The sequence below is a fragment of the Acetobacter sp. P1H12_c genome, assembly GCF_018811975.1.
In the GTDB taxonomy this organism is placed as follows: Bacteria; Pseudomonadota; Alphaproteobacteria; order Acetobacterales; family Acetobacteraceae; genus Acetobacter; species Acetobacter persici.
In genome coordinates this window covers 112601-343286 of the sequence record NZ_JACRVR010000001.1, presented here as the reverse complement: position 1 = coordinate 343286, position 230686 = coordinate 112601, and the positions used below count along the sequence as shown (strand labels likewise).

The 230686-nt window shown below is 58.2% G+C and carries 202 protein-coding genes, 4 tRNA genes, 1 other RNA gene and 1 riboswitch (2 of these 208 cut by a window edge); of the genes, 105 read left to right on the top strand and 102 right to left on the bottom strand.

Features of this window, described 5'->3' with window-relative positions; all coding sequences use genetic code 11:
• The 8 genes from KP699_RS01605 to KP699_RS01570 form a co-directional block, all read left to right on the top strand.
• Nucleotides 1-800 carry the end of a triacylglycerol lipase gene (locus KP699_RS01605; RefSeq protein WP_215761410.1) on the top strand. The gene continues 1273 nt to the left of window position 1, outside the view, so 800 of the gene's 2073 nt are visible here — the last part of the coding sequence; its start codon lies off the left edge, out of view; its stop codon occupies nucleotides 798-800.
• Entirely contained in the window at nucleotides 800-1837 is a 1038-nt protein-coding gene (locus KP699_RS01600) for a DUF4105 domain-containing protein (RefSeq protein ID WP_215761409.1), read from the top strand. Before KP699_RS01605 ends, KP699_RS01600 begins: the two co-directional genes overlap by 1 nt.
• Nucleotides 1838-2001: 164 nt before the next feature.
• Nucleotides 2002-3243: a cytochrome b N-terminal domain-containing protein gene (locus KP699_RS01595; protein WP_215761408.1), complete on the top strand. Its 1242-nt coding sequence runs from the start codon at nucleotides 2002-2004 to the stop codon at nucleotides 3241-3243.
• The gene (locus KP699_RS01590) at nucleotides 3243-4049 is read left to right on the top strand and encodes a cytochrome c1 (RefSeq protein ID WP_215761407.1); all 807 of its coding nucleotides are present in this window, start codon (nucleotides 3243-3245) and stop codon (nucleotides 4047-4049) included. Before KP699_RS01595 ends, KP699_RS01590 begins: the two co-directional genes overlap by 1 nt.
• Nucleotides 4049-4696, top strand: coding sequence for a ubiquinol-cytochrome c reductase iron-sulfur subunit (petA, locus tag KP699_RS01585; protein WP_077930596.1), 648 nt, complete (start codon nucleotides 4049-4051; stop codon nucleotides 4694-4696). Before KP699_RS01590 ends, petA begins: the two co-directional genes overlap by 1 nt.
• 24 nt (nucleotides 4697-4720) lie before the next feature.
• A complete protein-coding gene (locus KP699_RS01580; protein ID WP_077930597.1) occupies nucleotides 4721-4933 on the top strand; it encodes a heavy-metal-associated domain-containing protein in 213 nt (70 codons plus the stop codon).
• A gap of 407 nt (nucleotides 4934-5340) precedes the next feature.
• The gene (locus KP699_RS01575) at nucleotides 5341-7314 is read left to right on the top strand and encodes a TonB-dependent siderophore receptor (RefSeq protein ID WP_374196864.1); all 1974 of its coding nucleotides are present in this window, start codon (nucleotides 5341-5343) and stop codon (nucleotides 7312-7314) included.
• Entirely contained in the window at nucleotides 7232-9031 is a 1800-nt protein-coding gene (locus tag KP699_RS01570; protein ID WP_215761406.1) for an ABC transporter ATP-binding protein/permease, read from the top strand. Before KP699_RS01575 ends, KP699_RS01570 begins: the two co-directional genes overlap by 83 nt.
• Here the strand turns inward: KP699_RS01570 and KP699_RS01565 are convergent.
• The gene (locus KP699_RS01565; RefSeq protein ID WP_215761405.1) at nucleotides 9000-11372 is read right to left on the bottom strand and encodes a heavy metal translocating P-type ATPase; all 2373 of its coding nucleotides are present in this window, start codon (nucleotides 11370-11372) and stop codon (nucleotides 9000-9002) included. The genes KP699_RS01570 and KP699_RS01565 overlap by 32 nt on opposite strands.
• A 165-nt stretch (nucleotides 11373-11537) precedes the next feature.
• Here KP699_RS01565 and KP699_RS01560 point away from each other — a divergent pair, with 165 nt between their 5' ends.
• Together KP699_RS01560 and KP699_RS01555 are read left to right on the top strand one after the other, a co-directional pair.
• A complete protein-coding gene (locus tag KP699_RS01560; protein WP_215761404.1) occupies nucleotides 11538-14150 on the top strand; it encodes a hypothetical protein in 2613 nt (870 codons plus the stop codon).
• A 94-nt stretch (nucleotides 14151-14244) separates the two neighbouring features.
• Nucleotides 14245-14589 carry a metal-sensitive transcriptional regulator gene (locus KP699_RS01555; protein ID WP_215761403.1) on the top strand — a complete coding sequence of 115 codons (345 nt, stop codon included), beginning with the start codon at nucleotides 14245-14247 and terminating at the stop codon, nucleotides 14587-14589.
• Nucleotides 14590-14606: 17 nt separating this feature from the next.
• Here the strand turns inward: KP699_RS01555 and KP699_RS01550 are convergent, their stop codons facing one another.
• From KP699_RS01550 to KP699_RS01525, 6 genes are all read right to left on the bottom strand, one after another.
• Nucleotides 14607-14921 carry a hypothetical protein gene (locus tag KP699_RS01550; RefSeq protein WP_215761402.1) on the bottom strand — a complete coding sequence of 105 codons (315 nt, stop codon included), beginning with the start codon at nucleotides 14919-14921 and terminating at the stop codon, nucleotides 14607-14609.
• A 30-nt stretch (nucleotides 14922-14951) separates the two neighbouring features.
• Nucleotides 14952-15755 carry a copper resistance protein B gene (locus KP699_RS01545; protein WP_215761401.1) on the bottom strand — a complete coding sequence of 268 codons (804 nt, stop codon included), beginning with the start codon at nucleotides 15753-15755 and terminating at the stop codon, nucleotides 14952-14954.
• Entirely contained in the window at nucleotides 15752-17593 is a 1842-nt protein-coding gene (locus tag KP699_RS01540) for a copper resistance system multicopper oxidase (RefSeq protein WP_215761400.1), read from the bottom strand. The genes KP699_RS01545 and KP699_RS01540 overlap by 4 nt, the downstream gene beginning before the upstream one ends.
• Before the next feature lie 75 nt (nucleotides 17594-17668).
• Nucleotides 17669-18061 carry a hypothetical protein gene (locus tag KP699_RS01535; RefSeq protein ID WP_215761399.1) on the bottom strand — a complete coding sequence of 131 codons (393 nt, stop codon included), beginning with the start codon at nucleotides 18059-18061 and terminating at the stop codon, nucleotides 17669-17671.
• Nucleotides 18062-18169: 108 nt separating this feature from the next.
• The gene (locus KP699_RS01530; protein WP_215761398.1) at nucleotides 18170-19633 is read right to left on the bottom strand and encodes an NAD(P)-binding domain-containing protein; all 1464 of its coding nucleotides are present in this window, start codon (nucleotides 19631-19633) and stop codon (nucleotides 18170-18172) included.
• Nucleotides 19630-20637, bottom strand: coding sequence for a LysR family transcriptional regulator (locus KP699_RS01525; protein WP_086656199.1), 1008 nt, complete (start codon nucleotides 20635-20637; stop codon nucleotides 19630-19632). The genes KP699_RS01530 and KP699_RS01525 overlap by 4 nt, the downstream gene beginning before the upstream one ends.
• A 130-nt stretch (nucleotides 20638-20767) precedes the next feature.
• Here KP699_RS01525 and KP699_RS16335 point away from each other — a divergent pair, with 130 nt between their 5' ends.
• The 3 genes from KP699_RS16335 to KP699_RS01510 all read left to right on the top strand — a co-directional run bounded on the left by KP699_RS16335 (nucleotide 20768) and on the right by KP699_RS01510 (nucleotide 25852).
• The gene (locus tag KP699_RS16335; RefSeq protein ID WP_252346719.1) at nucleotides 20768-21910 is read left to right on the top strand and encodes a peroxidase-related enzyme; all 1143 of its coding nucleotides are present in this window, start codon (nucleotides 20768-20770) and stop codon (nucleotides 21908-21910) included.
• A 40-nt stretch (nucleotides 21911-21950) separates the two neighbouring features.
• Nucleotides 21951-23243 carry an MFS transporter gene (locus KP699_RS01515; RefSeq protein WP_215761397.1) on the top strand — a complete coding sequence of 431 codons (1293 nt, stop codon included), beginning with the start codon at nucleotides 21951-21953 and terminating at the stop codon, nucleotides 23241-23243.
• Between the two features lie 146 nt (nucleotides 23244-23389).
• Nucleotides 23390-25852, top strand: coding sequence for a TonB-dependent siderophore receptor (locus tag KP699_RS01510; RefSeq protein WP_215761396.1), 2463 nt, complete (start codon nucleotides 23390-23392; stop codon nucleotides 25850-25852).
• A gap of 514 nt (nucleotides 25853-26366) precedes the next feature.
• Here KP699_RS01510 and KP699_RS01505 read toward each other — a convergent pair.
• From KP699_RS01505 to KP699_RS01450, 12 genes are all read right to left on the bottom strand, one after another.
• Complete coding sequence (locus KP699_RS01505) at nucleotides 26367-27794, bottom strand: glucosyltransferase domain-containing protein (RefSeq protein ID WP_215761395.1); 1428 nt, start codon at nucleotides 27792-27794, stop codon at nucleotides 26367-26369.
• A gap of 44 nt (nucleotides 27795-27838) precedes the next feature.
• Nucleotides 27839-29518 carry a glycosyltransferase family 39 protein gene (locus KP699_RS01500; RefSeq protein WP_215761394.1) on the bottom strand — a complete coding sequence of 560 codons (1680 nt, stop codon included), beginning with the start codon at nucleotides 29516-29518 and terminating at the stop codon, nucleotides 27839-27841.
• On the bottom strand, nucleotides 29512-30267 hold the full coding sequence (locus KP699_RS01495; protein WP_212354063.1) for a glycosyltransferase: 756 nt from the start codon (nucleotides 30265-30267) through the stop codon (nucleotides 29512-29514). Before KP699_RS01495 ends, KP699_RS01500 begins: the two co-directional genes overlap by 7 nt.
• 26 nt (nucleotides 30268-30293) lie before the next feature.
• Entirely contained in the window at nucleotides 30294-30788 is a 495-nt protein-coding gene (atpF, locus tag KP699_RS01490) for a F0F1 ATP synthase subunit B (RefSeq protein ID WP_179194618.1), read from the bottom strand.
• 35 nt (nucleotides 30789-30823) lie between these two features.
• On the bottom strand, nucleotides 30824-31405 hold the full coding sequence (locus KP699_RS01485; protein ID WP_025827913.1) for an ATP synthase F0 subunit B': 582 nt from the start codon (nucleotides 31403-31405) through the stop codon (nucleotides 30824-30826).
• 47 nt (nucleotides 31406-31452) lie between these two features.
• The gene (locus KP699_RS01480; protein WP_003624142.1) at nucleotides 31453-31677 is read right to left on the bottom strand and encodes an ATP synthase subunit C family protein; all 225 of its coding nucleotides are present in this window, start codon (nucleotides 31675-31677) and stop codon (nucleotides 31453-31455) included.
• A 53-nt stretch (nucleotides 31678-31730) separates the two neighbouring features.
• Nucleotides 31731-32480, bottom strand: a complete 750-nt coding sequence (locus KP699_RS01475) for a F0F1 ATP synthase subunit A (RefSeq protein ID WP_077930613.1) — start codon at nucleotides 32478-32480, stop codon at nucleotides 31731-31733.
• Nucleotides 32481-32541: 61 nt separating this feature from the next.
• Complete coding sequence (locus KP699_RS01470) at nucleotides 32542-32841, bottom strand: AtpZ/AtpI family protein (RefSeq protein WP_025827925.1); 300 nt, start codon at nucleotides 32839-32841, stop codon at nucleotides 32542-32544.
• Between the two features lie 133 nt (nucleotides 32842-32974).
• A complete protein-coding gene (gene ftsY / locus KP699_RS01465) occupies nucleotides 32975-33919 on the bottom strand; it encodes a signal recognition particle-docking protein FtsY (protein WP_215761393.1) in 945 nt (314 codons plus the stop codon).
• Nucleotide 33920: 1 nt separating this feature from the next.
• Nucleotides 33921-35165 (bottom strand): tRNA (N(6)-L-threonylcarbamoyladenosine(37)-C(2))-methylthiotransferase MtaB, encoded by a 1245-nt coding sequence (gene mtaB, locus KP699_RS01460; RefSeq protein WP_215761392.1) that lies wholly within the window; start codon nucleotides 35163-35165, stop codon nucleotides 33921-33923.
• Nucleotides 35162-35974 (bottom strand): diaminopimelate epimerase, encoded by an 813-nt coding sequence (gene dapF, locus KP699_RS01455; RefSeq protein ID WP_215761391.1) that lies wholly within the window; start codon nucleotides 35972-35974, stop codon nucleotides 35162-35164. The genes mtaB and dapF overlap by 4 nt, the downstream gene beginning before the upstream one ends.
• Nucleotides 35975-36032: 58 nt before the next feature.
• A complete protein-coding gene (locus KP699_RS01450) occupies nucleotides 36033-36434 on the bottom strand; it encodes a VOC family protein (RefSeq protein ID WP_215761390.1) in 402 nt (133 codons plus the stop codon).
• A 162-nt stretch (nucleotides 36435-36596) separates the two neighbouring features.
• Here KP699_RS01450 and KP699_RS01445 point away from each other — a divergent pair, with 162 nt between their 5' ends.
• Both KP699_RS01445 and KP699_RS01440 read left to right on the top strand, forming a co-directional pair.
• A complete protein-coding gene (locus KP699_RS01445) occupies nucleotides 36597-38552 on the top strand; it encodes a hypothetical protein (protein ID WP_215761389.1) in 1956 nt (651 codons plus the stop codon).
• A 115-nt stretch (nucleotides 38553-38667) separates the two neighbouring features.
• The gene (locus KP699_RS01440) at nucleotides 38668-40431 is read left to right on the top strand and encodes a DEAD/DEAH box helicase (protein WP_215761388.1); all 1764 of its coding nucleotides are present in this window, start codon (nucleotides 38668-38670) and stop codon (nucleotides 40429-40431) included.
• 69 nt (nucleotides 40432-40500) lie between these two features.
• Here KP699_RS01440 and KP699_RS01435 read toward each other — a convergent pair whose 3' ends face one another.
• On the bottom strand, nucleotides 40501-41250 hold the full coding sequence (locus KP699_RS01435; RefSeq protein ID WP_252346718.1) for a hypothetical protein: 750 nt from the start codon (nucleotides 41248-41250) through the stop codon (nucleotides 40501-40503).
• 151 nt (nucleotides 41251-41401) lie between these two features.
• On the opposite strand from KP699_RS01435, the gene KP699_RS01430 reads away from it, so the two are divergent.
• Nucleotides 41402-42964 carry a S10 family peptidase gene (locus KP699_RS01430; protein WP_025827668.1) on the top strand — a complete coding sequence of 521 codons (1563 nt, stop codon included), beginning with the start codon at nucleotides 41402-41404 and terminating at the stop codon, nucleotides 42962-42964.
• A gap of 100 nt (nucleotides 42965-43064) precedes the next feature.
• On the opposite strand, the gene rpsI is transcribed toward KP699_RS01430, so the two are convergent.
• Together rpsI and rplM are read right to left on the bottom strand one after the other, a co-directional pair.
• Nucleotides 43065-43550: a 30S ribosomal protein S9 gene (rpsI, locus tag KP699_RS01425; protein ID WP_025827670.1), complete on the bottom strand. Its 486-nt coding sequence runs from the start codon at nucleotides 43548-43550 to the stop codon at nucleotides 43065-43067.
• Nucleotides 43551-43555: 5 nt separating this feature from the next.
• A complete protein-coding gene (gene rplM, locus KP699_RS01420; RefSeq protein ID WP_025827672.1) occupies nucleotides 43556-44032 on the bottom strand; it encodes a 50S ribosomal protein L13 in 477 nt (158 codons plus the stop codon).
• Nucleotides 44033-44254: 222 nt separating this feature from the next.
• On the opposite strand from rplM, the gene KP699_RS01415 reads away from it, so the two are divergent.
• A complete protein-coding gene (locus tag KP699_RS01415; RefSeq protein WP_215761387.1) occupies nucleotides 44255-45604 on the top strand; it encodes a hypothetical protein in 1350 nt (449 codons plus the stop codon).
• 88 nt (nucleotides 45605-45692) lie between these two features.
• On the opposite strand, the gene KP699_RS01410 is transcribed toward KP699_RS01415, so the two are convergent.
• The 5 genes from KP699_RS01410 to pstC are packed head-to-tail and all read right to left on the bottom strand — an operon-like array spanning nucleotide 45693 to nucleotide 50251.
• Complete coding sequence (locus KP699_RS01410) at nucleotides 45693-46790, bottom strand: retroviral-like aspartic protease family protein (protein ID WP_215761386.1); 1098 nt, start codon at nucleotides 46788-46790, stop codon at nucleotides 45693-45695.
• Between the two features lie 47 nt (nucleotides 46791-46837).
• The gene (gene phoU, locus KP699_RS01405; protein WP_077930620.1) at nucleotides 46838-47542 is read right to left on the bottom strand and encodes a phosphate signaling complex protein PhoU; all 705 of its coding nucleotides are present in this window, start codon (nucleotides 47540-47542) and stop codon (nucleotides 46838-46840) included.
• A 17-nt stretch (nucleotides 47543-47559) separates the two neighbouring features.
• Nucleotides 47560-48366 carry a phosphate ABC transporter ATP-binding protein PstB gene (gene pstB, locus KP699_RS01400; RefSeq protein ID WP_237388872.1) on the bottom strand — a complete coding sequence of 269 codons (807 nt, stop codon included), beginning with the start codon at nucleotides 48364-48366 and terminating at the stop codon, nucleotides 47560-47562.
• Nucleotides 48367-48386: 20 nt separating this feature from the next.
• Nucleotides 48387-49271, bottom strand: coding sequence for a phosphate ABC transporter permease PstA (gene pstA / locus KP699_RS01395; protein WP_077930622.1), 885 nt, complete (start codon nucleotides 49269-49271; stop codon nucleotides 48387-48389).
• Nucleotides 49268-50251 (bottom strand): phosphate ABC transporter permease subunit PstC, encoded by a 984-nt coding sequence (gene pstC / locus KP699_RS01390; protein ID WP_077930623.1) that lies wholly within the window; start codon nucleotides 50249-50251, stop codon nucleotides 49268-49270. Before pstC ends, pstA begins: the two co-directional genes overlap by 4 nt.
• 268 nt (nucleotides 50252-50519) lie before the next feature.
• Here pstC and ilvD point away from each other — a divergent pair, with 268 nt between their 5' ends.
• Complete coding sequence (ilvD, locus tag KP699_RS01385; RefSeq protein WP_215761385.1) at nucleotides 50520-52388, top strand: dihydroxy-acid dehydratase; 1869 nt, start codon at nucleotides 50520-50522, stop codon at nucleotides 52386-52388.
• Nucleotides 52389-52447: 59 nt separating this feature from the next.
• Here the strand turns inward: ilvD and KP699_RS01380 are convergent, their stop codons facing one another.
• From KP699_RS01380 to KP699_RS01345, 8 genes are all read right to left on the bottom strand, one after another.
• Nucleotides 52448-53542, bottom strand: coding sequence for a histidinol-phosphate transaminase (locus KP699_RS01380; protein ID WP_215761384.1), 1095 nt, complete (start codon nucleotides 53540-53542; stop codon nucleotides 52448-52450).
• A gap of 47 nt (nucleotides 53543-53589) precedes the next feature.
• Entirely contained in the window at nucleotides 53590-55962 is a 2373-nt protein-coding gene (locus tag KP699_RS01375; protein WP_215761383.1) for a TonB-dependent siderophore receptor, read from the bottom strand.
• Between the two features lie 235 nt (nucleotides 55963-56197).
• On the bottom strand, nucleotides 56198-57364 hold the full coding sequence (locus tag KP699_RS01370; protein ID WP_215761382.1) for an acyltransferase: 1167 nt from the start codon (nucleotides 57362-57364) through the stop codon (nucleotides 56198-56200).
• Nucleotides 57365-57495: 131 nt separating this feature from the next.
• On the bottom strand, nucleotides 57496-58263 hold the full coding sequence (locus KP699_RS01365) for a hypothetical protein (RefSeq protein WP_215761381.1): 768 nt from the start codon (nucleotides 58261-58263) through the stop codon (nucleotides 57496-57498).
• 554 nt (nucleotides 58264-58817) lie between these two features.
• Complete coding sequence (locus KP699_RS01360) at nucleotides 58818-59801, bottom strand: quinone oxidoreductase (protein ID WP_215761380.1); 984 nt, start codon at nucleotides 59799-59801, stop codon at nucleotides 58818-58820.
• Between the two features lie 57 nt (nucleotides 59802-59858).
• Nucleotides 59859-60884, bottom strand: coding sequence for an aromatic acid exporter family protein (locus KP699_RS01355; RefSeq protein ID WP_212355308.1), 1026 nt, complete (start codon nucleotides 60882-60884; stop codon nucleotides 59859-59861).
• A gap of 49 nt (nucleotides 60885-60933) precedes the next feature.
• The gene (locus tag KP699_RS01350; RefSeq protein WP_215761379.1) at nucleotides 60934-62502 is read right to left on the bottom strand and encodes a DegQ family serine endoprotease; all 1569 of its coding nucleotides are present in this window, start codon (nucleotides 62500-62502) and stop codon (nucleotides 60934-60936) included.
• A 114-nt stretch (nucleotides 62503-62616) separates the two neighbouring features.
• Entirely contained in the window at nucleotides 62617-63765 is a 1149-nt protein-coding gene (locus KP699_RS01345; RefSeq protein ID WP_374196863.1) for an OpgC family protein, read from the bottom strand.
• Nucleotides 63766-64019: 254 nt separating this feature from the next.
• On the opposite strand from KP699_RS01345, the gene KP699_RS01340 reads away from it, so the two are divergent.
• Nucleotides 64020-65171 (top strand): Mrp/NBP35 family ATP-binding protein, encoded by a 1152-nt coding sequence (locus KP699_RS01340; protein ID WP_237388862.1) that lies wholly within the window; start codon nucleotides 64020-64022, stop codon nucleotides 65169-65171.
• Nucleotides 65172-65213: 42 nt separating this feature from the next.
• Here KP699_RS01340 and KP699_RS01335 read toward each other — a convergent pair whose 3' ends face one another.
• The 3 genes from KP699_RS01335 to thyX form a co-directional block, all read right to left on the bottom strand.
• Nucleotides 65214-65501, bottom strand: coding sequence for a hypothetical protein (locus KP699_RS01335; protein WP_237388861.1), 288 nt, complete (start codon nucleotides 65499-65501; stop codon nucleotides 65214-65216).
• A 151-nt stretch (nucleotides 65502-65652) separates the two neighbouring features.
• On the bottom strand, nucleotides 65653-65931 hold the full coding sequence (locus KP699_RS01330; protein WP_215761377.1) for a hypothetical protein: 279 nt from the start codon (nucleotides 65929-65931) through the stop codon (nucleotides 65653-65655).
• 10 nt (nucleotides 65932-65941) lie between these two features.
• Entirely contained in the window at nucleotides 65942-66853 is a 912-nt protein-coding gene (thyX, locus tag KP699_RS01325) for an FAD-dependent thymidylate synthase (RefSeq protein WP_215761376.1), read from the bottom strand.
• A 244-nt stretch (nucleotides 66854-67097) separates the two neighbouring features.
• Here thyX and KP699_RS01320 point away from each other — a divergent pair, with 244 nt between their 5' ends.
• The 5 genes from KP699_RS01320 (at nucleotide 67098) to KP699_RS01300 (ending at nucleotide 71100) form a co-directional block, all read left to right on the top strand.
• Nucleotides 67098-67760 carry an HPP family protein gene (locus KP699_RS01320; protein ID WP_215761375.1) on the top strand — a complete coding sequence of 221 codons (663 nt, stop codon included), beginning with the start codon at nucleotides 67098-67100 and terminating at the stop codon, nucleotides 67758-67760.
• Between the two features lie 23 nt (nucleotides 67761-67783).
• Nucleotides 67784-68116, top strand: a transfer-messenger RNA (tmRNA) gene (ssrA, locus tag KP699_RS01315).
• Between the two features lie 285 nt (nucleotides 68117-68401).
• Nucleotides 68402-68950 carry an SspB family protein gene (locus KP699_RS01310; protein WP_215761374.1) on the top strand — a complete coding sequence of 183 codons (549 nt, stop codon included), beginning with the start codon at nucleotides 68402-68404 and terminating at the stop codon, nucleotides 68948-68950.
• 42 nt (nucleotides 68951-68992) lie between these two features.
• On the top strand, nucleotides 68993-70648 hold the full coding sequence (locus KP699_RS01305) for a fumarate hydratase (RefSeq protein ID WP_215761373.1): 1656 nt from the start codon (nucleotides 68993-68995) through the stop codon (nucleotides 70646-70648).
• Between the two features lie 59 nt (nucleotides 70649-70707).
• Complete coding sequence (locus tag KP699_RS01300) at nucleotides 70708-71100, top strand: VOC family protein (protein WP_212355291.1); 393 nt, start codon at nucleotides 70708-70710, stop codon at nucleotides 71098-71100.
• A 13-nt stretch (nucleotides 71101-71113) separates the two neighbouring features.
• Here KP699_RS01300 and KP699_RS01295 read toward each other — a convergent pair whose 3' ends face one another.
• The 3 genes from KP699_RS01295 to alr form a co-directional block, all read right to left on the bottom strand.
• Nucleotides 71114-72622 (bottom strand): glucoamylase family protein, encoded by a 1509-nt coding sequence (locus KP699_RS01295; RefSeq protein WP_252346738.1) that lies wholly within the window; start codon nucleotides 72620-72622, stop codon nucleotides 71114-71116.
• Between the two features lie 515 nt (nucleotides 72623-73137).
• Nucleotides 73138-74397 carry a D-amino acid dehydrogenase gene (locus tag KP699_RS01290; RefSeq protein ID WP_212355287.1) on the bottom strand — a complete coding sequence of 420 codons (1260 nt, stop codon included), beginning with the start codon at nucleotides 74395-74397 and terminating at the stop codon, nucleotides 73138-73140.
• 21 nt (nucleotides 74398-74418) lie between these two features.
• The gene (gene alr / locus KP699_RS01285) at nucleotides 74419-75564 is read right to left on the bottom strand and encodes an alanine racemase (protein WP_308164735.1); all 1146 of its coding nucleotides are present in this window, start codon (nucleotides 75562-75564) and stop codon (nucleotides 74419-74421) included.
• Nucleotides 75565-75700: 136 nt separating this feature from the next.
• Here alr and KP699_RS01280 point away from each other — a divergent pair, with 136 nt between their 5' ends.
• The gene (locus KP699_RS01280) at nucleotides 75701-76153 is read left to right on the top strand and encodes an Lrp/AsnC family transcriptional regulator (protein WP_035375174.1); all 453 of its coding nucleotides are present in this window, start codon (nucleotides 75701-75703) and stop codon (nucleotides 76151-76153) included.
• 22 nt (nucleotides 76154-76175) lie between these two features.
• Here KP699_RS01280 and rbfA read toward each other — a convergent pair whose 3' ends face one another.
• The 5 genes from rbfA to rimP are packed head-to-tail and all read right to left on the bottom strand — an operon-like array spanning nucleotide 76176 to nucleotide 82141.
• A complete protein-coding gene (gene rbfA / locus KP699_RS01275; RefSeq protein ID WP_025829500.1) occupies nucleotides 76176-76646 on the bottom strand; it encodes a 30S ribosome-binding factor RbfA in 471 nt (156 codons plus the stop codon).
• Entirely contained in the window at nucleotides 76643-79318 is a 2676-nt protein-coding gene (gene infB / locus KP699_RS01270) for a translation initiation factor IF-2 (RefSeq protein WP_077930638.1), read from the bottom strand. The genes rbfA and infB overlap by 4 nt, the downstream gene beginning before the upstream one ends.
• Nucleotides 79315-79968 carry an RNA-binding protein gene (locus tag KP699_RS01265; RefSeq protein WP_077930639.1) on the bottom strand — a complete coding sequence of 218 codons (654 nt, stop codon included), beginning with the start codon at nucleotides 79966-79968 and terminating at the stop codon, nucleotides 79315-79317. Before KP699_RS01265 ends, infB begins: the two co-directional genes overlap by 4 nt.
• A 25-nt stretch (nucleotides 79969-79993) precedes the next feature.
• Nucleotides 79994-81526: a transcription termination factor NusA gene (gene nusA / locus KP699_RS01260; RefSeq protein ID WP_077930640.1), complete on the bottom strand. Its 1533-nt coding sequence runs from the start codon at nucleotides 81524-81526 to the stop codon at nucleotides 79994-79996.
• A 30-nt stretch (nucleotides 81527-81556) separates the two neighbouring features.
• Nucleotides 81557-82141: a ribosome maturation factor RimP gene (gene rimP, locus KP699_RS01255; protein WP_215761372.1), complete on the bottom strand. Its 585-nt coding sequence runs from the start codon at nucleotides 82139-82141 to the stop codon at nucleotides 81557-81559.
• 212 nt (nucleotides 82142-82353) lie between these two features.
• Here rimP and KP699_RS01250 point away from each other — a divergent pair, with 212 nt between their 5' ends.
• From KP699_RS01250 to KP699_RS01240, 3 genes are all read left to right on the top strand, one after another.
• Nucleotides 82354-82962, top strand: a complete 609-nt coding sequence (locus KP699_RS01250; protein WP_244284797.1) for a hypothetical protein — start codon at nucleotides 82354-82356, stop codon at nucleotides 82960-82962.
• Entirely contained in the window at nucleotides 82959-84242 is a 1284-nt protein-coding gene (locus KP699_RS01245) for an AAA family ATPase (RefSeq protein WP_086656227.1), read from the top strand. Before KP699_RS01250 ends, KP699_RS01245 begins: the two co-directional genes overlap by 4 nt.
• 63 nt (nucleotides 84243-84305) lie before the next feature.
• Nucleotides 84306-85274 carry a hypothetical protein gene (locus tag KP699_RS01240; RefSeq protein ID WP_215761371.1) on the top strand — a complete coding sequence of 323 codons (969 nt, stop codon included), beginning with the start codon at nucleotides 84306-84308 and terminating at the stop codon, nucleotides 85272-85274.
• Between the two features lie 57 nt (nucleotides 85275-85331).
• On the opposite strand, the gene KP699_RS01235 is transcribed toward KP699_RS01240, so the two are convergent.
• The 4 genes from KP699_RS01235 to acnA form a co-directional block, all read right to left on the bottom strand.
• A complete protein-coding gene (locus KP699_RS01235) occupies nucleotides 85332-86237 on the bottom strand; it encodes a LysR family transcriptional regulator (RefSeq protein WP_077930642.1) in 906 nt (301 codons plus the stop codon).
• Nucleotides 86238-86466: 229 nt separating this feature from the next.
• Nucleotides 86467-87957, bottom strand: a complete 1491-nt coding sequence (locus tag KP699_RS01230) for an ABC transporter substrate-binding protein/permease (protein ID WP_252346736.1) — start codon at nucleotides 87955-87957, stop codon at nucleotides 86467-86469.
• A gap of 62 nt (nucleotides 87958-88019) precedes the next feature.
• Complete coding sequence (locus KP699_RS01225) at nucleotides 88020-88766, bottom strand: amino acid ABC transporter ATP-binding protein (protein ID WP_077930643.1); 747 nt, start codon at nucleotides 88764-88766, stop codon at nucleotides 88020-88022.
• Nucleotides 88767-88848: 82 nt separating this feature from the next.
• A complete protein-coding gene (gene acnA, locus KP699_RS01220; RefSeq protein WP_086655812.1) occupies nucleotides 88849-91542 on the bottom strand; it encodes an aconitate hydratase AcnA in 2694 nt (897 codons plus the stop codon).
• Between the two features lie 63 nt (nucleotides 91543-91605).
• On the opposite strand from acnA, the gene KP699_RS01215 reads away from it, so the two are divergent.
• From KP699_RS01215 to ccmB, 3 genes are read left to right on the top strand one after another with little or no spacing between them, the layout of a single operon-like run.
• Entirely contained in the window at nucleotides 91606-91755 is a 150-nt protein-coding gene (locus tag KP699_RS01215) for a hypothetical protein (RefSeq protein WP_215761370.1), read from the top strand.
• Nucleotides 91756-91772: 17 nt separating this feature from the next.
• Nucleotides 91773-92462, top strand: coding sequence for a heme ABC exporter ATP-binding protein CcmA (gene ccmA, locus KP699_RS01210; protein WP_215761509.1), 690 nt, complete (start codon nucleotides 91773-91775; stop codon nucleotides 92460-92462).
• Nucleotides 92459-93127, top strand: coding sequence for a heme exporter protein CcmB (ccmB, locus tag KP699_RS01205; RefSeq protein ID WP_215761369.1), 669 nt, complete (start codon nucleotides 92459-92461; stop codon nucleotides 93125-93127). Before ccmA ends, ccmB begins: the two co-directional genes overlap by 4 nt.
• 126 nt (nucleotides 93128-93253) lie before the next feature.
• Here ccmB and KP699_RS01200 read toward each other — a convergent pair whose 3' ends face one another.
• Nucleotides 93254-94300 (bottom strand): aldo/keto reductase, encoded by a 1047-nt coding sequence (locus tag KP699_RS01200; protein WP_215761368.1) that lies wholly within the window; start codon nucleotides 94298-94300, stop codon nucleotides 93254-93256.
• Nucleotides 94301-94577: 277 nt separating this feature from the next.
• Here KP699_RS01200 and KP699_RS01195 point away from each other — a divergent pair, with 277 nt between their 5' ends.
• Nucleotides 94578-95453, top strand: coding sequence for a sulfurtransferase (locus tag KP699_RS01195; protein WP_215761367.1), 876 nt, complete (start codon nucleotides 94578-94580; stop codon nucleotides 95451-95453).
• Between the two features lie 69 nt (nucleotides 95454-95522).
• On the opposite strand, the gene KP699_RS01190 is transcribed toward KP699_RS01195, so the two are convergent.
• Nucleotides 95523-96239 (bottom strand): YfdX family protein, encoded by a 717-nt coding sequence (locus KP699_RS01190; RefSeq protein WP_252346717.1) that lies wholly within the window; start codon nucleotides 96237-96239, stop codon nucleotides 95523-95525.
• Nucleotides 96240-96409: 170 nt separating this feature from the next.
• The gene (locus tag KP699_RS01185; protein ID WP_077931731.1) at nucleotides 96410-97540 is read right to left on the bottom strand and encodes a type III PLP-dependent enzyme; all 1131 of its coding nucleotides are present in this window, start codon (nucleotides 97538-97540) and stop codon (nucleotides 96410-96412) included.
• A gap of 394 nt (nucleotides 97541-97934) precedes the next feature.
• On the opposite strand from KP699_RS01185, the gene KP699_RS01180 reads away from it, so the two are divergent.
• Nucleotides 97935-98921 (top strand): YihY/virulence factor BrkB family protein, encoded by a 987-nt coding sequence (locus KP699_RS01180; RefSeq protein WP_086655817.1) that lies wholly within the window; start codon nucleotides 97935-97937, stop codon nucleotides 98919-98921.
• A 102-nt stretch (nucleotides 98922-99023) separates the two neighbouring features.
• Here KP699_RS01180 and KP699_RS01175 read toward each other — a convergent pair whose 3' ends face one another.
• The gene (locus KP699_RS01175) at nucleotides 99024-99644 is read right to left on the bottom strand and encodes a septal ring lytic transglycosylase RlpA family protein (RefSeq protein WP_086655839.1); all 621 of its coding nucleotides are present in this window, start codon (nucleotides 99642-99644) and stop codon (nucleotides 99024-99026) included.
• A gap of 267 nt (nucleotides 99645-99911) precedes the next feature.
• On the opposite strand from KP699_RS01175, the gene aroQ reads away from it, so the two are divergent.
• The 4 genes from aroQ (at nucleotide 99912) to KP699_RS01155 (ending at nucleotide 103121) form a co-directional block, all read left to right on the top strand.
• Nucleotides 99912-100367 carry a type II 3-dehydroquinate dehydratase gene (gene aroQ / locus KP699_RS01170; protein WP_025829366.1) on the top strand — a complete coding sequence of 152 codons (456 nt, stop codon included), beginning with the start codon at nucleotides 99912-99914 and terminating at the stop codon, nucleotides 100365-100367.
• Nucleotides 100364-100831 (top strand): acetyl-CoA carboxylase biotin carboxyl carrier protein, encoded by a 468-nt coding sequence (accB, locus tag KP699_RS01165; RefSeq protein ID WP_086655818.1) that lies wholly within the window; start codon nucleotides 100364-100366, stop codon nucleotides 100829-100831. Before aroQ ends, accB begins: the two co-directional genes overlap by 4 nt.
• Nucleotides 100831-102174 carry an acetyl-CoA carboxylase biotin carboxylase subunit gene (accC, locus tag KP699_RS01160; RefSeq protein ID WP_025825993.1) on the top strand — a complete coding sequence of 448 codons (1344 nt, stop codon included), beginning with the start codon at nucleotides 100831-100833 and terminating at the stop codon, nucleotides 102172-102174. Before accB ends, accC begins: the two co-directional genes overlap by 1 nt.
• A 155-nt stretch (nucleotides 102175-102329) precedes the next feature.
• Complete coding sequence (locus KP699_RS01155; protein WP_215761366.1) at nucleotides 102330-103121, top strand: acetoin reductase; 792 nt, start codon at nucleotides 102330-102332, stop codon at nucleotides 103119-103121.
• Nucleotides 103122-103214: 93 nt separating this feature from the next.
• Here the strand turns inward: KP699_RS01155 and KP699_RS01150 are convergent, their stop codons facing one another.
• Nucleotides 103215-104705, bottom strand: coding sequence for a sugar porter family MFS transporter (locus KP699_RS01150; protein WP_077930651.1), 1491 nt, complete (start codon nucleotides 104703-104705; stop codon nucleotides 103215-103217).
• Between the two features lie 236 nt (nucleotides 104706-104941).
• Nucleotides 104942-105092, top strand: a riboswitch (TPP riboswitch).
• Between the two features lie 81 nt (nucleotides 105093-105173).
• Here KP699_RS01150 and thiC point away from each other — a divergent pair.
• Nucleotides 105174-107045 (top strand): phosphomethylpyrimidine synthase ThiC, encoded by a 1872-nt coding sequence (gene thiC / locus KP699_RS01145; RefSeq protein WP_215761365.1) that lies wholly within the window; start codon nucleotides 105174-105176, stop codon nucleotides 107043-107045.
• 130 nt (nucleotides 107046-107175) lie between these two features.
• Entirely contained in the window at nucleotides 107176-108822 is a 1647-nt protein-coding gene (locus KP699_RS01140) for a dihydroxyacetone kinase subunit DhaK (RefSeq protein ID WP_215761364.1), read from the top strand.
• Nucleotides 108823-109021: 199 nt separating this feature from the next.
• Here the strand turns inward: KP699_RS01140 and KP699_RS01135 are convergent, their stop codons facing one another.
• Nucleotides 109022-111445, bottom strand: coding sequence for a TonB-dependent receptor (locus tag KP699_RS01135; RefSeq protein ID WP_215761507.1), 2424 nt, complete (start codon nucleotides 111443-111445; stop codon nucleotides 109022-109024).
• Nucleotides 111446-111902: 457 nt separating this feature from the next.
• Nucleotides 111903-113708 carry an ABC transporter ATP-binding protein gene (locus KP699_RS01130; RefSeq protein ID WP_077931735.1) on the bottom strand — a complete coding sequence of 602 codons (1806 nt, stop codon included), beginning with the start codon at nucleotides 113706-113708 and terminating at the stop codon, nucleotides 111903-111905.
• A 191-nt stretch (nucleotides 113709-113899) separates the two neighbouring features.
• Between KP699_RS01130 and nth the strand changes: the two genes are divergently transcribed.
• Nucleotides 113900-114703, top strand: a complete 804-nt coding sequence (gene nth, locus KP699_RS01125; protein WP_215761363.1) for an endonuclease III — start codon at nucleotides 113900-113902, stop codon at nucleotides 114701-114703.
• Nucleotides 114704-114756: 53 nt separating this feature from the next.
• Here the strand turns inward: nth and hemH are convergent, their stop codons facing one another.
• Together hemH and mutY are read right to left on the bottom strand one after the other, a co-directional pair.
• Nucleotides 114757-115794 carry a ferrochelatase gene (gene hemH, locus KP699_RS01120; RefSeq protein ID WP_215761362.1) on the bottom strand — a complete coding sequence of 346 codons (1038 nt, stop codon included), beginning with the start codon at nucleotides 115792-115794 and terminating at the stop codon, nucleotides 114757-114759.
• Nucleotides 115795-115802: 8 nt separating this feature from the next.
• On the bottom strand, nucleotides 115803-116861 hold the full coding sequence (gene mutY / locus KP699_RS01115; RefSeq protein ID WP_374196851.1) for an A/G-specific adenine glycosylase: 1059 nt from the start codon (nucleotides 116859-116861) through the stop codon (nucleotides 115803-115805).
• A 10-nt stretch (nucleotides 116862-116871) separates the two neighbouring features.
• Between mutY and KP699_RS01110 the strand changes: the two genes are divergently transcribed.
• Nucleotides 116872-117393, top strand: a complete 522-nt coding sequence (locus KP699_RS01110; RefSeq protein WP_215761360.1) for a DUF721 domain-containing protein — start codon at nucleotides 116872-116874, stop codon at nucleotides 117391-117393.
• Between the two features lie 43 nt (nucleotides 117394-117436).
• Here KP699_RS01110 and KP699_RS01105 read toward each other — a convergent pair whose 3' ends face one another.
• On the bottom strand, nucleotides 117437-118951 hold the full coding sequence (locus tag KP699_RS01105) for a carbohydrate porin (RefSeq protein ID WP_237388868.1): 1515 nt from the start codon (nucleotides 118949-118951) through the stop codon (nucleotides 117437-117439).
• A 1261-nt stretch (nucleotides 118952-120212) separates the two neighbouring features.
• On the opposite strand from KP699_RS01105, the gene KP699_RS01100 reads away from it, so the two are divergent.
• The 6 genes from KP699_RS01100 to holA all read left to right on the top strand — a co-directional run bounded on the left by KP699_RS01100 (nucleotide 120213) and on the right by holA (nucleotide 129165).
• On the top strand, nucleotides 120213-122654 hold the full coding sequence (locus tag KP699_RS01100) for a membrane-bound PQQ-dependent dehydrogenase, glucose/quinate/shikimate family (RefSeq protein WP_215761359.1): 2442 nt from the start codon (nucleotides 120213-120215) through the stop codon (nucleotides 122652-122654).
• Nucleotides 122655-122842: 188 nt separating this feature from the next.
• Complete coding sequence (locus tag KP699_RS01095; protein ID WP_252346716.1) at nucleotides 122843-123985, top strand: lytic transglycosylase domain-containing protein; 1143 nt, start codon at nucleotides 122843-122845, stop codon at nucleotides 123983-123985.
• 163 nt (nucleotides 123986-124148) lie between these two features.
• Nucleotides 124149-124688, top strand: a complete 540-nt coding sequence (locus KP699_RS01090; protein WP_025825970.1) for a DUF3576 domain-containing protein — start codon at nucleotides 124149-124151, stop codon at nucleotides 124686-124688.
• A 77-nt stretch (nucleotides 124689-124765) separates the two neighbouring features.
• The gene (leuS, locus tag KP699_RS01085; protein WP_215761358.1) at nucleotides 124766-127426 is read left to right on the top strand and encodes a leucine--tRNA ligase; all 2661 of its coding nucleotides are present in this window, start codon (nucleotides 124766-124768) and stop codon (nucleotides 127424-127426) included.
• Nucleotides 127426-128124, top strand: coding sequence for an LPS assembly lipoprotein LptE (locus KP699_RS01080; RefSeq protein ID WP_215761357.1), 699 nt, complete (start codon nucleotides 127426-127428; stop codon nucleotides 128122-128124). The genes leuS and KP699_RS01080 overlap by 1 nt, the downstream gene beginning before the upstream one ends.
• A 27-nt stretch (nucleotides 128125-128151) precedes the next feature.
• Nucleotides 128152-129165 carry a DNA polymerase III subunit delta gene (holA, locus tag KP699_RS01075; protein ID WP_215761356.1) on the top strand — a complete coding sequence of 338 codons (1014 nt, stop codon included), beginning with the start codon at nucleotides 128152-128154 and terminating at the stop codon, nucleotides 129163-129165.
• Between the two features lie 410 nt (nucleotides 129166-129575).
• Here holA and KP699_RS01070 read toward each other — a convergent pair whose 3' ends face one another.
• Together KP699_RS01070 and KP699_RS16590 are read right to left on the bottom strand one after the other, a co-directional pair.
• Nucleotides 129576-130136 carry a hypothetical protein gene (locus KP699_RS01070; RefSeq protein ID WP_215761355.1) on the bottom strand — a complete coding sequence of 187 codons (561 nt, stop codon included), beginning with the start codon at nucleotides 130134-130136 and terminating at the stop codon, nucleotides 129576-129578.
• Between the two features lie 26 nt (nucleotides 130137-130162).
• Nucleotides 130163-130288, bottom strand: a complete 126-nt coding sequence (locus KP699_RS16590) for a hypothetical protein (RefSeq protein WP_256442264.1) — start codon at nucleotides 130286-130288, stop codon at nucleotides 130163-130165.
• Nucleotides 130289-130507: 219 nt separating this feature from the next.
• Between KP699_RS16590 and KP699_RS01065 the strand changes: the two genes are divergently transcribed.
• Nucleotides 130508-131728, top strand: coding sequence for a cation:proton antiporter (locus tag KP699_RS01065; RefSeq protein WP_212374792.1), 1221 nt, complete (start codon nucleotides 130508-130510; stop codon nucleotides 131726-131728).
• A 93-nt stretch (nucleotides 131729-131821) separates the two neighbouring features.
• Here KP699_RS01065 and KP699_RS01060 read toward each other — a convergent pair whose 3' ends face one another.
• Nucleotides 131822-132223: a helix-turn-helix transcriptional regulator gene (locus KP699_RS01060; RefSeq protein ID WP_077930703.1), complete on the bottom strand. Its 402-nt coding sequence runs from the start codon at nucleotides 132221-132223 to the stop codon at nucleotides 131822-131824.
• A 17-nt stretch (nucleotides 132224-132240) separates the two neighbouring features.
• Nucleotides 132241-132900, bottom strand: a complete 660-nt coding sequence (locus KP699_RS01055; RefSeq protein WP_215761354.1) for a peroxiredoxin — start codon at nucleotides 132898-132900, stop codon at nucleotides 132241-132243.
• A 108-nt stretch (nucleotides 132901-133008) separates the two neighbouring features.
• Here KP699_RS01055 and KP699_RS01050 point away from each other — a divergent pair, with 108 nt between their 5' ends.
• The 7 genes from KP699_RS01050 (at nucleotide 133009) to KP699_RS01020 (ending at nucleotide 141434) form a co-directional block, all read left to right on the top strand.
• A complete protein-coding gene (locus KP699_RS01050; RefSeq protein ID WP_215761353.1) occupies nucleotides 133009-133935 on the top strand; it encodes an MBL fold metallo-hydrolase in 927 nt (308 codons plus the stop codon).
• A gap of 53 nt (nucleotides 133936-133988) precedes the next feature.
• Nucleotides 133989-134771, top strand: coding sequence for a sulfite exporter TauE/SafE family protein (locus tag KP699_RS01045; RefSeq protein ID WP_025825961.1), 783 nt, complete (start codon nucleotides 133989-133991; stop codon nucleotides 134769-134771).
• Nucleotides 134772-134990: 219 nt separating this feature from the next.
• Nucleotides 134991-136688: a thiol reductant ABC exporter subunit CydD gene (gene cydD, locus KP699_RS01040; protein WP_215761352.1), complete on the top strand. Its 1698-nt coding sequence runs from the start codon at nucleotides 134991-134993 to the stop codon at nucleotides 136686-136688.
• Nucleotides 136685-138376 (top strand): thiol reductant ABC exporter subunit CydC, encoded by a 1692-nt coding sequence (cydC, locus tag KP699_RS01035; protein ID WP_308164729.1) that lies wholly within the window; start codon nucleotides 136685-136687, stop codon nucleotides 138374-138376. Before cydD ends, cydC begins: the two co-directional genes overlap by 4 nt.
• Before the next feature lie 56 nt (nucleotides 138377-138432).
• Complete coding sequence (locus KP699_RS01030; protein ID WP_215761351.1) at nucleotides 138433-140049, top strand: cytochrome ubiquinol oxidase subunit I; 1617 nt, start codon at nucleotides 138433-138435, stop codon at nucleotides 140047-140049.
• A 27-nt stretch (nucleotides 140050-140076) separates the two neighbouring features.
• Nucleotides 140077-141216, top strand: a complete 1140-nt coding sequence (gene cydB, locus KP699_RS01025; RefSeq protein WP_215761350.1) for a cytochrome d ubiquinol oxidase subunit II — start codon at nucleotides 140077-140079, stop codon at nucleotides 141214-141216.
• 14 nt (nucleotides 141217-141230) lie between these two features.
• A complete protein-coding gene (locus tag KP699_RS01020) occupies nucleotides 141231-141434 on the top strand; it encodes a hypothetical protein (protein WP_025825954.1) in 204 nt (67 codons plus the stop codon).
• Between the two features lie 348 nt (nucleotides 141435-141782).
• On the opposite strand, the gene KP699_RS01015 is transcribed toward KP699_RS01020, so the two are convergent.
• Together KP699_RS01015 and KP699_RS01010 are read right to left on the bottom strand one after the other, a co-directional pair.
• On the bottom strand, nucleotides 141783-143459 hold the full coding sequence (locus KP699_RS01015; RefSeq protein ID WP_215761349.1) for a SulP family inorganic anion transporter: 1677 nt from the start codon (nucleotides 143457-143459) through the stop codon (nucleotides 141783-141785).
• A 197-nt stretch (nucleotides 143460-143656) separates the two neighbouring features.
• Entirely contained in the window at nucleotides 143657-145129 is a 1473-nt protein-coding gene (locus KP699_RS01010) for an aminotransferase class V-fold PLP-dependent enzyme (protein ID WP_215761348.1), read from the bottom strand.
• Nucleotides 145130-145244: 115 nt separating this feature from the next.
• Between KP699_RS01010 and KP699_RS01005 the strand changes: the two genes are divergently transcribed.
• Both KP699_RS01005 and arsC read left to right on the top strand, forming a co-directional pair.
• Nucleotides 145245-145706: an Lrp/AsnC family transcriptional regulator gene (locus KP699_RS01005; RefSeq protein ID WP_215761347.1), complete on the top strand. Its 462-nt coding sequence runs from the start codon at nucleotides 145245-145247 to the stop codon at nucleotides 145704-145706.
• A 61-nt stretch (nucleotides 145707-145767) separates the two neighbouring features.
• Nucleotides 145768-146118 carry an arsenate reductase (glutaredoxin) gene (gene arsC, locus KP699_RS01000; protein WP_215761346.1) on the top strand — a complete coding sequence of 117 codons (351 nt, stop codon included), beginning with the start codon at nucleotides 145768-145770 and terminating at the stop codon, nucleotides 146116-146118.
• Between the two features lie 51 nt (nucleotides 146119-146169).
• Here the strand turns inward: arsC and KP699_RS00995 are convergent, their stop codons facing one another.
• Both KP699_RS00995 and KP699_RS00990 read right to left on the bottom strand, forming a co-directional pair.
• Nucleotides 146170-147285, bottom strand: a complete 1116-nt coding sequence (locus KP699_RS00995) for an S-(hydroxymethyl)glutathione dehydrogenase/class III alcohol dehydrogenase (RefSeq protein ID WP_077930712.1) — start codon at nucleotides 147283-147285, stop codon at nucleotides 146170-146172.
• A 179-nt stretch (nucleotides 147286-147464) separates the two neighbouring features.
• The gene (locus KP699_RS00990; protein WP_215761345.1) at nucleotides 147465-148910 is read right to left on the bottom strand and encodes a PLP-dependent aminotransferase family protein; all 1446 of its coding nucleotides are present in this window, start codon (nucleotides 148908-148910) and stop codon (nucleotides 147465-147467) included.
• A gap of 78 nt (nucleotides 148911-148988) precedes the next feature.
• Here KP699_RS00990 and KP699_RS00985 point away from each other — a divergent pair, with 78 nt between their 5' ends.
• Nucleotides 148989-149636: a LysE family translocator gene (locus KP699_RS00985; RefSeq protein WP_252346715.1), complete on the top strand. Its 648-nt coding sequence runs from the start codon at nucleotides 148989-148991 to the stop codon at nucleotides 149634-149636.
• Nucleotides 149637-149791: 155 nt separating this feature from the next.
• Entirely contained in the window at nucleotides 149792-150394 is a 603-nt protein-coding gene (locus KP699_RS00980) for a GcrA family cell cycle regulator (protein ID WP_215761344.1), read from the top strand.
• A gap of 111 nt (nucleotides 150395-150505) precedes the next feature.
• On the opposite strand, the gene KP699_RS00975 is transcribed toward KP699_RS00980, so the two are convergent.
• Nucleotides 150506-151219, bottom strand: a complete 714-nt coding sequence (locus KP699_RS00975) for a polymer-forming cytoskeletal protein (protein WP_199897405.1) — start codon at nucleotides 151217-151219, stop codon at nucleotides 150506-150508.
• A gap of 194 nt (nucleotides 151220-151413) precedes the next feature.
• On the opposite strand from KP699_RS00975, the gene KP699_RS00970 reads away from it, so the two are divergent.
• Entirely contained in the window at nucleotides 151414-152412 is a 999-nt protein-coding gene (locus KP699_RS00970) for an adenosine kinase (RefSeq protein WP_077930715.1), read from the top strand.
• A gap of 66 nt (nucleotides 152413-152478) precedes the next feature.
• On the opposite strand, the gene rnd is transcribed toward KP699_RS00970, so the two are convergent.
• Nucleotides 152479-153666, bottom strand: a complete 1188-nt coding sequence (rnd, locus tag KP699_RS00965) for a ribonuclease D (protein WP_215761343.1) — start codon at nucleotides 153664-153666, stop codon at nucleotides 152479-152481.
• Nucleotides 153667-153794: 128 nt separating this feature from the next.
• Between rnd and queF the strand changes: the two genes are divergently transcribed.
• On the top strand, nucleotides 153795-154265 hold the full coding sequence (gene queF / locus KP699_RS00960) for a preQ(1) synthase (protein ID WP_025825941.1): 471 nt from the start codon (nucleotides 153795-153797) through the stop codon (nucleotides 154263-154265).
• 181 nt (nucleotides 154266-154446) lie between these two features.
• On the opposite strand, the gene atpC is transcribed toward queF, so the two are convergent.
• The 6 genes from atpC to KP699_RS00930 all read right to left on the bottom strand — a co-directional run bounded on the left by atpC (nucleotide 154447) and on the right by KP699_RS00930 (nucleotide 159993).
• A complete protein-coding gene (gene atpC, locus KP699_RS00955) occupies nucleotides 154447-154857 on the bottom strand; it encodes an ATP synthase F1 subunit epsilon (protein WP_077930717.1) in 411 nt (136 codons plus the stop codon).
• Nucleotides 154858-154885: 28 nt separating this feature from the next.
• Nucleotides 154886-156358 carry a F0F1 ATP synthase subunit beta gene (atpD, locus tag KP699_RS00950; protein WP_025825939.1) on the bottom strand — a complete coding sequence of 491 codons (1473 nt, stop codon included), beginning with the start codon at nucleotides 156356-156358 and terminating at the stop codon, nucleotides 154886-154888.
• A 31-nt stretch (nucleotides 156359-156389) separates the two neighbouring features.
• On the bottom strand, nucleotides 156390-157289 hold the full coding sequence (locus KP699_RS00945) for a F0F1 ATP synthase subunit gamma (RefSeq protein ID WP_215761342.1): 900 nt from the start codon (nucleotides 157287-157289) through the stop codon (nucleotides 156390-156392).
• A 17-nt stretch (nucleotides 157290-157306) separates the two neighbouring features.
• Entirely contained in the window at nucleotides 157307-158842 is a 1536-nt protein-coding gene (gene atpA / locus KP699_RS00940) for a F0F1 ATP synthase subunit alpha (RefSeq protein WP_077930719.1), read from the bottom strand.
• Nucleotides 158842-159426 carry an ATP synthase F1 subunit delta gene (gene atpH / locus KP699_RS00935; RefSeq protein ID WP_025825935.1) on the bottom strand — a complete coding sequence of 195 codons (585 nt, stop codon included), beginning with the start codon at nucleotides 159424-159426 and terminating at the stop codon, nucleotides 158842-158844. Before atpH ends, atpA begins: the two co-directional genes overlap by 1 nt.
• 493 nt (nucleotides 159427-159919) lie before the next feature.
• Nucleotides 159920-159993, bottom strand: a tRNA-Gly gene (locus tag KP699_RS00930).
• A gap of 225 nt (nucleotides 159994-160218) precedes the next feature.
• Between KP699_RS00930 and KP699_RS00925 the strand changes: the two genes are divergently transcribed.
• From KP699_RS00925 to KP699_RS00910, 4 genes are all read left to right on the top strand, one after another.
• Nucleotides 160219-160295, top strand: a tRNA-Trp gene (locus KP699_RS00925).
• Between the two features lie 114 nt (nucleotides 160296-160409).
• Nucleotides 160410-160604 carry a preprotein translocase subunit SecE gene (secE, locus tag KP699_RS00920; protein WP_025825930.1) on the top strand — a complete coding sequence of 65 codons (195 nt, stop codon included), beginning with the start codon at nucleotides 160410-160412 and terminating at the stop codon, nucleotides 160602-160604.
• A 9-nt stretch (nucleotides 160605-160613) separates the two neighbouring features.
• Nucleotides 160614-161144 (top strand): transcription termination/antitermination protein NusG, encoded by a 531-nt coding sequence (gene nusG / locus KP699_RS00915; protein WP_025825928.1) that lies wholly within the window; start codon nucleotides 160614-160616, stop codon nucleotides 161142-161144.
• Nucleotides 161145-161482: 338 nt separating this feature from the next.
• A complete protein-coding gene (locus tag KP699_RS00910) occupies nucleotides 161483-163117 on the top strand; it encodes an NAD-dependent malic enzyme (protein WP_212355223.1) in 1635 nt (544 codons plus the stop codon).
• A 158-nt stretch (nucleotides 163118-163275) separates the two neighbouring features.
• Here the strand turns inward: KP699_RS00910 and KP699_RS00905 are convergent, their stop codons facing one another.
• The gene (locus KP699_RS00905) at nucleotides 163276-165237 is read right to left on the bottom strand and encodes a prolyl oligopeptidase family serine peptidase (RefSeq protein WP_215761341.1); all 1962 of its coding nucleotides are present in this window, start codon (nucleotides 165235-165237) and stop codon (nucleotides 163276-163278) included.
• 344 nt (nucleotides 165238-165581) lie between these two features.
• Between KP699_RS00905 and KP699_RS00900 the strand changes: the two genes are divergently transcribed.
• Both KP699_RS00900 and KP699_RS00895 read left to right on the top strand, forming a co-directional pair.
• A complete protein-coding gene (locus KP699_RS00900; RefSeq protein ID WP_025825926.1) occupies nucleotides 165582-166184 on the top strand; it encodes a DedA family protein in 603 nt (200 codons plus the stop codon).
• A complete protein-coding gene (locus tag KP699_RS00895) occupies nucleotides 166181-167131 on the top strand; it encodes an SDR family oxidoreductase (RefSeq protein ID WP_215761340.1) in 951 nt (316 codons plus the stop codon). Before KP699_RS00900 ends, KP699_RS00895 begins: the two co-directional genes overlap by 4 nt.
• A 23-nt stretch (nucleotides 167132-167154) precedes the next feature.
• On the opposite strand, the gene KP699_RS00890 is transcribed toward KP699_RS00895, so the two are convergent.
• The gene (locus tag KP699_RS00890; protein ID WP_215761339.1) at nucleotides 167155-167712 is read right to left on the bottom strand and encodes a nucleotidyltransferase family protein; all 558 of its coding nucleotides are present in this window, start codon (nucleotides 167710-167712) and stop codon (nucleotides 167155-167157) included.
• A gap of 45 nt (nucleotides 167713-167757) precedes the next feature.
• Complete coding sequence (locus tag KP699_RS00885; RefSeq protein ID WP_215761338.1) at nucleotides 167758-170124, bottom strand: helicase-related protein; 2367 nt, start codon at nucleotides 170122-170124, stop codon at nucleotides 167758-167760.
• Nucleotides 170125-170366: 242 nt separating this feature from the next.
• On the opposite strand from KP699_RS00885, the gene KP699_RS00880 reads away from it, so the two are divergent.
• From KP699_RS00880 to KP699_RS00865, 4 genes are all read left to right on the top strand, one after another.
• Nucleotides 170367-171281, top strand: a complete 915-nt coding sequence (locus KP699_RS00880; protein WP_374196850.1) for a ferredoxin--NADP reductase — start codon at nucleotides 170367-170369, stop codon at nucleotides 171279-171281.
• Nucleotides 171282-171348: 67 nt separating this feature from the next.
• Nucleotides 171349-172746, top strand: coding sequence for a glutathione-disulfide reductase (gorA, locus tag KP699_RS00875; protein ID WP_215761337.1), 1398 nt, complete (start codon nucleotides 171349-171351; stop codon nucleotides 172744-172746).
• A 128-nt stretch (nucleotides 172747-172874) separates the two neighbouring features.
• Nucleotides 172875-174269: a dihydroorotase gene (locus tag KP699_RS00870; RefSeq protein ID WP_215761336.1), complete on the top strand. Its 1395-nt coding sequence runs from the start codon at nucleotides 172875-172877 to the stop codon at nucleotides 174267-174269.
• A 3-nt stretch (nucleotides 174270-174272) separates the two neighbouring features.
• The gene (locus KP699_RS00865) at nucleotides 174273-175559 is read left to right on the top strand and encodes an Hsp70 family protein (RefSeq protein WP_212355882.1); all 1287 of its coding nucleotides are present in this window, start codon (nucleotides 174273-174275) and stop codon (nucleotides 175557-175559) included.
• Nucleotides 175560-175642: 83 nt separating this feature from the next.
• On the opposite strand, the gene KP699_RS00860 is transcribed toward KP699_RS00865, so the two are convergent.
• From KP699_RS00860 to KP699_RS00850, 3 genes are read right to left on the bottom strand one after another with little or no spacing between them, the layout of a single operon-like run.
• Nucleotides 175643-176107 carry a hypothetical protein gene (locus tag KP699_RS00860; RefSeq protein WP_025826527.1) on the bottom strand — a complete coding sequence of 155 codons (465 nt, stop codon included), beginning with the start codon at nucleotides 176105-176107 and terminating at the stop codon, nucleotides 175643-175645.
• A 12-nt stretch (nucleotides 176108-176119) separates the two neighbouring features.
• Entirely contained in the window at nucleotides 176120-177259 is a 1140-nt protein-coding gene (locus KP699_RS00855) for a DegT/DnrJ/EryC1/StrS aminotransferase family protein (protein ID WP_215761335.1), read from the bottom strand.
• Nucleotides 177256-179307, bottom strand: coding sequence for a nucleoside-diphosphate sugar epimerase/dehydratase (locus KP699_RS00850; protein ID WP_212358905.1), 2052 nt, complete (start codon nucleotides 179305-179307; stop codon nucleotides 177256-177258). Before KP699_RS00850 ends, KP699_RS00855 begins: the two co-directional genes overlap by 4 nt.
• 59 nt (nucleotides 179308-179366) lie before the next feature.
• Here KP699_RS00850 and KP699_RS00845 point away from each other — a divergent pair, with 59 nt between their 5' ends.
• The gene (locus KP699_RS00845; protein ID WP_252346714.1) at nucleotides 179367-180410 is read left to right on the top strand and encodes a glycosyltransferase family 4 protein; all 1044 of its coding nucleotides are present in this window, start codon (nucleotides 179367-179369) and stop codon (nucleotides 180408-180410) included.
• Nucleotides 180411-180437: 27 nt separating this feature from the next.
• On the opposite strand, the gene KP699_RS00840 is transcribed toward KP699_RS00845, so the two are convergent.
• From KP699_RS00840 to KP699_RS00830, 3 genes are all read right to left on the bottom strand, one after another.
• A complete protein-coding gene (locus KP699_RS00840; RefSeq protein ID WP_025826533.1) occupies nucleotides 180438-180896 on the bottom strand; it encodes a hypothetical protein in 459 nt (152 codons plus the stop codon).
• A gap of 179 nt (nucleotides 180897-181075) precedes the next feature.
• Nucleotides 181076-181492 carry a MarR family transcriptional regulator gene (locus tag KP699_RS00835; RefSeq protein ID WP_086654554.1) on the bottom strand — a complete coding sequence of 139 codons (417 nt, stop codon included), beginning with the start codon at nucleotides 181490-181492 and terminating at the stop codon, nucleotides 181076-181078.
• A 159-nt stretch (nucleotides 181493-181651) separates the two neighbouring features.
• On the bottom strand, nucleotides 181652-183097 hold the full coding sequence (locus tag KP699_RS00830) for a M17 family metallopeptidase (protein WP_215761333.1): 1446 nt from the start codon (nucleotides 183095-183097) through the stop codon (nucleotides 181652-181654).
• A gap of 106 nt (nucleotides 183098-183203) precedes the next feature.
• Here KP699_RS00830 and KP699_RS00825 point away from each other — a divergent pair, with 106 nt between their 5' ends.
• Entirely contained in the window at nucleotides 183204-185801 is a 2598-nt protein-coding gene (locus KP699_RS00825) for a helicase-related protein (RefSeq protein ID WP_252346713.1), read from the top strand.
• Between the two features lie 167 nt (nucleotides 185802-185968).
• Nucleotides 185969-186301, top strand: a complete 333-nt coding sequence (gene fdxA, locus KP699_RS00820) for a ferredoxin FdxA (RefSeq protein WP_025826541.1) — start codon at nucleotides 185969-185971, stop codon at nucleotides 186299-186301.
• Nucleotides 186302-186369: 68 nt separating this feature from the next.
• Here the strand turns inward: fdxA and KP699_RS00815 are convergent, their stop codons facing one another.
• The 6 genes from KP699_RS00815 to KP699_RS00790 all read right to left on the bottom strand — a co-directional run bounded on the left by KP699_RS00815 (nucleotide 186370) and on the right by KP699_RS00790 (nucleotide 191959).
• A complete protein-coding gene (locus tag KP699_RS00815) occupies nucleotides 186370-186606 on the bottom strand; it encodes a hypothetical protein (protein WP_215761332.1) in 237 nt (78 codons plus the stop codon).
• A gap of 84 nt (nucleotides 186607-186690) precedes the next feature.
• Nucleotides 186691-187023, bottom strand: a complete 333-nt coding sequence (gene cyoD / locus KP699_RS00810) for a cytochrome o ubiquinol oxidase subunit IV (RefSeq protein WP_025826543.1) — start codon at nucleotides 187021-187023, stop codon at nucleotides 186691-186693.
• The gene (cyoC, locus tag KP699_RS00805) at nucleotides 187023-187628 is read right to left on the bottom strand and encodes a cytochrome o ubiquinol oxidase subunit III (protein WP_025826545.1); all 606 of its coding nucleotides are present in this window, start codon (nucleotides 187626-187628) and stop codon (nucleotides 187023-187025) included. Before cyoC ends, cyoD begins: the two co-directional genes overlap by 1 nt.
• A complete protein-coding gene (cyoB, locus tag KP699_RS00800; RefSeq protein WP_077930733.1) occupies nucleotides 187628-189619 on the bottom strand; it encodes a cytochrome o ubiquinol oxidase subunit I in 1992 nt (663 codons plus the stop codon). Before cyoB ends, cyoC begins: the two co-directional genes overlap by 1 nt.
• A gap of 5 nt (nucleotides 189620-189624) precedes the next feature.
• Nucleotides 189625-190548, bottom strand: coding sequence for a ubiquinol oxidase subunit II (gene cyoA, locus KP699_RS00795; protein WP_025826547.1), 924 nt, complete (start codon nucleotides 190546-190548; stop codon nucleotides 189625-189627).
• A 634-nt stretch (nucleotides 190549-191182) separates the two neighbouring features.
• Complete coding sequence (locus KP699_RS00790; protein ID WP_212355895.1) at nucleotides 191183-191959, bottom strand: Bax inhibitor-1/YccA family protein; 777 nt, start codon at nucleotides 191957-191959, stop codon at nucleotides 191183-191185.
• An 86-nt stretch (nucleotides 191960-192045) separates the two neighbouring features.
• Between KP699_RS00790 and KP699_RS00785 the strand changes: the two genes are divergently transcribed.
• The 4 genes from KP699_RS00785 (at nucleotide 192046) to KP699_RS00770 (ending at nucleotide 197341) form a co-directional block, all read left to right on the top strand.
• Nucleotides 192046-192621, top strand: a complete 576-nt coding sequence (locus tag KP699_RS00785) for a 2'-5' RNA ligase family protein (protein ID WP_215761331.1) — start codon at nucleotides 192046-192048, stop codon at nucleotides 192619-192621.
• Nucleotides 192622-192853: 232 nt separating this feature from the next.
• Nucleotides 192854-195082: a PQQ-dependent dehydrogenase, methanol/ethanol family gene (locus tag KP699_RS00780; protein ID WP_215761330.1), complete on the top strand. Its 2229-nt coding sequence runs from the start codon at nucleotides 192854-192856 to the stop codon at nucleotides 195080-195082.
• 56 nt (nucleotides 195083-195138) lie between these two features.
• Nucleotides 195139-196554: a cytochrome c gene (locus KP699_RS00775; RefSeq protein WP_025826551.1), complete on the top strand. Its 1416-nt coding sequence runs from the start codon at nucleotides 195139-195141 to the stop codon at nucleotides 196552-196554.
• Nucleotides 196555-196699: 145 nt separating this feature from the next.
• The gene (locus tag KP699_RS00770; protein WP_215761329.1) at nucleotides 196700-197341 is read left to right on the top strand and encodes a uracil-DNA glycosylase family protein; all 642 of its coding nucleotides are present in this window, start codon (nucleotides 196700-196702) and stop codon (nucleotides 197339-197341) included.
• An 84-nt stretch (nucleotides 197342-197425) separates the two neighbouring features.
• Here KP699_RS00770 and KP699_RS00765 read toward each other — a convergent pair whose 3' ends face one another.
• Nucleotides 197426-197704, bottom strand: a complete 279-nt coding sequence (locus tag KP699_RS00765; RefSeq protein WP_077930737.1) for a hypothetical protein — start codon at nucleotides 197702-197704, stop codon at nucleotides 197426-197428.
• Nucleotides 197705-197879: 175 nt separating this feature from the next.
• Here KP699_RS00765 and KP699_RS00760 point away from each other — a divergent pair, with 175 nt between their 5' ends.
• Nucleotides 197880-198287, top strand: a complete 408-nt coding sequence (locus KP699_RS00760) for a hypothetical protein (RefSeq protein ID WP_025826555.1) — start codon at nucleotides 197880-197882, stop codon at nucleotides 198285-198287.
• A 75-nt stretch (nucleotides 198288-198362) separates the two neighbouring features.
• Here the strand turns inward: KP699_RS00760 and KP699_RS00755 are convergent, their stop codons facing one another.
• Both KP699_RS00755 and KP699_RS00750 read right to left on the bottom strand, forming a co-directional pair.
• Nucleotides 198363-199268 carry a DnaJ C-terminal domain-containing protein gene (locus KP699_RS00755; RefSeq protein ID WP_215761328.1) on the bottom strand — a complete coding sequence of 302 codons (906 nt, stop codon included), beginning with the start codon at nucleotides 199266-199268 and terminating at the stop codon, nucleotides 198363-198365.
• On the bottom strand, nucleotides 199265-199441 hold the full coding sequence (locus KP699_RS00750) for a hypothetical protein (protein ID WP_215761327.1): 177 nt from the start codon (nucleotides 199439-199441) through the stop codon (nucleotides 199265-199267). Before KP699_RS00750 ends, KP699_RS00755 begins: the two co-directional genes overlap by 4 nt.
• Nucleotides 199442-199694: 253 nt before the next feature.
• On the opposite strand from KP699_RS00750, the gene KP699_RS00745 reads away from it, so the two are divergent.
• The 6 genes from KP699_RS00745 (at nucleotide 199695) to KP699_RS00720 (ending at nucleotide 203602) form a co-directional block, all read left to right on the top strand.
• Nucleotides 199695-199994, top strand: coding sequence for an accessory factor UbiK family protein (locus KP699_RS00745; RefSeq protein WP_086654544.1), 300 nt, complete (start codon nucleotides 199695-199697; stop codon nucleotides 199992-199994).
• Between the two features lie 96 nt (nucleotides 199995-200090).
• Nucleotides 200091-200591, top strand: coding sequence for a YbjN domain-containing protein (locus KP699_RS00740; protein WP_215761326.1), 501 nt, complete (start codon nucleotides 200091-200093; stop codon nucleotides 200589-200591).
• Entirely contained in the window at nucleotides 200591-201415 is an 825-nt protein-coding gene (gene proC / locus KP699_RS00735) for a pyrroline-5-carboxylate reductase (RefSeq protein ID WP_215761325.1), read from the top strand. The genes KP699_RS00740 and proC overlap by 1 nt, the downstream gene beginning before the upstream one ends.
• Before the next feature lie 59 nt (nucleotides 201416-201474).
• Nucleotides 201475-202110: a TetR family transcriptional regulator gene (locus KP699_RS00730; protein WP_215761324.1), complete on the top strand. Its 636-nt coding sequence runs from the start codon at nucleotides 201475-201477 to the stop codon at nucleotides 202108-202110.
• Between the two features lie 84 nt (nucleotides 202111-202194).
• Nucleotides 202195-202269, top strand: a tRNA-Gln gene (locus KP699_RS00725).
• Nucleotides 202270-202354: 85 nt separating this feature from the next.
• On the top strand, nucleotides 202355-203602 hold the full coding sequence (locus KP699_RS00720) for an MFS transporter (protein ID WP_215761323.1): 1248 nt from the start codon (nucleotides 202355-202357) through the stop codon (nucleotides 203600-203602).
• A 114-nt stretch (nucleotides 203603-203716) separates the two neighbouring features.
• Here the strand turns inward: KP699_RS00720 and KP699_RS00715 are convergent, their stop codons facing one another.
• Nucleotides 203717-203986 carry an HU family DNA-binding protein gene (locus KP699_RS00715; RefSeq protein WP_025826565.1) on the bottom strand — a complete coding sequence of 90 codons (270 nt, stop codon included), beginning with the start codon at nucleotides 203984-203986 and terminating at the stop codon, nucleotides 203717-203719.
• A gap of 114 nt (nucleotides 203987-204100) precedes the next feature.
• Between KP699_RS00715 and KP699_RS00710 the strand changes: the two genes are divergently transcribed.
• Nucleotides 204101-205060, top strand: a complete 960-nt coding sequence (locus tag KP699_RS00710) for a rhamnan synthesis F family protein (RefSeq protein WP_215761322.1) — start codon at nucleotides 204101-204103, stop codon at nucleotides 205058-205060.
• On the opposite strand, the gene KP699_RS00705 is transcribed toward KP699_RS00710, so the two are convergent.
• Both KP699_RS00705 and KP699_RS00700 read right to left on the bottom strand, forming a co-directional pair.
• Nucleotides 204999-207788 carry a glycosyltransferase gene (locus tag KP699_RS00705; protein WP_374196862.1) on the bottom strand — a complete coding sequence of 930 codons (2790 nt, stop codon included), beginning with the start codon at nucleotides 207786-207788 and terminating at the stop codon, nucleotides 204999-205001. The genes KP699_RS00710 and KP699_RS00705 overlap by 62 nt on opposite strands.
• 219 nt (nucleotides 207789-208007) lie before the next feature.
• Nucleotides 208008-209429 carry a calcium-binding protein gene (locus KP699_RS00700; RefSeq protein ID WP_077930744.1) on the bottom strand — a complete coding sequence of 474 codons (1422 nt, stop codon included), beginning with the start codon at nucleotides 209427-209429 and terminating at the stop codon, nucleotides 208008-208010.
• A 320-nt stretch (nucleotides 209430-209749) separates the two neighbouring features.
• Here KP699_RS00700 and KP699_RS00695 point away from each other — a divergent pair, with 320 nt between their 5' ends.
• Entirely contained in the window at nucleotides 209750-212911 is a 3162-nt protein-coding gene (locus KP699_RS00695; RefSeq protein WP_215761320.1) for a glycosyltransferase, read from the top strand.
• A 185-nt stretch (nucleotides 212912-213096) separates the two neighbouring features.
• Here KP699_RS00695 and KP699_RS00690 read toward each other — a convergent pair.
• Nucleotides 213097-213171: transfer RNA gene (locus tag KP699_RS00690), tRNA-Gly, on the bottom strand.
• Between the two features lie 199 nt (nucleotides 213172-213370).
• Between KP699_RS00690 and KP699_RS00685 the strand changes: the two genes are divergently transcribed.
• The 9 genes from KP699_RS00685 to ubiM all read left to right on the top strand — a co-directional run bounded on the left by KP699_RS00685 (nucleotide 213371) and on the right by ubiM (nucleotide 221667).
• The gene (locus KP699_RS00685; RefSeq protein ID WP_215761319.1) at nucleotides 213371-215422 is read left to right on the top strand and encodes an NAD(+) synthase; all 2052 of its coding nucleotides are present in this window, start codon (nucleotides 213371-213373) and stop codon (nucleotides 215420-215422) included.
• 69 nt (nucleotides 215423-215491) lie between these two features.
• Nucleotides 215492-216088 (top strand): imidazoleglycerol-phosphate dehydratase HisB, encoded by a 597-nt coding sequence (gene hisB, locus KP699_RS00680; RefSeq protein WP_025826575.1) that lies wholly within the window; start codon nucleotides 215492-215494, stop codon nucleotides 216086-216088.
• A 90-nt stretch (nucleotides 216089-216178) separates the two neighbouring features.
• Complete coding sequence (hisH, locus tag KP699_RS00675) at nucleotides 216179-216847, top strand: imidazole glycerol phosphate synthase subunit HisH (RefSeq protein ID WP_215761318.1); 669 nt, start codon at nucleotides 216179-216181, stop codon at nucleotides 216845-216847.
• Nucleotides 216840-218174, top strand: coding sequence for a 1-(5-phosphoribosyl)-5-[(5-phosphoribosylamino)methylideneamino]imidazole-4-carboxamide isomerase (gene hisA / locus KP699_RS00670; protein ID WP_215761501.1), 1335 nt, complete (start codon nucleotides 216840-216842; stop codon nucleotides 218172-218174). The genes hisH and hisA overlap by 8 nt, the downstream gene beginning before the upstream one ends.
• Nucleotides 218174-218962: an imidazole glycerol phosphate synthase subunit HisF gene (gene hisF / locus KP699_RS00665; RefSeq protein WP_212355915.1), complete on the top strand. Its 789-nt coding sequence runs from the start codon at nucleotides 218174-218176 to the stop codon at nucleotides 218960-218962. Before hisA ends, hisF begins: the two co-directional genes overlap by 1 nt.
• Nucleotides 218959-219450 (top strand): phosphoribosyl-ATP diphosphatase, encoded by a 492-nt coding sequence (locus tag KP699_RS00660; RefSeq protein ID WP_215761317.1) that lies wholly within the window; start codon nucleotides 218959-218961, stop codon nucleotides 219448-219450. The genes hisF and KP699_RS00660 overlap by 4 nt, the downstream gene beginning before the upstream one ends.
• A 3-nt stretch (nucleotides 219451-219453) precedes the next feature.
• Complete coding sequence (locus KP699_RS00655; protein WP_025826581.1) at nucleotides 219454-219828, top strand: histidine triad nucleotide-binding protein; 375 nt, start codon at nucleotides 219454-219456, stop codon at nucleotides 219826-219828.
• A 41-nt stretch (nucleotides 219829-219869) separates the two neighbouring features.
• A complete protein-coding gene (locus KP699_RS00650) occupies nucleotides 219870-220460 on the top strand; it encodes a nitroreductase (protein WP_215761316.1) in 591 nt (196 codons plus the stop codon).
• 4 nt (nucleotides 220461-220464) lie between these two features.
• On the top strand, nucleotides 220465-221667 hold the full coding sequence (ubiM, locus tag KP699_RS00645) for a 5-demethoxyubiquinol-8 5-hydroxylase UbiM (protein WP_215761315.1): 1203 nt from the start codon (nucleotides 220465-220467) through the stop codon (nucleotides 221665-221667).
• Between the two features lie 148 nt (nucleotides 221668-221815).
• On the opposite strand, the gene KP699_RS00640 is transcribed toward ubiM, so the two are convergent.
• Nucleotides 221816-222235 carry a DUF4186 domain-containing protein gene (locus KP699_RS00640; protein ID WP_374196861.1) on the bottom strand — a complete coding sequence of 140 codons (420 nt, stop codon included), beginning with the start codon at nucleotides 222233-222235 and terminating at the stop codon, nucleotides 221816-221818.
• Nucleotides 222236-222739: 504 nt separating this feature from the next.
• On the opposite strand from KP699_RS00640, the gene KP699_RS00635 reads away from it, so the two are divergent.
• Entirely contained in the window at nucleotides 222740-222931 is a 192-nt protein-coding gene (locus KP699_RS00635; protein ID WP_025828430.1) for a CsbD family protein, read from the top strand.
• Nucleotides 222932-223555: 624 nt separating this feature from the next.
• Nucleotides 223556-224887 carry a site-specific integrase gene (locus tag KP699_RS00630; RefSeq protein ID WP_215761313.1) on the top strand — a complete coding sequence of 444 codons (1332 nt, stop codon included), beginning with the start codon at nucleotides 223556-223558 and terminating at the stop codon, nucleotides 224885-224887.
• A gap of 95 nt (nucleotides 224888-224982) precedes the next feature.
• On the opposite strand, the gene rhuM is transcribed toward KP699_RS00630, so the two are convergent.
• The 3 genes from rhuM to KP699_RS00615 all read right to left on the bottom strand — a co-directional run bounded on the left by rhuM (nucleotide 224983) and on the right by KP699_RS00615 (nucleotide 226940).
• Complete coding sequence (rhuM, locus tag KP699_RS00625; protein ID WP_215761312.1) at nucleotides 224983-226023, bottom strand: RhuM family protein; 1041 nt, start codon at nucleotides 226021-226023, stop codon at nucleotides 224983-224985.
• A gap of 150 nt (nucleotides 226024-226173) precedes the next feature.
• Nucleotides 226174-226737 carry a hypothetical protein gene (locus tag KP699_RS00620; protein ID WP_215761311.1) on the bottom strand — a complete coding sequence of 188 codons (564 nt, stop codon included), beginning with the start codon at nucleotides 226735-226737 and terminating at the stop codon, nucleotides 226174-226176.
• Entirely contained in the window at nucleotides 226734-226940 is a 207-nt protein-coding gene (locus KP699_RS00615) for a helix-turn-helix domain-containing protein (protein WP_215761310.1), read from the bottom strand. The genes KP699_RS00620 and KP699_RS00615 overlap by 4 nt, the downstream gene beginning before the upstream one ends.
• A 177-nt stretch (nucleotides 226941-227117) precedes the next feature.
• Between KP699_RS00615 and KP699_RS00610 the strand changes: the two genes are divergently transcribed.
• The 7 genes from KP699_RS00610 to KP699_RS00580 form a co-directional block, all read left to right on the top strand.
• Nucleotides 227118-227363 carry a hypothetical protein gene (locus tag KP699_RS00610; protein ID WP_215761309.1) on the top strand — a complete coding sequence of 82 codons (246 nt, stop codon included), beginning with the start codon at nucleotides 227118-227120 and terminating at the stop codon, nucleotides 227361-227363.
• Nucleotides 227360-227803 carry a hypothetical protein gene (locus KP699_RS00605; RefSeq protein WP_215761308.1) on the top strand — a complete coding sequence of 148 codons (444 nt, stop codon included), beginning with the start codon at nucleotides 227360-227362 and terminating at the stop codon, nucleotides 227801-227803. Before KP699_RS00610 ends, KP699_RS00605 begins: the two co-directional genes overlap by 4 nt.
• Nucleotides 227800-228231, top strand: a complete 432-nt coding sequence (locus KP699_RS00600) for a hypothetical protein (protein WP_252346712.1) — start codon at nucleotides 227800-227802, stop codon at nucleotides 228229-228231. The genes KP699_RS00605 and KP699_RS00600 overlap by 4 nt, the downstream gene beginning before the upstream one ends.
• Nucleotides 228228-229460 (top strand): hypothetical protein, encoded by a 1233-nt coding sequence (locus KP699_RS00595; protein ID WP_179194487.1) that lies wholly within the window; start codon nucleotides 228228-228230, stop codon nucleotides 229458-229460. The genes KP699_RS00600 and KP699_RS00595 overlap by 4 nt, the downstream gene beginning before the upstream one ends.
• Before the next feature lie 136 nt (nucleotides 229461-229596).
• Nucleotides 229597-229902, top strand: coding sequence for a DNA-binding protein (locus KP699_RS00590; RefSeq protein WP_215761307.1), 306 nt, complete (start codon nucleotides 229597-229599; stop codon nucleotides 229900-229902).
• Entirely contained in the window at nucleotides 229899-230510 is a 612-nt protein-coding gene (locus tag KP699_RS00585; RefSeq protein ID WP_215761306.1) for a hypothetical protein, read from the top strand. Before KP699_RS00590 ends, KP699_RS00585 begins: the two co-directional genes overlap by 4 nt.
• Nucleotides 230497-230686: the 5' end (the start) of a toprim domain-containing protein gene (locus tag KP699_RS00580; RefSeq protein ID WP_215761305.1), read on the top strand. It continues 878 nt past the right edge of the window; the window shows 190 of its 1068 coding nt (coding positions 1-190); the start codon lies at nucleotides 230497-230499; its stop codon lies beyond the right edge, outside the window. Before KP699_RS00585 ends, KP699_RS00580 begins: the two co-directional genes overlap by 14 nt.

Genomic DNA, 230686 nt, shown 5'->3' with positions numbered 1-230686 from the left:
CAGACCCGGCTCTGAGGAACATCACGCTGATTGGCCACAGTCAGGGCGGCCTGCTGGCCAAGATGCTGGTGGTGGAGAGCGGGGATAAGCTCTGGAAGGGCATGGCCTCCCGCCCGCTGTCAGACCTGCGGCTGACTGCGGACGCCCGCACACTCTTGCAGGAGGCGCTGTTCCCCTCCCCCATGCCGGACGTGCGGGAGGTGGTGTTTATCTCCACCCCGCAGCATGGCAGTTACATGGCCAATTTCTCTCTGGCCCGCCTTGTCGGCCGGATGGTGACATTTCCGCTGACGGTCAGAGAAGTCACCAAACAGGTGCTGGCCAGTGACCCGAATGTCGCCCGCCTGAACATGAACCCCTGGCGGGTGGGCAGTGTGTACGGCATGTCTCCGCATAGTCTCTTCATCCAGTCCCTTGCGGCACTCCCCGTGGTGCCGGACGTCCGCACCCACTCCATTATTCCCGTTCTGGGCAATGGACCTTTGCAGGACGCTGATGATGGCGTTGTGAAATATGCCAGCGCGCATGTGCCGGATGTTGATTCTGAACTGGTGGTCCGCCATTCCGGCCATTCCACACAGTCCAACCCCATCACCATTGCAGAAATCCGGCGTATCCTGCGCAACCATCTGCTCCGCACACAAAACGAACCGCTGGACGGCGGGGTGATCAGCCAGAGCGATATCACAGCCATTGGCGGGCTGTTTATCCCGACACGCGGCAACGGCCCCGGCACGGCGGAAACGCCTCAGCCCCTTCTGTCTGCAAGCCCCGCCTTACCCGTCAGGACGGCCCGCTGATGACGCAGGCTCCGCGATCCTCCCGCTCCACTCGCAAGACTCCGCGCAGACGCTGGGCCTCCATATTTGCGGGCAGCGCCACGTTCCTGCTGGGCGCGTTTGGCACGCCAGCACTCTATTATTCCACGCTGGAGCCGGACGCCGTGCGGCTGGGGCTGACGGGCCTGTTTCCTGTTCTTCTGGGCACTGCATTCATCCTGCGCGCGCGCCAGAGCGCTCGGCTGGCCCTTGCGGGTGTCAGCGCGGCATTTGCCGTCTGGTACGTCACCGACCCACCGCGAAACAACCGGGACTGGGCCGGTGAATACGCCCTCCCGGCGACAGTCTCGATAGACGGGCGGATGGTGCATCTGCACCATATCCGGAATTTCCTCTATAAAACCCCGTCCGACTACACGCCGCGCTATTATGACGCGGATTACGCACTGGATGATCTCTCCTCCCTTGATCTGGTGACATCCTACTGGGCGGGGGAAAGCATTGCGCATGTGTTCCTCAGCTTTGGCTTCCGGGACGGGCGGCATGTGGCCATGTCCATTGAAACGCGCCGCCAGAAGAAATTTCCCTATTCCGCCCTTGCCGGGTTCTTCCACCATTATGAACTGTTTTACGTGGTAGCGGATGAGCGGGATCTGATTGGTGTGCGGACAGATATCCGCAAGGAGCGTGTTTATCTCTACAGTGTGCTTCTCTCCGCTCAGGCCAGAGAGCGGCTGTTCCGCAGTTATCTGGAAGAAGTCGATCACCTCTCCCACACACCGGAATGGTATAATACGCTCACCTCCAACTGCACGACGGGCATCCTTACCCGCGCGCAGGCCAGTTTCCGCTACCGGCTGGACTGGCGGGTTCTGCTCAGCGGCTATACCGCCTCCCTCGCCTACAGGCTTGGCCTGCTGGATACCCATCTGGACTTCCGCACCCTGCATGAGCACAGCCGCATCCACAGACCAGACGGTGCCACGCCCGGCCCGGACTATTCCTCAGAAATCCGGCAAACACTGCCAATGGAAACAGATCCCGCCGCCAGCAGATAAGGCTTATCGGCCTGCCTCTACAAAAACGATTCATTTACGAAACGGGAAATCTTTGAGCACCGCACCATTCGTGCCACAATAGGGTCTGCATCACAGGCAAACCGGCTTCCCACGCTCTGGCGAAACCGGACGATGAAAGGACTGTAGTAAGGTGGATGGTGTGCATGAAACAGCCTGAGTTACGGGATAAAGCCGCCACAGGCGCTGCCTCTGCGGAGCCCCCCGCAGGCTGGGTAGAGCAGCGGCTGCCGGTTGTCTCTGCATTCCGTAAGGAATATGTGGACTTCCCCATGCCCCGCAACCTGAACTGGCTGTGGAATTTTGGCGCTATTCTGGTGGTTGTGCTGCTGCTAATGCTGGCAACCGGCATTTTTCTGGCCATGAACTACACTCCCACCAGTGCAGGCGCCTTTTTTTCTGTTGAAGCCATAGACCGCCAGCTTTCCGGGGGCTGGCTGCTGCGCGGCATGCATATGACGGGGGCCAACCTGTTTCTGGCGGCCCTGTATATCCATCTGTTTCGCGGGCTTTATTACGGGTCCTACAAAGCCCCGCGTGAGCTTTTGTGGCTAAGCGGCCTTGTGCTGCTGGTTATGGTCATGGTGACGGCCTTTGCAGGTTACATCCTGCCGTGGGGCCAGATGTCCTACTGGGGGGCGGACGTTGTGACCAAAGCCGTCGGGGCCGTGCCGGTTCTTGGCGGAACGCTGGAGCATGTGCTGACCGGCAGTGACCATCTGGGCGATATCTTCCTGCACCGCTTTTTTGTGCTGCACTTCCTGATGGCGTTTCTGGTGGTGGCTGTTGTGGGGCTGCACGTGGCCTGCGTGCATGTGACAAAACCCAACAACCCGACAGGGGTTGAACCGAGAACCCCAAAGGAGACTCTCCCCTTCCACCCTTACTACACCAGCAAGGATCTTATCGGGCTGGTTGTTTTTGCGATGGTCTTCTGCGCCCTGCTGTTCTTCTGGCCCGGCCTGCTGACGGAGCCGGACAACTACGCTCCGGCTGACCCGCTGCACACCCCCGCCAATATTGAACCAGAATGGTATTTCCTGCCGTTTTACGGCCTGCTTCAGTCCGTGCCATCCAAGTTCGGCGGCCTGCTGGCCGCGGCAGGGTCACTCCTTGTGCTGTTTGCCCTGCCCTGGCTGGACCGCTCCCCCGTGCGCTCAGCCCGGTTCCGCCCCATCTGCCGCCCGGCGCTGCTGGGACTGGTGCTCTCCTTTGTGCTGCTGGCCCTCGTAGGGAAACATCACGCCACAGGGGCATGGATGCTGGTCGGGCGTCTGTCCGCCCTGTATTATTTTGGATATTTTCTGGTGATCCTGCCACTGGCCTCACGATTTGAAAAACCACGCCCTCTGCCAGCCTCCATTACTGCTGCGGGGGGAGACGCCTGATGGCCAAATTCCCTGCATCACGCGCCACGGCCCTGAGTGCGGCTCTGCTGGCCAGCCTGCCGCTTCTGGCGCAGGCCGCCCCGGCCACGCCGCCCGTGCCACCACACCAGAAATGGAGCTTTGAAGGGCCGGTAGGGCAGTTTGACCAGAAAAGCCTGCAACGCGGCTTTGTGGTCTTTCATGAAATCTGTTCATCCTGCCACGGGATGCGCAGCGTAACCTATCATGACCTGCTGGGGATCGGCCTTTCCCCAAAGGCCGTGACGGACCTTGCCCACACCAGACAGATTGCGGGACCACCGGACGCCGCAGGCCACCCGACGCTACGCCCCGGCCTGCCCGATGACCATCTGACATCCCCTTTCCCCAGTGAAGCCGCTGCCGCAGCCATGATGGGCGGCGTGGCCCCGCCAGACCAGTCCCGGCTGGCGGCCATCCAGCCGCATGGAGCAGACTGGCTCTATGCTTTTCTGACAGGCTACCGCATGCCCCCGCCCCCCGGCGCGCCGGTTGTGCCGGGCAAGTTCTATAATGACTGGGCAGACGGGCATCTGGTCGGGATGCCGCCCCCGCTTTCTGATGATGCGGTTGAATTCCCGGATGGTACCCCCGCCACCGCCGCACAGCAGGCGCGGGACGTGACAACCTTTCTGGTCTGGGCGTCTGACCCGCACCGGAATGACAGGCACCGGATTGGCCTGTATGTTTTTGCCTATCTGAGTGGCCTGCTGTTACTGGCCATTGCCTGGAAGAGAAAAATCTGGAAACGCGGCGCCACACGGAACGCACAGGATACCCACGACTGATGACACACCCAGCAGATGACACCCAACCCACCGGGCAGGAGCAGGACAACGCGGCTGGCCGTCGTGATTTTCTTGGCATGGTCACCACAGCCGGGACCGTCACCGGTCTGGCCGCCTGCGCCATTCCGTTTGTTGCCAGCCTGAAACCGCAGGACAGCGCCGCCGCCCACCTGCCGGTAGAAATTGACCTCTCCAAACTCGCCCCCGGCCAGCAGATGACCGCTGTCTGGCAGGGCAAACCGATTTTTATTCTGCGCCGCACGCCGGAAGACCTCGCAAAGCTGCAAAGCCCGCAACTGGTTGACCAGCTCAGGGATGCCGGGTCCGACGCCCTGCAACAACCAACCTATGCGCGCAACTGGCACCGTTCCCTTGTGCCGGAATATGGCGTGTATGTTGGCATCTGCACGCATCTGGGCTGTGTGCCGGCCTACACAGCCCCCGCCGCAGCACCGGACCAGACGGGCCGTTACGCCTGCCCCTGCCACGGCTCACAGTTTGATCTGGCCGGGCGGGTATTTAAAGGCGCACCGGCCCCTTATAATCTGCCCGTCCCGCCGCATGTCATGCCAACGCCGACCACCCTGCGGCTTGGAGAAAACCCTAAAGGAGAAAGCTTTGATTTCTCCACGATTGAGCAGATCTGACCCACCACCCAAGGAGCCAAGACGATGGTAAAAACAGAAACATTTGTTGTTGAAGGCATGTCCTGCACCGGCTGCTCCAGCAAGCTGAAAAAAGCTCTGGAAGCCCTGAATGGCGTTTCCGAAGCCGATGTTGTGCTGGACGGTGGCACAGTCACCATCCAGTATGATCCAGCTCTGGTCACGCCTGAAAAATTTGCGGAAACAGTTGAAGATCTGGGGTTTGATCTGGCCTCCTGAGGTCAGCCGACACCCCTGTGCCTTTTGCTTTCCTGCCGAACGGCGTCATGACGCCGTTCGGCTTCCGCGCACGTCAGCTTGCCAGCGTTTGCCACTATGCCGTTGTTTTAGGCGTGCTTTCTGCTGGCGTCTGGCGCCCTGTATCCGCACAGGCCCAAAAGTCTTCCAGTGTTCAGGTTGCCCCGCATCGGTCGGGCCGCCTGCTCTGCACGCGGTCCCTGTGCTCCCTGCGCCCATCCAGAGCGGCGGCGCAAAAAAAGACGCTCTCTGCCTCACGAAAAAACCCATTACCGGCCACCGGGCACACGGCCCTGCCTGCACCGTCTGAGGCGGGAGCGCCGGAAACAACGGAAGTCCTTGGCAGCAGCCATTCCTATACGGCCCCCACAGCAGATGTCTGGGGAAAAATGCCTGTAGCGCTCAAGGATATTCCACAGTCGATTTCTGTCCTGACACAGCAGCGCATGCAGGACTCCAATATGCTGACCATGACAGATGCCATGCGTCAGATGAACGGCATCCGCGTCCTGCCCGGTTCAACCACCAATTCCAATTTCTATTCCCGCGGCTATCAGATGACGACCTCCGTGGACAGCACCCCCGGTGCCGCCGGAACCTTGAATACAGCGAGTTTTGATCTGTCGATGTATGACCGGATTGAAGTGCTGCGCGGCTCTTCCGGTCTGCTACAGGGCGGAGGCTCACCGGGCGGCGTGGTCAATCAGGTGACGAAAAAGCCGGGGCAGGATTTTGCCGTCAACGGCGCAGCAACACTCGGCAGTTTTCAGAATTACCGTGCGGATATTGATCTTACGGCCCCGCTCAACGCCTCCAGAACCCTGCGTTTCCGCACTGCCGATCTGTTTCAGGATAATCATTACTTTTATCAATACGCCCATTCCCGCAAATGGCAGGCCTATGGCGCGCTGGAGTGGGATATTACACCCTCCACCACCGTCCTTGTCTCCCACGCAGCACAGCAGCAGGATGTGACTGCGCCGTATTACGGGTTACCCATCACCACCACCCGCACACTCTGGTACGGGAGCCGGGACGCCAACCCGTCCCAGACATGGGGATACAGCAATTACATGACCCAGCAGACCATTGCGTCCCTCACGCAGACACTGCGGGGAGACTGGAAGCTGACGGCGCGTGGCACGTTTTATGACCAGAGCTACAACACGCTCTATAATGAACCCTGGACACAGATTGATGCGCAAACAGGCACGCTCCAGTATCGGGACGCCGGTATTGTTGCCATGCGTGGCACCAGCAGCGCGCGCTCAGCCGATATTTATGCCAATGGCAGCTTTCATTTTCTTAACCGCACACACTACGCGCTGTATGGATTCAATTATAATTCCTACAATCAGGTTTCATGCTACGGAAATATACTGAGCGATGCGGTGTATAATTCCGTCAGTCTGAACAACACAAACATCGTGCCCCGCCCTCCGGCAGGCAGCATCAGCTATCAGGAAAGCCCGGATGGCTATGGCACGCGGGACAATGCAACCCAGTGGGGGTTTTACGGGCAGCTCCGGTTTGAAATTATCAAAAATCTTTCCCTCATTCTTGGCGGCCGCGTCTCGCGCTTTTCCGAGCGTATGCGCTCTATTGCCCCTGCTCCCACCAGTAGCTGGAAACCGGAAGCCTATATTCATGGGGAACTCACTCCCTATCTGGGTACGGTTTATCAGATCACGCCCAATATCTCCTGGTACGCCAGCTATTCCAGCATTTTTACGCCGTCTGTGGGTGTTCTGTCCTATCACGGCGGAGGGTTGAAGCCCCAGCGGGGTAATCAGGTGGAAACGGGGTTTAAGGCGGAATATTTTAATGGCCGCCTGAATATCTCCAGCGCGCTGTTCCGTATGGAAAATGTAAACCAGCCTGTGCAGGATCCGGAACATTCCCAGTTTTACATGACAACCGGCCCCATCCGCCGGCAGGGCTGGGAGGCACAGATTGACGGCACAATTCTGCCCAACCTCGATATTTCTATCGGTTACACCTATCTGGATACAAAAGTCTCCAACCCAAAAACATCTGATTTCGGAGGGGTGTTCTCACCCCGGCATATGTTCAAATCATGGATCCATTACACCGTCCCACGCGGGAGGTTGCGCATGCTCAGCCTTGGTGTCGGGCTGGATGCCAACAGCACTTTACGCGGCAGCTACCCCACCACGGTACAGGGCGGGTACATGACGCTGGATGGCATGATTGGCTACCGCATGACGCCTCACATAAAACTCCAGCTGAACGCCACCAATCTGACAAACCGTTTTTATTATGAACGGGCAAGCGGCGTCTGGCAGTTTAATTTTCCCGCCGCCCCGCGCAGCTTTATGGCAACCCTCCGTGCAAACTACTAAGACCCCGCCCCCTCACAGACTGTCCGACTGGAAAGTCATTCTGCCGTACTGGCGTTCTGAAGAAAAATGGCGTGCCTTTGCCATGCTGGGCGGCATTATCGGGCTGTCCTTTTTCTACGTCCGCGCTGCCGTCTGGTTTGGTAAATGGAACCAGTCTTTTTTTGACGCCATGTTTGCCTTCCGGGCACAGGACTGCCTCGCTCTCCTGCCGCCCTATCTGCTGATGTCCGCTCTTTCCACCGCCATCTATGTTGTGCAGATTTATCTGACACAGGTTTTGTCCATGCGGTGGCGGCTGTGGAACACCCGCGTCTATCTGCGCCAGTATCTGTCTCACGAGACTTATTACCGGCTGGAACGTGGTCTGGAACAGGCCGACAACCCCGACCAGCGTATTGCGGATGATCTCTCGCAAATGACAATCTGGACGCTCCGGCTGGGGCTGGACGCCATTCAGGCCATCACCACCCTGATCTCCTTCTCCATTGTTCTGTGGGATGTGGGCGGTACGCTCACCTTCACGTGGCATGGACACACGCTTCATATCCCCGGTTATCTTTTTCTCGGCACGGTGCTGGCCACCCTGCTGACATCCCTCGTGCTGGAACGCTTTGGCGGCCCGCTGGTCAACGCCAATTACCGGCAGCAGCATTATGATGCGGACCTGCGCGCGGGCCTGATGGATGTGCGCCGCAATTCTGAACAGATTGCATTCTACGGCGGGGAAGATGCGGAAAACCTGCGTTTCTCACGCTATCTGGCGCAGATTGCCAGCAACTGGCGCAGCGTTGTGGCGTACACTTGGCGCGCCAACGTCATTACCAGTTTTTTTCATCAAACTGCGTCCTGCCTGCTCTGGGTTATGCTCATCCCCAAAGTGCTAGCTCACACGCTGACCATCGGCCTGTATTCCCGCATCAACGCCGCCTTCATGCAGGCCCGCAGCGGCCTGCAATGGTTTATTGATAACTATACGGACCTCGCGACACTCCGCTCCATCCTGCAACGGCTCAGCGAGTTTGAGCGGGTTGTGGCGCATCCTTTTGAAAAATCCATTCTCCGCCAGACAAGAGCCTCACCCGATGTGCGGATTGAAAATCTTGTTCTCCGGCGGCCCGATGGCTCTGTTCTGACAACGCTGCCGGACCTGACCCTGCGCGCGGGAGAACGCTGGATGATCTGCGGTGCGTCCGGCGTAGGAAAAAGCACACTGTTACGCGCACTGGCCGGTTTATGGGGCTATGGCAGCGGCACAGTGACGTTTGACACGCAACACGCCATGTTTGTCCCGCAGCGGCCTTATGTGCCAGATGGCACGTCCCTCCGGCAGGTACTGAGCTACCCCGCCACGCCAGACCAGTATGACACTGAGGCCTACGAAGCTGTTCTGAAACAGGTTGCGCTGGCTGCCTATCTCCCGAAGCTGGAGGATGAGGCTGAATGGAGCCAGATTTTCTCACCGGGGGAAGAACAGCGGCTGGCCATTGCCCGCGTCCTGCTGGCCCGCCCGCAAATTGTGTTTCTGGATGAAGCAACGTCCGCGCTGGATGAGGCGCAGGAAACGCTGCTTTACACCCTTCTGGTCACACTCCTCCCGCACGCAACACTGGTCAGCGTGGCGCACCATGCGGCCCTGCGCCGCTTCCATCAGGCCGTTCTGACACTCACGCCGGAAGGCACCACGCTCACGCGCGGGACTGAGGCCGCCAGCGGTTGAGCAGCAGGGAATTGCTGACAACCGAGACGGAACTCATTGCCATAGCCGCCCCGGCCACAATCGGGTTCAGCAGCCCGCAGGCGGCCAGCGGCAGGCCGAGAATATTGTAGATAAACGCAAAAAACAGGTTCTGACGGATTTTGGCCAGTGTTGCGCGGGAGAGGGAAATGGCATCCAGAACGCTGGTCAGATCACTTTTCATCAGCACCACATCCGCCGTATCCAGCGCAATAGCGGCCCCCGCCCCGATGGCAAAACCAACATCCGCCGCCGCCAGTGCCGGGGCATCATTAATGCCATCCCCTACCATGCCCACCATGCTGCCTTCGGCACGGTATTTTTGCACGGCCTCGGCTTTATCACCGGGCAGGACACCCGCCATATAGGCGTCCACCCCCACCTGCGCGGCCACAACAGCGGCCGTGCGCTGGTTATCCCCCGTCAGCATGATCACTTTGATACCGGATTTTTGCAGAGATTTTACGGTCGCCACCGAATCCGGCCGCAGAGCATCAGACAATGCGAGATACCCCAGAAGCTGCGCCCCGGAAGCCACCGCGATGACGGTTTTGCCCTCGCCCTCAAGGCGCGCAATCAACACAGTCTCCAGTGTCAGCCCGGCCTCGGATAAAAAGCGGGGGGAGCCCAGACGCGCCAGCGTCTCTCCAATCTGCGCCGTTACCCCTTTCCCCGGAACAGCCTGAAATCCGCTGGCAACAAGGGGCTGGACTGCGTGCGCCTTAGCGTAGTCCGCAACCGCACGCGCCAGAGGGTGCTCTGAATCCTTTTCCAGCGCATAGGCCACCGCCAGAAGCTGCGCGGCCTCAATCTGTGGAGCGGGCAACACTTCACTAACAGTCGGCTTGCCTTGCGTCAGCGTGCCGGTTTTATCGACAATAATGGTGGTCAGCTTTTCCGCATGTTCCAGCGCATCGGCATTGCGGAACAAAATCCCGCAGCGCGCCCCAAGCCCCGTGCCGACCATAATGGCCGTAGGCGTCGCCAGCCCCAGAGAACAGGGGCAGGCAATAACCAGCACGGATACGGCAGAGACAAGGCTCCATGTGGCACTCCCCGTCACCAGCCAGCTCACCAGAAACGTCGCCAGTGCAAGGCTGATCACGACAGGCACAAAAATGTTGGACACCTTATCCGCAAGACGCTGCACACTGGCTTTGGAGCCCTGTGCCTGTTCAACCATTGTCACAATGCGGGACAGCGCTGTTTCAGCCCCCACCCCGGTCGCTTTCATGCGCAGGACACCATTGGCGTTCAGGGTGCCGCCAAAAAGCCTGGCATCGACCTGCTTGAAAACAGGCATGCTCTCGCCCGTCAACATGGCCTCGTTCACCTCAGAAGACCCCTCTACCACCACACCATCCACCGGCACACTCTCACCGGGGCGCACAACCAGCAGATCCCCCACGCGCACCTCTGCCACGGGCCGGTCCACCACAGCACCTGCGCTTTCCACATGGGCAACCTGCGGCTGGAGGCGCAGCAGGCCTTCAATCCCGGCACTGGTCTGATTTTTTGCACGGGTTTCCATCAGCTTTCCGAGGGACACCAGCGTGATGATGGAAACGCTTGCCTCAAAATAAACCGGCTGATGCAGATGGAAGAGCACCACAGCCGCACTAAAGACGTACGCAATGCTCGTGCCCAGCACCACCAGCACATCCATATTGGCAGAGCCGCCCCGCACCGCGTTCCATGCGCGCTGATACAAATGCCGGGCACAGAAAAACTGCACAGGTGTTGCCAGCAGGAGCTGCACCCATCCGGGCATCATGGCCATGCGCCCCAGAACCATGCTCGCCATCTGCACAAAAAACGGCAGAGACAGAGCAGCCGTCAGGAAAAAGCGATTCCGTTCCGTCCGCCAGAGCGCCTGACGCCCGGCATCCGGGTCTTCCAGCACGCCGTTATCCAGCCGTTTTGCGCCAAACCCGGCATTTTCAATCTGGGCGATCACCATTTCCGGTTCGACAATGCCGGGTACGTAGGTCACATGTGCCCGTTCCGTCGCAAAATTCACACTGGCCTGCGTCATGGGCAGTTTATTGAGAATTTTTTCAATCCGCGCCGCACAGGCCGCACAGCTCATACCCGTGAGAGACAGGTCCAGACTCCGCTCCTCCACGGTAAAACCGGCTTTACGGACTGCGGCGACCACCGTTTCTGGCGAGGCCTCCGGCCCGTCCATCTGCACCTGCGCGCGTTCGGACGCAAAATTGACGGTGGCCTGCACGCCCTTCTGACGGTTCAGCACTTTTTCAATCCGCGCCGCACAGGCTGCGCAGGTCATGCCACCAATGGGGAAACTGACAGTCTGTGACACCTTCAGGGCGCTCCTTCTGGGAATTTCAGTCACTTTTATACCCATACGGGGTATAAAAGAAAAAAGAAAACCTCTCATTTTCTGTCATACACTGCGCCGACCCTTCCGCAACACAGACCAGACTGCCCGCATGCAAGAGAGCCTGCCCGTCAGGAGACAAGAGTGATGCCGCGCCTGTCTTTCACCGCGTCATGCCGCATGGGCCTTATGGCCCCGGCCATTCTGGCTGGCGCGCCGCCTCCGGCGCACGCCGCAACACCCCTGCCGTCAGACGTCAGCACGGCCCAGGCTCCAACTCCGACCCTTCCGGCCAGTTCCTCCACAGAGCATATTGATGTGGTTGGCCACAAAGCACGGGGCGAGGCGCTGGGGCACCTGAAGCCGATTATGCAGATCAAAGCCGATGAAATCCGCGCTTACGGGGTCGACTCCGCCTCCGATCTGCTGGACGCCATTTCCCCCGAAACACGCTCAGGGCGTGGCACCGCCGGGAATACGCCCGTTATCCTGTTAAACGGAAAACGTGTGTCCGGCGTGCAGGAACTTCAGGATCTGCCCTTTGAAGCCATTGATCATGTGGAAATTTTTACGGAAGAAGAAGCCCTGAAATACGGCTATTCCGCCAGCCAGAGGGTCGTCAATATCATCACCGCCGAGCATTTCCGGGCGGTGCGTATGCGGCTGGCCGGCACCACCTCCACCGATGGCGGGGGAGAAAGCGGGATGCCCGCGCTCAGCTATACAAAACTGGATGGAGAACGGCGGATTAACCTCAGCGCCCGCTATTCTGACCAGACAGACCTGAAAGACAGCCAGCGTGGCGTGGCCCCCGCACGGGCCAGCGGGTTGTATGCCAATGCGGGCAATGTGACACCGGCAGGAGGCGGCAGTCTGGACCCGGCGCTGGATGCTCTGGCAGGCACGCCCGTGACCGTCGCCGGAGCGCCCTCACTGGCCAGCACACAGCAGCCGAGCCTTCAGGATTTTCTGCCTTACGCCAACCTGCCGCACAGCAATACGGATGCCTCCGCCTACACGCTCCAGCCGGCAGTGCAAAAACTGACGCTGAATGGTGTGATTGCCGGACAGATTTTCAAAACCGTGACGTCATCTCTTAACCTGACATACACCCGGCAGGACCAGCACAGTCTGCAAGGCCCGGCACGCGGCCTTCTGACACTCCCGGCCAGCAATCCGTTTTCTCCTTTTTCAGAAGAGACTTTGCTGTACAGGAATTTTACGGAGGTCTCTCCACTCCGCCAGCAAATCCACACAGAAACAGCGCATGCAGGCCTGAAGTTTGATGGAAACGCCGGGAGCTGGAAATGGAACAGCACCGGCAGTTATGATCGGTCTGAAACCTCAACCCGCAGCCAGACCGGCCTGAACCTGCAAACCGCCCAGACGGACCTGACGGACGGCAGCACAACCCTCAACCCGTTCTCCCGTTTTCCGGCTGGCCTTCTGGCGCAACGCAGCCTGAATACCGGGCATACCACCAGTCATAACGCGCTGATCAGCGGTCTGATGTCGGGCAATGTTTTCGCTCTGCCTGCAGGGGATGTCGCTACCAGTCTCTCCCTGACCGGCTCTGTCATTAACCAGAATGCGCTTTCCACCGTGACAGGCGTAAAATCGGCCAGCCATATCCAGCGGCAGGTCGGCACGTTTCAGTTCAATGCGGATATCCCGGTTGCCAATAGCGCCAGACACGTGCTGTCTTTTCTGGGCAAGCTGGACGGCAACGTGAATGCCGCCGTTAATCAGGTCTCCCGTTTTGGCACATTAGGGACCATTGGCGGCGGTGTGACCTGGGCGCCTCTTGCATGGGTGCAGTTTCCGCTCTCTGTCACCAGCAGTCAGGAAGCGCCGACCGCCTCACAGCTTGTCGCCCCCAGTATCCAGACTCCCAATGTCACCACCTATGATTATGTCACGGGCCAGTCCGTGCAGGTGACAAGCCTGTCTGGCGGGAACCCGAACCTGAAGGCCACCAGCCGGCATGAAGTCAGTCTGGGCACGTTAATCACCCTGCCATTTATTACCGGCGCGCGACTGCATGTGAACTATGTGCATGACACAACCCACAACACCATTCTCTCCCTCCCCACCGCAACCGCCGCCATCGAAAATGCGTTTCCTGACCGTTATCAGCGCAACACGGAAGGCGTTCTGGAAACGGTTGATATCCGCCCGGTCAATGCAGACGGAGAAAGCCGGAGCGAGTGGAATGCGACACTCTCTTTTTCACGCCCGTTGCAGGAAAGCGGAACAGACAAACGCGGCAAATCAAAAAAAGCGCATGGCCGGATTTATCTTGTCGCAACACAGGTCTGGCGGCTGCGGGATACCGTAACACTCCGCCCCGGCCTCCCTGCCATCAACCTGCTGCGTGGCGGCACCATCAGTGGTCTGGGTGGCCAGCCCCGGCATGAAATGGAACTTCAGGGCGGCGTGTATGATAAAGGTCTGGGCATCCGTCTGGTTGGAAAATGGCAGGCGGGAACGTCAACTGTTGCGTCCTCCGCGTCTGACAGCCTGTATTTCAGCGCGCTCGGCACGCTGGATGCAACAGTTTTTGCGGATCTGGGCGAACTGCCCCACTGGCAGGACCGAAAATGGGCGAAAAATTTTCGCCTGTTTCTGTCCGTCGATAATCTTTTTAATGAACGCATCCATGTCCATAACGGCAAAGGCAGTACACCCGCTGGCTACCAGCCCGCCTTTATGGACCCGCTGGGCCGCACCATTACGGTTTCCATCCGCAAGACCGTCTAAAACACCCGCCTTACAGAAAGCCGATATATCTGCCTGCGGATAGCAGGAGCGGCGGTGACCTGCTAAGAGGCAGCAGTCAGAGAAAGGGGACATCATGGCAACGCAACACCGGGCCACACAGCCCCAGGCAAAATGTGAGACGTGTGAAAGCGACAGCACCAGTGAAAAACGCGTGCAGCAACCACACAAAAAAGCCCTGACCAACCGCTTACGGCGGATTGAAGGGCAGATTGGCGGCGTGCTGAACATGGTGGAGCAGGACCGCTATTGCGTTGATATTCTCATGCAGATTTCCGCTATCAAATCCGCACTGGATGGCGTGGCAACGGAAATCCTCTCCACCCACGCCAATGGCTGCGTGCGCAAAGCCGTGCAGGAAGACGGCGGGGAAGAGGCGATTGAGGAACTGCTGCGCGTTGTCCGCAGAATGATCCGCTAAGCCTCCTCCCTTTCAGTTTAACGCTCCAGCGTGGCCTGCGGAGCGCCCTGAGCAGGCATATCCATGCCCGCGTTCATTTTGTCACATACGGCTTTCTGCGCCTGCTGGGTCGTAGTCAAAGCTTTGCCCTGTTTTTGCAGCGTTTCAATCTGGCTGCACACCGCCATCTGCTGTTCCATACTCATGGCCTCCATAGCCTGCTGCGCCGTCTGCCTGGGGGCAGGCTGCGTGCTCTCCTTCATGCTTTGCCCCGGTGCCATCTGCATGGGTTCGGCCTGTGCAACACCGGCCAGAAAAAAAGACGCCATACAGGCAACAACAAAAAATTTCATTGAGAGTATCCTTTTCATTTTAAGAGATTTTCAGAACCAGCTTCGAATACCGAGCGTGAAGCGCAGCGTGCCCTGATCACGCACAATCCGGCGGGCCTGCGTGAGATATCCGGAATAGGTGACGGCAACATACGGCGCGAATTTGCGCCACAGTTCGTATCGCAGGCGCAGACCGGCATCGACATCCGATAACCCTGCCCCCACCTGCCGCCCGGTATCGGACTTGGTGTAGAGATTGAATTCGGCCTGCGGCTGGAGAATGAGCCGGTTGGTCAGCAGAAAATCGTAGGAGCCTTCCAGCCGCGCGCCGAAGCGCCCGCGATCACTGACATAGGCCGTGGCCTGCACCTCAAACTCGTACAGCGCCAACCCCTGCACGCCAAACGCACCCCATGTGCGCGTCGGGCCATCATCAAGGTCTGTCCGCACGCCGCCCTGAAGATTGAAGTAGGGTGAAATCGCGCGGCTGTAGAGCAGTTCATGCTGCCCGTCATGCAGGCGGCCCCGCTCCAGCGTGCCTTCCGTTTTCAGCCAGAGCTTATTGTAGTCAGACCCGAACCACGCCTCCCCATCCCACCGGAAATCCGTGCCTCCGGGCGCATAACGCCCTTCCAGCGCATTCATGATGCCGTGAAAGTAGGTGTCCTGATCCATCACCGGATTGATATGCCCCAGATACACGACCGGCGTGGCAGAAGGCGCATCTGCCGCGTGATACCCAGAGCCGGAGGACTGCGAGGCGGATTGCGCCAGCCCACTCCCCTCCGCTTGTGCGGCTGGCACCGCCCGCACAAGCGCAAGCAGGCAGATACCTGTAAAAATAGCGCGGTTCATTCCACAATCACCGTGCGGAACATGCCTAAATCCATATGGAGCATCAGGTGGCAGTGATACGCCCACATCCCCGGCACATCCGCCGTCACCAGATAGCTCATGCGCGACCCCGGCTGAGAAATAAGCGTGTGTTTATAAGGCTGATACGCCCCCTGCCCGTTTTCCAGCTCACTCCAGAGGCCATGCAGATGGATCGGGTGTTCCATCATGGTGTCATTGATAAGCGTAAACCGGACGCGCTCTCCTTTTTTCAGCCGGATGGGTCCGGATTCTGAAAATTTCCGGCCGTTAAACCCCCAGATATACCGCTCCATATTGCCTGTCAGATGCAGGATAATTTCACGGCTCGGCGGCCGCGGGTCTGCGCCGGGGCGGGTCGCGCGGAGTTGTTTATAGGTCAGCACACGGCGGCCATTCTGCTCCAGCCCGTCACCGGGGCTGCCAAGCCGGTCAACAGGCATGACCGCTACATTCTGATTTTCCACATTGATTGGTGGAGGGCCGGGATCATCCACCTCAAGAGGCGGCATCCTGTGCTGCATGGGGGGCATGGACATGCCGTGCCCCTCCATCCCAGCCATGTTCATACCCGCCATATCCATACCCTGCATGGCGTGATCAGCCTGCCCCCCGGCGGGCGTTCCGCTGCTGCCCGGCATGGGCATGTCTTGCATGCTCTCACCCGGCTTCATGGTGCCCATTCCCATATCAACCATGGTGCGGACGGGGCGCGGGTCCATGGGCGGAACCGGCCCGGCCATGCCCGTACGCGGAGCCAGTGTGCCACGGGCAAACCCTGTCCGGTCCTCGCTCTGGGCAAAAATGGTATAGGCCCGGTCTTCCTGTGGCTGCACGATCACATCGTAGGTTTCCGCCACACCAATGCGGAATTCATCCACCGGCACGGGCTCCACATCATTCCCGTCCGCCTGCACCACCAGCATTTCCAGCCCCGGAATGCGGATATCAAAAAACGTCATGGACGACCCGTTGATAAACCGCAGGCGCACGCGCTCACCGGGGCGGAACAGCCCATTCCAGTTTCCATCCGGAGCATGGCCGTTCAGCAGATAGGTATAGATAATCCCGGTGACGTCGGAGATATCCGTCGCGGCCATCCGCATACGGGACCAGCGCAGCCGGTCCCGCAGAGCGGCACCAGCACCTCCTGCCTCCCGCGCGTCCTTCAGGAAAGACGCTGCCGTGCGCTGGCGAAAGACATAATAATCATCCTGCATTTTCAGGTTGCTGATCATGTCCATGGGGGACACGTCCGTCCATTCGGAGAGCAGGATCACATAATCCCGCTCACACACATGCGGGTCCGGGTGGAGCGGGTCAATTACCACTGCGCCGTACAGCCCCTGTGCTTCCTGCATACCGGAATGGCTGTGGTACCAGTAGGTACCGCTCTGGTGCAGCCTGAAGCGGTAGGTGAATGTCTCTCCGGGTTTGATTCCGGTAAAGCTCAGGCCCGGCACCCCATCCATATCCGATGGCAGGCGGATCCCATGCCAGTGGATGGACGTATCCTCATGCCGCAGCGTGTTGGTGACGTTCACCTCCACCATATCCCCCTGCCGCCAGCGCAGCACAGGGCCGGGCACGGTGCCCCCCACACAGGGGGCGTTCAGAGCCTTGCGGTCAATTTCAATATGGGTACGGCCTACGCTCAGATCCCAGAATGCCGAAGGCTCAGCCGGAATAAGGCCGGCTGGCACCACGGCACCCGCAGAGTGCGCAGGGCGAGGCAGCGCGGCCATCAGCCCGCCAGCCCCCATCCCCGTCACAAACCGACGACGCGTCAGGCCGCCCCGTAAACGGGACGAAGAAAACATTGGAAAAAACCCGGACAGTCACACGCAAACCCCGCTTTTCAGCAGAAAAACGGGACGAATGACGCTGCTCAGCGCCTAGCTGTTTACAAGTCTGGGGGGACGAAGGGGGGGCAACCAGTCCGCCCCGGCAAAGCCCGTCTGTGCGGACATGCTGAAAGTCTGCCCTCTGACCACTGGCCGCAGACCAAAAATCTGGGCCTCAGCCGGAACAGGCACATCCGTTGCCGCCACATGGACATGGCAACATTTGTCATCATGCGGGATGGACTGCGTTTCAGGGTGCGTCATCATGCACTGCGGGTCCATCATGTGGGCTTGTGAGCAGGGCATGGTGCTATGATGCATCATGTTATGATGCGTCTGTGCTTCTCTCTGAGCCTGTGCGGGCGCAATACCCGCCAGCAGTCCCACCTGCATCAGCAGGCAGGCCAGCAGACCAATCCATATCCGGGCCTGTGTCCTGACCATATCAGGGCTCCTGTGCTCAGACGCGAGAACGCAACCATCCTGCTCCCTCTATACCCACGGGGGGCATGAACGAAAAGTCTTTTCTCCCGCGCCCCATGCATCACGGCTTCAGAACCCGACATCCTGCCATTCATCACCAAAAAGTTCTGGTGTGTTGAACTGTTCCAGATTGCGGTAATGAATTTCCCGGTCTTCCACAAACAGACTGCTGACAATTCCTTTTGCCAGCCGGTCCGCGCCATCACTGATCGCCGGAATATCCCCGCTGACTTTCCCGTGTGACAGGGTTGCCGGAAAACAGAAGCAGTGAATTTTTTCCAGCGCCGGGCAGTCAACGCCCTCTCTGGGCTGAAACTCAAAGGCCGGTCCCAGATCCGGGGACAGTTCCAGTTCAGGGTTCAGCACGCCGGAGGGATTATCTTCTGCCGCAGGTGTGAAACGATCTTTCCAGAAGCGGATGCTGGAGGCGATGGATTTCAGCTCTGGCCGCTGCCCGATATCCACAGCAAACCCTGTCGCCGCGATCAGGAAATCGGTTTCAAACACACCACGCGGCGTTGTGACGCGCAGATGCTCTTCCTCCACGGCCACTGCCTCCACCGGACACCCCAGATGGAAAAACGCATTGGGATGTTTTGAAACACGCAGCGTGCTGGGGCGCGGCGGCGGCGTCTGTGCCGCAAGCGTGTAATCCAGAAACCGCCACTTCCAGGAATCGGGGAGCGCCTGAAACCCGTGCACAACGCCCTGACTGCCAATACCGGTAAATTTGTTAATCCGGGGAATATCCTTACGGCGGATCAGCATATCCACACGTGCAGCACCCGCCTCAAGCGCCTCTGCCGCGTTATCCATGGCAGACGCGCCGGCCCCGATTACTGTCACCCGGCGACCTTTGAGTGCGGTAAAATCAATAGCCTCCTCAGAATGGGCACGAAATGCTTCAGGCAGATTTTTGAAAATGTCCGGCATATAGCCACCACCCAGACCATCCCGGCCCGTTGCCAGCACCAGATGCCGGGCCAGAACACTTTCTTCCCGCCCCTGCTGGCGCAGAAGAAGGTCAAGCAGCCCATCATCCCGAGACCGGATATCCAGAAGCTCCGTCTCATTTTCAACCGGAATATCAAGCACCTTTCGGAACCAGCGCAGATACTCCATCCACGTCACGCGCGGAATAAAACCCAGATCTTCCCACGCATCCACGCCAAACCGGGCCTCGTACCAGGCCCGGAATGTCAGGGCTGGCAGACCAAGGCAGGGGCCCGTCAGTGTTTTGGGGGAGCGCAGGGTTTCCATGCGGGCATATGTCACCCACGGCCCTTCCTGCCCTGCCGGAGCGCGGTCATACACAACATGGTTCTGCACGCCGTAGCGGGAGAGCATGCCGGAGGCTGCCAGTCCGGCCATGCCGCCGCCAATAATCACCACATCCCGCACCGTGCGGTTCTCCACGCACTGCTCCGGTACCCAGCTCTTTGCGGGAAGTTCAAGCCAGGAGAGATCCTGCTCCAGCCGTTCTTCAAGTTTTGCAAGACCACCGGGCAATTCAGAAGGGAAAGAAAGCGTCATACCTGCCAGTCTCCGGGCAAAGGGGATAAAGAAGGGCCACCCAGACCATGCAGGGCCTCTTCCGTAATTTCAGGGCTTACACGCTCGTGCAGCACAAATTCCGGCAGTTGCGCAGCGGACGCCGTGCGCAGAGCATCAACCAGTGCGTCCAGCCCCGGCGTAAGCGGGCGGCCTGAGGCTTTTACAATGCCAAAAAAGAAGGGAATGGCTGTGTCCAGCGGCCTGACCACAGTGTCCTGCAAGAGCAGGCCACAGGCAGTGGCAGGCTCTACAATGGCAACCCCAAGCTGCGCCCGGACCATAGCCAGAGCGGTCACGCTGGTGTTGGTATCAATAAATGAGGGTGGAAACCCCCCTATTTTTGCAAAGGCTTTTTCCACACGGCTGCGCAGGCGATACGGGTTGGCAATTGTCACCAGCCTGCGGGATGCCAGATCCGCCAGCCGGACAACCGGGCTGGACACAAGCGGGTCCGCCTTATCCAGCACAGCCACGCAGCGGGACTGCCCCACCCACAGCACATCCAGCTCCGGATGGCTGACAGGAAAGCTGGCCGCCCCCAGATCCGCCGTACGTTCCATAACAGACTGCACGACCCGCTCAGCACTGACAGACTGCACATGCACGGCTTTAGGCAGCAGGGCCGGAGGGAGCTGCGCAAGCGCATACGGAATCAGGCCGGTCGCCAGAGCCGGGATGGCTGCAATTTCAAAAGAGGGTGCCTGATCCTGCGCAATTGCCGCCACGCGCTCGTTCATGCGCCGGACATTCGCCATAAGCCGCTCAGCATCCATATGGAACAGCATGCCCTGCTCCGTCGGCACAATGCGCGGGCCATTCCGATGAAACAGCGCAAAGCCGAGCGAGGCTTCCAGTTCCTGAATAAGGCGCGTCATCGCAGGCTGGGAGCGCCCCAGAAAACGGGCGGCCCCCGTCAGGCTCCCTACGGCGACCACCGCACAGAAGGCTTCAAGCTGTTTCAGGTCAGGAAGATCAGGCTTCATGAGTCGAGACTGTATGCGGGCTGCAAACCTGCATCAAGAAAGAATTTGGAAAATGGATGATAATCTTCTTGCTATGCATAAACCGGATCAATATCGTGCGGTATAGAAACGATTACGGACCCGCTTCTGCATGGACATTCTGCCCTTCCTGACGGCCCTCACGACGTCTGCCACCGGACCGCATCGCCATAATCTGGCTGAGGTAATGACGGCGCGCGCGGATATTCTGAGCATGAGCGCACAGGCGAACGCCGCCGTTGTTTCCCCGCAAAAGCCGGGGCGCCTGAGCCACAACCTGCGCACTGCCCTTGCAGCCCGCATGGCACGTCTGTCCTGCGCGCCAGCCCTTGCCGCGATTTATCTGGAGACTCTGGACAGACTGAACCCCGCGCCCTCTTTCACCGCGCTGGCCCAGAACGATGCGCTGCCGGAAGCCGACGCATTTCTGACAGCACTCGTCCGGTATGCGGATCTGGTCACTGTGCGCCCGAAAGACGCGACACAGGCGGATATTGAAGCGCTCCGGCAAGCCGGGCTTACGGATGCGGAAATTGTGCATCTGGCCGAACTGATTGCCTGCGTCAGCTATCTCTCCCGCCTGACGCTGGGCATGCAGGCCCTCACAGACGCTGAGGCGGGCACTCCGGCAGACACACAGGCACCGGCAACAGACCACCAGACTGACGCTCCCGCACAGGCACGCACAGCAGGTTTCACGGCCGAACCGCTGGAGTGGATTCCGTACCTTCAGCCCGTAAAACTGGAAGACGCGACGGAAGAACAGCGGGACGCGATGAAAATCACCCCGTCCAACACCAAAATTTCGGACTACGTGCTGACACTGGCGCATGACCCGGAAAGTCTTGCGGTACGGTCACCTCTGTTCAACGCGATCATGTATGGTCGCGATGGCCTCTCCCGCGCTGGGCGGGAAATGGGGGCGCTGGGCTGTTCTCTGATCAACCACTGTCTCTATTGCGCGTCCGTCCATGCCCGGCGCTTTATCCAGCTTACAAAGCGCCCGGAACTGGTGGAAACCCTTTTTTCAGAAGGGCCGGATGCCTGCCTGAATGATGAATACTGGCAGCCGATTTTTGATTTTTCCGTCAAACTGACCCGCGCCCCAGCCACATTCTCCAGCGCGGATGTGACGTTCCTGCGGGATCACGGCCTGTCTGATCTGGAAATTTTTGATCTGATTTGCGCGACCGGCATTTTCGGCTGGGCCAATCGCCTGATGCATACACTGGGTCACTCCGTTTCACCCCCTTAAAAATGGCCTTCGCCCCACGGCGTTTTGGAAAGACACCGACATGATGGACAGATCGCACACAGCCCGGACACGGTGGGGCGCCATTATCGGATCAATCGGCGGGAATGCGCTGGAATGGTATGATTTCACCATTTTTTCGTACATGATCCCGATTATCAGCACGCTATTTTTTCCAAAATCTGCCGGGAGTGTTTCGGCTATTCTTATGTCAACCGCCCTGTTTGGTGTCGGGTTTTTTACCCGGCCCCTGGGCGGCATCTGCCTTGGTTTATATGCTGACCGCCACAGCAGGCAGGAAGCAATGACACTTGGGATGGGGCTCATGGCAGTCGCCGTCGCACTTATTACCTGCGCCCCCACCTATGAGCAGGCCGGAGTCACCGGTGCGGTCATGATCGCCATTGCGCGGCTGTTACAGGGATTTTCCGTCGGCGGCGAATTTGCGACATCGACGACATTTCTTGTTGAAATCGCGCCTCCCGGCCGCCGGGGCTTTTTTGGCTCATGGCAGATCACCGGGCAGATTATCGCGCAGGTTCTGGGCGGCAGCGTTGGTTATCTGATGACAACATGGTGCACACCAGAGCAGGTTCATGCCTGGGCGTGGCGTCTGCCTTTTGCTTTCGGTCTTTTTATTATTCCTCTTATCCTGACAATTCGCCTTAAAATGTCTGGTGCAGCGGCAGGAAAACGGAAAACCGTCAAAAATCTGGGCATGATGCAGAGCCTTACGGCTCAGTGGCGGGAAATTCTGACCGGGATGGGTTTGGTGACAGCCAGCACCGTTTCTTTCTATATTATTTACGGATATGTCGTGACTTACGCGACAAAAATCCTGCATCTTTCCCTCACAGGATCTTACCTTGTGCAGATGTCGGCTGCGGCCTCCATGCTGCTCGTCGTCCCATTCAGCGGCTATCTCTCTGATTTCATCAATAAAAAAATCATTATTTTCGCAAGCCTTGCAACCTATCTTGTTATTTTATGGCCACTTTACGCGTGGCTTGTCGCGTCCCCCTCCATCACGCGCCTGATTATCATGCAGATCAGTCTTTCTTTTGTCAGCGGGATGTTTCTTGGCTCCTATTGCACACTGATCACGCAGATCCTCTCACCAGCTTCCCGCACCACCATGCTGGCCATTGTGAACAATATGGTTGTGCTTGTTGTTGGTGGATTCTCACAACTGATTGTCACATGGCTTATCAGCATTAGCGGAAAAGCCATGGCGCCTGCTTTATTTGTTATGAGTGGAGTCGCAATCGGCCTGATAGCAGCCACCTATCTTTTACTCAGTCCCATTTCCGAACAAACACCTGAAAAAACAACCTAGAAACCAGATTTCTCCATCAAATAAATAACTATATTTTTAGTGTTTATGTATTTTCACGAAAATTGTAGATTTTTTGTTGCTGTTTTTAAATCCTCTCATATAATTAAGTCATTATCCGATTCACCCTCTTTTTTCTGGTATAGCCCATGATAAAGAAAAATCTTGCTCTTGGTGTTCTTGCCAGTCTGGATCTGACGGGATCAGCATACGCAGCAACCACAAGCACAACCACACAGACCAAAGCCGCGGAAGCGGAATCTGTGCTGGTTTCTGGCTCTGTAACCACCGGCATTGGCGCGCTTTCCAACAATACGCGGCGGCATAGCACCACGCATGTTGAAGTTGTCAGCGCCAAAGAGCTGATGGCGACCGGCCAGACCAACGTGATTGCCGCACTGGCTCAGATGGCTCCCGCCATCAACTCCCCTCCCGCTGGCGGGATTGGGTCAAATAACGTTGCCAGACTGATGATTTTGAGAAATCTTGGTCCGGATGAAACGCTTGTTCTGGTCAACGGAAAACGGCGGCATCTGGGGGCAAACTTCAACTTCAATACCGGTCCCGCCACAGGGTCCCAGCCCACTGATATCAGCCTGATTCCCATCAGTGCGATTGACCATGTGGAAATCATCATGGACGGTGCAACAGCCCTGTACGGGCAGGAAGCCATTGGCGGCGCCGTGAATATCGTTTTGAAATCCACACCGGGCAAAGGCTCCGTCAACCTTCAGGACAGCGGCTATTATGCCGGAGATGGTGTCGGGATTGATGGTTATGGGGACTATAATTTTTCACTCGGGCACCACGGGGGCTTCCTTGACCTTGCAACCCAGATCACCCATCAGCAACCAACAAATCGTTCCGGCTTAAATACGAGTCAGAAGTATTTCAGCCTGCCCGATGGGTCTCTGGACCCACGCGAGCAAAAAATCGGGAATGATGTAAACCGTATTCAGGGTATCAGCCGGTCTCTGTCCGAGCTATTCAGCGCCAATGGCTCCCTTCCGGTTACAGACAAGATTTCTCTTTATACCACAACAACCTATAGCCATCGTGATGTGGATGCGCCGGGCTTTTTTCGCACGGCCAATAATGATGCAAACGTGCGCGCCATTTTCCCCAACGGGTTTTCTCCGCACCTCACAACGGAAGAAAACGATTTTCAGGTAAATGGTGGTATCCGCGGCCGGGATCTGTATGGCTGGAACTGGGATGCCTATGTGCTGTATGGTCGAGACCAGCTCCGCTACGGCGCGTATGACACCATCAGCCCGACCTACGGCCTGAACAGTCAGACCAAATTCTATAATGGCACCAACATTGCCTCTGATCTGACAGCAGGTTTTAAAATGTCCCGCGACATTCCCTCCACCATTCTGGCCAAACCGCTTGGCGTGGAACTGGGCGGGGAATACCGGCACGATACTTTTCAGATGACTCAGGGAGACACACAATCCTGGGGAGATGGGGGCGTTGCCATTCTGGATGGCCCGAACGCAGGGAAAGCCGCGGCACCGGGTGCGTCGGCCTATTCCGGCACACCACCATCCGCTGCGGGTAATCATTACCGTGATATTTTTGATGGCCACGTCAATCTGGACCTGTGGGCCACAAAAAAATGGGAGTGGACTCTGGGTGGGCACGCCACAAACTATTCAGACACCATAACGGCTTTTACCGGCTCCATTGGCACACGCTATAACTTCAACAAACGCTGGGCCTTACGTGCAAATATCAATACCGGCTACCGTCCGCCCACGCTGGCTGGCCTGTATTACAGCACTATTTTCTCCACCCCCGGATATCAGTCTGCCTACGCGTCCTCCGTCAGCCAGATTGCCCGCCTGCTTGGCGCAGAAGGCCGCAAAGGAGAATATTCACGCAGCTACAGCGTCGGGATTGACGCAACACCCGTTGATAATTTCCACATTACTGCCAACCTCTATCGCATTGGCATTAACGACCGACTGGAAAGCACGTCCAACTTTGGTGGCACATCCATTGAGGGTCTGCTTGAAAGTGCCGGAATCTCCGGCGTGCGATATGTGCAATATTACACCAACCCGGTAGATACCGTGACCAATGGGGGCGATGTGAATGCAACATATCTGCTTAATCTGCCACAGGGGCACAGCCTTCAGTTTGGTGTGAACGTGAATGTCGCGGATACGCAAATTTCGCGCTATCGCAAAACACCTTCTATTCTCGCGGCTTACGGGCAGGATTATTATAATAAATTCTCCCAGAATGACCTGCTGCATACCTCGCCTAAAAACCGGGAAACACTCTCTCTGGTCTGGCACAAAGGGCGCTACACGCTGACTATTCAGGAACAGCGTTATGGCAGCGTGACGTTTATTGTCAGCCCCTCCCAGCCCTCTTCCACATGGACCAAAGTGCGGCCGCAATGGAATACGGACATCAATCTTGATGTCGGCATTACAGAGCGCGCACATGTCACGGTGGGCGCAAATAACCTGTTTGATAAATACCCTACACAGGTCAGCCGCGCCGCTGCAGCGCCCACCGGCTCCTACCGTTACGCCACCTATTCTCCCTCAGGCTTTATGGGAGGCTATTATTATGTGCGTGGATCTTTTAACTTTTAAGGCATCTGAAATACTCAAAGACGTTTCTGCACAGTCCCTAAGTCCAAGGGGGCTTTGATAGACCAGTCAGGATATTCTTACATAACTTGTTTTGGCGGAGCATAATCAGTGAGCGTCATGCTTATGCTCTGCCGCGACACTATTCATAGTCTTTTGTCACATATGCTATGGTGTCGTAGGACCCTTCTTCCTACGTCACGACCGCGAAGAGACTTAAAGCGTCTCTCTTCTGCATCTGATCACTTCGGATTTCGACCATACATATTTTCTGCTTCAGGCACTCGCGTCTCACCGCGCTGCCTTCTGACAACCCGACGAGAGCGAATTCCCAAAATAAATTTTGGGAACTCGATCACAATAAGACTAAAATGGCATATGCCACTGATTACAGCTTATTGATAAATATCTCTTAAAAAAATATAGGCGTGTTTCTTTCAAAAAATCTCTTCAATTTTCGACAATCTTTTGCTTCGCTTTCAAAAGCATGATTATGAGATCGTTTACCCCTGACAAGCTATTTCATACAAACCACAACAACGTCGTTGATTTTCAGGACATCCCAACGTTCAGGCTCTCGCGGGCAGACTGAAGCAGGCATGGAAACAGACCGCAGGTCCGCACCACTTAATTTGCGCAAAAGCGGCACCGGACTCCACGCCGTTGTAAAGGCCGAAGAGGCATAGTCCATTACCGCAATCGTGTTTAACTGCGCGATATTTCTCCAGCTACTGACAACGGAGATTTTTTCACCATTATAAATACCAGCAACATTTTTAATATCGCTCAGAACAGCATTTCCAATTTCAATATCACGTTGCGTTTGCTCCCGTCTTTCCATGAACAAACCAGCCTGATTATTGACAGACAGCAACAAAAAAACTGCGCCCAGATAGAATGCAGGCTTCTGAAACTGTGCATGATAAGAAAATATTTTCTGCACTACAAAGATAAGCAGCACAGGATAAAGAAAAGAATTACATGTTAGAGACCGAGGGGATGGCCAAAAAAGATCAAACGGTAAATTAAACGGATTTTCCGCAAACACTAAGCAGGCGGCGAGACTTAAGAGAGCGAAAAAATAACAATAATTCCTTTTGGAAATCAGCATATATATTAAATACAGACTCATTACCAAAATAGATGAAAAATATAGAAATCTTTCATGCATTGGAAATATAGAAGAATATTTTCCATTGAAAAATTGATAAAATATATCCGCAAAATATGGCTTGATATTATGTATCAATGCCGAAAAATGTACTGGACGCCCCCATTCCGGCCCGATGCATTTTTTCATGACCAGAAAAATTGCGCAGGACACGACATACACAAAGACCGGACGCCATGTTAGCTCAAGAAACAAAGAGTCTTTTGGTTTAAACAGAGCTGCATATAAATAGGCGCATCCTGCAGCAAGGATAAGAAGCTGCGCCGCCACCTGATAGGACGTGAGCGTAATAACTGAAAGAATGATTGCCGCAGACAAGCCCCAAAAATTCTTGCATGTTCTTAAAAAATAAAGCGCGCCCCCCATGGCAATCCATGAAATACCATAGTTCCAGTAGGCCATTGTGAAAGACGATAAATCTGCCATGAACCCCTGAAAGGCCACAGCAATACAGAAAAACGCTATATATTTTAAGCTTATGCCGACATAACGAGAGAATTCGTAGCAGAAATAAATAAGCCCAGCAGAATATAGCAATGAATTAATAATAACATTGTCAAAATAGTTTATTTTTAACCAGCGAATAGCATAGCTCAGAGCCAGTATAAAATACCTATAATTTGTATAATTCCCTGAGATGAAGGAATTTTTTGCGTCTTCTGAGTAACGAACACCCAAATCATCCGCATTAAATATAAAAAAATTGGCAAAGCAGAGAGAGAATATTGGTAACAAAATTATAGCGTAATAGATCTTATTTTTTGAAAAAAACATTTTACTCTCTCGAAATCAATGACCTATCGGAAAAAAGAAAAACCTCACCGTGCTATCTTATACAGGCTGATAGTCAAATGATGACCATTGGAATAGTTGACACCAGTTACAGAACCATAGGTGCGTAGACGGTCACGGGCGGGGCCGAGGGTTGCCAGAAATGCCTCAGTGTTTTTGACGTCCACCAGCGCCACGGTGCAGGCTTCATTGTTTAGCATCCGGTGGGCTGCTTCTTCCGGTCCTTCCAGATGCACTTTGCCACCCATCAGGAACACGAGACTTGGCTCAGAAAATGAGACGGACGAAACCTCAGTCTGGGCACAAGGGCGATGTGCATTGACCAGTGCAGTCAGGCGCGGCGCCATCCAGATACTGTGCAGGCGCGGCACAACCACCAGAAACAGGCCCGTGTAGAGCAGCATCGCGCAGGCCGCACTTGTCAGCAACGCCTTGCGTAATTCCGAACGACAGATGAAGACGACGGACAGGCCGACCAGCGGCAGGCTGCCCCCAGCCAGAATCAGTGCTGCGGGAGAGACCACATGCTCCAGCTTCCATAACAGGATGGGGCCAGCCAGAGCCAGCGCAACGCCAGCAACCGTCCAGAGCACGCCATAAGCGCACAAAACCAGCCGCGCCCAGAGCGCACGCGGCCAGCCTGCCCACACAGGCGCCCCCTGTGCCAGCATACCCGCCGTAAGGATGGCGATTGCCGGATAAGTCGGCAGCACATAATGCGGAAGTTTGGTGGCGATCAGCTCAAACACTAGCCAGTGCGGGAGAATCCAGCACAAAAGATATTTAACAGGCAGAAGCGTCCGGTTTTTCCAGACCGCAGGCAAAGCCGCCGCTGCGAAAAATGAACCGGGCCAGAAGGCAATCAGAAAGACCAGCAGATGGTAGCCCGGCGGCAACCCATGCGCCTGCTGGCCTGATGCCACCTTGCCCAGAAAATTGGTGCCCACAGCACGGCGGAAAAACTCACCGTGACTGACAACACCAATCGCAATGCACCATGGCAGCAGAATAGCCAGAGAAATCAGCCAGCCCCACAAAGGCCGCAGCCTGCGCCACAGACTGAAATTGCGCTCCACAACGGCCAGACATAGAGGAGTTGCCAGAGACGGAATGAGAATCACCGGCCCCTTGAGCATCAGGCCACAGCCAATCGCTCCCCAATACAGAAGAGCGGTGCGCAGCGGCGTGGGACGTTCTGCCTCACGGTCACACAAGGCCCGCAACAAGCCAGCCTGCGCCAGCAGGACACTGAGCAACAAAGTTGAGTCAATCGTGCCCATCCGGTTCTCTGCCGTCACCAGTACAGAGACCATGAGCAGAAGGCCTGCGCCCAAACCAGCTGTCGAGCCGAACAGCACTGACCCCATCCATGCCGTCAGCACAACGGAGGCCGTCATAGCCAGCAGAGACGGCAGACGATACGCCCAGACCGCGCGGCTTTTCAGGGTCCCCGTCGCGGCGACGGACGCCGCTTCCAGCCAGTAAATACCGGCGGGTTGCAGATAACGCGGTTTATCCTGAAAGCGAACATCTACAAAATTACCGCTTTCAAGCATCTGGGCCGTCGCTTCCATATAGCGCGGCTCATCCCGATCAAACGGGGGCGTCGAGGCCCGTCCCGGCAGAAAGAGGAAAAACGCAAATAAACCGAGCAAAGCCAGCGCACGCCCGGACAGGCGTTGCTGGCCCCAACGTGGATTTAGCATTCGCGAACCGAGCGCGGCAGGCGGGTCCGGTTCCGCAGCCAGATAACACCCAGTAAATCACGGATCCCCACCAGCGCACGGTTAAAATTGGTATATTTTGACTGCCCATGCAGACGCGGGCGGTGCTTGACCGGATGGCACAGCAACGGCACGCCATAAGACGCAAACAGCGCAGGCAGAAAACGATGCAGGCCTTCAAACTGAGGCAGTTTTAAAAAAGCATCACGCTGGAAAAGTTTGATCGGCGCACCTGTATCCGGGCATTCATCGCGCAGCAGGCGGCGGCGCAGACCATTGGCAAAGCGGGTCGCAAAACGGCGGGACCAGCCATCTTTCCGCTTTTTACGCACGCCCACCACGAGGGGTGGCGTGCCGTTAGCAGAGCGCCCCAGACGCAGGAGGTCAATCAGTTCCCGCGGATCATCCTGACCGTCGCCATCGATAGTGGCAATCCATTCACCCCGCGCGGCGGTAATACCGGTGCGCAGGGCCGCAGACTTTCCGCAACACTGATCATGGGAGAGAACACGTAAACCGGGCAGAACCTCGGCGCGCATTTTCTGGAGGACGGCAACGGTATCATCCCGGCTGCCATCATCTACAAAAACGACTTCAGTTTTCGGCAGATGCTCAAGGGCTTCCGCCAGTTCCTGACAGACAAACGGGAGATTATCCCGTTCATCCAGAACAGCAATAACAATGCTCAGAACCGGAGTATCATCACTCCGGGAGGGAGAGACCGCGCTCAAGCCGGATCAATCAGCAAACGCGCGGTTCAGGCGGCTTGACGCGCAAGAGCGGTCGGCAGGTTGGCAATAGCCTGATCAACCAGTGCTTCTGCCTTCTGCTGGTCAAGGGACTGGCCAATGACGCTACGGGCAGCTTCCACAGCCACATCGACAGCCGCCTGACGAACTTCCTTGATGGCTGCGCGCTCTACGGCGGCAATCCGGTCACGGGCCATCTGTTCATGCCGCTGCACGGCTGCTTCAGCTTCGGCACGGGCTTTTTCAGCCAGTTCGGCCGCGTGCTTCAGGGACTGCTCGACCACGCTTTTGGCTTCAATCAGAGCCTGCTCACGCTCACGCGTGGCATCTTCCAGCATCTGCTCGGCTTCCCGGCGCAACTGGGCGGATTCGTCCAGTTCCTGACGGATGCGGGCGGCGCGGCTATCAAGAATGGTCGTGATAGGCGTCCAGACCTTACGGCCAAAAAAGACGAAGAACAGAACGAAGGAAACAGCGACCCAGAAACCTGCTTCGTGAAAAATGCCAGACATGACTTTATATTCTCCCGGAGCCGGTCTCAGATATTCTGATGCGCGATCGCGCCGTCAACCTTCTGCGCCACAAGCTGGGCGTCAGGCGTGACACCTGTCAGGCGGGAAACAAGCGCCTGTGTGGTATCAGCCGCAATTTCTTTGAGCGTACCGAAAGCCTGAGCTTTTTCGGCAGCAATCCGTTTTTCAGCGTCCGCAATTTCGGCTGAAAGACGGGCGTTGATTTCTGCCAGTTTCTGATCCGCAGCGCGCTGTTCAGCGTCCAGCGTTTTCTGCAGATTGGCCTGAGCCTCAGCCATGGCATCTTTACGTGCCTGCTGGAGTTCCGCCACGGCTTTATCCGCATCCTGTTTAGCAGAGCGCGCAACATCGAGATCACCCGAGATCCGCTTGCTCCGGTCTTCCAGAACGCGACCAACGCGGGGCAGCATAATCTGGCTCAGCACCAGATAGAAGCCCAGGAAAATCACAGCCCCCCAGATGACCTGACCGGTCACCAGAGGGTTGTGAAAATCAAGCTGAGGCATCCCTGCGGCGTGTGCACCAGGTGCAGCCATTACCAGAAGAGACACGCCGGATACCGTAGCGAGTAAACCGGCACGGACAATCTTCATCATGACACCCACAGGAAGGCCTCCCTTTTCCTACCGTTTTATCAGACGAACAGGATCAGGAACGCGATGAGAAGCGCGAACAGCGCGATAGCTTCTGTCAGCGCGAAGCCCAGCATGCCCAGACCGAACACGTGCGGACGGGAGGCCGGGTTGCGAGCAATGCTGCTCACCAGCGTTGAAAAGATGTTGCCGAGGCCGATACCAACGCCGGCGAGGGCGATTACGGCGATACCTGCACCGATTTCCCGGGCTGCAGCGATGTCCATATCAGTCACTTCCTTGTTAAAAAGTACAGTTCAAACGAAACGGGCAAAGCAGCTCAGTGAGCCACGGCCTCCCGCAGGTAGATGCACGTCAGAATGGCAAACACATAGGCCTGCAGCACACCAACAAGCAACTCGAGAGCCACCAGCGCCACGTTAATGGCAATAGGCCCTATCGCAAACACATCACCCACGACGCCAAAACCGGCGAGCATGATGACAAAGCTTGCGAAAATATCGAACATGACGTGTCCGGCGACCATGTTTGCAAACAGTCGGATGGACAGGCTCACGGGACGAGAGAGAAAGGACAGGATCTCAATCGGGATCAGCAGCGGCGCGAGGAACATGCTGGCACCCGCCGGCATGAAGTGCGCAAAGAAGCGGATACCCTGCACCTTGAGCGACACGATAACCGTCAGCAGGAACACCATGACAGCAAGGCCGAGGGTGACTGCTATGTGACTGGTAAAGGTGAAGGAGAAAGGCAGCAGGCCGATATAGTTCCCGGCCAGAATGAAGAAGAACAGCGTGAAGATGAAGGGGAAGAAGGCAGCGCCCTCCGGCCCGATAGTATCAACCGCCATGCTGTGAATGAATTCGTAGCACACCTCGGCCGCGGCCTGGAAACGACCAGGCACCACAGCAGCAGGACGCATACCGAAATACAGGAACGCAAGAACCAGGCACGCGGCCAGGATCATGTAGAGGGGTGACTGACTGAAGCGCAGCGCCTCACCAAGCCCGCCAAGAACGGGATGAAGCTCGAACTGACCAAGTACGTCGATACTGGAACCGCCCGCCAAAACCGTTCTCCTACTCCACCACTGTGTCCGGTCTATTCTGCCGGATCCTCAGCTTTCCAACTCACTGTTCCGGTGGCTTTACCAGCCGCCAGACATTCAGCACTCCTGCACTTCCGCCCAGCAGCGCGAAGATAATCAGGAAAACAGCACGGGTATGGAGCCAATGGTCCAGTCCCCAGCCCACAGCAACCCCAACCACCAGCGCGGAAATCATTTCCGTCCCGGCTCTGAGCGCCAGTGCTGGCAAGGACTGTTCATCCTTCTCAGCTTTGCTGGCTTTTTCATCTTCCTCAACCCGACCGGAGCGGCGTTCCGCCTCTTTCAGTCGCTTCGCGAAAGACTCGTCGCTGTCTTCACCCATACTTCGCACTCCAGAGGGGTGCAGGCGCTTGCTAACGGCGCTGCCATATCCTGTCAAGGAAGCATCCGTAGCACTGAGCGGAAAATCCGTCACGCATGCAAAAAAAGCGCACCGGCGGACGATTCCGCCTGCATCAGGATGCGGCTTCCGCCCCCATTTCAGGCGAGCCGACCAGCCCTTTGGCAAAGTCCTGCGCCGAGAACGGACGGAGATCTTCCACCTGTTCCCCCACACCTACAGCATGCACCGGCAAGCCAAAACTGTCGGCCAGCGCCACGACAATACCGCCACGGGCCGAACCATCCAGCTTGGTCACCACCAGACCGGTGACATTCACCAGTTCGCGGAACACGCGCACCTGCTCCATAGCGTTCTGGCCCGTGGTGGCATCCAGCACCAGCAGGACGGAATGCGGAGCGGTCTCATCAAATTTCCGCATAACCCGGATAATCTTGGCCAGTTCTTCCATCAGCGCACTTTTATTGTGCAGGCGGCCCGCCGTATCCACAAACAGCAGATCCGCACCCTGCGCCTTGGCCCGTTTCAGCCCTTCAAACGCCAGACCGGCGGCATCTGCGTTCGGTGCGCCAGCAATCACGGGGCAGCCTGTGCGCTCGCCCCACACCTGCAACTGCTCCACTGCGGCGGCACGGAACGTGTCCCCTGCCACCATCATCACCTTCTTCCCCTGATCGGTGAAAAAGCGGGCCATTTTGCCAATGGTGGTGGTTTTGCCAACACCGTTGACGCCCACCACCAGCACCACATGCGGCTTATGCGCCGGGTCGGGTTCAAACGGAATGGCCACCGGGGCGAGCACACTGGCAATTTCATCCGCCAGTGTGTTGCGGATTTCCTCGTCCGTAACTTCCGTGCCGAAGCGCGTCTTCCGGAACGATTCGATAATCCGTTCGGCAACGCTTGGGCCAAGGTCCGCGGTAATCAGCAGATCCTCCAGCTCTTCCAGCGCCTCGTCATCCAGCTTGCGCTTGGTGAAGACGGATGTCAGCCCGCCGCCCAGCTTCTGCGTTGAGCGGGACAGCCCCTGCTTGAGGCGTGAAAAGAAACCTAGCGCCATCTCAAACCCTTTCCGCCAGCAGGCCCGCGGCATCTGCCGCCACAGCCCGCAGACTGATAATCTCACCCGTTTCCGCCTCACCTTCCGCCAGACGGACCGGGGCAAACTGTTCACTATGCCCTGATGTGGGCGTTTCCATCAGCACACGCAAAGTCTGGCCGACCAGACTCTGGTAATACCGCTCGGCCGAGGCCGCCCCCACCTCCCGCAGGCGCGCAGCCCGCGCCTTGCGCTCGGGCACCGGCACAGCCCGCATCCGCGCCGCCGGCGTGCCCGGCCGCTCACTATACGGAAAGACGTGCAGATACGGCACGCCCTGCGCCTCCAGAAAAGCGCGTGTCTCTTCAAACAGCGCATCATCTTCCGTCGGGAACCCGGCAATTACGTCCGCGCCAATGCCGATATCGGGGCGCAGACTGCGCGCCCGCGTGATGACCCGTGCGGCATCTTCCGCCAGATGGCGGCGCTTCATCCGTTTGAGAATCAGGTCCGACCCGGCCTGAAGTGAGAGATGCAGATACGGCATGAAGCGCGGCTCATGCTCCAGCAGACGCCAGATATCCTCATCAATTTCCACCGGATCAACCGAGGACAGGCGCAGACGCTCAAGCTGTGGCACCAGCCCCAGCACCCGGCGGCACAACTGCCCGAGTGAGGGCGTGCCCGGCAGGTCCCCGCCCCATGAGGTCATGTCCACGCCTGTCAGCACCACCTCCCGGTAGCCCGATTCGACAAGGGCGCGCACCTGCTCCACCACCACGCCAACCGGCGCGGAGCGGGATGGCCCGCGCCCGAAGGGAATGATGCAGAACGTGCAGCGATGGTCGCACCCCTGCTGGACCTGTACAAAGGCCCGCGTCCGGCCCGCAAATTCCGTGACCAGATGGGCGGCGGTTTCTCTGGCGGCCATAATATCCGAGACGGCGAGCGGCTCGTTCATGGCAGCGGGTGCCCAGCTTTCCGCCTTCAGCTTTTCTTCATTACCCAGAACACGGGTGACGCCCGGCAGGGCAGCCCAGCGGTCCGGGTCAATCTGCGCGGCACAGCCCGTCACCACAATCCGGGCGCCCGGCTTATCACGATGCGCGCGGCGGATGGCCTGCCGGGCCTGCCGCTCGGCCTCCCCCGTCACCGCACAGGTGTTGACGATAATCACGTCCTCCAGCGCTGCGGCATGCTCACGCATGACCTCGCTTTCCCACGTGTTCAGCCGACACCCGAAGGTCAGAATTTCCGGACGGGTCATGAGGCGTAGGTGGCCAGATCCACCATCCCGTCAAATGCAACAGCCGCAGGGCCAGTCATCAGCACATGGTCATTATCCGCCCATTCAATGTGCAGAAGGCCGCCATCCAGCTCCACGGCGCAGCGGCGCTCCACCAGCCCGCGCCGCACGGCATTGACCACAGCCGCACAGGCACCGGACCCGCAGGCTTCCGTAACCCCTGCGCCGCGCTCATGCACTTTCAGGCGCATCCGGGCGGGGGTGTCTATGCGGGCGAAACCAATATTGGCACGGTCAGGGAAGAGCGGGTCATGCTCAAGCGCGCTGCCTTGGCTGAGCATCGAAAAATCTTTCACAAAAAAAGTTGCGTGCGGGTTCCCCATGGAGGCCGCTGCCGGGTCTCCGGGAAGGGGCAGATGGAGTGTGTCCATCTCGGCTGCAAGAGGCACGGCCTGCCAGTCCAGTTTTGGGGCTCCCATATCCACCGTCACCAGCCCGTCTTCTTCAATACGCGCAGGCAGGGTTCCTGCGCGTGTTTGCAGAACGGGGGTACGGTTGCCGGTCTGGCGGAACACCAGATCCGCCACACAGCGAGAGGCGTTACCACACGCCCCGGCCTCTGACCCGTCGGGGTTAAAAAAGCGCACAAACACATCCGCTCCATCCGCACAGGCCGGGCGCAGCGTCACAAGCTGGTCACAGCCAATGCCCCTCCGGCGGTCAGCAAGGGCTGCAATGCGCGCAGGGGTCAGGGACAGATGGCCGGCACGCTCGTCGAAAATGACAAAGTCATTCCCAAGCCCGTGCATCTTGAAGAAAGAGGTCTGCATACCGCGCCTTATAAGGCAGTTCAGCCCCTAATACCATTGCGGAACAACACCGCGTGGCTCAGAGGAAACGCCCCGGCGCGCCACGGCTCAGCACCTCAATTTTATAGCCATCCGGGTCGGTCAGGAAAAAGAACGTGCCGATAATGCGGGTTTCCAGTTCCAGCGTCCTGATGGGCGTCGGGGACAACCCTGCCGCGTCCAGCCGCTCATGCTCGGAGGCCAGATCCTCTACTGAAACGGCGAGATGCCCGTAGCCATCCCCCAGCACATACGGTGCGGTCCGGCCGTGATTGATGGTCAGTTCCAGCTCAAAGGTCTGCTCCTCATTCGCCAGATAGATCAGTGTGAAGCTGTCAAACACCAGCCGGTCCACCGGGCGCAGCCCGAACGCTGCCTCATAAAACGCCAGCGAGCGCTGTTCCTCCAGAACACGCAGCATGGAATGGATCATTTTTGCCACAGCATATCCTCTCTGACATTCGCTTCGTCAAAATTTACAGTGCTCATAACGTGGAAGCCGGTCTTGCTGAAATTATTTTTTAAAAAAATAGTCTTTACGCACGCCTCGGCAAAATGGTTTCAAACAATAAATGCGCCTGTTCCGGGGATAATATTTAAAGAAATGATCACCTCTTCTCTTCTGCCTGCGCCGGCATCACGCCAGATGCGGATCTGGCTGTGTGTTGGCACTATTCTGGCGACGGGGCTGTCCGGCTTGCAGTTCTCCCGTGAGGCACATGCAGCAGAAGATGAAGCAGCCTCTCTGGAGGCTCTGGAACACCAGATGGCGCAAATTCAGGAGCAGCAGAAAGCGCTCCAGAAGGCGCTTGTCGGCATGCAGAAGCAGATTGCCGCGCATCGGGCCGCGCTGGGGGGGCATGCCGGGGGGGCTGCAACCCGCTCCGCAGTGGACGGCAGCAGCCACCATACGCTGACAACCGCGCGGAATACCGTATCTGGCAGCGGCGGCACGAGCCATAAAGGCTGGTCCCCGGAAACCGGGACTGAAGAGGCTGGTCTTGAACCTGCCGAAGCCACCTCCACCGCCATGAACACGCCGCACCACATGGTGCACCATGCGACAGGACCGGACGCTCAGCCCATCTTCTCCGGGGTTGATACGCACCCGGATGTGGAAGCTGTTATTGGCCACCGCGCGGAAGACGTCATTTCCCGCATTGCGGAAAACAGTGTTGGCCCGCATGCGCGGGAAACCGCGGGCGCACAGGCCGCCGGTGCGCTGGGTGACCACGGCGTGTTCCATATGGGGCCTGTCACCCTCATTCTGGGCGGGTTTCTGGATGCCTCGGCCGTGGTTGAAAACCGCCATGTGCCGTCCGGCACGTTCAACTACTGGCAGGCCATGCCGTATCCGAACGAGTCCCGTTATCACACCAACAATTTTGAAGGCAGCGCGCGTTACAGCCGTATCTCCCTCATGGCGCGCGGCAACGTGGATAACCACTCCACCATCTCCGGCTTCTTTGAAATGGATTTCGGGGCTGGCGCCGCCACGACCGACGCTTATGAAAGCAACAGCTACGCCTTCCGCATGCGGCAGGCCTATCTGGCTTATGATAATAGTGATCTGGACTTCCATTTCCTTGCCGGGCAGGCGTGGAGCATGCTGACACCGGGCCGCATCGGCATTATCCCGCGTCAGGAAAGTCTGCCGGAAACAATCGAATCCTCCATGCTGGCAGGCCAGACATGGGCACGGCAGCTCCAGTTCCGGTTTGTGAAGGACTTCCTCCAGCATCGTCTGTGGCTGGGCCTGTCCATCGAAAACTCCGCCACGCTGTATGACACCACCGGCTTTACCAATGCGGACGGCACCGTCACGCTGCCCAACGGCAAAACCGCTACCATCAGCAGCAATGGCACAGGCCTGACCAATGATGCCCCCTTCTCCAACGAGATTGCGCCGGATGTGATCGGCAAGGTGGCGTGGGACCCGCACTGGGGCCATTACGAAGCCGTGGGAATCCTGCATTTCCCGCATGACCGCGTCGCATCCCTCGGGCAGGGCCACAACAATACCGCCATTGCTGGCGGTGGCGGGGGCTCCATGGTTTTGCCGGTTGTGCCGCATAAGGTGGAAGTGCGTCTGGCCGGGCTCGCCGGAGTTGGCATAGGCCGGTATGGCTCCGTTCTGCTGCCCGACGCCACCCTGAAAGCTGACGGGGACGTCGCTCCCATTCCTTCCGTGCAGGCAACCGGCGGCATTATTGCCCACCCCACCCCGCGCGTGGATGTGTATGGTTTCTTTGGATATCAGGAAGCCGGACGGCGCTATTCCAACTATGGCGGCGGCGCGTATGGCTACGGCAACCCGAACTATTCCAACCTTGGATGTGAGACGGAACTGTCCACTCTGGGCTGCACGGCCAACACCCGGAGCGTGATGGAAGCGACCGTCGGCGCATGGTATCGCTTCTTCAAAGGACATTACGGAACGGTGGAAGCCGGAGCCCAGCTTGCCTACTCCCGCAGGGATGCCTGGAAGGGTCAGGGCGGCGGACCGGATACCAGCATGAGTCAGATATTTCTGGACTTCCGTTACCTGCCGTTCCAGTAACACACCACGCTTGCTCAAAAGCGCTCAGGGCAAAAGTTCTCCGGCCAGGCCTCTGGCCATTTATGCGGGGAACCTTTATCCCCCCATACATCTTGTTGCCTGGACCTAAAGTAGAATGCCTTTTCAGAATGCCCCCGCCTCTCTTGCGAGCGCCCTTGCCGCTCGCGGGTACGACTCCGCAACCCCAGTTCAGGCCGCCGTTCTGGCGCCTGACGCCGAAGGTCGGGACCTTCTTGTTTCAGCCCGCACCGGCTCTGGCAAAACCGTTGCCTTTGGCCTTGCGATGGCCAACACCCTGCTGGATGACAATGGCCGCTGCCCCCCGCCGGGCGCGCCGCTGGCTCTGGTCATTGCTCCCACGCGTGAACTCGCCCTGCAGGTGCGCAATGAGCTGGAATGGCTCTATGCCTCCAGCGGTGCGCGCATTGTCTCCTGCGTTGGCGGGATGGAACCCCGTGTGGAAGCCCGTGCGCTGAACGCTGGCTGCCACATTGTTGTCGGCACGCCGGGCCGCCTGTGTGACCATCTCTCCCGCGGGCAGCTCAAACTGAGCAATCTGCGCGCCGTGGTGCTGGATGAAGCGGACGAAATGCTTGATCTGGGCTTCCGGGATGAACTGGAAACCCTGCTGAAAGCCGCCCCGCCGGAACGCCGCACCCTGCTGTTCTCCGCCACTATTGCCCGGGACATTGCCAATCTGGCCCGCCGCTACCAGACGGACGCCCTGCGTATTGATACGCAGACCGGCAGCGCCCCGCATACGGACATTACGTACCGCGCCATTCTGACGGACCAGTCCGACATGGCTGGCACCATCGTCAACGTGCTGCGCCAGATGGAGTCTCCCACCGCTATTGTGTTCTGCCACACGCGTGAAGCCGTGCGGCAGTTGCAGGGGATTCTGACGCAGCGTGGCTTCTCCTCCGTCGCCATTTCCGGTGACCTCGGGCAGAACGAACGCAGCCGCGCCATTGAAAGCCTGCGGCATGGCCAGGCCCGCGTTTGCGTGGCGACTGACGTTGCAGCCCGTGGCATTGATATCCCCGACCTCGGGCTGGTGATTCACGCCAGCCTGCCGTCCAACCCTGCAACCCTGCTGCACCGTTCTGGCCGCACCGGGCGCGCCGGGCGCAAAGGGACCTGTGTTCTGCTGGTGCCGCCCTCACGCAGAAGGCTGGCGGAACGCCTACTGGAAGGGGCCAAAGTTACGGCAGAATGGGGCGGCGCCCCGACACCGGACGATATTGCCAAAGCCGATGCGGAACGCCTGCTGTCCGCTCCGGAACTCTCCATTACCGTGCCGGAAGCCGGTGGCATGCATGAGCTGATCACCAAGCTGACAGCAGCACATTCTGCGGACCAGCTTGCTGCGGCGCTGATTGCCATGTGGCGCGCCAACCTGCCGGAACCCACCAGCGTACGCGTTATTTCTCCCGGCTCTATCAAAAAAGCGCCGCGTGAACGCACCCGCCGGGATGACGAAGAAGGTGACACCCGTGGCCCGCGTGAACCGGGCGCATGGTTCCGCCTCTCCGTTGGCCGCGAAGACCGCGCTGACCCGAAATGGCTTGTGCCGATGCTCTGCCGTCTGGGCGGTATCCGCAAGCAGGATATCGGCGCGATCCGCATCCAGCCGGACCACACACTGGTAGAAATTGCACAGGATAAAGCTGAACGCTTCCAGTCCTGTGCCGCTGGTGCTGATGCGGATGAAATTACGGTCGAGCCTTCTGCTCCGCCGCGTGGCGGTGCCAGCCGCGACAGCGGTCGTCCGCCGCGTTCTGCTGGTGGCCCCGGTGGCAGTCGTCCGCCCCGTAAGGGTGGCGGTGGCGGCTTCAGCAAAGGCGGTCCGTCCAGCCGCAAACGTAAAGGCTTCTGATCCTCTCAGACGCAAAAAAGGCCCCTCCCGAAAGGAAGGGGCCTTTTTCTTGCCTAACGACTCAGTGCCTTACAGTCTGGGCAGAGACGTTGCATCTTTCCAGTCAGACTTCAGACGATCTTTCTGGCTCTTCCAGGCATTTTTTGTATCCTGCCCGGCATTGTTCCATTTTTCCTGCGCGCTTTTGCCCGCGTTCGTCACCTTATCGCGCTGAGCTTCCCACTTCTTGCGGGTTTCCTCGTTCGCGTTGTTCCACTTATCCTTTGCGTTCTGCTCCGCGTTGGTCACCTTGTCGCGCTGGGCTTCCCACTTCTTGCGGGTTTCCTCGTTCGCGTTGTTCCACTTATCCTTTGCGTTCTGCTCCGCGTTGGTCACCTTGTCGCGCTGGGCTTCCCACTTCTTGCGGGTTTCCTCATTCGCGTTATTCCATTTATCCTTCGCGTTCTGCTCCGCGTTGGTCACCTTGTCACGCTGGGCTTCCCACTTCTTGCGGGTTTCCTCGTTCGCGTTGTTCCACTTATTCTTCGCGTTCTGCTCCACGCTGGTCACCTTGTCACGCTGGGCTTCCCACTTCTTACGGGTTGCCTCGCTGGCATTATTCCAGCGTTCTTTTGCCTGATCCTGTGCGGACTGGCCGGCGTTTTTCAGATTGGATGAAAATTGGTTAGCATCAGTCTTGACGGCATTACGCGTATTCTCCACTCCCTGCTGTGCGCAGGATGTCAGGGAGTGGCAAGGATCAGCATGGGCGGCTGTGGCTGAAACCAGAACCGTTGCAAGCGGCAACCCCAGAACGGCGATTTTCCGAATGAACTGCATAAATATTCCTTCCATATTTCCTGATAACCATCAGGAAGACGGGCGTGTTTTAGGCAGGAAATTTTGTCAAAAAATGGCCATTCCCGCCCTGACCGGACAGAATTGCCCGCACACCCTCGTATCTTTTTTTGTGTTTGGAGAATAAACCCAGATGATTAAGCCTTCTTTACTCTGCAAACACATGCGCAGACCGCACACAAAGGCCGGACTTGCTTTAGCCACTGCCCTTTGCCTGTCTGCGGCCCCAGTATACGCCGTGCCGCCCACGCCGCCAACCGCACCCCATGCTGATGCGCCCAAGGAGGCCCGGACAGAGTTTACCGGCACCGCCGCCCTGCTCCCGGATGATGCCATAACGCACCACACGGACACGTTTGCTGGCCACAAGATCAGCTACACCGCCCACGCGGGAACACTCGTGCTGCGGGATGATGCCGGCAAGCCCACAGCCCGCATGTTTTACGTGGCCTACACGCAGGACGGCGCGGACCCGGCAAAACGTCCGGTGTCCTTCTTCTTCAATGGTGGTCCCGGCGGAGCCACGGCTTATCTGCATCTGGGCGCCGCTGGCCCCACCGCGCTGACATTTCCCGCAGGCAACCCGACGGACGGCGCCAATGCGCGGCTGGCGCTCAACCCGGATAGCTGGCTGCCGGACACGGACATGGTGTTTATTGACGCCCCCGGCACCGGTTGGTCCACCCCGACCGACCCGAAAACTGCTGACAAAACCTTCTATGGCGTCAAGCAGGATGCCCGGGCCTTTGCCAAGACCATTCAGCTCTGGGCCAACACCAACGGCCGCCTGACCTCCCCGCGCTATCTGGTGGGGGAAAGCTACGGCGGCATTCGCTCAATAGAAGTCGCAGAAGCTCTGGCCCAGCAGCAGAATCTGATGGTGAACGGCATCGTCATGATTTCACCGGCGCTGGATATGGGGCTGCTGGATACCAGCAACAGCATTCTGGCCTCCGCCCTCACGCTGCCGTCCTTTGAGGCCGCAAAACTGGCCTTACAGCACAAACTCGCGCCGGAAACCGCAGCGCATCAGCTTGATGAGGCCTATCACTACGCACTCGGCCCGTATCTTTCCACGCTGGCCAACACCCCGCCCACGGGCGATGCCGCGCGTGATTTTTATGAAGAGGTTGCCAACCACACCGGCCTGCCGCAGGACGTGATTGCCAAGGAACGCGGCCAGCCGCAGCCCATGGCGCATGATGTACGCAGCCGGGACGGACGCCTTTACACGCTGTATGATGCCACGGTGTCCATTGCCGACCCGTTCCCCGAAGGTGTGGATAATGGTGACAGCCCGGACCCGACCCTCTCTGGCTTTGGCCGCGCCTATGGCAGCGCGTTTGAAAACTATGCCGCCAAAACCCTGAATTACCGGACGGATCTGTCCTACGAACTGCTGAGCATGAAGGTGAATGCCGCGTGGGATTTCCGGGGCGATGGGGAACCGATGGCGCATCAGATTCCCATTCTGCGCCGCCTGCTGGCTCTGAACCCGACCCTGCGGATCTTTATTGCCAACGGATATTATGATCTGGCCTGCCCCTTTGCCAGCGCACGCTGGGTAACGGAGCATATCCCTGTCGGCCGCAACCGCATTGGCCTGCACACCTACCCCGGCGGCCACATGCTCTATACCCGCCCGGACAGCCGTGCGGCTCTGGCACGGGACGTAAAGGCATTTCTGGCCCCCTGAAACAGGCCGGACCAAACCCGCCAGACATAAAAAAGGCGGGAGAGGTTTCCCTCTCCCGCCTTTTCCTGACGTAGCGTGTAAGCCGCTCGCCCCTGCCGGATCAGCGCTTGCTGAACTGGAAGGAACGACGGGCTTTGGCGCGGCCGTATTTCTTACGTTCAACCTGACGGGAGTCACGAGTCAGGAAGCCAGCAGCTTTCAGAATGCTGCGCAGGCCGGGTTCATAGTGCGTCAGCGCACGGCTGATGCCGTGACGGACTGCACCAGCCTGACCGGACAGACCACCACCAACGACGGTGCAGACAACGTCGAACTGGTTGTAGCGGTCAGCCACCAGGAAGGGCTGCGTCAGCAGCATGCGCAGCACCGGACGTGCGAAATACGTGCCAACGGGACGACCGTTAACCGTAATGTCGCCTTTACCGGGCTTGATCCACACGCGGGCCACAGCGTCTTTACGACGGCCCGTTGCGTAGGAGCGGCCCTGCGCATCGCGTTTAACTTCATAGACCGGGGCTTCCGGAGCCGTGGGAACCACGTCTTTCAGATCAGCCAGCGTGCCTGTACGTTCCTGAGTTTCAGACATGATGCTCAGCCTTTCTGCGCGTTAACGACGTTTTTGCGATTCATGGCAGCCACGTCCAGCTTCTGCGGCTGCTGGCCGTCATGCGGGTGCTCGGCACCGGCATAAACATGCAGGCTGCGCATCTGCTGGCGCTGCAGCGGACCACGGGTGATCATGCGTTCAACGGCCTTCACCACAACATGGTCCGGGTTCTTGCCACCCAGACGCTGTGCAATGGTGCGGGTCTTGATACCGCCGGGATAACCCGTGTGGTAGTGGAACAGCTTCTGGCCAGCCTTGTTGCCGGTCAGCGCCACTTTCTCGGCGTTGATGACAACAACGTGGTCACCGCAGTCAACATGCGGGGTGAACTGAGCTTTGTGCTTGCCGCGCAGGCGGTTCGCGATGATGACGGCCAGACGACCAAGAGCGAGGCCTTCGGCATCGATCAGGATCCAGTTCTTCGTCACCTCCGCGGGTTTCAGCGAGAGGGTGGTCTTCATGAGAGTGTGATTCCGTTAAGACTATAAGCTTTGAAGATGGGCGCCTTATGCGGGCGCCAAAGGGCTTCGTCAAGAGGAATTGGCGTTGCTCCCCGTAAAATCAACAGTTTTTCTTACGGTAACATGTTACCATAGCCAGACTTGCAGCACCCCCCGCCCGTGCATTACACGGGGAGATACGGTGACGACTTCCTTTGTCAAAACAAGCAGGATTCCTACCTGGTGAAGAAACATGTCCCTTTTACAGTTGCTGGTATTGCAGCCCTCGCCTGTGTCGGATGGCTGGCGGCCCGCCATGCCGAGCATGTCATGCTGGAAAAAAGTATCGACAGTTTCCGCCAGACACTGGGGCCGGATACGTCCTTTACATATAAAAAGGCATGGCCCGGCCTGCTTGGGCGGAGTGTAAAATTTACCGCGCTGGTTTTCCGGCAGGGGCAGCAGAGCGTGACAGCGGACGACGCGGAAATTTCCAAAGTCAGCACCACAGGGGATGAAGCCAGACGAATCGGCCATCTCGTTTTTCACAAGTTTCAGTTCACCGATACCTCAGGCAACCTGCGTCTGGATGATCTGTCTCTGGATGGCGTTACCCTGCCCAGCAACGGCGATGAAAAACAGGGCACACCCCCGCAGGCGCTGGAAATCAAACATGTGGACGCCAGAAAGCTGCATGGCTTTATTGCCAGCATGCAGTCGGACTTCACCGCATCCAGCCTGAAGGTGGATGATTACGGGAATGATGAAGCCTCCCATCTGGACGCAAAAGACCTCCGGCTGGCAACCAGCGTTGCCCCGCAGCGCCAGATTACCGCCAGCGCCATCCTGCTGGACGGGATGGATCTGGCCGGACTGTATAAGAGTTACACCACCAATGCCCCCTACAAACCGCTGGACGGCGTGCGGGATATTCAGGTGGACGCCCTGAGCATAGAAGGCACAAGCCCTCTGCTCCGCGTGGCCCGCCTCACATCCCACGCCACCCATACCGAGGCATTGGAAAAAGAAGTCTCAGCCGTTCAGGGGCTGGAACTGTGGCCTGCCGTGCCCAACCTCTCTTTCCTGCCGGCTCTGGGCTATGACCATTTCCGGGGTGCGCTGGTGCTGAACCTGACGCATGATTACAAAGCCGGAAAACTGCATATCGACACCTTCAGTCTGGAAGCTCCGGACATGGGCCGTCTGACACTAGACGGAGACTTCAGCGAGGCCAGTACGCTCGCCATGCTCTCAGCCAGTGCTGCGGATATGCAGGTGATCAGCATGAACTTGTCCTACCGGGATCACGGGCTGGTCCCCAAAGTGATAGCAAATTTTGCCAGCACACGCGGCACAACCCCGCAGGACTATATAACGTCTCTGCGGAACAGCATGGCCCCCGAAGGCAGCGACCCGAAAGCGCCGTTGCCTCAGTTTGCAAGCTATCTGGCCAACCTCGGCAACGGCCCCCTGACCATGACCGTGCACCCGCCGCAGCCTGTGCCGTTGATGGCGATTGCCGCGACCCTGAGCATGTTGCCCACATCCCCCCAGCTTGCACAGCAGCTCGGGCTGACGCTCCACGCCCCATAAAAAACAGGCCCGGTACTGGTCAGACGATCCTGACCGATACCGGGCCGCACGGGCGCCGCTGTTTTTTGAAAAAACTTTTCCTGCTGGCTTACCGCGCAGCACCCGTCTGGTCAGACGGCGCTGCTGTCACCACAGCCCCGCTTGCGGGCACCCCGGCAGCGGGGGGTACTGTCACTGGGAGTGGCGCAGCCGCTGGGCCTGTGGGGCTTACGCCACCTGTGACTGGCGCATTTTTCTGCCTGATCAGCAACTCGAACGTATGATCCTGCTCCGGCGGCCGGAGCCGCTGGATGAAGATCTGCTCCTTCTTGTAGGAAATCCACACCCGGTTATGCCGCAGGAAGTCCGCCCCTAGCAGGGCATAGCCATCTGTTTCAATGGGAGAGACGGCCAGCATCGGGTTGGGATAGAGTTCCGTCCCGATCTGAAGGCTGTCAAAACGGTGCAGATATCCGCCGCCGCGTCGTTTTCCGTTGACACCCCCTGATGTCACCGGAAAACCCCGCGCCAGCTCGTCTTTCATGACGCCCGCTTTACGCGCCTGCGATGGCAGGACAGTTGTATGCCACGCCCCGCTGTCCAGCATGGTATCAATCTTCTTGCCGTTCAGCCTCATGGTGGTGCCTATCCGCATCCCCTGAGTCCCGAGGCGATACCAGTCGAGCGTTGAGGAGGGACCATCCCATGTCGGGGTCGGACTTTTGCACCCGCTCAGCTCATAGAGCGCAATTTTTCGGGCAGGCAGATTGAACATCACATCATAGGACCGGAGGAAATCCGCCCCGAACAGCCCGACAACAGGGCGTCCTTCAAGTGTGCCGCCAAAAGACCGCTTTGCCTGTGTGAGATACACTTCCCCGCTGGTGGCGGTGCCGAGGCCCATCTTATCCGCCCGCATGACGGGGGAGAGCATCTCACCCGTCACGCCGCTGATGTTCAGAACGTGCCCGGTGTCCGTAAGGCCAAAATTCTTGCTAGCCTCTTCCGAAATCATGGAAAGATCGGCCCCGCTATCCACAACCATCGCGGCGTCATGCCCGTTGATTGTCACCCCCACGATAGGGGAGCCAAATTTGTTCAGAACAGGGAGGTCGCCCAGTGTTGCGACCTGACACACCCCGTTTTCTTCCGCGCAACCGGCCAGTGCCAGCAACGACACCATCCCGATCCAGCCTGCTTTACGCACGTCCTGCCCCTTTCTCAGTCTCCACGGCAGCACGCAGTCAGGCTGCTTTAACTGCCCTTTTTCGCGGCTCCGCCACGCGGGCGCAGCGCGGGAAGCATTTCCCCGGTGACCGCATAGTAAACGCGCTCGGCAATATTGGTGGCGTGATCCCCGATCCGTTCGAGATTTTTCGCTACGAACAGCAGGTGGATACAGGGGCCAATCTTGCGCGGGTCTTCCATCATATACGTCACCAGTTCACGGAACATGGCGGTATAGAGTTCGTCAATCGCTGTATCCGACCCCCAGACCTGCATGGCGCATTCACTGTCATTATTGACCATGGCTTCAATCGCGCTGTGCAGGTTTTCCTGCACCAGACGCGCCATGTTGCGCAGGGCACCAAAGGACAGCGCCCCATCCAGCGGCTCGACCTTCAGCGCCCGTCGGGCGATGGAGGAGGCATAATCCCCGATCCGCTCAAAATCGCCGGTAATTTTCAGCACGGCGATAATCACGCGCAGGTCAACCGCCATCGGCGCACGCAGGGCGAGAATACGGATGGCGAGGCTTTCCGCCTCACGCTCCAGAGCATCCACTTCCACATCCAGCTCAGGCGGCTCCAGAGCGGCGTCTTCATCCTGATCTACCACGGCGGCAATGGCCTGCGCCGTCTGGCGTTCCACCAGACCACCCATGCGGGCAACCAGCCCACGCAGACGGTCCAGCTCCTGATCATATCGGGTGACGGTATGCGCGGGTTCGTTCCCCATGAGTGTCTCCTCCCTGTTCAGCCAAAGCGGCCGGTAATGTAGTCCTGTGTGCGGCTTTCACGCGGGGCGGTAAACATCCGCGCCGTGCTGTCCACTTCCACCAGTTCCCCCAGATAGAAAAAGGCGACCTGATCCGCACAGCGGGCAGCCTGCTGCATGTTATGCGTGACAATGGCAATGGTGAAATCGGTCTTGAGTTCGTCCAGCAGTTCTTCAATCCGCGCGGTAGAGACGGGGTCCAGCGCGCTGGTCGGCTCATCCAGCAGGATCACTTCCGGGCGCACCGCAATGGTGCGGGCAATGCACAGACGCTGCTGCTGGCCGCCGGAAAGCGCCGTGGCGGATGCCTGAAGGCGGTCCTTTACCTCCGGCCACAACGCCACGCGGCGCAGCGCATCTTCCACACGCCCGTCCATTTCGGAGCGGGACACACGCTCATGCAGGCGGATACCAAACGCGATATTGTCATAAATGGACATCGGGAACGGTGTGGGCTTCTGGAACACCATCCCCACGCGGGAGCGCAGGGCGTTCAGATCCAGCCCGCTTCCCAGAATATTCTGGCCGGCAAACAGCACCTCACCCGTGGCGCGCTGGCCCGGATACAGGTCATACATCCGGTTCAGCACCCGCAGCAGCGTGGATTTTCCGCAGCCGGAGGGGCCGATCATCCCCGTTACACTCCGCTCGGGAAAGCCCAGCGTAATGTTATGCAGCGCGTGGGTCTTGCCGTAATAGAAATCCAGATCATTCACCTGAATGGCGATCGGACGTTCTGACAGCGCAGCGGCTGACGCATCAGCCTCCCCGTTAGCCGAGGGCATAACCTGCATGGTGTTCTCGTTCATGTCCGTCCTCCGCGGATGCCCACCCGCACCACAATATTGATAATGAGCACACCCATCGTCACCAGCAGGGCTCCGGTCCATGCCTGCTGCATCCAGTCCTGATAGGCAGAGCCTGCATACTGATAAATTGCCACCGGAAGGCTGGCCATGGGCCGCCGCATATCCAGAGACCACTCAGAATTCCCCAGCGAGGTGAACAGCAGCGGCGCCGTCTCCCCCGCCACGCGGGCAATGGCCAGCAGCACACCGGTCATGATGCCGCCGCGCGCGGCCCGCACGCAGATAAACAGAATGACGCGCCACTTGGCCGCACCCAGTGCAATCCCGGCCTCGCGCATGGACACCGGCACCAGCCGCAGCATGTCTTCCGTGGTGCGCACAATAATCGGCATGGCCATGAGCGCGAGGGCTGCCGCACCGGAAAACCCGGAGAAGTGGCCAAACGGCTCAACCAGCAGCATGTAGATAAACAGGCCGATCAGAATGGACGGCGCGGACAGCAGCATGTCCGACACAAACCGCACAGTCCGGGCCAGTTTGCTGTCAGCCCCGTATTCCGCCAGAAAAATACCCGTCAGCAGGCCAGCCGGTGCGCCCAGCAGAATGGACAGACCCGTTTGCAGCAGACTGCCAACAATGGCGTTGGCCAGACCACCACCAGCCCCCGGAGCCCCCATGGAATGGGTGAACAGGGAGAGGGTCAGGCCGGGCAGGCCGTTTTTAAGCAGCGTCCAGAGAATGGACCCCAGCACAAACACCACAATCAGCATGGCCAGCCAGCTCATGCCGGTTGCCAGCTTGTCGATCATCTTGCGATGCAGGGCCAGCACGCCGGACCGCTGTGGCCGCCCGGCAGCCTGTGAGAAGACCTGACGGGTCATGAGCGTTTTCCTGCCTGTGCTTCCCCTCTGGCCAGCAGAATGCGCGAGACCCAGAGCGTCACGAAGGAAATAGCCATCAGAATAGCCCCGAGTGCCATCAGGGAGGACAGCTTGAGGCTGCCCGACGGGCTTTCCGGGAATTCCAGAGCAATCAGAGAGGCAATGGTGTTGGCCGGTGCAAAGAGAGACCAGCCAATATGGTTACTGTCCCCGATCACAAAGGTCACAGCCATGGTTTCCCCCATGGCGCGGCCCATACCCAGCACAATGCCGCCTACAACACCCTGCCGGGACCAGGGCAGCACAACCTGCCGCATCACTTCCCAGCGAGTCGCGCCCAGCCCGTATGCGCTTTCACGCAGCACAGTTGGCATGGAAACAAACACATCCCGCATCACAGCGGTAATGGACGGCACGACCATCACGGCCAGTACCAGCCCGGCTGTCAGCAGGCCGGTGCCGAATGGCGCCCCGCTGACCAGCGCGGACAGCACAGGCACATGGCCAAACATGTGGCGCGCCGTCGGCTGCACGTAATGCGCCATGACAGGCACGAGCACAAAAAAGCCCCACATGCCAAAAATAATGGAGGGAACAGCCGCCAGAAGCTGCACGGCCATGCCAATAACGGAGGAGACCGCCGGAGGAGCCAGAGCTGTCAGCCAGAAGGCCGTACCAAAGGCCAGCGGAACGGCAATCACCAGCCCCAGAAAGCTGCTGGCCAGCGTGCCGAAGACCGGAGCCACCGCACCAAAATGCTGCGTGACCGGATTCCAGACAGCCGTAACAAAAAAGCCCGGACCAAACGTGGAAAATGCCTTCCAGCCGCCTGTAAGCATCACTGTAATGATGGCGCCCAGCACAAGAAGGACGCCAATACCCGTCACAACGACCAGCGTCCTGAACAGGGCATCACCATCCCATCGGCGGTTTATCTGAGGCGTTGCAGCCTGCGGGGGCTGCACTGCGGTTCCGTCCATCTGCACTCCGTTCCGATCTACAGGCCGGGAATTGGGAGCAATACTGAACCACCCGGCGGCCTGCAACCAGAGCCGTGAACAAACGCACCCATACGCAACAAATGTCATGAAACTGTAGCACTTTTACACCGAATATGTCTCAAACCCCTTCCCCACACCCTGACACAGCCCCACTTATGGCGTAGGATGCGCGCCCGCATTGTCGGCCTGCCTGAGACCGGGCCGTCTTTTTTACCCCTTTTGATGTATTGACCAGAGAGACCCCGCAATGGCCGGTTACCGTTCCCGCACTACTACCCATGGCCGCAACATGGCAGGCGCCCGCAGCCTGTGGCGCGCCACAGGCATGAAGGATTCAGACTTCGGCAAACCCATTATTGCCGTCGCCAACTCCTTCACCCAGTTTGTGCCCGGCCATGTCCACCTCAAAGACATGGGTCAGCTTGTGTGTGACGCCATTGCGGAAGCCGGAGGCATTGGCCGCGAGTTCAACACCATTGCGGTGGATGATGGCATTGCCATGGGCCATGGCGGGATGCTCTACAGCCTGCCCTCGCGCGAGCTGATTGCCGATGCCGTGGAATATATGGTCAACGCGCATTGTGCGGATGCGCTGGTCTGCATCAGCAACTGTGACAAGATTACCCCCGGCATGCTGATGGCCTCCATGCGGCTGAACATTCCGGTGGTGTTTGTCTCTGGCGGCCCGATGGAAGCCGGGCGCGTCACGCTGGATGATATCGAGCAGCGGGCCGACCTCGTGACCTCCATGGTCGCCGCCGCCAACCCGACCGTCAGTGAGGCGGACTCTCAGGCCATTGAACGCTCCGCCTGCCCGACCTGCGGCTCCTGCTCCGGCATGTTCACCGCCAATTCCATGAACTGCCTGACGGAAGCCCTCGGCCTGTCCCTGCCCGGCAACGGCACGCTTGTTGCAACGCACGCCGCACGGCGGGAGCTGTTTGTGGAAGCCGGGAAGCGCGTCGTGGATCTGGCCCGCCGCTATTATGAGCAGGACGACGCCAGCGTGCTGCCGCGCAGCATTGCCACCATGAAGGCGTTTGAAAACGCAATGTCTGTTGATATCGCCATGGGGGGCTCCACCAACACGGTGCTGCATCTGCTGGCCGCCGCCCACGAGGGTGAAGTGCCCTTTACTATGCAGGATATTGACCGCCTCTCCCGCAAGGTGCCGCATCTGTGCAAGGTCTCTCCGTCCCGTTCGGACGTGCATATGGAAGATGTGCATCGGGCTGGTGGTATTCCCGCCATTATGGGGGAGCTGGACCGCCTCGGCCTGCTGCATAATGAAATCCCGATGGTGCATGCCGCAAGCCTGAAAGACGGGCTAGCAGCATGGGACATCCGGGCCACCGACAATGCGGACAATACTAAAGCCCGTGACTTCTTCCGTGCGGCCCCCGGCGGCGTGCGCACCACGCAGGCGTTTTCTCAGGCCAGCCTGTATAAGGAGCTGGATACGGATCAGGAAAACGGCGCCATTCGTGATGGCGCGCACGCTTACAATCAGGATGGCGGTCTGGCAGTGCTGTACGGCAATCTGGCCGAAGACGGTGCCATTGTAAAAACCGCTGGCGTGGCAGCAGGCCTTGAAACCTTCTCTGGTCAGGCCCGTATTTTTGAAAGTCAGGATGATGCTGTTGCCGCCATTCTGGGAGATAAAATTCAACCCGGTGACGTGGTGCTCATCCGGTATGAAGGCCCCAAAGGCGGCCCCGGCATGCAGGAAATGCTCTACCCGACCAGCTACCTGAAATCCAAAGGGCTGGCCGAAAAATGCGCCCTGATTACCGATGGTCGCTTCTCGGGTGGCAGCTCGGGCCTGTCCATCGGCCATATTTCCCCGGAAGCAGGGGAAGGCGGCGTGATTGGTCTGGTGGAAGAAGGGGACCGGATTGAGATCGACATTCCCAACCGCCGCCTGTCCGTTGCAGTGCCAGACAGTGAGCTTTCTGCCCGGCGGGAGCGGATGGATGAAAAAGGCGATGCCGCATGGCAGCCAAAGCGAGACCGCGTTGTCTCCACGGCTCTGAAAGCCTACGCAGCACTCACCACCAGTGCCGCACGTGGTGCCGTGCGTGACGTCGGGCAACTGACCCGGCGTACACCGCGGTAAAACCGCACAGAGCGCCTGTAAAAAACGGGAGGCCGGTCTCTTCTCCGGCCTCCCGGCCGTCAGGTGGCAAAAATCTCTTTCAGGGCAGAGATAACGCGCGTCACCTCTGCTTCCGTACCCACGGAAATGCGCAACCAGTCATTCAGCGGTGCAAAAGGACGGGCAATCACGATGCCCTGTTTTGCAAATTGCTCCCGGACATCCGTCACAGGTTTCGGGCTCTGGAAAAAGACAAAATTGGCCTCGCTGTCTGTGTGCTTTAATTTCAGACTGTCCAGTGTTTGCGTCAGGCGTGTGCGCCCTGCGGCAATACGGGTATGAACAGAACGGACCCAGTTCTGATCCGTCAAAGCGGCACTGGCGGCACTGATAGCCAGCCGCCCGAGACCATGCGGGTTCCCAAACCCTGCATCGCGCAACGATGTAGCCAGTGAGCGCGGAGCCACAAGATACCCGATAGGCAGCCCGGCGAGACCGTAAATTTTATCAAATGTTCTGAAAACCGCGACATTCTCCCCCTGTCGCGTAAGGGAGGCGGCGCTCCGCACGGAAGTGCCATATTCAAGATACGCTTCATCGACAATTACAAGCGTTTTTCTGGAGATGTCCCGAAGAAATTTCTCAAAATCCGCTGGCGCCGAGACAGTCCCGCTCGGATTATGCGGGTTTACAAGATAAAGGGCTTTCGTCTGGGGTGTGATGGCTTTTGCAAGTGCTGGTAAATCATTTTTCAAAGACGCATCCAGCGGCACCCCAACGCCTGTCAAACCTGCCGGTTTGCCCGCATCGACCAGAGCCATGTAACCGGGCGAGGAATAGACGATATTCCCTCCAACCGGTGCACGGGCGGCCAGAAACAGGCCAAGAAGTTCCAGAATTTCTCCGAGAATGATCTGCTCAGATGCGACATTTTCAAATCTGGCAACCTGCTCCACAAACTGATCGGCTGAAAGAGTATCCCCGTAGCGGTTAGCGTTTTTAATCTGCGCAGCCAGCGCCTGCTCCGCTTTGGGCGAAGGGCCAAACGGATTTTCATTTAACGCCAGTTCAAGAACCGGCTGCTTGCCGGGAGCGGCCTGCGCCCGCGGGAGAGAGGTGAGAAACGCAGCCGAGGCTGTAAGGGAAAAAAGCTGACGTTTTGTAAGCTGAGCCATGATGGTCTGTCCTGTTGCTGAAAGGCTCCCGGCCAGAGCCATGATAATCAGAGCTGATAAGACGCCTGTGCGTAATAAAACCCGCCATTGATACCAATCTGGCTTGCTGCACCATCATATTTTCCTGACCCGTAATATCCGTTTGCCGCAGGAATCCGGCTGGGATAACTGTTGAACAGGTTATTGGCACCTAAGGCGAGACGGAGTTTTTCAATCGGCCGGTAGCCCACCTCAAAATTGGTAATCCAGCGGGGCTGATTGTAAATTCTGTTAAAATCTGTGGCAGAATAGGCATAAGGCCCCTCGTACCATGTCATTTCATCCGCGGTCTGGCCAAAGCGTTGTTCATGCAGGCTGACATCCCATGTGCCAGATGCAGACTGCCAGTGCCCACCAAAGATAATCCGGTTTTTGGGTGTGCTGCTGGCCAGATAGGCGGCCGTCTGCGCATTGAGTGCCGACATGCCATTTGCCAGCGTATTCACATGCCGGATGCTGGTATAATTGGCGTTCAGAGACGCATCCCAGTCGACATTACCAAAACGGCCGAATTCTGTACGGTACGTGACCGTTACATCAACACCGCGCGTTCTGGTTGCGGCTGCATTGGTAAAAAAGGACGCTGAAACATCATCCGGCGCGAGAGAGGATGAGACAGCAATCCCCTGCACCCGCAGAGCCTCCAGAGCCGCATTCCCGGAAATACCGGGACCACTGACAATACGATCCCGAATATCAATCTGATAGGCATCCAGCGTGACATGCAGACGCTTAAGCGGTGAATAGACCAGCCCCGCTGTCAGATTGGTGGCATATTCCGGTTTAAGCGGCGTGGCCCCCAGCAGGCGCGCGGCGGCAGAGTTTGCCGCCAGTGTGCCGCTTGCGCTTTCCGGCCCGACAGCAAGCGCGCTGTAATATTCATTCGCCAGACTTGGCGCGCGCGTCCCGGTGCTGAATGTCGCCCTTACGGCCAGCTTCGGCGTAATATCATATCGGGTTGAGGCTTTGCCGTTATAGGTATTTCCAAAATCTGTGTAATGCTCATAACGGCCAGCCAGTTCTGCCTGCCAGTTTCTGGTCAGCCGTGCAGAAAGATCCAGATAGGTACTATAGACCACGCGGGAATGTGGGCCTGCGTTGGAGGGTAACAAACCTGCCTGCGCCTGTGTTCCCCCATACAGATAAGAGGCGGGGCTGCCCACGCCCGTGCCATATGTCTCAAACCTGTGGGACACCCCTGCCGCAACAGTTAACGGCCCGGCAAGTCCCTTAATTTTGAAAGGCTTTGTCAGATCAAAGGCATTATTTAACTGTGTGGTGGAATAATCCGCAAGATGAACGGAAAGCGGGCTGGAACCCGTCGCCGCGTAGAGACCGCTATTGAGCGTGTTATTCAGGTTGCTGTTAATGAAGTCCCCACCGTAATTGGATGCAAGGTCCCAGTGCCAGCCAAACAGGTTATTACCGCGCAGCCCGACCGCTGCGGAAAAATCGTTTTCCGTCGCCGTCTGATGCGGCGTAAACCCGTTGGGATAGACCTCCGGGAAACGGCTGGGCACGCGATAGACCTGCATGATATCTGTAAAGCGGTGCGCGTATGTTTCCGTCGTATACGCCTCAATCCCGTTTTCAAACGTATAGCCCGCGTTCAAAGCGACGTCATAACGGGTTGTTGAAGGGTCCCCCACCACACGCAGCGTATCCGTGCCTGTCCGGTTGTCCGTGCCGCTTCTGAACGTGTGGTCCTGATGGCGATAGTCAAAGCTCAGATCCACAAAGCCGGATGAGCCAAGTTTAAGCCCTTTCTCGGCCCCTGCCTGAACAACAAAACCGTCACCCTCGTAGGTCTGACCAATCTGGCTCCGCGCGCTGCCGCCATGATCTGCTTTTTTCAGAATAATATTGACCACACCGGCAATAGCATCGGACCCGTATTGCGCCGCGGCACCATCCCGCAGCACTTCAATATGGTCGATCAGTTCCGGAGCAATCAGGTCAATATCCGTGGGCGTGGCACCATCGGCAAAACCGTCTGTATATAAATAGGATGAATTATGGTGGCGCTTGCCATTGACCAGCACCAGAGTCTGATTGGGGTTCAGGCCCCGCAGGCTGATAAAATCCGTTGGGGCACCATCAAATTGTCCAACCGCCGGGCGCGTCACAGATGGCAGAATCTGGGCCAGAGCTGCTGTGGCATTTGTCTGGCCTGTGTTGAGCATCTCGCGGTTACTGACAACATCCACCGGTGAGAGACTGTCCCGCACTTTTTTATGGATCTCTCGCGTGCCCGTCACAATGACGTTTTCATTCTCCGGTTCTGTGCCCTGAGACGCGCTGGCCAGCGCCTGACCTGAGCAGGACAGAGCGGTGCAGGTAAGAGAGACCCAGAATGTGCCTCTGATCTGGCGCCGCTTCATAAGATATTTTCCTTTGGTATGAATTTACGATAAAAATCGTGGATACGAAACGATACAAAAACAATCGTTATTAGTGTTTAATTTTGAAGTCAACATTATCGTGTTGTAATTATATTATAACTATTTTTATTAGTGTTTTATGAGCGGACGATGCCCATCCTTCTCACATCCAGACCAATACCCGGCATACTCACCTCATGCCTTCACCATTGTTCTTTGACAGGCACTTACTTTTTCAGAATTTTTTCTGCTCTCTGGAAAAACGCTGCTTGAACAGCACACGCAACCTGCGCTCTGCGGGATAGGACAAAAACCGGTCCGTCACGTACCCCAGCAACCATGCCCCCAACAGGGCAACTGGGTAACAGATCCATGCTGAACGCTCTGAAAATCCGGCAGCCTGATATGCCCGCACAAGCCCGAGCACAAAAAACATATGGGTCAGATAGATCTCATAACTCATGAAGCCGCATGATCTGACCCACGCCAGAGCCCTGTGCCGTGCCATACTCCCCCAGCCTTTAGAGAGAGCTATCAGCAAAGCCCCGGTGCTCAGGGTCAGGGCTACAGTCAGATCATCCGCCACAGGGTCAGGCATAAAATATACCTGAACACAGCTCAGAAAAATCCCGATACTACCGAGCCACCCCAGAAGCGTGACACCAGAGCGCCCCATCCGGCCTGACCGGGAGAGAAGAAGGGCCGCCGCCACACCTGCGGACAACGCCGATGCTCCCGGAAGATAGGCTTTATGCCGGCAGATATCAGCATCGCCCGTCATCAGGTGCATAGTGACAGGCAGAGCGAATGCCGCGCTTCCAAACAGGATAATCTGCCATTTTTCTGATCGTGGCAGCATCAGGCAAATGAGCGGGAAAATAAGATAGAACAGTTCCTCAATAGAAAGAGACCACAGAACATCCCAGTTCGCAGGCAGGTATCCTGTCCAGCATTCATATTTGTTCAGATACAATCCTAATGCTGAAGCCAGAGCAGCGCCAAGGCTTTGCCCTGTTTTATTAATTATGAAATCCGGCACGCCGCAGAGGTCCAGCACAACAAGGGTACTGAGCAAGACAAGCAGACAGGGAACAATACGGGAAAAGCGCCGGGCATAGAAAAATGGCAGCTGACTATTCCGCAAATTCCCCCAGCGCCGGAGCATGCCGGTTGTGATCAGAAACCCGGAAATAACAAAAAACATAAAGACGCTGTGGTAACCCTGATGTGTGAGAAAACGGAGCACACGGTAGGGCAAAACACCTGCGATATGGGTTTTTTCCAGCGGCAGTCTGATCGCAACATGGTTCACAATAACCATGATGATTGCCAGACCTCGCAGAACATCTATCCCTGCGTTGCGGGACTCTGTCTCAGGCAGAGGGAAGAGAGCTTTTACCATGCAGCACAGATCCATCAAAAACAGTTCGACTGTGCAATGAGCAATCAGGTGAATTCATGGCACTTACCTCAAAAAGAAAAGGCGCCCCGGATGGGACGCCTTTGCTGCACGCTCTGCAAAAATGAGGCGCTTTACTGGGCCGCAGGCGCTGCCGGAGCAGACGGTACAGCAGGGGCCGCCGGAACTGCGGGCGCAGCCGGAACGCCTGGCACGGCAGGAACCGCAGGAGCGGCAGGCACAGCACCAGCGGCAGAGGCCGCATCGGCCGGAGCCGACGCATTCGGGTCGGCCGCCGGAGCAACCGTGTCATTCAGGATAAGGTAGGAAATGGATTCCATGCGTGTGATGTCAATCACATCCCCAACCTTCAGCGTCGCCATGAAGTCCTGCATCGCTTTGATACGCAGCACGGCAACGTGAGATTCTCCATCCGTCGTGACGAAGGAGAGAGTGTGGGTTGCAAGGTCAATGCTCTGCACCGTCGCGCGCTCACGGCGGAAGGCCGCAATCACGCCGCGCGGGTGGCCATGCACATAGCCTTTAGCGGTTGTCAGCGTGGATTCCGGCAGCGGGCTGCCGGGAGGCGCAATTTCCGCACCCAGCGTTTCCACAAAATGGATGCTCAGCTTGTCGCCAGCATTCACGTGCGGCAGGTCACGCACGGACGCACCATATTCAATGGTGATGAGGTGGCCGTTGGCTTCACGCAGCAGCAGTTCACGCGCGTCATGATCAACAGTTTCCACAATCGCTTTGGCGGACTGGTTTTTGAGCAGAACAGAAGCCTGCGCATGCGCTGCTGAGGGCAGGCCAGCGGCAACAACGCCGCCAACTGTCAGCGCACATGCAGCCACGGACCCTGCAGCCAGAGAAGCAAGACGGGAGACGATAGGATGCAACGCCCTTATCCTTTCTGAAATCAGTCTGACAACACAGGGGGTGCAGACCGCAGTTACACTGGATTTAGTCTGATACAGGGCCGGGATTATAACACAACCCGTTACCAGCACATTGCTCTACCTCAAGGCATGTGCGTCAGGCCGTGGGCCGCCAGCCTGCACAAAAAAAGCCCGCCCGGCAGGGACCGGGCGGGCTTTTGGGCAGCTTTATCTGATCAGAAAATCAGACTTAGCCGCAGCATTTTTTCTTGCGGAAGAAATAAACCACAGCCGCAACCACGCCAGCAATCAGCAGACCGCGCACACAGGGAGATTTCGGGCATTTTACCGGACATTTCGGCATATCAGATATCCTTGCATTCTTTCTTGCTACCCGATGTACCGGGCAGACAGGTCAATCTAACGCATCCGTGACGGCCCGTCATGCCGTAACCGCCACATGTCTGTGCCTCTGTTGGCACGTCTTTAAAAAACGCCTCAGCCACCCCACCGTTCCATAATCCGGCAAGGAGCACCTCTTCGTGACGCGCCCTCACCAGCTGCGCCAGACCGTCTTACGGCAGGAGAATGGTGCTTCCGGTTGTCTTGCGCGACTCCAGAGCCCGATGCGCCTGCGCCGCATCTGTCAGCGTGTAATGCTGGCCAATGGCAGGCTTCAGCACGCCCTGCTCCAGCATACGGAACAGTTCCGCGGCAGACGCCTGAAGTTCGGCTTTGTCTGCAATATACGTCATCAGCGTCGGGCGGGTGAGATACAGGCTGCCGTGCGCCCCTAATGTGCCTACATCCACATCCGTAACCGGGCCGGACGCATTGCCGTAACTGACCATCAGGCCACGCGGGGCCAGACAGTCCAGACTGGTCTCAAACGTATCCTTGCCGATGCTGTCATACACAACCGGCACCATGGCGCCGTTTGTCAGGTCCTGCACACGCTGGGGCAGATTATCCGTGCCAATCAGCACATCCGCAGCTCCGCACGCGCGGGCCACATCCGCCTTTTCCTGCGTGGAAGTCACGCCGATCACCCGTGCGCCCAGATGCCTGCCCCACTGGCAGAGCAACTGCCCGACCCCTCCGGCGGCGGCGTAAACCAGAATGCTCTCGCCTTTACGCACCGGATAAACCTGCCGCAGCAGCATATGGGCGGAAAGCCCGCGCAGCATGACGGAGGCCGCCGTCCGGCAGGACACACTCTCAGGCAGCACCACAACCCGGTCCGCCGCAATCGTCCGGTAGTGCGCGTACCCGCCCAGAACCCCAGCGTAAGCAACGCGCATGCCGGGAATGAGGTCCTGCACATCCGGCCCCACAGCCTCAATCACGCCAGCACCTTCCATCCCCGGCACAGCGGGCAGAGACGGAAATTTATACAGGCCGGAGCGGAAATACGTATCAATAAAATTGACGCCGATCGCCTCCTGCCGCAGCAGAATTTCCCCTCGTGCGGGTCTGGGCACAGGCTGATGTTCCACGCTCAGAACACCGGGGCCACCCGGCGCATGGACTCGTATGACGGTATTGGCTTCATCATTCATGGCAGAACACTTTCCGTCTTAAAAAAGAGGCTGAACAATTCCATACACCAGCGCGCCTCAGGCCTGTCTGGTATCGTCCTGCGCCAGAAGCTGGATCAGGGTTTTCAGGTCCGTGCGGAGAACGCCCATCACAAACCGCATGATCTCATCATCCTGCGCCGTATCTTCCGGCAGCGCCGTAATCACTCCGGCCGCCACCCGATATTCCTCGCCCGTGCGGGCTACGGCTTCACCCTCACACCGTTCAATAATCCAGTCAAACGCACGCATCAGGCCGGGGTTGAGCGGGTCCGTCGCGTCATCCTGCCCGTCTGGGGGCGGATTTTCCGCCAGCAGAACCGCCCGCGTTACCACCAGAGCATCTGTCTGCAACTGCCGCAACGCCTTGGGGAGCGCCGCAAGCATAGGGTCCCGCTTTTCCAGAGGCCGCCAGTGTTCACGCCGGGCCTCTTCCACCGCTGTCTGCACCTTGCGCAGGGAGGCGATGCCCGCATCATTCAGATCCTGAATGTCCGACCAGCTCATGGCGTGGCTCCGGGCATGGGTGAGCATGGCGACACTCTGGCGCACCGTTGCCGCCGCGTTGCGAAAGGCATCCCGCCGCGCCTGTTCATGCAGCACAACATAAGTCACCAGCATGGACACCCCGACCCCCATCAGGATCGATAACACACGCTCGATCGGGAGCAGATACGGGTCATTCGGTGTTGCAAAGAGCGTCGCGATCATCAGCGTGACGACGCTCATCCGCGTGCCGGGCTTCCATGAGGCCAGAACCGCCAGCGGCACAAAGGCCACAGCAAAGGCTCTCCATAACGGCCAGTGGTACAGCAGGAGCGTAATAGGCAGGATACTGGCGGCCGCGCCGATCAGCGTGCCCACAAGCTGATACCGCCCGCTGGACAGGGTTTCCGTAATACTGCTCTGGGTGACAATCACCGAGGTGATCAGCGCCCAGCCCGGCTCCTGCAAATTTGTAAGCCAGGCCACAAACCCGCAAAGCCCGACAGAGACCAGAAGTCTGATGGTCTGCCGGACAACAGGGTTCCCCAGCCATGGGGCGGCAAAAAATTTAAACTGCATCAAAAACCTGTTCTGCCTTTACAAGACGGGTAAAGAACGCAGGACAGGCTCAGGGAGTGTCCTCACCATTCAGTGGGAACGGCACCCAGCGCAGACCATCGGCATCATGCACCAGCAGCAGGATGGATTTTTTGTGGGCCTTCTGAGCCGCTTCAATCCGCTTTTTGAGGTCCGCCGGGCTGGTCACTTCCGCCTGCTGCACCTCCGTCACCACATCCCCTTCCCGCAGGCCACGGTCAGACGCCAGCCCACCATCCTTCACGGACGTGACCAGCACACCTTTCTGGCCGGAAGGCAGGTTGTATTTCTGCCGTGCGGCTGCATCCAGCGGCCCGACTGAAAAGCCCAGCGCGGACAGGCTGACTTCCGCCGCCCCTTTAGGAGCCGCTGCGGGTTTGGCCTCCGGCTCCGCAGCCGGTTCGGGCAGCATGCCAATCGTCACCGGCACATCCACCATCTTGCCGTGACGCCACACGCCGAGATGCGCCACTGTGCCGACTGGCAACTGGGCGGAGAGGCGCGGGAGCGCCTTGCCTTCAATCGGCTGACCATCCAGCGTCTGAATGACATCGCCAGTCTGCAACTTCGCCTTGGCGGCGGGGCCATCTTTTTCCACACCGGCCACCAGCGCGCCGCGTGCGGGGCTGAGGCCCAGACCATCCGCAATATCCTGCGTCACGTTCTGGATGCGCACCCCCAGCCAGCCACGGGAGACTTTCCCGGTTTTGCGGAGCTGCTCCAGAATACCGCGAGCCTCGTTAGACGGAATGGAAAAGCCAATCCCCACAGAACCACCGGACGGCGAGTAAATGGCGGTGTTCACGCCAATCACGTTGCCATCCATATCAAACAGCGGGCCACCGGAATTGCCCTTGTTGATGGGCGCATCCGTCTGGATGAAATCATCATACGGCCCCTGATCAATATTGCGCCCGCGTGAGGAAATAATCCCGGCTGTCACCGTACCGGACAGACCAAACGGGTTGCCGATGGCCAGAACCCAGTCCCCGACCCGGCGCTTGTCACTATCCCCAAAATGCACGGCGGGGAGCGGCTTCTTGCTCTCCACTTTCAGCAGGGCCAGATCGGTCCGGTCATCATGCCCGACGGCGCGGGCCGTCAGCACCGTATTATCCTGCAACGTCACCGTGATTTTGTCGGCATGACGGATCACGTGGTTGTTCGTCACGATATAGCCTGCCGGGTCGATAATAAACCCGGACCCCAGCGCCTGCATCCGGCGCGGCGGCCCATCCGGGCTGTTCTGGCGGTTCATGAAATCATGGAAGAATTTTTCAAACGGTGAGCCCTGCGGGAAGTTGGGCATCTGGGGAAGCTGATCATCCCCGCCATCCCCCTCATCATCGTCATCTTCCGAACCGCTTTTGACGGTCTGGGTGGTGGAGACATTGACCACGGCTGGCAGCAGCCGGGCCGCGAGATCCGCAAAACTGTCTGGTGCGCCGTTTAACCGCCCCGCGACCGGCGCCGTGATTGCCTGCGGGGCTGTGGGCAGAGCAGCCCCCTCCGCCGCCCGTGCCACAACCGGGCCGGAAACCCCCGCCAGCAGCAGGCAGGACAAGGAACCGGCACGAAGAAGAGGGCTGAACAGGCGCATGGGCGAAACTACTCTCAAACGACAGAAATCACATCAGACCTCAATCTATCGCACGATCCTGCCTCATCGTCAGCCTGTTTTGCGCACCGGCCTTCCGGCCCCCACCTCAGCCCCTCATGCTGCGTTTGCCGCCCGCTGGCGCTTGCGATACCCATCCAGCCACGCGGCCAGCACCAGCAAAATGCTCAGCCCCACCACGTTGACGACAATCTGCAACAGCCAGCCATCCCCAAAGGTGCTGAACAGCAGGCGCGCATACAGGTCCAGCACGGTGCCCACCACAAAAATTTCCAGAGAATGCCGCCCCACACGGGCCAGAATCTGGCCCATGCGGCTTTCCGCCGCCCATTTGCGCGCAGCGGAGGAAGACTGCACCAGATAGAAAATGGCCATCACATCCAGCAGCCGCAAAGGCGAAAGCCAGCTTTTTTCCGGCATGATCATCGCGCCGAACGGCCGCAGGTCCGGCAACCCCCACAAAGCCCACGGAAAGGCCTGAAGGGCGGAAAACATCAGATACAGCACGCAGCACCCGGCCAGCAGATCCACCCGCGGGAAGTCCGCACCGCGCCGTTCCGTCTCAGCCGCGGCGGACGCCCCGAGCGCGAACAGAAACTGCCAGGCAAACGGGTTGAAATACCAGCCATCCGGGTCCAGCCAGTTGGGCAGATTGAGATCCGGGTCCAGATTGACCAGCATCCACATCGCGCCAGCCAGCAGCAGCGCGAGAGACCGGTGAATGCGCATCAGTACATAAAACAGCGGAAACCCGCCCAGCAAAACAATGTAGAGCGGCAGGATATTCAGGTTACTGGGCAGCGCGTCAAACATCATGACACGCCAGACCCAGCTCAGCCCGTGCGCCAGTTCCGGCTCCAGAAAATCCACCGGCACCAGCGTATAATGCCGCCACACACGGATGGTGAGGACATACACCATCACCATAATCGTCTGGCCGATATAAAGCTGTACGCACCGCCGGAAGATCCGGCCCAGACACACGGACACCCCGTATTTCCTGAAACCGCGCCCATAGGCCAGCCATGAGGCATAGCCTGCCAGCAGAACAAAGATTTCCGCCGCATCGGCAAAGCCGACATTGCGCATGGTAAAACGGTTGAGCAGGCTTTGCGGAATATGGTCCACAAACATCATCAGCAGCGCCACACCCCGCATGGCGTCAATCCGGTGGTCCCGCACGGAGCGCGCCACCGGCGGCGCAGGCTGAGAAGGTAAAGCTGAGGACAAAACAGGGCTTTCCATGCTAGACGGATCAGGCGGCAGGACGCTCATGATAACGGATCAGCCCCTTTTTCCATCAGACTTCAGACGCACACCAGATATCGGGCGACCAGTTCCTTCTTTACCCGCACCGAATTCCCGAAAAAAGCGGCAAAACGATGGGGTGGGCAAAACAGGACCCGTTCCGCCCCCTTGACGGCGGCGGCCTCATGCTGTTGCCAACAGGGCACAGGCCTTTCGCGCCGCACAGAAAGCCAGAGTCAGGACAAACAACCGTGGAACACTCTTCTCCCCTTCATCATGATGACGTTGCCCGTGTGCTGGATTCCGTGCGGGACACCAAAACAGGCCATTCCCTGCTGGCCCTGAGCAAGCTGGACGGGTTCCGGCTGGAAGACGGGCGGCTGAGTGTGGCGCTGGCCGCCAGCAAGGAACAGGCCGCAACCCTCGCCCCGCTATGTGATGCCGCCAAACCCGCGCTGGAAAAGCTGCCGGGGGTGCAGACCGCCATCGTCATTCTCACAGCGCACCGCCCCGGCCCGGCGTCCGGCGGCACGCCGGCTGCCCCTTCTGCTCCGGCACGCCCCAAAGCCTCGGGCGGTGGCCATCGTCCGTTTGGCGGTCCGGCCCCGGCACCGGATGCGCCGGTTCTGCCTGACGTAAAAGCCATTATCGCCGTAGCGTCCGGCAAGGGGGGCGTTGGCAAATCCACCACCGCCACCAATCTGGCAATTGGTCTGGCGCAGGAAGGGCTGCGCGTGGGGCTGATGGATGCGGATATTCATGGCCCGTCCCTGCACCGCATGCTCGGCACGGATACAAACAAACCGGACGTGCGCGAAGGCCGCCTGCAACCCATGCCGGTGTGGGGGCTGAAGGCTGTCTCCATTGGTATGCTGGTGGATGAAAAGCAGGCCATGATCTGGCGTGGCCCGATGGTGATGGGGGCCATCAATCAGTTTCTGACAGATGTGGACTGGGGGCCGCTGGATGTTCTGGTGGTTGATATGCCACCGGGCACGGGGGATGCCCAGTTGTCCCTGATGCAGAAAGTGCCGCTGGCAGGCGCTGTAATTGTGTCTACCCCGCAGGATATCGCCCTGATTGATGCACGGCGCGGCGTAAGCATGTTTGAGAAAATGAAGGTGCCGGTTCTCGGCCTGATTGAGAACATGTCCTACTTCTGCTGCCCGAACTGCGGCCATAATACCGAACTGTTCGGCCATGGCGGCGCAAGGAAGGAAGCCGAAGCCATGGGGGTGCCCTTCCTTGGGGAAGTGCCTCTTCTTGCCGATATCCGCTCCACCGGGGATGCAGGAGCGCCGATTGTCGCCAGTGCCCCTGACAGTGAGGGCGCTCAGGCCTTCCGCCGGATTGCGCAGGCGACCGCTGCAGCTCTGAAGGCGAAAAGCAGTCCCGCCGGTTAATGGCCGGGAGGCGGGTTATTCCCACCTCCCCCGGCGCAGGGTTTAGTGCTTTTTTGCAGGCGCTTTTTTGCCGCCAGCGGGCTTGTTTTCAAAAAACGCACGGCATTGCGGGCTGAGCTTGTCTTTTTTCCGTTCCATGCAGGCGGTAATTTTCTTTTCATTCGGGATGGCTAGCGCGCACAGCTTGAGGGCATCCCCTTTGCAGGCCTGCGTCTGCTTCTGGCGAAGAGAGTCATCCTCTGCATGAGCCGGAGCGAGTGTGCTGAACAAGGCAGCCGCCCCTACGGCCAGACCGAGTGTGCGTGCAAATCTGCGCTTCAAAATAGACATCTCGCTTCAATCCATTTTCTGTAAGAAAAATCAGCCAGCCGCAAAAACGATGACGTTTCTGACGATACAGAAAAGACACGTCTGGTCACCACACATCATCCTGATCGGCTGACCTGCACAAAAATAATGAATTTGACGGATGTGTCAATTTTTAATGGAAGCAGAGCGTCTTGTGGCTGTCCGGCCCCTGTGTTTCACACACATGCAGATGCTGGGGCTTCATATCTTTCGGGGCCGTAAAAAACAGATAGGCCCACACACCCACAAGCAGGGCTGCCACCACAAGAAAGGGCGTGAAATTCGGCAGGCGCTCTGCGGGCGGACGCAAGCCCTTCAGATCCTCCGGCGTGGCCGGAAACGGAGAGGACGCAGCCGGAACGCCCGCCTCACTCTCCGTAAAGGGCTCGTCTTGAAAAGAGGTCTTCTTCACAGGCTGGAACTCAGCCTTTCAGAACAGCCATCATTTCATCCCATTCCCGCTTACTCAGGCCGGAACCTGCCTGCTCCACCTGTTCCCCGGCCAGCATACGGCGCACAATTTTCAGCATCCCGGCAGAGAACGTCACCGCGCCCCGGCGATAATCCTCAAACGCAGCCGCCGTCTGCGGCACCCAGGCATGCAGGATTTTCAGCATGGCTTCCGCATAAACCCGGATTTCATACTGCGCATGCGGGTCCAGCCGCAGGGCCAGAAAATGCATCAGGTTGTGCAGATCAATCTTCCAGTACCACTGGGTATAGGTGTTCACGGTCAGGTTGATACGCGCCAGCTCACGCGCCAGACCGTAGCCATCCTCTTCCGTGCTCAGCATGGTCTCATAATTGCGGTAGGTGCGGATGGCATCATCCCGCAGAATATCCATAACGGCAGCGGCAGCATCCGGGGCCAGCACATCCCCACGGCCCTGACGGTTCACGGCACTCTGGGCCGCCATATGGTCCGGGGCCGGAATGTAGAATTCACTGTCGAGAATGGAATAACGGGCAGAATATTCGTTCACGCTGGCCATACGGTGGCGGATCCACTGCCGCGCCACAAAGATCGGCAGTTTGACGTGAAATTTCATCTCGCACATTTCAAACGGCGAGGAATGACGATGCCGCATCAGGTAGCGGATCAGCCCGGCATCTTCCGAGACCTTGCGCGTGCCGCGACCGTAGGAAACACGGGCCGCCTGCACAATGGCGGAATCGTCCCCCATATAGTCAATCACCCGCAGGAACCCGTGGTCGAGCACCTCCTGAGGTTCATAGAGCATGGCTTCCAGCGCGGGCACCGTTGGCCGACGGGTGGAGCTTGTTTCCTGGGCGTGCGCCGCAATTTCGGCGCGTTGAGCATCGGTCAGTGACATAGCCTCTCCCTAGCGCAAAATGCTCTGCGCGGAAATGATTCATCGCACCGGCAGGACGCTTATCGCAGCCTACATAAAGAGCAATTATCAGTTAATAATAAAATTTCATTAGACAGTGTCTATCTAATTATGACACCGGAAACGGTAGAATACGCAAATTATTTTACAATCGATATAAATAAAAATTAAACATTCATATGTAGTGGATACTGCATGTATGCGTAGCCTGTTCCAGAAATTTCCCATGCCTTCAGGACAAACAGGCGTTGGCATCCCGCTTTCTCTGGCAGCCGGTCCGGGAGCACTTTGTGGTATTCTGGCCAGCATGGGGCTGACCGCCCTGTGCGCGCCCGCCGCCCTGCCTGCTCTGGTCGCCCCCATCGGCGCGTCGTCCGTTCTGGTTTTTGCCATCCCCGCAAGCCCGCTGGCAAAACCGCGCGCAGTGATTATGGGCAACATCCTCTCCGCCGCGACCGGCGTGCTGGTCAGCCTGCTTATTGCCAATCCCATGCTTGCGGCGGGGCTCGCGGTAGGACTGGCCATTATGGTGATGAGCGCCACCCGCACCCTGCATCCGCCGGGCGGAGCCGCTGCTCTGACAGCGGTTATGCTGCACCCCTCTTCTGCCGGGCTGGAAACGGCTCTCCTCTTCCCGCTCATTCCCGTAGGGCTCAATTCCATCGTGCTGGTCTGCATCGGCATGATGTTTCACAGGCTTTCCGGCCACAGCTACCCGCACCATGCGGTCACCGTTCCCCACCAGACAGAAAAAGCCGCCGGACTGCACCGCGAGGATATTCTGGCGGCCCTCCATAAAACCGGGGAAACATTTGATATTGAAACAGAGGATCTGGAACGCCTGCTGATACTGGCTGAAGCCCATAGCAAACAGCGCCTTCCGGCCTGATGCGGCATGACGCCTGCTCCATTCCTCTTGCAAAACTGCCCCGTGCTCCTTATGTTCATCAGTGCCGGAGGGGCTTGCTCCTTGGCTATGGTGATAAACGGAACGTGGAATAATCGTTGTGGACCCGGGGGCAGTACCCGGCGTCTCCACCATTTTCAATCCGGCCTTACGGCCCGGACGGATGGGGACGAAACAGGCTCGACACGCGTGGTAAAGACCTTCCTTTTGCCCGGCATTGTACCGCCGTTATCGGGCTAAACTTACAAGTGCCAATGATAACACTGAGGTGCTCGCTGTCGCTGCATAAGCGATAAGCGCGGTTCGGGAGGGCACCGGGCAACAGAAGCCCTCCCACTTTAGCCGCCAGCAAACTGGCGTCCTTCCCCTAAAAAATTCTCCTGCGCAGAAATCAGGGATATGGCCTGGACCCAGGCCCGACACTCAGCACGTCCCGCAAACACCCCAGGCAGGCACGGATCAAGAACTTTTGAAGAGGCAGCGGTGGCGCGTCTGCCAGCCGGATGTGTTGCAGAATTATGCCATGCCGACTTGCACTTCCCCCCTCTTTCACGCATGGCTGACGGCAGAGTGATATGACAGAACGCCGGAATGTCGACCCGGCGCAAACGAGGAGAGCAGTCATGGCGGATGACCACGATAACACCCCGGAAAATGGCGTTTTCCCGCCAGAAAGCCTGCTGCCTTATGAAACATGGCTGGAGGACGCCTATCGTGGCGTCATGCTGAGCGCGCTGGACTATGTAAGCCGTGAAGGCCTTGCAGGAGAACATCATTTTTACCTGACATTCCGCACGGATATCCCCGGCGTGGTGATCCCGGACCGGCTCCGCGCGCAGTACCCGCATGAGATGACGATCGTGCTGCAACACCAGTTCTGGGACCTGAATGTGGACCGCACAGCAGGGAAAGTCTCGGTTGGTCTGTCCTTTGGCGGCGTCGGCTCCATTCTGGAAATTCCCGTGCGGGCCTTTACCGGTTTTGCGGACCCTTCCATCCATCTCAGCCTGCATTTCACGGCGGCGGAACCGGACGAAGAGTTCGCGCCTGTGGCAGAAGCCCCGACGGCCACCCCGGCTGGGGACGAGGCGGAAGGCTCAGCGGAAAGTGACTCCTCCTCACAGGTTGTCAGTCTTGACGCCTTTCGCAAGAAGGGGCCATCACCCGGTTAAGCCCCACTTTTCGGGGCAGGCCGACGGAGAGTTCAGCACATCATGACCAGCCAGCCCCCTCGCCCCCCGGTACCCGCCTTTACCTACTCCCCCATTTTTCCTCTGGGGGAGGACACTACGTCCTACCGGAAGGTGGATATCGCCGGTGTCAGCACATCGGAATGTGGCGGCAAGACCATCCTGCACATCACGCCCGAAGCCCTGACGGAGTTCACGGCGCAGGCCTTTCATGAAGTTGCGCATTATCTGCGCCCGGCGCACCTCAAGCAGCTTGCCAGCATCCTCCAAGACCCCGAAGCCTCGGACAATGACCGCTTCGTGGCGCTGGACCTGCTGAAAAATGCCTGCATTGCCGCAGGGGGCGTGCTGCCTATGTGTCAGGATACCGGCACCGCCATTGTTTTTGGCAAAAAAGGCCAGCGCGTGTGGGTGGAAGGTGATGAAGAAGTCGCCTTCTCCAAAGGTGTGTATGAAACCTATACCCGCACCAGCCTGCGCTATTCCCAGATGGCGCCCCTCAGCATGTTTGAGGAAAAAAACACCGGCACCAACCTGCCGGTACAGTGCGATATTTTCGCAAGCCCCGCCACGCATCATGATGAACAGTTTGACCTGATGTTTGTGGCCAAGGGCGGCGGTTCTGCCAACAAGACCTTCCTGTTTCAGGAAACCCGCGCCCTGCTGGGGTCCGAGCAGAAGCTGCTGGACTGGCTGGATGTTAAAATCAAAACACTCGGCACATCCGCCTGCCCGCCGTACCATCTGGCCATTGTGATTGGCGGCATGTCTGCCGAGCAGACGCTCAAGACCGTCAAACTGGCCTCCACCCACTGGTATGACAGCCTGCCCACCAGCGGCAGCATGACCGGCCACGCCTTCCGGGATGTGGAGATGGAGCAGAAGGTTCTGGAACTGACGCGCAAGCTGGGCATTGGCGCTCAGTTTGGTGGCAAATATTTCTGCCATGATGTCCGCGTGATCCGCCTGCCGCGCCACGGTGCCTCCCTGCCTGTCGGGATGGGCGTCTCCTGCTCGGCGGACCGGCAGATCAAAGCGCGCATCACGGCGGATGGCTTCTTTCTGGAAGAACTGGAGCATGACCCGGCCCGCTTCCTGCCGGAAACCACGGATGAACATCTGGAAGGCGAGGCCGTGAAAATCGACCTCAACCGCCCGATGGATGATATCCGCAAGGAACTCTCCCGCTACCCGGTCAAAACCCGCCTTGCGCTGACCGGTACAGTCGTTGTGGCGCGGGATATTGCCCACGCCAAATTCCGGGAACGGCTGGAACGCGGTGAGGGTCTGCCGCAATATCTGAAGGACCATCCCGTTTATTACGCTGGCCCCGCCAAAACGCCGGAAGGCATGGCAACCGGCTCCTTTGGCCCGACCACAGCCGGACGCATGGACTCCTACGTGGCCGAGCTTCAGGCCGCAGGCGGCTCCTACATCATGCTGGCCAAAGGCAACCGCTCCAAAGCGGTGAAGGAAGCCTGCCAGACTTATGGTGGCTTCTATCTGGGGTCCGTCGGTGGTCCGGCTGCCCGGCTGGCGCAGGACTGTATCCGCAAGGTTGAGGTGCTGGAGTATCCCGAACTGGGCATGGAAGCCGTGTGGAAAATCGAGGTTGAAGACTTCCCCGCCTTTATTGTTATCGACGACAAGGGAAATGACTTCTACGCTGAACTGAGCTGACACGTTCAGAATGCCCGCCTTATGGGAAGGCGGGCCAGCCAGAGGAGCCGGGTTGCTTCATGCGCTTTACTGTTGACCGGATGGACCATGCGGTCCTGACTGTAAGAGACCTCGAAATTTCTGCCTCATGGTACCAGCGCGTGCTGGGCATGGAGCGTGAGGAATACGGGCGCAACAACCGCACTGCTCTGCGTTTTGGGGGGCAGAAACTCAACCTGCGCCCGCAGGACGCCACAGGATGGGAGACCGCCGTGCATGCGCTGCCCGGCGGGAATGACTTATGTTTTGTCACCGCCGTCACAAGTGATGATGTGATTGAGCATCTGCAAAAATGCGGTGTGACCGTGGTGGAAGGCCCCGTTGCGCGGCTTGGCGCACTGGGGCCGATTACATCCGTCTATTGCCACGACCCGGACCAGAACCTGATTGAAATAGCGTCCTATCAGGGATAAACGCCGCCGGGTATCACCCTGCCTGCTGCGCACCGCTGCGGGCAGACGCCCGTGCGCGGGCATGCTGGCTGCCTGACTCAGGCTGGTCAGACGGGGCTGCGCTGGCATGCGTTGCGGAAGACGGTGCAGAGACATTGTCTGCGCCTTCCCCAAGCCAGCCCCCCCGGAACCCGGCTTTGAGCAAACCCTGCCTGATGGCCGGATTACGCTTCATGGTGTTCCACACCAGTCCGCTACGCCAGTTTTCAATCATCAGCAGAATCGGCCCCTGATCAATGCCCAGATAGGCCGTATCAGACCAGAAAGACTTGTCCGCGTTGTGGAAGCTGGGGTTGAAGGCATCCACAAACCCGTAACGGCTATAGATATGGCTGCCGTAACGGTGCTTCATTTCCCGCAGGGCTGGAATGGCAATTTCCGGAGCAAAGGCAACGGAACCACCCGCCGCCGTCGGGGCAATAGTGCCATCATCCTGCGTGTAATCACGCCCCGTCCCACGTGCGGAATAGGACATGAAATGGCGTGGCGTGCCCCCAACAGTCTGCGTCAGTTCCCCCGGCCCGTCACTCGCCGTCAGGCCCCACACATCTTTCCCGTAATCCTGCCATTTACCGGGGTTGGTCATGGCGTAGGTCCGCTGCGCGTAGGTGGCGCGGCGGCTGTTTTCAAAATAGTCGATGCCCTTTTCCCGGTTCCAGTCATCCTGAATCCCGCGGAAATCAATCCAGGAGTGGGTGTACTGGTGCCCGAACATGGGCGCAAAATTCAGCAGGGTCTGGCCGTAATACTCGCCCCACCGCCGGTCATTCGTCGTCAGCCAGACCTGCCATGAGGCAGAGTCCAGCGGATGTTTCTGAGAACCAAGGGCCAGAATATAGGCCATCATGCCCTCGCTGTACCCTTCCCAGTAATTCGGCAGGAACTGGCGCTCCGGGGACCATCCCATGCTCAGCCGCAGATCGGGGCGGCGCATCCAGACCCAGTCCACATTCTGATACAGCGTGTTGGCCAGCGTGCGAATTTCCGCTTCCTGCGCCGTATTCTGCGTATAATAACTTTCGGCAAACAGAATACCCTGCATCAGTAACGCAGTATCAATACTGGACAGTTCAATATCTTTATTAAAACGCAGTCCAGTATCTTTATTCAGAAAGTGATAGAAAAACCCGTGATAACCAGAGGATTTTTCCATGCTGTCATTCTGTGGCAGGCTGGAGAGATAACGCAGGGTGTTCAAAGTCCGCCCAATGGCCTGCTGGCGCGTAATGTAACCCCGCTCCACCCCGATGCCATATGCCGTCAGGCCAAAGCCGATGGAGGCAACACTCGCCTGTGTCTGGTCAGACGGGTAACGGTCCGGCACCAGTCCGGTCTTTGCATCCCCTGCTTCCCAGAACCACAGGAACGTCCGGTGTTCCAGATCCTCAATCAACGCCATATCGGTGCGGCTGGGCCTGAACACAACGCTGGTGGACAGGCGGGCCGCCTGCCGCTGCTGGCTGGCGGAAGGCGGCGCAGGCATTGCGGAAGTCTGTGGGGCCGCCACCTGCCCGTCCGCAGCCTGTGTATCCGCCGCGTGAGCCGCAACCGGCATCGCGATCAGGCTGCCCGCTCCGGCAAGCAGGCTGACGCCTAAAGAAAGCCGCTGGGCACAGGGAGGAACCGGTCGGCAGGCACGGCGTAAAAGAGAAACGAAACGGGAAGGCAAAAAAAACCAGTCTGGCAGCATAACGACCAAGGCCCATCCTATAAAAACATCAGGAGCAACATGAACATCCCTGTTCGGCCGCCACCACAGCATCCAAACGAAGCATATCTATGTCATACGCCAGCGGAAAATATGTTTTCTTAGAAAAACATTTTTTCTGCCTGATCGGTTTTACAGTTTTTTGAAAAAACATAGACCACACGCTTCTGCATGGCCTGCATGTTCAGCATGCAGAAAAGAAAACCGCCTGCCTTTTCGGGCAGGCGGCACGTCAAACATCATGACAATACTGGTTTTTTACAGAACTATGTCAGTTATGACATGAATTTTCAGGCTGTCTGGTAGCGGAAAATATTCAAGTCTTCATAGGCAATATCGGGTTTCTTGCCGGACATAATATCTGCCAGAACCCGGCCAGAACCACAGGCCATAGTCCAGCCCAGTGTGCCATGCCCGGTATTCAGGAACAGGTTTTCCAGCCCGGTACGGCCGATGATAGGTGTGCCATCCGGCGTCATGGGCCGCAGGCCTGTCCAGAAGGATGCACCCGGCACATCACAGCAGTCGGGGAACAGGTCCGTCACGGAATGTTCCAGCGTGGCGCGGCGTGGCGCCCGCAGGCGGCGACTGAACCCGGCCAGTTCCGCCGTGCCGCCCACCCGCACCCGGTCACCCAGACGGGTAATACCGATTTTGAAAGTTTCATCCATAATTGTTGAAACCGGAGCACGGTCCGCATTGGTGATATCTGCTGTCAGAGAATAGCCTTTTACCGGGTAGATCGGCAGCTTTATCCCCAGAGAACGCACCAGAGCCGGGGAGAAACTCCCCAGAGACAGAACATAGGAATCCGCAGTCAGCACGCCTTTGCTGGTCTCTACGCCGGTAATGCGGCCACCTTCGGATAAAAGCTGTTTGATGCGGGTATTATACAGAAATGTCACGCCAGCCTCTTCCGCCATTCTGGCAAGACGCTGGGTGAATTTGAACGCATCCCCCGTTTCATCACCCGGCAGGCGCAGGCCACCCACAATCTTGTTGGCGGCATCGGCCAGTCCCGGTTCCGCCTGTACACAGGCCGCCCGGTCCAGAACTTCATAGGGCACCTGATACTGCTTCAGCACCGCAATATCCTGCTCAGCACCATCAAGCTGCTTCTGGGTGCGGAAGACCTGCAATGTGCCCTGCTGGCGATCATCATACGTAATGCCCGTCTGGGCCCGCAGGTCCATCATGACATCCCGGCTATATTCCGCCAGACGCACCATCCGGCCTTTATTACGGTCATAGGCCGCAGTCGTGCAGTTTTCCAGCATCTGTACAAGCCATGTCCACAGATGCGGGTCCGGCATTGGCCAGAAAACGAAGGGCCGGTACGCCATCATCAGCCATTTGATGGATTTCAGCGGCACACCCGGCCCGGCCCACGGGGCGGAATAGCCCGGAGAAACCTGCCCCGCATTGGCAAAACTGGTTTCCATCCCGGATTCCGGCTGACGCTCGACCACCGTGACCTCGTGGCCGGCCTGCGCCAGATACCAGGCCGAGGTTACGCCCACAACACCACCACCAAGAACAACAACCTTCATGGTAAACGCCTTTTTAGAAATTCAGATGTTCTGTTCAGTATTTTTATAAACACGATGATAGCGCCGCCCGAGCGACGTCAGCACTTCGTACCCTATGGTGCCTTCAGCCGCCGCCAGTGCGTCCACCCCATAGGCGTCATTCAGCAGATCAACCGTATCATCCGCGGTGATCTGCCCTTCCGGAATGGCGGAGATATCCACCGTCATGGAATCCATGGAGACGCGCCCAAGCAGAGGCAGCCTCTGGCCCCGGAACCACGCACACCCTTTGGCAGCCCCCTGCCGGGCAAAGCCATCCGCGTAGCCGGTGGCGATGGTCGCGACACGCCGTGGCCCGTCTGCCTGCCATGTCAGCCCGTATCCCACCCGATCTCCCTTGGATAACTGCCGGATTTGCAGAATATGCGCCTGCAATGTCACAACCGGTGCAAGAGGATTGGGGTCGGATGTGTTCGGGGCAATGCCGTACAAAGCCGCACCGGGCCGGACAAGACTCTGATGAAACGCTTCCCCCAGAAAAATACCGGAGGATGCCGCAAGGCTGAGAGGAGCCTTTGGCAGCAGAGCGGCATATGTCTGCAACGTGCGGAGCTGGTCCGCATTGGCAGGGTTTTCCGGCGTATCAGCGCAGGCCAGATGGCTCATGATCAGGCTGAGAGAAATACCCGTCAGGCGCTCAGGCTCCTGTACCAGACGCTGGACATCCGCGCCGGAAAGACCAAAGCGGGACATGCCGGTATCCAGTTGCAGGACCGCATCCAGCGGGCGATCAAGCTGTTTTGCCAGACTCTGCAACTGACTGATCTGCTCAAGAGAATTTAAAACCGGACGCAGGCCGGAGCGAACACAGTCTTCCACGGCTTCAGGGCGCGCGCCGTGCAACACGGTAATCTGCGTAGCCGGGGAGACCCATTGCCGCAGAGCCAGACCTTCATCCACATGCGCGACAAAAAAATGCCGCGCTCCGGCCTGCTCCAGCACCGGCGCAACCTGCGCAGCCCCCAGGCCATACGCATCTGCCTTGACGACGGCGGCACAGAGCGCGCCGGGGGTTCTGGCGTCCAGCAGACGATAGTTTGCAGCAATCGCGGCAAGGTCAACCGTCAGAATTGCTCCGGCCCGATGTGCTGGCCAGTCAGGAGAAACAGAAACACAGGAAGACGCCACAGCTAACCATCCAGAATATTTCGACTCCAAAACCTTAACAAAAAGCCTGTGGAATATCCTGTCGATCAGCCGCATAAAATGCGACACATCTCCAAATTTCCTGTAGATTATGCGAAGAAAAGCAGGATATCGCCTTATGATCTTCGACCGCCTGACAGACGCGATTTTACGCCACCTTCAGCATGATGGCCGCATGAGCAATGCGGAACTGGCCCAGAAGGTCGGGCTCTCTCCGTCCGCCTGTCTGCGCCGGGTTAAAATACTGGAACAGGAAGGCGTTATTCAGGGCTACCGCGCTATTATTGATAAAAACGCGGTCCATAGTATGTCCACCGTCATTGTGCAGATCACACTGGAACGGCAGACCGATGATTGCCTGCGCCGCTTTGAAAGCCGGGCGCGCGAATGCCCGGATGTCAAAGAATGTTACCTCATGACGGGAGACGCAGATTATCTGCTGCGCGTGGAAGCCCGCGACATGTCAGATTACGAACGGATTCATAAAGAAGAATTATCCCGGATGCCGGGGGTGGTGCGGATACAAAGTAATTTTGCCATCCGCCCCGTCGTTCAGCCATGGAAGAGCTGAACAGCCAGAAAAGCTGGAAGTCTCAGTCTTCCGGCTCTTCCTCATCGTGGTCTTTAGACCCCAGATCGCGCTGAACATCCGGGGATTTCAGCAGCGAATCCATATGCATCGCGACATCCAGTGTCGTGTCCGGCTGGAAATGCAGTTCCGGTGCTGCGCGCAGACGCAGCTTGTGGGACATCTGGGTCCGCAACCATGGCCCGACCCGCTTGAGAGCGGGCAGCAACGCATCGACATCGCTTCGGCCAAGGCGTGCCACAAAAACCGTGGCGTGTTTAAAGTCGGGAGAAAGCCGGACTTCCGTCACCGTGACCGTAGCATCCGCCAGATCCGGGTCGCGGAATGTGGTGCGGGCAAACAGTTCCGCCAGCACGCGCCGCACTTCTTCACCCACGCGCAACTGGCGCTGGGACGGCCCTAATGGAGAAAGACCGGCGAGATATCCCGCCGGTCCTGCATTCCCTGCCTTGCCTGATCCGTTGCGACGACTCATGCAGGCACCAGTTCGCTTTCAAAGCACTCGACCACGTCACCTTCACGCAGGTCATTATACCCCGCGAAAGACAGACCGCACTCGTAGCCTTTGGCCACTTCCTTCACATCGTCCTTGAAGCGTTTGAGCTGGCTCAGATCACCTTCATGGATCACCACGCCATCACGCAGCAGACGCACACCACAGCCGCGCTTGACCACGCCTTCCGTAATGTAGCAACCGGCCACTTTGCCGACCTTGGTAATTTCGAAAACCTTGCGGATTTCGGCATAACCCAGGAACTTCTCGCGATGTTTGGGCGCAATCTTGCCGCGCACCAACTGTTCCACGTCATCCGCCACCTGATAGATGATGGAGTAGTAGCGGATTTCCACACCCTCGCGCTGGGCGAGTGTGCGGGCCTGCGCCGTGGCACGCACGTTGAAAGCGATGATGATGGCGTCAGACGCTTTGGCGAACTGCACATCACTTTCCGTGATCTGCCCCACCGTTGCGTTGAGCACCCGCACCGCGACTTCTTCATGCGCCAGCTTCAGCACGGTTGTCTGAATGGCTTCAGCAGACCCCTGCACGTCGGCCTTGATAAGGACCGCGACTTCCTTCTGCTCACCAGCCTGAATCCGCGCCAGCATCTGGTCCAGCGTGCCGCGGGCGGCAACCTGACCAGCAACCTGATGCTCCTTCAGTTTCCGCTGACGGAACTCGGAAATCTCACGGGCGCGGTTTTCATTTTCCACGACAACAAACGGAGCACCAGCAGACGGCACACCTGTCAGGCCGAGAATTTCAACCGGCATGGACGGCGTTGCATCCGTAATCTGACGACCACGATCATCCAGCAGCGCACGCACACGGCCCCATTCAGAACCAGCCACAACAATGTCGCCTTTATGCAGGGTGCCTTTCTGCACCAGCACAGAGGCCACAGAACCACGGCCACGATCCAGACGGCTTTCAATCACCGCACCTTCCGCAGAGCGGTCCGGATTGGCTTTCAGGTCGAGAATTTCGGCCTGCAGAAGAATGGCTTCTTCAAGCTGTTCCAGACCAAGACGCTTGGTGGCAGACACTTCCACGTCCTGAACGTCACCGCTCATGGATTCCACAACAATCTCGTGGTTCAGCAGTTCCTGCCGCACCCGGTCCGGGTTTGCACCCGGCTTGTCGATCTTGTTGATCGCCACAATGATCGGCGCATTCGCAGCCTTGGCGTGTTTGATGGCTTCAATTGTCTGCGGCATCACGCCGTCATCCGCTGCCACCACCAGCACCACCACGTCGGTAATGGATGCACCACGGGCACGCATGGCGGTAAACGCCTCATGGCCCGGTGTATCCAGGAACGTGATCTTCGCGCCAGACTTCAGCGTGACCTGATAGGCACCGATATGCTGGGTAATACCACCGGCTTCCCCTGCGGCCACATCCGTGGTGCGCAGCGCATCAAGCAGGGAGGTCTTACCATGGTCAACATGGCCCATCACGGTCACAACCGGCGGACGAGAAACCAGCTCTTCGGGCTGATCCTCAACGCCTTCGATCCCCAGTTCGACGTCGCTTTCAGAAACACGGCGCACACGGTGACCGAATTCTTCAACAATCAGCTCGGCCGTATCGGCATCAATGCTCTGCGTGACAGTCGCCATGACGCCGTTTTTCATCAGCGCCTTGATAACCTCACCCTGACGGGCGGCCATACGGTTGGCGAGTTCCTGCACGGTAATGGTTTCCGGCAGGATCACATCACGCACCACGCGGACCTGATCGGCACGCAGGCGTTCAAGCTCGGCCTGACGGCGTTCACGCTCACGCTGACGACGGACAGATGCGAGTGAACGCGTCTTGTCATCATCCCCTTCGATCGCGGCCTGCACGTCAATACGGCCTGCACGGCGCCCGGAATCATTTTTACGCGGCCCGGCGCTCTTGCGGCTCGGCGGTGCACCGCTGCCACCCGGACGGCGTGCGGGCGCACGACGCGGTTCATCATCGCCTTCAGCGCCACGGCCACGCAGACGCAGGGTCTGAGCCGCCGGAGCTTCCGCACCCGTGCTCGCAGCAGGCTGCGGGCGGGGTGTTGCGGGTTTGAGCGGACGAGCCGGCATGATCGCACGTTCGGCCAGAGGCTTCAGGCGATTAACGGGCGGTGCAAGCGTCACTTCACCCGGAATCGGCACAGCCGACACAACGGGGCCTTTCGGCTCGATCGGCTTGATGGCGTCAATACGGGCCTTACGTTCGGCTTCTTCCGCCTCAACCTGAGCAGCGGCCTGCTCTTCCGCAGCACGCTTTTCGTCTTCTTCCCGACGACGTGCTTCTTCAGCCGCAGACAGGATCTGAATCTTTTCCTGTTCGCGCCGTTCGGCCTCACGCCGTTCAGCCTCAGCAGCTTCTTTTGCCTGCTCCACCAGCACACGCTGGCGCATGGCCAGTTCAGCAGCCGTCAGGGTGCGACCACCCCCGGCCCGCCCGCCGGCACCTCGACCACCAGCGCCACCAGGAGTACCGGGGCCACGCTTTTTGCGCACCTCAACCTGTACAACCTTCGAACGCCCATGGCTGAAACTCTGCCGCACGGACCCGGCATCAACCGTCCGTCCGACGTCCGAACGCCCTGCCGGTCGAAGGGACAGACGCCCCTTGCCCTGATCCTGATCCTTGCCTTCGCTCATTGACCCGCCTGTTCACACCCATCCGCCGGAAAGGTCCGACGAACCCGGGAGCCGCCATCGGCAACCCCCGAAAAACGCTTATTCTCACAACACAGACGCGAGGCCAGAACCCCGGCCGCCAGCGCCGCATTCACAACTCGCTCCCGCCCGAAAACCTTTGCAAGGTCTTCCGTTGAGAGCGCCTCAACCACGGGGAGGTCCCTGGCGCCCGACATGAGCCGCCCAAGTTCATCTCCGCTTCCATCCGATGCGTGAACGATCACCGCAGCACGACGCTGCGCAACCCATTCCCGCACCTTCATAAAACCGCTTATGGACTGCCCGGCACGCCGCGCCAGCCCAAGAAGTTCCACCATGCGCCGGAGCAGACCCGCCTCCACCTGAGCGGACAGATCTTCCGGTACTGTAACCTGGCACCGCGCGGCGCGTGCGAACACGCCGCGTTTGCGGGCCTGTTCTATCACATCCCGCCGGGCGCTCAACCATATTCCCCGTCCGGGAAGACGGGCATCCAGATCCGGGACAACAACACCAGAGGGTGACACCACAAACCGTATCATCAGGGAGGGCTGCCCCTGCTCCCGCGTTACCGCGCAACGCCGCAGGGGACCTTTCTCATCATCATACGCTTCGGGCAAATCACCACTCATTGTTCGTCAGGCCCGAAGTCCCTGCTCAGCCTTCTTCCTGATCGGAAGGCTTACCCTCTTCTCCATCAAACCAGTGAGCACGCGCCGCCATGATGATTTCATTGGCAGCATCTTCCTCAATGGCATCGGATCCGAGAATCTCGACAAGCTCGTCACCAGCCAGGTCAGCGAGGTCGTCGAGGGTTTTTACACCCTTTTCACCCAACGTCACAAGCATCTGGTTCGTGAAGACCCCGAGATTGGCGATATCGTCCGTTACACCAAGCTCACGGCGCTTGGCATCAAGGTTTTCTTCCTGACGCACCAGATAGGCTTCGGCGCGCTGAACCAGCTCACCCACCACCGACTCGTCAAAGCCTTCAATACCAATCAGCTCGTCCGGGTCAGCATAGGCCAGTTCTTCAACCGTGTGGAATCCTTCTGTGACCAGCAGCCCTGCAATGACGTCATCAACGTCCAGCGCTTCCACAAACAGATTGGTCCGGCGGCGGAATTCTTCCTGACGGCGTTCGGATTCTTCCGCTTCCGTCAGAATATCAATATCCCAGCGCGTAAGCTGGCTGGCCAGACGCACGTTCTGACCACGGCGGCCGATGGCCAGCGAAAGCTGTTCATCCGGCACAACCACTTCAACGCGGCCGGCTTCTTCATCCATCACCACCTTGCTGACTTCAGCCGGAGCAAGGGCATTCACCACAAACGTGGCAGCCTGCGGGCTCCAGGGGATGATGTCGATTTTCTCACCCTGCAATTCCGCCACAACGGCCTGCACGCGGGAACCACGCATACCAACGCAGGCCCCGACCGGGTCGATGGACGCATCACGGGAGATAACGGCCATTTTTGCGCGGGAACCGGGGTCACGCGCCACAGCCTTGATCTCGATGATGCCATCGTAGATTTCCGGCACTTCCTGCGCAAACAGCTTGGCCAGAAAGGCCGGATGCGTGCGGGAGAGGAAAATCTGCGGGCCACGCGGTTCGTCACGCACATCATAGATATAGGCGCGGACGCGGTCCGAGTTGCGGAATGTTTCACGCGGGATCAGTTCGTCACGGCGCAGCAGCGCTTCCGCAGAGCCGATTTCAACCATCAGGTTGCCATACTCGGTCCGCTTGACGGTGCCGTTCACAATCTCGCCCACGCGGTCCTTGAACTCATTGTACTGGCGCTTGCGTTCATATTCACGCACGCGCTGGACAATCACCTGCTTGGCGGTCTGGGCGGCAATACGGCCAAAATCAATCGGCGGCAGCGGATCAACCAGATACTCGCCAGCCTTGATTTCAGGCTGGAACTTGCTGGCAATCGCCAGCGGGATCTGGGTTTCTTCGTTCTCTACCGTCTCAACCACTTCAGTCCAGCGGGAAAGGCGGACTTCCCCGGTCCGGCGGTCAATCGTCGCGCGAATATCTTTTTCGTGCCCGTATTTTGCACGACCGGCCTTCTGGATGGCCTGCTCCATGGCCTCCAGAACTTCCTCGCGCTCGATTCCTTTCTCGCGCGAGACAGCATCTGCAACCAGCAGCAGTTCAGGACGGGAAACAGAGGTATCCATACTCTCAGCTCTCCAAAGCAGGCGGCTTGATCAGTGTAACTTGCGCCCGGCCGGATCTTTTTCCCCGACCTTGCTCTTTTCTTCTTCACCCGTCTCGGCCGGGCGCGCCATCTGCGCGCTCGCCTCGATCAGGGCATCTGTCAGGACCAGTCTTGCCCGCCGGATTTCTTCCAGCGGCAGGGCGGCCTCGGTCCCATCATCCAGCCGCAGCCGGGCAATACCATCTTCCGCCCCAAGCACAACACCGGAAAACCGGCGGCGGCCGTCAATCGGCACCAGCACTTCGGCCTTGGCCTGATGCCCGGCAAAGCGGTTCCAGTCCTTGGCGCGGGTCAGTGGTCTGTCGATTCCCGCAGAGGAAACTTCCAGAGTCCACGCCCCCGGAATAGGGTCTTCCACATCCAGCACGGCGCCAACCGCATGGCTGATACGTTCGCAATCTTCCACGCTGATCAGCGAACCATCCGCGCGGTCTGCCATGATCTGCACGGTCGGGCTTTCACGCCCCAGCACCGCAATGCGGACAATTTCATATCCCATGTCTTCCAGCGTTGGCGCCACAAGGGCGACAAGCCGGGCTTCAAGACCGGAATGAGCAGGCAGATCAGCGTCCAATGCAAAAAAGGCGGCCCGTCAAGGCCACCCCCCAAAATTCTGAATTCAATGAAAGGATGATCCTCCATGTAGGGGATACACCGCCACGCTGCAAGAGCGGAAAGAGAGTCGCCTGCCCCGCCCGGCTGAATTCGTGAAAAAGAAATTAATCAGACATATTCTTTTTTCAGGCCTTTGCTGCAGTCTCAGCCCTTGCGCTTTCCCGCCCGGATATGTCTGATTGTTTTATGACGTATTCGCCTGATCCCGCATACAAGGCACAGCCGGAAAAAGAGGAAAAACCCTCTCATTTGCGCCTCATCATGGTCGCACTGGCAACCTGCGCTCTGGTGGCCGGGGCTGGCTTTCATTACGCCGGCTCAAACACCGGAAGCCCCACAGCGCCTCTCGCCGGAGGCAGTGCAGACCAGAATGGCAGCACGGCTCAACCGCGCCCCGGTGTGCAGTTTTCCCTGATTGCCCCGGACAAAGCGGCGGAAGCTCTGGCCATGACCAGCTTTTCTGAAAAGGAAAAGGCCGACATTCTGGCAGGCGTGAAGCGGCGGGAACTGCGGCTGGTGGCCATGCCGATTTTTGATGCAACGGGAGCTGGCGGCACGGTTACGGTGGCGTGCGGCACTATGCACCAGACAGTCCTGCTTCAGCCCAAACCGACTGTTCTGATTCTTCCCATTACAGTCAGCGGGAATGTTGATATCATTCCATCGTCTGACCCCGGTGCTGTCGGGATCGGAAGTGGTGTGGTGACCATGTTTGGCCCGCAGGCGCTGCCCATCATGCATCAGGGTGACACACTTGGCCTGACGGTGATCGCGCAATGAAAGCTCTTCTTCCGGCTCTTAACCGGCTTATGCCGCTGATGATGGTCATCTTTCTGGTGCTTGCCAGTGTCCAGATGGCCATCAGCCTGCACCTCTCTCTGGCCTCCCTCACCCACTTCATGGAATGGTGTGCGCCGGCCTGGCCCGTGCTGGCTGCGGTAGGCGGGCTCCTGACAATCGGGGGGCTCTTATTTGAAACACGCGCAGAACGGCTCGCACGCAAGGGCCTGTTACGCCGACGGGGGTGGATGATGGATGTTCTCGCCAGACTGACCAACCGCAACGCACTGGAAGAAATGCTGGCGCGTGAGCAGCGGGAAACAACAATTGACGCTGAGGAACTAGCCGCCAACCTGCGCGCCCGCGTTATCGGGCAGGATCAGGTCTGCGAGGATATCGCAACCCAGCTCCGCCGCCGCCTCGCCCTGCAGGTCCGTGGCAAGCCGGTCGGGATCTTCCTGCTGGCCGGGCCGCCCGGCACCGGCAAAACCTATCTAGCCAAACAGCTTGCCCGCCAGCTTGAGCGCCCTCTGCTGCATTTTGATATGACGCAGATGAGCAGCCCGCACGCCGCCACGCAGCTTTTTGGCTCGCCTAAAGGCTATGTGGGGTCTGACACTTACGGCAAACTGACCGGCGGCCTGAAGGAAAAGCCGGATGCCGTTGTGCTGCTGGATGAAATTGAAAAAGCCCACCCGGATGTTTTCAAAAAATTCCTGACCGCCTGGAATGACGGGCATGTGACGGAAGCCTCCACCGGGCAGCAGATTTCCACCGTACGCAGCATCTTTGTGCTGACCTCCAACATCGCCACCGATGCGCTGACGGAAATTGCCGACCGCCTGCATAATGACCCGGACCGCATGCGCGCCGAGTCGGTCGAAGCACTGCGTCAGGCTGGCTTTGCACCAGAAGTGCTCAACCGTCTGGACCGCATCTTTGTCTTCCGTGCGCTGAAAGGGCTGGATATTGCCCGTGTTTCCGCGCTGGAAATTGAAGGCATGATTGAAAGCTACGGCCTGAAAGTGGAAACCGGCGGCATTGACGCAGGCCTGCTGATGGACGTGATGCGCCGCCAGAGCCGCATGGGGGATTCCGCCTCCGCGCGTGATCTGGTCCGCTCCATTGAGGATATGATCAGCGAATCGCTGATTATTGCCCGCCAGCAGGGTGCCGAGATGGTGCGCATCGTGCGGGACGACGACGGCACGATTACCGCCAAAATCGCGGATGGTACGCCCGATAACGGGGATGCCATTCATGCCCGCCTGACACCGTGAGGCTGGTCTTCCTGACCAGCCTTACATCTGCTTTTGATTTTACTCTGAACTGAGCACCCCGGCATGTCCGCTTTTACCCGCCTCTGGCAACGCGCGCCCCTGTGGCGCACGGCCCTGATTACCACCGGTGTGTGCGGGGTATTTTCCGTGCTGTTTCCTGCCCCATGGCTGGTCAACCGGTTGCCGTATTACGGTACGCTGACCTCCAAGGTTGGCCACATGATGGGCCGGTCTGCCCCCGGTACAGACGCACAGCCGGATGGGGGCGATGAAGGACGGCGGATGGTCTCCCAGCCGCCAATGGATGCGCAGTTTGAGGGCGTAATTCCCTTTGCCGGGCGGCAGCTCCCGCTGCCAGCGGGCAAGTGGCACCCCGTCCTGAATTATCAGGATGATGTGGAGCACGGAGAAGTTCTGACATCCATTTTTGTCCGCTCCGAACAAGGGGCCGTAACGGGCTTTATTATTGCGCAGGCCACGACGCAGTCCCTCCCGGCATCCGCGACGGAACAGCTTGAGGCCCAGTGCCACAGCACGTTCAATTTTACCGTGGGGGATCTGCCGCAGGATGGAAACCGCACAGAATGCTGGATGACATCCCCCATCAAGGTGGTGAACAACCTGTTCATCACATCCAATCAGGCACTTCAGGGCATGCTGAGCAGCCCGCTCTTTATCCCGCCCGCGCTGCAACGGCTTGGCATGATGGGCTTCCAGCTTCCACCCGTTCTGGTGGATGCTGCATGGACGCGGATTGAAAAAAGCAAGTCTGGCAAAGGCGTGGACTTTGCGACCATTCACACGCTGATCAGCCCGGCCCTTCCCGGCCCGAAGGCGGTTGTGCCGGGGTCACCCGAAAACTGGTCGCATGGCGGTATGGCGGATGCCCCCGTAGTGGCGGACTTTGTCGGCCGCACAGACACATGGCTGAAAGGCTGGCTGCCTTATCTGCGCAAGAGTTATAAAGGGGAAGTGGATAGCAGCGCCCCACTGCCTCAGGCGGCCTCAACGGACCCCGGCTTTCACAGCTAAAGGCAACACCATGCCGGGGATGCTCTGCGCAGCCCTTCGGCATGGTGGTGAGTGTTGTCAGGCGGGCAGATCGTCCCGCAGAACTTCTGATGAAACTTCCACCAGAAAATCCAGCACGGTACGGGTGCGCAGCGGCAGAGTACGCGGCCCGGTATGCACGGCGTAGAACGGCAGGTTGGGAATTTTCCAGTCCGGAAAAAGCCTGACCAGCTTGCCGGACTCCACATCCTGCCGCACCTGAAATTCCGGCAGCAGACCAATACCAATATCGGCAGAAACAGCCGACAACACAGCCTCACTACTATTGGCGCGGAACACGGCTGAGGGCGCAATCACACTTTCTTCCTCGTCCCGGAACAGGTTCCAGTCATGCCGGCCGCCGCCATAATTGTAGACAATAGCCGGATATTCCGGAAGCTCTCTGGGGTGCTGGGGCGTGCCACAGCGCGCCAGACAGGCCGGGGATGCCACAAGCCATTTGCGGACGACGCCAAGCTTGCGGGCAATCAGGGAGCCTTCGGCAATCTCACCAACCCGCACGGCCAGATCCAGCCCTTCTTCAACCAGATCCCCAAACCCGTCCCGAATAACAACTTCAACAGACAGGTCCGGGTGACGGTCCAGCAATTCCCCCAGACGGCTGGTGAAATACAACCCGAATGCGGTTGTCATGCCCAGTCTGACCAGCCCGGAGACTGAAGCCCGGCGGCGGCCCAGAACAGTTTCTGCGGTCTCGAGAATTTCCAGCACTTCATACGCATGCGGGAGCAGGCTGCGCCCATCTTCCGTCATCATCAGGCTGCGGGTTGTGCGCGCAAACAGCGTTGTCCCGTAATGCGCTTCCAGCAACGCAATATGGCGGGAGATGGTTGGTTGACTAACTCCCGTCTCTCTCGAGACAGCAGAAAAGGAGCCTGTGGCCGCCACGCGGACAAAGCTGTGCAGTGCTGAAAGAAGATCCATTCAATCCCGGACTTTTTTGCAGAGATTCCGCCATGACCCGCCGCCGCCCTTGGAATATGTCAGACCCGGACAGCCCGGTTTATTACACCGCGTCCCACACCCGCAGACAGAAACAAGTGATAACCCAAACCTATCAGGCTATTTGTCTTATTTGTGACTTAATCTCCTTTAGGAGACAATACGGTGTGTTCTCTGCCCCGCCATGCCGTAAGCGCATTGGCAGGCGGGTTTAACGCCGCCTGATATGCGGCTGCGAGAGCTTTTTTTCCGCCATGCGAGCCAGCCGGACAAACGGCAGACCAAGCAGAAGATACGCTCCGCCGACCATAAGCCCCGTACCAAAATAATCAAAATAGGTTGAGGAAAGCCGGATGTAGGTCTGGGTAAGCTCCGTCAGAGTAATGACACTGACCAGAGAGGAGTCTTTCAGCAAAGAGATGAAGTCATTGGTCATGACGGGCATGACGAGCCGGAACGCCTGCGGCACCACCACGTAGCGCAAGGCCTGCACATGCGTCATGTTCAGTGCCAGAGCCGCTTCCATCTGCCCCCGTGCGACGGACTGCAATCCGGCCCGGTAATTCTCGGCTTCATAGGCAGCATAGTTCAGCCCGAGCGCCAGCACCCCGGCCACAAACGGCGTCAGGTTCAGGCCGCATTGCGGCAGACCGTAGAAAATCAGCAAAATCTGGATCAGCAGCGGGGTGCCGCGCACAACCTCCACATAGAAGGAGGACAGTGCTGCCAGCGGAGCCGGACCATACAGCCGCAGCAGGGCCAGCGTCAGCCCAAGCCCCACAGCAAGCACCATGGCGCAGAGTGAAACCAGCAGCGTCAGCACCGCGCCTTTGGCCAGCAACGGCAAAAAGCTTGCATACCGCTCCACTTTGGCGCGCCAGCCGGAGGAGCCATGCAGAGCGGCGACGTAGTCATTCCAACTCACAGGCTCAATCGCCGGGGTAGACGCATCGTCAGCCCATGCCGCGGCCTGCGGCGTCCACAGGTTCCAGCGCGCCAGAATCCGGTGCAGGCTGCCATCTTTCTTCATGGCTTGCAGCGCCGTATTGACCTGCTCCCGCAGGGCCGCATTCTGCCCTTTGGCAAACGCAATGCCGTAAGACACCGTGCCGACTGGCTCCCCAACCAGTTGCAGGTCGGGGTTGGTCGCGCCGTAATACTGGGCAATGGGTCCGTCAATCAGCACGGCATCCGTGCGGCCATTGACCAGATCCATAAAAACATTGGTTTCTTCGTCATAGGTGCGAACCTGCACCTGCGGATGATTCGCCAGAATACGCTCCGCCTGCGTGGCCTTCATGGTGCCAACAACATGCCCGTTCAGCGCCTCCAGACTGGAGAGCGTCGGGCCGCTGCGCCGCACAACAATCCGCTCGGACGTGACGTAATACGGGATACTGAAATCAATCCCTTCCGCATGTTCGGGCGTAATCTCAATCCCGCAGATCACCATTTCATACAGGCCACGCTGCAGCCCGGGAATCAGTCCGTCCCAGTCATTCTGGACAAACTGCACAGGCTTGCTGATATGCTCGCCCAGAGACTGCATCAGGTCATATTCAAACCCGGTCAGCCGCGCCTGATTATTGGGGTCATGAAAGGTGTAGGGCACATCCGCCGAGGCATCGGCACCCCAGCGCAAAGGCTGTTCCGCGTAAGCTGCGTGAGGAAAGCCCCCTCCGGCCAGCAGCACCATAAGCATTGCGCAGATCAGCCAATGCGGAACGGTTAAAAACCGGGCCAGTTGGCACCGCATGCCGTGCTTCACAAAACAGTCCTCAAAAAACGCCGGGTCCGGTCATCTGCCGGATTCACACACAGGATTTCCGGCGGCCCGGATTCAATAATGTGGCCGCCATCCATGTAAACGATTGTATCTGAAGCCACCTGCGCAAACCGCATGTCATGCGTGACAATAATCTGCGTCATGCCTTCATCATCCAGCGTGCGCATCACACCCAGCACTTCCTCCGCCACAATGGGGTCCAGAGCCGAAGTCGGTTCGTCATACAGCATGATCTCGGGCCGCATAGCCAGCGCCCGTGCAATAGCGGCGCGCTGCTGCTGCCCGCCAGAAAGAGAAACAGGGTAACGCTGCGCCACACGGCCCAGCCCGACCTTTTCCAGCAACGCCATCGCCTCATCCCGCTCAGCCGGTCCCGTCTCGCCCTTCACAACACGCGGGGCAAGCAGAACGTTATCAAGCACGCTCAGATGCGGAAAAAGATTAAAGTTTTGAAAAACCATCCCGACATGGGTGCGGAGCCGGTGCGCAACGTGCTCATCCGCCCGGCGCCAGGGCCCGCCATCCCGGGCAATGGTCACGCCCATGGCGTTAATGGTACCACGGTCAGGAATTTCCAGAAAATTCAGACAGCGCAGAAATGTTGATTTCCCGCACCCTGAAGGGCCGATGATGGAGACAAGTTCCCCCTTGCGCACCTGAAGGGATACGCCCCCCAGAATAGCACCGTCCCCAAAGCTTTTGTGAATATCCTGTGCGTCCAGCACAACAGGTTCATTTTCAAGGCAAAAAGCCGGCCCGGAGTTATCCGGGCCGGCGTTCTGATGTTCCGGTGGAACAAGAAAATCGTCAGGCAGCTTTGGTCATCCCACGCAACACATACTGGAGAATGCCACCATGCCGGTAATACTCAACTTCGTCCAGTGTATCGACGCGGCACAGAAGCGGCACATCCTGCGTAGACCCGTCAGCCCGTGTGATGGTCATGGTCACATCCATCCGCGGGGTGATTTTTTCCAGACCTTTGATGGTGATGATTTCATCACCCTTCAGCTTCAGGGTCTGGCGGGTTGTGCCTTCCTTGAACAGCAGAGGCAGGACGCCCATGCCCACAAGGTTGGAACGGTGGATACGTTCAAAGCTCTCCGCGATCACGGCCTTGATGCCCAGCAACAGGGTGCCTTTCGCGGCCCAGTCACGGGAGGACCCCATGCCGTATTCCTTACCGCCGAACACAACCAGAGGGGTGCCCTCTTTCTTGTATTCCATGGCGACATCGTAAATGGAGCCTTCCTTGCCATCCGGGAAGTGCTTGGACAGCCCCCCTTCGGTGCCGGGAAGCATCTCATTCTTGATACGGATGTTAGCGAAGGTGCCACGCACCATCACGCGGTCATTCCCGCGACGTGAGCCGTAGGAGTTGAAGTCCCGCGGTTCCACACCATGCTCGATCAGATAACGGCCTGCCGGAGAATCTTTCTTGATGGCACCGGCGGGTGAGATGTGATCGGTCGTGATGTTATCACCCAGAACAGCAAGGATACGGGCGTTTTCAATGCCGCCACGTGCTGCCGGTTCCGGCGTGATATCCTTGAAGTACGGCGGGTCCTGCACGTAGGTGGAGTTCGGGTCCCACTTGTAGGTTTCAGACCCTGTGGCCACCTTCAGGTCCTGCCACTCCTTCGTGCCTTTAGACACGTTCTTGTAGCGGTTGATGAACTCTTCACGGTTGATGGAAGACCCGATCAGATCCGCGATTTCCTTGTTGGAAGGCCAGATATCTTTCAGATAAACCGGCTTGCCATCCTTGGAGGTGCCCAGCGGTTCGGTCGTGATATCTTTCCGCATGGTGCCCAGCAGAGAATAGGCAACCACCAGCGGCGGGCTGGCCAGATAGTTGGCGCGCACGTTGGGGGAAATACGGCCTTCAAAGTTACGGTTACCAGACAGAACAGAAACGGCCACAAGGTCGTTATTCTCAATGGCGTCCACAATATGGGACGGCAGCGGGCCGGAGTTCCCGATACAGGTGGTGCAGCCGTAGCCCACCGTGTTGAAGCCCATGGCATCCAGATCTTCAGACAGCTTGGAGCGGTCCAGATAATCCGTCACCACCTGAGACCCGGGCGCCAGAGAGGTCTTAACCCACGGTTTCGGCGTCAGGCCCAGGGCGCGGGCCTTGCGGGCCACAAGCCCTGCGGCAATCAGCACAGCCGGGTTGGACGTATTGGTGCAGGAGGTGATGGCGGCAATAACGATATCACCCTGACCAATTTCATAATTGGTCCCGGCGACCGGCACTTTCTTGTTTGCGTCGTTTGCCGGAACACCCAGTGAAGAGGTCAGTTCTTTTTCAAACGCGGTTTTGGCTTCCTTCAGCACCACGCGGTCCTGCGGGCGTTTGGGGCCGGAGATGGATGGCACAACCGTGGACAGATCCAGTTCCAGAACATCCGTAAAGACGGGTTCCGGCGTGTCGGATGTGCGGAACATATCCTGCGCGCGCAGGTATTCTTCCGTCAGTTTGATGCGGTGTTCGTCACGGCCGGTTTCACGCAGGAAGTCCAGTGTAAGCGTATCAACCGGGAAGAAGCCGCATGTTGCGCCATATTCCGGAGCCATGTTGGCAATGGTTGCGCGGTCAGCCACCGGCAGGTGGTCCAGAGCCGGGCCAAAGAACTCAACAAACTTGCCCACAACGCCCTTTTTACGGAGCATCTGCGTAACCGTCAGCACCAGATCGGTCGCAGTCGCGCCTTCCGGCAGCTTGCCCGTCAGGCGGAAGCCGATCACGTCCGGCACCAGCATGGCAATCGGCTGACCGAGCATGGCGGCTTCAGCCTCAATCCCGCCAACACCCCAGCCCAGAACGCCCAGACCGTTGATCATGGTCGTGTGGCTGTCCGTGCCATACAGGGAGTCTGGATAAACGTAGTCTTTGCCATCCACATTGGCGGTCCAGGCAACCTGCGCGATATATTCGAGGTTCACCTGATGGCAGATCCCCGTATCCGGCGGGACAACCGAGAAGTTTTCAAACGCTTCCTGCCCCCAGCGCAGGAACGCATAACGCTCACCATTGCGCTCGAATTCCAGCGTGATGTTTTTCTGCAGCGCATCCTGTGAGCCGTAGACATCCACCATCACGGAATGGTCAATCACCAGATCGACCGGCACCAGCGGGTTCACCTTCTGCGGATTGCCGTTCAGCTTCACAATCCCGTCGCGCATGGCGGCCAGATCGACCACAGCCGGCACGCCGGTAAAGTCCTGCATCAGAATGCGGGAAGGCTTGAACGGCACTTCCTTAGTGCTGCTTCCCTGCGGCAGCCAGCCTGCAATCGCCTTGGCGTCATCCACGTTGTAGGAATGACCATCTTCAAAGCGCAGCACATTTTCCAGCAGCACTTTCAGCGAAACAGGCAGACGGCTGATATCGCCAATGGTCTTTGCCGCTTCGGGAATGGAAAAATAATGGTAGGTCTTGCCATCAACCGAGAGCGTGCGACCTGTCTTGAGTGAATCGTGCCCAACCGTCTTCATAGTAACCCTTCTCCCCGATCACAGCCCATGGCTGGTGATACGTTCCGGAGCCGGCACGCCGCCATGTGCGGCGTTTTGCACTCACCCGGTCTTCCGGGCGGCCGGCTTGATATCCCGATGACGGTAGAACATACCGGCAGTCTGGCGCTGCACAAGCGGGCAGGCGACCACGAAAACGCGAACACCCCGGCTTTGGCGGGGTTTAACTGGTAACAATAAGGAGAAGTCCCATCTCCGAGCTTTTTTCCGAGTCCTTTCCCCGGCTGGTTGCTGAGTCTCTGTCAGTTTTCCGGGGGGATCGTCTGGTGCTGGATGATGTCAGCTTAACGCTGGACCCCGGCGGCGCGCTGTTGCTGACTGGCCCTAACGGCGCGGGCAAGTCCACTCTGCTGCGTGTTCTCGCGGGTTTGCGGCGCCCGGATGGCGGCGCTCTGCTGTGGGATGGCGTGCCTGTCACGCAGGACCGGACGGCGCATGCGGCCCGCGTGGCGTATCTGGGGCATCAGGACGCCCTGAAGCCCAGCCTGACCGTGCAGGAAAATCTGGCGCTGTTTGCCCGCGCTGGCGGTGGAGAGATGGACGCGGCCCTGAAAGCTGTTGACCTTCTGCATCTGTCCACCCTACCCGCCCGCCTGCTGTCCGCCGGGCAGAAGCGCCGCACGGCGCTGGCCCGTGTACTGCTGGCGCAGGCCCCGCTCTGGCTGCTGGATGAACCGAGCCTCGGGCTGGACGCCGCCGCCGTAGACCTGCTGGGAGACGCCATTGCCGCCCATCGCGCGCAGGGCGGCCTTGTTGTGGCGACAACCCATGTCCCTCTGCCTTTAGGAGAAGTCAGCCATCTGGCCCTGCCCGGCATGCCAGACCAGAGCCGGGGCTGGTGGGATGCGGAAGAGACCCGTCTGGCAGGAAACGCAGCATGATAGAGCTCTTTTGTGCCGTTGTCCTCCGGGACCTGCGGCTGGCCCTGCGCCACGGCGCGGACACGCTGGGCGCGGTTCTCTTCTTTATTTTAACAGGTACGCTGTTTCCACTTGCGCTTGGCCCCTCGCCCGAGCTGCTGCGCCACATGGCGCCAGGCATTATCTGGGTCTGCGCCCTGCTGGCCGCCCTGCTACCGCTGGACCGCCTGTTTGGGGCCGAGCTGGAAGACGGATCACTTGATCAGCTCCTGCTGCTGGGTCTGCCGCCCTCTCTGGTCGCGCTCGCCAAAATTACCGCGCACTGGCTGACTACCGGCGTGCCCTTGCTGCTGGCCGCCGTGCCGCTGGCTATTATGCTTGGCCTGCCCACCGCCACGCTGCCTATTTTACTGGCGGGTCTGCTGCTGGGGTCGATGGTCCTCTCTCTTATAGGAGGCATGGGGGCCTCCATCGTGCTGGGAGCCAGACGCGGCGGTGTTCTTCTGCCCCTGCTGGTGCTGCCGCTTATTACGCCAGCCCTGATTTTTGGGGCCGCAGCGATTGACGCTGCCCGCACCGGCCTGCCCTGGGCTCCGGACCTTGAACTGCTGGGCGCGTTCCTGGCTGCCGCCATCCCCCTCTGCCCACTGGCCGCCGGGGCAGGCCTGCGGGCGGCGGTGGAATAAAAGCCGCCCTCTCAAGACGCCTTAGCAAGGTCATACCGCGCCAGATATCTGGCGGGTGTGGCTTTGCGCGGCGTTCAGTCAGGACTTTATCCGCCGACACGCTCCAGCACTTTTTGCCCTGTTATTTTACGGCGCCGGGTTGGAATGGACCTGATGAATCGCGTTAATTTTAGCCTCCAGCTCCGGCGTAATCTGGACCGTGACGGATGTTAACGCCGTCATCAGTTGCTCCACGCTGGTCGCCCCGATGATATTGGACGTCACAAACGGGCGCGACGTCACAAACGCCAGTGCAAACTGCACCGGGTCGATCCCTTCTTCCCGCGCAAGGGTCAGATAGGCTTCCACGGCCACATCCACACCCGGTTTTTCATAACGCTGGCCTCGGTTGAACAACGTCGTCCGGGCACCGGCAGGCCGCGCGCCGTTCAGATATTTTCCCGTGAGATAACCCTGCGCCAGTGGAGAGTAGGCCAGCAGGCTGACTTTCTCCCGCAATGCCATTTCCGCCAGTCCAATTTCAAATGTTCTGTTGATCAGATTATAAGCATTCTGAATCGAGGCAACACGCGGTGCGCCCTCTTTTGCGCAGGCAAGGGATTTTGCAACACCCCATGCGGTTTCGTTTGAAAGACCAACATGACGGATTTTCCCTTCCGCCACCAGATCCCCCAGTACACCCAGCGTTTCGTCCAGCGGCACTTCATCCGCGTCTGAAACCGTTGTGAAAGTTGTTCCCCCTTCACCAAACAAACCGATTTTACGATCCGGCCAGTGCAGTTGGTACAAATCCAGATAGTCCGTCCCGAGCCGTTTCAAAGAGCGCTCCAGCGCGTAACGGATCTGGCGCGGCGTCAGGCGCACTTCCTCTCCGTCAGGCCTGAACCACGGAGACTGACTCCGGCCAACCACCTTGCTGGCCAGAATAATTTTATCGCGCGTCCCACGCGCCTTCAGCCAGCTCCCGATAATTGTTTCCGTCGCGCCATATGTCTCGGCGCGCGGCGGAATGGAATAAAGCTCGGCGGTATCAATAAAATTGACGCCATGCTCCAGAGCCAGATCAAGCTGGGCATGCCCTTCTGCTTCTGTATTCTGCTGCCCAAATGTCATGGTGCCCAGACAGAGTTCACTGACCAGAATGCCGGTACGGCCAAGCTCACGATACTGCATGACTGAGTTCCTTCAGAATGTTTGTAGAAAATTATACCCCGAAACTCAAAAACATCCCAGCACACAGAACAATAAACAAAAATTTCACATTAAAAGCCACTTCGTATTCTGAAAAAATATTGTTAATTCCTCAAACACACCACGAACGAACGCAGAATTTTCAGGACGCCAGAGAGCATCCTGCCTGCCTCATAACGGCACCGCATACAGACCCTCTTCAGGGACCCCATGGAGACTGATAAAAGCCCAGACATTCAACCAGATGTGGAGACCATGAATGTCCGGTACTGTGCTTTTTTCCCCCAAACAGGTTCAGGAGCTTATCTCCACAGGCAATGTTGTGTTTATTGACGTGCGTGACAGCAAGGATTTTGAGGCAGGCCATCTGCCCGGCGCTGTGAATATGCCGGATATCTTTACCTATCTTGCAGAAACAACAGAATACGGCCTGAAAACCCTTCAGGAAAAATTTGTAGCCCTGTTCTCTGAATATGGTCTCGATGGTACGAAAACCGCGATTATTTACGAGGACGCGTTACATACGCGCTACGGCGGATCATGCCGTGGCTACTGGATTTTGCGTTATCTGGGCTACCCCAATGTTGGTATTCTTGATGGTGGCCTGATGGCATGGAAACAGGCTGGCGGCGACCTGACAACGGAAAAAACTAGACCAGAGCGATCGGTTTTTCCGGTCTCTCTTCAGAATAGTCTGATGGCAACCTATCAGGATGTGCTGCATGCGCTGACAGACCCCAGCGTCCGCCTGCTGGATAATCGTGACAAAGTGGAATGGCTGGCAGAAAGCTCGTCCCCGTATGGCGTGGACTTCGCCCCACGGAAAGGCCGTATTCCCGGAGCCGTGTGGATCGAATGGTATGAGTTTATGAAAGTCTCTGACGGACAGGCGTCTTTTCGCTCTCTAGAAGAAACTCTTACCCTTGCTGCATCCCGTGGCCTGAAACCTGATGATGATATCATCATTTATTGCTTCAAAGGCGCACGTGCCGCCAATACCTACGTTGCTCTTTCTCAGGCCGGTTTCAAAAAACTGCGGATTTATATGGGGTCATGGAACGAATGGTCCCGTAATCCCGCGTTACCAATTGAGGACGGCACCCCGAAAGCAGCCGCCCCGTTCCTGAAACAGTAAATCAAAAAGCCCCCGGCTGCCGCAAAGCAACCGGGGGCCAGCCACAGGCTCTCAATGGTGAACCGTAGCTTATTTTGCCTGAGGTGCAGCAGGAGCCTGCTGCGGCACAGCCTGCACATTGACTGACGCATAGCGCACGGCGTTCTGCGCATCCCGCAGGGCTTCACTGGCCTTATAAGGGTTCCCTTTAAGAACCTTTGCAGCGCGGGACACATCTTTGCGGGTCTGCTCAAGCGGAACCGCAGCGATAATATAATCCGCATCAATACCGGAGACTTTCAGCACCTCTCCGGCCCGTGCCGTATTACCCGCCCGCAGATGGCGATTGGCGGCTGCAACCGCCGCGTTTTTTTCGGGAGACGGCTCAATTGCCTCGTCCAGCACAAGCTCTCCATCAATCGGTAACCATGCTACCGGCGTGCTGCTGGCAGACGCCGTGTGAGCAGGCTGTGCAGCTTTTGTTTTGGCGGGTTGCAGATCTGTTTCCGCCTTCTGGAAGGCTGTATTGTCTACGCGGGCGCGTTCCAGCGCTGTACTGGCGTCTGTAATCAGCCGCCCCGCTGTTTCCAGATCCCCGTCAAAAATAGCCTGACGCGCCAGACCGATATCTTCAAAGGCCGTGCCGCCATCCACAGAGAGGCGTCCAAAATCCTGCGCTGCGGCATCTGCTACAGCAGGTGAAGCCGCTGGGGCGGATGTTGCGGAACTGGTGGTCTGTGCAAACCCTGCTCCGGCAGAAGCCACAGAGGCCAGAAGAGCCGCAAGCATCAGTCCTGTTTTTTTCATGAAATCTCTCCAGATCCGTCATAAAAGTTCGGGAGAGTGTTGAGCCAGATCAGTCCATCTGCAAAGGCAGGCCCGCACAAGGCTGGGCTGCCGTTGTGTCTGGTCCGGGCGGAAGAGGCATAAAACAAGGGGAGCAGGCTCTGAAAGGCCTGCTCCCCTGTTAAAACATATCAGATATAATGTTCGGTCAGTGGCTGAAAGCCATTGAACCGGGTGGAGCAATAGGTCGAGACGTAAGCGCCCGTCGCTTCCAGATCCACCTGTTCCCCGGCTTCCAGCGCAAGAGGCAGCTCATAGGCTGTCTTTTCATACATGATATCCGCACCATCACAGGTCGGGCCGGCAATAGCGACGGGGCCTGTGGGGCCGCCGTCCCGTGCCGTGCGAATGGCGTAGCGAATGGCTTCACCTTCCGTTTCTGCCAGACCACCAAAACGGCCGATATCCAGATAGACCCAGCGCGGGCCGTTTTCCCGCCCACGGCGGCTGACCAGCACCACTTCTGACCGCACAACCCCGGCCTCACCCACAATAAAGCGGCCCGGCTCCACCAGCATTTCCGGCAGGGCATTGCCGAAATGGGTGGTCATGGCGTGGCTGATTGCCTGCGCGAAATGGTCAATTTCCGGCACATCCGCACGATAACGGACCGGGAAACCACCACCCAGATTGACCATACGCAGGTCCAGCCCGGCTGCGCTGAGGTCTGTAAACAGCGCGGCCACACGGGCAATCGCTACCTCATACGCATCAGAAGACAGTTGCTGGCTGCCGACATGGAAGGACAGGCCATACGGGTCCAGCCCCAGCTCACGCGCCAGAAGCATCAGCTCCCGTGCGGAGTCGAGCGTCGTGCCGAACTTGCGGGACAGCGGCCATTCCGCGCCGTCATTATCCACCAGCAGGCGGCAATACACGCGGGACCCGGGGGCATGCGCCGCCAGCTTTTCCAGCTCTTCCCGGCAGTCAAACACAAACATCCGCACCCCGGCCTCATAAGCGGCCCGGATGGCAGAGACTTTTTTGACTGTATTGCCAAAGGAAATGGCATCAGGCGCCGCACCGGCTTCCAGACAGAGAGACACTTCCTCCCAGGAGGCGGCATCAAAGCAGGACCCAAGCCCTACCAGTCTGTTCAGAATCGGCATGGCCGGATTCGCCTTGACGGCATAATACACCCGCGCATGCGGCAGAGCGCTTGTCAGGGCATGATAACGCGCCTCAACCTGATCGACATCGACGACGAGGCAAGGCGTTGCTGGCTTTTGCTCAGCGAAAAAACGGGCGATTTTGGGATTCATCCCACCCATTCCCCCAATATAAGGCTCCATCGCTTTTGATAAATACGCGAGGAGGAGTTGCGAAACGGTCTAACGGACCAGCGACCAGAGAAGGGCTCCTAAAAAACGGAAACCCAGATTGCCAGAACGCTTGACGTCGTTGCGTAACCTCAGAGGGCCAGTGGCACGTGCGTTGCTGCGTAGGGGGGTGCATATGAGGCCAGAACGCCACAAGCGCAAGTCAAAAAAAGGACAGTTTTAAAAAAACATGGAAAACAGGCCTGAGGGGCTATAAAACCGGGCTTCATTCGGTTTCTTCACGTCTGCACAGCCTTCTGAACATTGCAGAACCCCCGTTCTCTTCCGTGAAGGGAACCGCCCGTTACAGCACACCAAAAAGGATGCTTTATAAACGATGCAGGTTCTCTGTGATCCAGCCGCTCCGCGTCCGCATGATCAGGCCCCCGCACAGGGGCAGACCACAGACGCCTCAGCCCATAACCCGACTTTCTCGCGCCCTTCCGCACTGCGGTGGCGGGACTGGAAAGCCATTTTTACACTGACGTTCAAAAGCCTGATTTCCGGCCCGACCACCCTCGTGGCCGCAGGCTGCGCTTTTTATACCACCCTGTCCCTCTTCCCGGCCATCAGTTCCCTGATTTCCATCTACGGGCTGGCGTTTGATGTGCAGACAGTCACCCCTCAGCTTGAAGTCCTGCGGAATTTGCTGCCACCGGGAGCCTATGCTCTGATTTATGACCGGATTCAGACACTGGTGGCCGAGCCACACAGCTCTCTGACCGTCACCCTCGTGATCTCGCTCAGCGTGGCGCTGTGGTCTGCCTCTGCGGCCACAAAATCGATTCTGGCAGCCCTGAACATCGCTTACAACACACAGGAAAACCGTAACTTCTTTGTATTTCAGCTGACAGCGCTGGCCATGACACTGTCCGCCGTGCTGGGTGCGGCTCTCACACTGGCGCTGATGGTGGCACTCCCGCTCCTGCTCAATCTGCCAGCCTGGCTGAACATCCCCACCCCGCCCGGCTCCATCGAGTTTCTGGCCCAGTGGAGCGGCCCGGTGATTATGTTCACCTTCCAGATTCTGGCCATGTCCGCGCTTTATCGTTTCGGGCCGGACCGCAAGACGCCCGGCCTGTGGCGATGGGTTATTCCAGGGGCGCTTTTTGCCACCATTACATGGGTTATCGTGGCGTTCGGCTTCTCTTATTACGTGGCGCACATTGCCAGTTATAACGCCACCTACGGACCTCTGGGGGCTGTCATCGCCATTATGATGTGGTTCTTCGTCAGCGCATGGGTTGTGCTGATGGGCGCGGAACTCAATGCCGAGATGGAAATCTACGCCCGGGGCGAACGCCGCAAGCCGCTGACCTTCTGATTTTCCCCATCATCCCGCATCCTTTGCGGGAGGGGCGCACAAAAAAGGCCGGTGCAGGACCATCCTGACCGACCTTTTTCTCTCTTCGGTGCGCCGCCGGGTTTAGTGGCGGGCTGATCTCGCGCGGGAACGGTGCAGAACACGCACACCGGACTGCGGCTGCGCCGCATCCATCTGCAGGGCACCGGAATCCAGAGATTCGCTGCCATCCTGCGGAGCAGACGCCACTTCAATCGGGGCGGTCTCAATTTTCACGTGGGCCACACCAGCGCCGAGCATGCCAATACGTGCGGCAGCGGCCTGTGACAGATCAATAATGCGGTTATGGCTGTAGGGACCACGGTCATTCACCGTCACCACAACGGAGCGACCGGTCTCTTCAGACGTCACGAGCAGTTTGCTGCCCAGCGGCGCGGTCGGGTGGGCTGCGGTCAGGCTGGCCTTGTTAAAGGCCGCGCCAGAGGACGTGCGGCGGTTATGGAAACGCCCGCCATACCAGCTTGCCATGCCTTTCTGGAAATGGTGTGCGTGCGCGGAGTGTCCGGCTCCCGGGGCGTCAAAAGTGGGGTCCTGCTGCTCACGCGCGGCCAGAGCGCGCTGAACGGAGTCGGCCCATGAGGTTGTCCCCTGTGGTCCTTGAGCTGCGGCTTTCGCTGCCGCTCCAGAGGCCATGGAGGCCATAACAAACACACTTCCCAGAAGTGCCCGGCGCAGGGCTGACATCCGCTTGTTTACTCCGTTTTCCGTTTCACCCGGCCAGTAAAGCCGGGACACAGCACAAAAAGCAACCGCTTTCTGCCTGCTGAAACCTTTTGGCTCTCCCCCTGCATGCCCGGCCCAAATGGCAAAAACGTGGCACCCGCGCCCCCATTCCGCCGCAACAGACACAGGCCAGCAGAAACAGAACGCACGTTTTTACGCAGGATTAAGAGGTCTCGGGCATCTCTTCTCTTGGATGCTGTCCGGCATCGTGCTACGGCCCGGAACACTATGGAAAGACCCCTCATCGCTGTGTTTAACGGCCCGAACCTGAATATGCTTGGCCAGCGCCAGCCGGAAATTTATGGCCGCGCCACGCTGGATGATGTGGAGCAGATCTGCATCCAGACAGCCGACAAGCTGGATCTGGCAATCGACTTCCGTCAGACGAACATTGAAGGGGAGCTGATTTCCTGGGTGCAGGAATGCCGCAAGCGTGCGCGCGGCATCATCATCAACCCGGCGGGATACAGCCACACCTCCGTGGCGTTGCTGGATGCCCTGCTGGCCACGGACCTGCCCGTGATTGAGGTGCATATCTCCAACATTCACCGTCGTGAACCGTTCCGTCACATGTCTTATGTGTCCCGCGCCGCCGTTGGCGTGATATGTGGGCTAGGCGTGGCGGGGTATTCTCTGGCATTGCAGGCAATGACAGATCTTATTCTAGATGAGGATGACCAATGAGCGGATTGCTCGTGGACGCAGATGCCATTCGGGCATTGGCCGAAATTCTGACCGACACCGGACTGACTGAAATTGAGGTCTCGGAGAAAGACAGCCGCATCCGGGTGGCCCGCGCCCCCGCAACGGTGCAGGCTGTGGCACCCGCTGCTGTTGCCGCGGCCCCTGCTCCGGCACCCGTCGCAGCGCCTGCCGCCCCCGTGGCCGCAGCCCCGGCTGACCTCTCCCGCCATCCCGGCGCGGTCAACAGCCCGATGGTTGGTGTGGCGTATCTCACGCCTGATCCGTCCTCTCCCCCGTTTGTCAGCGAAGGGCAGATTGTCAGCGCTGGCCAGACCCTGCTGCTGATTGAAGCGATGAAAACCTTCAACCAGATCAAAGCTCCCAAAGCCGGCACGGTGAAAACCCTGCTCGTCACCTCAGGTGACCCGGTGGAATTTGGCCAGCCGCTCGCCATTATCGAGTGATGTTTTCCAAAATCCTCATCGCCAATCGCGGCGAGATTGCCCTTCGTGTCCTGCGCGCCTGCCGGGAACTGGGCATCAAAACCGTAGCGGTTCATTCCACAGCGGATGAAGACGCCATGCATGTGCGTCTGGCGGATGAAGCCGTGTGTATCGGGCCGCCTGCTGCGCGGGAGTCCTACCTGAACGTCGCGGCCATTCTGTCCGCCGCGACCATTACCGGCGCGGAAGCCATCCACCCCGGCTATGGCTTTCTGTCTGAAAACGCCGATTTTGCGGAAACGGTGGAAGCTCACGGTCTGGCCTTTATCGGCCCCACGGCGGAGCATATCCGCATGATGGGCGATAAAATTACCGCCAAGACCACCATGGAAATGCTGGGTGTGCCGCTGGTCCCCGGGTCCGACGGTGAGCTGAAAAGTCTGGATGAAGCCCGTGCCGTTGCGGAACAGGTCGGATATCCGGTGCTGATCAAGGCAACCGCAGGCGGTGGCGGCCGCGGCATGAAAGTCGCGCGGGATGCCAGCGAAATTGAGGAAGCCTGGAGCGTGGCCCGCACGGAAGCCCGCACGGCCTTCGGCAATGATGCGGTCTATCTGGAAAAATACCTCGATAAGCCCCGGCATATCGAACTCCAGATTCTGGGCGATAACTACGGTAACGTGGTGCATTTCGGGGAACGTGACTGCTCCCTGCAGCGCCGCCACCAGAAACTGCTGGAAGAAGCCGGGTCCCCGGCCATTACAGCAGAGCAGCGTGACACCATTGGTAAGACGGTGACGGACGCCCTTTCCAAAATGGGCTACCGCAATGCCGGCACGCTGGAGTTCCTGTATCAGGACGGGCAGTTCTGCTTCATTGAGATGAACACCCGCCTGCAGGTGGAACATCCGGTGACGGAAATGGTGTGTGATGTTGATCTGGTCCGTGAGCAGATCCGCATCGCGGCAGGAGAAAAGCTGGGCTACACGCAGTCTGACGTGACCTTCTCCGGCCACGCCATTGAATGCCGTATCAATGCGGAAGACCCGGATACCTTTGCCCCGTGCCCCGGCACTGTGGCGGTGTATCACGCACCGGGCGGTCTGGGCGTGCGCATCGATAGCGCGCTCTATACCGGCTATAAGGTGCCGCCGTATTACGACAGCATGATTGCCAAGGTCATTGTCCACGCCCCGACACGGGCCGAGGCCATTGCCCGCATGCATCGTGCGCTGGATGAATTTGTGGTGGAAGGGATTAAAACCGTTATCCCGCTGCACCGCCGCATTCTGGCTGACCCTGAGTTCCAGAAAGGGGATTACACCATCCACTGGCTGGAACAGTTTACCGCGCGCCCGCACTAAAAGGGCACGCCTCCCCCGGCCGGAGCCTCGCCTTGCGGGCGCCTCTGGCCGGGGTCACAACCCCGTGACATCCTCCCTCTGCACTTGTCCAAACCCGCTGGCTTTTCCAGCGTTGAGGACAGCGCAATATGCGCTTTGAGGAGGAAGATCACGCCATGTCTTTTTCAGAAAAACTGGCCGGGAAAACCGCCATTGTCACCGGGGCCGCGCAGGGAATCGGGCGCGGCATCGCCCTGCGTCTCGCCCGCGACGGAGCCTCTGTCGTTCTGACAGACCTCAAGAAAGATAAGCTTGAAGCTGTTGCTGCGGAAATTGAGGCCCTTGGGGGCAAAACGCTTATCCAGACCGCTGATATCAGCCAGCGCGACGAGGTCTTTGCCGTCGTGCAGGAAGCCGGCAAGGCGTTTGGCCATGTCGATATCATGATCAACAATGCCGGGATCGCGCATGTGGGTGCGGTTGTGGATGCAACGCCTGAAGATGTGGAAACCATTTTCCGCATCAACGTGCAGGGCACGCTATGGGGTATTCAGGCTGCGGCCAAAGCGTTCAAAGCCCAGAAAAGCAAAGGCAAAATTATCAATGCCTGCTCGATTGCCGGGCATGAGGGCTACGCGTTTCTGGGGATTTATTCCGCCACCAAATTTGCCGTCCGGGCGCTGACGCAGGCGGCAGCCAAGGAACTGGCGTCCTCCGGCATTACCGTCAACTCGTATTGTCCGGGCGTTGTGGGCACAGATATGTGGACGGAAATTGACCGCCGCATGGCGGAAACCACAGGGGCCGAAATTGGCGCAACCTACAAAAAATATGTGGAGGGCATTGCACTGGGCCGGGTTGAAACACCGGACGATGTGGCAGCGTTTGTGTCCTACCTTGCAAGTGCTGATGCGGACTACATGACGGGTCAGTCCGTCATGATTGATGGCGGGCTGGTTTTCCGCTGAGAGGCCACTCTCGCCCAACAAAAACAAGAACCGGGCAAAAAGAAAGGCCCCCGCAGGAGCCTTTCTTCCGGTCTTTACTCAGACCACTACGCTTCAGGCAGCAGACGTCGCCTGAACAGCGTCTTCATTCTCTTCTTCATCGTAGGAGCGGATGCGCGGGTCCTGCCCCACACGCGGCCTGAATTCGCCACGGCGCAGAGCGGTCTCGATATCCTCCAGCGTTGCCCCCGCCGTTTCCGGCACAAGGAAGTAGACAAACAGCACAGAGGCCAGATTGACCCCGGCATAAATCCACATGGTGCCGCCCAGCGTGACAATCTGCACCAGTGTCAGCGCCGTTGAAGTCACCAGCAGATCGGCCCCCCACAGCACAGCGGCATGCACGCTGGTTGCGGCTGCACGCATGGGCAGCGGGAACAGCTCGGCCCCCAGCAGCCAGCCCACAACCTGAATACCACCGGCATTAAACATCATGAACAGCAGCAGGAACGCGATAATCGCCCAGCTCCCGACGCTGCCTTTGTCCGGATGGATGGCAAACATAATGCCCAGCCCGATCAGACTGAGGACGGACCCCGGCCCCATGATCAGCACCAGACGGCGGCGGCCAATACGGTCCACAAAAATGCAGCCCAGCAGGGTCATGACCAGATAGACAATGGAAATCCCAAGGCTGGCCAGCAGCGCTGCGGAATTACCAAACCCGGCATCCGACAGGAAGGTCGGTGCGTAGTAAATCATCATCTCCAGACCACCGGCCTGCGTGAAGAAGGCAATGCCCAGAGCCGCGACCACCGCTGGACGGGCCCATGGCAGCATCAGACCTTTCCAGCCGCGCTCGTCCTCATCAATATCCGAGGCATTTTCATGAATTTCCCGAATTTCCCGACGGATGGCCTTGCGGGAGCTGCGCACGCGGCTGAGATGCTCAACAGCGGATTCCAGCCCTTCATTTTCCGCGGCCCAGCGCGGACTTTTGGGCAGGAAGAACATGCACACAAAGACAAATGCCGCAGGCAGAGCCGCAACGGAAATCATCGGGCGCCAGCCCCAGGCTTCCCGCATGGTAAACCCGACAAGGTTTGCAAGGAAAATACCGACACCAATGGCGACGTTAAACATGGTGACCAGATTGCCGCGCTTGCTGGCAGGGGCCAGTTCCGAGATGTAGGTTGGCACCACCTGCGTGGCACCGCCTACGGCAAGCCCCAGAAAAACACGGGCAATAATCAGAGACGTGACATCCGGCGCGCGGGAACAGGCGACTGCGCCAAGCACAAACACACCTGTGACAATCATCACCGAATTACGCCGGCCAAACCGTTCCGACAGCCATGAGACGCACAACGCCCCTACAACCGCCCCGACCAGAATGGCGGAGGTCACCAGTTCTTCCTGACCGGAAGTTAAGTGAAAATCTTTTGTAATAAGAAGAAGAGCGCCGGAAATAATACCCGTATCATACCCGTAAAGACCGCCACATATGGCAGCAACAAGTGCAGCTATCCATAAGACACGGTGGGCATGAGGGGAGATTTCGACGTTCGCGATTGCTTCCTGAGCTTTGGTTCTTTCTGCTTGCATGCCTTCTTAATACCACACTTTTGCAACGGTTGCATGAAAAATGACATTTTTTTATTCTTTTGCGGCAAATCAGGTCTTTTGACGCCCCTTTCAGACAGGGAAATTTCCAGCTTCTGACAGCACCCGCCTTCAACGCGGCATGCGGCCGTTCGTGCCCGGCAAAACGCGTTATCACACCCAGTTTTTCCCGCCTGTTTTTTCTTGACAGAGCGGCCCTGAACGCTATCTGCTCCAGAACATAGACCAAGGGGGGTTCCGACAAGGAACTGAGAGTCCACTATGTCCCGCAGGGACAATGCGTGGTGACCCTGCCACCAGAGGCATACTGCACTGGTGGGGAACCTGATCCGGATCATACCGGCGGAGGGACTGGTGCCAGAAGATGCTGCTGCTGAAGGTCCGTACACCGCACCCTACGTAGCCGCCCCACTTCCGGCCTCTGTCCTCCTCTGGGCAGAGGAGAACGCTGTGACCCAAACTGAAACCACCAGAACAGCCCCGCAGGCTGTTACCGGAAACCCGAAACCCGCCAACACGGCCGCACCCGCCCCCGGGCAGGTGACAACCGGCCCCATTCGCGGCTCCAGAAAAGTCTATTCCAGCCCGGAAGGCCGCCCCGATATCCGCGTGCCGTTCCGTGAGATCCTGCTGGACCCGTCCGCCAATGAGCCCCCTCTGCGCGTGTACGATACCTCCGGCCCCTACACGGACAGTGGAGCTGAGATTGACGTACGCGCCGGTCTGCCCAAGCCCCGTGCGGCATGGCTTGCACAGCGCGCTCTGGTTCAGGCCACGCCGCGTGCTGTCAAACCGGAAGATAACGGTGGCGCACAGGGCGAGCAGCTTGTAGCCCCCTGTCCGGCCCCGCATACCGTGCTGCAAGGTCAGGCGGGCACGCCCGTTACGCAGTATGAATTTGCAAAAGCCGGGATCATCACGGAAGAGATGATTTACGTGGCCCACCGCGAAAATCTGGGCCGCCTGAAAGCGGCGGAAGAGGCCGCTGCCCGGCTTGAAGACGGGAATTCCTTTGGTGCCGCCATCCCGTCCTTCGTGACGCCGGAATTTGTGCGGGAAGAAATTGCCCGTGGCCGCGCCATTATTCCCGCAAACATCAACCATCCCGAACTTGAGCCGGTGATTATTGGCCGTAACTTTCTTGTGAAAGTAAACGCCAATATCGGCAACTCTGCGGTCACCTCCTCCGCTGCGGAAGAAGTTGAAAAGCTGGTCTGGTCCATCCGCTGGGGGGCCGATACGGTGATGGACCTCTCCACCGGCCGCAATATCCACAACATCCGGGACTGGATCCTGCGCAACTCCCCCACGCCGATTGGCACCGTGCCGCTATATCAGGCGCTGGAAAAAGTGGGCGGGGATGTCAGCAAACTGAGCTGGGAAATCTTCCGCGATACGCTGATTGAACAGGCCGAGCAGGGTGTGGATTACTTCACCATCCATGCCGGTGTGCGCCTCCAGCATGTGCCGCTGACGGCAAAACGCGTGACCGGCATTGTCTCCCGTGGCGGCTCCATCATGGCAAGCTGGTGCCTGAACGGCCACCGCGAGAGCTTCCTGTATGAGCATTTTGAAGAGATCTGCGACATCATGCGCACATATGATGTCTCCTTCTCTCTGGGGGATGGCCTGCGCCCCGGCAGCATTGCCGACGCCAATGACGCCGCCCAGTTTGCCGAGCTGGAAACGCTGGGGGAACTGACGCAGATTGCATGGGCCAAAGGCTGTCAGGTGATGATCGAAGGGCCGGGCCATGTGCCCATGCACAAGATCAAGGAGAACATGGACAAGCAGTTGCGTGACTGTGGCGAAGCTCCGTTCTACACGCTTGGCCCGCTGACCACGGATATTGCACCGGGGTATGACCACATTACCTCAGCCATTGGCGCGGCCATGATCGGCTGGTTTGGCACCGCCATGCTCTGCTACGTCACCCCCAAAGAGCATCTCGGCCTGCCTGATCGCAATGATGTGAAAACCGGCGTGATCACCTACCGCATTGCCGCCCACGCGGCAGACCTTGCCAAAGGCCACCCGGCGGCAAAACTGCGGGATGATGCACTGAGCCGTGCGCGCTTCTCCTTCCGCTGGCAGGATCAGTTCAACCTCTCGCTCGATCCGGATACGGCCTGTGCCTATCACGATGAAACGATGCCGAAGGAAGCGCATAAATCCGCGCATTTCTGCTCCATGTGCGGCCCCAAATTCTGCTCCATGCGAATCAGTCAGGATCTGAAGGAAGATGCCGCCCGCATGGCCGGTATTGAGCAGAAAAATGAAGAATTCCGCAAAGCAGGCGGAAACGTCTACGTTCCTGCGTAATAAGGATAATCCGCGGGCTCCCTTTGCAGAAGATGCAGAGGGAGCCCGCGCCCCTGACCTTTCCAAAAATCCCTGAGGGGTTACACTTTCGGTTCTCGCTATACAGCGCAACAACAGGACCAGAGTGTTTATGAAGCGTTTTTTCAACTCCCGCGAAACTCTTGTAACGGACTCTCTGGATGGCCTGTTGCGCTCCTCCATGGGGCAGCATCTGTGCCGGCTGGACGGATATCCTGATATTCGCGTTGTGCTGAGAAAAGACCGCAATCCTGACCATGTTGCTGTCATTTCCGGCGGTGGGGCCGGGCATGAACCAACCCATGCCGGGTTTGTGGGCGCTGGCATGCTGGATGCGGCTGTCTGCGGCTCACTTTTTGCCTCCCCCAGTGTGGACGCTATTCTGGCTGGGATTCTGGCGGTTACCGGCAAGGCGGGCTGTCTGCTGGTGATTAAAAGCTATACCGGGGACCGCCTGAATTTTGCGCTGGCTGCCGAGCAGGCACGCAGCATGGGTTATCAGGTGGAAACCGTCGTGGTGGGGGATGATATCGCCCTGCCAGATAACCGCTTTGCCCGTGGTCTGGCGGGCACCGTTCTGGTGCATAAAATTGCAGGCTATGCCGCCAGTCAGGGCGAATCTCTGGCCCGTGTGGCCGAACGCGCGCGTGCCGCCGCAGCGCAGATCTCCTCTATCGGCCTCTCCCTGACCGATTGTAATGCGTATGACCCGGCCCACACAACGCGTCTGACAGCAGAACAGGCCGAACTGGGTTTAGGCATCCACGGGGAGCCGGGGGCGCAGCAGATTGCGCTGGCGCAGGCTGATACGCTGATGGCGCAGGCAGCGGACACACTCGCAAAAGCCCTGCCCGCCAAAAATGCCTCCGGCACACAGGAACGCTACGGCATTCTGCTGAATATGCTCGGCAGCGTTCCTCCGCTTGAAATGACGCTTCTGCTCAACGCATTTGCCAAAACCGATCTGGCCGGAAAAACGGATCTGATTATTGGCCCGGCCCCCATGATGACGGCGCTGGACATGAACGGCTTCTCCCTGACGGCTGTCCCTCTCTCTCCTGAAATTGTGGAAGCCCTGAGTGCTCCGGTGGAACCCTGGGCATGGCCGGGTGCCACGCCATTTGCACCGCCTGTGGTGCGCCCCCTGCCCGCGCTCCCGGAAACATTCCGTTTCCCGGCATCCTCCAACCCGGTGGTGGACGCTCTGATCCGGCATGCGGCGGAAACCCTGATCAGCAATGCGGAAGCCCTGAACGCGCTGGATGCACAGATCGGGGATGGCGATGCCGGGTCCACCTTTGCGGAAGGGGCGCAGGAAATCCTGAAAACGGTTGACCGCCTGCCTCTGGAAAACCCGCAGGCGCTGTTTGCGACTTTTGGAGCTATTCTCGCCCGGCATGCCGGTGGGTCCAGCGGTGTTCTGCTCTCCATCATGTTCTCTGCCGCCGGACGCAGCTCCGCCCCATGGGCCAGCGCTCTGGCGGAAGGCCTGACCGCCATGCAGCAGCATGGGGGCGCCAAACCGGGGGACCGCACCATGATTGATGCCCTGCATCCTGCCTTTACGGTTCTGGCCGCAGGCGGCACGCTGGCGGAGGCCGCACAGGCCGCCCGGGAAGGGGCAGACGCCACCAGACGCATGACGCACGCCAATGCTGGCCGCGCCTCCTACGTACCAGATGCAAAACTGGCCAACGTGCCCGACCCCGGCGCAGAAGCCATTGCCCGGATGTTTGAAGCACTGGCCAGCAAAAACTGAGCAGACTTCCGGCCCGACCATAAAAAAACGCCTGTGTGCTGTGGGACTTTCCCTTCGCACACAGGCGTTTTTTATTAACCGTCAGAGGATCAGGCTTTTTCAGACCATCCCGCCCGGAACCACTCGTTAGCGCAGCAGGGCGGCTCCGGACTGATCCCTGATCTGATCAGAGCTTTTGTCCTGTTATCCTCCTGGACAATCAGAAATTGATATCCCCGCGCAGATAATAGAACCCGCCATTCATGCCGAGCTGAGACGTGCTCATGTAATATTGCGGGGCCCCCAGATAACGGTTGTTATCCGGCACGCGGCTTGGGCGGGCATCAAACAGGTTATTCCCCCCCAGTGTGAGCGCAAGACGGGGATGCACGCGGTAGGTGACTTCCAGATTGGTGATAAACTTCGGTGTGTTATGGAACTCTCTGAACTGTGTGCTGGACAGGGAGCTGGTGTTACCCGCACCCCCGTAATAGGTAAGCTGAGATGTGGTCTGGCCGTAACGGATTTCATGCACACCCACGGTCCATTTGCCGCTGGTAAAGCGTCCGCCAAAAATCATCTTGCTGCGCGGGTAGGCTGTGGTGAGATACGCAATGCTCTGCGCATTCAGCAGCGGGTTTCCATCCGCATCAGTCCCCTGATGGGACAGACGGGTGCGGTTCAGGTTGATCGCCACATCCCAGTCAATACGCCCGATATCCCCAAGCTGGGTCGGGTAGGTTGCCGTCAGGTCCAGCCCCTGTGTGCGGGTGCTGGCAACATTGGCAAACCAGTGCGTGGACAGGGAAGACGCGGACCATGTATCCACATCACCCGGCAGGCCAAAGCCATTCATTTGCAGGGCTTTTTTTGCCTGCTCCCCGTAAACCTGCCCACCGGGCATGATCTGATCCCGCAGGTTGATCTGATACACATCGACTGTCACATGCAGTTTGCGGAAGGGCTCCATGACAATCCCGCCGCTGACGTTGGTTGAGCGTTCCGGCTTGAGCGGAGATGCCCCGTTAGCCAGGGCGCCCGGAGAATTCACGCCAATCAGGCCACGCGCTGCAGTGGGGGAAATCGCCAGGGCGCTATAATATTCCTGCGCCAGTGTCGGTGCATGAAAACCGTTGGAAATCGTGGCACGGAACGCAAGACGGGGAGAGACCTCATAGCGGGTGGACACCTTGCCGGTTTCCGTATCCCCCACATCGGTATAATGTTCGTAGCGGCCAGCCAGATCCAGTTGCCAGTGGCGTGTCAGATGCGTGGAGACGTCCACATACCCGGCCACAACATCCCGGTTGAAGTTGCCCGCATTCCCGGCATTGGTGCCTGCCATGGCGTCCGACCCGCTGCCATAGAGTGAATCCTCACTCCCGGTGCCAATGGAGTAGCTTTCATACCGGTAGGATGCCCCGCCCGCCACATTGATTTCATGCGGCCAGCCGGAGAATTTAAACTTGCGGGACAGATCGAAATTATTGCTCCACTGGGAGTTGTTAAAACCCTGCACGTCAAAACGGGTCGGTGTGCGGCCAGTATCTTTCTCAAGGGCAAGGTTCGCGGAGTTGATGACCCCGATATCATCAAAATCCCGGCCATAGACTGTGGAAAGATCCCAGTTCCAGCCCCAGACTTTTCCTTTAACACCCGCCGTCAGCTCAAAATCATCTTCATCCAGCGTTTCCAGCGGGGAATAGCCCCACGGATAAATCGCGGCATAACCGGGATATTTGGCCAGAGAACTCGCCAGACGATAGTTCTGGTAAGATTCCGCATGCCGGTGAGCATAGGTGCCGGTGCCGTAAAGCTGGATACTGTCCGTCAGATCATACCCGGCTTTGATGGCAACGCTCTCACGCGTCTGTTCCGGCTGGCCCAGCACATAGTTGTTTTTCTGGCCGGTCCGGGCATCGGGCGCGCTGCGGAAGGTGTGGTCCGTATGATAAAAATCGCCACTCACATGCACAAAGCCACGGTTGCCGAGCTTTGCGCCGCCATCCAGATACACGCCCTGCTGGAAACCATCCTTGGCAGCGGTAATGCCGGAGATGGATTCCGCGTGGAATCCATGATCCTGCTTTTTGAGGATGATATTCACCACCCCGGCCACGGCGTCTGACCCGTACTGGGCCGATGCGCCATCCCGCAGCACTTCCACATGGTCAATGGCGGCCATCGGGATCATATCAATATCAACAGCTGTGGACCCCTGCTGCGGCCCGGGGTCAGCATAGATGTTCGCGGTGGTGTGGCGGCGTTTTCCGTCCACCAGCACCAGTGTTTCATTCGGGTTGAGGCCACGCAAACTGATGGAATCCGTCAGCGCGCCACTATCAAACCCGCCTGTGGGCATGGTGAGCGAGGGCAGAAGCTGCGCCAGTGCTTCCCGCAGGTTGGGCTGTCCGGTCTGGCTGATCTGTTTGGCCGAGACGACATCAATGGGGGAAAGGCTCTCCCGCGCCTTGCGCCCGCCCGTCTCACGCGTGCCGGTGACAATTACGGATTCTTCACCCTCAGCAGCCACCGGACCGGGGGCCGCGACAGCGTCGCGCAGAGCGCGCACCTGCCGGGGGGACGATGCGGCAGGCCCAGCCGCAGATGCGGATGCCGGAACCACACTGGAGGCCGGGCGCACGGCGGCAGGCAACGCAGACGGCCCTGTGCCCGCATGCCGTGCCGCACCTGTCTGGGCAGCAGGTCTGACCGCATGTTTTACAGCTTTGCCGGACTGTGTGCTTTCAGCCGCCAGAGCTTCCCCTCCGGCAAAACCGGAAAGCAGGGTCGCGGCCAGCAAAGCAGAAGAAAAGCCGCGTCCGCACACTGGTCCGCGCGCCTGCGCTGAACGGACCCGAATAACAGTTTCTGAGGAAAAACCTTTGCGCACGGCGGACGCTCCCAAACACACACTTAATAAACAAACTTTCTTGAGCGTTTATTTATAACACTTATAAAAATGCACAATTAGGAGAGGTGCGGTTTTACTCGTATTATTCAGAGGTGTGATGATCCTGCAACAGGGTATGCCACAAAGGCCGCAGGGCTCCCGCAGGCCAGAGCAGGGGGTTAACGCCCCTTACCCTGAAAAGATCCCGTCAGAGAGACTGAAGATTATACAGCCTGCGATACAGGCCGTCCGGCTTCTGCACCAGTTCCGCATGCGGGGCATCTTCCACCACCTGCCCGCGCTCGAACACAAGAATACGGTCCAGATCCACCACCGTCGCCAGACGATGCGCAATAACAATCACTGTGCGGCCTTCCATCAGCCGCTGCATGGCGTCCTGCACCAGAGATTCGGATTCTGAATCAAGGCTGGCCGTTGCTTCATCCAGCACCAGAATCGGGTTATTCGCCAGAAAAGCACGGGCAATGGCCACACGCTGGCGCTCACCGCCAGAAAGCTTCACGCCCCGCTCCCCCACCAGAGTCTGATAGCCATCCGGCAGGCGGGCGATAAAGTCCGACGCGTTGGCCAGACGGGCGGCCTCTTCAATTTCCGCCTGTGTCGCATCCGGGCGGCCATAGGCAATATTATCCGCCAGACTGCGATGGAACAGGGTCGGCTCCTGCTGCACAATAGCAATTTCCGAGCGCAGGCGGGACTGGCTGACAGTCGCGATATCCACGCCATCAATCAGGATCCGCCCTCCGCTGAGCGGGTAAAGCCGCTGCAAGAGTTTGGTGAAGGTCGATTTCCCGGACCCCGACGGCCCCACCAGCCCCACCCGGCTGCCCGGTGCAATCGTCAGGTTCAGGTCTGTAAAAATGGGGCGTGTCTGGCCAGGATACTGGAAGGAGACATGCTCAAACCGGATTTCCCCGTCCCGGATCGCAAAAGGCTGCACCACGGGCAGGTCCTTCACGCCAGGTTCCGTGCGCCACAGTTCAATCAGCTCTTCCATTTCATTCACGGACCGCTGCACGACGGAGACCTGCTGCCCAATATCCCGCAGATACCCCTGCACCAGAAATGTCATGGTCAGCACATAGGCCAGATCCCCCGGCCCGGCTTTGCCCTTAAGCCACAGCCATACGGCCGCACCGGACAGAATGACACGCATCGCCGTGACCATCAGGTTCTGGATGCTGGCGCTGTTGGTGCCGCGCGTCCATGTGTGGCAGGTCTGCTTCTTCCATTCAGACACAACCTGCATCAGACGGGCTTCTTCCCGCTCTTCCGCGCCAAAAGCTTTCACCACGGCGTTGCAGGTTATGGAGTCCGCCAGTGCAGCCCCCATCTTGCTGTCCCACTGGTTAGCCTGACGTGCCGAGGGGGCCACATAGCGCAGCGTGAGCAGACAGGAACAGGTAATAAACGCCACAGAGAGCACGCCAAGCAGCACACCCATCATCAGCCAGTGCCATGCCAGAACCAGAGTGGTGAGCACCAGCAGACTGGCTTCCGGAATAAGCATCAGCAGCAGGGTATCATCCAGCATATCCACAGCCCACATGCCGCGCGTCAGCCGCCGCACGGTGGAGCCTGCAAAGGTGTTGGCATGCCAGTCGGTTGAGAGCTTCTGCACATGCGCAAAAGCCTGCCCGATAATTTTCTGCATAACCTGCGTGCTGAGATGCGTAATACCCAGATAGGCCGCCCGTTTGCCCAGCACGTTGCCCACGCCGCAGGCGGCCATGCCAGCCAGCATCCACAACGCATCCCGGATCAGGCCGGACTGAGCGGCAGACTGGCCCGCAGGCTGCGCCACGTCTGACACCAGACGGCCTGCCAGAACCGGCATCAGCACATCCAGCAGAGTCGCAAGCATAACGCCGCCGACTGTTGCTGCCAGCGGGCGTGGAAACTCCAGCCAGCGCCGCATGACAAACTTCAGAACATCGACAAACAGGTTTGGCCCCCGTACGGCACGACCCGTATCGGAAGAGGAGGTACTCATCAGAACAATCCGAAAAAAGGGAGAAAATAGCGGACCCCGGCTGAGGTCTGGTTGTTTGTCTGTATCCTGCTGCCCTGTATTTGGCAAACCATCTGACTGTTAAATCTGGTTCCGTATCACCCACCCGAAGACTACAAGACTAGATGCCGGACGATAGACGCGGCCACACTGAGCGGAGTAGAGTCCGCCCTATGGCCAGACCGACACGCTCCCCTGCCAAGGCAGACACTCCACCCGCAAAACCCGCCTCCGCCAGACGCACGGCGGCGAAAGCGAAAACGTCTGACGGCGCTGCCTCAGCAGATCAGAAGGCAACAGCCCCGCGTGACATGACGCGGCCTGAAATTGTGCAGTTTCTGACAGACCTTGAGCGCGCGTGGCCGGATGCGGAAACGGAGCTGCATTACAGCACGCCTTTTACGCTGCTGATTGCCGTTGTGCTCTCCGCTCAGGCAACGGATGCCTCTGTCAACCGTGTCACCCCGGCGTTATTTGCCGCCGCCCCCGACCCTGCCGCCATGGTCGCGCTGGGGGAGGACGGCGTTGGGGAACTGATCCGCACCATTGGCCTGTGGCGCAACAAAGCCAAAAACGTGGTCGAACTCTCCCGCCAGCTCCTGGCGCACCATAACGGCGAGGTGCCTGGCACGCGGGAAGCGCTGGAGGCACTGGCCGGTGTAGGGCGCAAGACGGCCAATGTGGTGCTGAATGTTGCGTTCCATCAGCCCACCGTGCCGGTCGATACCCATGTGTTCCGGCTGGCAAACCGCACGGGGCTGGGGCGCGGCAAGACGGTGGAAGCCGTGGAGGCCGCGCTTGAACGCCGCATCCCGAAAGAGATGATCCGCGATTCCCACCACTGGCTGATCCTGCAAGGACGCTACGTGTGCAAGGCCCGCAAGCCGGAATGCTGGCGGTGTGCAGCCAGCACGCCCTGCCTGTATCCGGTCAAAACAGACCGGCCCGTTATCAAACCGCCCCGGCAGACCCTGTAATCAGACAGGCCCCGTCAGAGCGTATTCAAAACGTATCAGGGGCATATCGGCAGTTACAACCAGCCTGCCAGTTCCTGCCGGGCCAGCCGTTCCAGCACGTCAATGGCTTCCACGCTGTCATTCAGGCACGGGATGAGTGTGAATTCTTCCCCCCCGGCCTTGAGGAAGTCTTCACAGACCTCGTTTCCAATTTCATCCAGCGTTTCAATACAGTCCGTCATAAAGCCGGGCGTGATAACCGCAATGCGCTTCACATCCTTTTCCGGCAGGCCCGCAATAAACGGCGCGGTATAGGGTTCCAGCCATCTGGTCGGGCCAAAGCGGGACTGGAAGGTGAGCGGCAGCGTTGCTTCATCCATCCCTAGTGCCTCGCGCAGGGCCGTTACGGTCTTCTGGCAGTCAGCAAGATAGGAATCCCCTTTATCCACATACTCTTTTGGCAAACCGTGGAATGAGGCCACCAGCATCTGCGGGGGGGTGGCTAACGTCGCCATAGTCTTGCGGACGGAGCCTGCCAGAGCCTCAATATAGGTCGCTTCATCCGGGAAGGCCGGGAGAGTGCGGATGGCAGGCTGGTTCCGCAGCGTCATCAATGTCCGGAAAAGCTGGTCATTGGCGGTGGCCGTCGTGGTAGCACTGTATTGCGGGTAAAGCGGCATGGCCAGAATACGGTCACACCCCTGTTCCAGCAGAGCGCGCACCCCGGCCTCAACGGAAGGCGTGCCATAGCGCATGGCCCAGACAACGGGCACATTATCCGCCTCAAACCGCGCCCTCAGCCCGTCCGCCTGCCCACGGGTATAGCCCCGCAGAGGGCTTTCGTTCTTCTCTTTATCCCAGATGCGTTCATACGCCTTGCCGCTTTTGCCGGGACGGACCGTCAGCACAACACCCTGCAGGATAGGCTGCCAGAGCACGGGGGAGCCTTCAATAACCCGCCGGTCTGAGAGGAATTCGGACAGATAGCGCCGCACGGCCCGGTAGCCCGTATCCTCCGGTGTTCCCAGATTCAGCAGCAGAATGCCCGGACGGCCTTCATGCCGCGCGGTGCCATCAGGATGTTTACGAGGGGGAATATGCTGGAAGACCATGAAACCTCTTACAGAGCTTTAAGCCCCAGTTTTATGCACTTGAGCATGACAGAGGGCAATGAAAGCCCCGCCACACGCCCTGCCGGCGCGAGAAAGCCGGTCTGCGCGACGTGATTGGAAAAATGCTGCACACGCGAAGCGTAAACAGTAACCTCAAGCGTAAAATGCGTAAAAACATGCCGGACCACACCACAGGCCTGCCAGGATGCCGTGCAGGGAGCCTGCGCCAGAGCCCCGGCCTCTGACCAGCGTTCCGAACGCCAGTCCGTGCCGGGGAGTTCCGTCATAGCTGCCAGCAGTCCTGTCTCCGGTCTTTTACGCAACAGAATCTGCTCCGCCGCATCCATCACCAGAAAATGCGCGCCATACCGCACAGGCCGCGCGACTTTAGGGGCCTTGCGCGGCAGGGTGGCGGCAATCCCGGCTTTTTGCGCGGCACAGCTCTCCCGCCAGGGGCACAGACCACAGGCGGGAGAGCGCGGCGAACATAAAGACGCCCCCAGATCAAACAACGCCTGCGCAAAATCGGAAGGGCGCGCCTGTGCCGCCTTGTCCGTGTTCAGCCCTTCCGCCAGAGCCGCCAGTGTTTTTCTGGCGGCCGGAAGCGGTTCTTCCACCGCAAACAGGCGGGCCGTAATGCGCTCCACATTGCCGTCCACCGGCACCACAGGCACCCCAAACGCAATGGCCGCAACCGCCGCCGCCGTATAAGCCCCCACCCCCGGCAAAGCACGCAGACCGGCAACATCCTTCGGGAAGCCGCCAAGGGCCACCACCTGCTGCGCGCAGGCATGCAGGTTTCTGGCGCGTGAGTAGTAGCCCAGCCCCGCCCATGCGGAGAGGACTTCATCCCGGTCCGCCGCGGCCAGCGCCTGCACGGTGGGGAATTTCTCCAGAAAACGATGGTAATAAGGACCGACAGCCTTGACGGTTGTCTGCTGAAGCATGATCTCGCTCAGCCAGACAGAGTAAGGGTCGGCATGCTGGCCTGCCTCGGCACGCCATGGCAGAGTGCGCCGATGTCTGTCATACCAGTCAAGCAGGGATTGGGCGGATGGCTTTTTCACGGAGTGAGTTATGACGAAGGAGAGTCCCTCCGGCAAGACAACAGGGCGCAAAACTGCCACCCCCAGAAAAGCAGAGACCCCGCCGGAACCCCCGCGCCGGGCCATGACGGCCCGCAGTCTGGCCGCCCTCCTGCCCAACGTCACCGCTCCGGCTTTTAAAAAACGCTCCCCCGCAGGCGTGCAGCTTTTTACGGACTGGGGGGATATTGTGGGGCCTGCCCATGCGGCAGTGACAACCCCGCGTAAACTTTCAGCAGGCACACTGAGCATTGCCTGCGCCGGACCTGTGGCCATGGAGCTTCAGCATCTGAGCGATGCGCTGATCGCCCGGATCAACACATGGTGCGGGCAGGCGCTTGTGGCACGTCTGCGGTTTGTGCAGGACCCGGCTGCCGGGCAGCGCATCACGGCACGCCGGAAGCCCAGAGCCGCCCTGCGCCCCTGCCCTCTGCCCGACATGGAAGACAGCCCTCTTAAAGAGGCTCTGGAATCTCTGGGCGCGCATATCGTTCAGGACAAGCACAGACGCTAAAAAACCTGTATATTTCAGAAATTTCCCACTCAGACAGACACAGTCAGAGGTTGGCAATGACTTTCAGCCCGACCAGAGCGGCATCTGGCCTGCGGGAGGTCTCGCCGGGGCGGATCATATACTGGAATTCAGGCTGCACCAGCACGCCGGGCACAGCATCAATCGCGTAATATGCCTCAATCACATGGGAATCCGTCTGCGGAGCCAGCACCTGTGCGCCCAGAGAAAGACCGGCGTCCTGCGCGTACATCTGCCCAAGCTCTTTACGATGGCTGACGTGATACCAGGAATATAAAATCCCCAGACGGTCCGTCACACGGGAGGGAATAACCCCGTTGAAGGAAAGGCCTCCATAGGCTTCATCCGAAATGGAGGAAACATGAGGCGTGTTATGGATATATCCCGCCATAAGGTAACCACCCGCCATCTGGTTTCGGCCCCCTTTACGGTAAATCATCTGGTCGCCCTCAAACCAGAACATATCCATCGGCGCGCTGTGCAGACGGCCGGTGGCAATGACCTTGTTGGCAGGCGCCGCGCCCAGAACATCCGGATACCGTGATGTATCATGCGCATATCCAAAAACATAATGCCCCGGCAGGCGGTTTCGCGTCAGGAAGGGTTGCCATGTAAATTCTATGGGTAGCATCAAGCCTGTCGTATTCTCACTCCCCCACGCCCAGCCACTGGGATTGGTGGAGAGAGGGCTGACCTGATACGCCCCCACCTGCAACAATGTATCCCGCGTGGGCCGAAAGCGCAGACGGCTGCCCCATGTTGCCTTGGGGTAAACGGCAAAACCCGGATCAACCTTGAGCGCTACGGGGGCGGAGCATGTTACCATAAAAGAACAGATCAGCGGCGATGTGGCAAAAACATGCGTCAGGGACATCCGGCCAAACGTGACATCCATGCGGTTTTGCATGAATTTCTTTTCCGCATAAAAATCAACAAGATGCGCCACAACATGTCCGGAAAGTCCATAGACTTCCATCAGGTTTACGTAATACTCGCCCACACGGTCATGAGAGACTTCACGCCCTGCGCGATTCATGAGCAGGGTGTGAATGGACCATCCGTTCAGGCCTGCCAGTTTCCCCAGATCAAAGTTCATCTGCAGGGTCAGCTCATGCACATAATCCATGCCGCGCTGCATGCCGCCATGAATATTGGCCATCGCCTCGCCTTTGTACGCAAAGGAAAAAACGAAACCTTTTTTCTGAAGTCTTTCTCTGAACGGCATGATTTGCGGAACCAGATGGCCGCTACCTGCCGTGGGCACGTAATAGGGATCATCCATATCCGTCCGGCGCTGCGCATCCAGCTCTGAGGGCAGGAGCCATGACAGCCCTTCTTTTCCCGTCAGATCATCCAGCTCCATTTTATGGAATGTTTTCGCGCTCTGGTATTCATCCACACTGGGCACGTCCATGGTGGCCAGACCGGGCCATGGCGCTACCGGAACACCACTTGCCGGGAGGGGCGAGTTTTTAGGCCGCACAAGCACTCCCGCTTCTGGCAAAGAGGGATCATCCTGCTGCTGCGGCTTTCCGGAAATAACATTCACATAAACAGGTTTTTTATCCGGCGCTGAGGATACAACGGGTTCATCCGCATAGGCCGCCCCAAAACACAGAGTGGTTATCAGGCTCCCTGCAACGGTGGCGTACCCCAAAGCAGCGGACGATTTAGACACAGAAAATCTGTTGAAGCGTTTACGATACATCATCTGACCACGAAAAAGTTTCAGAACTCCGGCCAGAAAGTGCCCGGTTAAAGTCATAGAACGGTGAAGGCACGACAAGAAAAGCATCCCGGGTTGAACGCTTTCAGAATCAGGTCATACCTGCAAAAATTCAGCAAAAATCTTAAACAGACTCCAAAATCAGGAGACTGCCTGCCCGTCCTCTTCTGTTACACACAGAAGAAGACGATCCACGACGCTATATTTTTCAAAAAATCTGAAAATAATAAGATTAAAAATATGAACTACTTTAAAAACAGGAAAATATTTCCAATAAATCAACTTTTTACTGCAATCGTCATACCATCATTCGCGCTAAGGCAGAGATGATGCCGATCAGAAAATCTGAACGCACGTCTCCCACGCCTTAAAAAAGCAAAACTATAATATTTTATAAGCAACAATCTCGTTCTTTTCCTTTAAACTCCCCTTAACTGCCAAACCGATAGGGCCGCTGCGTTGCAGCTTGTCATACCGATCTTAAGGCGCTGAAAACCCCTCCATTGTCCAATATATGAAAGAAGTGTTATACATACTTATTCCATATAGGTCGGTTGCCGAACTGATGCTTAAATTGTGTGGTTTTCATAAATAAAACCTATATTAATCAGAAACTTATAATTATATATCCCATTAAATGAACCCCACAGCCTGAGATGCGTTTCACGCCAGATTATGGGCGCTCTCACCGGAACGTTACCATTAAAAGCCGCCCGATAAGGCTGTTTTCACCCCCCTGACGGAGCCAGAACGGCTTCTCCTGATCTGGCAGCCTGCCCCTTCCGGAAGGCTCGGCCATTTCAAAAACAGACGCGCTCACGTCGGCTCCTTACGAAGTCTCGGAAACTTTTATAAAAAATCAGACTTTTTATGAGATTTTGCTTCACGATCTCCTTGACAGGCCGGACTATATTGGACACAGAGCAAGTTCCGCTCCTCTGGAAACACTGATAAAGACCCTCACAGGCCGTGCCTACGGGAAAACTCTCTTATCAGACACCAGCGTATCAGGATTTAGTCGTAACCCCGGCCCGACACCTTGCTGTCAGGACGATTTCAATACTGGAGTGATAGCATGGGTGGCGCTCAACCCGCAGATCACCATTCTCCGCTCGGTGGCGTCTATCGCGCCATCTTTTCCATCATCAGCCTTGCTGTCGGTCTGGCTCTTGCATATGGCGGCCTGAAGCTGCTGATGCTGGGTGGCTCGGCCTATTACCTTCTGGCCGGACTTGCCTACTGTGCGCTGGCTGTTCTGGTTTTTCTGAAGCATCGCGCAACGCTGCTGGCGGCTGTGGCTGTTTTTGCCGCCACGTTTGTCTGGGCCCTGTATGACACGCCGGAAATTGGCTACTGGGCTCTTCTGCCGCGTCTGGTTGTCCCGGCCATTCTGTTCACGCTGAATGTGTGGGCCGTTGCAACCTTTCCTGCAACGCCTGCCTCCATCCGCCGTGGCAGCGTCTATGGTGGCCTCGGGATTGTGGGCTGTCTGCTGGTCACGCTGGTTGAAGCCTTCTTCCCTCACGGGCAGATCAGCAACCCCAACGCGGCCCCCGCACCGCAGCAGGTTGCACAGGCGGGCAAACCGGATGCACCGGATGACTGGGAATTTTTCGGGCGGAATGCTCAGGGTACGCGCTATGCGCCCTATACCCAGATTACGCCTGATAATGTCAGCAAGCTGAAAGTCGCCTGGGTTTACCACACAGGCAGACGGACACATGGGCCCGGCGCCGGGGTGGATGAAAACACCCCGCAGCAGATTGGCAATGTGCTCTATTCCTGCACACCGGAAAACCTGATTACGGCCTTGGAAGCGGATACCGGGAAAGAAATCTGGAAGTTTGACCCCAAGGCCCATACGGCTGAGCACGTGTCCTGCCGTGGTGTTGGCTATTACGATGCCACGAAAGACGCGAGCCTGACCGCTGAGGATAAAGCCGCGGACGACGCTGCTCCGATGTGCCACCAGCGTATTCTGGTCTCAACTGTGGATGCCCGCTTCATCGCGCTGGATGCGCATACGGGTGCCCTGTGCTCCGGTTTTGGTGAAAACGGCTCTGTTGACCTCAAAAAACAGATGGGTCCGGTTGAAGGGGGCAAACGCTACCACCCCACCTCCATTCCGGTTGTGATGGGCCATGTTGCCGTTATTGGTGGCTGGGTGCGTGATATTGTCCACGGTGAACCCTCCGGCGTTGTGCGCGCCTATGATGTGCGGACCGGCGCTCTGGCCTGGGCATGGGATGTGGGTGACCCGGAAAACACCAATGCACCGCAGGACGGACAGACCTACACGCTGGAAACCCCCAATGTGTGGACCATCCCGACCTATGATAAAGACCTGAACCTCGTCTACCTGCCTACCGGCAACGGCCCGCCTGACTACTGGGGCGGAGACCGCAACGCGGTTAAGGAAAAATTCGGTGCCGCTATTGTTGCGGTAGAAGCAACAACCGGTAAAACCAAATGGGTTTTCCAGACGGTGCATCATGACGTGTGGGATTATGACCTGCCGTCCCAGCCTGTGCTGTATGACGTAACCAACGCACAGGGCGAAAAAGTCCCGGCCCTGATCCAGACCACCAAGACCGGCCATATCTTTATTCTCGACCGTCGCACCGGCCAGCCGGTGACTGAGGTTCAGGAACGCAAAGTGGCTACAACACCAGCGGCGCAGGGTGAACACCTCTCCCCCACCCAGCCCTTCTCCGTCGGGATGCCCACCATTGGCGCGGACCCGCTGACGGAAAGCTCCATGTGGGGTGTCAGCACGTTTGACCAGCTTTATTGCCGCATCATGTTCAAAGATTCGGTTTATGAAGGCCCGTTCACACCGCCGGGTGAAAAACCCTACATTGAATGGCCCAGCCTGCTGGGCGGCATGAACTGGGGCGGCATCTCTATTGATGAAGCCCGTGGCATCATGTTTGTGAACGACATGCGCATGCCCCTGCGTATGACGCTGGTCAACCTTGAAGAAGCCAAGAAGTATAAAGTCTCCACCGACGAAGTACCGGGCTTTATGGGCACCATCCGTCCGCAGGTTGCCGGACCGTATGCCGGTGTGCGCATTGATATCCTGCAATCTCCGCTACAGGTGCCGTGCAATACGCCTCCGTTTGGCACCATGAGCGCCATTGATCTGCACACCAAAAAGATGCTGTGGCAGGTTCCGATGGGCACAACGCAGGATCTGGGTCCGATGGGCATTAAAACCCACCTGCCGGTGCCCATGGGCATGCCGACTCTGGGTGGCCCGACCTCCACCGCATCCGGACTGGTCTTCTTTGCCGGAACGCAGGACTATTATCTGCGCGCGCTGGATTCCGGCACGGGTAAGGAAGTGTGGCGTGAACGCCTGCCGGTTGGCGCTGTTGCCGCACCGCTCATTTTCCGCTCCCCCAAAACGGGTAAGGAATATGTGGTGATCTCTGCCGGTGGCATGAGCCATTCCCCGGATGTGGGCGACTATATTATTGCCTACACCCTGCCGGATGATGCCGCTGCCAAATAAGCGGCGGACAGTCTGGTTTCGGAACACAGGAAAATCCCCACTTCGGTGGGGATTTTTTTTGGCGCCAGAACGCCCGGCAAATTCCCCAAGGCACGTTGCCCAACACCTCCAGCCCTGCATTCTTTCCTGCACGGCAATGCGCCTGCCTTCTGAGGTTGTGATTGCATCCGGCTTTCAGGAGAGGCACCATGGCCGCCATGGTTCGGACTTCTCTTATTCCCGGAACAGCCCAGGCGAGGAAACGCACGCTCTGTTCGCTGTTTCTTGGCGGGCTGGCAGCTCTTTCTGCCTGTGCCGGGCCAACACGCTCCACATACCGCGCACCCGGTCCCGCAGTGGACGCATGGGGGCCGTATATTCAGGAAGCCTCTACCCGCTTTTCCATCCCGCAGGCCTGGATTCGGGCCATCATGCAGCAGGAATCGGGCGGGCATCAGTATCTGCACGGCAGGCTGACGCGCTCTGTGCATGGGGCCGTGGGCCTCATGCAGATCAAGCCGGACACGTACCGGGAACTGGCCAGACGCTACCATCTGGGGTCCGATCCGTATAACCCGCATGACAACATCATTGCGGGCAGTGGCTATATCCGGGAACTGTATGACCGCTTTGGCTCTCCGGACTTTGTGGCCGCCTATAATTGCGGCCCGCAATGCGCAGAAAACCACCGTAGCCGGGGCGCAAGCCTGCCTTCCTACGCCCGGACCTATCTGGCGGCGGTCAAACCACACCTGAATGACCCGGTTCCGGCCATAACCACCCCGACCGAGATGGCGTATGCCACAGCCCCGACACAGACCGTGTCCCGGCAGGTGCTAACGCCCGCCACCCCGCCGGCCTATCGGGTTGTGGCAACCTCCCCGCCAGCCGCTGTGGCTGTTGCCAGTGCGGCCGGAACCGGCACAGCACCGCCTCTTGAGTCTGATGAGGTTGCCCCTCCTGCCCCGTATGCGTCGGATGGTGATATTGTCGTCTCTCCCGCAACAGGAACAGAGGCCGCAGGGCAGGCCTTAACTGCTCCGCCCGTGACACCTGCCTCCTATAGCGCCCCGGCAGCCGCCACCGTCTGGCAACAGGATACGGGAGGGAACGCCATGATTCAGATCGGAGCGTTCTCCACGCAGGAGCGCGCGGTGCAGGCCGCCGCACTGGCCAGACACTCCTCCAGCGGGCTGGCCAGTGCTGTAAACCGGATTGAGCTGATCCCTGCATCCAATGGACGCCAGATCTGGCGGACACGGCTGGCGGGGCTGTCCAGCACCCAGACAGGCTCCATCTGCTCGCAGCTTCGTCAGCAGGGGTTGTCCTGTATTCTGGTTGTTGATCAGTAAACGGCGCCGTATCCGCGCAGAGCGCAAGCAGACGCTTGGCGGGATTGCCCCGACAGGATATGAAGAGAGCCAAGACCCATGACCATGAACCGGACCTGACCCTGCGCGTCGGGCAGGCCGGGGAACATCGGCGCCCCACCGCCGAAGGAGCCGTATCGACATTATGCCACGTCGTCCCATGCCCTGCCCTCCCGCTTCCGGTTCTGCCTCCAGCGGCTCACGGCCTGCTTTCTGGCTGGCCGGCGTTGCCCTTTCCGGCCTCCTCCTGCTGCCGGGCTGCTCCAGTGGCCCCCGCAGCAGCAATGATCTGACCGCCCCGCGCAACCATCTTCTGCATGAAGACCGGGGCGCCTCCGGGGGTGAGGATGTGCTGAAAGGCGGCGTGAACGCCTATCTGTGGCGCGCCACGCTGGATACTCTGTCCTTCATGCCCGTCGCCACGGCGGATGCGGAAGGCGGGATTATCCTGACGGACTGGTACACCCCGCCCGCAGCCCACGGCGAACGCTTTAAAATGACCGCGTTCATTCTGGACCGCCGCCTGCGCTCCGATGCGCTGCGCCTGACCGTGTTCCGTCAGGTTCAGCAGGGGAATGAGTGGGTGGATACCCCGCCCGCTGGCAATACGGCGTCTGACATTGCAGCCCGTATCCTCTCCCGCGCGCGCAAGCTGCGTGCGGATAACGGCAACCGGGACGACTGACGTCCCGGCTTTGTGCCGCCCCGGCCCCCCGTGGGCCGGTTTCCCCTGATTTTGAAAAATTCACCCGCGCGAGTTCCATGACACAGCCTGCCAACACGTCCACCGCCCCGGCGCAGCCCTCCACAGGGGCGTCCTTCGATTTTCAGACCGTTGAGCCCCGGTGGCAGAAAGCGTGGAACGAGGCCGGAGTGTTTACCGTGCCGGACGTCCCCCCGGCGGATAAACCCAAATACTACGTGCTGGAAATGTTCCCCTACCCTTCCGGCCAGCTCCATATGGGCCATGTGCGCAACTACGCGCTGGGGGATGTTGTCGCCCGGTATAAGCGCGCCCGTGGCTACGCCGTGCTGCACCCGATGGGGTGGGACGCCTTCGGCCTGCCCGCGGAAAACGCAGCGCGGGAACGCGGCGTGCACCCGCAGGACTGGACGCTGAAAAACATTGCCGCCATGCGCGCCACCCTCCAGCGCCTCGGCTTCTCCCTCAACTGGGACCGTGAAATTGCGACCTGCCTGCCGGACTATTACGGCAAACAGCAGAAGCTGTTTCTGGACTTCCTTGAAGCTGGTCTGGTGGAACGCCGGGAAAGCTGGGTCAACTGGGACCCGATTGACGAGACCGTGCTGGCTAATGAGCAGGTTGTGGATGGTCGTGGCTGGCGCTCCGGCGCGCTGATTGAAAAAAAGAAACTCTCACAGTGGTTTCTGAAAATCACTGATTTTGCAGAAGACCTTCTGGATGGCCTGAAAACACTGGACCGCTGGCCGGACCGTGTGCGCGTCATGCAGGAACGCTGGATTGGCCGCTCGGAAGGGGCGCACATCACTTTCTCCCTGCATCAGCCGCCCCATGACCTGAACAATCAGGCGCTGGACAGCAATCTGAACGCGGTCGAGGTCTTCACCACGCGCCCGGATACGCTGTTTGGCATGTCCTTTCTGGCCATTGCTCCGGACCATCCGCTGGCGGCTTTTGTGGCCCGCAGCAACCCGGAGGCCGCCGAGTTCATTGCGGAATGTCGCCGCCTTGGCACCTCGGTCGAGGCTGTCGAAACGGCTGAAAAGCGTGGTTTTGACACCGGCCTGCGCGTCAACCATCCTTTCATGGACAAGAGCTTTCCGATCTGGATCGCCAATTTTGTGCTAATGGATTACGGCACCGGCGCACTGTTCGGCTGCCCGTCTGGTGACCAGCGCGATCTGGACTTCGCGCACAAATATAATCTGCCTGTCACGCCGGTTGTTCTGCCGCAGGGTAAGAATCAGGCCGACTTCGCCATTACCAAAAATGCCTTTACGGGCGATGGCACGATGATCAACTCCGGCTTTCTGGACGGTCTGACCACGGAAGACGCCCGGAAAGAAGCCATTTCCCGGCTTGAAGAGCTGGGCGTTGGCAAAGGCGTCACCAACTGGCGTCTGCGCGACTGGGGTGTGTCCCGCCAGCGCTACTGGGGCTGCCCCATCCCGGTGATCCATTGTGACCATTGCGGCCCGGTTGCGGTGCCGGATGCCCAGCTACCGGTCAAGCTGCCGGAAGATGTCACGTTCGATAAACCCGGCAACCCGCTGGACCACCACCCGACATGGAAACATGTGGACTGCCCCAAATGTGGCAAGCCTGCGGTGCGTGAAACCGACACGTTTGACACGTTTGTTGACAGTTCCTGGTATTTTGCGCGCTTCACCGCCCCGCATGCCGAAACACCGACGGTACGCAGCGCTGCCGATGGCTGGCTGGCAGTAGACCAGTATATTGGCGGGATTGAGCACGCCATTCTGCACCTGCTCTATGCGCGCTTCTTTACCCGCGCCATGCGCAAGACCGGCCATCTGGACCTGAGCGAACCGTTTGCGGGGCTGTTCACACAAGGCATGGTCAGCCATGAAAGCTACAAGGACACCGCCGGAAACTGGCTGTATCCGGAAGAGGTGGACCTGCGGCCGGAAGGCGCTGTCAAGCGTGACACCGGAGAAGCCGTGACGGTTGGCCGCGTGGAAAAAATGTCCAAGTCCAAGCGCAACACAGTCTCTCCGGAAGCCATTATCGAACGGTTTGGCTCGGATACGGCCCGCTGGTTTGTTCTGTCTGACAGCCCTCCGGAACGCGATATGGAATGGACGGAGGCAGGTGTGTCCGGTGCGGCCCGCTTTGCCCAGCGCCTGTTCCGTCTGGTGCGCACTGTGGCGGAAACCGTGCCCGTTCAGGACACCTGTCCGGCAGAGATCGCCCCGCAGGCGGATGCGCTGCGCCGCGCCACCCACCGCACCATTGCCGCCGTGACGGAAGCTCTGGAAACCTTCACTATCAACGTGGCGGTGGCCCGTATCCATGAGCTGACATCGGCTCTGGCGGATGCGGAGAAAACACCGGATCTGGCCGGTATGGCGTTTGCCCGCCGGGAGGCCGCCCGCGCCCTGTGCCAGCTCTGCGCCCCCATGATGCCGCATCTGGCGGAAGAAATGTTCGCGCTGCTGGAACCGGGCAAGACCATGGTCGTGGACCTTCCCTGGCCGGACGCCAAACCTGACCTGCTGGCCGCCACGCAGGTGACGCTGGCTGTGCAGATTATGGGCAAACTGCGTGGCAAGATTGACGCTGCACCGGATGAAGACAGCGCCACCGTTATTGCCCGTGCGGAAGCCGAACCCAACGTGGCGCGGCTGCTGGAAGGCAAGCGGATTGTCAAACGCATCCATGTGCCTAATCGTATCGTCAATTTTGTAACGGCAGGCTGATGTCCAGATCCCGCTTCACGCAAACTCTGTTCAGTGGTTCTCTGGCAGTTCTGCTGCTGGGGGTTCCTCTTGCGCTGGGCGGGTGCGGCTTTCAGCCACTCTATGGTGAGCGCGAGGATGCGCCGCAGATCAACGCGGAACTCAAGCGCGTCTACGTCGCCAATATTCCTGAACGTATGGGCCAGCAGGTCCGTCTGGCGCTGCAGCAGAACATGGCGGGAGACGGGCCGGAAGATCCGGAAGGCTATAAACTGGTTGTCCAGCCTTCCATCAGCTATGAATCTCTGGATATCCACTCGGACAACACCTCCGGCCGCGTGCGGATGAACGGGCACGCCCACTGGACGCTGTATACCGTTGAACAATATCCAAGGATGCTGGCGCAGGGGGATGCCTCAGCGCTGGATGGCTATACCTCCACCTACGAACAGTATTTTGCCCAGACCCTGAATAACGAGACCACGACAGGCCGCGTTGCCAAAACGCTGGCGGATCAGGTCACGCAGCAGGTGGCAACGTGGTTCCGCACACAGGCCACTCCGGCGCAAAAACGCACGCAGGGTCCCAAGGCCTTCTACCCCATGCCCAATGCCATTCCGAATTCTGAAAAGGATGCGCCAATGGAGCAGGAAGGGGATGATGCCATCCCGGATATGGCCACAGGCCGTGGGGCCCCAAGCCAGACCGGTGGCCTGTAACGGCGGCCACAGGCAGGGTGCCGCGCCATGAAGATTGATGCCCGCAGCCTGCCCCGTGTAACCCGGGACCCCGGTGCCTGGCGGATTATCCTGCTGCATGGTGAGGATACGGGGCTGATCCGGGAGCGGGCGCAGGATGCTGTCAGGCAGATTGCCGGGTCTGTGGATGATCCGTTCCGCGTCGCCGTTCTGGATAAGGAAACGCATGACCGGCTGGAAGAGGAAGCAACAGCCTTTTCCCTGATGGGCGGACGCCGGGCCGTGCGGGTACGCGATGCCGGAGATACCCTGCTCAAAGCCGTGACGCATGTGCTGGAGCAGAAGACCGATACCCTGGTGGTGCTGGAAGCACCCGGCCTGCCCTCCCGCTCCAAACTGCGCGCCCTGCTGGAAAAACGGGAAGACTGCGCCAGTGTTGGCTGCTACCCGGAGGAAGGCCGCACACTGGAAGCGACCATCACCCAGATGCTGGCCAGCCACACCGTACGGATTGACCCGGATGCACTCCACTGGCTGACAGGCCGGCTGGGGGCTGACCGGAGCGCAGCCCGCAGCGAGGTAGAAAAGCTGGCCCTGTATGCGGGTGACAGCGGCACACTTTCTCTGGAGGATGTGCACGCCTGCATTGGGGATGCGGGGAGTGTCTCTGTGGAAGATGCAGCTTTTGCCGCGACGGAAGGCCGCAGGACAGAGGCTGATCTGGCTATTGAACGCGCACTGGCGGAAGGCATCAGCCCGATTGCCATAGCCCGCACCTTTCTCTCCCACCTGCACCGCCTGCGGCGGGTACGGGCGGCCATGGCGGACGGGGCAAGCCGGAGCGATGCCATCAAAGGCCTGAGACCCCCGGTCTTTTTTAAGCGCACCAACAGTTTTAACCGCGCGGTGGATCTGTGGCCGCTGGCCGCCCTGACCAAAGCGGTGCAGGAAACACAGGCGCTGGAGTTGTCCTGTAAACAGACCGGCGCGCCGGATGCCCTGTTGTGCAAACGCTATGTGGCCGGACTTGCGGCCCGCGCGGTGCTGGCCGCCCGGCGCTAGAGGCTCTTCCCCTTGCTCCGGCCGGGGGCTTTCAGTATAGATAGAGGGGTGTGTCCGCGTAGCTCAGCAGGATAGAGCACAGGATTCCTAAGGTAATTGGGCGCCATGACGGGAAACTTCATGGTGTATCCGCTCAAATTCGGGGAACGCTCTGGCAAGCTTTTGCCGTGCCGATCCCGAGCCAAGCCGTGCTCTGGCAACAGAGCCGGAAGGTGTAGAGACTGGACGGGCGGTGCCTACGGGCCGGAAACGGCTTACGGCAAAGGGACAGTCCAGACCACGAACACCCGGTCCCTTTTAAAGGAACAAAGCCGGGGGGCGGTGAAAACCGAAGTGGGATGAATCCTGGGGCCATGGGTTCGAATCCCGTCGCGGACACCATTCACTTATTTCAGCCGTACCATGTTATGTCAGTCTTTGAGAGTTGTCGCAGGCAGTTCTTCGCCTGAGGACTCCTCTGCCTGCTCTCTCTCCTGAATAGACTGATCCGCTTCGTGCGTCAGGCGCTGTATTTCTTCTTTACTCTCACCAGAAGAGGCAAGTTTTTCTCTGTACTCATAAAATCTCTTAATCAGATCATCTTTTACAAACCAGAGCATGTTGAACAGAATTTTTTCCGGCAGAAACAACCGGATGGAAGACGGCACCAGTTTGAGCACCCACCGATAAACCGCTTCCATTTTTTCACGGTCATTCAGCACTTCACTGGCCGCAGCAACAGCGACCATTAAAACCGCCTTATCAATATAGGGTCTGTATTTTTTCAGGATCCGTCTGGAAAGCTCAGCTTTGGGCCGGTATGTCTCCACCACCTTTCTGCGGAGCGCTCCTGCTTTCTGGCCAGCCGCTTTTGCTCCGGCTTTCAGCTTACCCAGTTTTGTGGGTTTCTCCTCCGCCAGCAACAGAGGTGTTTCATACGTCAGAAGAGCCTCTGGCGTTCCACTGGTTTTTTCAGCATTTTTGTCTGGCACAACAGATTAACCCTGTACAGCACGTCTCAAAAATTGGTCACACTCTGGATAAGACTGGCGTGAGAGGCAGGATAGCAGTGCAGTCTGTCTGTTTCCAATCCTTCCCGGTCCACGCCCGCCATCACTCCCTGCATGGCTTTTACACCAGTCATGCGCTGCCAGTCTTCACACTATTCAGCAATAAAAGTCAGACCCTTAAATAAAATTCAGTATCGGAACGATATCTTAAAGAAATTAATTACAGAACTAAAATCCTTCTCAGCATTAACACTCACAAACCGAAAATTATTAACTTTTTTCAATATTGTTTCACTTTCTGCGCCTTCTCATATAATAAAGATGAAAATGAAGAAGAAAGGCAGGATCAGCGTATGCCGAAAATTTTAGCACTTTTTGCTGATGTGATCATATTTGTTCTGGTGCCATGGGGGTTCTGGCGCCTGATTAATAAAACTATTCCTATTGCCGTAATCCCGATTCTTGTCGGTATCCTTTTAGCCGTCACGCATGCCCCTGTGCAGAACCTCGGCATCCCCTCTCTGTATGGCACCTCCATAGGCTGGGTGGCTGTGCTCATCCTTGCCTTCACGGCCGGGCTGGAAATGTGGCAGACCCCCGGAAAAGAGCAGGATGATCCTCTGCCCACGCCCTCGCTGGGTCGCTTGCTGGGCGGCGCGCTGGTAGCACTTGCGGGTCCGTTCCTGATCGGCTCCGTACTGGTATATTATTTCTTCCTGCCCCTGCGTGGCTGGACACCGCCACATACAACCCCGCTTATTGGCGCAATGTCGGTCGGGCTGTGCATGGCCGTCAGCGCCCTGCCGGTGCTGATTGGCGTTGTGCGTGAGCTGTCACCCGGCCACCGGCCCATCGGCCATCTGGCCCTCAAACTGGCCGTCGTGGATGATGCCGCCCTGTGGATCGGCCTCGCCGCGCTGCAATTTGTCGCGAAAGGCTCTGCGAGCCTGAAGGGCTGGACCGGGCTTGAATTTGTCGCCATTGCCCTGCTGGCCGGGCTGGCGCTTGCGGGGAGCTGGGCCACCCGTAACCTCAAACACCCTCCGCTCTGGGTTATCTGGCTGGCTGTCCCCATTTATCTGGCGGCAGGGTCATGGGCCAGTATGCAGCTTGGCCTGCATGAGCTGATCGGGGCGTATTTTGCCGGGGCTATCATGCCGCCAAGCTGGGTGCGCCGCCTGCCGGTGGAACAGGTTGGCACCTTCTCACTCATCTGGCTTGCGCCCATGTTCTTCGGCCATAGCGGCCTGCATATTGATGGAGACGCCCTGACGTGGCCATCCGTCATTGCCTCCCTGATGCTCGTTGTTCTCTCGGTTATCACCAAGATTGGCGCGGTCTTTCTGTTCCCGCCCGCCGCAGGCCTTAACAGCAGGCTCCGGCTGAGTATCGGGGCGCTGTTACAGTGCAAGGGCCTGATGGAAATTGTGGCCGCCACCATTCTGCATCAGCAGGGAATGATTTCCGAATTTGCCTTTGCATCCCTGATGGTGCTGGCGGTGATTTCTACGGTGCTGACTGGCCCGCTCTTCCGGCTGGTTGCCCCGAAAGCACCCGAGGCCACCACACGCTGAGGCCATTCAGTGAGGAGGAGCACATCCTGCATTCCGGGGTGTGCCCCTTTTTTTCGGACACTTGCGTCCGGAGTAATTTCTAAAAGTGTAAATTCAACCAGAGGTTGCAGAAAGACCGGGACGGATAAACGCAAACTGCGCGCCCCCTTCCTCTGGCGGTTTTATCCGGGCAGGCGGCGTGCCGCGCCGTTCAGAAACTTCCTGCAACAGCGGCAACGCCATACGGTCTTCCCGCAGCAGGGCAATCAAGGCCCGCGCCCGCAGCACTTCATCATCATTAGCCAGACTGTAGTAAATAGTGCGGGACTCCCGGCGCGGCACAATAATGGCGGCACGCCGCAAGGTGCCCAGTTGCTGGCTGAGGGTCGGCTGACCAATACCGGTCCGGCTTTCCAGTTCGCTCACAGCCAGAGCGCCGCCCAGTAACGCATCCAGAATCATCAGGCGCTGCGGTTGTGCAAACAGCTTCAGCCGCTCCACAAGCTGCTTCGCCATATCGAACGAAAGCCCACTCACGCCTTTGCGTCCTTCTGGAGCGCCATGAACCACGCAGGCCCGGCCTCAGCCACCGCATCCTGCGTCTGGGCTGCGGGGCTTACAACATCATCCCCCGGCATCCAGCCTTCCGGCGTCAGCACATCGCCTTCCGCCACGCGTTGCAGGGCCGCCAGCAAACGCATCAGTTCCATCACGGAACGCCCGACTGTCATGGGGTACCATGTAATGGCCCGCACAATACCGTCCGGATCAATGACATAGACAGCCCGGACCGTCGCACTGCTCTGAGCTGTAACATCCAGCATGCCATAGGCCCGGCCAATAACCATCGACGGGTCTTCCACCACCGGGAACGGAACCACTACGCCAAACTGCGCCCGGATGGCATCCACCCACGCCAGATGCGAGGGCAGACTATCAATAGACAGCCCGACCAGCGCGCAGTTCATGGCCCGGAACTGCGGTTCCGCCCTGGCAAAAGCAATAAACTCACTGGTACAGACCGGCGTAAAATCTGCCGGATGGGAGAACAGGATCACCCAGTGCCCGCGCAGATTGCTTAAAGTCAGGTCCCCCTGTGTGGTCCGCGCCACAAAATCCGGGGCCGCATCACCAATCTTGAGAGGTGCAGGAGCCTGAAAAAGAGGACATGCTTCAAACGTAGGATCGCTCATGCTGCGTTACTTACGCGGATTACTATCCTTGACGCAAGATGGTTTCGTATTTAATGAAAATGAAGATACAGGTTTAAATTAAATTAGAAACTAACAAGGACGCTCCTCATGACGGATGCCCCTATTGCCGCTGCCACAGCCCAGATTCTGCACGCTGAGCACACACCCGGACAGAAGCCCATCGTCAAAACGTTTTTTGATGAAGCAACTTTTACCGCAAGCCATGTGGTGCATGACCCGGAAACCAAAGCCGCCGCAGTGGTGGACAGCGTTCTGGATTATGACGCCGCGTCCGGTCGCACCCGGTATGACTCCACGCAGAAGATTGTCGATTACGTGCGCGCAGAGGGGCTGAAGGTTGAATGGCAACTGGAAACCCATGCGCATGCCGACCATCTTTCCGCAGCCCCGTGGTTACAGGAGCAGGTAGGCGGTAAGCTGGGCATCGGCGCCGATATTGTGCGGGTTCAGGAAGTTTTTGGAAAAATCTTCAACGCAGGCACCCGCTTTGCACGGGATGGCTCCCAGTTTGACCACCTCTTTCATGACGGGGACCAGTTTCAGATTGGCTCCCTGAAGGCTACAGTCCTGCATGTTCCCGGTCACACCCCGGCTGACATGGCGTTTGTTATCGGAGATGCCGCCTTTATTGGTGACACATTGTTCATGCCCGATTACGGCACCGCCCGTGCGGATTTCCCCGGCGGGGACGCCCGGATGCTGTTCCACTCCATCCGCCGCCTGCTCACGCTGCCGGACCAGACGCGCCTCTTCCTCTGCCATGACTACAAGGCACCGGGCCGCACGGAGTTTGCGTGGGAAACAACAGTCGGCGCGGAACGGGCCTATAATATCCATGTGCATGACGGTGTGCCGGAAGAAGACTTTGTGACCATGCGTACCAAACGCGACTCCACACTCTCCCTGCCCAACCTCATCATGCCCTCCGTGCAGATCAATATACGGGGCGGTCATATGCCGGAGCCGGAAGAAAACGGCGTCAGCTACATCAAAATCCCCATCAACACGCTCTGAACCCCGCACGAGCACACACCCCGTTCTTTCCGACCTGAGGCACACAGCAGACAATGTCAGATCCCCTCCTACAGACCGGGCTGGAAATTTTTTCCGGCTCGCTGGTCGGCTTTACGCTCGGGCTTATCGGAGGCGGGGGGTCCATTCTGGCAGTGCCGCTCATGGTGTATCTGGTGGGTGTTGCCAACCCGCATGTCGCCATTGGTACCAGCGCACTGGCGGTTGCCATCAACGCGCTGGTCGGGCTGGCGCAACATGCCCGCGCCCATACCGTCAAATGGCGCTGCGCCGCCATTTTTGCCTCCTGCGGTGTGCTGGGCGCTTTTATCGGCGCGGCTCTCGGTAAAGCTGTTGATGGTAAAAAACTGCTTCTGTGCTTTGCCATTCTCATGATTGGCGTCGGGATTCTCATGCTACGGGGCCGCAGGAATGAAGGCTGCCCCGGCGCAAGCTGTAACCGGGATAACGCCGCAAAAGTGGCCGGGTATGGCGCGGGCACAGGGCTGCTTTCCGGCTTTTTCGGGATTGGCGGCGGCTTTCTGATCGTACCTGGCCTGATTGCCTCCACCGGCATGCCTATTCTGAACGCCGTCGGCACCTCGCTGGTCGCCGTCTCCGCCTTCGGGCTCAGCACCGCCGCCAGTTACATGATCTCCGGCTATGTAGACTGGTCTCTGGCCGGACTGTTCATTCTGGGTGGCGCGCTGGGCAGCCTGCTCGGGACTCGGGTGGCCCGTTCCATGGCGCAATCCAAAGGCGCGCTGACCATTTTTTTCGCCTGCGTGATTTTCTGCGTGGCGACTTACATGATCTGGCAATGCCTGTCCGGCCGATAACGGCGGATACTTAACCCAATAAATTAAATATCGTCTTCCTGCTGAAGACTGGGACGGGGCCTTAACGGCCCTGTTTTTGTTTTTTCGCGCCAGCCCTGCACTGAGCGCGCACCGCCGTACCCTTGACGGAAAATAGTTTCGTAAATATTCTAATATTGCTTTCATTAACTATGAAAGTGTATTTCTTCATGACGCTCTTCCGCAGGCAGGCACCCTTTCATGCACGCTCACTCTTCCAACAACGACTGGCAGACCGCCGGCATGGCCCGGCGGGCCAAAGGCTGGCTGGCTGGCAGCGTGATGCTGGGCGGTATGGCGGCGGTCCTGTTTGTGCTCCACCTCACGCTGCTGGCGGGCCTGATTGATGCTCTGACCTTCCACGGCGCGTCCTTTGCTACAGAGCAGCACACGCTCCTCCTGCTCATCGCCTCCCTGAGCGGCAGTCTGATTCTGCAAGGACTGGCGGACAGAGCCGGGCTTGAAGCAGGATTACGGATTGCAGCACAGGTGCGGCAGGACGCCCTGCGCCATCTGTTCCGGGCAGGGCCTGTCGGGGCTACGACGCTCCCCGCTGGCCGTATTCTCACCACCCTGACGGAAGGAGTGGATGCGCTGGAACCCTATTTTGCCCAGTATATTCCCCGCGCAGCCATGATGGTCGTGCTGCCGGTGCTCATTCTTGGCGTGGTGTTCCATCTGGATGGCTGGAGTTTTGTAATTCTGGCCTGCACAGGGCCGCTGATCCCGGTTTTTATGGCGCTGGTCGGGTACAGCGCCCAGAGCATCATGGACCGGCAATGGATGCAGCTTGTTGTGCTCGGCTCCAGCTTTCTGGATTCCCTGCGCGGCCTGCCCACTCTTCGCCTGCTGGGGCAGACGCAGGCCAGCATCGCCCGGATGGCAGCCGCCACGGAAGCACACCGGGCCAGCACCCTGTCTGTCATGAAAGTTGCTTTCCTGACGTCTGCCGTTCTGGAATTTTTCTCAAGCCTGTCCATCGCCCTCGTTGCTGTAGTGTTCGGGGCCAGACTGCTCTCCGGCACGGCGGACTTCCGCTCAGCCTTTCTCGTTCTGCTGCTGGCACCGGAATATTTCATGCCACTCCGGGCTTTTTCCGCCAGCTATCATGCCCGCCAGAACGCAACAGCCGCCGCAACCCGACTGGCTGATGTGTTTGCTCTGCCGGAAATGGACATAACCAACAGAGCAGACCAACAGAACACCGGCACCACCCGCCGCATAAAGCAGATTGTCTGTTCCGGCCTGAGTGCAAAGTATGATGGCACACCCCCGGCGTTGCAGGATCTCTCCTGCACGTTAAGCCGTGGCACGCTCACCGTCATAACCGGAGAAAGTGGCGCGGGAAAAACAACCTTCCTGCGTCTTGTTCTCGGCTTTTTACAGCCGACGTCCGGTGATATCCGCGTATATGACGCAACAGGCGCGTCTGTTGCGGGCTGGCAAAACCATATTGCCTGGGTTCCTCAGCGTCCAGTTATGGCACTGGGCAGCATTGCGGACACCCTGCGCCTTGCAAAACCAGACGCAACAGAGGCCGAGCTACGTGCTGCGGCGCAGCAGGCCGATGCTCTGGATTTTATTCTGGCTCTGCCTGAGGGTTTTGAAACATCTGTAGGGGAAAGAGGCGCTTGCCTCTCCGGCGGCCAGATCAAACGGCTGGCTCTGGCCCGCGCCCTGCTGCGCAATCCGGACATTCTGTGTCTGGATGAGCCCACATCCGATCTGGACCCGGAAAGCGCCTTGCGCGTGGCACAGGCCATCCGTCGTTGCGCCGCAGACCGGATTGTTCTTGTTGCCACCCATCATGCCGCCATGACGGCACTGGCTGACCAGCGCCTGCATCTCAGCCAGAGGCAGGGAGATAGTCTCTTTACAGATCAGAGGGCCTGCGCATGACCATGCTGACCTTCTCAGGCCTTTTCACACGTGCTCTGCGTGGGCCTGTCCTGCTGGGTCTGGCGCTGGCCTGTGTGGCTGCTCTGGCCAATTTCGGGCTGCTGTTCCTGTCGGGCTGGCTTCTGGCCGGGGCTGCCTGCGCGGGAGCCGCGGGGCTGGCTGCACAGCAGGCCTTCAACATGATGTTGCCTGCAACAGGTGTGCGCTTCTTTGCGACACTCCGGATTATCACACGCTATCTCGAACGGCTGGTCACGCATGATGCCAGCCTGCGCCTGACAGGCCGCCTGCGGGTCTGGACCTATACAAAGCTCGCACCGCAGGCTCCTGCCGGACTGACCGACAAACGAGGGGGCGATCTGCTCTCCCGCTTTGTGTCGGATACAGATCGCGTCGGCCAGTCCTATACAGACACATTTATTCCTTTTGCGCGGGCGCTCCTGTGCGGTCTGGTTTTTTCTTTCATTTTCGGCATTTTTCTCAAAGAGGCAGGTTATGTTCTGGCTCTGGGTATGCTGGTTTGCTGCCTGCCTGTGCCTGTAAGCGTTGGTCTGTTATCTGCCCCCCGCCTGCGTACGCTCGCAATAGAACGCAGCGCGTTTCAGGCCGATCTGGCAGACACGCTGACGGGGTTAGGGGAATATCTGACGTTAGGGGCCAGCGAGTCCCGCCTTCTGACACTGGAGACACAGCAGAAAAGCCTCCAGCGGACAGAACGCTCTCTTGCCACACTGGAAAGTGGTGCGCGCGGCCTGATCACGCTTATCGGCTTGCTCACCACACTCTGCGTCGTTTTTCTGGCTATGCAGGCATTCCATCAGAACATCCTCTCCGCACCGGAAATCCCGATGCTCGCACTGGGGTGTCTGGCAGCTTTTGATGTCGCCCAACCCTTACCTGCCGCCTGTCAGGCTTACACCCGCGCCCAGATAGCTGCGGAACGCCTGCAGGCCGCATGTCAGGCACCGCCGTGTGTGCCTGCTCCCGTCACGCCGCCCCCTGCGCTGCATGCGCCGCTGGATCTGATTCTGCATGATGTCTCCTTCCAGTATCCGGATAGCCCGAACCCGGTTCTGCATCATGCCAGCCTGCACATCCGGCAGGGAGAACGCGTAGCGCTTATCGGCGCTTCCGGGGTTGGAAAAAGCAGCCTGATCAGCCTCCTGAGCCGGTTTTACCCGTATCAGGAGGGGGATATTACGCTCGGCGGGCAGGACCTTCGAGCGTTCTCCACAGAAGATCTCGCAAAAACCATAAGTGTTGCACAGCAAGACTTCCATCTGTTCAACGGCACCATTCGGGACACACTTCTGCTGGCAGACCCGATGGCTGATGATGCACGCCTCCATGACGCCCTGCGCATTGTGCAACTGGACGGCTTCGTGCAGCACGCCCCTAACGGGCTGGACACACTGATCGGGGATGAAGGGCTTGCCCTTTCCGGCGGGCAGGCCAGACGGCTTGTGCTGGCGCAGGCGCTACTGCGCAACACCCCCTGGCTCATTCTGGACGAACCCACTGAAGGGCTGGACCAGAAAACCGAATACAGCCTGATGCAGAGCCTTATTTCCGCAAGGCCAGATGCCACTCTTCTGTGCATCACACATCGGCGTAGCCTGATCCCGTTTATGGACCGGACACTCACGCTGGCAGGCGGTCAGATCTGCCCGGCGGAGGAGGTGCCATGAGACGATAATCCTGAAAATCCCCCGCTTAAGAGTGCCTATGATAAAGGATTTTTAAAATGGACATGATCAACCCGACCGTTGTTGATCTCTCACGCTTTCAGTTCGCACTGACAGCTCTCTACCACTTCATGTTTGTGCCCCTCACGCTGGGGCTGACATTCATGCTGGCTGCCATGGAGACGGTGTATGTCGTCACCGGCAGAAAAATTTATAAAGACATGGCCATGTTCTGGGGCAAGCTGTTTGGCATAAACTTTGCCCTTGGTGTTGCGACCGGCATCACCATGGAATTTGAGTTTGGCACCAACTGGTCCATGTATTCCCGCTTTTTTGGGGATATGTTCGGCACGCCGCTGGCCATTGAAGGTCTGATGGCCTTTTTTATGGAATCGACCTTTGTTGGTCTGATGTTTTTTGGATGGGACCGCCTAAGCAAACAGGCACATCTGGCTGTCACCTATCTTGTCGCGCTGGGGTCCAACCTGTCGGCCCTGTGGATTTTGATTGCCAATGCCGGCATGAACGTCCCGCACGGCGCACATTTTGACCCGGATACGATGCGTCTGGAATTTGACAGCTTTGTTAAGCTGATTTTCAGCCCGGATGCACAGGCCAAGTTCGTCCATACTTCGGTTGCAGGCTATATTTCTGCGGCACTCCTCGTAATGGGTGTCAGCGCATTTTATTTGCTACGCGGCCAGCACCGTCAGTTTGCCGCCCGCTCCTTCCGCATGGCCGCCCTGTTTGGCATTATCTCCACGGTTGCCGTCATTACACTGGGCGATGTTCTGGGCCGGGAAGACTATATGGAACAGCCCACCAAAATCGCTGCGATTGAAGGCCTGTGGCACACCAGCAAACCGCCCTATGAACCCTGGATTCTGGCGGCCCTGCCTGACGACGCTAAACAGGAAAATCACTTTGAAATCGGTGTTCCGTTTGTTCTGACACCCCTTATCACGCATGACTTCAATACACCCATTATGGGCATGCATGAACTGGAAGACGCCGCGGCGCCACGCATTGAATCCGGCATTACCGCCGTGGCGGCCCTGCACCGGTATCAGGAAACGCACCAGCAGGCTGATCTGGAGCAGTTTAAAGCGCATGAAGCCGACCTCGGCTTTGGCTTTCTGGCCACACGCCACGCCCCTAATCAGGACGTAACCGCTATCCCGGCGGACGCTCTCCAGAGCGTTATCACTCAGACAAAACCTGACATTCTTCCGAATGTTTTTGTAACCTTCTGGTCTTTCCGCATCATGGTGTTTCTTGCGCTCTATTTCTTTGCGCTGTTCGCCATTTCCGCTTACCTCAGCCTCAAAAACAGGCTGGAGCGTAACAAACTCATTCTTAAAGCCTGCATGTGGTCCATTCCGCTCCCCATTCTGGCAACAGAATTCGGGTGGATTACCGCAGAAGCAGGCCGTCAGCCCTGGACCGTGTTCAATACGCTGCCGACCTTCCTGTCCGCCTCCACGCACAGCACCTCCTACATGGTGTTCTCTCTGGCTGGCTTTGCGCTGCTCTACAGCATCTTCATCGCGGCGGAACTGTATCTGATGTTCAAATTCGCCCGCCTTGGCCCTGAGGCTCATGACGCCCCGCATGGTGCAGACTCTTATGCGCCGCAGTATGCAGGCACGGGCAGCGCCCACGCGTCCGGCCACTGATGCTTCTGTTAAAAGAAAGGTCCTGATATGGAACTTTATGCACTTCTTAAACTGGTCTGGGCGGCGCTTCTGTGCGTGCTGCTGATCGGCCTTGGCCTGATGGTCGGCATGGATATGGGCGTTGGCACCCTGCTGCGCTTTGTGGGCCGCAATGATGGGGAGCGCCGCACCGCGCTCAACATCATCGGCCCGCACTGGGACGGAAATCAGGTATGGTTCATTCTGGGTGGCGGGGCGATTTTTGCGGCCTTCCCAACCCTGTATGCCACATCCTTTTCCGTATTTTACGTGGTGATGATCCTGCTGCTGTTCAGCATGATCCTGCGGCCGGTGGCTTTTGAATATCGCTCAAAAGCAGACTCCCATCTGTGGCGCGCAAGCTGGGACTGGGTTTTTCTGATTTCCGGCTTTCTGCCCATGTTTATCTACGGAGCAGCCTTCGGGAATATTCTGCACGGTGTTGGTTTTCACTTTGGCTGGACCGGGCAGTATTATCAGGACAGTTCTTTTTTCTCTTACCTGCTCAACCCCTTTGCCATTGTCTGTGGCCTGATGTCTGTAGCACTCAGCGTGTATCAGGGGGGTGTCATGCTGATGCTGCGGGCAGAAAACCCGATTTATGACCGCGCCCGCCGCTATGCCCTGCGTGGCGGTCTGACCGCAGCAGCACTGTTTCTGATCGGTGGTGTCTTTATCTCCCGCATGCAGGGGTTTGTCTTTACCGCGCCGGTCAACCCGGCCATGCCAGCGTCCCCTCTGCATGGCCAGCACGTCGCTATGGTTGCAGGTGGATGGCTGCATAACTTTGCAGCCCATCCGGTTCTGTGGCTTCTGCCACTGCTGGGTGTGACAAGCATGATTGGCGGAACGCTGGCTGTTCGTATGCATAAAGCCATTCTGGCATGGTGGACCGGGCTTGGCTCATGGATTGGCACCATCGGCACTGTTGCCGCTGCCATGTTCCCGTTCTTCATGCCCTCCACCACAACGCCGGATCAGAGCCTGACAGTCTGGAACAGCTCTGCCAGCGCCTATGGCCTGACCTGTATGCTGGTGGTGGCACTCATCTTTGTGCCTATCATCCTCTGCTACACCTCATGGTGTTATTATGTCATGCGCGGCAAGGTGCATACGGCAGACATCGTTAACGATAGTCACAGCTACTGAGAGGGAATTTTACCATGCAACTTCTGCGTCTGGCCGGTCTGGCCGCTGTTCTGGTCGTCTCCCTGCTGTTTGCCGTTTTTGTGGGGGATCAGGGCCCCTGGTACTTTGCCTGGGTGATTGGCACCATCATGATCATTCTGATCTCGGGTGCCGGAGCAATTCTGCTGGATGCCCAGCAGGATGGCACAATCAATTCTTCTTCCGATCAGGAGGTGTGAGCTATGTTAGGAGATCTTGAAGGGATCATTCTGTTTATTCCTGTATTTTACCTTCTGCTTTATCTTATTGCTTATCGGGTCGTGCGTAAGTTCTTCCCGTAACTCTCTTCAGAGTAAAGCAGACGATGTGACCCCACGCCGGTTTTCTGGCGTGGGTTTTTTTTGCGGGTCCGCACCTAAGTGCAAAACAAAATAATTCATAAAATCTCTTTTTAATTTATGTAGTTTTAATAAATAATTGTGTTTTCTTGTTGTGTTTTTATGGTATTTTATACATATGGCTTACCAGCGGAGCGCACGCTTCAGCTTCTGGCCTGTTCTGACAAAAAGCCTCACAAGCTTCTGCTCTCATGCTGCTTCGCACGCGGCATGAGAGCGGGCAGCAGCAACTGCTGTATGAAGCTGCGCGTAGATATTTCCCTCACCCAGAACTTCAGTAATCCGGTGACGTTCCATGTCCGCCCGCAAAAACGGATTAACACGCCCAAATACAATCAGCACTGACTGTGCCTGTAATTCCTGCAAAACCGTGCGCAACAGGCAGGCCGCAGAATAATCAATATCCGTAATGGCGCTGGCATCCACCACCACACACCGGACAGGCACAGGGGCTGTGCTGATCAGAAACCGGAGATCATCCGCAAAGCGGTTACAGTTTGCATAGAACAGATCCGCACAGAAACGATAGACAATAAGGCCCGGTTCCGTCTCCACCCCGGCTTTGACAAGAGAGGCCTCCAGAAGTTTTGTATGCGCATCTTCCTGCAAAACCATTGTATGCGGCTCATAACTATGCCGCACATGCCGGAACAGGGAGAGCGCGATAGCGACCAGAATCCCCTGTTCAACCCCAATCCCGACAACTGTGGCGGCCGTAATCAGCGCCAGTCCAAATTCCCCCGGACTTTCCTGCCGGATACGCCATAGCGCACGCAGATCAATCATCCCCATGGCAACATTGAACACAATAGCGCCCAGCACGCAGCGCGGCAGATAGCGCAGCGGGGCCGTAAGAAACAGCAGAACAACCAGCGTGACACAGGCAAACACCAGTTGGGCTTTCTGGCTACGTGCCCCGGCCTGCACGGCCATGGCGGTCTGGGTCGGGCTGCCATTAACCGTGAAGGTGCCGCTGAGCGCGGCAACCGCATTTGCGGCACTCAGTCCCAGAATATCCTTATCTTCATCTGTATTTTCCTGAAACTCATAAGCGTAGATACGGGATGTTGCTGCACTTTGCGCAATAATCACAAACACGCAGGATGTTGCGACTGGCAGCAGACTGAGAATATCATTCCACCCGACTTGCGGAAAATGCAGGGACGGCAAACCGCCAGAAAGTGGGCCAACCACCGCTACCCCGCGCGCCTCCAGCCCGAATGCCCAGCTTGCGAAAATGCTTCCCACAACCAGCACCAGTGCCAGCGGCTTATGCGGTGCCAGTTTTTCTCCCGCATATAAAAACAGGCACATGCCACAGGACAGGGCCGCCGTTAACGGAACGAGATGCGGTAAGTTTTTCAGCAGATCGAGACATTGCACAAAAGGATTATGCGCAGTGGGGTGCAGCCCCAGCATGTCATAAGACATGGCAATGCCGACCTGCAGGCCAACTCCGGCCATAAAGCCGACCAGCACCGTGCGGGAGAGAAAGTCTGCCAGAAAACCCAGCCTGAACAGCCGCGCGACCAGCAGGAACCCGGCACTGAGTAACGCAACCATACTGACAAGCGCCATATAATGCGCGCTTCCGGGGGGAGCCATCCGCGCCAGCGCGCTGGAAAAAATAGCAGCGGTTGCGGAATCTGCCGCCACGACCAGATGCCGTGAGGACCCAAAACCTGCAAACGCCACCAGTGGCAGCAGAACCGTATACAGCCCGGTAACCGCAGGCATGCCTGCAATACGGGCATAGCCGAGCACCTGCGGGATATTCATGCAGGCCAGAGAAAGCCCCGCCAGCGTATCCCGCACCGCACCGGCCCGGTCACCCTGCCCCCATGTTCTGAACAGGTTTTTCAGCATTTTGCCTCCCCCACAGTCTTCTGACTACTCAGGGCGTTTTGCCGTTAATCAGCCGCTGCGTCACCTTTTTAAAAAACAGGTCTTCTTCATTAAAAAAGCCCCCCTGCTTCCGTATGGGAACAGGGGGGCTTGGACTGCGTCAAAAAATATCAGAAAATTCAGTGCCTCTTCTGCTTGTATGCAGAACTTTTTCGGTCTTATTCCGCAGCCAGAGGCTCCTGATAGCGGAAACGGGCTGTCGCAACATCACACACATAAGACCGTGCGAGAGATGCCGCGTTTTCCGCGAGTTCATTCACCGCATTCAGAATATAATCAACTTTGCTATCATCCATCAGCACGCTGAAATTCAGCCGCACCCAGCCCGGCTTTTCTACTTCCTGCCCCGCGCGGATGGCCTCATGCATCTGCATGGATTCTGCCTCACCCAGAGCAAGGAGCCGGTGCGCATACGGCCCGGCGCAGGCGCATCCGCCACGCGCCTGAATACCATACAGGTCTGACAACATCCGGGTAAAAAGCTGATGATGAATCCTGTTCCCCTCAGAATCTGTCACCCGGAATGAGAAGATCGGCAGATGCTGTTTTGCCTGCGCATTCCCCAGAAGTTCCAGATGCGGATTAGTATGCCAGCACGCATAAGCCCGCTGATACAAAGCCTGATTCCGCTCTGCCATAAATGCCGCACCCAGCGCATCTTTGACCAGAAAACACAGCGCCGCCCGGATATTCCCCACAACATCCGGCGTGCCTGCTTCTTCCCGTGCGATGACGCTGCCTGAATAGTCATGCCCCCAGGGGGACACAAAACGCACAGTGCCACCACCGGGCAGCGTCGGCTCCTGCGTTGCCACAGCATCTTCCCGCACAATCAGCACGCCCGACGCGCCGGGGCCACCAATAAATTTATGCGTGGAGAGAACAACAGCATCTTTTTCCGCATCTGTCCCGGCTTTCATGTCAATCGGCAGGTAAGGCCCACCCCCGGCATAATCCCAGACAGATTTTGCACCATATTTTTTAAGAAGCCGCGTGACAGAATCAGTATCTGTCACAATACCTGTGACATTGGAGGCACTGGAAAAAGCGCCAATTTTCAAACGCTCCGGAGCAGCGGCTGCCAGATGCGCCTCCAGTTGTGCCAGATCCGGCCCACCCTCCGGCGCTTCTGCAATTTCAATCAGTTCCGCGCCACTTTCCCGCCAGGGCAGAATGTTGGAATGGTGCTCATACGGGCCAATCAGCACAAGGGGACGTGCCCCTGCCCGCACGGCATCCCGCACCCCAAGCAGATGCACAAGGCGATTGAGGCCTGCGGTCGCGCCATTGCCGGTAAAAATTGTCGCAAAGCCCTGCTCTGCCCCACACAGGCGCGCAATAATCTTCCGGGCTTCATGCCGCATACGGTTCATGACCTGACCGCAGAACGATGCTTCCGTATGGCTGTTGGCATAGTAAGGCAGAACCTGTGTCGCCACCGTCTGCTCAATAAGGCCCAGAGCCCGGCCAGAGGCAACGTAATCCGCATAGACCAACGTTTTGGGGCCGAATGGTCCGGGAATTGTCAGCGTATCGCCAATAAGGTCTGCGCGAAGGCGGCCAATAACATCTCCGCCCTGCAAGTTTTCGGCAAAACGGGAAAAAACGTTTTCTGGAGAAGAGATCATCATAGTCCGGAACCACAAACGCTGGAAAACACTGTTCCGCAATCTTAAGAAAACTCCGACCAAAAAAGATTCCCTATTTCATGATTGAATCCCACCATTTTCGATCATATGATCGGTTATGACCCATAAACTTGATAATTTTGATCGTGCCATTTTACGCGCCCTGCAGCAGGATGCCTCCTTATCCCAGCGGGATCTGGCGGAGCGGGTCGGAATGTCTCAAAATGCCTGCTGGCGGCGGCTGCAAGCGCTGAAAGCCTCGGGAGTCATGCAGGGAGAGACGCTGCGTCTGGACCGCGCTGCAGTGGAACTGGATCTGACCGTTCTGGTGCTGATCAAAACGCGGCATCATTCTCAGGACTGGCTAAAAAACTTCCGGCAGATCATCCTCTCCATTCCCAACATTGTCGATTTCTACCGCATTGCCGGAGAATATGATTACATGCTGAAAGTCGTCGCGCGGGATATGAATGCGTTTGATGCGATTTATCGGAAAATGATAGAAAAAATCGACATTGATACTGTGACCTCCTACATGGCGATGGAAGCGATTGCGGATAACCGCCCTCTGCCCGTCTGAGGCGTTTCTCCTGTTCAGAAGAGACTTTTCCTTTTTCTAGCCCCGACTCAAGGATGCTGTGATGCCTGTTACACTTTACCACAACCCTGCCTGCGGCACCTCCCGCACGGTACTCGGCCTTATTCAGGATGCTGGCATAGAGCCCGAGATCGTCCTGTATCTGAAAACACCCCTCAGCCGGGAAAAGCTGGCGGAGCTTGTAGAGCAGACAGACCTGACCGCGCGTGACCTGCTCCGCCAGAAAGGCACGCTGTATGAAGAACTGGGCCTGAAAGACGCATCCGTAACGGATGATCAGATTCTGGATGCCATTGCCGCACACCCGGCGTTGCTCAACCGCCCGATTGTTGTGACAGACAAGGGGGCCGCGGCATGCCGCCCGGCGGAGACAGTGCTGCGCCTGCTGCCCTGAGGCAGACCAGAAAAAAGCCCCGGCATAAAAACACCGGGGCCAGAAAACCTTTTAATATTCAACCACGGTGCGAATACTTTCACCCCGCGCCATCATATCAAAGCCTTCATTGATTTTTTCCAGCGGGAGCGTGTGGGTAATAAGATCATCAATATTGATCTTATGCTCCATGTACCAATCAACAATTTTCGGCACATCAGTCCGCCCGCGCGCCCCACCAAAGGCAGAACCGATCCATCGCCGCCCCGTGACGAGCTGGAAGGGGCGCGTGCTGATTTCCTGCCCTGCTCCCGCCACGCCGATGATGGTCGAAACACCCCAGCCACGATGCGCACATTCCAGCGCCTGACGCATCAGGGTCGGGTTGCCCACACATTCAAAAGTATAATCGGCGCCGCCGCCTGTCAGTTCAATCAGATACGCAACAAGATCACCGTTCGGGCCAAGGTCTTTCGGGTTTACAAAATCCGTCATCCCGAATTTGCGGGCAATCGCTTCCCGCTCAGGGTTGATATCAACACCGATGATCCTGTCCGCCCCGACCATTTTGGCACCCTGAATGACATTCAGACCAATGCCACCCAGCCCGAACACAGCCACGGTCGAGCCCGCTTCAACCTTAGCGGTAAACAGCACGGCACCGATGCCGGTCGTGACACCACAGCCGATGTAGCAGACCTTATCAAACGGGGCGTCTTCCCGAATTTTCGCCAGAGCGATTTCCGGCAGCACCGTGTAATTCGCAAAGGTCGAGCACCCCATATAATGATGGATGGGCTGGCCCTTGAAGGAGAAACGGGACGTGCCATCCGGCATCAGCCCCTTACCCTGTGTGGAGCGGATAGCAGTGCAGAGGTTGGTCTTTCGGGAGAGGCAGGATTTACATTCCCGGCATTCCGGCGTGTAGAGCGGAATCACGTGATCACCGGGTTTCAGGTGCCGCACACCGGGACCAACCTCAACCACAATCCCAGCCCCTTCATGGCCCAGAATAGCAGGAAACAGTCCCTCAGGGTCCGCACCGGAGAGCGTATATTTATCCGTGTGGCACAGGCCCGTCGCCTTGATTTCCACCAGAACTTCACCCTCACGCGGGCCTTCCAGCTGCACGGTTTCAATTTCAAGCGGTTTTCCCGCTTCAAAAGCTACGGCGGCCCGTACGTCCATGCTTATCCCCTGTCTTTCTATGGTGTGACCCGTGTGCCGGGCAGAAAGCCCGGTCTTTCCGCCAGAATAGCCCCAGCCTGAACCCGAGGGCTACAGCCGGGCCTGTGTTCTCTGGTCACATCTGCTTTTCCAGCATGACACATCTGTATCGTAACCAGAACAAGAGGGGTGTCTCAACATCAGGCGGAAAGCAGCTTTTGCAGAACAGACCAGAACTTTGGATGGTCCGCCATGCTGACTGTCAGCCTGATGCAGGACGAGGGAGCCTGCACGGGTGAAAACAGAACACCCGGCGCCAGCAGCACACCCATTTCCGCCGCCTGACGCGCCAGAACCTCGGAATTACGCCCGCAATCCGCCCAGACAAAAATGCCCGCATGGGGCAAATGCGGCACCGTCAGGCCGCAGGCAATCATCCGCTCAATACAGCGCTCCCGCGCCTGATCAACCCGTTGCCGGAGCCGCACCACCTGCCGTCTGTACTGCCCTTCCTGCAAAAGCCTGTGCACCACACATTCCCCCAGAACAGACGTGGTGAGGCCCGCCAGCAACTTCAGATCCGTCAGCCGCAAAATCAGCTCCGGCGCAGCCGCCAGAAAGCCCACACGCAACCCAGCCGCCAGCGTTTTAGCATAGCCCCCTACCAGAATAACCCGCTTCAGCCGGTCTAGCGAGGCCAGCCGGACCGGAATACCGGGATGAAAATCGGCATAGGTATCATCTTCAATAATCAGAAAATCATGTTTTTCTGCCAGTCTCAGAACATCATGCGCGGCCGCTGCGGATAAGGTCTGCCCGGTTGGGTTATGCACAGCACTGTTAATCAGAAACAGTTTAGGCTTATGCGCTGCCGCCAGATGATCCATCACATCCAGATCAGGCCCGTCCGGCCCACGCGGCACCCCGACAATCCGCACCCCACAGGCGGCAAGACGCCCGAAAATCAGAAACCAGCCGGGGTCTTCCACCATCACGGTATCACCGGGCTGGAGCAGGAGGCGGAACAGCAGATCCAGAGCATGGGTGACGCCTGCTGTCAGCATCAGCGTCTGGTCACGCTGAGCCGCAATCCCCTGACTTTGCAGTTGGACAGCAAGCTGTTCCCGTAACGGCGCATAACCGCGCGGGTGCCCGTAGCCAAGGCAGGCCGCACCTGCCCCCCGGCCTGCCGCGCGGATGGCGGCGTGCACCATCCCGGTATTCATCCAGTCCTCAGGCAACAGGCCCGCCGCAGCCGAGATTTCCACAGGGGCGGCTTCCGGAAACATGCCTCGGAGCAGCCAGGCCACATCCAGTTGCGAGGGCAGGGCTGAAGGAGCCACAGCCGCATCCACCAGTGGCGGGAGTGGAACAGCGGCTTTAACAAAATACCCGGCACCCTGCCGGGGTTCGATCAGACCTTTGCTCACCAGCCGGTCATACGCTTCCAGCACGGTAAAGCGGCTCACCCCGGCACTCTCCGCCATGCGCCGCACGGAGGGCAACCGGCTGCCAGCCCGCAGCAAATGGTCTGCAATCCGGCTTGTCAGTTCCTGCTCAAGCTGCACCACCAGCGTGGTCTCGCTCCCCCGCACCGGGCGCCAGTGCGGGATCAGCGCCGCGGTGCCGCGTTTTGAAACTGGCATGGTCTTTCCTCCGGAACAGTCTGAAAACTGTCGTGCAAACTGTACCGGGTCTGTTCCGGCGTTTTCCTGAATACTGACATGCTCCCGCTTTCTGCAAACGGAGTTTTGCGCATCATGTCCTTCTGGAGCAGCTTCGGCCCCCTGACCGCTTTCGCTCTGGTGGCCTCCATCACCCCCGGCCCGAACAACACCATGCTGGCCGCATCCGGCCTGAACCATGGCTTTCGGCGGTCTATTCCGCATATTCTGGGTGTGACCCTCGGGTTTGTGCTGATGGTCGGGCTGGTCGGGCTTGGGCTGGGTGTGGTGTTTGAGCGGTTTCCTCTGCTGTATGCCTGGCTGAAATATCTGAGCGCGGTCTACCTGCTGTGGCTGGCGTGGAAAATTGCCACAGCAAGCCCCGCCTCAGCAGACTCCGGCGCAAGCCAGCCGATCAGCTTTATGCAGGCGGCGGGGTTCCAGTGGGTAAATCCCAAGGCGTGGATTATCGCGATTGGCATTGTGTCAGCTTATCTGCCGCACGAAAACTTTCTGTTCGGGCTGGCTCTGGCCTGCATCATCTGCGGGATCATGACCCTCCCCTGCGTCAGCCTGTGGACCAGCTTTGGGGCCATTATGCGCCGCTGGCTGAGCCAGCCCTCCATTCTGCGAGGCTTCAACCTGACCATGGCCGCCTTACTGGTGGCCTCTCTCTACCCGCTGATGATGGAGGCCGGGACGCATTAAGAGGACCGGAAGCGTGCTGCAAACCGCCTGAAACCCGCATGATTTCAAGAATTTCTGGCCTTTCTCCTTGAGATACCCCTGCTCTGGCCTTAATATGCCCGGCACTGAAGCATCTGGCTTCACTGACGCGTGACAATACGAAAAGGTGCCTGTGCATGGAGTGGACCGATGAAACGATCGCCCGGCTCAAAGAGCTCTGGGCGGAAGGCCTCTCAACTGCAGAAATTGGCCGTCGGCTCTCCATCACCAAAAACGCCGTGGTGGGCAAAGCGCATCGCCTGAGCCTGCCCCCGCGCCCCTCCCCCATCCGGCGGAGTGACAAATCCAAGGCAGCACCCCCGGAAAGTGCTGTAAAAGCCGCTCCTGTGGCAGCAGCCCCGGTGAAGGATAAAGCGCCTCAGCCTGTGGCCCCTGCCGCGGACACACAGCCTGCTCCCGTCCCCGCTGCCAGTGTGGACACCCCCGCCAGCAAACCGGCCGCTCAGCAGCCCAAAGCGGCAGAAGTCAAACCCGCCAAAGTCGAAAAAGCTCCGGCGGCTCCGCGCGCTCAGGCAAAGCCCAAAACCTCTCTGCGCAGCATTTCCGACCCGGAACCCAAAAAACGCCGTGGCCCGTCCTGCTGCTGGCCGATTGGTGACCCCGGCACACCGGGTTTCCATTTCTGCGGGGCCACTCCGCTGCCAGGCAAACCCTATTGCGCGGAACATGCGCAGATTGCGTATGTCAAACTGCGTGATCGGCGCGATAACGTCGCCTGACACAGGCCGTAGTCGGCATAAAAAAGCGCGCCTCCCTGCATCAGCAAGGGGCGCGCTTTTTTGTTCCTGCGTGCAGACGGAGGCTTTCACCCCCGCCTGATCACAGCCGGATCAGCCTTCGGCTTTAACCGGCGTATCAGCAGCAGGTGTTGTAGCAGCAGGCTTGGGTGCGCTGTTGTCATCGCTCAGCATTTCAAGCTGACCGGTGATCTGCCCACCATCTTCCACCTTCAGGCGGCGGCAGGCGGCCTTGCCCAGCAGGCGGCCGGTTGCGCGTACCGTCAGGCTGCCGCGCACGGTCAGGGAGCCATCAACCGTTCCGGCAATTTCTGCGTTCTCAACTTCCACACCACCGCGGAACAGGCCGCCCGGCATCACAGCAAGTTCCTTAGCGGAAATCATGCTGGATTCCACAGTGCCTTCCACAACCAGACGTTCGGCATCCTGCACGGTGCCCTGAACGCTGATGCCACGGCCGACAACAAGAGTCCGCTGGTCCGGGACGTCTTTTTTCGGCTGCTGCGGTGTGACACCACGTGCGGCAGCGCCCGGCATGGGGGGCACGCCAGCGTTAGGAGAGAGGGGGGAACCGGGGGGAAGAGGCGCACGACCCATTGAGGTCTCCTTTGTTGCGTCTGGACGGGGAGCAGGTGCCGTTCCGCTGCCGGATGGCGGAGGCGAACCCGCGGGAGAGGAAGGAAAAAGCGTACCAAATGAGCCAGCAGGACGCGCAGCGCCCGGCTGACTGGTACTCTGACCGGCATTTTGCCCGGCCGGTCGGTTATCTTCAGGCTTGCGTCGTTTAAACAAGAATCCCCCCGCCATGCTGGCTGCCGTTGTGCGACAGCGGTTATACGTCTGTACCTGCCCGCGTCGATCCATCAAGCCGGCAGCCAATTTGTTATACAGCGGACAGACTGCGCGGCAAGCATCCCTTACCGCTTGCTGTTGCCCTTTTTATGGCAGCGCGATACCGAAAGAGCGGATCTGCTCATTTTTTCAGGAAAATAGACATCGTCATGACTGGCTCTGAGGCAAAATACGATATTCTCGGCATTGGCAACGCAATTACGGACATTCTTGCCACTGTCGAACCCGCGTTTCTGCTTGAGCAGAATCTGACCCCCGGCAGCATGACGCTGATTGATGCCGCCCGTGCGGACAGCCTGACCGAAAACCTGAAAGTGGAGCAGGTTATGGGCGGCGGCTCTGCCGCAAATACCTGTGTTGTGGCCGCACAGTTTGGCGCGCGCGTTGCGTATCTGGGCAAGGTTGCGCATGACACCGCAGGCCAGAAATTTGCGCAGGATCTGCGCGATAATGGCATCACCTTCCCCTCCACGCCGCTGGACGGTCATATTTCTGAAAACCTGCCGACGGCGCGCTGCGTCGTTATGGTCACGCCCGACGGCCAGCGCACCATGGCGACGTATCTTGGGGCCTGCACGCATTTCACGCCGGAAGATGTGCTGCCGGAGATGATTGCGGCCTCCAGAATCGTGTATCTGGAAGGCTATCTGTTTGACCCGCCGCACGCGCAGGAAGCCTTCCGTCGCGCGGCAACCCTTGCGCACCAGAATGGCCGTCAGGTCGCCCTCTCCCTGTCCGACCCGTTCTGCGTTGGCCGCCACCGCGAGGCATTTCTGGACCTCGTAAAAGGCCATGTTGATATTCTCTTCGCTAATGAAGATGAAATCTGCGCGCTGTATGAAACGGAAAACTTTGAGACCGCAGCACGCCATACGCTACAGGACACCACCTTTGCGGCCCTGACGCGCTCTGGTCTGGGCAGCGTAGTGATTCATGATGGGCAGATGACACCCGTTGCACCGGTGCCCACGCAGGTGGTGGATACAACCGGCGCAGGCGATGCGTATGCCGCAGGCTTTCTGGCGGGTCTGACCTCTGGCCGCACCCTGCCGGAATGTGGCCGTCTGGCGTCTGTCGCTGCGTCTGAAATCATTTCACACGTCGGCGCGCGCCCGCTGGCCAACCTCTGGCAGGAAATGGGCTTCTAAAACACCCATCTGCCTTTTATCCGGCAACGGGTCTCTGTCTTCCCTTCACTCGGGAAGGCAGAGACCTCAGCGGTTCAGAATATCGACTTTCCCGCCTTTAACAGCCAGTGCAATTTCGCCATTGCACAGCGCCAGAGCGGCATCCCCGAACACCGCTTTACGCCAGCCGGACAAAGCTGGATTCGGTGCTGACGGGTCAAGCGCCAGAGCTTCCAGATCCTCCATGGAAGCGACCAGTTTGGGAGCAACATCATGCTCTTCACAACAACTGGTCAGCAGGACTTTCAACAGCGCCATCAGGGCGACAGACGCACGCGGCGCATCCTTGCTGCGGTTTTTGGGCAAGCGCGGAAGTTCTGCGTCTGGCAAAGCCTGAGCCTGCCTGACTGCATCCAGCAAACCCTGCCCTGTCCGCCCTTCGGCCAGCCCGCGAGACACACCGCGAACTCGCGTCAAGGCATCCGGCGAGGTCGGTGCTGTTGCTGCAATTTCCAGCAGGCTTTCATCTTTCAGCAAACGCTGGCGCGGCACATTCACGCGCTGCGCCTCCCGTTCCCGCAGAGCCGCAACAGCGCGCAAAATGCCCAACATACGGCGGTTACTGGTGCGCGCACGCAGGCGCTCCCACTGTTTTTCCGGGTCAGCCCGGAAGGTGGCCGGGTCTGTCAGCACCGCCATTTCAGCAGCGACCCAGTCCAGCCGCTTTTCCTGCTCCAGCTTTTTCACCAGACGCTCATACACCAGACGCAACCATGTGACGTCTCCCGCCGCATAGGTCAGCTGTGCGGCAGAAAGGGGACGCACGGACCAGTCCGTAAACCGATGGCTCTTATCAATCGCATGGCCGGTAATGGAGCCGACAAGGCTGTCATACCCCACCTGATCCCCATAGCCGGCAACCATGGCCGCCACCTGCGTATCAAACAGCGGCGTTGGCAGGGCATCAAACAGATGAAGGAAAATTTCCAGATCCTGCCGGGAGGCATGAAAAACTTTCAGAACAGAGGTATCCGCCATCAGCTCCGCCAGCGGAGCAAGATCCAGCCCTTCCGCCATGGTGTCGATCAGCACCACCTCCTGCGCACCCCCAATCTGCACCAGACACAGTTCCGGCCAGTACGTGCGCTCACGCATGAATTCCGTATCAATCGTCAGATACGGCTCTGCACGCAGGCGGGTAAGAGTGGTCGCCAGATCGTCCGTTGTGGAAATGAGGCGGGGTTCAGGAAATGCGGGGGAGGAAGCTCTGGCCATGTCTGCCTTCATACACCACCTGACAGGAAAAAGAAGCGGACAGCAGCGCCGCACTTTCTGAAAAGCTTGACGAAACCCTGTGCAGCTTCGACATGAGAGGCACAGTGACCCTAACGGAAAGATACAGCATGACCCGACCTGATGATGGCAGCGATGCGCTCACCCAGCTTGGCCGCGCCACACCTGCCCCGACCTGCCCGGAAGAGGCCGTTCTGGAACGTGTGCCTGCCCCTTATCCCGGCAAGAACTATCTGGTGCGCTTTACTGCCCCGGAGTTTACGTCCCTCTGCCCCGTCACCGGCCAGCCGGATTTCGCGCATATCGTCATTGATTACGTGCCAGACCAGTGGATTGTGGAAAGCAAGTCCCTCAAGCTGTTTCTGACAAGCTTCCGGAACCACGGCGCTTTTCATGAAGCCTGCTCGGTGCAGATTGCAACAACTCTGGTTGAACGCCTGAACCCGGTCTGGCTGCGTATCGGGGCGTACTGGTATCCGCGCGGCGGCATCCCGATTGATGTCTTCTGGCAGACTGGCGCCCCCCCGGCCGACGTCTGGATTCCTTCACAGGATGTCCCCACTTATCGCGGCCGTGGCTGAGTTTGAGGCTTTGAGGCTTTGAGGCTTTGAGGCTTTGAGGCTTTGAGGCTTTGAGGCTTTGAGGCTTTGAGGCTTTGAGGCTGATAACTCCATATAAAAAAAGCCACCGCAAGGGTGGCTTTTTTTATAACGGGGCAGTTTTTTCACATCTGATGTGCTGTGCCGGAAAACCGGCTTCAGGTCAGGATGCGGAAGAACCGGCCTCAATTTCCGCACGGACAGACAGGATTTTATCCTGAAGCACGTCCAGACGCGAGGTATCGGTCTTGTCGGCTTTGTCCCAGGCTTCCGTCAGGGCTTCAAGCGCAGCCGTTGCGTTATCAATGGAGATTTCGCTTACAGGCTCGGCTTTATCGGCCAGAATGGTGCAACGGGTTGCCGTCATGTCCGCAAAGCCACCACCGACGAAATAGCGATCCGTCACGGTATCATTTTCGTACAGAGAGACAACACCACCACGCAGCAGAAGCATCATGGGCGCACGCTCGGGCATGGCGGCGATATCGCCTTCCGCACCCGGCATGACAACCATATCTACTTCACGCGACACCAGAACCTTTTCAGGGCTGATGATCTCGATCTGGATCGGCATGAATGCTGTTCCTTCCCGGAACCGGCTGTTAGACCGATTCCCTCATTTTTTCTGCCTTGGCAACGGCTTCTTCAATCGTGCCAACCATGTAGAACGCAGCTTCCGGCAGATCATCATACTCACCGGCACAGATCGCCTTGAAGGAACGAACCGTGTCAGCAATGGAAACCAGCTTACCCGGTGCGCCCGTAAAGACTTCAGCCACGTGGAACGGCTGAGACAGGAAGCGCTGGATGCGGCGTGCACGGGCCACGATCAGCTTATCGTCTTCAGACAGTTCATCCATACCCAGAATGGCGATGATGTCCTGCAGGGACTTATAGGTCTGCAGGATACGCTGCACATCACGGGCCACGTTGTAGTGCTCTTCACCCACGATTGCGGGGTCCAGAGAACGGGACGTGGAATCCAGCGGGTCAACAGCCGGGTAGATGCCCATTTCAGCAATGGAGCGGTTCAGCACGGTTGTTGCATCAAGATGCGCGAAGGTTGCAGCCGGAGCCGGATCGGTCAGGTCATCCGCAGGGACATACACGGCCTGAACGGACGTAATGGAGCCCTTTTTGGTGGACGTAATACGTTCCTGCAGCGCGCCCATTTCCGTTGCCAGCGTCGGCTGATAGCCCACTGCGGACGGAATACGGCCCAGCAGAGCGGACACTTCGGAGCCAGCCTGCGTAAAGCGGAAGATGTTGTCCACGAAGAACAGAACGTCCTGGCTTTCTTCGTCACGGAAATATTCAGCCAGCGTCAGACCGGACAGAGCAACACGGGCGCGGGCACCCGGCGGTTCATTCATCTGACCGAACACCAGAGCCACTTTGGAGCCATCGGTGTTGTTGTTTTCGTCCAGCTTGATAACGCCAGCGTCCTGCATTTCGTAATACAGGTCGTTCCCTTCACGGGTACGCTCACCCACACCCGCAAACACAGACACACCACCGTGCGCCTTTGCGATGTTGTTGATGAGTTCCTGAATAATAACGGTCTTGCCCACGCCGGCACCACCGAACAGGCCAACTTTACCGCCCTTGAGGTACGGGCAGAGCAGGTCAACAACCTTAATGCCCGTCATCAGGATTTCAGAAGCCGCAGCCTGTTCTTCAAAAGAAGGCGCATCACGGTGGATGGGGGCGCGACGTGCGGTCTTGATCGGGCCTTTTTCGTCAATCGGCTCACCGATGACATTCAGGATACGGCCAAGGGTTTCAGGCCCGACAGGAACAGAAATCTGCGTGCCGGTATCGGACACTTCTGCGCCACGGACCAGACCGTCAGTGGTATCCATGGCGATGCAGCGCACTTCATGCTCGCCAATTTCCTGGGCCACTTCAAGCACCAGAGTCTGCTCACCCAGCTTCACATGAAGGGCGTTGAGAATTTTCGGCAGTTCACCTTCGAACTGCACGTCAACAACCGGCCCTCTGATCTCGGTGATGCGGCCAACAGAATTGGTCTTCGTGGCCGCAGGGGCCTGGGTCTGGGTTGTGGTATCCGACATGGGTCAGCTCCTGCGGGGCAAACGAGCGGGCTCAGACAGCCTGTGCGCCCGAAATGATTTCGATCAGTTCGTTAGTAATATTGGTCTGACGGGTCCGGTTATAGACCTTGCTCAGACTGTCGATGGTCCGGCCTGCATTGCGCGTTGCGTTATCCATGGCCGTCATGCGGGCGCCGTTCTCACCTGCGGCTGTTTCCAGCAGCGAAGCGTAGATCTGAACCTGCAGGTTCCGCGGAAGCAGCATTGCCAGCAGCGTTGCTTCATCCGGTTCAAATTCATACTGTGCCGCATCTTCCGCCGTGGCAGCGACCGCACCGGCTTTTGCCGGGGCATCATCCATCACCATCGGGACAAGCTGCAGGCAGGCCGGTGTCTGCGTCATCGCGTTCTGGAACTTGTTGAACACAAGCGTGCAAACGTCGATTTCACCAGACTCCAGCAGGGCATTCACCTTATCGCCGAGGTCGCTCGCCACAGAAAACGGAACTTCCTTGCCGCTAAAGCCGATGACCTTATCGACGATCAGGTCTGCATGTTCACGGTTAAAAAAGTTCAGGGCGCGACGGCCAACCGGCAGCAGTTTGACGGTTTTGCCTTCAGCCTGAAGTTTCTTGATGGTCTGGAGCGTCAGGCGATGCACGTTGGAGTTAAAGCCACCGCACAGTCCGCGATCACTCGTGATCGGGATCAGCAGATGAATCTTATCCTGCCCCGTTCCGGCCAGAAGACGCGGTGCACCTTCTTCCCCCTTCGTGGCAGCAGCAAGTTCACCCAGCATCCGCCGCATGGCGGCTGCATACGGACGAGCCGCCTCAGCACTGGCCTGGGCGCGGCGCAATTTTGCGGCCGCGACCATTTTCATCGCGCTGGTGATCTTCCGTGTCGACTTGATACTTCCGATACGAGCGCGGAGTTCCTTGAGGGAAGCCATGGATTAGGTCCTGCTCCTCAGCCGCCGAAGTTGCGGTTGAAGGTTGTCAGATATTCCGTCAGGCGGGCTTCAGTGTCTTTGGACAGCTGACGCTCTTTACCAATGGTTGCCAGAATATCTTTGCCACCGTTCGGCAGATCAGCCAGCAGAGCGTGTTCCCACGCCACAACCTTATCAACAGCGATGCCGTCAATGAAGCCGCGGGTGCCTGCGAAGAGGACAATCACCTGTTCTTCAACCGTCAGCGGAGAAGACTGGGGCTGCTTGAGCAGTTCAACCAGACGGGCACCACGGGCAAGCTGCTTCTGCGTTGCCGGGTCCAGATCGGACGCGAACTGCGAGAACGCAGCCATTTCACGATACTGAGCCAGTTCCAGCTTAATCTTGCCGGCAACCTGCTTCATCGCCTTGATCTGCGCGGCAGAACCAACGCGGGAAACGGAGCCACCCACGTTCACGGCCGGACGGATACCACGGTAGAACAGATCGGTCTCAAGGAAGATCTGGCCGTCGGTGATGGAAATCACGTTGGTCGGGATGTAAGCCGAAACGTCCCCAGCCTGCGTTTCAATGACCGGCAGAGCCGTCAGAGAACCAGCGCCGTTGGCGTCAGACATTTTTGCAGCGCGTTCGAGCAGACGGGAGTGCAGGTAGAACACATCACCCGGATAAGCTTCACGACCCGGCGGACGACGCAGCAGCAGGGACATCTGGCGGTACGCCACAGCCTGCTTGGACAGGTCATCATAGCAGATCAGAGCGTGCATGCCGTTATCACGGAAATACTCACCCATAGCGCAGGCAGCATACGGTGCCAGATACTGGAGCGGAGCCGGATCGGACGCGGTTGCAGCGACGACGATGGAGTATTTCATCGCGCCTTTTTCTTCCAGCAGGCGCACGAGCTGTGCAACCGTGGAACGCTTCTGACCAACTGCAACGTAAATGCAGTAAAGGGACTTCTTGTCGTCGCCTTCGTCATTAACGGTTTTCTGCGCGAGGATCGTATCAGTCAGAATGGTGGTTTTGCCGGTCTGACGGTCACCAATCACCAGTTCACGCTGGCCACGGCCGACGGGCACGAGGGCGTCAATGGCTTTAATGCCGGTCTGCATCGGTTCGCTGACGGACTGACGCGGCATGATGCCGGGAGCCTTCACTTCAGCGCGGCGCATTTCAACATCGGCCAGCGGGCCTTTGCCGTCGATCGGGTTGCCCAGACCGTCAACAACGCGCCCCAGCAGGCCTTTGCCTGTCGGGACTTCAACCACCACACCGGAACGGCTGACGGTGTCACCTTCACGGATGTTGGTGTCATCACCGAAGATCACGATACCAACATTATCGCTCTCAAGGTTCAGCGCCATGCCTTTCTGGCCGGAGCCCGGGAACTCAACCAGCTCCCCTGCCATCACATGCTGCAGGCCGAACACACGGGCAATGCCGTCGCCGACGGACAGAACAGTGCCGGTTTCGACAACATCAGATTCTTTGTCGAACGAAGCAATCTGCTGCTTGAGGATATCCGAAATCTCTGCGGGACGGATTTCCATCACGCGGCTCCCTTCATGGCGTAATGCAAACGAAACAGGCGGGTCTGAAGACTGGCGTCATAAAGCTTGGCCCCAACACGGACGACAAGGCCGCCGAGAAGGGAGGAATCGACACGCTCACGGATAGTAATGCGGGAATAACCGGCTTCGGCCAGACGGACCTGAAGCTGGGCGCGCTGCGTGGTGGTAAGCGGCTGAGCAGATGTGACATCCGCAACCACTTCCCCACGGCGGGCTGAAGCGAGGGCATCGACTGCCGCCATGATCTGCCGCAGATTTGGCAGACGGCGGTTGTCAGCAACAACACCCACGAAATTCTTAAGAGTCTGGCAAAACCCCTGTGCGTCCAGCACGGCCAGAACAGCCTTGCGGGAAACACGGATATCAAGCCGCCGATCATCCAGAACAGTGCGCAACGGAGCACTTTCATCAATCAGGCGGGCAAGTGCCGCACATTCATCAAGCACTGCATCCAGCTGCTGCTGTTCCGCTGCGAGTTCATAAAGCGCAGTTGCATAACGGCCTTCAAGACCGTTGGAAGCAAAAGCAACAGATTGTGCTGTCGTTACGCCCGAGGCCACCACTCTTTAGGCTCTTTCCTTCTGTGCGCGCCGGCATTCCACATACATGACTCCGCCTCTGGCTGTATAGGAGCCACAAGCATGCGTCGGCGCGGCCTCTAGCATGCTGAAACCTGCCACGCAACCGGCAGCTTCGCCCAAAATGAGCGGGCACCCCCGGTTTTCATTCCTCCACCGGCAGGAAAATGACCTTTCCGGCAAAAAAACATCTCAGGAAGCGACGGCACACTCTGCTTTTCCGTATCCGCCGCCCCGAAAAACAACACCGAAAATCTTTTCCTGAAATGTGACCTTCAATCGACGGAACGCGGGAAGGAAGGGTCCGGGCAGATTTTGCAGGGCTGGAATGGAGGGGCACCGAAAAAAGTGCGAATCCATATCACCGCGTGCCTGAGTCCGTGACCACTTGGCCTCCGGCAGCAACTAACGGCATCTGGATACCGCAAAAGCAGATCTCGCCACGGGGGAAGAAAATTTTTTATTTTTGGGAATTTACTGGAGCGGACGGAGGGAATCGAACCCTCCTCAGAAGCTTGGAAGGCTACTGCATTACCACTATGCTACGCCCGCGCTCGGTTTGTGGGTTTCTCTTTACCCCCAAAGCATCGCCTTTCGCAAGCCCCTGACACGGGGACTTTTTTCACCGTCTTGTCACATTCTGGCACGATATTGTTTTCTGCCTCTTGACTTTAGGGCCGCAACATATTTTCTTCCGCCTCCTGCACGGGCCGCTATGGGTGGTCAGGCTGACGGATTTCCGTTATACCTGCTTTCCGCGTCGGCTTGTCGGACTGCAGGGGTGTAGCTCAATTGGCTAGAGCGCCGGTCTCCAAAACCGGAGGTTGCGGGTTCGAGACCCTCCACCCCTGCCAGACAACACTGGCTGGAAAGCCCCGCAAAGCCTGCGGCGTTTTCTGACAGAAAGAATATTGGCTGCGCCGTCTGTCCGGATCACACCGGGCCGGGCAGCGGAGAGAGGATAGTGCGTGTCGGTCAGTCCCGGTAAGTTTCTGCGTGATGTGCGTGCCGAGGCCGAACGGGTCACATGGCCGTCCCGACGTGCAACTTTCATCACAACAGGTGCTGTTCTTGCCATGGCCGGGCTTGCATCTGTTTTCTTTTTTGTCGTTGACCAGCTGATTGGTCTCGGCGTGCGTCAATTGTTCGGGCTGGGAGGCTGAGGAAACGACATGGCCAAACGTTGGTACGTGGTCCACGTCTATTCGGGCTTCGAGAAAAAAATCGCCCAGCATATTCGCGAGCAGGCAGAACAGAAGGGCCTTGCTGACCATATTGATGAAATTCTGGTTCCCTCAGAAGAAGTCATCGAAATGCGTCGCGGCCAGAAAGTGAATGCTGAGCGCAAATTCTTCCCCGGCTATGTGCTGGCGAAGATGGAAATGACGGATGAGTCTTGGCATCTGGTAAAGGATACCCCGAAAGTTACGGGCTTCCTTGGCACCAAGAACCGCCCGACCCCGATTTCCGCAGCAGAAGCTGAACGGATCATCAAGCAGGCGCAGGAAGGCATCCAGCATCCGCGTTCTGCCGTGACGTTTGAAGTGGGCGAGCAGATCCGCGTGGCGGATGGGCCGTTTACCTCCTTCAACGGAGTGATTGAAGAAATTGATGAAGAAAAGGGACGCCTGAAAGTCAGCGTTTCCATCTTCGGTCGTTCGACCCCGGTCGATCTGGAATATGGTCAGGTTGAAAAACTCTGAGCCCGTCCAGTTTGCGGATCTGAGATATTTTAAAAAGAGGTGGCCCTGTGCCGCCTCTTTTTTTATGCGCTGCGCTCCTGAACTGTCTGCGCGATGCAGCGTTCTGAGGACACAAAGCAGACCTCCCTCTCTCTGGTCCTGTATGGAAAACTCCGGTGGCAGAGCGGGTGGCAGCCTCCTGTTATTTTCTGCGCAGAACATGGCTCCCTCTTGAAATTCTCAGACTTCCGCACTGAAAATTTTGTTACTTTCGACGCCATAAAAATAAGAACCGCATTTTTCTGCCGTTTTCCGTCGGAAAATGTGTTTGCCGGTCTCACATGTTTGAAGGGTTTATAATGCCAACAGCCTCCACACCTCACCCCCGGGGAATGTCCCTCCTGAATGACGCCAGTCAGAACAAGGGTACAGCGTTTACGGCTGAGGAGCGGCGGCAGTATGGTCTGGAAGGGCTTTTGCCAACTCATGTTGAAAGTCTGGACCGGCAGGTTGAGCGTATTCACCGGCATCTGGAAGCCAAGCCCAGTGACCTTGAGCGCTATATTTATCTGAGCGGCCTGCGGGACCAGAACGAGACCCTGTTTTACCGGGTTCTGATGTCCAACCCGGCCAAGTTTGTGCCCATTATCTATGCGCCGACGCTGGCTGCCGTCTGCCAGCAGTTCAGCCATATCTATCGCCGCCCCCGCGGCATGTACATCAGTCTGGAGATGAAAGGCCGGATTGAAGAGGTGCTGCGCAACTGGCCGGTGGATGATGTCCGGGTGATTTGCGTCACCACGGGTGGCCGCATTCTGGGGCTGGGCGATATCGGCGTGAACGGGATGGGTATCCCCATCGGCAAGCTCAACCTCTACACGGCCTGCGGGGCGGTGCCGCCGAAAGTGCTGCTCCCCATCCAGCTTGATATCGGCACAACCAACAGTGCGCTGCGGGCTGATCCGCTTTATCTTGGCCTGCGGCGCGAACCGCCCTCTCAGGACGTGCTGGACGAGTTTGTGGAAGAGTTTGTGCAGGCTGTGCAGACCGTCTTCCCACGCTGCTGCCTGCATTTTGAAGACTGGAAAGGCACGGATGCCATCCGGTATCTGGAAAAATATTTCCCGCGTGTCCGCTGCTATAATGATGATATTCAGGGCACCGCGGCAGTCACTCTTGCGGGCCTGATTACCGCGCTCCGCATCAAGAACGAGCCTCTGACGAAGCAGCGCGTCCTCTTCCTCGGTGCGGGTTCCTCTGGTCTGGGCATTGCCAATATGCTGGTTACAGCCATGCAGAAGGAAGGCCTGTCAGAAGCTGATGCGGTCTCGCGCATGACGCTGATGGATGTGGACGGGCTGCTGGAAACCTCCCGCACCGACCTCTCCCCCCAGCAGGCCCGTTTTGCGAAGGATATGCCGCCCTCACGTGACCTTCTGGCCACGATCAAAGCTGTAAAGCCGACCGTTCTGATTGGTGTTTCCACCTGTGGGGGGGCCTTTACGCAGGCCGTTGTGGAAGAAATGGCGGCGCTGAATGAGCGCCCCGTGATTTTCGCGCTCTCGCTGCCTGCCAAAAACGCAGAATGCACGGCTGAACAGGCCTATAGCTGGTCCGATGGCCGGGCGCTGTTTGCCGCAGGCCTGCAATATCCGGAAGTCACGCTGAACGAGAAGACCTTCTATCCGGGGCAGGCCAATAATTTCTATATTTTCCCGGCTCTGGGGCTGGCCGTCTACGCCACATGCCCGGACCTGATTACCGATGATATGGTGATCAAAGCCGCAAAGGCACTGGCGGATCAGGTTGACCCTGCCGCACAGGAGCGTGGACGCCTGTTCCCGCCGCAGAGCGAGATTCTGGAAGTCTCCATCACCTCCGCCACCCGCATTGCCGAATTCATTTTTGATCAGGGCGCGGCCACGGTGGAACGCCCGCAGGATATCCGGGCATGGATTGAAAGCCTGATTTATACGCCGGGCTATAAGGACTGACCCCGGCGATAACCCGTCAGCGCATGCAAAAAGGCCGAATCGTCCGGGAGGAGGATTCGGCCTTTTCCTTTTTTGGGTCTTAACGTCCGCAGATAAAAAAACGTCGCCGCGCCGGAAGGTTTTTATTGATCACAAAAACGTATCCGTTGCGCAGGCGGCTAAAACCCGAAAACACGACCATAAAAGGCCAGCTCTTCTTCCAGCGCTTTGCGGATTGTCCCTTCCTGCCGGAAGCCATGCCCTTCACCGGGGAATTCATGCAGACTGCAGGGAGAGCCTGCCTCTTCCAGTGCTCTGGCCATGGCATGCGCCTGCCCCGGCGGCACAACCTTATCATCAGAGCCCTGCAACAGCAGAACGGCCGCCTTGATTTTATGCGCAACAGACAGCGGTGACCGCGCCAGATAGACGGCCTCGGCTTCCGGCCATGGGCCGATCAGCCCGTCCAGATATCGCGCCTCGAACTTATGCGTCTCCTGCGCCAGTGCCCGCAGGTCTGTCACCCCGTAGAGGCTGACACCGGCCGCAAACAGGTCCGATTCGGCAAGAGCCACCAGCACGGTCATGCCGCCCGCACTGGAACCACGAATGGCGAGGCGCTTCGGGTCCACGCGGCCTGTGGCCACCATATGCTGGCAAGCGGCGATACAATCCGCCACATCCACCACACCCCATGCGCCATTCAGCCGTTCCCGCCACGCCCGGCCGAATCCGGTGGAGCCGCCGTAATTCACATCCAGCACCGCGAATCCGCGAGACGTCCACCACTGCACCTTGAAGGAAAATCCTTCCTGCGCACGGGCTGTCGGCCCGCCGTGCACCTGCACAATCATGGGGGGCAACGTGCCCTCCGGCACGGAGGCCCGGCTGTTGGCGGGCGGGTAGAACAGAGCGTGGCCCGCAACACCCTCCTGTCCCGGCACTGGGAAACGAATGGTTTCCGCTCGTGCAATATCCGCAGGCGCAAGGTCCAGCTTTGCAGCGCGTTGCAGAACCTGTTCCACCCCCTGCGCTCCGCTCCCGACCACCACAGCAGGCAGAGCGTCCCCCGGCACCTCCAGCCAGGCAAACCGTCCATCCGCCAGTGGCACAGGGCACTGATCAGCATGGGCCATAAAGGCAGTTGCCTGCCCATGCTCGGGCTGATGCAGGCAGGCCGTCCACCCATCCCGCACCGCCAGCACCAGACATCCTCCCTCTGGTAACGGCTGATAACTGCGCTGCCCAAACACCCACGCAGGCTGGCCAATTTCACCCTCTGGCATGGTGCAAGGCATCAGCGCAGCAGAGCCCCCGGTCTGCTGAACAGCCCAGATCGTCCAGCACCCCGAACGGTCCGAGATGCTCAGCAGGTGCCCGTCTTCCGTCCAGCGGGGTTCAAGGACGGATTCGCGCTGCTCTGCCCCGGCCAGAACACGCCGGTTACGCAGAGCGGTAATCCGGCCTTCCGCATCGCGCTCCACATCGGCCAGACACAGGCGCGTGGCATCCCACGGCATGTCAGGATGTTGCCACTCAACCCACGCCATGCGCGCGCCATCTGGCGAGACCGACGGAGACGACAGAAAATCCGGGCCGCTATGCAGAACAACCTCTTCCGCCGGCGCGTTGCCTACCGGGAATTTCAGCGCCACCAGAGCGGCTTTGGCCTCACCGGATGCGCGATGATCTTCCCGCACAGCCAGAACGGTTGTCGCGAGGCGGTCAAACCGCAGATCCGCATAGCGCAGATCCTGCCCCTGCGTGATGCGGACAGGCTGCGCGCCCGCCTGCGGCACCAGCCAGACGGCACCGGTCTGTTTGTCCGAAAACGCAAGACGCCCGGCGCGTGCGGCATAAGCGCCTCCGCCATATTCATGCACACGGGTCGCGACATCAAAACTGGCAGGCAGAGCTTCCGTCGCCCCGCCCTGTTCGGTCCAGCGCATCAGAACAGACCGGCCTTTTTCCGCCGGGCGACGTTCAAGCCAGAACACGGCATTGCCATCGGCACTGACTTCAGACAGCGAAAGCGTTTTCCCCGCCACCAGAGCCGCCGTAACACGCGAGGGCCATGTACCGCAGGGCACAGGCGGCGCGCCCTGAGGCCGTGTGGAGGACGAAAAAGTCAGATCAGACATAATGAAGGCTCTCCAAGGCAGCTGCTGTCGGTTCTATCAAACCGTAATCTATACGCCATCAGACCGTAATATGGACGGCAGAGACAGGCATCCGGCAGAAAAAACCGGCCAAAAAAACGGCCACGGCAGACATACGGGGCAGAAGAAGGGTATCCGTCACGCCGCTCCTGCTGGCCTGTAGCCTGTAACACCGCAGCACTTGACAGCTTGCAACGGAGACTGTTCCTGCTGCACCCTTTGTCACACGCCCAGCCTGAAGTGGATTTTTTATCCTGTTACACTCTCTCGAATCCATTTTTTCACTGCATTACCTGAACAGCCTGTTCTCCCATTACGGCTATGCCGTGATTGGTGTGGTGGTCATGCTTGAAAGCATGGGGTTTCCGTTGCCTGCCGAGAGTCTGATCATCACCGGCGCACTGTTCTGTGCGACAACCCATAAGCTCAATATCAGTGGGGTGGTCATTGCCGCCGTGATTGGCGCGATTATGGGGGATAATTTTGGCTATCTGATTGGCCGGGCGCTGGGCCTGCGGCTGTTACAGAAATATGGCCCCAAATTTGGTCTGACCCCCAACCGCCTGCTTCTGGGGCGTTATGTGTTCCTCAAACACGGTGGGTCGGTTGTCTTTTTTGGCCGTTTTATTGCCGTGCTGCGGATGTTTGTCGCGCTGCTGGCCGGGGCGAACCATATGCCCTGGCATACGTTCCTATGGCATAATGCGCTCGGCGGCATCTGCTGGGCAGGCGGCTATGCCATCTGCACCTATTTGCTGGGGAACGAGGTTTTGCGGCTTTCCGGACCACTGGGAATTGTCTTTGGGGTCTGCGCCGCGACAATCATCGTCGTCTCGTTCCTTTTCCTGAAACGCAATGAAAAACGTCTGACGGAGGAAGCCTTGGCGGCAGCAGAAAAAGATGAACGCCTGCGGATTATGCCCTCATGATCGGCAAGCACGAATGGTCCGTAACCAACCGCCAGCCCGGCCTGAAAGGCCGCGTGGCGCTGGTGACGGGCGGCAATAGCGGCCTTGGGTTTGAAGTTGCCTGTGGTCTGGCCACACGTGGCGCGCGCCTGCTGCTGCCCGTACGCAGTAAAGCAAAAGGCGAAGCCGCTCTGGCGGCCCTTCAGACCCGCTGCCCCGGTGCTGAGGTGGACCTGCTGACGCTTGACCTGTCCTCCCTCGACTCCATTGCCGCCTGTGCCGCAGACGTGGCGGCACGCACCCGCACGCTGGATTTTCTGGTGAACAATGCTGGCGTCATGGCCCTTGCCCACAGGCAGGAAACGGCAGATGGGTTTGAGATGCAGTTTGGCACCAACCATCTGGGCCATTTTGCACTGACCACCCGCCTGCGCCCGCTGCTGGAAGCCGCTTCCGGTGGGGGCACGGTTGTGACCGTCGCCAGTCTGGCCGCCTGCAAAAACACCATCCAGTTTGATGATTTGCAGTCCCGCCACCGCTACAGCCCGTTTGGCGCGTATCAGCAAAGCAAACTGGCCAATCTGCTGTTTGCACGGGAACTGGCCCGCCGTGCCGGAGAGAATGGCTGGAACATCCATTCCCGTGCAGCGCATCCGGGCTGGTCTTCCACCTCCATTATTGCCAACGGCCCGGCCTCCAGCCTGCCGGATGCTGTGGGCAAGGCCGAACGCGTGCTTGGCACCGCGATCCTGCGTGTTATGGGGCAGTCTGCCGCCCGTGGCGCGGAACCGCTGCTATATGCCGCACTCTCACCCGCCGCGCGGGATGGCGATTATTACGGCCCGCAGGGCGCGGGCGAACGGCGCGGCCCACCCGGCCCGGCCCACGTACCGCCGGCCGCACAAAAAGTCAGCACGGCAACCCGCCTGTGGGATGCATCCGAACGCCTGACCGGCGTGGCCTGGTAGAACAGACCGGCGGCAACAGACTCTTATCCGGTGACCAGCGTCAGGCGCGGCCAGATGCTGGTCCATCCTTTTGCCTGCGTCCGTTTGTGGTAGTCCTTCATTCTGTTACGGGCAAAATGCGGCGTTGGTCGCAGGACCAGATTCATCAAATCGTCTGTGCCCAGAGGGGCCGCTATATAACACGCGTCGGTCATGCTGCGTTGGGCAGCGAGCGCTGTTGCTGTTTCAGGCCAGTAACGCATGGCATCAATGCTGGATGAATAAGGCTGGTCGCCGTTACGCTCATGCATGCGCGCCTGATTTTTCACTGACCATGAAACATTGGGTTCTGCTGCCCGAAGGAAAGCTTCATAGATTCGGTCTATTTCAGGGTCCGGTCGTGCTGGGTCATACCAGATAACATCCACATCGCTGAGCAACTCAGATCCTGCCCGACCATGTAAATGGTCCCAGACAGCATTCCGTATGAAGCCCGCGCCAATCCATGCATCCGGCAATCTCAGGTCACGCACCAGTCCCAGCAGACGCCAGCGGAGTGGGTCTGCCTTAAGCAAAGTCGATATTGCGTGCAAAGCATCCATTGTGATGAAGGCTCCTTCGCGGCGACTTCACACGCGATACCTCTCTTAACCCCGCCTGCGGGAACTCCCGCCCGGTGCGGCACTCCGGGTGCGGCTCTGCTGGCGCAGGACGCTTTCAATCCATTCATTCAGACGGCGCGTGGTTTCCTCCGCATCCTCGCGGTCCGGGTAGAACTCGGGGAAGCGCAGAGCCAGCCAGCGCCACGCCACCAGACGTTTATGCCGCTTTTCCGCGCGTTCCAGCTCTTCCCGGCTTGCGCGTTCACTGGGAGGCAGACGCCCGGTGCCCGGCGGCAGCACGCGGCGGCCTGCGGCATGATCGGCCGCCCAGCCAACCAGACGCTGGATGCCGTTATCCCGGTCATCCACCGGGCACATGGCGTAGGACCAGCGGGTGGTGAGATCCAGCCCCTCCACCCCTTCCAGCGCTGAGGCAATGGCAAACGCCTGCTCCATATCCGCCAGACGGTAATTGGGGTCATCCTTCCGCAACACCGCGCGATGAATACGCGAGAGCACGCCGTACAGGCTTTCTGACCCTATTTCCGCCGCAACAGCCTTGACGATATCCGCATCCGGCTGAACGAAAGGCCGCAGATCTTCCGGAATTTCAGCATCCGCATCAAGCTGACGGCGGATGAAAGCCGGACTGCCCGCCCCTGCCAGCACAGACACGACGCCCACTTCATGCTTGCCGTAGCGCCCGGCGCGGCCGCCAATCTGCTTGACCTCCTGCACCGTGAGGTCCCGCGTCTGCTTGCCATCAAACTTTTTGAGTGCGGCAAACACCACGCGCTTGATGGACAGATTCAGCCCCATGCCAATGGCGTCTGTCGCGATCAGGATATCCGCCGCGCCTGAATTAAAACGCTGGGCTTCCGCCCGGCGGACCTCCGGGCTGAGCGCGCCATACACCACCGCCACGCGCCGCCCGTGCTGCATAAGAGCGGCCCGCAGGTCCAGCACCTCCCGGCGTGAAAAGGCAATCAGCGCGTCCCCGGCCTGAAGCTCCTGCAACCGGACGGGCTGGGACGCGGGTTTGAGCGGGCTTTTGCGCTCCAGTGAGATTTCATCCAGCGGGTCCCCGCACAGTTCGGCAATGCGCCGCACCATGGGAATACAGTCCGGTGCGCCCAGCACATACAGATGGCGGGCCGGAGCCCCCATGATCGCCGCCGTCCATGCGGCTCCGCGATCGGTATCGAACAGCATCTGTGCTTCATCAATGACCGCGACATCCACCGGATTATGGAACGGGCACATTTCCACCGTGGCCGCCAGATGGCGGCTGCCGGGCACGACAATACGCTCCTCCCCGGTTGCCAGAGAGGCCTCAACCCCGCGCGAGGCCAGTGCTTCCTTAAATTCGTGCGCCAGCAGGCGGAGGGGAGCCAGCGCAAGGCCGCTTTCCGCCTGAGCCAGCGCATTCAGCGCCGTGTAGGATTTGCCACTGTTGGTCGGGCCGGTGACGAGAGTAATGCGTCGGTTCAGCGCCCGTGCTGTCCGGAAATGAGCAACATAGCGGTCCAGTGCCGCCACGCGGGCAATAACGGAATTAGCCACCTTCCGGCCCATGTCCGGAGCCTTGCCTCCTGCCCCGACAGCCGCCGGCACACCGCCATTCCGCCACTCCCCCAGCTTGCCGCGCAGGGCAATAAGTTCCGCCGGGTCAAACTCCCAGCGTTCCCGGTCCCCCGATTCGCGCACTTTTCTCGCGACGGGCAGGCGATTTTCCGCAATCCAGCGCAACGCTTCCTTATGGGAGCAGCGCAGCAGGCGCGGCACCTCCTGAAACGGCACCAGACTTTCTTCCCACGTGCGGAGGCGCGATTCTTCCTTCTCACGCTTTTCCCGCGCCGTACGCTCGATGGTGCTGGCAACCTTCTGGCGCTGTGCTTCCTCCCGCCGGGCGGTATCCAGAAACGGGTCGCCCTCCGGCAGGTCAAACGCCAGCGCAATAGCCATCAGCAACAGGTCTGTCTGAGGCGGAGAGAGCACGCGCCCGGTATCCACCAGATCCGCCTGAACTGTCTCAAACACCGCGCGCGGGCTGGCCCCGTAAGACCGCAGCCGCGCGCGGGAAACCGGCGCCAGGGCACGCTCCAGTGCCCTGTCATCCGCTTCCGGATCTTCTATCGTGCCAACGGCTTCTTCAATTTCATCGCGTGAAACCCAGATCCGGCCACTGCGCCGCGTCAGGTCCACAAGGCGGGAGACACGCTTCTTGCGCCGGGCAATGCACAGAATCTCGCGGTAGGTTTCATCCGGAATATCCCGCGCACCGGGTTCCAGCGCGCGGGCAATACGGCGCAGAACATCCTGCTCTTCCCGTGGCTCGATACTCAGCCCGGTGCGGGCGGAAACACGGGCAAAGGCCTCACGGGCGGGGGATGCGAAAGTCTCTGATGTCATAGCCGTATTCATGCGGCATCCGCGCGGGCGGAACAATGGCTGAAACAGCAATAAAACCGCACCTGTGCACTGCCAGAAAGCGACGCGTGATGAATTTGCACTGGCGTCGCGCCGCCTTGCCCCTTAGAAACGCGCCACGACCAGAAGCACGCCTCCGTGCCGTTCAAGAGTCCGCACCGGGACCACAGGCCGGCTACGGGGCATATCCTCTCGATCTGCTGCAAGCGGAGTATAAGCGGCCCATGTCTGAAACCATGTCTGAAACGTCAACCGGAACATTTTCCGACATTCTGCCGAAAATGACGGCCTCTGAAGTCCCGACAGGCCTTCTGCCGGTCGAAGGTCAGGACGGTGTGTGGCATCTTGCCCCCCCCACCAAGGAATACGGCAACCTGTATCCGGCCAAAGTGCTGACGGTGCATCACTGGACGGACCGCCTGTTCACCTTCACCACCACGCGTGACCCCGGCCTGCGGTTTAAAAACGGCCAGTTCGCCATGATCGGGATTGAGCTGGACGGCAAGCCGCTGCTGCGCGCCTACTCCATTGCCTCCCCCAATTATGCGGATGAAATGGAATTCCTCTCCATTGCCGTGCCGGATGGCCCGCTGACCTCCCGCCTGCGCCACGTTAAAGTGGGGGATACGGTGCTGATCGGCCGCAAGCCCACCGGCACGCTGCTGCTGGATAACCTGCGTCCGGGTCGGAACCTGTATTTCCTGTCCACCGGCACGGGTCTGGCTCCCTTCATGAGCCTGATCAAAGACCCGGACTGCTATGAGCGGTTCGAGCATGTGATCCTGAGCCACACCGTGCGTATCTCCGGTGAGCTGGCTTATGCCAACCACATCCGCCATGAACTGCCGGAACATGAATTTCTGGGCGAGGACGTGTCCGGCAAGCTGCTGTACTACCCGGCTGTGACGCGTGAAGCCTTTGCTGTGACAGACCGCATCACCAAGCTGATCGAATCCGGCAAGATCTTCACAGACCTGAACATCCCGGAACTGGACCCCGAGCATGACCGCGTGATGATCTGCGGGTCACCGGAAATGCTGGCTGATACGGAAGCCCTGCTTCAGGCCCGCGGGTTTGATGAGGGCAACATGTCCAACCCCGGCTCGTACGTCGTGGAAAAGGCCTTCGCTGAACGCTGAGGCTTTTTGCCCGCTGGCAGTCTCCGGGCTGCCAGCGCCCCAACACTGACCAAACGGAGGCTGCGCCATGACGCATGATTTTGATCTTCTTGTCATCGGAGCAGGCTCCGGCGGGGTGCGCTGTGCCCGTATTGCCGCAGGGCATGGGGCGCGCGTGGCCGTGGTGGAAAGCCGCCACTGGGGCGGCACCTGCGTCAATCTGGGCTGTGTGCCCAAAAAGCTGATGGTTCAGGCCAGCGAGTATGGCGATATGGTGGATGACAGCCACGCCTTTGGCTGGTCCTCCACCCGCGGCACGCATGACTGGGCCACCCTGATTGCCGCCAAAGACAAAGAAATTACCCGCCTGAACGGCATTTACGTCTCCATGCTGGAAAAGGCAGGCATCACCCTGCTGACGGGCCATGCCCGTTTTGTGGACGCGCATACCGTGCGGGTTGAAGCCTCTCCGCTCGCCCCGGATGAGGCCCCGCGCACCGTCACGGCAAAACATATCGTCATTGCCACCGGCTCCACGCCTGTCCGCCCGGATATTCCCGGCGCTGAGCTGGCCATTACGTCCGATGACGCCTTCCATCTGCCCGCCCGCCCGCAGCGCGTGGTGCTTGTAGGCAGCGGCTATATCGGGCTGGAATTTGCCGGGATTTTTGCAGGTCTTGGGTCACAGGTTGACCTCGTCTACCGGCAGGACCTGCCCCTGCGCGGGTTTGATGAAGATATGCGCGCCGCCATGGCGGAGGCCATTACCGTGCGCGGCATTACCCAGCATCCGCACTCTTCCCCCAAGCACATCACCAAAGAGGGTGAGGTCTATACTGTCACGCTGGATAACGGGCAGACGCTGGAAGCGGACTGCGTATTTTTTGCGACCGGCAGAAAACCCAAGATTGAAAAACTTGGGCTGGACCAGACCAGCATCGCAATCGGCAAACACGGGCAGATTACGGTGGATGCGGGTAGCCAGACGACGGAACCCGGCGTGTATGCCATTGGAGACGTGACGGACCGCATCAACCTGACCCCCGTCGCCATTGCGGAAGGCCATAACCTTGCCGACCGCCTGTTCGGCAAGGAACCGCCGCGTGAGTGGGCGTTCGATACCACGCCAAAGGCCGTCTTCTTCTCACCGCCACTGGCCTCTGTCGGCCTTTCGGAAGAGGAAGCCGCGCAGCATGGCGTGGTGGACATCTACTTCACCCGTTTTACCCCCATGCGCCACACGCTGAGTGGCCGCAAAGACCGAAAGACCGTCATGAAGCTGGTTGTGCAGCAGAGCAACCAGAAGGTCGTGGGCGCGCATATTCTGGGCGATGATGCTCCGGAGATGTTGCAGGGCGTTGCCGTGGCTGTCACGGCTGGTCTGACCAAACAGGATTTTGACCGCACCATTGGTATTCACCCCACCTCCGCCGAGGAACTGGTGACCCTGCGCACCCGCACGCGGGAAACACCCGCCGCATCCTGAGGACGGCACGGGCTGCGCTCCGGCGCGGCCTCTCCGCCTTCTGAGCCTTTCCGGCTCATTTCTCCCGTTACCCCGCGCTCTCCCCTCGCCTTTTCCTTTTGCCTTCCGCCAGAACAGGAAAAAACGCCATGTCCTCCTCCCCCACATCCTCAGGCCCAACACCGGGTAGCGTTGCCGCTCAGGCACGTGGGTCTTACGATCTGGTTTTGAAAGGCGGCACCGTTGTGCTGCCAGACGCCACCGTGCAGACGGATGTGTATGTGCGGGACGGGCTGATTGCCGCCATTGGCGGGCAGGCTGATGCCGGGCGCACGGTGGACTGCACCGGCCTAACCATTCTGCCGGGCGTGATTGATACGCAGGTCCATTTCCGTGAACCGGGTGCTGAGGCCAATGAGGACCTCGAATCCGGCAGCCGCGCCGCTGTTCTGGGCGGCGTGACGGGCGTGTTTGAAATGCCCAACACCCGCCCGCCGACCTCCACACCGGAAGCCGTGGCCTACAAGCTCTCCCGCGCAAAACACCGTATGTGGTGTGACCACGCCTTTTACGTGGGGGCGACCGTGGACAACGCGGACCAGTGTGGTGAACTGGAAAAGCTGCCCGGCACGGCAGGCGTCAAAGTGTTCATGGGGTCTTCCACCGGCAACCTGCTGATTTCAGAAGATGATATGCTGGAGCGTGTCCTGCGGTCCGGCATGCGTCGTGTGGCCATTCATGCGGAAGATGAAGCCCGCCTGAAGGAACGGATGGACTACCGCGTGGAGGGAGAGCCATCCTCCCACCCCGTCTGGCGGGATGATGAGACCGCCCTGCGCGCCACCACCCGCGCGCTGCATCTGGCCCGCAAGACCGGGCGGCGGGTGCATATCCTGCACATCACCACGCCTGCGGAGCTGGAACTGATTGCAGCAAACCGGGACATTGCCACCTGTGAGCTGACGCCGCAGCACCTGACGCTGGCAGGGGAAGAAGCCTACCCACGTCTGGGCACACTGGCCCAGATGAACCCGCCCATCCGCTCCGGCGCGCACCGGGATGGCCTGTGGCACTGGGTCAGTCAGGGCATGCCGGATATTATCGGCTCCGACCACGCCCCCCATGCGCTCTCCGCCAAGGAAAAACCCTACCCGGCCTCCCCCTCCGGTATGCCGGGCGTGCAGACTCTGCTGCCGCTGATGCTGGACCACGTCGCCAAGAACCGCCTCACCCTGCGCCGCCTTGTGGACATGACGTCCGCCGGGCCGCAGCGCCTGTTCGGGCTGGTGCGCAAGGGCCGTATTGCCGTGGGGTATGATGCGGATTTCTCCATTGTGGACCTCAAGTCCCGCTGGACGATGGAACAGAGCTGGATGGCCTCCCGCTGTGGCTGGTCTCCCTTTGCGGGCCAGACCGTCACGGGGCGCCCGGTGGGCACCATCATCCGTGGGAATCAGGTCATGTGGGAAGGCACGCTGGCGGACAAAGCCCTTGGCGAGCCGCTCCGTTTTGACGCAACCGACAGACCGCAGGCTGCCCGCTGAAACATGACGACGACGCCTTCCAACAGCCTGAAAATTGGTCTTGATTTCGGCACCACCAATAGCGTGGTGGTGCTGGCCCACCCGGACGGACGCACAGAGACCGCCCGGTTCACCTTCCCGCACCACGGCGCGTCTGAGACCTGCCGCACCCTGCTCTGCTTCTGGCATGATGAAGAGGGCGGCCGCCTGAAGCTGCATGAAGGCATTGGGGCGGCAGCCGTGGATGCCTATCTGGAAGATCCTGCGGAAAGCCGCATGATCATGTCCATGAAGTCCTACCTCGCGCAGAAATCCTTCCGCGAGACACAGATTTTCAGCCGCCGCATGACTCTGGAAATGCTGATTGCCCGGTTCCTGACGCATCTGATGCAGGCCGTGAAGATTGACCCGGCCTCCGTGCAGGTCACGGTCGGTCGGCCCGTGCATTTTGCCGGAGACCGCGCGGATGATGCTCTGGGCGAGCAGCGCCTGCGGGACAGCTTTACCGCAGCAGGGTTCGGCCCCATTGGCATTGCGTGGGAGCCGGAAGCGGCAGGCTGGCGCTTTGCGCAGCGGCTGGAAAAACCCACCACCATTCTGGTGGGCGATTTTGGCGGCGGCACCAGTGACTTCTCGGTGCTGCGGTTTGACCCGGCCACAGGCCGCGCCACGCCGCTCGGGCATGCGGGCGTCGGGATTGCGGGGGATCAGTTTGATTACCGCATTATCAACACCGTCATTGCTCCCCTGCTGGGGCGGGACAGCACGTACCGCATTATGGGCGGCCAGCCCTTACCGGTGCCGATTGAATGGTACGCAAGCCTTGGCCACTGGCACCGTCTGGCCCTGATGCGCACGCCGCAGACCCTGCGCGATATTGAAGACGTTATCCGCACCGCAGCCGAGCCGGAAAAACTCCGCGCCCTGCTTGATCTGGTGAATGACCAGCAGGGGCAGGCGCTCTACCGCGCTGTTGGGGCCGCCAAAAGCGCGCTTTCCTCCGCAGAGAGCACGGTGCTGACCTTCCAGCATAAACGGCTGAAGGTGGAGCGCACCATCACGAGGCAGGAGTTTGAAAGCTGGATTGCCCCGGACCTCGCCCAGTTTGCCGGTGCTGTGGACAAGGCGCTTGAAAATTCAAACCTTGCCGCGTCCGATATTGACCGCGTCTTTCTGACCGGCGGCACATCCTTTGTGCCTGCGGTGCGCTCTCTGTTCATCAACCGTTTTGGAGAAGAGCGGGTGGATGCCGGAGGCGAGTTTGTCTCCGTGGCGGAAGGGCTGGCGCTGATGTCAGGCCGCGCAGCCTGAGACCACCCGACTCATCCGGAACCGGAAAACCCCGGAATGTCTGAAGAAGGGCGCAGGAGAACATATCCCGCGCCCTTTTGATTTTACGGAAAAGCAGACCGCTTAAAAACATGCATATCCACAAGTGCACGCAGGGGCGCGAAGGCTTTGTCAGAAAAGCTTTCTGTGTGCACTTTGGAACCATCTGGCGCTTCCACAAACACCGTATCATTCCAGTCCGCAGCGCTGATGCCGGTCCAGAGTGTTAGCGCCAGCACATCCTTACCGCTGGCATCTTTCAGCATAATGCGCGAATCGCCGGAAGAGGGCGGCGTACGACCCAGCGGCCCCCACCCCCCTTTATGCTCTTCCAGCCATGTGTTGACGGTTTTCACTTCCTCAGCGCTCAGCACCCGCTTGTGCCGCATGGGGCCGACCTCAATCTCGCCACTGGCAACCTGAGGGAATTCCACGGGCTTGAAATTGGGCAGCGCCACCATCCAGATTAACGATGCCGTGCCGATGGTCAGCACCAGAAACCCGATCAGAAACGCGGTTTCCTTCCTCATTCCCCTCTCTCCTTAACCGCGCACAGCCGCAATCACGCGGGCGACGTCATCATCCGTCAGTTCCGGGTGAATGGGGAGTGCGAGAATACGCTGTGCCAGATCTTCCGATACCGGCAGCGCCGTGCCGTCGTGACGGTCCCGATACGCAGGCTGTTTGTGCAGCGGCAGCGGATAATAAATAGCCGAGGGCACACCCCGGTCTTTCAGGCGGGCCTGAAGCGGTGCGCGCTCTGCCGGGTCTTTCAGCAGAATGGCGTAGATGGCCCACGCACTCTCACTGCCCGGAACCCGCACCGGCACCTGCACAGTTTCGGCCAGCCCCGCGTCATAAGCCTGTGCAATAGCGTCCCGCCGGGCGAGTTCTTCCTTAAACCCATCCAGCTTGGCCAGCAGCACAGCCGCCTGCAAGGTGTCCAGACGCCCGTTCATGCCGGTGCGTAGCACTTCATACCGCGTGCCGCCTTCCCCATGCGTCCGCAGGGAGCGGTACAGCGCCGCCCGCTCCGGGTCGTCCGTCAGAATAGCGCCACCGTCCCCATAGCCACCTAGCGGCTTGGACGGGAAGAAAGAGAGAGTTGTTGCTGTTGCCTCCCGCCCCAGCGGTTTGCCCTCCAGCACGGCGCCAAAAGACTGCGCACAGTCCGCCAGCAGGAACAGGCCCTCTTCTTCCGCAATGTTACGCAGTTCCGGCCAGGGCGCGGGCTGACCAAACAGATCCACCCCCACAATAGCGCGGGCTGTCAGCTTTCCGGCCTCTTTCACGGCGCGGATACGGGCGCGCAGATGCTCGGGGTCGATCTGGAACGTGTTGGGGTCCACATCCACAAACACCGGAGTTGCCCCCAGCACAAGCGGCACCTCAGCCGTCGCGGTGTAGGTAAAGGCGGGCAGGAACACCGCGTCCCCCCGGCCAATCCCCTCCGCCATCATGACAATCTGCAATGCATCCGTGCCGGAAGAAACGCCAACACACTCCTTCGCCCCGCACCAGTCGGCCAGACGCTGTTCCAGTTCAGCCACTTCCGGCCCCATCACAAAGCGGCAATGGTCCAGCACGGCATCCACACGGGCGCGCAGGGCCGGGCCCAGACGCTTCTGCTGCGCAGGAAGATCAAGAAACGCAATCGGTTTATCTGCTGTCTTATCGGTCATGATGTCCCCTGTTTCCTGCTGCCGTCCGGCCCCTCCACGGGGCCTCTGGTCTGTATCGCCCCGGAGTGTCCTGCGGCCATTCCGGCTTCCTCTGCGGCTCCCGGCGGGGCAACAGAGCGCACTTCTCCTGTGGGGTTATGATCGAATTCCGGGACCAGCAATGACAGAATGTGCAGGGCTGCCTTCACATCCCCTTTGCGTGCACAGGCTGCAATCTGGTCCACTGCCTGCGTCACATCCGTCAGGTCCACCACGCGGGGGGTTGCCATCAGCAGGCCGGGCGCGTCCGTGGGCACCGGGGCCTCCCGCCCGTGAAACAGTTCTTCATACAGTTTTTCACCCGGACGCAGGCCGGTAAAGCGAATAGCAACGTCTTCTTCCGGGCGGAGGCCTGCCAGACGGATCATCTGCCGGGCGAGATCCACAATCTTCACCGGCTCACCCATATCCAGCACAAAAATCCCGCCATCCCGCAGCAGGGCATCCGTGCCGGACCCATCCACACCGCATGTCCCGCGCACACTGGCCTGAAGCACCAGCCCCACAGCCTCCGGCACGGTCATGAAGTACCGGCGCATGTCCGGGTGCGTGACGGTCAGCGGGCCGCCACGCTCAAGCTGCCGCCGGAACAGCGGCACGACGGAGCCGGTAGACCCCAGTACATTGCCAAACCGCACGGTAATGCAGCGCATGGCCTCCGGATTGCCGGAGGTCCGAGCTTTGATATCCAGCGCCTGACAATACATTTCCGCAGCGCGTTTAGCGGCCCCCATCAGGCTGGAGGGATTCACTGCCTTGTCGGTTGAAATCACGACCATCGCCCGTGCGCCGTTGCGGGCTGCGGCATCCGCCACCACGCGGGTGCCATGCACGTTGGTCAGCAGACCTTCCGCCGGGTTGGCTTCCACAATCGGCACGTGTTTGAGCGCCGCCGCATGGAACACCAGTTCGGGCCGGAATCTGGCCATCACGTCTTCAATGCGTGGTTCATCCCGCACATCCGCGACCACAACCTCACGCGGCACGTGGGACGCCCATTCAGCCAACTCGGTGTCAATCTGCCAGAGTTCAAACTCACCGTGGTCCAGCAGAATCAGCCTATCCGGCCCCAGCATGGCAATCTGCCGCACCAGTTCCGAGCCAATGCTGCCGCCAGCCCCCGTCACCAGCACGGTTTTATGGCCAACCAGCCGCTCCATGCCTGCCCGGTCCAGCGGCACCTGAGGGCGGTTAAGCAGATCCTCAATCGGCACGGGCCGCAGTTCCACCCGCTCGGCTGGGGTCAGGTCCGTCAGAGCCGGTGTGCGCAGCACGGAAATGCCATGAGCGGCCCCGGCATCCAGCACTTTTGTCAGCGCAGCCCCCCTAAAGGACGGATCTGTCACCACCAGCGACTCGGGGAGAGTCCCGGCTTTGTCCAGCCGGTCCAGCACCACGTCAATTTCATTCACATGCCCAAGGATCGGCACATTATGCAGCCTGCGCCCAGCCTGATGGGTGCCCAGTGCAACCATCCCCACAACGCGGATCCCCGCCGCCGGATTGCGCTCCAGAGCCCGCAGATACAGATCTGCCTCCGTATCCACCCCCACCAGCACCACGCGCCGCTGGTCAGCCTTCCGGGCCGCAAGACGATGCGCCAGACGGTAACCAATCCGCAGCCCACCCAGCATGATCAGCAATACAAGCGCGTAAATAATCGGGAAGGTCGGGCTGGGGAGCCGGAACCCGGCATAAACAAGCCCGACAGAAAACAGCACCGCACTGGCCACCGAGGCCCCGGCAATGCCCAGAAGGTCTGACACCCCTGAAAACCGCCAGTATTGCTGCGGCATTCTGAACGGCAGCCCGCTGACCAACAGGGTGATCGCTCCCCCGGCCAGAAACCACAGCGGATGCAGAAGTCCATCCTGCGGGGCAGCCAGCCACCGGGCAAACGGCGCAGCCAGAGCTGCCAGCATCCCGTCCAGCAGGATGTTGACCATGATTCTATTGAGCGGGCGCAGCCGGGGGCTGCGGTGCAGAGACTCAGAGCGTTGCAGTGCCATTACCTTGCACCTATAGCCTAGCACCTGCCATCCTAGAAGCAGCACAACCAACCGAGACCATGTCCATCGCCCCCTCTTCTTCTTTTCTGGCGGTTTTCTGCCTGATCAGCGCCGTTTTTTTCACTGGCTTTCTGGTGAAAATGATGATCCGCGTGGCCGTTCTGGACCATCCGGGGCACAGAAGCGCGCATGAACGCCCAACCCCCAAAGGCGGCGGCGTGGGGGTGATGGCCATATTTTTTGTGCTGTGCCCCATTTTGCTTGCGGAAACAGGCCAGCCCGTGCTGAGCGCGCCGGTGCTGCTGACTACTCTGGCGACGGCATTACTGGCCGGTGTGTCCTGGCTGGATGACCTGTATCAGTGGCCGCCTTCCATCAAATTTGCGGCGCAGTGTCTGGCTGCCGTGCTGGTTGTGGCCGGAGGCACGGTCCTGCCGCTGCCCATGACATGGGGCGGCCCGATAGCCGGAGCGCTCATTTCCGCCCTCTGGCTGGTGTTCATCACCAACGCGATCAATTTTATGGACGGGCTGAACGGGCTGATTTCCGGCTCTCTGGCGGTAGGCTGCCTCCTCATTGCGCTGACTGGTCCCGCGTTTGGTGTGCCAAACCTCTTCTGGCCTGCGCTGCTGCTCTGCGCCTGTCTGTGTGGCTTTTTGCCTTTTAATTACCCAAAGGCGCGAATTTTTCTGGGCGATGTCGGCAGTCAGGGCTGCGGGCTGCTGGCGGGGGCTGCGGCGCTCCATGTGGCCCATGCCACGCCTTTGCCGTCCGGCTGGCTTCTTGGCCCGTGCCTGCTTTTCCCGCTGATTTATGATGTGCTGTTTACGCTGGTCCGCCGCAAGCTGGCCGGACATTCTCTGGTACAGGCGCACCGTGGGCATTTATATCAGGTTCTGCACCGCAGCGGTGTGAACCCGGCCCTGATTACGCTGGCTGAATGGGGATTTGTTGTGTGGGGAGCGGTAGTGGCGCATTTTATCGCACCGCTGCCTGTCCTCCCCGGTCTGGCCTGCGGGCTGGGGTTACTGCTTGTCCCCCAGCTTCTCTGGACAGGGTTTGCCGTCCTGCAAACACGCCGCCACCCGGTTGGTCCGTGGTAGGCGGCGTATCTTTAAGGCGTCAGACTCTTATTTTTCAATCTTCAGGGTCAGGCCTTCAGCAGAGCTTGCAAGGCGTGCACCTTTGGTGGCGGTTTCGATCTTGATACGGACCCCGTTCTTGTTTTCAAGAACAGCCCCGCCCAGACCGTTTCCAAGCGTCGCTTCCCCGTGGGCAGCCCCGTAGGTGCCGTCAAAATCCTGCACGCGATGCAGGTTGTAAACGGTGCCAACCCCTTCAATTTTGGAGAAACCGACGGCGGCAATCGTGCCACCCGTAACAGAGAATTTGTAGGTGTGACCCCCATAGGTCAGCTTACCATCCCCCCAGGTATACCCCACCCCGACATCCGCTGATTTTGCGCTGAGGGTGATTTTGCCGGTGGGTGTGCCCATCGCGTCAGCCGCATATGCGGCGGGCATCATGCTGGCTGAAGAGAATGCCAGTGCCGCCACAGCGGCCACGGAAGCAACAGAAGAAAAACGCATTGGAACGTTCCTTATTCTCTTTTTATCCCTTCCCCGTTTCCCTGCGGCGGTAGGCCAGAGGCTTGTGGGAAGTGTTGAGAAAAAAACGCCCGATACGAAAAAAAGTTTCTCAGAACCGGCCTGTCTGTTGTTTCCCTAAAAAAAGAAACAAACGGACAGGCCCGTATAATACGGTGTTCTCAGGCAGCAGCCACACGGCGCAGCGTGGCGCCACGGCGTGCGGGTTTGTCGTCCTGACGGGCCTTTTTGGCTTCATCATCCGCCGCTTCACCCATGATGGAGCGGATTTCTTTCAGGTAGGCGGCACCTTTGGGCGTGCGCTGCACCAGAACGGAACGACGATCAAGCGGGTCAACCTTACGGCGGGCCAGATCCAGCTCACCCAGACGGTCCAGCGCGCGGGTAATGGCCGGCTTGGAGACGTTCAGGCTGGAGGCCAGACCACGCACCGTATGGCCGGATTCATCCAGATAGCAGGTCAGGAAAACCGCAAGCTGGCGTGCAGAGAGGTCAGGGCCTTCGCCACGCACCAGAGAGACGACGGTATCGCGAAGAGTTTTAACCAGCTCTTCAGCCTGGGCGGCAGTCTGTGCCATCAGATTTTATCCTTTCAAAAACTCCGGCCACCACCCGGAACGGGCAATTTCCGGCTTTTGCATTTTTACTTCCGGCATACTTGGTGACGCTTATATAGGAGCCGGTTCAGGTGTTTAAAACCTGTACTCTAAAAATAGTTCCAGAAATGTGACATTTCTTTACGATATCGCGTCGGAGTGCGTCTCAAAAATTTGACACACCGCATCGAAAAGTGCGCGAATCCCAGGAGAATCGCCGCCTTCAGGGCGTCCGGGCCTGCTGTTATCGTTCCACGCGTAGCTGTCGATATGCGCCCATCGCTGGCCTGCATTTACAAAACGCTCAAGAAACAGTCCCGCTGTTACTGCCCCGGCCATAGGTCTGGAGGAAATATTGTTCAGGTCCGCCACCGGGCTTTTCAGCCATCCGGCGTAACCCTGCCATAAAGGCAACTGCCATAACGGGTCTGCCTGCTGCTGCCCGGCAGCCAGAATGGACTGCGCCACACCCTGATCATTACAGAACAAAGCAGGCAGATCCGGCCCCAGCGCCACGCGCGCAGCCCCCGTCAGCGTGGCGATATCCATCAGCAGATCCGGCGTCTGCTCACCGGCTTCACTCAGCAGGTCACACAGCACCAGCCGGCCTTCCGCATCCGTGTTGCCAATTTCCACCGTGAGACCCGCCCGGCTTGTCACCACATCCAGTGGCCGCATGGCGTGGCCAGACACACTGTTTTCCACGCAGCCCAGCCGCACTTCCAGCCGCACCGGCAGATCCTGCGTCATGATCAGCCGTGCCAGCGCCAGAACGCTCGCGGCCCCGCCCATATCCTTTTTCATGCGCAGCATGCCGGAGGAAGGTTTGATGTCATAACCGCCGGAATCAAAGCACACGCCCTTCCCGACCAGTGACAGCAGGGGGGCGGTTTTTCCGGCGTTGCTGCCTTTCCAGCGGGCCAGCACCACACGCGGCCCACGGTCAGACCCGTTCCCGACATGCGCCAGCAGTGGATAAGCCTTATCAAGGGCAGCGCCTTTGATAATCTCAACATCCGCGCCAAACGGCGTCAGCGCCGCGCGGGCCGCACGCGCAAGCTCGGAAGGACCGAGCAGATTCGCGGGTGTATTGATCAGATCCCGCGCCAGCCAGATGGACAGAGCGGTCTCAACCGCCACACCGGTTTCCTCAGCCGCGGTCACGACCAGACGCGGCCGCGCCTGCTTTGCCGGTTTTGCGGCGGATTTCAGAGAAAACTGATAGGCTCCAAGACAGAACCCCAGAATCACATCATCCCGCGCAATATCGGCAGGCACGCTCACCTGCCAGTCTCCGGCGGGCAGATCCTGTGCCAGAGCGCCGAACAGGTACGGGTCACGCTGGCCTTTTTCCGGTATGCCAAACAGCCCTACCGGCACGCCGCGCGCATCAGGCACCAGTACCAGCTGGCCGGGCCTGCCGGTAAAACCACAGGCCAGTGCAAAGGCAGCCCCTTCCGCCCCCAGCAGCGGCGCAAGAGCCTTCTGGTCAGCCCCCCTAACCCCGTGCACGATGCGCAAGGCACCCGTTCCGGCCTTGCGGCGGCTACGGGAGACGATGAGACAGTCAGGTTCACTCACGGACATGGACAGTTCCTCCTTCTTCAAACCTGCGCCGGGAGCGCCTCCGGCACAATGCCCCCGCAGAAGGGAACGGGTTGCTTTTGAACGCATACCAGCGGACCATGGCAGGATGATGGATACCCCAAGCTGGCAGGCCACGCGCCTGCGGCCCCCCGCCAGCCCGGAAGATGCGCCCGTGCGCGCTGTACTGGGGCCGACCAACACCGGCAAGACCCATCTGGCGCTTGAACGCATGCTGGCCCACACCTCCGGGATCATGGGGTTCCCGCTCCGCCTGCTGGCGCGGGAAAATTATGAGCGCATGGTGCGGCTCAAAGGCGTGCGCGCCGTAGGGCTGATTACGGGGGAAGAAAAAATCATCCCCTCCGGGGCCCGCTGGTTTTCCTGCACGGTAGAAGCCATGCCGATGGACCGGCCGGTCGATTTTATCGCTGTTGATGAAATTCAGCTCTGTGCTGACCCTGAGCGCGGCCATGTGTTTACAGACCGGCTTTTGAATGCGCGCGGGCAGTCTGAAACCCTGTTTCTGGGCGCGGAAACCATCGCGCCGCTACTGCGCAACCTGATCCGGGGGATTGAAATCGAGTCCCGCCCCCGCCTGTCAGAGCTAACCTATACCGGCTTTACGCGCCTTTCCCGCCTGCCGCCCCGCTCCGCCATTGTCGCGTTTTCCGCGGGCGAAGTGTACGCCATTGCCGAGGCTATCCGCCGCAGGCGCGGCGGCTGCGCTGTTGTCATGGGGCAGCTTTCCCCCCGCACCCGCAATGCACAGGTGGACCTCTACCAGAAGCGGGAAGTGGATTATCTGGTCGCTACAGATGCCATTGGCATGGGGCTGAACATGGATATCCATCATGTTGCCTTTGCCGGCCTCTCCAAGTTTGACGGGTCACAGCGCCGGCTGCTGGCCCCGGCGGAAATCGCACAGATTGCTGGCCGTGCCGGACGCGGCACGCAGGATGGCACCTTTGGCACCACAGGCGACTGCCCTCCGCTGCCAGAAAGCAGTGTGGAAGCCGTAGAAAACCATCAGTTTGAGGCTCTGCACCATCTCTACTGGCGGAACAGCGCGCTGGATTACACATCCCCCCGCGCGCTGTATGCCAGCTTATGCCAGAAGCCACCTTATCCCGGCCTGCGGGCCGCCGAGCCTGCCTCTGATATCATTGTGCTCAGCGCCCTGATGCGGGACACAGCCATCCAGAGCCTGACCAGAGAGCCGGGCCGCACCCGCCTGCTCTGGGAAGTCTGCCAGATTCCGGATTTCCGCAAACTGGGAGAAGACAGCCATATCCGCCAGTGTGCCCAGATTTTTACGGTACTGGTAAAGGAAGGCCACCTGCCCTCAAGCTGGCTGGAACCCCGACTGGCTAATCTGGAACGTACCGAGGGCGATATTGACGCCCTGATGCAGCGCCTGATGGGCATTCGTATCTGGGCCTATGTCGCGACCCGGTCCGACTGGGTGGAAAACCCGCAACTCTGGCGCACCCGCACGCGGACCATTGAAGATACACTCTCCGACCTGCTGCATGAACGTCTGGCCGCGCGTTTTGTGGATAAGCGCGCGACCAGTCTGGCCCGCAGGCTAGAAGAAGCAGACAGCAAACCGCTTCTGTCCGCCATTACTCGCACAGGGGAAGTGAGCGTGGAAGGCCATGCCGTAGGCCACATGCAGGGCTTTGCGTTTATTCCTGATCAGGATGCCGCCCGGTCAGACCAGCCTTTGCTCATGCGGGCTGCCCGCCGTGCGGCCCGGAGTGAAATCCCACGCCGTGTCACCCACTTCCTGCAAACGCCGGATGAAAGCCTGACGCTGGACCCGGCCACCGGCATCCTGCTGTGGGAGGGCGATGCTATCGGGCATCTGCAAAAAGGCGAAGAGCTCCTGCGGCCCGCCGTGCATGTCACTACTGCGGAGTTTCTGGAGCCTTCCCACCGCGAACGCATCCGGATGCGGCTGACCGCTTTTGTCGCGGCAACGCTGCACAGCACACTTGCCCCGCTTTACCGGGCCGCGCAGGCCGTCGCGGATAAACCCGCCCTGCGCGGCCTGATTCATGGCCTGATGGAACAGGGCGGGATCATGACGCTGCCCGGCAACAGCGTCCTCCCTAAAAAGGACGCCCATGCGCTGCATAAGCTGGGACTGCGGCTGGGGAAGGATATTCTGTTCTGCCCGCAGCTTTTGCGCCCGCAGCCCATGACGCTGCGGGCGTTGCTCATACAGCTTTACACGGGTCACGCTGTCCCGCCGCTCCCCAAACCGGGAGCTGTCTCACGCCGCCTGCCCCCGGACACCAGACTTTCCGCGCAGGATCGAGCCTTACTGCTGCAAACAGGCTGGCACTGTACGGAGGACTTCCTGATCCGGCTGGATATTGCGCGGGAGACTTACAAAACATTATCCGAGCTTGCCGTCCGCTCGGGTGGCTGCCCGCTTCAGCCGGGTATGGCCTCCCGTCTGGGAGTGCCTGCGGCAGATCTGCCTGAGGTGCTGACCAGCCTTGGACTAAGAGTGCAGAAAGCGTCCGTTCTGGGCAAAAAACATTTTGGCCCCGCCACCCCCACCCTGCTTCTGCCACCCCGGACACCAGCCCCGGATGGCAAAAGGCGGCGACAGAGCGCCCGGACGGAACGCAGGCATACAATGCCCCCTGTAACAGGTCCGTTTGCGGCCCTCGCAGTGTTGCAAAAACGTCGTTAACGCAAGCTCTGCTCAGCAAGAAACAGTAATACCTAATAGAAGCGGGTTGCCACGGAACAAAAAGCCCCTCATATCTTCGCCATCCTTGGTGGCATGGCCCGGAATGACCATGCCATTTACCCCGGGACCGGACGCACTCCGATCCCCCAAAATCTTCGGAGATGGCAATGACCTACGTGGTCACTGAAAACTGCATCCGCTGCAAATTCATGGACTGTGTGGAAGTCTGCCCTGTTGACTGCTTCTACGCCGGCGAAAACTTCCTGGTGATCAACCCGGACGAATGTATTGACTGCGGCGTGTGTGAACCTGAATGCCCCGCAGAAGCGATTTTCCCGGATAGTGATGATCGCGCGACAGCATGGGCGGAACTCAACGCATCCTATTCCACCAAATGGCCGAACATCACCCGCAAGGGCACACCCCCGGCTGATGCGGAAGAATGGAAAGACAAGCCCGATAAAGCTGGTCTGCTCTCTCCGGAGCCGCACAAAGGCTGATCTCCTCCTGTTCAGGAGATTTTAGAAACGGCGCGTTGCCCCCCAACCGGGCGGTCCGCGCCGTTTTTTTATGGCCTGCTGCAAATGACAGATGCCGCGGCCCAGCACCAGCGATAGCGATAGCGATAGCGATAGCGATAGCGATAGCGATAGCGATAGCGATAGCGATAGCCATAGCCATAGCCATAGCCATAGCCATAGCCATAGCCATAGCCATAGCCATAGCCATAGCCATAGCCGCAAGTGCCTTGGCACCATAGTCTGGCGCAAGCGCGCTCCCTTGAGCGGATAAAACCAAAGCACAAAAAAAGCCCCGGAATATCTCCCGGGGCTTTTTCTTAACCTGACACAAGACCTTGCCGGTATGAAACCGGCAAAGCTGTCCCTTATTAGCGGGACATCATGTGCAGGGCGGTGTTGTTCATAATGAACATGGTGCCGATAATCAGAATCACGACGAAACCAACAGTGAAGAAGAAACACATGTTGTTCCAGCGCTGTTCGGACCCGTTACCCATATGAAGGAAGTAGTGCAGGTGCACCAGCACCTGAACGAAGGCAAGAACCGCAAGTGCCGTCAGCGTGCCTGAAGGAGAGAGGCTATGGCTTACAACAACACCAAAAGCCGCCGCCGTCAGGATAACAGCAAGAACAAACCCGATAATGTAAGACGATACACTACCGTGGCTCTCACCCGAGGGGGATGTGTGAAGATCGCTCATCAGATCATGCTCGCCAGATAGACATAGGTGAAGACGCAGATCCAGACGATATCCAGGAAGTGCCAGAACAGGCTCAGGCAGGTGAGCTTGCTCATCATACGTTCCGGGATCTCGGTCGTGCCCATCAGCTGAACGATGAGGGTCACGATCCAGATCAGACCACACGTTACGTGCAGACCGTGCGTGGACACCAGTGTGAAGAAGGAGGACAGGAACGCGCTGCGGTCCGGGCCATTTCCTTCATGGATCATGTGCGCAAATTCATTCAGTTCCAGGCCAACAAAGCCCAGACCCAGAAGGAAGGTTACACCCAGCCACATGATGACTTTGCTGACTTCATTCTTATGGGCGGCAATCATGCCAAACCCATAAGTGATGGAAGAGATCAGCAGCAGAGCGGTTTCCTCTGCCAGTCCTTTGTATTCAAACAGGTCACGACCGCTCGGGCCGCCGTTAACCTGGTTATGGAGAACTGCAAACACGGCAAAAAGTGAGCCGAAAATAATGCAGTCGGTCATCAGATAGACCCAGAACCCGAACACCACCGGGGACTCGTGATGGTGTTCGTCGTGGCCTGCGGTCTGAACAGTTGTGTCGTGCGCCATTACTCAGCTGCCTGTGCCATGAGTTTACGGGAATGCTCGTTCTCGATCCGGGCAACTTCTTCAGCAGGGATGTAGTAATCGATATCCTTGTTGGCGCTACGGGCAATAACCGTCCCGATCACACCGATCAGGCCGATGGCTGCCAGCCACCAGATATACCATACTGCAGCAAAGCCGAAGACGAGGCTGAACGCACCGACAAGGAACCCGGCAGCCGTGTTTTTCGGCATATGGATCGGAGCATACGGCCCACCAGCGCAACGCGTATCAATGCCGTTTTCCTTGTCGTGCATGAACGCATCGAGTTCATGAACATGGGGAACGATAGCAAAGTTGTACGGCGGCGGCGGTGAAGACGTGGACCATTCCAGAGCGCGACCATTCCACGGATCACCCGTGAGATCACGGTTTGCGGGCAGGTTACGGTCACGAATTGTCACGTAAAGCTGGGTCAGCTGACAGACGATCCCCAGAAGGATCAGCACCGCGCCAACTTCAGCGATCAGCATCAGAACATGCCACTGCGGGTTGTCATAGTGGTTCATACGACGGGTCATGCCGTCGAAGCCCAGGACATACAGCGGAACGAACGCAAAGTAGAAGCCAACGAACCAGAACCAGAAGGCACGGATGCCCCAGGACTCGTTCATCTTGAAACCCATGACCTTCGGGAACCAGAAGTTCATGCCACAGATGTAACCGAAATACACACCACCGATAATCACGTTATGGAAGTGAGCAATCAGGAACAGGGAGTTATGCAGAACGAAGTCAGCGCCCGGAATGGCCATCATCACACCGGTCATACCACCGATGGTGAAGGTCACCATGAAGCCAACGGCCCAGTACATGCAGGCATGGAACTGGACGCGACCCTTATACATCGTGAACATCCAGTTAAAGAGTTTCACGCCTGTAGGGATCGAGATGATCATGGTTGCAATGCCGAAGAACGCATTCACGTCCGGCCCAGCACCCATGGTGAAGAAGTGGTGAACCCACACGATGAAGGACAGAACCATGATGGAGCAGGTTGCGTAAACCATGGTGCCGTAGCCAAACAGCGGCTTGCCGGAGAAGGCAGGAACAACTTCAGAGAACACGCCAAAGGCGGGGATAACAAGAATGTAAACTTCAGGATGACCCCAGGCCCAGATCAGGCTGAGATACAGCATCTGGTTGCCGCCACCATCATTGGTGAAGAAGTGCATACCGAAGTAACGGTCCAGACCCAGCAGAGCGACGGCAACCGTCAGCACGGGGAAGGAGACCATGATCAGGATGGAAGCGCAGAAAGCCGTCCAGGTGAAGACAGGCATCTTCATCCAGGTCATGCCCGGAGCGCGCATCTTCACGATCGTCACGAAGAAGTTCACGCCGGTCAGCAGCGTGCCGACACCGGAAAGCTGAATGGCCCAGATATAGTAATCCACACCAACGCCAGGGCTGAACTGAGTCTCAGACAGCGGAGGATAAGCCAGCCAGCCACACTGTGAGAATTCACCGATGAACAGGGAGACGTTCACCAGAATGAATGCAATGGCGGTCATCCAGAAGCTGAGGTTGTTCAGGAACGGAAAGGCAACGTCGCGGGCGCCGATCTGAAGCGGCACAACGAAGTTGAACAGACCGGTCATGAAAGCCATGGCCAGGAAGAAGATCATGATCGTCCCGTGAGCGGAGAAGATCTGATCGTAGTGATGCGGGGGCAGGTAGCCGGGGTTACCCGCGTAGGCCAGCGCAAGCTGGGTACGCATCATGATAGCGTCCGCAAAACCGCGGAACAGAGCAACCAGCGCCAGTACAATGTACATGACAGCCAGACGCTTATGGTCAACAGACGTCAGCCACTCTTTCCAGAGATAGCCCCACTTGCCGTAATAGGTGATCAGCCCCAGTACCGCGACGCCAATAATGGCCACGGCCAGGAACGTCCCAACCAGAATCGGCACATCCAGCGGAATGGCCGAGAACGATAGTCTCCCTAGCATAGATCCTATTCCTTCATATTCATGTCGGACATCGCGGACTGCACCTGAATCATCTTGCCAGTGCTTTTGTCCATGACCATGCCGTTGTTGTATTTGGCCACGATCGTGTTGAACAATCCGGGTTCAACATGCGCGAAATATTCGACAGGATTTGCTTCGCTCGGCGCAGCAAGCTTCGGATAGGTCTGACCATCCAGCTGCTCGGAGGAAGACTTTACTTTATCAACCCATGCATTGAATTCATCACCGCTTACAGCCAGCGTGCGGAATTTCATGTCAGAAAAGCCACGGCCACTGTAGTTGGCGGATTCACCCAGGTAGTCGCCCGGCTCGTTAGCCAGAAGATGAAGCTGAGTCTGCATACCGGCCATTGCGTAAATCATGGAACCAAGACGCGGGATGAAGAAAGAGTTCATCACGGAATCAGAGGTGATTACGAAATCGACGGGGGTGTTAACCGGAATAGCCAGCTGGTTGACAGTCGCAATACCCTGTTCCGGGTAGATAAACAGCCATTTCCAGTCCAGAGCCACAACTTCAACATGAAGCGGCTTGGTGGTTGCTTCGGCTTCCAGCGGTTTGTACGGGTCAAGAGAATGACACGTCTGGTAGGTGATCACGGCAAGGAAGAGAATGATCAGGGAGGGCACGCCCCAGATGATCAGCTCGATCTTGTTGGAGTGACACCATTTCGGAAGATATTCTGCGCTGGTGTTTGACTGGCGGTAATGCCAGGCAAAATACACAGACAGAATAATGGTCGGAACGACCACAATCAGCATTGCGATTGTAGAGGTGGCGATCAGTGATTTCACCCCATCGCCAACCGGGCCCTTCGGATCCAAGACATCCATCTCACACCCGGCAAGCAGCAACGCTGACGATAGGCCGCCCAATCGCGCCATTCTCGCCAGTAACTTGTTTTTCATCGCACGCCTCTTGGTTCTGACATCTACTTAGCCTCACAAAGACTCTTCGCTCCTGCTGCCATAGAAGCCCGACAACAGCAAGAAACCGCGCTCCGGCGCCCCTGGGTGCCAAAATGCCGGCAACCCCGCCCGGACCATCCCTCTCCTCCGGAAAAGAGAGGGGAGAAGTCCGCGTCGGAACGACAGTTCAACAGGCTCCTCGGGCAGCGAAAACGCCTTGCGCCCTACTTTATTCCTAAAGCGCAGATTCTCAATGTCCGAAAAGTTCCATCAGCCTTTCGTCACAGTCGATCTATTCCCGAAAGAACATTCCGTCCCTGTGTTATTTCGCTGAATTTCGAGGGTGGCAAGACTTCACTATTTGTTACCAAACATTTCATACCAAAAATGTCCTGATTTTTTTTCTTTTTGAAATCAGACACTTATAGCAATACACCCCAAATCACAGAGTCGTGACCCACTTCATCGTGCACAACATAAGTCTTATTTTGAACGTATTCCGAATGGGCAGAAGCCCTTACCGTCACTGCATAGCTGGTCACACAAAAAAGCCCGGCCTTTGCAGACCGGGCTTTCCTGATTTGGTCAGACTCCTCAATCCGGGGAGTCCGCTGCTTCTGTTTCCACTCAGGGGTTAGTCATTAGAGTTCCGGACACCCATGAACTGAAGCAGGAACTGGAAGAGGTTGATAAAGTTGAGATACAGGCTCAGCGCATCATAAACGCTGCGTTTAGCGGCTTCATCCGGGCCTTCATACGCCGCGTATTGCGGGTAGGTCACGCGGATGCGCTGGGCATCAAACGCGCTGAACGCCGTGAAGATAAACACCCCGATGATGCTGTAGACGAAATACACCGCCGAACTTTTCAGGAAGATGTTGACCAGACCGGCAATCACCATCCCGAACAGCCCCATCATCAGGAACGAGCTGAAGCGCAGCAGGTTCGCCTTGGTCGTGTATCCCCACAGAGATGTTGCGGCGAAGGTGCAGGCCGTTACCAGAAACACACGCACCACAGAAACACCGGTATAGACCAGAAAAATGCTGGCCATGCTGGCACCCATGGTGGCGCAGAAGGCCCAGAACAGCCCCTGCGCTCCCTGCCGGGACAAACGGTTCACGCCAAAGGACATCACCAGCACAAATCCCAGAGGCGCAATCATGGCCAGATCCCCAAGCAGTGTGGGGCGCAGGGCCAGACCACCCGCTGTGGGGGCCAGATGAAAAAACAGATTCCGCAGGCCGGTAAAGGCTACGGCGTAGGCCACGATGCCTGTCAGCAGCAGGCCAGACGCCATCCAGTTATAAACGCGCAGCATGTAGGCCCGAAGCCCTGCATCCAGCGCGCCGGCCTGGGCGTTCCAGCCTGAAGATGCTGTAGGTGAACGGTAGTCGTGACTGAACGACATCTTTTCCTCTCCTTGTCCGGACAAGCCGGCGTTGCTTTATACTTGTGGCTGCCCTGCCTCTGCGTCAAGGGTTAGCAATCCCTTTCGTGACCAGCATGAGAGTTGATGAAGGTCTGACCATGTACCTTATAATTGGCGCGGCTCTCCCCGCGGAACTGCGGACAACCCTGCTCGGCCTTCAGGCCCACTTTCCGGACAAGAGCTGGGTGCCGGAGTCCTACCTCTTCCTGCCGTTCTGCACACTCGGGACCATTACCCACCCCGGACTTCTGGAAGAAATTGATCATGCCCTGCGGAACGTTTGCCCGCGTGCGCCGCTTTCTTTCACAACAGATGGATTTGAAGTCTCTCTGCGCAAGGACCGAATCTCGCTTGGAATAAAGATACAGCCCTCACAGCTTGATCACCTTTCCGTGAAAATCCGTGCGGCCATCCAGCGCGCCGGGGTGCAAAACCCAAGGGCGCACAGCCCTCTCACCATTCCTCTGGCGCGGATTACGGACGTGCCTCCCCCCACCGTCAGTCAGTGGATTCAGATGCATCATCCGCAGACGTTTTCCACAGGAAGCATTTCCGAAATTACCCTTTTCAGTTCTTGGAAAAACGAGGAAATCCCCCTCATTATTCCGGAGGAGGAATATCATTTTAACGGAAGTATTTAGGTCATTCCCTCACGCGTTATAACATAAACCATTACAGTTCGTGATCACGCAGCTAGAAGCGGGTACACCGGCTCTACGCTGCTGTAACGGCTAGATAATGTCCATGAACATGGAGGCAGCTATTCATCTGGCGTGATTGACAGAAACAGGGCCTCTTGGCTGAGTGTGGGAAACCGGCCTGCCGGCTTTTTTCTTCTTTCCTCACCTTAATATCAGTCGAGGACGCTAACGCATGACCCGCCCCGCCTCCGCCAAGAGACGTTCGCTGCTAGGAATTCTCGCGGCTGGAACGATCTGCGCCGCATCGCTGCCGTATGCGGCAGCTCCTGCTTACGCCGACGCCCAAACCGACACCGGGGAAGCGATTATCCACGCGGATGATCATCCCGAAAACTGGCTGTCTTATGGCCGGACCTACACGGAACAGCGCTTCAGCCCTCTGGAGGACATTAACCGGTCCAACGTTGGTAACCTGAAGCTCGCCTGGTTCTATGATCTGGACACAAACCGCGGGCAGGAAGGTACGCCGCTGGTTGTGGACGGCGTGATGTACGCCACCACCAACTGGTCCAAGATGAAAGCGCTGGATGCCGCCACCGGCAAGCTGCTGTGGGCCTATGACCCGCGCACGCCCGGCAACATTGCGGACAAAGGCTGCTGCGATACGGTTAACCGCGGTGCGGCCTACTGGAACGGCAAGGTCTATTTCGGGACGTTTGATGGCCGCCTGATCGCACTGGATGCCAAGACCGGCAAACTGGTGTGGAGCGTGAACACCATCCCCAAAGATGCCTCTCTGGGTCAGCAGCGCTCCTATACGGTTGACGGCGCTGTGCGCGTTGCAAAAGGCCGCGTTCTGATTGGTAACGGTGGTTCCGAGTTCGGTGCCCGTGGTTTTGTGTCTGCTTATGATGCAGAAACCGGCAAGCTGGACTGGCGCTTCTACACGGTTCCCAACAACAAGAACCAGCCCGACCACGCAGCATCAGACTCCGCACTGATGACAAAAGCCTACAAGACCTGGAGCCCCACGGGCGCCTGGACAAAGCAGGGCGGCGGCGGCACGGTCTGGGACTCCATTGTCTATGACCCGGAAGCCGATCTGGTTTATCTGGCTGTCGGTAACGGCTCCCCCTGGAACTACAAATATCGCTCCGACGGGATTGGCGACAACCTGTTCCTGGGCAGCATCGTCGCCGTGAAGCCTGAGACCGGCGAATATGTCTGGCATTTCCAGGAAACGCCGATGGACCAGTGGGATTACACCTCTGTCCAGCAGATCATGACGCTTGATATGCCGATCAACGGTGAAAAGCGCCACGTGATCGTGCATGCACCGAAGAACGGCTTCTTCTACATTCTGGACGCCAAAACGGGTGAATTCCTGTCCGGCAACAACTATGTGTACCAGAACTGGGCACAGGGTCTGGACCCGAAGACGGGCCGTCCGATCTACAACCCGGATGCGCTCTACACCCTGAACGGCAAGGAATGGTTTGGCATTCCGGGCGATCTGGGCGGGCATAACTTTGCTGCCATGGCCTACAGCCCCAAAACGGGTCTGGTCTATATTCCTGGCCAGCAGGTGCCGTTCCTCTACAAGAACCAGGTTGGTGGCTTTAAAGCCCATCCGGATTCCTGGAACCTTGGTCTGGACATGAACAAAGCTGGCCTGCCGGATACCCCGGAAGCCCGCACCGCGTTCATGAAAGATCTGAAGGGCTGGATTATCGCCTGGGATCCCAAGACGCAGAAAGCCGCATGGGTTGTTGACCATAAAGGTCCGTGGAACGGCGGTATTCTGGCCACAGGGGGTGACCTCCTGTTCCAGGGTCTGGCTAACGGTGAATTCCACGCCTATGACGCCACAAACGGCGCTGACCTGTTCCACTTTGATGCGCAGAGCGGCATTATTGCTCCGCCCATCACCTATAAGGCACAGGGCAAGCAGTATGTTGCTGTAGAAGTGGGCTGGGGCGGGATCTATCCGTTCTTCCTCGGTGGTCTGGCCCGTACGTCCGGCTGGACAGTCAACCACTCCCGCGTTGTTGCTTTCTCTCTGGACGGCAATGCTGTTCTGCCCCCGCAGAACGACAAGGGCTTCCTGCCCGTCAAGCCGCCGGCCCAGTATGATACCAAAGTGACGGATAACGGGTACTTCCAGTTCCAGACCTATTGCGCCGCCTGCCATGGCGATAACGCTGAAGGTGCGGGCGTTCTGCCTGATCTGCGCTGGTCCGGCTCAATCCGCCATCAGGATGCCTTCTACAATGTTGTCGGCCGCGGTGCGCTGACGGCCTACGGCATGGATCGTTTTGACACGAGCATGAAGCCTGATGAAATTGAGGCCATCCGCCAGTTCATCATCAAGCGTGCGAACGAAACGTACCAGCGTGAAGTGGATGCTCGTAAGAATGACAAGGGCATTCCTGAAAACGCGACCCTCGGCATCACGCCGTAATGGTCCGGCAGAGTCATGACGTCATTCGGCACACAAGCGATACAGTGGTAAAAACGATGATCAAAGGACTAAAAGCCGCCCTGGGGGCGGTCACTGTCGGGCTTCTGGCAGGAACTTCTCTGGCCCATGCCCAGAGCACCGATGATGAACTGGTGAAAAAAGGTGCGTATGTTGCCCGTCTGGGTGACTGCGTAGCCTGTCATACTGCCCTGCATGGGCAGGTATATGCGGGCGGTCTGTCCATCCAGACCCCCATTGGCACCATCTATTCCACGAACATCACGCCTGATCCCACGCACGGGATCGGCACCTACACGTTCAAGGAATTTGATGAAGCCGTGCGTCACGGCGTCCGTAAGGATGGCAGCACGCTTTACCCGGCCATGCCGTATCCGTCCTTTGCACGGATGACGCAGGATGACATGAAGGCGCTGTATGCCTACTTCATGCACGGCGTGAAGCCTGTCGCCCAGCCGAACAAGCCGGTTGGCATTTCCTGGCCGATGTCCATGCGCTGGCCGCTGTCCATCTGGCGCTCCGTGTTTGCTCCGGCACCCAAGGACTTCACCCCGGCTCCCGGCACGGATGCCGATATTGCCCGTGGTGAATATCTTGTAACGGGTCCGGGCCATTGCGGTGCATGTCATACGCCGCGCGGCTTTGGCATGCAGGAAAAGGCTCTGGACGCAACGGGTGGGGCTGACTTCCTGGCCGGTGGCGCTCCGATTGATAACTGGATTGCCCCCAGCCTGCGGAACGATCCGGTTCTGGGGATTGGTCGCTGGTCTGAAGAAGACGTCTACCAGTTCCTGAAATCCGGCCGTATTGACCACTCCGCCGTCTTTGGTGGCATGGCAGACGTGGTGGGCTGGAGCACCCAGTACTTCACGGATGCCGACCTGCACGCCATGGCAAAATACCTGAAGGCCCTGCCCCCGGTTCCGCCGGCACGGGGTGACTACAAGTATGACGCCTCTACGGCACAGGCTCTGGACTCCAACAACACGTCCGGCACCCCCGGCGCCAGCGTGTATGTTGAGCAGTGCGCTATCTGTCACCGTAATGATGGGGGTGGTGTCGCCCGTATGTTCCCGCCGCTGGCAGGAAACCCGGTTGTTGTGTCTGAAAACCCCACCTCTGTTGCCCACATCATTGTGGCGGGTGCGGTTCTTCCGCCGACCAACTGGGCTCCGTCCGCTGTGGCAATGCCGGGTTACAAGAACGTTCTGTCTGACCAGCAGATGGCTGACGTCGTGAACTTCATCCGTACCTCCTGGGGTAACAAGGCTCCGGCGAATGTCACGGCCTCTGATATCCAGAAGCTGCGTGTTGACCATGCACCGATTTCCACCACCTCCTGGGGCTTTGGTGGGGATGACACGGCAACATGGGGTGTCTTCCATCCGCAGCCTTACGGTGCTGGCTGGACGTTCTCTCCGCAGACCCACACAGGTGAAGACGCAGCACAGTAAGCCGCTTCTTCCTCCACTCTGCCCCTTAACCGGGGCAGACCTTAAAAACACCGCGCAGGTTTTCCGGCGCGGTGTTTTTTTATGGGCCTGTTCCGTGCTGCACCGCATATTGTGCAACAGAGGACTTCACCCCATCTCCCTGAACATGGCATCGCTTTTTTCCAGACACACATCCGGCTTTCCGGCAGACAGCACGGCTGAGCAGCAGGACGACATTCTCGCTCAGTTTTTGAAGGAACTCCGGGGCTGTCAGGCCTGTGCGCACAAGTTGCCGCTTGGGCCACGCCCCGTTATCCGCATTTCCCCCCGCGCCCGGCTGCTGATTGCGGGGCAGGCGCCCGGAACCCATGTGCATAATACCGGCATCCCGTTTAACGATGCCTCAGGCGAACGCCTGCGCTCCTGGCTGGATATGCGTCCGGACGTCTTTTACGATACCGAACAAATCGCCATTGTGCCGATGGCCCTGTGCTATCCGGGTGTTTTGCCAAAAGGTGGTGATAAGCCGCCGCCGCCAGAATGTGCGTCCCTCTGGCGGGAACGCATCTTGTCCTACCTGCCCAACCTGCGCCTGACATTGCTTGTCGGGTCCTATGCGCAGAATTACGTTTTGGGGAAAGGGAAGGCGTTTGAGCGAGTTCTGGATTTCAGATCTTATCTGCCAGACTATTTCCCCCTCCCGCACCCGTCCTGGCGCACAGGAGCGTGGGAACGAAAAACGCCGGAATTTCAGAATAGTGTTATCCCCGCTCTGCGGGACGCTGTCCGGCACGCGCTGGACGTCTAGGCTCTTTGTGTCGGCTGTGTCTGACTGATCATAATCTGAGATTTTTGCGCATTTCTCCGCAAAAATCCTGAGGAGTCCCTGCCCTTAATAACCCGCGTGATACATGGCGTTAAAGCCAAGGGCGGCAAAGCAGAAGACAAACACCATGGCCCCGACCATCTGGAAGACTTCCTTAACCGCCACATGTTCAGGATGCGGCTGAGGCGCGGACGGGACAGGGGCTGCCGTAACAGGCACTACCGGGTCGGCCATCACGGCGTGGGCTTCCTGCACTGTTGCCTCATGCTCTGCATAAACAGCGGATTCAGAGGAATGATCCTGTGCGGTCACGGATGCATCATGTGATGAATCTGTTCCTGACATGGCGAGACCCCTTCCGTTTTTGCAATGCAGATTTGTAACGCCTACTTATCTGGGTCTGAAACACCGCTCCGTCAAGTCCGGTGTCTAAATAAACCCGATCACATTCCGGCCGCCGGGGTGGACGGAAAGCCTGTAGACAGGCACATGAAAAGATCAGTTTTCAGGAGAGCCTGTCATGAAGCCGCTTTTTGCCTCTGCCCTTATTCCGCTTGGTCTGGCCTTTGCTCTGCCGCTCCCCGCACAGGCCGCGAAGACTGCGGTGCAGGCTCCGGCTGCTCAGACGCATTATGAGACCTCAGCCTTTGCAGGCCAGTGGGCCATTATGGCAATGGACCCGATCACTGTTGCTGCCAACAAGGCGTCCGGACCGGCAGAACGGCTGCTGGTTACGCTGCCTGAGTCCCTGAAGAAAATTGTCGGGCAGGACCATTTCAGCCTCTCCCGCACGTCTGGCACCGCATGGTCCGGCAAGCAGGACGACCTGACTGTAACCTTCAAACTGGTTTCAGAAAACAGTGCACAGATCCAGATTACGGGAGAAGGCACCCATAAGCTGGACCTCCCCCTCTACCGGAACAACTGACGCATCCCTCTCGCCCCGAATGGGCGACCTCCCTGTGCCTGCCCGTCTAAGGTTCAGGCACAGGAGGGTCTGACGTTACTCGGCGCTCTCAGGCGTCCAGTTTTTCAGGAACTCTTCCAGCGCGGCGTCCGGTTTTCCGATTTTGATCTGCAATGTCACGTACAGATTACCGGCCTCCCGCGCTCCATGCGCCTGCACGCCCTTCCCCCGTAAACGCAGCTTGGTGCCGCTATCGGACTGTGGGGGCACGTTCATTTTCACCGGGCCGGTCGGCGTCGGGACTGTAATCGGCCCACCGAGCACGGCTGTTTTCAGATCCACCGGCAGCACTTCCGTCAGGTCAAATCCATCGCGCGTGTAAGTCGGGTCGGGCTGGACAGTCACCGTAATCAAGGCATCGCCATCCGGGCCGCCTTGCACACCGGGGCCACCTTTGCCGCGCAGGCGCAGGGTCTGCCCATCTTCAATTCCCGGCGGGATTCGGACATCCAGCGTCGCCCCTTCCGGCAACGTGATACGGGATTTTCCGCCCGTAACGGAGTCCAGAAAACTGACCTTGAGCGAATAAGATCGGTCAGCCCCTTTTCGCGGCCCGGCAGAACGCCGCCCACGGCCCGTGAACATACCGCTGAACAGATCCCCGAGGTCTTCCTCGGAAAAGCCCTGCCCGGCACCACCGCTGTAGCGGAAGCCACCCGGCCCGGCCCCATAGTTGCCGTAGCCTGCACCACCCCCAAAACCGGGATGGCGCTCCTGCCCGGAGGCATCAATTTCCCCCCGGTCAAACCGGCCGCGCTTTTCCGTATCGGAAAGCAGATCATTCGCCTGCCCGATCGCCTTGAACTGTTCCTCCGCGACCTTGTCTCCGGGGTTCAGGTCCGGGTGGTATTTCTTGGCAAGGTTACGGTAGGCCTTGCGGATTTCATCCTGACTGGCCGTTTTGGAAACACCAAGAACCTCATACGGATCACGCACACTCATGCTGCACCTCCCTGATCAGACGGCGGATTGGGGTCTGCCCCAAAATTCAGTGTGTCCAGCAGGCTGATCAGCAGGGCGACCGTCACGTCCTGACTGTATCCGGCTTTGTCGGCGTCCCGCACAAGGACCTCAAGGCGGGGTTTTAGAAATGCCTCCGCCGTCATGTTATCCATAAAGTCTGTTTCTCCGCGTCTCGTACACAGACCGCATCCTTTGTCCGTGCGGCCCGTGTCCTGGTTTCAAATTCTTACTTTAAATAATGGGAACGCTCCGTGGCGCGGTCAATGGACAACAAAGGCAGGCATGAACTGCACCCCGGTCAGACAAACGCTGTCCAGACATTTCCAAAGAAGCGATAGCCTCCTGCCCGCAGACTGACTATAAGCCTAAGGAAGACGACTGAACTTTCTGAACGGAGAACCGGCAATGTCTGACAAACCGCGCTTTTTTGATGATCTTGCTGGTGTGGCCGGCGGTGCTTTGTCCGCCCTGACGGGTGCGAAGGAAGAGCTGAACGCCATTGTGCGCAGCCGCGTGGATGAAGTGCTGACCAGCCTTCAGGTTGTGCGGCGTGAAGAATTTGAAGTCGTGCGTGAACTCGCCGCCCGCGCCCGTATCGGGCAGGAAGAAGCGGAACGCCGTCTGGCCGCGCTGGAAGCGCGTGTTGAAGCGCTGGAGCAGTCCAGCCACACCACCCACGCACACCACGCCCCGCATACGTCCTGAGCGCATCGTCTTTCCGGGAACAGGCCGGGCCTGCGTGCCCTGCGCCTCCGGTCAGACTGTACTCTGCCCGCTTCACCTTGCAGCCGAGAGTGAGCCATGCCCGCGTTAAGCACAAACACCCCCTCCGCCCCCGTTAATCCGCTGGACCTGATGGAACAGGTCATTTGTGGACATGGCTGGAATTTTGAACGCTGCAACGCGACCGAAATGGCCGTGGAAGCACCCGGCAAATGGTGTGATTACGGGTTGTTTTTCTCATGGTCAGCAGAACTCGGGGCCATGCATTTTACCTGTGCCTTTGACCTCAAAGCGCCGCAGGCGCAGCAGCGCCCGCTATATGAGCTGATCGGCATGGCCAATGAACGCATGTGGATCGGCCATTTCAGTCTTGATCAGGACGATGGCGTGCTGCTGTTCCGCCACGCGCTGCTTCTGCGTGGCACCAATCTCTCCATCGAAGTGTTTGAAGATATGATCGACATCGCTCTGACGGAGTGTGAACGCTTTTACCCGGCCTTTCAGTTCTTCCTGTGGGGTGGGCAAAGCCCGGCGGATGCGCTGGCCGTTGCCATGCTGGATTGTCAGGGAGAAGCGTAATGACGACCCCAACCTCTCCCCTGCCGTCTGTTCTGCTGGTTGGCTGCGGCCAGATGGGGGGCGCCATGCTGGAAGGCTGGATGGCGCACGGCCTGAAACCCTCCGTCGTGCTGGACCGGCATGACCGCACCCTGCCCGCTCCCCATCATCTGGCCGCTACGCTGGACGATGTGCCGGCTGCCTTTCAGCCAGACGTCATTATTCTGGCCGTCAAACCCCAGAAAGCCGACCCGACGCTGGAAGCTCTGGCCCGGCGCTTCCCTAACGCGACGCTGCTCTCCGTTATGGCAGGCCGCACGGTGCAGAGCCTGACGGACCGCTACCAGCACGGAAACCCTCAGGCCCATCCCGTTATTATCCGCGCCATGCCCAACACCCCCTGCGCCATTGGTGCCGGCATGAGCGGACTGTATGCGCCCCCTCACGCGACTGACACGCAGAAAGCGCAGTGTGACGCACTGCTGCACGCTGTAGGAGATACAATCTGGGTTGAGCGGGAAGAGCTGATTGACTCCGTCACCGCTATTTCCGGCAGTGGCCCGGCTTATATCTTCCTGCTGGCGGAACTGCTGGAAAAGGCAGGTATGGAACAGGGGCTTCCCGTTGAAACGGCCCGCACACTGGCCCGGAAAACCATTTACGGCGCGGGAGCTCTGCTCAACCAGTCTCCGGCAGATGCCGAGGAACTGCGCCGCCGCGTCACCAGCCCCGGCGGGACCACGGCAGAAGCCCTTAAAATCTTCATGGCTCCTGACGCATGGCCTGCCATTGTGCCGCGTGCCGTTGCGGCCGCGGCAAGACGCGCCAAAGAGCTTTCAACCTGACACAGGCGCCTGACAGGCTGCCTTAAAGTCTCTATTTTTCTGCGAACAGGCTTCTTCTTATGGATCATGATGACTTTGACGCCGCCCTTCTGAGTGCCGCCATGACACAGGCGGAAGACGGGGGCTGGGCGTCTGTCTCTCTGCTGGATGCCGCCCGTTCCGCGGGCCTGTCTTTCCCGCAGACGCGCGAACGCTTTCCCTGCCGGGCCTCTCTGCTGCTCCGGCTGGGGCGCATGGCTGACGAGTCCGCTCTGGCCGATAACACAACCTTTGGGTCACCGCGCGAGCGTCTGTTTGATCTGCTGATGCGCCGTCTGGACGTTTTTCAACAGTATCGGCACGGTATCCGCGCCGTTCTGCGCGCCCTGCCGATGGACCCGCCGCTGACCCTTCTGCTGGGTGGCGCCACGCTGGAAAGCATGCGCTGGATGGCCGACGCCGCCGGGATCAGCGTTACCGGGTTGGGCGGGCTGGTCCGCATCAATATGGTAGTTGCCATCTGGACGCATACGCTGCGCGCCTGGGAAAAAGATGATAGCGCGGATATGGGCTCCACCATGGCAGCGCTTGATCTGGCTCTGAACAAAGCAGCCCGCTTCCGCCTGTTCCCGGCAGACAGCACACTGGAAGACGGCGGCCTGCCGGATCTGGATTTTGAAGAACCGGACGCTTCTCCCGCCCCCTCACACGCCTGAAAATTTCCCGGGGAAGAAAAAACAGCGCGTTCCCTCTCTTTACGAATCCTACAGGTTGGCCTTAATAAGAGCCAACCGCACTTTTGGGGCGTAGCCAAGCGGTAAGGCAGCGGATTTTGATTCCGCCATGCGGAGGTTCGAATCCTCCCGCCCCAGCCACTTTCCAGACATCGCATTTTATTTAAAAGAACGCTGCTCCAAAAGGATAGGCGGTTACCAGCCCCTCCTGTTATGACTCGTCTCTATGGAAAATAATCCGGCAGCCCCTCCCCCTCTCTTATCGCAGCCCGGTCTTGTTGCGGCCCTCACATCCCGCACGCTCGGCGCATTTTCTTCTCAGGTTCAGGCCGTTGCTGTCGGATGGCAGATTTATGCGCTGACCCATAGCGCGGCAGCTCTCGGGTTTGTCGGGCTTGCCCAGTTTTTGCCTATGGTGGCGTTTATTTTCCCCGCTGGTCACGCAGCGGACCAGCATGACCGGCGGCGCATTGTCATCACCTGTCAGGCCATTGAGGCACTAGCCGCAGCCTTCATGGCGATGGCATCTTTTGCCCATTTTCTCGCACCGGGCATGATTTACGGGCTGGTGGCGCTGTTTGGCGTCTGCCGGGCCTTTGAAATGCCCGCGCAGCAGACCTTTCTGCCGTCTCTTGTGCCTACCTCGGTGTTTCCACGGGCGGCTGCCCTCTCCTCCTCCCTGTTTCAGGTCGCCTCCATTGCCGGCCCCTCTCTGGGGGGCTTGCTGTATGGGCTGGGAGCAGGCGTCTGTTACGCACTCTGTGCGGCAGGCTTTGCCATTGCCGCTCTGGCAACAACCAGCATGACGCTGCGCTTTCCCGCCCGCCCCCGCCAACCCGCCACACTGGCGGCTGTTTTTGGCGGTATTTCCTTCCTGCGCCGGAAGCCCGCGATGCTGGGCGCACTCTCGCTTGATCTGTTTGCAGTTCTGCTGGGCGGTGCGACGGCCATGTTGCCGCTTTTTGCCACGGATATCCTGCATGCAGGCCCGTGGGGACTCGGCTTGCTGCGGGCTGCTCCGGCCATTGGTGCTCTGCTGGTTGCCACAGTGCTGGCCCGCTATCCGCTCGGCCGCCATGCGGGCCGGTGGATGTTTGTCTCTGTCATGATTTTCGGGGTTGCCACCATTATTTTTGGCCTCTCCCGTTCCATTCCGGTTTCCATCCTGGCTCTGGCCGTGCTGGGTGGCGCGGACGTCATCAGCGTCATGGTGCGGAGTGCGCTGGTTCAGCTTGGCACACCGGATGAAATGCGCGGGCGCGTTTCCGCCGTGAACATGCTGTTTATCGGGTCCTCAAACCAGTTGGGTGAATTTGAAAGCGGGATGCTGGCCAGCGCCATAGGGGCCGTTCCCGCCGTAGTTGTTGGCGGTATTGGCACACTGGTTATTACAGCAGTGTGGATGGCGCTGTTCCCCGGCCTGCGGGAGCTTGACCGGCTGGACGATATCACACCCGACGAAAAGCCTCTCTAAGGGCTTCGGGTTTACTGGAAGTCAGCACCAGCTCTTGCAAAAAGGGCAAAAAAAACGGCTCTGAGGAGGTCCTCAGAGCCGTTTTGAAAAAGCAGACCGTAACGTAAAAAATACTCAGACGGCTTTTTTCAGATTGGGGCTGGCTTTAAAGCGTACCGTCTTACCGGCTTTCACTTTTACAGGCTCACCCGTCCGCGGATTCAGAGCTTTGCGCGCCTTTGTCTTGCGAACTGTGAATGTGCCGAAAGACGGAAGGGTAAACCCGCCTTCACGCTTCAATTCTTCTACAATCGCATCCAGAAGGTCGTTCGCAGCCTGATTGGCGGCAACGCCGGTGCAGTTGATCGAGTCCTGGATCACCGCAGCAATAAAGGCCTTGCTCATTGAGACTTTAACTCCCTTTCAGACAGAACTATGTGAGTAACAATTCTTAGGCTACTATAATCAGCAACGCTCGCGGCTTGATAGTCATATTTCACCGGAAAAACCAAATTAAAAATGCAATCAGTTCCGATTTTTCCCGCAGGCATCACAAAAAAACAGGTTGAAAGCACTTCATCCACCGTTTTACCCACAGGAACAATCTGCCTGTTTGCATGCTATGTCCCGGATGGGAACATTCCTCTTCATACCCGTTTTTACCTGAAAAACCTATTATCTTGTGGTGTTGTTCTGCACATTATTCTCTCTGGTGCAGAGACTATTCATGAAAGCACACAGAAATTTTGTAATAACCATGGAATTCAGGCGTGGAAGAGGCCAAATGGCGGTCTGGATTTTGGAGCATGGCAATTTTTACTGCAAAAAGGACTCGCTGAAGACGCGCCTTACATCCTTTTTGCTAATGACAGCGTTTTTGGCCCCTTCACGCCGCTGCCTCCTCTGCTGAAAAAACTAAAAGCAAATCAGCGTCCCGCCTGGGGGCTGGTGGCCTCACGCGCCATAACTCCGCATCTGCAATCCTGGTTTATCGGTTTGTCGCAGGCAGCCTTTCACACGCCCTCAGTCCAGCGTGTTCTGACCCTTCCATTTGCCGAAATGTCACGGGATGAAATCATCTGGCATGGTGAACTCGGCCTGTCCGTCGCCCTGAAAGCCGCGAACATTCCCCTTCATGCGGCATGGAGTGATCTTGATAAGCCACTCGCCCGCTTTTTCCCTGCCAACCCGATGCACACGCACTGGCGCGACATGGTTCAGACGGAAACTGTGCCATTCCTCAAACAGGAAGTCTTACGGGACAATCCGTTCAGTATTCCGCATCTTGAAGACTGGCGCACACTTATCCCGACTGAAAACGGTTTCCAGCCGGAATGGATTGAAGCCTATCTGAGCCAGCATCCGTCGCGCCCCCTCACCCTACATCCCACATGGAAAGGGCGCGCGGTCTACGCGCTCATGAATCAGTGGGATCGGCTGAAATGGCGGAAAGACCGTCGGCGAGGCACTGCGCGCTAGCGGTTCTGGTCTCCACCACGTCTCGCAGAATCCCTTCCAGTTCCGCAGCCTGCTCTTCAAACGTCGCAAGCTGCTGCTTGAACGGATTGACGTAGCCTGTCAGGCGTTCAGGGTTTTTCAGAAGCGCCTCAACGGCTTTCTGCAAGGTCTCCGGCCGCCCATCAATGGCAATGACCGTACCATTCACGCCGTCTACCAGATCTTCGGACTGTCCGCCCGGCCCCGTCGCAATCACCCATACATCACGCGCAAGGGCTTCCCTTACAGTCAGGCCGTAGCTTTCTTTCCATTGAGACGGGAAAAGCAACACGTCAATTCCGTCAAAAAAAGCATCCATTGTCTCAGGCTTATAAGCAGGAATGGTCGTAACGGTCCCTTTGACTTTCCAGGATTCCGTATAAACGGAGCGGATGCCCAGATTCAGCTTATTATCAACAACCCGCAACTCCCAGTTGCTGTCCGCCAGAGCCTGAAACGCCCGCCGCACCAGAGAATAGCCTTTGATATCTTCCGTGCCCCCGACATACCCAAAACGCAGAGGGCTGCCGGACTTACGCGGAGTCCGAGGCTGTGCAGGCCAGACAAACCCATTCCGGTTTACCAGAATGCGCTCCGGAGAAACCCCGTTGGCAATAAACAACTGGCGATGGGTCTCACTGGGGGAAAGCAGCAATGCCGCCCCTTCCAGCGCGGCCCGCATCATTTCCGCCCGTTCTGACAGATGGCGCGCTTCCGGCACGCACATCTGACACACGCGCTGATTGATTTTTTCCTGAAAACAATACTGCCCGTCAGCCTTCACCATAAACTGGCGCTCACACAGCCACCAGGCATCATGCACCGTCACAATATACGGCACACCGGCTTCAATACAGGCGCGCAACATGCCAAGACCAAGGCCTTGCGTGGCATGAAAATGCGCAACATCCGGCTTCACCGCGGCAAGCCAGCCCCGGAACAGGTCCGTTGCGGCCTCATTATCCAGAGCGCCAACCCGGTCATGATCCGGCGGAACACGCACGCCCAGAACAAGACCGCCTTCCGCACTATAGCGGATAGACGCATTGCCCCGATTGTGCAGTTCCGGGCGGGATGTCACCACTGAGACATCCATATCCGGCAGGCGCTGTAACCGGCGCACCATCTCTTCCGCGACAAACGTCGCGCCTCCAAAAGAGCGGGGCGTGAAGTAGACATTGGCACACAGTACCCGCAGGGTGGCGGCAGGCCGTTTATCAACAGGGCGTCCAAAAACCGGCAGAACCTGTTGTCGGGCAATCTGGGCAGGACTGTACCGGTCCAGAACATCCTCATAAGCCTGCTGACCAAGCTGTGCTCTCAGGTCAGGATCTGCGGCCAGACGCAGGATCGCATCCCGCCACTGTGTTTCTTCCTCCGCCAGAAGCCCGTTTTTCCCGTCCTGCATGACCTGTAAAAACGCATCACGCGGAGAGCAGACTGAGGGAATTTTCAGGATGGCGGCTTCAAGAAATTTGATATTACTTTTGGCATCATTGAAAATCGTTGGCTCAAGCGGTGCAATGGTTATATCGGCCTGCGCCAGAAGCCCCAGATAGGCCGCGTAATCACGCCCGGCAAGGGTTTGCACCCGTTCTTTAACGGCCTCAAAACTCTCGGGAAGCGTGAGATCACCAATAATATGCAGGGTCAGGCGCGAGTCCCTCTGCATCGCGGCAAGAATCCCGCTCGCCGCCACCCGGAAATCCGCATCATGCGTCTTGGTTCCGGAGCCATAAACAATCCGGATTTCCTGCGTCGTATCATGCGGGGGCACGCCGCGTTCTGACAGACTTTCCGCAATCTCTATGGTTTGCTGGTCCAGTGCATTTTCAATCACCACGGCTGAGGGAATCCCGGCATCCAGCATGGCCTGCGCCAGAACGCGGGTGGATGCTATCGCGCGGTCACAGGACAGAAGACATTTTCTGAACAGCCTGACACCAAACAGGATCTGTTTCTGTTCCGCAGTGTCCAGCGTCTGAAGGTTTCCATTCTCCTGATACAGTTCAGCAGAGAAAATCAGATCATCCACCTCCCACCAGGGGGACAGGCCCAACCGCCGCGTTTCATGGAGAAGATTTTCAACAGATTCAAATGCCGGAACCCTGTAAAAAATAACTTCAGTACAGAGTTGCAGCGCTGAAAGTGCTTTTTGTGCGTCCCGCCAGTCCACCACATCGACTGTCCAGCCCAGAGACCGCAATTGCTCCTCTTTCTGCCAGACGCGGTATTTTGCACACTGCCGTAAGGTGAGTTCGGCAATAATCAGAATACGCGGTGTAAGCTGGTCACGAGTGTCCGCCTCAAGCGGTCGTGTATAAACGGCCTCAAGCGCTTTCTGCCGCTCTTCCGGCGTGACAAGCCTCAGTTCTGCGCTGCGTTTGAGCGCGGGATTTTGAGACGTAGACTCCCGTGCAGGAACCGGTTTCTGCCCACCCGATCTATACCGGGCCACCATTCGCCCCAGCCGGGTGCCCGGCAGGCGAGCCTGAAGACGCTGCGTAACCCCCTGCAGGCCTTCATCCTGATAGATTTCCCGGACGCGCTGATAGACGACGGGGATTTTTTGCCCGGTTGGCAATTGCCCTTTCATCAGATGGCGGACAACGCGCAAAGGGGCCGTAACACGCCATGAGAGTGTATGCCGCTGGGTTTCCAGCGCATGACGCAGGCTGCCAGCTTCATGCAGCAGCCCATCAACCCGCATACCCTGAATCCGGGCGCTGGCACGGTAGCTGGCTGACAAGGCTTCGGCCTGCGTTAAAACCTGTCTGATTTTTTCTGAATCTTCACTCAAATCACTCACAGGCGTCACTCTCTCAGCACAATAAAGACTTGGAAAATAAGTAAAAATAGTCCTCACAAAAGAAAACCGGGCCTTTCGGCCCGGTTCCCTTTAACACTCAAACCAATTGAGGGCTGAATTTTACTTCAGGCCGCTGAACTGGTTGGACGTCAGGCTGGAGACATCAACAAAAGTGATCTTGCTGTCGTCAGACAGGGTGATCGTCGTGTTGTTGCCGTTATGAGCAGCCTTATCCAGCACATCCTGCTGGAACTGAGACGCCGTGTAGTCATAGTCAACCAGCAGCACAGAGTTGCCAGCAGCGCTACCGAAGTCGGTGATCGTGTAGTCAGCGCCTGCGATCCCGTCGCGGAAGCCGAAGACGTTTGCTGCGCCAGAGCCACCCGTCAGGGTTGCGTTGCCAACACCGCCAACCAGCGTATCGGAAGCAGAACCACCGATGAACGTCTGCGTACCGGTCGTGCCCGCAACGTTACCGAATGCGTGGATACCGAATGCGGAAGACGCGCCGTCCAGCGTTTCGTTGCCATCGTTTGCAACGAACAGGGACGTTGCATCGGTGGAGTCGAGACGAGCATACAGGTTGTTGGAACCAAAGATGGTTGCCTGACCAGCCGTAATGGTCGTGTCGCCCGTGCCACCAACGAAGGTGAGCGCGCCGCTGACGTTGATGAGTGCCGTATCCGTGTGCGTGGTGTAGAGGTCACCGTGTGCAGCGGAAATGGTGTTCTTCAGACCGCCTTCAACCGTGCCGGTTGTGCCGGCCATGTTGATGGAGTCGTGCGTGCCACCCGTTACCGTGCTTGCGCCGCCAACAGTGATCTGTTCGTTGCCCGCAGCGTCAACAACCAGAGAGTTGCTGCCCACGTTCACGAAGGAGCTGCCACCGTTCAGGGTGATGCTCTGCACACCAGAGGTTGCCGTGATCGTGTCCTGACCGTCGGAGTGAACATAGTTCACGCCCGTGCCTAGAGTGATGGTGTTGTTCCCGGCGCCAGCGTAAATGGTGTCGTTACCATTGCCGCTGTTGATGATGTCATTCCCCGCACCCGTGCGGATATCCCATGCACCCGGGTTGTGGTCCAGATAATCACCCTGGAACAGGTTGTCACCAGACCCACCGACAAACAGACCGCCCTGAGAACCAGCGCGGAAGCTGACGCCCTGCGTGGTGCCAGCAACAACGCTCAGATATTCGGTGCTGACTTTGGTCGCATCGATGTTGACCCAGGCGTCCAGAGCCGTGCTCGGAGCCGTCGTCGCAGAGTTCGCACCAACGGTCAGCCAGCGGAAGTCGCCGGAAACCTGGTAGGAACCAGCAGCCGTGATCACACCATAACCGGACTGGTTGCTGGTGCTGGAGGCTTTGCTATTTGAACCGGTGTTCAGATAGCGGGCATCAAGAATGCCCTGATTGTTAAGCTGGTCAGAAAGCTGGTCCGCAAGAGCCTGTGTCCGGCCTACGAACGCGGTGTTCATAGCCCCGTCAACAGTGACCTGTACGGTCCCTCCTGACGCACCGGCAACGGTGATAATCGCCATTTTATCCGTCCTTTTCTACGCCCGCTCTACAAGGCACGATCGGCTCACACCCATATAGCGGCACACTAATGTCAGGCTTCGTTTTAGGCGAAGCCAACACGAACATGCAAGCATCTTATGAGTATTCTCAAGCTTTAACGATTTTTTTCGCAAAAGTTTTTAAAAAGAGACAGGTAACCAAAATTAGATAAAGAACAATGTTCAACCCGATCCTGTCATTATTAGTACTAAATGTCGGAAAAATCTGCTTTCAGATTGTCAAATAGACAGTTCCCGGCAAAATAGTCTCCCGACTTAAAATCAGGGTTCTGTGCTTCTCCATGCCTGCATCTTTATCAGATTTACCGTCCCGTAAGCCCGTCTCCTCTGTTGCATCGCTCTGCGCCATGGAGTCTGAGGCTTTTTTTACACAGATTACTCTGGTGGAGGGCGATACAACGGACTGCGGGCATCTGCCGTTTATGCTCTGGCTGCTTGAAACGCTGGCCCCGGAGGCTCTGGTTCTCATCGGCGCCAGCCGCTCCGTCAGCACGACCCTGAAACAGGCCATCCACACCCGGAGTCTTCCAACACGCTTCATAGAAGCGCGGTATTTTTCCGCCAGTAGCCCTGCCGACTCCACATTATATTATTACGCTCACCCCGCATGGCAGAACCCTGACCACCTGAAAATGGAACTGAGCGGGCTTCCCGCCGGATCTCTCGTGCTGCTCAGCGGCATTGCCGCTCCTGCTGCGGGGAAAGTATGGGAAGAGCTTGAGAAGACGTACCCGACTTTCAGTTTTTTCCACGCGAACGGGCTGGGCGTTTTTGCAACAACCGCTCCCGAAACCCCGGATATCCATTTCCTCCTCACCAAAGCCGCCAGTGGCTCTGGGGACGCCCTCCTCAAAAAAACATTGTTGCGTGAGCGATTCAGTCAGGCCGGGCAGTTCTGGGAGGATCAGGCTTTACTGTCGCACCAAAAAGAACAGATACAGCGCCTTCAGACCGAGCTTTGTCAGGAACGCCTGCGGTTTTCAGACCTCAGAGAAGATAAAACAGCTCTTGAAGCAAAACTGAATACTGAAAAAAATCGTTTTAATTCTGACATTTCCACTCTTGTTACTTATGGAAACTCCTGGCGCAACCAGTGTCTTGCGCTCACACAGGCCAACACGGCCCTCTCGCAGGCTTTGTCTCAGGCCCTCTCTCACCTTCGGCAGAACGCGGACGTCTGGTCAGCCTTTTCTCAGGAAATCATGAGTCGCACGGAAGGGCTGAATGCCCTCCGGAGTTTTCTCTCAACCCCGGCGGGCTTCCTCCGCTCACTGGCGCGCACAATGGTGCGTGGCACAATGGCCCCTTTTGTGCCTGACCTGCCGATTCCGCCCCCTCTGAACACCCCAGATATTGCCATTCCACCGCCCGTCGAACTGGATCAGCCCGAACCTCCCGTTCTGATCAGTGCGCCCTCAAGTGAACCGGCAGCGTCTCCGCCGTCTGCACCGGAGGAAGAACTCCCCTCCTGTCCGCCTGTTGCGCAGCGCAGCCCGCGTCGCAAAATCCTGTTTGTGGCGGGTGAGCCGGAGTCCCCCGGCGTACAATATCGTTGCATCCGGAACGCGGCGGCCTGCATCCGGGCTGGCCATGAAGCCCGCTGGAAGCCCTGCGCAGAGGTCAATCCGGATGATCTGAGCTGGGCGAATGTCGTGATTCTCTGGCGCGTGGAGTTTAGCGGGCACGTCGATATTCTGCTACAACTGGCACGCGAAAACGGGGCGAATGTTATTTTTGATACCGATGACATCACGTTCCTGCCGCATATGGCACGGTTTGATATTATTGACGGTATCCGCAGCATTGGTGCGACCGAGCAGCGTATTGAAACCGTTTTCACAGAAATGCGCCGCACTCTGATGCGTTCTGACCTGTGTCTGGCCCCGACCGATACACTCGCCGGGCTGATGCGCATCAATAAACCGCTGACCTATACTGTCCCCAATACATTTGATGCTGACGCCCTGCGCCGTAGCCGCATGGCCATGCGTAAAAAACGATGGACCGGATCAGATGGTCTTCTACGCATCGGCTATGCCACCGGCTCCCGCACGCATCAGCGTGATTTTGCCGGTGTTGCGGGTATTCTGGCCAACCTGATGCGGGAGCGGCCGGACCTTCGCCTCGTTCTGTTCCGGGAACAGGGCAATCACCAGCCTGTGCTGCTGATGAATGAATTCCCGGAACTGACTCCAGTAGCGCACCAGATTGAATGGCGGGATATGGTCCCGCTGCCCGACCTGCCTGCGGAAACCGCGCGGTTTGATATCGCCATCGCTCCACTGGAAAGCGGCTCCCTTTTCTGCAACGCCAAAAGTGAACTGAAGTTTTTTGAAGCCGCTCTGGCCGGTGTTCCCTCCATTGTTTCCCCGACCACACCGTTCAGGCAGTGCGTCGTGGAGGGTGTGAGCGGTTTTCTGGCGGATACACCTCAGGAGTGGGAAGCCGCTCTAGTTGCCCTGCTGGATAACCCGGATTTACGCCAGCGCATGGCGGACGCAGCCTATCATGGGTCCCTGTGGTATTTTGGCCCGCAGCGACAGGCTCTGGTGTTTGACAGTCTTCTTGAAGGACTCGGCGGAGAACAGGCGGCAGCCCGTGCTTCTGAACTCCAGATTGCCCGCGGCGCTTACCGTGGCAAAGGCCTGCCGGATGTCCCTCCGCATGAGGTTTTGTTCCATCAGGACGGGCTGGAGGAAGCACCCGTCACTGTCATTATCACCTCTTATAATTATGAGACCTTTATTCTGGAGGCTCTGGACTCGGTTCGGTCCCAGACCATGCCGCTGCTTGATCTGGTTGTGGTGGATGATGGCTCTTCAGACGCATCCGTTCCTTTAATAACCGCATGGATGACGCGACACAGCGCACGCTTCAACCGACTTATTCTGCTCAAAACAACCGTCAATGCAGGGCTGGGCGGAGCACGGAACTGCGGCGTCACCCATGCAGAAACACCGTTTTTCCTGCCGCTGGATGCCGATAACCGGCTGTTGCCAGACGCCTGTGCGGACCTTGCGGCCGCCACAAACGACATGACGGCCTATGCCTACCCGATTCTGGAACAGTTTGGAGAACCAACTCTGCACAAACTGCTGGGCGATAAACCCTACCACCCGATGCAACTTGTTGCTGGTAACTATATTGACGCCATGGCGCTTGTCGCAAAATGGGCATGGGCCGCTGCCGGAGGCTATTATGTCAGCCGCTCCGCCATGGGGTGGGAAGATTATGACCTGTGGTGCTCTTTTGCGGAACTTGGCCTGCAGGGCACGCATGTTCCAAAAATTCTGGCGGAATACCGCGTTCATCACACCTCCATGACCAGCAGCGTGACGGAGCAGGAGGCGCATAAACAGCGCGTGGTTGAACTGCTAGAAAGCCGCCATGACTGGATCAGGCTGGTGCAGAGAGCAGCCAAAGACCGAACGGCTGAGTCTTAAAAACTCTCTTCATCCGCCCGTTTTTTCCTGTGGTTTCTGTCTGGGAGCCACAGGATTAAGCACCCTCCGAAGTCACCAGAAAGGAGGATTGGACAGACTTCAATAGGAGGCACTTCACCCCCCAAAACGCAAAAAAGGCCGCTCACGCGACCTTCATGCTAACCACTCAAATTTTCATGAAAATTTGGAGCGGGCGATGGGATTCGAACCCACGACCCCAACCTTGGCAAGGTTGTGCTCTACCCCTGAGCTACGCCCGCATTGGATGGCCTCCTTCTAAGGGGGTTCGGCCAAACACGCAAGAGGCTTTTTGATATTTTTTTCGTTTATTTTGAAAGGCCTCTCCCCTCCCCCACCATGCCCCGCAGAAAGCCCTGAAAGTCCCTGAGTTGGCGCAACTCCACTTCTCTGCAATCATGTTCAGGAGTTCTTTGCCCATCAGGATAAGGATGGAACACGTTGTCGGCTTCTGCATTTCACGCGCTGTATCATCAGGGGTTTGCCCGTGTCGCAGCCTGCACTGTTCCTGTTGCCCTGGCAGATCCGGCCACCAACATGCAGCGCACACTGGAAGCCGCTCAGGCCTGCGGTCAGGACGGCGCCGTACTGTGTGTATTTCCGGAACTGGGGTTATCGGGATACGCAATAGATGATCTGCGCCAGCAGGAAACCCTGCTGGATGCTGTCGAAAAGGCCCTTGCGGATCTGGCATCCGCCTCGGCCGATCTGCTACCCGTACTGGTGGTCGGGGCCCCCCTGCGGCATGACAACGCACTCTATAACTGTGCTGTTCTCATCCATCGGGGCACGGTGCTGGGTGTGGTGCCCAAAAGCTACCTGCCGAATTATCGTGAATTTTATGAAGCCCGGCACTTTACGCCCGGTATCGCCACACAGGGCCAATCACTACGGCTGAACGGCGCGGACGTCCCCTTCGGCACAGATCTGTTATTTGAAGCAGAAGACCTGCCAGGATTCTGCCTTGGGGTGGAACTGTGTGAGGACCTCTGGGTAACCGTGCCGCCGGGAACACTGGCCGCCCTCGCCGGGGCCACCATTCTGGTAAACCCCTCCGCCAGCGATATTACTGTGGGCAAAGCGGAAACCCGCACCCTGCTGTGCCGGGCGCAGTCTGCCCGGTGTGTCGCGGCATACCTCTACGCCGCCGCCGGAGAGGGCGAATCCACAAACGACGTCGCGTGGGACGGCCAGATTGCCATTTTTGAAAATGGTGAGGTAATCGCCCAGAGTGAACGCTTCCCCTCCGGCTCCCGGCATGTGGTGGCGGATATTGACCTCACCCTGCTCCGGCAGGAGCGCCTGCGCATGGGCACATTTGCCGCCAATGCCCATGCCATGCAGACCCATGCTCCTACGTGGCGACGCATCCGCCTGACCCTTGCTCCGCCCGCAACCAGTCTGGGCCTGCGCCGTCCCCTCTCCCGCTTTCCTTTTGTTCCCAATGATCCGGAGCGGCTGGCGCAGGACTGTTTTGAGGCCTTTACCATTCAGGTCTCCGCCCTCAAGCAGCGGCTCCGCACCAGTGGCGTCAAACGCATGGTGATTGGCATATCGGGGGGGCTGGACTCCACACAGGCTCTGCTGGTGGCCGTCAGAGCCGCGGATGAACTCGGCTGGCCCCGCAGCGCTGTGCTGGGCTACACCATGCCCGGTTTCGGCACGACGGAGAAAACACTGGCCAGCGCGCAGGCCCTGATGGCCGCCCTGGGCACCGGGAACGAGGTTCTGGATATTCGCCCGGCCGCCAGCCTGATGCTGCGCGAAATCAAACATCCCTTTGCTCAGGGTGAACCTGTGCATGACATCACGTTTGAAAATGTTCAGGCCGGCCTGCGGACAGATTTCCTGTTCCGGCTCGCCAACATGCATCAGGGAATGGTGATCGGCACCGGCGACCTTTCAGAACTGGCGCTGGGCTGGTGCACCTACGGTGTGGGGGATCAGATGGCGCATTACAACGTCAATGCGGGACTCCCCAAAACACTGATCCAGCACATTATCCGCTGGGCCATTGCCTCAGGGCATTTTTCACCGGACGTCACCCCCCTGCTCTCCACCATTCTGGCCACGGAAATCTCGCCAGAACTGGTGCCGGTGGGGGAAAACGGGGCACAAAGCACGGAAGATATCATCGGCCCGTATGCGCTGCATGATTTCACACTGTTTTACGTACTGCGTTACGGCTTCACCCCGTCCCGCATTGCCTTCATGGCGCAACAGGTCTGGCAGGATGCTTCCTTTGGTAGCTGGCCTCCCGGCTTCCCGGAGCAGGACCGCATGGCGTATGACCTGCCCACCATCCGCCACTGGCTGCACATCTTTCTGCGCCGCTTTTTTGGCACCAGCCAGTTCAAACGCTCCGCCATGCCCAACGGGCCAAAGATCATGGCGGGCGGCAGTCTCTCACCGCGCGGGGACTGGCGCGCCCCCTCCGATGGCAATGCGGCCCTGTGGCTTGCGGAACTTGAGCAGAATGTTCCAAAAAGCTGACACACTTCCAGCCTTCCGGCACCTGCCTCATGGTGTCGGGGCCTGTCTTCCGCTATAAAGCTCCCCACCATGAACACAGCACGCCACGCCACCCTGCATCGCGTTACCAGCGAAACCGATATTGCCGTCACTCTTGATCTGGATGGATCAGGACAGGCCAACATTGATACGGGCATTGGTTTTTTTGACCATATGCTGACGGCCCTCGCCAAACATGGCCTGCTGGATCTGACCGTGATTGTAAAAGGTGACCTCCATATTGATGGCCACCACACGGTGGAAGATACCGGTATTGCCATCGGGCAGGCCCTGCGGCAGGCACTGGGTGACAAGCGCGGCGTGCGGCGTTTTGGCCATGCGCTGGTGCCGCTGGATGAAGCCCTATGTGAAGCCGTGGTGGACCTCTCCGGCCGCCCGTTTCTGGCATGGGATGCAACCTTCGACCGGGACCGGATTGGGGAACTGGATACGGAACTGGTGGAAGAATTTTTCCGCGCCTTTGCTATGTCCGGCATGCTCACCCTGCACCTGACGCAAAAGGCCGGCAAAAACTGCCACCATATTGCGGAAGCAGCGTTCAAGGCGCTGGCAAGAGCCCTCCGCATGGCCGTGGAAGCAGACCCGCGGATGCAGGGCAGCATTCCCTCCACCAAGGGTGTGCTATAAGGCGCCCCGAGACTTTCTTCCCCGAACCTCATTCTGCTCAGACGCCGGGAAGGCCCGGTTCCTGAGAGGAATCAGACGTGCGAGGTCCTTATGACCAGATCCCTCTCCATTGCCGTCGTTGATTATGAAGGCGGCAATCTGGCTTCTGCCGCCCGTGCGGCCGCCCGTGCGGCAGAGCTTTCGGGCCTTGAAGCCTCGGTACGGATTACCAGCTCCCCGGCGGATGTCCGCGCGGCGGACCGCATCATTCTGCCCGGTCAGGGAGCGTTTGCTGACTGCGCCCGCGGGCTCCAGTCCGTCTCTGGCCTGAAAGACGCCATTCTGACGGCCACCCGCGCGGGCACGCCCTTTCTGGGAATTTGCGTCGGCATGCAACTGATGGCCGAGCGCGGGCTGGAACATGGCACAACGGAAGGGTTTGGCTGGATTGCGGGCGAAATTGCTCCCATGGACGCCCCCGGCCTGCGTATGCCGCAGATGGGCTGGAATGAGCTGAACTTCACCCGTTCCCACCCGCTCACGGAAGGGCTCGGCGGCGCCCCCCACGGCTATTTTGTCCATTCCTACGCGCTGAGAAACACGAAGCCCGATACCCTGATTGCCACCACGGATTATGGTGGTGCGGTCCCTGCCATCGTGTGCAACGGGAATGTTGCCGGAACACAGTTCCATGTTGAAAAAAGCCAGACCGTTGGCTTGCAGATTCTGGCCAATTTTCTGAGCTGGACTCCGGAAACCCTCTGCGATGTCTATGTCTAAAAGCAAACTTGTTCAGCGCGTCCTCTCCCTGACGGATGATGACCTTCAGGCTCTGTGTGAAGCCGCGGACGCCGCCATTCTGGATGGCGGTGGTTTTGGGTGGGTCCAGCCGCAGGGGCGGCAGGTTCTGGAACGCTACTTCAAAGGGTTGCTGCTGGTCCCCGAGCGCATGCTGTTTGTGGTGCGGCTGAAGGGAGAGATTGTCGGCTGCGCCCAGCTCGTCCGTGCCCCGCGCAATAATGAATGTCAGGCTATGTGCATCACGCTGATGCACCTGTTTGTTGCCCCTTACGCCCGCAACCGGGGGCTGGGGGGCGCGCTGCTGCATGAGGTGGAAAACGCCGCCCGCAGCATGGGCTTCCGGGTCATGAATATGGATGTGCCCGACACCCAGACAGCCGCCATCTCCCTGTTCCAGAAAGCCGGATTCCTGCACTGGGGCACCCATCCGCACTTTGCGCGAATGGGAGACCAGACGGTGAGCGGGCTGTTCTTCACCAAACTTCTTGATACCGTGCGCTCTCCCCTTGTGGAGCCCTCCTTCTCCTCTCAGGCTGAAACACCGGACATGACTGCATCCTCTCCTTCCTCCCGCCCGCTCACTCTCTACCCGGCTATTGACCTGAAGGATGGAGCCTGCGTGCGCCTGCGCCGCGGGGAAATGGAAGATGCGACCGTCTATTCAGATGATCCGGCGGCTCAGGCGCGCGCGTGGTGTGATACCGGGTTCAAATGGCTGCATGCGGTGGACCTGAACGGAGCCTTTGCAGGCCAGTCTGCCAATGCGCCCGCGGTACAGGCCATTCTGAATGCCACCACGGTGCCCATGCAGCTTGGCGGCGGCCTGCGCGATATGAAGGCCATTGCCTCCTGGCTGGAAGCCGGTGTCACGCGGGTTATTCTCGGCTCGGTCGCGGTGAAAAATCCCGCTCTGGTCAGAGAAGCCTGCCGCATTTTCCCCGGTCAGATCGTCGCCGGGATTGATGCCCGCTCTGGCCATGTCGCAACAGAAGGCTGGGCCGAAGTTTCTGACATGCAGGCAACAGAACTCGCCCTGCGGATGCAGGAAGCCGGGGTGGCCGCCATTATTTTCACGGAAATCAGCCGCGATGGGATGCTGGACGGGCTGGATATTGACCAGACCGTCGCCCTCGCCAACACCGTCTCCGTCCCGGTGATCGCCAGCGGCGGGGTGGGCAATCTCGACCATCTGGCCGCTCTGCGCAAAGCAGCAGATGACACACCGGGCCTTGAAGGCGTAATTGTTGGCCGGGCACTGTATGATGGCCGGGTCTCCCCGGCTGAGGCTCTGAAGGTTCTGGCCTGATGCTGAAACTCCGGGTTATCCCCTGTCTGGACGTCAAGAACGGGCGCGTTGTCAAAGGCGTGAACTTTGTTGAACTGCGTGACGCCGGGGACCCTGTGGAACAGGCCGCCCTGTATGACGCCGCCGGGGCTGATGAACTGACCTTTCTGGACATCACAGCCAGCCATGAAAACCGTGATACCATTCTGGATGTTGTGGGCCGCACGGCAGAACGGATTTTTCTGCCACTGACGGTCGGCGGGGGGGTCCGCACCACGGATGACATGCGCCGCCTGCTGCTGGCGGGGGCGGATAAATGCGCCATGAATTCCGCAGCCGTCTCCCGGCCAGACCTGATTAACGAGGCTGCTCAGAAATTCGGCAGCCAGTGCGTAGTGGTCGGCGTTGATGCCCGCCAGACATCGGACGGCAAATGGGAAGTCTATACCCACGGTGGCCGCACCCCAACCGGACGCGACGTGATTGACTGGTGCCGGGAAGTAGCGGAGCGAGGCGCCGGAGAAATCCTGCTGACCTCCATGGACCGGGACGGTACCCGCTCAGGTTTTGATCTGTCCTTGCTGAAAGCGGCAACACAGGCCGTCAGACTCCCGATTGTCGCCTCAGGCGGTGTGGGAGAGCTGAAGCATTTTGTGGAAGGTGCCGAGGCAGGTGCTACCGGGCTTCTGGCTGCCAGCGTCTTTCATTTTGGCCAGTTTACAGTGTCTCAGGTTAAAACCGCGCTGGCTGAAGCCGGTCTGCCCGTCCGTCCCAACCCACTCTCTTTTCAGGCAAATCCCCGCACATGACCAAAAAGCCCAGCATCAAGACGCCGGTAAAGGCCCCTTCCAAAGCCAGCACAAAAGCCGCGCCAAAAAGCAGTCCGAAGAAGGCCGCGCCTGCAAAAAAGAGTCTGAAGGCCAAAGAGATTCTGGAAGACACGCTTTCTCAGTCCGCGGATGAAACCGTGCTGGACCGGCTGTATCAGGTTGTCCTGAGCCGGAAGGGCACAGACCCGAGCCTGAGCCACTCCGCCCGCCTTCTTTCTCGCGGCACATACAAGGTCGCCCAGAAATTTGGGGAAGAAGCGGTAGAATGTCTGATTGAAGCCGTGGCTGGCCGCAAGGATCTTCTGGTTGGTGAAAGTGCCGATGTCCTCTACCACCTTATTGTTCTGTGGGTCGATGCGGGTGTAGCACCAGAAGACGTCTGGGCGGAGCTGCGCCGCCGTGAAGGGACAAGCGGCATTGCCGAAAAAGCCTCTCGTCCTAAAGAAAATTTGTCAAAAAAGGGATAAGTCATGGCTGTTAAAGGAACAGGGCCTTACAACCCGGAAAACATTTTTGCCAAAATTCTGCGGGGAGATATTCCCTGCAAGAAGGTTTTTGAAAATGAGTGGGTTCTGGCGTTTCAGGACATTGCCCCCAAAGCGGCGGTGCATGTGCTGATTATCCCAAAAAAACCTTATGTCTCATTTATTGATTTTACAAAAAGCGCATCTGAGGATGAAATTTCCGGCGTCATGAAGGCGGCCGGAAAAATTGCCTCCGATCTCGGGCTGGATGAAACCGGATATCGCGTGATTACCAATGCGGGAGAAAATAGCGGGCAGGAAGTGCCGCATTTCCACCTGCACCTGCTGGGAGGCCAGCCTCTGCCGCCCTTCCCCGTCTGAACAGGCTTCTTTCTTCATTGTTTGAAACAGGACCTTTGATCATGACACCCATGGACATGCTTCTGACCCGCGCCTCCTGCGACCATCTGGCAGACCCCGCCCCGTCACAGACCCAGCTTGCCGAAATTCTGGCTACCGCCATGCGCGCCCCTGACCACGGCAAGCTGCGGCCCTGGCGTTATGTCATTATTCAGGGGGAAGCCCGTCCTGTTATGGCCGAACGCATCATCGCCAGCATGAAGCGGCTGGATGCAGAGGCTCCGGAATTTAAAATTGAAAAGCGCCGTAAGCGTTTTTCAACCATGCCGCTGATTCTGGCCCTCGGCATGCATCTGCGCCATGACCATAAAATTCCCTTATGGGAGCAGGAAATGGCCGTTGCCGCTGCAACCATGAACGTGCTGAACGCCCTGCATGCAACAGGCTTTGGCGGCGTCTGGGTTTCTGGCGATGTAGTGGAAGATCCTGTTCTTGCGGAAGAGATCGGTTTCCCGGCACCTCACCGTCTGGCGGGCTTCCTGTTTATCGGCACACCGCAGGGTGATCTGCCTACACCCAAACGGCCGGACCCGGCAGAGTTTACCGCGACATGGACTGGCAAACCCGTCACCTTTGCCGCAGACAGGACCTGAGACCATGACCACACCAGCACAGACAGATGTTGCCATTATCGGAGGGGGGCCGGTCGGGCTGGCTACAGCACTTTCTCTCGAAAGTGCCGGTCTGTCTGTCACGGTGCTGGAACGCGCACCCCGTGCCGTCTGGGCAGAGCCGTCTTTTGACGGACGGGAAATTGCCCTCACGCACCATGCAGTTCATACCCTGCAAAAAAATGGTGCGTGGGATTATATTCCGGAATCCGCCATCTGCCCGCTTCGGGAAGCCCGCGTAGAAACAGGCAAGTTTCCGCACCCGCTACGTTTTGATACAAACGGGCAAGGGGTGGATGCTCTGGGCTGGCTTGTCTCCAATAACCATATCCGGCGCGCCCTGTTTGCTGCGGCGGCAGAACGCCCACGCATCACGCTGCTGGACTCCACATCCGTTGAAACGGTCCGGCAAAATCCGGCAGAGTCTGTTGTCCACCATTCGCATGGCCAGACAGCTGCGCAACTGGTGGTCGGGGCAGACGGGCGTTTCTCTCCCACCCGGCGGCGTGCCGGGATCGGGGCGATTATTCATGACTTCAAGCGGAGCATGCTGGTGTGCCGCATGGCGCATGAGTCCCCGCACCACAATGTTGCAACGCAATGGTTTGATGAGGGGCAGACGGTCGCCCTGTTGCCCGTCAATGGCATGGCGTCCTCCATCGTGCTGACACTCCCCCCGGACGATATCCAGCACCTGCTGGATATGCCCCGAGATGCCTTTAATCAGGAAATCATGCAGCGCGTTGGCAACAGGCTAGGCCAGATGCGCCTTGTCAGCACCCGGCACGCTTACCCGCTGAAAGGTGTGTACGCGCATCGCTTTGCGGCGCGCCGCCTAGCACTTGTGGGCGATGCCGCCGTAGGAATGCACCCGATTACCGCTCACGGCTTCAATCTTGGCCTGCGCGGGCAGGAAACACTGGCAACAGAAGTTGGTAAAGCATTTTCAACCGTTGGTGATGCCGGAGATGCACGGGCCTTACGACGCTTTGAACGCCAGCACCGCCTGATAACGGCTCCGCTCTTTGCCGGAACCAACGGAATTGCCACGCTCTATACACATGATGGTGCCCCTTTCCGCCACCTTCGGCAGGCCGGTATACGCCTTGCGGACTCGTTCACACCTTTCAAAAATGCAGTGACAGCCCTGCTAATGGACCGGGAAGTTCAGCCCCCAAAAGCCTCCTGAATTATCTCAGGGTTTTCAGCTCTTCCATTGAACAGAACAGGGATTTTACTAACTCTGCTCTGTCGCTTTCTATAATGGCAGAGTAAAAGTTGAAGTCAGATCAAATCAAAGACGGCGTCAAAAATTTGTTCAAGGGTCAAGCGCCCGTCTATTCGTCTCGTGGCACTTCCCGCTCCAGCCACGCCGCAATAACAGCCAGGACATAGCGCTGCTGCCAGACAGTTAACTGAGTTCCTTTTGAAAAATGATGCCATTTTTCAAGACAGGATCGGCAGCATGTTGCTGTGGCATGTTGGGCTACAAAAACAGGATGCCCCTTCCATGGGGTCTGTTTGCCATCACGAGCCGGGTGCGCAGGAGCTAGCCGTCTGGTGATAAACTCTGCCCCATGTTCCAGCACAACGGGCAGAGTTTTATCCTCGACATATGATAAATCATCTTTATTTAAATGAAATTTTCTCCGGAATGCGGACCGCGCCAGCTTCTCCCAAAGTTCCTGTTCAACAGGAGGCAACGCGCGCTCATCACGCTCGTCGTCCCATACACTGAACAGATCACCCTGAGACAACATCGCTTTCCATACCCTCGCCAGACATTTCGTATCTACATATTTTGTATCTACGTTTTTTTCGCACTTACTGACCTAACGCTCCACCTTATCATCATACACAGCGTAAATTACGGTGAGAACTCAACTCAGCATGGAGAACACTCCGCCAAGGAAAAAGCATCTCCTCATATTTTTACAGTCTTGGGAGGCGTTTACAGTCAATGTAAAGCAACAGACCACCAAGAACCATAATCAGAGCTCGTCTGCTTATCCTTCATCACCAGATGGCATTAGTCATTAGTGCTGTAATGGGACATTAAGCAGCCACAACTGTTATATTTAGACTGAATAACAAACAGTTGCTTCAAAAGATTTTTGCCACGCGACTGAACACAGGCCGAAAAGATAATTCATCGCGAAATCACTTCCAGAATGCCACGTCTAAAATTTTTTGTGCGTTCTTCGAGGAACTGAACTCAAATCCCTACGTTTAGATTGCATAGAATTAAGGAGGATATCTCAATGAGCTCCATGAAAGACAAAGTAACCGGCATTGCTAATCAGGTTGCAGGCAAGGTGAAGGAAGAAACCGGCAAGCTGACAGACAATGAACGTCTTGAAGCCGAAGGCATTGCACAGAACCTGAAAGGCAAAGTGCAGAAAACTACCGGTGACGTAAAAGATACCGTTAAAAGCGGGATCGATAAACTCTAAGCGTCCAAAAGCTTTCGTTTGTAAAAAGCCTCGGCATCAAAAATATGCCGGGGCTTTTTATTATCTTCGAAATACAGAAATAAAACTGAGTTTCTACAAGATCAGGACGCCAGATTACGTTACGCACTGTTTTCCAATAGAAAACTAGCGGCCCCATTGGACTGTAAAAGCATGAAATGGCGTGAACGGTCTTAAACAACCATCATCAGACTCTAGCGTCTGGAATCCACCTTAATCTTTGAAAAGATTGGTGGGCGCACAAGGGCTCGAACCTTGGACCCGCTGATTAAGAGACAGTGGCGGTGAGATACCGTTAAGACGCAGGCAGACGCAAAGAGCCGCAAAAACCCTTGTTTTCCCTCACCTTATCAAACATCTATGACGCAACGTGACGCAGCAAGCCGCACGGATTACCTTTTCAAATGACTCCGGAGTGACTCCGGAAAAGTCTATCAGCGGGTGAGAGGGGAAAAACGGAGGGCGGCGTTACACCAAAAGCAGGTGTATAAGGTGTATAGGTGTAACACTCATAGATAATATACTGTTTTCCCTCAGTTTTTCCCTTCTCAGACTGCTACACCTCACGGTTTGGTGAGGTGTATAAGGTGTAACAGAGGGTTCGGCATGAAGTTTACAAAATCGGGAATAGACGCCCTCACCTGCCCGCCGGGAAAGCGGGACGTGATGTTCACGGATAGCGAGGTTAAGGGCTTCGCCATCCGGGTGAACGCAACCGGCAGCAAGACCTTTCTGTTCAACTACCGCTTTGGTGGTAAGGCCCGGAGGCTGGTGCTTGGCCAGTATGGGGAATTGACCCTCGCACATGCCCGCAAACTGGCAGAAGCCGCACGGGGTAAGGTTCTGGCGGGTGGTCACCCTGCCGAAGAGAAGAAAGCCGTTGCTCAGGCCTTCCAGCAGCAGGCCATAGAGGATGCCAGACAAGCCGCTGTAAATGCCCTCACGTTTGAAGCCCTCATAGACCGCTGGACCAGCAACGCTCTGCGGGACAGTAGCGCGAGCCACCGCACGGAAGCGCCGCGCCGCCTGCGGCTTAATTTTGCGGACATGCTGAACCGGCCAGCCCATGCCCTGACCGTGGCAGAAGTGCAGATCCGGCTGGATGACGTGGCGGAAAAGCACCCGACCACAGCCCGCCGCCTGCTGTCCTATGGCCGCGCTCTGCATGGCTGGGCGATGAAGCGCCAACTGGTAGAGGAAAATCCCTTTGCTCATGTGGTGGTAGAAGGCCGTGAGGTATCCCGTGACCGTGTGCTGACCGATGCCGAATTAGGTGCGGCATGGCGGGCCGCCTGCCAGATGCCCTATGCCTTTGGCCCGTTCTTTCGGCTGCTTGTTCTCACGCTCCAGCGCCGGAGCGAGGTTGCGGGGATGCGATGGGAAGAGATAACGCCAGACCTGACCACATGGACCATTCCGGCCAGTCGCACCAAGAACGGCAAAGAGCATATTGTCCACTTGTCCGAGCCCGCCCGGCAGGTTCTGGCCTCCCTCCACCGGCAGACAGACAGCAAAACCGGGTCCGTCTCTCCGTTTGTGTTCACCAATACGGGCCGCACGCCCATATCTGGCTTCTCTGATGGCAAAGAGCGGCTGGAAGCTCTGATGGAACAGGAGCGGGCTAACAACGCCCCCGGAGGGCCAAAAAACGCGGGAAAGAAACCCTCCGCCCTGCCAGCAAGCGGATGGCGGCTGCATGACTTGCGGCGTACGGGGGTGACCACAATGGCCCGCTTAGGCATTGGCCCCCATGTGGCCGATAAGGTGCTGAACCATACGGAGGGAGCCATAAGTGGCGTGGCCGCCGTGTATCAGCGACATGAGTTCCTGAAGGAACGGGCTGCGGCTTTGGATGCTTGGGCCGGGCATGTGCTGAGTGTGACTTCCACGGCGGGAATCGAACCCACGGCAGGAAATGTCGTGCTTCTGCGGAGGTAAAGAAAAAGGGCCTCTGCAAATTTACAGAGGCCCCTAGAGACGCTGATCTGCCAATCCGGCTAGAGAGCAGCACAACCCGTTAAGTCTATAATCAATTACTCGCTTTTGGGTTTGCGTGTTCGTCGAGTCTGCCGTGTTTTTTGCTCAATTTCTCCCAGCGCGGCACTCACATCAATGTCAGGTTCGCTTTCTGCCAGTTTACGGGCCGCGTCTTTGCGGGCTTGGTCAAACTCTTCATAGCGTCTATGGGCAATCGTCTCTGCTGTTGCCTGAGACCGGCTGCCTCTACCACTAAGCACATGCAGTTCATTGCTTTCGAGGAAGCGATCTAGAATCCCATCCCACTCTGCCAGCTTGATGGTTTGTCTGCGCCGCGTTCTGAGGTCTGCCGTGTCAAGGAACATGCTCACGATCAGATTAAGTTCTTTAATCTCAAGGTCACCAAGATAGTTCTTAGCTACTGTCACATCTTCTTTCCTGACACGTCCATGCTTCCACGCAGTCAGCCCCATATTCGGAGCTGTCGGGTTGGAACGCTCTATAACCAATTCAGCCGCTGTATGCCCTGTAACCGCGTAAAGCATCTTGTTCTGGATGGTTGCGTAGAAAGAGAGAGAGGCACGGCTGCTGGGTTCGTAATCATCACTCAGGGCCAGAATGTCCCTTACCTTGCGGTAGAACTGCGCCTCAGAAGCCCGGATGGCTTGGATGCGTTCCAGCAGTTCATCAAAATGGTCAAACTGCGGATCTTTCAGGCGTTCGTCATCCATCACGAACCCTTTAACGAGATACTCTTTCAGAACGCTGTTTGCCCAACGGCGGAACTGTGTGCCACGGTTCCCACGAACGCGAAAACCAACAGCCAGAATAACGTCCAGATTGTAGCACTCTACCTCTCTGGAAACTGCCCGCTCTCCCTCCATTTGAACTATTGGGAATTTCCCAATAGTTCCCTCCGGGGAACATTCTCCATCTTCAAAAATGTTCTTAAGGTGTTGATTTATCGTCGTTACATCACGATCAAATAAGTCAGCCATACCTTTTTGTGATAGCCAAACGGTACCGTTAACTGCCTTGAGGGTAATGGTGGCAGCGCCATCTTCTGTGCTGTATAGAATGATCTCGCCGTTATTCATTTTGCTCTACTCAACCTCATTCATCACGCAAGCTTGTTTGAACCGGCAACCAACCTGTAAGCAATCCTTACAGGTTCACTCCTTTCAAGAAAAATTGGATAGCGTGACTGACAATATCTATCCGTGCAGAAACCACTAAAAATTTGTAGATTAATCCTTCAAAAAAATCTTTAAATTTTCAAATTTATTTATTTCAAGTAAAAATTTACACATCCTCGGAACAAATACAAATGCAGAAATAACTGATAAATACGTTAAAATATTAATGTCATTATATTTTCTTATTTTTTCATACGCAGCAATAATTGATATTAAAAGTGCAGAGAAAATGTACATTCCTTCAAAAAAATTTTGATAATTCTTTTTATCATTCTCCAAGTCTTTATATGAATAAATAAGCGGATTCTTTATATATTTAAGCTCGAAAAAATAAACAATACAATTAGATACACAAAAAATGGCTAATAAAATAAATGCCAAATCAAAAATTCCCATTTCTTCAAAAAAAGCTCCTACCACAACCCATAAAACACACGAAATAGGTAACAATAAGTCAGATATTATTATCAATTTATAGTTTTTAATTATTTTGTCATAAGATTTTATCCAATTTCTCATTATTATTTTTATATAAAAAAAGAATCCTATGCTTGAGGAAAGAATTACTGTTCGTTCTTTGTAAATGAATTTTATGATATCAATTTTTGTAATCATATTTTCCTCCGCAGTCTTATCCCAACCCCACCGCCATTTTCAGGGATGAACTGGACGCCTGCGGTTTCTAGGGCGGAACGGATGGCTTCCACAGTGCGCGGATATAGGGCTTCTCCACGCTCAAGACGGGTAATGGTGTTCGTGGAGACATTTGCCAATACGGCAAGCTCCCTAACACCTAATCCAAGCCCAGCACGGGCCATCTTGCATTGCTCTGGCGTCATATAACTTCGCTACACTGTGTCGAGTTTTTGCTTGACGTTTCCGCCATTCGTGGTGACAGTGTAGCGACCTTAGGCTCTAAAGCCAAGGCGGCAAGGCATAGAGCTACCACCCTCTAAGCCCTGCCTAACCACAACCGCTCGCACTAGGAGACGGTAATGGCTGACCGCGCCTATACCATGCCCGGCACATGCTGGGCAGTGCTTACACCTGCTCGCCTGCATGGCGATGCTCTGGCCGCCTTCGCTGTGGCTGGCCTTTCTCTGCTAGCTCTGGCTGGCTTCCTGCACCCTGAACACCTGCACAGCCCCTCCGGAGGGGTAGCAATCCACACGCACCACCACAGCAGCCCTCACTCTATTCTGGTGGCTTCTGCTGCTGTTGGTGCGGAGGTAATGCAATGAGTCAGACCACACAGCCCTCCGGCCTCTCTCGCCGTGGTGCCCTTGCCTCTGTGCTGGCCGCTACAGCAGCCGCCCTGCCCGTTATGGCCTCCGCCGCACCTCACTCTCAGGATGCCGCCTTACAGGCGCTCTCTGACGCATTCTGGCAGGTCCACAATGAAATATGGTCTGCTGATTATCTGGCAGAACACGAATACGGCTCTCCCGAACAGAAGAGGTTAGAGGCCAAGCTAGAGCAGCTTTGCCAGCAGGAAGGTCTGCTTGTGAAACAGCTTGCCCAAACGCCTGCCCGCACTCAGTCCGGCCTGAAAGCCAAAGCTGCTATCCTGCAAAGCCTGCTGCCAGACATAATGCGCGATTGCTACTTGTCCGACGACTCCGGAGAGTTCCTGCTTGTCATGAGCCTGCTGGGTGATCTGACCGGGGGTTCTCAGGTATGAGCAATCCTTCCGTTTCCCGCCGTAGCGTATTGGGGGCATCCCTCGCCGCCACTGCGGCTGCCGTGCCTGCTGTGACTTCCACTCGCACCGCTCCGGGGCCAGACGCCCTGCTTCTGGATGTGCTGGCCCGTTACTGGCGAGCAGAACGCGCCATCCTCGCTATGGAGGCCGTGCGGGAGCCACCTTTAAAGTCACTGGAATATCCCGTATGGGAGGCAAAGTTTGATGCCCTGATAGCAGATCGTGCGCAGGCAATAGGCCAGTTGTCCGGTATTCGCGCCGTAACTACGGAGGGCTGGCAAGCCAAAGCTCAGGTAGTTGAACGCTGCCTGCCATCCAGCGTGCGCTGGGATGATGGCGGGATGCAGACACCTGAAATCCTGCTGGCAATGTCTTTGGCGCGGGATGTGGCTGGGGGTGCCGCATGATAGCCATGCCCTACCCCTCCGCTGGTTCCCTATTGCCTATTCCGGTTTTGTTCCCGATTAATGAGGTGAGCGCGGCTAGGTTTGGCCGCCGAACGCCTGACCCCCATGACAGGCCCGCCGCGCTGCCTTCTATGGTTCATGGGAGTAACCGACGTGGGGCGGTTGTGACGATCGAAATATATGAAAGATTACCATCTACAGAAGATAGATTGATAAATGGAGTCAAATTATCTGATGCTCCAGAATGTCTGGGCTTTTTAGACTTCCGATGTGCAAGCTTTTTTATGAGCATGTGCGCTAGTCTTGGTCGTTGTTTGGATTGCTATGGGAATGCACTACCTGACCAAGCATATTCTGAATTTGGGAACGAGGAATATTTCTTAAATAAAGTATCAATCAATCCAAAATTTCTTATAGAATACTATGAAAATAGAAATTATTATTACAAGAAAATTATTTTAATGCTTAAGAGTGGGAGAATAAAAGCTTATGGAAAACGTCATATTGAAGAAAGTATTTGGCATGAAATCCCATGCTCCTATTTTTCTTTTGATTGTAAGATACTTTTCCATAAAAATAAGATTATATCAGAAGGAATTGTTTTTTTTGATGTCCGTATAATCTGTATAGATGGTCTGCCTATTGGCTGCGCTATGATCGCCTATGGAGACCAAGAATTCATAGAACCACTCGTTGCTGGGCCTGCATATTTTTATGGCACTGATTTTTCTATACCAAGATGTACTATCCCTATTGATTTAATAAGAGAATTTCTAAAACTTTTTCGTCCAATCATGGCAGGTGGAATGCTCCGCGCTTGCTATTCCGATACTGATGAGGAGGTTCTTCCTGTTGTATGGGAGCATTGTAAAATAAGCCTACAAAACTCCGCAATATCAACAGCTTCAAAACAATGGAAGAAGGTTTCGATTTATACGCCGCATCCTCCAGTAAAAAGAGACGGAAAAGAGGTCTCATCTGTGTATATGTCAAAGCGAAAAACTATTGAAATTGAAGATAAACATAAAAAATATATAAGTAGAGGCTATGGAAGCAATGATGCTCATCTAGCCCAAAAAATGCATGAATTGATTTCGACCGGTCAGGCTCAAAACGTCCATAGGGCAGCTTGGATGCTCGTAGATAAAGCTGAAGGCAATAGTCTGGATAAAAGCAAGGTCCAGCGCCTTATGGGAGTTTATAATAAAACTTACCCTTATTCAGGTTAACAAGCATTTTTTCAGTACTTTTCAGGCTGAACAGTTCTGAAAAGACCTGAACGAACAGTCTCTCGTAATCCTCAGTTCATGCCCATGCAGCAAGCACATGCAGCAAGGGACACCATGAACTAAAGGAGTTTTCTCTATGCCTTCAACGGCACAATCTCAGAATGACCGGATACAGATGATGGGTAGCATTGCTCATTTTCCCGCACATCATCAAAAAGGCGGCTCTATGCCTTTGGTCGTATCAGAAGCCGAGGCAGCGGCACTGGTAAACCTTGCCCCACGCACCTTGCAGGCAAAAAGACTGGATGGCACCGGCCCGGCTTACGTGCAACTCACCAAGCGCCGTATTGGCTACGCAATGGAAGCCCTCCGCATCTGGGTTGCTGCACAGTCCTGCAAAAGCACGGCTGAAGCCTCTGTAAAAGCCAGAGGTGCAGCATGATTGCGGCTTTGTTCTGCGAAGGGGTTAAAACCTTCGCTATCCTTGGCCTGCTGAACCCTCCGGAAGGCTTAGGCCTCAATACGGTGGAACGTGTGGCTTTTCGGGCTGCGGCTGATGAACTGATGCTTTCCACAGAAAGCGCCCTGTATGCTGATACACACCCGGCTCTGCATGATGCCGCCTGTATCGTAAACAAGCGGGAATTCTGGTTCTGGCAGGTTGGGTTTGCAAAGCCCGCTATGGGGCAAGTCCCACGCAGGCAGGAAATATGCCTTGCAGCACCTGCCAGCATGGGAGCGCTGTGGCTACGCCAAAATCTGGACCATGCCGATTTACTGAAGCTCCCTCCAGACCGCAACGGCACGGAACTGGATGCTCGGGATTTGCTGGAGGGGTTCCGGGGGGCTTGTGACCATTATCTCTATAAAGTTGAGCAGGATTTTCAGAGCGGCAATCAGGACTTTCAGGCACTCCCCATTTGGAGAGCGGCTGCTGATGCATGGAAAGCTGTCCGCTCTCTGGGATCAGTCCTGCTTTTGACGGCTTCTCAGCCGCATCTGAAAGCTCGTATCATTTCGCCGGGAATAGCAAACCATGCGGCGGCCTAATGCCTCCGAACTGGCGCGCCTTCTGGCTGACCACATCACGCGCCTTGCGCCGGAACTGCTACCACGTGGCAAAAAGGACGGCGTAGAATGGCGCGTGGGCAGTCTGGCCGGAGAGCCGGGGCAATCCCTTGCCGTGCGTCTCTCCGGCGCACGGCGGGGCGTATGGGCGGATTTCT

Excerpts from the sequence above, each read along its gene's own strand:
- rplM (WP_025827672.1), bottom strand. The coding sequence starts at position 44,032 with ATGAAGACCACCCTCTCGCTGAAACCCGCGGAGGTGACGAAGAACTGG.
- KP699_RS01540 (WP_215761400.1), bottom strand. The coding sequence starts at position 17,593 with ATGTTTTCTTCGTCCCGTTTACGGGGCGGCCTGACGCGTCGTCGGTTT.
- KP699_RS01200 (WP_215761368.1), bottom strand. The coding sequence starts at position 94,300 with ATGCAGTATCGTGAGCTTGGCCGTACCGGCATTCTGGTCAGTGAACTC.
- KP699_RS01095 (WP_252346716.1), top strand. The coding sequence starts at position 122,843 with ATGGCCGCCATGGTTCGGACTTCTCTTATTCCCGGAACAGCCCAGGCG.
- KP699_RS00745 (WP_086654544.1), top strand. The coding sequence starts at position 199,695 with ATGTCTGACAAACCGCGCTTTTTTGATGATCTTGCTGGTGTGGCCGGC.
- thyX (WP_215761376.1), bottom strand. The coding sequence starts at position 66,853 with ATGTCACTGACCGATGCTCAACGCGCCGAAATTGCGGCGCACGCCCAG.
- hemH (WP_215761362.1), bottom strand. The coding sequence starts at position 115,794 with ATGGTCTTCCAGCATATTCCCCCTCGTAAACATCCTGATGGCACCGCG.
- KP699_RS00830 (WP_215761333.1), bottom strand. The coding sequence starts at position 183,097 with ATGTCCGTGAGTGAACCTGACTGTCTCATCGTCTCCCGTAGCCGCCGC.
- KP699_RS00970 (WP_077930715.1), top strand. The coding sequence starts at position 151,414 with ATGACTGGCTCTGAGGCAAAATACGATATTCTCGGCATTGGCAACGCA.
- infB (WP_077930638.1), bottom strand. The coding sequence starts at position 79,318 with ATGAGCGAAGGCAAGGATCAGGATCAGGGCAAGGGGCGTCTGTCCCTT.
- aroQ (WP_025829366.1), top strand. The coding sequence starts at position 99,912 with ATGGAAAGACCCCTCATCGCTGTGTTTAACGGCCCGAACCTGAATATG.
- KP699_RS01500 (WP_215761394.1), bottom strand. The coding sequence starts at position 29,518 with ATGCTAAATCCACGTTGGGGCCAGCAACGCCTGTCCGGGCGTGCGCTG.
- pstB (WP_237388872.1), bottom strand. The coding sequence starts at position 48,366 with ATGCCCTCGGCTAACGGGGAGGCTGATGCGTCAGCCGCTGCGCTGTCA.
- KP699_RS00730 (WP_215761324.1), top strand. The coding sequence starts at position 201,475 with ATGGATCATGATGACTTTGACGCCGCCCTTCTGAGTGCCGCCATGACA.
- KP699_RS01380 (WP_215761384.1), bottom strand. The coding sequence starts at position 53,542 with ATGGCTCAGCTTACAAAACGTCAGCTTTTTTCCCTTACAGCCTCGGCT.
- KP699_RS01190 (WP_252346717.1), bottom strand. The coding sequence starts at position 96,239 with ATGAAAAAAACAGGACTGATGCTTGCGGCTCTTCTGGCCTCTGTGGCT.
- pstC (WP_077930623.1), bottom strand. The coding sequence starts at position 50,251 with ATGGACGGAACCGCAGTGCAGCCCCCGCAGGCTGCAACGCCTCAGATA.
- KP699_RS01590 (WP_215761407.1), top strand. The coding sequence starts at position 3,243 with ATGGCCAAATTCCCTGCATCACGCGCCACGGCCCTGAGTGCGGCTCTG.
- KP699_RS01535 (WP_215761399.1), bottom strand. The coding sequence starts at position 18,061 with ATGGTCAGGACACAGGCCCGGATATGGATTGGTCTGCTGGCCTGCCTG.
- KP699_RS16590 (WP_256442264.1), bottom strand. The coding sequence starts at position 130,288 with ATGACTGGTGTAAAAGCCATGCAGGGAGTGATGGCGGGCGTGGACCGG.
- KP699_RS00595 (WP_179194487.1), top strand. The coding sequence starts at position 228,228 with ATGATAGCCATGCCCTACCCCTCCGCTGGTTCCCTATTGCCTATTCCG.
- KP699_RS01530 (WP_215761398.1), bottom strand. The coding sequence starts at position 19,633 with ATGACGCTTTCTTTCCCTTCTGAATTGCCCGGTGGTCTTGCAAAACTT.
- KP699_RS01600 (WP_215761409.1), top strand. The coding sequence starts at position 800 with ATGACGCAGGCTCCGCGATCCTCCCGCTCCACTCGCAAGACTCCGCGC.
- KP699_RS00740 (WP_215761326.1), top strand. The coding sequence starts at position 200,091 with ATGCCCGCGTTAAGCACAAACACCCCCTCCGCCCCCGTTAATCCGCTG.
- KP699_RS00890 (WP_215761339.1), bottom strand. The coding sequence starts at position 167,712 with ATGGATGCTTTGCACGCAATATCGACTTTGCTTAAGGCAGACCCACTC.
- leuS (WP_215761358.1), top strand. The coding sequence starts at position 124,766 with ATGACACAGCCTGCCAACACGTCCACCGCCCCGGCGCAGCCCTCCACA.
- KP699_RS01020 (WP_025825954.1), top strand. The coding sequence starts at position 141,231 with ATGCAACTTCTGCGTCTGGCCGGTCTGGCCGCTGTTCTGGTCGTCTCC.
- KP699_RS01015 (WP_215761349.1), bottom strand. The coding sequence starts at position 143,459 with ATGCTGAAAAACCTGTTCAGAACATGGGGGCAGGGTGACCGGGCCGGT.
- KP699_RS01575 (WP_374196864.1), top strand. The coding sequence starts at position 5,341 with ATGCCTGTAGCGCTCAAGGATATTCCACAGTCGATTTCTGTCCTGACA.
- ccmB (WP_215761369.1), top strand. The coding sequence starts at position 92,459 with ATGATAGAGCTCTTTTGTGCCGTTGTCCTCCGGGACCTGCGGCTGGCC.
- KP699_RS00695 (WP_215761320.1), top strand. The coding sequence starts at position 209,750 with ATGCCTGCATCTTTATCAGATTTACCGTCCCGTAAGCCCGTCTCCTCT.
- KP699_RS01280 (WP_035375174.1), top strand. The coding sequence starts at position 75,701 with ATGATCTTCGACCGCCTGACAGACGCGATTTTACGCCACCTTCAGCAT.
- queF (WP_025825941.1), top strand. The coding sequence starts at position 153,795 with ATGACCCGACCTGATGATGGCAGCGATGCGCTCACCCAGCTTGGCCGC.
- petA (WP_077930596.1), top strand. The coding sequence starts at position 4,049 with ATGACACACCCAGCAGATGACACCCAACCCACCGGGCAGGAGCAGGAC.
- KP699_RS00710 (WP_215761322.1), top strand. The coding sequence starts at position 204,101 with ATGCAATCAGTTCCGATTTTTCCCGCAGGCATCACAAAAAAACAGGTT.
- cyoA (WP_025826547.1), bottom strand. The coding sequence starts at position 190,548 with ATGAAAAACAAGTTACTGGCGAGAATGGCGCGATTGGGCGGCCTATCG.
- KP699_RS00775 (WP_025826551.1), top strand. The coding sequence starts at position 195,139 with ATGATCAAAGGACTAAAAGCCGCCCTGGGGGCGGTCACTGTCGGGCTT.
- arsC (WP_215761346.1), top strand. The coding sequence starts at position 145,768 with ATGCCTGTTACACTTTACCACAACCCTGCCTGCGGCACCTCCCGCACG.
- nusA (WP_077930640.1), bottom strand. The coding sequence starts at position 81,526 with ATGGATACCTCTGTTTCCCGTCCTGAACTGCTGCTGGTTGCAGATGCT.
- KP699_RS01510 (WP_215761396.1), top strand. The coding sequence starts at position 23,390 with ATGATAAAGAAAAATCTTGCTCTTGGTGTTCTTGCCAGTCTGGATCTG.
- cydB (WP_215761350.1), top strand. The coding sequence starts at position 140,077 with ATGGAACTTTATGCACTTCTTAAACTGGTCTGGGCGGCGCTTCTGTGC.
- KP699_RS00750 (WP_215761327.1), bottom strand. The coding sequence starts at position 199,441 with ATGGATAACATGACGGCGGAGGCATTTCTAAAACCCCGCCTTGAGGTC.
- KP699_RS01515 (WP_215761397.1), top strand. The coding sequence starts at position 21,951 with ATGATGGACAGATCGCACACAGCCCGGACACGGTGGGGCGCCATTATC.
- KP699_RS00905 (WP_215761341.1), bottom strand. The coding sequence starts at position 165,237 with ATGTCTGATCTGACTTTTTCGTCCTCCACACGGCCTCAGGGCGCGCCG.
- KP699_RS01010 (WP_215761348.1), bottom strand. The coding sequence starts at position 145,129 with ATGATGATCTCTTCTCCAGAAAACGTTTTTTCCCGTTTTGCCGAAAAC.
- hisH (WP_215761318.1), top strand. The coding sequence starts at position 216,179 with ATGACCAGATCCCTCTCCATTGCCGTCGTTGATTATGAAGGCGGCAAT.
- KP699_RS01435 (WP_252346718.1), bottom strand. The coding sequence starts at position 41,250 with ATGCAGTTCATTCGGAAAATCGCCGTTCTGGGGTTGCCGCTTGCAACG.
- cyoB (WP_077930733.1), bottom strand. The coding sequence starts at position 189,619 with ATGCTAGGGAGACTATCGTTCTCGGCCATTCCGCTGGATGTGCCGATT.
- KP699_RS00655 (WP_025826581.1), top strand. The coding sequence starts at position 219,454 with ATGGCTGTTAAAGGAACAGGGCCTTACAACCCGGAAAACATTTTTGCC.
- KP699_RS00615 (WP_215761310.1), bottom strand. The coding sequence starts at position 226,940 with ATGGCCCGTGCTGGGCTTGGATTAGGTGTTAGGGAGCTTGCCGTATTG.
- rhuM (WP_215761312.1), bottom strand. The coding sequence starts at position 226,023 with ATGAATAACGGCGAGATCATTCTATACAGCACAGAAGATGGCGCTGCC.
- KP699_RS00765 (WP_077930737.1), bottom strand. The coding sequence starts at position 197,704 with ATGTCAGGAACAGATTCATCACATGATGCATCCGTGACCGCACAGGAT.
- KP699_RS01545 (WP_215761401.1), bottom strand. The coding sequence starts at position 15,755 with ATGAACCGCGCTATTTTTACAGGTATCTGCCTGCTTGCGCTTGTGCGG.
- KP699_RS00860 (WP_025826527.1), bottom strand. The coding sequence starts at position 176,107 with ATGAGGAAGGAAACCGCGTTTCTGATCGGGTTTCTGGTGCTGACCATC.
- acnA (WP_086655812.1), bottom strand. The coding sequence starts at position 91,542 with ATGAAGACGGTTGGGCACGATTCACTCAAGACAGGTCGCACGCTCTCG.
- KP699_RS00985 (WP_252346715.1), top strand. The coding sequence starts at position 148,989 with ATGCTCCCGCTTTCTGCAAACGGAGTTTTGCGCATCATGTCCTTCTGG.
- cydD (WP_215761352.1), top strand. The coding sequence starts at position 134,991 with ATGCACGCTCACTCTTCCAACAACGACTGGCAGACCGCCGGCATGGCC.
- KP699_RS00895 (WP_215761340.1), top strand. The coding sequence starts at position 166,181 with ATGATCGGCAAGCACGAATGGTCCGTAACCAACCGCCAGCCCGGCCTG.
- KP699_RS01100 (WP_215761359.1), top strand. The coding sequence starts at position 120,213 with ATGGGTGGCGCTCAACCCGCAGATCACCATTCTCCGCTCGGTGGCGTC.
- ubiM (WP_215761315.1), top strand. The coding sequence starts at position 220,465 with ATGACCACACCAGCACAGACAGATGTTGCCATTATCGGAGGGGGGCCG.
- gorA (WP_215761337.1), top strand. The coding sequence starts at position 171,349 with ATGACGCATGATTTTGATCTTCTTGTCATCGGAGCAGGCTCCGGCGGG.
- KP699_RS00835 (WP_086654554.1), bottom strand. The coding sequence starts at position 181,492 with ATGGCACAGACTGCCGCCCAGGCTGAAGAGCTGGTTAAAACTCTTCGC.
- KP699_RS01235 (WP_077930642.1), bottom strand. The coding sequence starts at position 86,237 with ATGGATCTTCTTTCAGCACTGCACAGCTTTGTCCGCGTGGCGGCCACA.
- KP699_RS01055 (WP_215761354.1), bottom strand. The coding sequence starts at position 132,900 with ATGAGCGATCCTACGTTTGAAGCATGTCCTCTTTTTCAGGCTCCTGCA.
- KP699_RS00605 (WP_215761308.1), top strand. The coding sequence starts at position 227,360 with ATGAGTCAGACCACACAGCCCTCCGGCCTCTCTCGCCGTGGTGCCCTT.
- pstA (WP_077930622.1), bottom strand. The coding sequence starts at position 49,271 with ATGACCCGTCAGGTCTTCTCACAGGCTGCCGGGCGGCCACAGCGGTCC.
- atpA (WP_077930719.1), bottom strand. The coding sequence starts at position 158,842 with ATGGAAATCCGTCCCGCAGAGATTTCGGATATCCTCAAGCAGCAGATT.
- KP699_RS00780 (WP_215761330.1), top strand. The coding sequence starts at position 192,854 with ATGACCCGCCCCGCCTCCGCCAAGAGACGTTCGCTGCTAGGAATTCTC.
- KP699_RS01045 (WP_025825961.1), top strand. The coding sequence starts at position 133,989 with ATGTCAGATCCCCTCCTACAGACCGGGCTGGAAATTTTTTCCGGCTCG.
- KP699_RS01080 (WP_215761357.1), top strand. The coding sequence starts at position 127,426 with ATGTCCAGATCCCGCTTCACGCAAACTCTGTTCAGTGGTTCTCTGGCA.
- ftsY (WP_215761393.1), bottom strand. The coding sequence starts at position 33,919 with ATGGCGCTAGGTTTCTTTTCACGCCTCAAGCAGGGGCTGTCCCGCTCA.
- KP699_RS01245 (WP_086656227.1), top strand. The coding sequence starts at position 82,959 with ATGAAAGCTCTTCTTCCGGCTCTTAACCGGCTTATGCCGCTGATGATG.
- KP699_RS01505 (WP_215761395.1), bottom strand. The coding sequence starts at position 27,794 with ATGTTTTTTTCAAAAAATAAGATCTATTACGCTATAATTTTGTTACCA.
- dapF (WP_215761391.1), bottom strand. The coding sequence starts at position 35,974 with ATGCAGACCTCTTTCTTCAAGATGCACGGGCTTGGGAATGACTTTGTC.
- KP699_RS01230 (WP_252346736.1), bottom strand. The coding sequence starts at position 87,957 with ATGCTTATGGTGCTGCTGGCCGGAGGGGGCTTTCCTCACGCAGCTTAC.
- cyoD (WP_025826543.1), bottom strand. The coding sequence starts at position 187,023 with ATGAGCGATCTTCACACATCCCCCTCGGGTGAGAGCCACGGTAGTGTA.
- KP699_RS01130 (WP_077931735.1), bottom strand. The coding sequence starts at position 113,708 with ATGAGTACCTCCTCTTCCGATACGGGTCGTGCCGTACGGGGGCCAAAC.
- KP699_RS01215 (WP_215761370.1), top strand. The coding sequence starts at position 91,606 with ATGTGCGGCGTTTTGCACTCACCCGGTCTTCCGGGCGGCCGGCTTGAT.
- KP699_RS01185 (WP_077931731.1), bottom strand. The coding sequence starts at position 97,540 with ATGAATCCCAAAATCGCCCGTTTTTTCGCTGAGCAAAAGCCAGCAACG.
- KP699_RS00720 (WP_215761323.1), top strand. The coding sequence starts at position 202,355 with ATGGAAAATAATCCGGCAGCCCCTCCCCCTCTCTTATCGCAGCCCGGT.
- KP699_RS01250 (WP_244284797.1), top strand. The coding sequence starts at position 82,354 with ATGTCTGATTGTTTTATGACGTATTCGCCTGATCCCGCATACAAGGCA.
- KP699_RS00975 (WP_199897405.1), bottom strand. The coding sequence starts at position 151,219 with ATGGCGGGGGGATTCTTGTTTAAACGACGCAAGCCTGAAGATAACCGA.
- holA (WP_215761356.1), top strand. The coding sequence starts at position 128,152 with ATGAAGATTGATGCCCGCAGCCTGCCCCGTGTAACCCGGGACCCCGGT.
- KP699_RS00760 (WP_025826555.1), top strand. The coding sequence starts at position 197,880 with ATGAAGCCGCTTTTTGCCTCTGCCCTTATTCCGCTTGGTCTGGCCTTT.
- KP699_RS01195 (WP_215761367.1), top strand. The coding sequence starts at position 94,578 with ATGTCCGGTACTGTGCTTTTTTCCCCCAAACAGGTTCAGGAGCTTATC.
- KP699_RS01470 (WP_025827925.1), bottom strand. The coding sequence starts at position 32,841 with ATGGGTGAAGACAGCGACGAGTCTTTCGCGAAGCGACTGAAAGAGGCG.
- KP699_RS01265 (WP_077930639.1), bottom strand. The coding sequence starts at position 79,968 with ATGAGTGGTGATTTGCCCGAAGCGTATGATGATGAGAAAGGTCCCCTG.
- KP699_RS01345 (WP_374196863.1), bottom strand. The coding sequence starts at position 63,765 with ATGGAAAGCCCTGTTTTGTCCTCAGCTTTACCTTCTCAGCCTGCGCCG.
- proC (WP_215761325.1), top strand. The coding sequence starts at position 200,591 with ATGACGACCCCAACCTCTCCCCTGCCGTCTGTTCTGCTGGTTGGCTGC.
- KP699_RS00850 (WP_212358905.1), bottom strand. The coding sequence starts at position 179,307 with ATGGCACTGCAACGCTCTGAGTCTCTGCACCGCAGCCCCCGGCTGCGC.
- KP699_RS01370 (WP_215761382.1), bottom strand. The coding sequence starts at position 57,364 with ATGGTAAAAGCTCTCTTCCCTCTGCCTGAGACAGAGTCCCGCAACGCA.
- KP699_RS01335 (WP_237388861.1), bottom strand. The coding sequence starts at position 65,501 with ATGTCTATTTTGAAGCGCAGATTTGCACGCACACTCGGTCTGGCCGTA.
- KP699_RS01240 (WP_215761371.1), top strand. The coding sequence starts at position 84,306 with ATGTCCGCTTTTACCCGCCTCTGGCAACGCGCGCCCCTGTGGCGCACG.
- KP699_RS01290 (WP_212355287.1), bottom strand. The coding sequence starts at position 74,397 with ATGAAGGTTGTTGTTCTTGGTGGTGGTGTTGTGGGCGTAACCTCGGCC.
- KP699_RS00990 (WP_215761345.1), bottom strand. The coding sequence starts at position 148,910 with ATGCCAGTTTCAAAACGCGGCACCGCGGCGCTGATCCCGCACTGGCGC.
- KP699_RS01180 (WP_086655817.1), top strand. The coding sequence starts at position 97,935 with ATGCAGGTTCTCTGTGATCCAGCCGCTCCGCGTCCGCATGATCAGGCC.
- nusG (WP_025825928.1), top strand. The coding sequence starts at position 160,614 with ATGGCCAAACGTTGGTACGTGGTCCACGTCTATTCGGGCTTCGAGAAA.
- KP699_RS00880 (WP_374196850.1), top strand. The coding sequence starts at position 170,367 with ATGTCTGAAACCATGTCTGAAACGTCAACCGGAACATTTTCCGACATT.
- KP699_RS00660 (WP_215761317.1), top strand. The coding sequence starts at position 218,959 with ATGACCAAAAAGCCCAGCATCAAGACGCCGGTAAAGGCCCCTTCCAAA.
- KP699_RS00825 (WP_252346713.1), top strand. The coding sequence starts at position 183,204 with ATGATGGATACCCCAAGCTGGCAGGCCACGCGCCTGCGGCCCCCCGCC.
- KP699_RS01570 (WP_215761406.1), top strand. The coding sequence starts at position 7,232 with ATGAACGGGCAAGCGGCGTCTGGCAGTTTAATTTTCCCGCCGCCCCGC.
- KP699_RS01065 (WP_212374792.1), top strand. The coding sequence starts at position 130,508 with ATGCCGAAAATTTTAGCACTTTTTGCTGATGTGATCATATTTGTTCTG.
- fdxA (WP_025826541.1), top strand. The coding sequence starts at position 185,969 with ATGACCTACGTGGTCACTGAAAACTGCATCCGCTGCAAATTCATGGAC.
- KP699_RS01550 (WP_215761402.1), bottom strand. The coding sequence starts at position 14,921 with ATGAAATTTTTTGTTGTTGCCTGTATGGCGTCTTTTTTTCTGGCCGGT.
- atpD (WP_025825939.1), bottom strand. The coding sequence starts at position 156,358 with ATGTCGGATACCACAACCCAGACCCAGGCCCCTGCGGCCACGAAGACC.
- KP699_RS00870 (WP_215761336.1), top strand. The coding sequence starts at position 172,875 with ATGTCCTCCTCCCCCACATCCTCAGGCCCAACACCGGGTAGCGTTGCC.
- atpC (WP_077930717.1), bottom strand. The coding sequence starts at position 154,857 with ATGCCGATCCAGATCGAGATCATCAGCCCTGAAAAGGTTCTGGTGTCG.
- mtaB (WP_215761392.1), bottom strand. The coding sequence starts at position 35,165 with ATGACCCGTCCGGAAATTCTGACCTTCGGGTGTCGGCTGAACACGTGG.
- KP699_RS00885 (WP_215761338.1), bottom strand. The coding sequence starts at position 170,124 with ATGACATCAGAGACTTTCGCATCCCCCGCCCGTGAGGCCTTTGCCCGT.
- ilvD (WP_215761385.1), top strand. The coding sequence starts at position 50,520 with ATGGCCGGTTACCGTTCCCGCACTACTACCCATGGCCGCAACATGGCA.
- hisF (WP_212355915.1), top strand. The coding sequence starts at position 218,174 with ATGCTGAAACTCCGGGTTATCCCCTGTCTGGACGTCAAGAACGGGCGC.
- KP699_RS00715 (WP_025826565.1), bottom strand. The coding sequence starts at position 203,986 with ATGAGCAAGGCCTTTATTGCTGCGGTGATCCAGGACTCGATCAACTGC.
- KP699_RS01440 (WP_215761388.1), top strand. The coding sequence starts at position 38,668 with ATGCCTTTTCAGAATGCCCCCGCCTCTCTTGCGAGCGCCCTTGCCGCT.
- KP699_RS01140 (WP_215761364.1), top strand. The coding sequence starts at position 107,176 with ATGAAGCGTTTTTTCAACTCCCGCGAAACTCTTGTAACGGACTCTCTG.
- KP699_RS00845 (WP_252346714.1), top strand. The coding sequence starts at position 179,367 with ATGTCCATCGCCCCCTCTTCTTCTTTTCTGGCGGTTTTCTGCCTGATC.
- KP699_RS00700 (WP_077930744.1), bottom strand. The coding sequence starts at position 209,429 with ATGGCGATTATCACCGTTGCCGGTGCGTCAGGAGGGACCGTACAGGTC.
- KP699_RS01320 (WP_215761375.1), top strand. The coding sequence starts at position 67,098 with ATGCCTTCAGGACAAACAGGCGTTGGCATCCCGCTTTCTCTGGCAGCC.
- KP699_RS01375 (WP_215761383.1), bottom strand. The coding sequence starts at position 55,962 with ATGAAGCGGCGCCAGATCAGAGGCACATTCTGGGTCTCTCTTACCTGC.
- KP699_RS00600 (WP_252346712.1), top strand. The coding sequence starts at position 227,800 with ATGAGCAATCCTTCCGTTTCCCGCCGTAGCGTATTGGGGGCATCCCTC.
- KP699_RS16335 (WP_252346719.1), top strand. The coding sequence starts at position 20,768 with ATGGACATTCTGCCCTTCCTGACGGCCCTCACGACGTCTGCCACCGGA.
- KP699_RS00610 (WP_215761309.1), top strand. The coding sequence starts at position 227,118 with ATGGCTGACCGCGCCTATACCATGCCCGGCACATGCTGGGCAGTGCTT.
- KP699_RS01090 (WP_025825970.1), top strand. The coding sequence starts at position 124,149 with ATGCCACGTCGTCCCATGCCCTGCCCTCCCGCTTCCGGTTCTGCCTCC.
- KP699_RS01580 (WP_077930597.1), top strand. The coding sequence starts at position 4,721 with ATGGTAAAAACAGAAACATTTGTTGTTGAAGGCATGTCCTGCACCGGC.
- KP699_RS01555 (WP_215761403.1), top strand. The coding sequence starts at position 14,245 with ATGGCAACGCAACACCGGGCCACACAGCCCCAGGCAAAATGTGAGACG.
- rpsI (WP_025827670.1), bottom strand. The coding sequence starts at position 43,550 with ATGTCTGAAACTCAGGAACGTACAGGCACGCTGGCTGATCTGAAAGAC.
- KP699_RS01355 (WP_212355308.1), bottom strand. The coding sequence starts at position 60,884 with ATGCAGTTTAAATTTTTTGCCGCCCCATGGCTGGGGAACCCTGTTGTC.
- KP699_RS01560 (WP_215761404.1), top strand. The coding sequence starts at position 11,538 with ATGCCGCGCCTGTCTTTCACCGCGTCATGCCGCATGGGCCTTATGGCC.
- KP699_RS00585 (WP_215761306.1), top strand. The coding sequence starts at position 229,899 with ATGATTGCGGCTTTGTTCTGCGAAGGGGTTAAAACCTTCGCTATCCTT.
- accC (WP_025825993.1), top strand. The coding sequence starts at position 100,831 with ATGTTTTCCAAAATCCTCATCGCCAATCGCGGCGAGATTGCCCTTCGT.
- KP699_RS00755 (WP_215761328.1), bottom strand. The coding sequence starts at position 199,268 with ATGAGTGTGCGTGATCCGTATGAGGTTCTTGGTGTTTCCAAAACGGCC.
- KP699_RS00635 (WP_025828430.1), top strand. The coding sequence starts at position 222,740 with ATGAGCTCCATGAAAGACAAAGTAACCGGCATTGCTAATCAGGTTGCA.
- KP699_RS01310 (WP_215761374.1), top strand. The coding sequence starts at position 68,402 with ATGGCGGATGACCACGATAACACCCCGGAAAATGGCGTTTTCCCGCCA.
- nth (WP_215761363.1), top strand. The coding sequence starts at position 113,900 with ATGGCCAGACCGACACGCTCCCCTGCCAAGGCAGACACTCCACCCGCA.
- KP699_RS01060 (WP_077930703.1), bottom strand. The coding sequence starts at position 132,223 with ATGGCGAAGCAGCTTGTGGAGCGGCTGAAGCTGTTTGCACAACCGCAG.
- KP699_RS00630 (WP_215761313.1), top strand. The coding sequence starts at position 223,556 with ATGAAGTTTACAAAATCGGGAATAGACGCCCTCACCTGCCCGCCGGGA.
- rnd (WP_215761343.1), bottom strand. The coding sequence starts at position 153,666 with ATGGCCAGAGCTTCCTCCCCCGCATTTCCTGAACCCCGCCTCATTTCC.
- KP699_RS01050 (WP_215761353.1), top strand. The coding sequence starts at position 133,009 with ATGACGGATGCCCCTATTGCCGCTGCCACAGCCCAGATTCTGCACGCT.
- KP699_RS01480 (WP_003624142.1), bottom strand. The coding sequence starts at position 31,677 with ATGGACATCGCTGCAGCCCGGGAAATCGGTGCAGGTATCGCCGTAATC.
- KP699_RS00980 (WP_215761344.1), top strand. The coding sequence starts at position 149,792 with ATGGAGTGGACCGATGAAACGATCGCCCGGCTCAAAGAGCTCTGGGCG.
- KP699_RS01030 (WP_215761351.1), top strand. The coding sequence starts at position 138,433 with ATGGACATGATCAACCCGACCGTTGTTGATCTCTCACGCTTTCAGTTC.
- accB (WP_086655818.1), top strand. The coding sequence starts at position 100,364 with ATGAGCGGATTGCTCGTGGACGCAGATGCCATTCGGGCATTGGCCGAA.
- KP699_RS01295 (WP_252346738.1), bottom strand. The coding sequence starts at position 72,622 with ATGCCTGCGCCGCCTTCCGCCAGCCAGCAGCGGCAGGCGGCCCGCCTG.
- KP699_RS00855 (WP_215761335.1), bottom strand. The coding sequence starts at position 177,259 with ATGACCGATAAGACAGCAGATAAACCGATTGCGTTTCTTGATCTTCCT.
- KP699_RS00650 (WP_215761316.1), top strand. The coding sequence starts at position 219,870 with ATGACACCCATGGACATGCTTCTGACCCGCGCCTCCTGCGACCATCTG.
- phoU (WP_077930620.1), bottom strand. The coding sequence starts at position 47,542 with ATGGGGAACGAACCCGCGCATACCGTCACCCGATATGATCAGGAGCTG.
- KP699_RS01350 (WP_215761379.1), bottom strand. The coding sequence starts at position 62,502 with ATGCGCCTGTTCAGCCCTCTTCTTCGTGCCGGTTCCTTGTCCTGCCTG.
- KP699_RS00865 (WP_212355882.1), top strand. The coding sequence starts at position 174,273 with ATGACGACGACGCCTTCCAACAGCCTGAAAATTGGTCTTGATTTCGGC.
- KP699_RS00910 (WP_212355223.1), top strand. The coding sequence starts at position 161,483 with ATGCCAACAGCCTCCACACCTCACCCCCGGGGAATGTCCCTCCTGAAT.
- KP699_RS01525 (WP_086656199.1), bottom strand. The coding sequence starts at position 20,637 with ATGAAGCCTGATCTTCCTGACCTGAAACAGCTTGAAGCCTTCTGTGCG.
- KP699_RS00945 (WP_215761342.1), bottom strand. The coding sequence starts at position 157,289 with ATGGCTTCCCTCAAGGAACTCCGCGCTCGTATCGGAAGTATCAAGTCG.
- KP699_RS00840 (WP_025826533.1), bottom strand. The coding sequence starts at position 180,896 with ATGCGTTTTTCTTCTGTTGCTTCCGTGGCCGCTGTGGCGGCACTGGCA.
- KP699_RS01595 (WP_215761408.1), top strand. The coding sequence starts at position 2,002 with ATGAAACAGCCTGAGTTACGGGATAAAGCCGCCACAGGCGCTGCCTCT.
- KP699_RS01175 (WP_086655839.1), bottom strand. The coding sequence starts at position 99,644 with ATGTCAGCCCTGCGCCGGGCACTTCTGGGAAGTGTGTTTGTTATGGCC.
- KP699_RS01155 (WP_215761366.1), top strand. The coding sequence starts at position 102,330 with ATGTCTTTTTCAGAAAAACTGGCCGGGAAAACCGCCATTGTCACCGGG.
- cyoC (WP_025826545.1), bottom strand. The coding sequence starts at position 187,628 with ATGGCGCACGACACAACTGTTCAGACCGCAGGCCACGACGAACACCAT.
- cydC (WP_308164729.1), top strand. The coding sequence starts at position 136,685 with ATGACCATGCTGACCTTCTCAGGCCTTTTCACACGTGCTCTGCGTGGG.
- KP699_RS01300 (WP_212355291.1), top strand. The coding sequence starts at position 70,708 with ATGCGCTTTACTGTTGACCGGATGGACCATGCGGTCCTGACTGTAAGA.
- KP699_RS01150 (WP_077930651.1), bottom strand. The coding sequence starts at position 104,705 with ATGCAAGCAGAAAGAACCAAAGCTCAGGAAGCAATCGCGAACGTCGAA.
- KP699_RS00790 (WP_212355895.1), bottom strand. The coding sequence starts at position 191,959 with ATGTCGTTCAGTCACGACTACCGTTCACCTACAGCATCTTCAGGCTGG.
- KP699_RS01445 (WP_215761389.1), top strand. The coding sequence starts at position 36,597 with ATGATCACCTCTTCTCTTCTGCCTGCGCCGGCATCACGCCAGATGCGG.
- hisB (WP_025826575.1), top strand. The coding sequence starts at position 215,492 with ATGAACACAGCACGCCACGCCACCCTGCATCGCGTTACCAGCGAAACC.
- KP699_RS01360 (WP_215761380.1), bottom strand. The coding sequence starts at position 59,801 with ATGAATGATGAAGCCAATACCGTCATACGAGTCCATGCGCCGGGTGGC.
- KP699_RS00995 (WP_077930712.1), bottom strand. The coding sequence starts at position 147,285 with ATGGACGTACGGGCCGCCGTAGCTTTTGAAGCGGGAAAACCGCTTGAA.
- KP699_RS00620 (WP_215761311.1), bottom strand. The coding sequence starts at position 226,737 with ATGATTACAAAAATTGATATCATAAAATTCATTTACAAAGAACGAACA.
- KP699_RS01305 (WP_215761373.1), top strand. The coding sequence starts at position 68,993 with ATGACCAGCCAGCCCCCTCGCCCCCCGGTACCCGCCTTTACCTACTCC.
- KP699_RS01110 (WP_215761360.1), top strand. The coding sequence starts at position 116,872 with ATGACGAAGGAGAGTCCCTCCGGCAAGACAACAGGGCGCAAAACTGCC.
- KP699_RS01005 (WP_215761347.1), top strand. The coding sequence starts at position 145,245 with ATGACCCATAAACTTGATAATTTTGATCGTGCCATTTTACGCGCCCTG.
- KP699_RS00770 (WP_215761329.1), top strand. The coding sequence starts at position 196,700 with ATGGCATCGCTTTTTTCCAGACACACATCCGGCTTTCCGGCAGACAGC.
- hisA (WP_215761501.1), top strand. The coding sequence starts at position 216,840 with ATGTCTAAAAGCAAACTTGTTCAGCGCGTCCTCTCCCTGACGGATGAT.
- KP699_RS00705 (WP_374196862.1), bottom strand. The coding sequence starts at position 207,788 with ATGCGGGTTGATGGGCTGCTGCATGAAGCTGGCAGCCTGCGTCATGCG.
- KP699_RS00590 (WP_215761307.1), top strand. The coding sequence starts at position 229,597 with ATGCCTTCAACGGCACAATCTCAGAATGACCGGATACAGATGATGGGT.
- KP699_RS01430 (WP_025827668.1), top strand. The coding sequence starts at position 41,402 with ATGATTAAGCCTTCTTTACTCTGCAAACACATGCGCAGACCGCACACA.
- rbfA (WP_025829500.1), bottom strand. The coding sequence starts at position 76,646 with ATGAGTCGTCGCAACGGATCAGGCAAGGCAGGGAATGCAGGACCGGCG.